The sequence below is a fragment of the Pseudomonas xanthosomatis genome (assembly GCF_019139835.1).
Lineage (GTDB): Bacteria > Pseudomonadota > Gammaproteobacteria > Pseudomonadales > Pseudomonadaceae > Aquipseudomonas > Aquipseudomonas fakonensis.
Genome location: NZ_CP077075.1, coordinates 3,304,116 through 3,523,897 on the forward strand (window position 1 = coordinate 3,304,116; position 219,782 = coordinate 3,523,897).

General features: G+C 64.1%; 224 protein-coding genes and 1 pseudogene (2 of these 225 cut by a window edge). 129 read left to right on the forward strand and 96 right to left on the reverse strand.

The window, feature by feature from the left end; all coding sequences use genetic code 11:
- Positions 1-426 carry the 5' portion of a LysE family translocator gene (locus tag KSS93_RS14695; RefSeq protein ID WP_217884726.1) on the reverse strand. Its footprint begins 204 nt before the window's first position, so the window shows 426 of its 630 coding nt (coding positions 1-426); it begins with the start codon at positions 424-426; the stop codon falls past the left edge of the window.
- Between the two features lie 2 nt (positions 427-428).
- Positions 429-1,205, reverse strand: coding sequence for a YqcI/YcgG family protein (locus KSS93_RS14700; protein WP_217884727.1), 777 nt, complete (start codon positions 1,203-1,205; stop codon positions 429-431).
- Positions 1,206-1,378: 173 nt separating this feature from the next.
- Here KSS93_RS14700 and KSS93_RS14705 point away from each other — a divergent pair, with 173 nt between their 5' ends.
- Positions 1,379-2,299 carry a LysR substrate-binding domain-containing protein gene (locus tag KSS93_RS14705; RefSeq protein ID WP_217884728.1) on the forward strand — a complete coding sequence of 307 codons (921 nt, stop codon included), beginning with the start codon at positions 1,379-1,381 and terminating at the stop codon, positions 2,297-2,299.
- On the opposite strand, the gene KSS93_RS14710 is transcribed toward KSS93_RS14705, so the two are convergent.
- A complete protein-coding gene (locus KSS93_RS14710; RefSeq protein ID WP_217884729.1) occupies positions 2,280-3,191 on the reverse strand; it encodes a LysR family transcriptional regulator in 912 nt (303 codons plus the stop codon). The genes KSS93_RS14705 and KSS93_RS14710 overlap by 20 nt on opposite strands.
- 117 nt (positions 3,192-3,308) lie before the next feature.
- Here KSS93_RS14710 and KSS93_RS14715 point away from each other — a divergent pair, with 117 nt between their 5' ends.
- The 7 genes from KSS93_RS14715 to KSS93_RS14745 all read left to right on the forward strand — a co-directional run bounded on the left by KSS93_RS14715 (position 3,309) and on the right by KSS93_RS14745 (position 14,972).
- Positions 3,309-4,520, forward strand: coding sequence for an MFS transporter (locus tag KSS93_RS14715; protein ID WP_217884730.1), 1,212 nt, complete (start codon positions 3,309-3,311; stop codon positions 4,518-4,520).
- A gap of 332 nt (positions 4,521-4,852) precedes the next feature.
- Complete coding sequence (locus KSS93_RS14720) at positions 4,853-7,213, forward strand: DNA polymerase II (protein ID WP_217884731.1); 2,361 nt, start codon at positions 4,853-4,855, stop codon at positions 7,211-7,213.
- Between the two features lie 76 nt (positions 7,214-7,289).
- Positions 7,290-11,759, forward strand: coding sequence for an NEL-type E3 ubiquitin ligase domain-containing protein (locus tag KSS93_RS14725; protein WP_217884732.1), 4,470 nt, complete (start codon positions 7,290-7,292; stop codon positions 11,757-11,759).
- A gap of 376 nt (positions 11,760-12,135) precedes the next feature.
- Positions 12,136-12,690, forward strand: coding sequence for a DUF4174 domain-containing protein (locus KSS93_RS14730; protein WP_217884733.1), 555 nt, complete (start codon positions 12,136-12,138; stop codon positions 12,688-12,690).
- Positions 12,691-12,858: 168 nt separating this feature from the next.
- Entirely contained in the window at positions 12,859-13,344 is a 486-nt protein-coding gene (locus KSS93_RS14735; protein ID WP_217884734.1) for an HvfA family oxazolone/thioamide-modified RiPP metallophore, read from the forward strand.
- An 88-nt stretch (positions 13,345-13,432) separates the two neighbouring features.
- The gene (locus KSS93_RS14740; protein ID WP_217884735.1) at positions 13,433-14,266 is read left to right on the forward strand and encodes an HvfB family MNIO-type RiPP peptide maturase; all 834 of its coding nucleotides are present in this window, start codon (positions 13,433-13,435) and stop codon (positions 14,264-14,266) included.
- The gene (locus KSS93_RS14745) at positions 14,259-14,972 is read left to right on the forward strand and encodes an HvfC family RiPP maturation protein (protein WP_217884736.1); all 714 of its coding nucleotides are present in this window, start codon (positions 14,259-14,261) and stop codon (positions 14,970-14,972) included. The genes KSS93_RS14740 and KSS93_RS14745 overlap by 8 nt, the downstream gene beginning before the upstream one ends.
- 73 nt (positions 14,973-15,045) lie before the next feature.
- Here the strand turns inward: KSS93_RS14745 and KSS93_RS14750 are convergent, their stop codons facing one another.
- On the reverse strand, positions 15,046-16,002 hold the full coding sequence (locus KSS93_RS14750) for a DMT family transporter (RefSeq protein ID WP_217884737.1): 957 nt from the start codon (positions 16,000-16,002) through the stop codon (positions 15,046-15,048).
- A gap of 105 nt (positions 16,003-16,107) precedes the next feature.
- On the opposite strand from KSS93_RS14750, the gene KSS93_RS14755 reads away from it, so the two are divergent.
- Both KSS93_RS14755 and KSS93_RS14760 read left to right on the forward strand, forming a co-directional pair.
- A complete protein-coding gene (locus tag KSS93_RS14755; protein ID WP_217884738.1) occupies positions 16,108-16,992 on the forward strand; it encodes a LysR substrate-binding domain-containing protein in 885 nt (294 codons plus the stop codon).
- 171 nt (positions 16,993-17,163) lie between these two features.
- On the forward strand, positions 17,164-18,324 hold the full coding sequence (locus tag KSS93_RS14760; RefSeq protein WP_217884739.1) for a GGDEF domain-containing protein: 1,161 nt from the start codon (positions 17,164-17,166) through the stop codon (positions 18,322-18,324).
- Positions 18,325-19,287: 963 nt separating this feature from the next.
- Here the strand turns inward: KSS93_RS14760 and KSS93_RS14765 are convergent.
- Entirely contained in the window at positions 19,288-21,141 is a 1,854-nt protein-coding gene (locus KSS93_RS14765; RefSeq protein WP_217884740.1) for an ABC transporter ATP-binding protein, read from the reverse strand.
- A 432-nt stretch (positions 21,142-21,573) separates the two neighbouring features.
- Here KSS93_RS14765 and KSS93_RS14770 point away from each other — a divergent pair.
- Positions 21,574-22,474, forward strand: a pseudogene (locus KSS93_RS14770) (DMT family transporter).
- A 51-nt stretch (positions 22,475-22,525) separates the two neighbouring features.
- Here the strand turns inward: KSS93_RS14770 and KSS93_RS14775 are convergent.
- From KSS93_RS14775 to KSS93_RS14785, 3 genes are all read right to left on the reverse strand, one after another.
- Positions 22,526-23,005 (reverse strand): cysteine hydrolase family protein, encoded by a 480-nt coding sequence (locus tag KSS93_RS14775; RefSeq protein ID WP_217884741.1) that lies wholly within the window; start codon positions 23,003-23,005, stop codon positions 22,526-22,528.
- Positions 23,006-23,181: 176 nt separating this feature from the next.
- Positions 23,182-24,468, reverse strand: a complete 1,287-nt coding sequence (locus tag KSS93_RS14780) for a Zn-dependent hydrolase (RefSeq protein WP_217884742.1) — start codon at positions 24,466-24,468, stop codon at positions 23,182-23,184.
- A 43-nt stretch (positions 24,469-24,511) separates the two neighbouring features.
- The gene (locus KSS93_RS14785; RefSeq protein ID WP_217884743.1) at positions 24,512-26,002 is read right to left on the reverse strand and encodes an NCS1 family nucleobase:cation symporter-1; all 1,491 of its coding nucleotides are present in this window, start codon (positions 26,000-26,002) and stop codon (positions 24,512-24,514) included.
- Between the two features lie 607 nt (positions 26,003-26,609).
- Here KSS93_RS14785 and hydA point away from each other — a divergent pair.
- From hydA to preA, 3 genes are all read left to right on the forward strand, one after another.
- Positions 26,610-28,049, forward strand: coding sequence for a dihydropyrimidinase (hydA, locus tag KSS93_RS14790; RefSeq protein ID WP_217884744.1), 1,440 nt, complete (start codon positions 26,610-26,612; stop codon positions 28,047-28,049).
- A gap of 157 nt (positions 28,050-28,206) precedes the next feature.
- The gene (locus KSS93_RS14795; protein ID WP_217884745.1) at positions 28,207-29,574 is read left to right on the forward strand and encodes an NAD(P)-dependent oxidoreductase; all 1,368 of its coding nucleotides are present in this window, start codon (positions 28,207-28,209) and stop codon (positions 29,572-29,574) included.
- Entirely contained in the window at positions 29,575-30,849 is a 1,275-nt protein-coding gene (gene preA / locus KSS93_RS14800; protein WP_217884746.1) for an NAD-dependent dihydropyrimidine dehydrogenase subunit PreA, read from the forward strand.
- 151 nt (positions 30,850-31,000) lie between these two features.
- Here preA and KSS93_RS14805 read toward each other — a convergent pair whose 3' ends face one another.
- Positions 31,001-31,621, reverse strand: a complete 621-nt coding sequence (locus tag KSS93_RS14805; protein WP_217884747.1) for a TetR/AcrR family transcriptional regulator — start codon at positions 31,619-31,621, stop codon at positions 31,001-31,003.
- Between the two features lie 642 nt (positions 31,622-32,263).
- On the opposite strand from KSS93_RS14805, the gene KSS93_RS14810 reads away from it, so the two are divergent.
- The 3 genes from KSS93_RS14810 (at position 32,264) to KSS93_RS14820 (ending at position 38,062) form a co-directional block, all read left to right on the forward strand.
- Positions 32,264-35,113: an HD domain-containing phosphohydrolase gene (locus KSS93_RS14810; RefSeq protein ID WP_217884748.1), complete on the forward strand. Its 2,850-nt coding sequence runs from the start codon at positions 32,264-32,266 to the stop codon at positions 35,111-35,113.
- 314 nt (positions 35,114-35,427) lie between these two features.
- Positions 35,428-36,729, forward strand: a complete 1,302-nt coding sequence (locus tag KSS93_RS14815; protein ID WP_217888722.1) for an IS4 family transposase — start codon at positions 35,428-35,430, stop codon at positions 36,727-36,729.
- A gap of 154 nt (positions 36,730-36,883) precedes the next feature.
- Complete coding sequence (locus tag KSS93_RS14820; protein ID WP_217884504.1) at positions 36,884-38,062, forward strand: integrase core domain-containing protein; 1,179 nt, start codon at positions 36,884-36,886, stop codon at positions 38,060-38,062.
- A gap of 612 nt (positions 38,063-38,674) precedes the next feature.
- On the opposite strand, the gene KSS93_RS14825 is transcribed toward KSS93_RS14820, so the two are convergent.
- A complete protein-coding gene (locus tag KSS93_RS14825; protein ID WP_217884504.1) occupies positions 38,675-39,853 on the reverse strand; it encodes an integrase core domain-containing protein in 1,179 nt (392 codons plus the stop codon).
- A 229-nt stretch (positions 39,854-40,082) separates the two neighbouring features.
- Positions 40,083-41,009: an N-acetyl-gamma-glutamyl-phosphate reductase gene (argC, locus tag KSS93_RS14830; RefSeq protein ID WP_217884749.1), complete on the reverse strand. Its 927-nt coding sequence runs from the start codon at positions 41,007-41,009 to the stop codon at positions 40,083-40,085.
- A 225-nt stretch (positions 41,010-41,234) separates the two neighbouring features.
- Between argC and KSS93_RS14835 the strand changes: the two genes are divergently transcribed.
- The 3 genes from KSS93_RS14835 to KSS93_RS14845 all read left to right on the forward strand — a co-directional run bounded on the left by KSS93_RS14835 (position 41,235) and on the right by KSS93_RS14845 (position 44,042).
- Complete coding sequence (locus KSS93_RS14835; RefSeq protein ID WP_217884750.1) at positions 41,235-42,113, forward strand: LysR family transcriptional regulator; 879 nt, start codon at positions 41,235-41,237, stop codon at positions 42,111-42,113.
- Positions 42,114-42,388: 275 nt separating this feature from the next.
- Complete coding sequence (locus tag KSS93_RS14840) at positions 42,389-43,078, forward strand: MOSC domain-containing protein (RefSeq protein WP_217884751.1); 690 nt, start codon at positions 42,389-42,391, stop codon at positions 43,076-43,078.
- Positions 43,079-43,106: 28 nt separating this feature from the next.
- A complete protein-coding gene (locus tag KSS93_RS14845; protein ID WP_217884752.1) occupies positions 43,107-44,042 on the forward strand; it encodes a 5'-nucleotidase in 936 nt (311 codons plus the stop codon).
- 94 nt (positions 44,043-44,136) lie between these two features.
- Here KSS93_RS14845 and KSS93_RS14850 read toward each other — a convergent pair whose 3' ends face one another.
- The 3 genes from KSS93_RS14850 to KSS93_RS14860 form a co-directional block, all read right to left on the reverse strand.
- Complete coding sequence (locus KSS93_RS14850) at positions 44,137-44,787, reverse strand: TIGR04211 family SH3 domain-containing protein (RefSeq protein WP_217884753.1); 651 nt, start codon at positions 44,785-44,787, stop codon at positions 44,137-44,139.
- 212 nt (positions 44,788-44,999) lie between these two features.
- On the reverse strand, positions 45,000-46,019 hold the full coding sequence (locus tag KSS93_RS14855; RefSeq protein ID WP_217884754.1) for a branched-chain amino acid aminotransferase: 1,020 nt from the start codon (positions 46,017-46,019) through the stop codon (positions 45,000-45,002).
- A 170-nt stretch (positions 46,020-46,189) separates the two neighbouring features.
- A complete protein-coding gene (locus KSS93_RS14860; RefSeq protein WP_217888740.1) occupies positions 46,190-46,543 on the reverse strand; it encodes a hypothetical protein in 354 nt (117 codons plus the stop codon).
- A gap of 320 nt (positions 46,544-46,863) precedes the next feature.
- On the opposite strand from KSS93_RS14860, the gene KSS93_RS14865 reads away from it, so the two are divergent.
- The 9 genes from KSS93_RS14865 (at position 46,864) to KSS93_RS14905 (ending at position 52,911) form a co-directional block, all read left to right on the forward strand.
- Positions 46,864-47,697 carry an urease accessory protein UreD gene (locus KSS93_RS14865; RefSeq protein ID WP_217884755.1) on the forward strand — a complete coding sequence of 278 codons (834 nt, stop codon included), beginning with the start codon at positions 46,864-46,866 and terminating at the stop codon, positions 47,695-47,697.
- Positions 47,698-47,707: 10 nt separating this feature from the next.
- Entirely contained in the window at positions 47,708-48,010 is a 303-nt protein-coding gene (locus tag KSS93_RS14870) for an urease subunit gamma (protein ID WP_110992797.1), read from the forward strand.
- A gap of 10 nt (positions 48,011-48,020) precedes the next feature.
- Complete coding sequence (locus KSS93_RS14875; RefSeq protein WP_217884756.1) at positions 48,021-48,338, forward strand: urease subunit beta; 318 nt, start codon at positions 48,021-48,023, stop codon at positions 48,336-48,338.
- Complete coding sequence (gene ureC, locus KSS93_RS14880) at positions 48,335-50,038, forward strand: urease subunit alpha (RefSeq protein ID WP_217884757.1); 1,704 nt, start codon at positions 48,335-48,337, stop codon at positions 50,036-50,038. Before KSS93_RS14875 ends, ureC begins: the two co-directional genes overlap by 4 nt.
- 146 nt (positions 50,039-50,184) lie before the next feature.
- Positions 50,185-50,682, forward strand: coding sequence for an urease accessory protein UreE (ureE, locus tag KSS93_RS14885; RefSeq protein WP_217884758.1), 498 nt, complete (start codon positions 50,185-50,187; stop codon positions 50,680-50,682).
- Between the two features lie 18 nt (positions 50,683-50,700).
- Positions 50,701-51,246, forward strand: a complete 546-nt coding sequence (locus tag KSS93_RS14890) for a HupE/UreJ family protein (protein WP_217884759.1) — start codon at positions 50,701-50,703, stop codon at positions 51,244-51,246.
- Positions 51,246-51,920, forward strand: coding sequence for an urease accessory protein UreF (locus KSS93_RS14895; RefSeq protein ID WP_217884760.1), 675 nt, complete (start codon positions 51,246-51,248; stop codon positions 51,918-51,920). Before KSS93_RS14890 ends, KSS93_RS14895 begins: the two co-directional genes overlap by 1 nt.
- An 11-nt stretch (positions 51,921-51,931) precedes the next feature.
- Entirely contained in the window at positions 51,932-52,558 is a 627-nt protein-coding gene (gene ureG / locus KSS93_RS14900; protein WP_217884761.1) for an urease accessory protein UreG, read from the forward strand.
- Between the two features lie 122 nt (positions 52,559-52,680).
- A complete protein-coding gene (locus KSS93_RS14905; RefSeq protein WP_217884762.1) occupies positions 52,681-52,911 on the forward strand; it encodes a hypothetical protein in 231 nt (76 codons plus the stop codon).
- 35 nt (positions 52,912-52,946) lie between these two features.
- On the opposite strand, the gene KSS93_RS26520 is transcribed toward KSS93_RS14905, so the two are convergent.
- Positions 52,947-53,264: a GGDEF domain-containing protein gene (locus KSS93_RS26520; protein WP_225917186.1), complete on the reverse strand. Its 318-nt coding sequence runs from the start codon at positions 53,262-53,264 to the stop codon at positions 52,947-52,949.
- Between the two features lie 427 nt (positions 53,265-53,691).
- Between KSS93_RS26520 and KSS93_RS14915 the strand changes: the two genes are divergently transcribed.
- The 3 genes from KSS93_RS14915 (at position 53,692) to KSS93_RS14925 (ending at position 57,701) form a co-directional block, all read left to right on the forward strand.
- Positions 53,692-54,207: a sigma-70 family RNA polymerase sigma factor gene (locus tag KSS93_RS14915; RefSeq protein ID WP_217884763.1), complete on the forward strand. Its 516-nt coding sequence runs from the start codon at positions 53,692-53,694 to the stop codon at positions 54,205-54,207.
- Positions 54,204-55,139 carry a FecR domain-containing protein gene (locus tag KSS93_RS14920; protein ID WP_217884764.1) on the forward strand — a complete coding sequence of 312 codons (936 nt, stop codon included), beginning with the start codon at positions 54,204-54,206 and terminating at the stop codon, positions 55,137-55,139. The genes KSS93_RS14915 and KSS93_RS14920 overlap by 4 nt, the downstream gene beginning before the upstream one ends.
- A 180-nt stretch (positions 55,140-55,319) precedes the next feature.
- Positions 55,320-57,701, forward strand: a complete 2,382-nt coding sequence (locus KSS93_RS14925; RefSeq protein ID WP_217884765.1) for a TonB-dependent receptor — start codon at positions 55,320-55,322, stop codon at positions 57,699-57,701.
- Positions 57,702-58,026: 325 nt separating this feature from the next.
- Here KSS93_RS14925 and KSS93_RS14930 read toward each other — a convergent pair whose 3' ends face one another.
- The 4 genes from KSS93_RS14930 to KSS93_RS14945 form a co-directional block, all read right to left on the reverse strand.
- A complete protein-coding gene (locus tag KSS93_RS14930) occupies positions 58,027-59,025 on the reverse strand; it encodes a transketolase family protein (protein WP_217884766.1) in 999 nt (332 codons plus the stop codon).
- On the reverse strand, positions 59,022-59,870 hold the full coding sequence (locus KSS93_RS14935) for a transketolase (protein ID WP_217884767.1): 849 nt from the start codon (positions 59,868-59,870) through the stop codon (positions 59,022-59,024). The genes KSS93_RS14930 and KSS93_RS14935 overlap by 4 nt, the downstream gene beginning before the upstream one ends.
- Positions 59,871-59,890: 20 nt before the next feature.
- Positions 59,891-61,189, reverse strand: coding sequence for an MFS transporter (locus KSS93_RS14940; RefSeq protein ID WP_217884768.1), 1,299 nt, complete (start codon positions 61,187-61,189; stop codon positions 59,891-59,893).
- Between the two features lie 75 nt (positions 61,190-61,264).
- Positions 61,265-62,014 (reverse strand): SDR family NAD(P)-dependent oxidoreductase, encoded by a 750-nt coding sequence (locus KSS93_RS14945; RefSeq protein WP_217884769.1) that lies wholly within the window; start codon positions 62,012-62,014, stop codon positions 61,265-61,267.
- A 196-nt stretch (positions 62,015-62,210) separates the two neighbouring features.
- Here KSS93_RS14945 and KSS93_RS14950 point away from each other — a divergent pair, with 196 nt between their 5' ends.
- The 3 genes from KSS93_RS14950 (at position 62,211) to KSS93_RS14960 (ending at position 65,355) form a co-directional block, all read left to right on the forward strand.
- On the forward strand, positions 62,211-63,131 hold the full coding sequence (locus tag KSS93_RS14950) for a LysR substrate-binding domain-containing protein (RefSeq protein WP_217884770.1): 921 nt from the start codon (positions 62,211-62,213) through the stop codon (positions 63,129-63,131).
- A 401-nt stretch (positions 63,132-63,532) separates the two neighbouring features.
- Positions 63,533-64,048 carry a superoxide dismutase family protein gene (gene sodC, locus KSS93_RS14955; protein WP_217884771.1) on the forward strand — a complete coding sequence of 172 codons (516 nt, stop codon included), beginning with the start codon at positions 63,533-63,535 and terminating at the stop codon, positions 64,046-64,048.
- Between the two features lie 401 nt (positions 64,049-64,449).
- Positions 64,450-65,355 (forward strand): LysR family transcriptional regulator, encoded by a 906-nt coding sequence (locus KSS93_RS14960; RefSeq protein WP_217884772.1) that lies wholly within the window; start codon positions 64,450-64,452, stop codon positions 65,353-65,355.
- Positions 65,356-65,623: 268 nt separating this feature from the next.
- On the opposite strand, the gene KSS93_RS14965 is transcribed toward KSS93_RS14960, so the two are convergent.
- A complete protein-coding gene (locus KSS93_RS14965) occupies positions 65,624-66,040 on the reverse strand; it encodes a RidA family protein (RefSeq protein ID WP_217839045.1) in 417 nt (138 codons plus the stop codon).
- On the reverse strand, positions 66,040-67,356 hold the full coding sequence (locus tag KSS93_RS14970; protein WP_217884773.1) for a flavin-containing monooxygenase: 1,317 nt from the start codon (positions 67,354-67,356) through the stop codon (positions 66,040-66,042). The genes KSS93_RS14965 and KSS93_RS14970 overlap by 1 nt, the downstream gene beginning before the upstream one ends.
- A 279-nt stretch (positions 67,357-67,635) precedes the next feature.
- Here KSS93_RS14970 and KSS93_RS14975 point away from each other — a divergent pair, with 279 nt between their 5' ends.
- Together KSS93_RS14975 and argE are read left to right on the forward strand one after the other, a co-directional pair.
- Entirely contained in the window at positions 67,636-68,313 is a 678-nt protein-coding gene (locus tag KSS93_RS14975; protein WP_217884774.1) for a DUF1028 domain-containing protein, read from the forward strand.
- Complete coding sequence (gene argE / locus KSS93_RS14980) at positions 68,306-69,466, forward strand: acetylornithine deacetylase (protein ID WP_217884775.1); 1,161 nt, start codon at positions 68,306-68,308, stop codon at positions 69,464-69,466. The genes KSS93_RS14975 and argE overlap by 8 nt, the downstream gene beginning before the upstream one ends.
- A gap of 114 nt (positions 69,467-69,580) precedes the next feature.
- Here argE and KSS93_RS14985 read toward each other — a convergent pair whose 3' ends face one another.
- The 4 genes from KSS93_RS14985 to KSS93_RS15000 form a co-directional block, all read right to left on the reverse strand.
- Positions 69,581-71,083: an amino acid permease gene (locus tag KSS93_RS14985; RefSeq protein ID WP_217884776.1), complete on the reverse strand. Its 1,503-nt coding sequence runs from the start codon at positions 71,081-71,083 to the stop codon at positions 69,581-69,583.
- Between the two features lie 198 nt (positions 71,084-71,281).
- Positions 71,282-72,550, reverse strand: a complete 1,269-nt coding sequence (locus KSS93_RS14990; protein ID WP_217884777.1) for a carbohydrate porin — start codon at positions 72,548-72,550, stop codon at positions 71,282-71,284.
- Between the two features lie 126 nt (positions 72,551-72,676).
- On the reverse strand, positions 72,677-75,082 hold the full coding sequence (locus KSS93_RS14995; protein ID WP_217884778.1) for a glucose/quinate/shikimate family membrane-bound PQQ-dependent dehydrogenase: 2,406 nt from the start codon (positions 75,080-75,082) through the stop codon (positions 72,677-72,679).
- Positions 75,083-75,310: 228 nt separating this feature from the next.
- Entirely contained in the window at positions 75,311-75,640 is a 330-nt protein-coding gene (locus tag KSS93_RS15000; RefSeq protein ID WP_217884779.1) for a cupin domain-containing protein, read from the reverse strand.
- 73 nt (positions 75,641-75,713) lie between these two features.
- Between KSS93_RS15000 and KSS93_RS15005 the strand changes: the two genes are divergently transcribed.
- Positions 75,714-76,613 carry a LysR family transcriptional regulator gene (locus KSS93_RS15005; protein ID WP_217884780.1) on the forward strand — a complete coding sequence of 300 codons (900 nt, stop codon included), beginning with the start codon at positions 75,714-75,716 and terminating at the stop codon, positions 76,611-76,613.
- Between the two features lie 105 nt (positions 76,614-76,718).
- On the forward strand, positions 76,719-77,918 hold the full coding sequence (locus KSS93_RS15010; RefSeq protein ID WP_217884781.1) for an MFS transporter: 1,200 nt from the start codon (positions 76,719-76,721) through the stop codon (positions 77,916-77,918).
- Positions 77,919-77,968: 50 nt separating this feature from the next.
- On the opposite strand, the gene KSS93_RS15015 is transcribed toward KSS93_RS15010, so the two are convergent.
- The gene (locus tag KSS93_RS15015) at positions 77,969-78,580 is read right to left on the reverse strand and encodes a LysE family translocator (RefSeq protein WP_217884782.1); all 612 of its coding nucleotides are present in this window, start codon (positions 78,578-78,580) and stop codon (positions 77,969-77,971) included.
- 99 nt (positions 78,581-78,679) lie between these two features.
- Between KSS93_RS15015 and KSS93_RS15020 the strand changes: the two genes are divergently transcribed.
- Positions 78,680-79,690 carry a GlxA family transcriptional regulator gene (locus tag KSS93_RS15020; RefSeq protein ID WP_217884783.1) on the forward strand — a complete coding sequence of 337 codons (1,011 nt, stop codon included), beginning with the start codon at positions 78,680-78,682 and terminating at the stop codon, positions 79,688-79,690.
- Between the two features lie 371 nt (positions 79,691-80,061).
- Here the strand turns inward: KSS93_RS15020 and KSS93_RS15025 are convergent, their stop codons facing one another.
- The 4 genes from KSS93_RS15025 to mexE all read right to left on the reverse strand — a co-directional run bounded on the left by KSS93_RS15025 (position 80,062) and on the right by mexE (position 88,066).
- A complete protein-coding gene (locus tag KSS93_RS15025; RefSeq protein ID WP_217884784.1) occupies positions 80,062-80,919 on the reverse strand; it encodes a CAP domain-containing protein in 858 nt (285 codons plus the stop codon).
- A gap of 1,301 nt (positions 80,920-82,220) precedes the next feature.
- Positions 82,221-83,636 (reverse strand): efflux transporter outer membrane subunit, encoded by a 1,416-nt coding sequence (locus KSS93_RS15030; RefSeq protein WP_217884785.1) that lies wholly within the window; start codon positions 83,634-83,636, stop codon positions 82,221-82,223.
- Complete coding sequence (locus KSS93_RS15035; RefSeq protein ID WP_217838965.1) at positions 83,633-86,812, reverse strand: efflux RND transporter permease subunit; 3,180 nt, start codon at positions 86,810-86,812, stop codon at positions 83,633-83,635. Before KSS93_RS15035 ends, KSS93_RS15030 begins: the two co-directional genes overlap by 4 nt.
- 12 nt (positions 86,813-86,824) lie before the next feature.
- The gene (mexE, locus tag KSS93_RS15040) at positions 86,825-88,066 is read right to left on the reverse strand and encodes a multidrug efflux RND transporter periplasmic adaptor subunit MexE (protein ID WP_217884786.1); all 1,242 of its coding nucleotides are present in this window, start codon (positions 88,064-88,066) and stop codon (positions 86,825-86,827) included.
- Positions 88,067-88,474: 408 nt separating this feature from the next.
- On the opposite strand from mexE, the gene KSS93_RS15045 reads away from it, so the two are divergent.
- The 4 genes from KSS93_RS15045 to KSS93_RS15060 all read left to right on the forward strand — a co-directional run bounded on the left by KSS93_RS15045 (position 88,475) and on the right by KSS93_RS15060 (position 95,336).
- Positions 88,475-89,677: a TolC family protein gene (locus KSS93_RS15045; RefSeq protein ID WP_217884787.1), complete on the forward strand. Its 1,203-nt coding sequence runs from the start codon at positions 88,475-88,477 to the stop codon at positions 89,675-89,677.
- Between the two features lie 106 nt (positions 89,678-89,783).
- Positions 89,784-90,995 (forward strand): efflux RND transporter periplasmic adaptor subunit, encoded by a 1,212-nt coding sequence (locus KSS93_RS15050; protein ID WP_217884788.1) that lies wholly within the window; start codon positions 89,784-89,786, stop codon positions 90,993-90,995.
- Positions 90,996-91,010: 15 nt separating this feature from the next.
- Complete coding sequence (locus tag KSS93_RS15055) at positions 91,011-94,160, forward strand: CusA/CzcA family heavy metal efflux RND transporter (RefSeq protein WP_217884789.1); 3,150 nt, start codon at positions 91,011-91,013, stop codon at positions 94,158-94,160.
- A gap of 228 nt (positions 94,161-94,388) precedes the next feature.
- Positions 94,389-95,336: an IS110 family RNA-guided transposase gene (locus tag KSS93_RS15060; RefSeq protein WP_217884790.1), complete on the forward strand. Its 948-nt coding sequence runs from the start codon at positions 94,389-94,391 to the stop codon at positions 95,334-95,336.
- Between the two features lie 79 nt (positions 95,337-95,415).
- Here KSS93_RS15060 and KSS93_RS15065 read toward each other — a convergent pair whose 3' ends face one another.
- The 5 genes from KSS93_RS15065 to KSS93_RS15085 all read right to left on the reverse strand — a co-directional run bounded on the left by KSS93_RS15065 (position 95,416) and on the right by KSS93_RS15085 (position 98,629).
- The gene (locus tag KSS93_RS15065; RefSeq protein ID WP_217884791.1) at positions 95,416-95,901 is read right to left on the reverse strand and encodes an HvfX family Cu-binding RiPP maturation protein; all 486 of its coding nucleotides are present in this window, start codon (positions 95,899-95,901) and stop codon (positions 95,416-95,418) included.
- A gap of 16 nt (positions 95,902-95,917) precedes the next feature.
- Positions 95,918-96,538, reverse strand: coding sequence for a ferric reductase-like transmembrane domain-containing protein (locus tag KSS93_RS15070; protein WP_217884792.1), 621 nt, complete (start codon positions 96,536-96,538; stop codon positions 95,918-95,920).
- A 151-nt stretch (positions 96,539-96,689) separates the two neighbouring features.
- Entirely contained in the window at positions 96,690-97,286 is a 597-nt protein-coding gene (locus KSS93_RS15075; protein ID WP_217884793.1) for an START domain-containing protein, read from the reverse strand.
- Between the two features lie 85 nt (positions 97,287-97,371).
- Positions 97,372-97,734 (reverse strand): MmcQ/YjbR family DNA-binding protein, encoded by a 363-nt coding sequence (locus KSS93_RS15080; protein WP_217884794.1) that lies wholly within the window; start codon positions 97,732-97,734, stop codon positions 97,372-97,374.
- A complete protein-coding gene (locus KSS93_RS15085; protein ID WP_217884795.1) occupies positions 97,727-98,629 on the reverse strand; it encodes a LysR substrate-binding domain-containing protein in 903 nt (300 codons plus the stop codon). Before KSS93_RS15085 ends, KSS93_RS15080 begins: the two co-directional genes overlap by 8 nt.
- A 135-nt stretch (positions 98,630-98,764) precedes the next feature.
- Here KSS93_RS15085 and KSS93_RS15090 point away from each other — a divergent pair, with 135 nt between their 5' ends.
- Positions 98,765-99,376, forward strand: coding sequence for an FMN-dependent NADH-azoreductase (locus KSS93_RS15090; RefSeq protein WP_217884796.1), 612 nt, complete (start codon positions 98,765-98,767; stop codon positions 99,374-99,376).
- Between the two features lie 130 nt (positions 99,377-99,506).
- Entirely contained in the window at positions 99,507-100,556 is a 1,050-nt protein-coding gene (locus KSS93_RS15095; protein ID WP_217884797.1) for an alpha/beta hydrolase family protein, read from the forward strand.
- Here the strand turns inward: KSS93_RS15095 and KSS93_RS15100 are convergent.
- From KSS93_RS15100 to KSS93_RS15110, 3 genes are all read right to left on the reverse strand, one after another.
- The gene (locus tag KSS93_RS15100; RefSeq protein ID WP_217884798.1) at positions 100,515-101,696 is read right to left on the reverse strand and encodes an MFS transporter; all 1,182 of its coding nucleotides are present in this window, start codon (positions 101,694-101,696) and stop codon (positions 100,515-100,517) included. The genes KSS93_RS15095 and KSS93_RS15100 overlap by 42 nt on opposite strands.
- Before the next feature lie 482 nt (positions 101,697-102,178).
- Positions 102,179-103,765: an ABC-F family ATPase gene (locus tag KSS93_RS15105; RefSeq protein ID WP_217838948.1), complete on the reverse strand. Its 1,587-nt coding sequence runs from the start codon at positions 103,763-103,765 to the stop codon at positions 102,179-102,181.
- A gap of 20 nt (positions 103,766-103,785) precedes the next feature.
- Positions 103,786-104,979, reverse strand: coding sequence for a site-specific integrase (locus tag KSS93_RS15110; protein WP_217884799.1), 1,194 nt, complete (start codon positions 104,977-104,979; stop codon positions 103,786-103,788).
- Between the two features lie 38 nt (positions 104,980-105,017).
- Here KSS93_RS15110 and KSS93_RS15115 point away from each other — a divergent pair, with 38 nt between their 5' ends.
- Positions 105,018-105,188, forward strand: coding sequence for a hypothetical protein (locus KSS93_RS15115; RefSeq protein ID WP_217884800.1), 171 nt, complete (start codon positions 105,018-105,020; stop codon positions 105,186-105,188).
- Between the two features lie 2 nt (positions 105,189-105,190).
- Here KSS93_RS15115 and KSS93_RS15120 read toward each other — a convergent pair whose 3' ends face one another.
- From KSS93_RS15120 to KSS93_RS26525, 8 genes are read right to left on the reverse strand one after another with little or no spacing between them, the layout of a single operon-like run.
- A complete protein-coding gene (locus KSS93_RS15120; protein WP_217884801.1) occupies positions 105,191-105,514 on the reverse strand; it encodes a hypothetical protein in 324 nt (107 codons plus the stop codon).
- A 54-nt stretch (positions 105,515-105,568) separates the two neighbouring features.
- Positions 105,569-105,799 (reverse strand): hypothetical protein, encoded by a 231-nt coding sequence (locus tag KSS93_RS15125; protein ID WP_217884802.1) that lies wholly within the window; start codon positions 105,797-105,799, stop codon positions 105,569-105,571.
- Between the two features lie 43 nt (positions 105,800-105,842).
- Entirely contained in the window at positions 105,843-106,142 is a 300-nt protein-coding gene (locus KSS93_RS15130) for a hypothetical protein (protein ID WP_217884803.1), read from the reverse strand.
- Entirely contained in the window at positions 106,139-106,351 is a 213-nt protein-coding gene (locus KSS93_RS15135; protein WP_217884804.1) for a hypothetical protein, read from the reverse strand. The genes KSS93_RS15130 and KSS93_RS15135 overlap by 4 nt, the downstream gene beginning before the upstream one ends.
- Positions 106,348-106,611, reverse strand: a complete 264-nt coding sequence (locus tag KSS93_RS15140; protein WP_217884805.1) for a hypothetical protein — start codon at positions 106,609-106,611, stop codon at positions 106,348-106,350. Before KSS93_RS15140 ends, KSS93_RS15135 begins: the two co-directional genes overlap by 4 nt.
- Positions 106,608-106,901 (reverse strand): hypothetical protein, encoded by a 294-nt coding sequence (locus KSS93_RS15145; RefSeq protein WP_217884806.1) that lies wholly within the window; start codon positions 106,899-106,901, stop codon positions 106,608-106,610. Before KSS93_RS15145 ends, KSS93_RS15140 begins: the two co-directional genes overlap by 4 nt.
- 13 nt (positions 106,902-106,914) lie before the next feature.
- Entirely contained in the window at positions 106,915-107,262 is a 348-nt protein-coding gene (locus KSS93_RS15150; protein ID WP_217888741.1) for an HNH endonuclease, read from the reverse strand.
- 2 nt (positions 107,263-107,264) lie between these two features.
- Positions 107,265-107,789 (reverse strand): hypothetical protein, encoded by a 525-nt coding sequence (locus KSS93_RS26525; RefSeq protein ID WP_225917188.1) that lies wholly within the window; start codon positions 107,787-107,789, stop codon positions 107,265-107,267.
- A 176-nt stretch (positions 107,790-107,965) separates the two neighbouring features.
- Between KSS93_RS26525 and KSS93_RS15160 the strand changes: the two genes are divergently transcribed.
- Complete coding sequence (locus KSS93_RS15160; RefSeq protein WP_217884807.1) at positions 107,966-108,217, forward strand: hypothetical protein; 252 nt, start codon at positions 107,966-107,968, stop codon at positions 108,215-108,217.
- A gap of 61 nt (positions 108,218-108,278) precedes the next feature.
- The gene (locus tag KSS93_RS15165; protein ID WP_217884808.1) at positions 108,279-108,560 is read left to right on the forward strand and encodes a hypothetical protein; all 282 of its coding nucleotides are present in this window, start codon (positions 108,279-108,281) and stop codon (positions 108,558-108,560) included.
- A 52-nt stretch (positions 108,561-108,612) separates the two neighbouring features.
- Here KSS93_RS15165 and KSS93_RS15170 read toward each other — a convergent pair whose 3' ends face one another.
- Positions 108,613-109,041, reverse strand: coding sequence for a hypothetical protein (locus KSS93_RS15170; protein WP_217884809.1), 429 nt, complete (start codon positions 109,039-109,041; stop codon positions 108,613-108,615).
- Between the two features lie 55 nt (positions 109,042-109,096).
- Here KSS93_RS15170 and KSS93_RS15175 point away from each other — a divergent pair, with 55 nt between their 5' ends.
- Positions 109,097-109,498: a hypothetical protein gene (locus KSS93_RS15175; RefSeq protein ID WP_217884810.1), complete on the forward strand. Its 402-nt coding sequence runs from the start codon at positions 109,097-109,099 to the stop codon at positions 109,496-109,498.
- On the opposite strand, the gene KSS93_RS15180 is transcribed toward KSS93_RS15175, so the two are convergent.
- Positions 109,495-110,364 (reverse strand): adenine nucleotide alpha hydrolase family protein, encoded by an 870-nt coding sequence (locus tag KSS93_RS15180; protein ID WP_225917189.1) that lies wholly within the window; start codon positions 110,362-110,364, stop codon positions 109,495-109,497. The two genes, KSS93_RS15175 and KSS93_RS15180, sit on opposite strands and share 4 nt — an antisense overlap.
- On the opposite strand from KSS93_RS15180, the gene KSS93_RS15185 reads away from it, so the two are divergent.
- Complete coding sequence (locus KSS93_RS15185; protein WP_217884812.1) at positions 110,363-110,905, forward strand: hypothetical protein; 543 nt, start codon at positions 110,363-110,365, stop codon at positions 110,903-110,905. The two genes, KSS93_RS15180 and KSS93_RS15185, sit on opposite strands and share 2 nt — an antisense overlap.
- A gap of 224 nt (positions 110,906-111,129) precedes the next feature.
- On the opposite strand, the gene KSS93_RS15190 is transcribed toward KSS93_RS15185, so the two are convergent.
- Positions 111,130-111,768: a hypothetical protein gene (locus KSS93_RS15190; RefSeq protein ID WP_217884813.1), complete on the reverse strand. Its 639-nt coding sequence runs from the start codon at positions 111,766-111,768 to the stop codon at positions 111,130-111,132.
- Positions 111,769-111,937: 169 nt separating this feature from the next.
- Between KSS93_RS15190 and KSS93_RS15195 the strand changes: the two genes are divergently transcribed.
- Positions 111,938-112,549, forward strand: coding sequence for a hypothetical protein (locus KSS93_RS15195; protein ID WP_217884814.1), 612 nt, complete (start codon positions 111,938-111,940; stop codon positions 112,547-112,549).
- A 102-nt stretch (positions 112,550-112,651) separates the two neighbouring features.
- Here KSS93_RS15195 and KSS93_RS15200 read toward each other — a convergent pair whose 3' ends face one another.
- Positions 112,652-113,365: a hypothetical protein gene (locus KSS93_RS15200; RefSeq protein WP_217884815.1), complete on the reverse strand. Its 714-nt coding sequence runs from the start codon at positions 113,363-113,365 to the stop codon at positions 112,652-112,654.
- A gap of 38 nt (positions 113,366-113,403) precedes the next feature.
- Positions 113,404-113,937, reverse strand: coding sequence for a hypothetical protein (locus tag KSS93_RS15205; RefSeq protein WP_225917190.1), 534 nt, complete (start codon positions 113,935-113,937; stop codon positions 113,404-113,406).
- Positions 113,938-114,051: 114 nt separating this feature from the next.
- Here KSS93_RS15205 and KSS93_RS15210 point away from each other — a divergent pair, with 114 nt between their 5' ends.
- Positions 114,052-114,252: a hypothetical protein gene (locus tag KSS93_RS15210; RefSeq protein ID WP_217884817.1), complete on the forward strand. Its 201-nt coding sequence runs from the start codon at positions 114,052-114,054 to the stop codon at positions 114,250-114,252.
- Positions 114,253-114,257: 5 nt separating this feature from the next.
- On the opposite strand, the gene yejK is transcribed toward KSS93_RS15210, so the two are convergent.
- Positions 114,258-115,265 (reverse strand): nucleoid-associated protein YejK, encoded by a 1,008-nt coding sequence (yejK, locus tag KSS93_RS15215; RefSeq protein ID WP_217884818.1) that lies wholly within the window; start codon positions 115,263-115,265, stop codon positions 114,258-114,260.
- Between yejK and KSS93_RS15220 the strand changes: the two genes are divergently transcribed.
- A complete protein-coding gene (locus tag KSS93_RS15220; protein WP_217884819.1) occupies positions 115,264-116,052 on the forward strand; it encodes a hypothetical protein in 789 nt (262 codons plus the stop codon). The genes yejK and KSS93_RS15220 overlap by 2 nt on opposite strands.
- Here the strand turns inward: KSS93_RS15220 and KSS93_RS15225 are convergent.
- The 5 genes from KSS93_RS15225 to KSS93_RS15245 form a co-directional block, all read right to left on the reverse strand.
- Positions 116,035-116,529 carry a hypothetical protein gene (locus KSS93_RS15225; protein WP_217884820.1) on the reverse strand — a complete coding sequence of 165 codons (495 nt, stop codon included), beginning with the start codon at positions 116,527-116,529 and terminating at the stop codon, positions 116,035-116,037. The genes KSS93_RS15220 and KSS93_RS15225 overlap by 18 nt on opposite strands.
- Positions 116,526-116,795, reverse strand: coding sequence for a hypothetical protein (locus KSS93_RS15230; RefSeq protein WP_217884821.1), 270 nt, complete (start codon positions 116,793-116,795; stop codon positions 116,526-116,528). Before KSS93_RS15230 ends, KSS93_RS15225 begins: the two co-directional genes overlap by 4 nt.
- 19 nt (positions 116,796-116,814) lie before the next feature.
- The gene (locus tag KSS93_RS15235) at positions 116,815-117,198 is read right to left on the reverse strand and encodes a response regulator transcription factor (RefSeq protein ID WP_217884822.1); all 384 of its coding nucleotides are present in this window, start codon (positions 117,196-117,198) and stop codon (positions 116,815-116,817) included.
- Positions 117,199-117,201: 3 nt separating this feature from the next.
- Positions 117,202-118,050, reverse strand: a complete 849-nt coding sequence (locus KSS93_RS15240; protein ID WP_225917191.1) for a ParB/RepB/Spo0J family partition protein — start codon at positions 118,048-118,050, stop codon at positions 117,202-117,204.
- Positions 118,051-118,193: 143 nt separating this feature from the next.
- Positions 118,194-118,868 (reverse strand): polysaccharide lyase family 7 protein, encoded by a 675-nt coding sequence (locus tag KSS93_RS15245; protein WP_217884823.1) that lies wholly within the window; start codon positions 118,866-118,868, stop codon positions 118,194-118,196.
- Between the two features lie 460 nt (positions 118,869-119,328).
- Here KSS93_RS15245 and KSS93_RS15250 point away from each other — a divergent pair, with 460 nt between their 5' ends.
- On the forward strand, positions 119,329-119,658 hold the full coding sequence (locus KSS93_RS15250; protein WP_225917192.1) for a DUF1654 domain-containing protein: 330 nt from the start codon (positions 119,329-119,331) through the stop codon (positions 119,656-119,658).
- A 50-nt stretch (positions 119,659-119,708) separates the two neighbouring features.
- Here the strand turns inward: KSS93_RS15250 and KSS93_RS15255 are convergent, their stop codons facing one another.
- The 3 genes from KSS93_RS15255 to KSS93_RS15265 form a co-directional block, all read right to left on the reverse strand.
- Positions 119,709-120,230: a DUF4411 family protein gene (locus KSS93_RS15255; RefSeq protein ID WP_217884824.1), complete on the reverse strand. Its 522-nt coding sequence runs from the start codon at positions 120,228-120,230 to the stop codon at positions 119,709-119,711.
- A gap of 1 nt (position 120,231) precedes the next feature.
- Positions 120,232-121,404: an ImmA/IrrE family metallo-endopeptidase gene (locus KSS93_RS15260; protein ID WP_217884825.1), complete on the reverse strand. Its 1,173-nt coding sequence runs from the start codon at positions 121,402-121,404 to the stop codon at positions 120,232-120,234.
- Between the two features lie 116 nt (positions 121,405-121,520).
- The gene (locus KSS93_RS15265) at positions 121,521-122,408 is read right to left on the reverse strand and encodes a LexA family transcriptional regulator (protein WP_217884826.1); all 888 of its coding nucleotides are present in this window, start codon (positions 122,406-122,408) and stop codon (positions 121,521-121,523) included.
- Between the two features lie 104 nt (positions 122,409-122,512).
- On the opposite strand from KSS93_RS15265, the gene KSS93_RS15270 reads away from it, so the two are divergent.
- The 42 genes from KSS93_RS15270 to KSS93_RS15475 all read left to right on the forward strand — a co-directional run bounded on the left by KSS93_RS15270 (position 122,513) and on the right by KSS93_RS15475 (position 153,209).
- Positions 122,513-122,737: a Cro/CI family transcriptional regulator gene (locus tag KSS93_RS15270; protein ID WP_217884827.1), complete on the forward strand. Its 225-nt coding sequence runs from the start codon at positions 122,513-122,515 to the stop codon at positions 122,735-122,737.
- A 231-nt stretch (positions 122,738-122,968) separates the two neighbouring features.
- Entirely contained in the window at positions 122,969-123,697 is a 729-nt protein-coding gene (locus KSS93_RS15275) for a helix-turn-helix domain-containing protein (protein WP_217888745.1), read from the forward strand.
- Positions 123,694-124,377, forward strand: a complete 684-nt coding sequence (locus tag KSS93_RS15280; protein ID WP_217884828.1) for a replication protein P — start codon at positions 123,694-123,696, stop codon at positions 124,375-124,377. Before KSS93_RS15275 ends, KSS93_RS15280 begins: the two co-directional genes overlap by 4 nt.
- 27 nt (positions 124,378-124,404) lie before the next feature.
- Positions 124,405-124,701: a DUF1364 domain-containing protein gene (locus tag KSS93_RS15285; RefSeq protein WP_217884829.1), complete on the forward strand. Its 297-nt coding sequence runs from the start codon at positions 124,405-124,407 to the stop codon at positions 124,699-124,701.
- Positions 124,698-124,859: a hypothetical protein gene (locus KSS93_RS15290; RefSeq protein ID WP_217884830.1), complete on the forward strand. Its 162-nt coding sequence runs from the start codon at positions 124,698-124,700 to the stop codon at positions 124,857-124,859. Before KSS93_RS15285 ends, KSS93_RS15290 begins: the two co-directional genes overlap by 4 nt.
- Positions 124,856-125,281: a VRR-NUC domain-containing protein gene (locus tag KSS93_RS15295; protein ID WP_217884831.1), complete on the forward strand. Its 426-nt coding sequence runs from the start codon at positions 124,856-124,858 to the stop codon at positions 125,279-125,281. The genes KSS93_RS15290 and KSS93_RS15295 overlap by 4 nt, the downstream gene beginning before the upstream one ends.
- Positions 125,278-126,576 (forward strand): tyrosine-type recombinase/integrase, encoded by a 1,299-nt coding sequence (locus tag KSS93_RS15300; protein ID WP_217884832.1) that lies wholly within the window; start codon positions 125,278-125,280, stop codon positions 126,574-126,576. Before KSS93_RS15295 ends, KSS93_RS15300 begins: the two co-directional genes overlap by 4 nt.
- Positions 126,573-126,899: a hypothetical protein gene (locus tag KSS93_RS15305; protein ID WP_217884833.1), complete on the forward strand. Its 327-nt coding sequence runs from the start codon at positions 126,573-126,575 to the stop codon at positions 126,897-126,899. The genes KSS93_RS15300 and KSS93_RS15305 overlap by 4 nt, the downstream gene beginning before the upstream one ends.
- On the forward strand, positions 126,896-127,228 hold the full coding sequence (locus KSS93_RS15310) for a hypothetical protein (RefSeq protein WP_217884834.1): 333 nt from the start codon (positions 126,896-126,898) through the stop codon (positions 127,226-127,228). The genes KSS93_RS15305 and KSS93_RS15310 overlap by 4 nt, the downstream gene beginning before the upstream one ends.
- A gap of 10 nt (positions 127,229-127,238) precedes the next feature.
- Positions 127,239-127,580 carry an antiterminator Q family protein gene (locus KSS93_RS15315; protein WP_217884835.1) on the forward strand — a complete coding sequence of 114 codons (342 nt, stop codon included), beginning with the start codon at positions 127,239-127,241 and terminating at the stop codon, positions 127,578-127,580.
- Positions 127,581-127,767: 187 nt separating this feature from the next.
- Complete coding sequence (locus KSS93_RS15320) at positions 127,768-127,917, forward strand: hypothetical protein (protein ID WP_217884836.1); 150 nt, start codon at positions 127,768-127,770, stop codon at positions 127,915-127,917.
- 99 nt (positions 127,918-128,016) lie between these two features.
- On the forward strand, positions 128,017-128,340 hold the full coding sequence (locus KSS93_RS15325) for a phage holin, lambda family (RefSeq protein ID WP_174142188.1): 324 nt from the start codon (positions 128,017-128,019) through the stop codon (positions 128,338-128,340).
- 4 nt (positions 128,341-128,344) lie between these two features.
- The gene (locus KSS93_RS15330; RefSeq protein WP_217884837.1) at positions 128,345-128,542 is read left to right on the forward strand and encodes a hypothetical protein; all 198 of its coding nucleotides are present in this window, start codon (positions 128,345-128,347) and stop codon (positions 128,540-128,542) included.
- Between the two features lie 60 nt (positions 128,543-128,602).
- Positions 128,603-128,791: a hypothetical protein gene (locus KSS93_RS15335; RefSeq protein WP_217884838.1), complete on the forward strand. Its 189-nt coding sequence runs from the start codon at positions 128,603-128,605 to the stop codon at positions 128,789-128,791.
- Positions 128,791-129,129: an HNH endonuclease gene (locus tag KSS93_RS15340; protein ID WP_217884839.1), complete on the forward strand. Its 339-nt coding sequence runs from the start codon at positions 128,791-128,793 to the stop codon at positions 129,127-129,129. The genes KSS93_RS15335 and KSS93_RS15340 overlap by 1 nt, the downstream gene beginning before the upstream one ends.
- A 142-nt stretch (positions 129,130-129,271) precedes the next feature.
- Entirely contained in the window at positions 129,272-129,772 is a 501-nt protein-coding gene (locus tag KSS93_RS15345; RefSeq protein ID WP_217884840.1) for a terminase small subunit, read from the forward strand.
- Between the two features lie 3 nt (positions 129,773-129,775).
- On the forward strand, positions 129,776-131,455 hold the full coding sequence (locus tag KSS93_RS15350; RefSeq protein ID WP_217884841.1) for a terminase large subunit: 1,680 nt from the start codon (positions 129,776-129,778) through the stop codon (positions 131,453-131,455).
- Positions 131,452-131,613 carry a hypothetical protein gene (locus tag KSS93_RS15355; protein ID WP_217884842.1) on the forward strand — a complete coding sequence of 54 codons (162 nt, stop codon included), beginning with the start codon at positions 131,452-131,454 and terminating at the stop codon, positions 131,611-131,613. Before KSS93_RS15350 ends, KSS93_RS15355 begins: the two co-directional genes overlap by 4 nt.
- Entirely contained in the window at positions 131,606-132,904 is a 1,299-nt protein-coding gene (locus KSS93_RS15360; protein ID WP_217884843.1) for a phage portal protein, read from the forward strand. The genes KSS93_RS15355 and KSS93_RS15360 overlap by 8 nt, the downstream gene beginning before the upstream one ends.
- Positions 132,905-132,920: 16 nt before the next feature.
- Positions 132,921-133,778 carry a head maturation protease, ClpP-related gene (locus tag KSS93_RS15365; RefSeq protein ID WP_217884844.1) on the forward strand — a complete coding sequence of 286 codons (858 nt, stop codon included), beginning with the start codon at positions 132,921-132,923 and terminating at the stop codon, positions 133,776-133,778.
- A 2-nt stretch (positions 133,779-133,780) separates the two neighbouring features.
- Complete coding sequence (locus tag KSS93_RS15370; RefSeq protein ID WP_217884845.1) at positions 133,781-134,962, forward strand: phage major capsid protein; 1,182 nt, start codon at positions 133,781-133,783, stop codon at positions 134,960-134,962.
- A 48-nt stretch (positions 134,963-135,010) separates the two neighbouring features.
- A complete protein-coding gene (locus KSS93_RS15375) occupies positions 135,011-135,544 on the forward strand; it encodes a hypothetical protein (RefSeq protein WP_217884846.1) in 534 nt (177 codons plus the stop codon).
- A 4-nt stretch (positions 135,545-135,548) separates the two neighbouring features.
- A complete protein-coding gene (locus KSS93_RS15380; protein ID WP_217884847.1) occupies positions 135,549-136,025 on the forward strand; it encodes a head-tail connector protein in 477 nt (158 codons plus the stop codon).
- Positions 136,025-136,366, forward strand: coding sequence for a phage head closure protein (locus KSS93_RS15385; RefSeq protein WP_217884848.1), 342 nt, complete (start codon positions 136,025-136,027; stop codon positions 136,364-136,366). Before KSS93_RS15380 ends, KSS93_RS15385 begins: the two co-directional genes overlap by 1 nt.
- The gene (locus KSS93_RS15390; protein ID WP_217884849.1) at positions 136,359-136,832 is read left to right on the forward strand and encodes an HK97-gp10 family putative phage morphogenesis protein; all 474 of its coding nucleotides are present in this window, start codon (positions 136,359-136,361) and stop codon (positions 136,830-136,832) included. The genes KSS93_RS15385 and KSS93_RS15390 overlap by 8 nt, the downstream gene beginning before the upstream one ends.
- Positions 136,832-137,200: a DUF3168 domain-containing protein gene (locus KSS93_RS15395; RefSeq protein WP_217884850.1), complete on the forward strand. Its 369-nt coding sequence runs from the start codon at positions 136,832-136,834 to the stop codon at positions 137,198-137,200. Before KSS93_RS15390 ends, KSS93_RS15395 begins: the two co-directional genes overlap by 1 nt.
- Before the next feature lie 288 nt (positions 137,201-137,488).
- On the forward strand, positions 137,489-137,980 hold the full coding sequence (locus KSS93_RS15400; protein ID WP_217884851.1) for a phage tail tube protein: 492 nt from the start codon (positions 137,489-137,491) through the stop codon (positions 137,978-137,980).
- Between the two features lie 9 nt (positions 137,981-137,989).
- Complete coding sequence (locus KSS93_RS15405; protein WP_217884852.1) at positions 137,990-138,328, forward strand: phage tail assembly chaperone family protein, TAC; 339 nt, start codon at positions 137,990-137,992, stop codon at positions 138,326-138,328.
- 29 nt (positions 138,329-138,357) lie between these two features.
- On the forward strand, positions 138,358-138,612 hold the full coding sequence (locus KSS93_RS15410; RefSeq protein WP_217884853.1) for a phage tail assembly protein T: 255 nt from the start codon (positions 138,358-138,360) through the stop codon (positions 138,610-138,612).
- A 36-nt stretch (positions 138,613-138,648) separates the two neighbouring features.
- Positions 138,649-138,975 (forward strand): hypothetical protein, encoded by a 327-nt coding sequence (locus tag KSS93_RS15415; RefSeq protein WP_217884854.1) that lies wholly within the window; start codon positions 138,649-138,651, stop codon positions 138,973-138,975.
- Positions 138,976-139,023: 48 nt separating this feature from the next.
- Positions 139,024-142,422: a phage tail tape measure protein gene (locus KSS93_RS15420; protein ID WP_217884855.1), complete on the forward strand. Its 3,399-nt coding sequence runs from the start codon at positions 139,024-139,026 to the stop codon at positions 142,420-142,422.
- Complete coding sequence (locus KSS93_RS15425) at positions 142,422-142,769, forward strand: phage tail protein (RefSeq protein ID WP_217884856.1); 348 nt, start codon at positions 142,422-142,424, stop codon at positions 142,767-142,769. Before KSS93_RS15420 ends, KSS93_RS15425 begins: the two co-directional genes overlap by 1 nt.
- Before the next feature lie 36 nt (positions 142,770-142,805).
- Positions 142,806-143,507, forward strand: coding sequence for a phage minor tail protein L (locus tag KSS93_RS15430; RefSeq protein ID WP_217884857.1), 702 nt, complete (start codon positions 142,806-142,808; stop codon positions 143,505-143,507).
- A 2-nt stretch (positions 143,508-143,509) separates the two neighbouring features.
- On the forward strand, positions 143,510-144,292 hold the full coding sequence (locus KSS93_RS15435; protein WP_217884858.1) for a C40 family peptidase: 783 nt from the start codon (positions 143,510-143,512) through the stop codon (positions 144,290-144,292).
- The gene (locus KSS93_RS15440) at positions 144,289-144,873 is read left to right on the forward strand and encodes a tail assembly protein (RefSeq protein ID WP_217884859.1); all 585 of its coding nucleotides are present in this window, start codon (positions 144,289-144,291) and stop codon (positions 144,871-144,873) included. The genes KSS93_RS15435 and KSS93_RS15440 overlap by 4 nt, the downstream gene beginning before the upstream one ends.
- A 53-nt stretch (positions 144,874-144,926) precedes the next feature.
- Positions 144,927-148,613, forward strand: a complete 3,687-nt coding sequence (locus tag KSS93_RS15445; RefSeq protein WP_217884860.1) for a TipJ family phage tail tip protein — start codon at positions 144,927-144,929, stop codon at positions 148,611-148,613.
- A 300-nt stretch (positions 148,614-148,913) separates the two neighbouring features.
- Complete coding sequence (locus tag KSS93_RS15450) at positions 148,914-149,618, forward strand: hypothetical protein (RefSeq protein ID WP_217884861.1); 705 nt, start codon at positions 148,914-148,916, stop codon at positions 149,616-149,618.
- A 9-nt stretch (positions 149,619-149,627) separates the two neighbouring features.
- Entirely contained in the window at positions 149,628-151,514 is a 1,887-nt protein-coding gene (locus KSS93_RS15455; protein WP_217884862.1) for a pyocin knob domain-containing protein, read from the forward strand.
- A gap of 3 nt (positions 151,515-151,517) precedes the next feature.
- Positions 151,518-151,868: a hypothetical protein gene (locus tag KSS93_RS15460; RefSeq protein ID WP_217884863.1), complete on the forward strand. Its 351-nt coding sequence runs from the start codon at positions 151,518-151,520 to the stop codon at positions 151,866-151,868.
- A 59-nt stretch (positions 151,869-151,927) separates the two neighbouring features.
- Positions 151,928-152,569, forward strand: coding sequence for a glycoside hydrolase family 19 protein (locus KSS93_RS15465; protein WP_217884864.1), 642 nt, complete (start codon positions 151,928-151,930; stop codon positions 152,567-152,569).
- Positions 152,566-152,928: a hypothetical protein gene (locus tag KSS93_RS15470; protein WP_217884865.1), complete on the forward strand. Its 363-nt coding sequence runs from the start codon at positions 152,566-152,568 to the stop codon at positions 152,926-152,928. Before KSS93_RS15465 ends, KSS93_RS15470 begins: the two co-directional genes overlap by 4 nt.
- Before the next feature lie 5 nt (positions 152,929-152,933).
- On the forward strand, positions 152,934-153,209 hold the full coding sequence (locus tag KSS93_RS15475; RefSeq protein ID WP_217888746.1) for a hypothetical protein: 276 nt from the start codon (positions 152,934-152,936) through the stop codon (positions 153,207-153,209).
- 485 nt (positions 153,210-153,694) lie between these two features.
- Here the strand turns inward: KSS93_RS15475 and KSS93_RS15480 are convergent, their stop codons facing one another.
- Complete coding sequence (locus tag KSS93_RS15480; protein ID WP_217884866.1) at positions 153,695-154,192, reverse strand: ImmA/IrrE family metallo-endopeptidase; 498 nt, start codon at positions 154,190-154,192, stop codon at positions 153,695-153,697.
- The gene (locus tag KSS93_RS15485; RefSeq protein WP_217888747.1) at positions 154,176-154,556 is read right to left on the reverse strand and encodes a helix-turn-helix domain-containing protein; all 381 of its coding nucleotides are present in this window, start codon (positions 154,554-154,556) and stop codon (positions 154,176-154,178) included. The genes KSS93_RS15480 and KSS93_RS15485 overlap by 17 nt, the downstream gene beginning before the upstream one ends.
- Before the next feature lie 183 nt (positions 154,557-154,739).
- Here KSS93_RS15485 and KSS93_RS15490 point away from each other — a divergent pair, with 183 nt between their 5' ends.
- Positions 154,740-154,952: a hypothetical protein gene (locus KSS93_RS15490; RefSeq protein WP_217884867.1), complete on the forward strand. Its 213-nt coding sequence runs from the start codon at positions 154,740-154,742 to the stop codon at positions 154,950-154,952.
- Here the strand turns inward: KSS93_RS15490 and KSS93_RS15495 are convergent.
- Entirely contained in the window at positions 154,939-155,634 is a 696-nt protein-coding gene (locus KSS93_RS15495; RefSeq protein WP_217884868.1) for an SOS response-associated peptidase family protein, read from the reverse strand. The two genes, KSS93_RS15490 and KSS93_RS15495, sit on opposite strands and share 14 nt — an antisense overlap.
- Positions 155,635-155,736: 102 nt before the next feature.
- Here KSS93_RS15495 and KSS93_RS15500 point away from each other — a divergent pair, with 102 nt between their 5' ends.
- Genes KSS93_RS15500 through KSS93_RS15510 form a run of 3 tightly spaced genes read left to right on the forward strand, consistent with a single transcriptional unit; the run spans position 155,737 to position 157,629 of the window.
- Positions 155,737-156,165 (forward strand): LexA family protein, encoded by a 429-nt coding sequence (locus KSS93_RS15500; protein ID WP_217884869.1) that lies wholly within the window; start codon positions 155,737-155,739, stop codon positions 156,163-156,165.
- On the forward strand, positions 156,155-157,429 hold the full coding sequence (locus tag KSS93_RS15505) for a Y-family DNA polymerase (RefSeq protein ID WP_217884870.1): 1,275 nt from the start codon (positions 156,155-156,157) through the stop codon (positions 157,427-157,429). The genes KSS93_RS15500 and KSS93_RS15505 overlap by 11 nt, the downstream gene beginning before the upstream one ends.
- A complete protein-coding gene (locus tag KSS93_RS15510; protein WP_217884871.1) occupies positions 157,423-157,629 on the forward strand; it encodes a hypothetical protein in 207 nt (68 codons plus the stop codon). The genes KSS93_RS15505 and KSS93_RS15510 overlap by 7 nt, the downstream gene beginning before the upstream one ends.
- A 36-nt stretch (positions 157,630-157,665) precedes the next feature.
- Here the strand turns inward: KSS93_RS15510 and KSS93_RS26820 are convergent, their stop codons facing one another.
- Both KSS93_RS26820 and KSS93_RS15520 read right to left on the reverse strand, forming a co-directional pair.
- Positions 157,666-158,157, reverse strand: a complete 492-nt coding sequence (locus KSS93_RS26820; RefSeq protein WP_217884872.1) for a topoisomerase DNA-binding C4 zinc finger domain-containing protein — start codon at positions 158,155-158,157, stop codon at positions 157,666-157,668.
- 714 nt (positions 158,158-158,871) lie between these two features.
- A complete protein-coding gene (locus KSS93_RS15520) occupies positions 158,872-158,991 on the reverse strand; it encodes a phage protein NinX family protein (protein WP_437182126.1) in 120 nt (39 codons plus the stop codon).
- Between the two features lie 131 nt (positions 158,992-159,122).
- Between KSS93_RS15520 and KSS93_RS26825 the strand changes: the two genes are divergently transcribed.
- Positions 159,123-159,362 carry a hypothetical protein gene (locus KSS93_RS26825; RefSeq protein WP_367616798.1) on the forward strand — a complete coding sequence of 80 codons (240 nt, stop codon included), beginning with the start codon at positions 159,123-159,125 and terminating at the stop codon, positions 159,360-159,362.
- A gap of 190 nt (positions 159,363-159,552) precedes the next feature.
- Here KSS93_RS26825 and KSS93_RS15525 read toward each other — a convergent pair whose 3' ends face one another.
- Positions 159,553-160,335, reverse strand: coding sequence for an EAL domain-containing protein (locus KSS93_RS15525; RefSeq protein ID WP_217884873.1), 783 nt, complete (start codon positions 160,333-160,335; stop codon positions 159,553-159,555).
- A gap of 219 nt (positions 160,336-160,554) precedes the next feature.
- Positions 160,555-160,758, reverse strand: a complete 204-nt coding sequence (locus tag KSS93_RS15530) for a hypothetical protein (RefSeq protein ID WP_217884874.1) — start codon at positions 160,756-160,758, stop codon at positions 160,555-160,557.
- Positions 160,759-161,011: 253 nt separating this feature from the next.
- Between KSS93_RS15530 and KSS93_RS15535 the strand changes: the two genes are divergently transcribed.
- Complete coding sequence (locus KSS93_RS15535) at positions 161,012-161,356, forward strand: hypothetical protein (protein ID WP_217884875.1); 345 nt, start codon at positions 161,012-161,014, stop codon at positions 161,354-161,356.
- 112 nt (positions 161,357-161,468) lie between these two features.
- On the opposite strand, the gene KSS93_RS15540 is transcribed toward KSS93_RS15535, so the two are convergent.
- On the reverse strand, positions 161,469-162,704 hold the full coding sequence (locus KSS93_RS15540; RefSeq protein WP_217884876.1) for an NADH:flavin oxidoreductase/NADH oxidase family protein: 1,236 nt from the start codon (positions 162,702-162,704) through the stop codon (positions 161,469-161,471).
- Positions 162,705-162,815: 111 nt separating this feature from the next.
- Between KSS93_RS15540 and KSS93_RS15545 the strand changes: the two genes are divergently transcribed.
- Both KSS93_RS15545 and KSS93_RS15550 read left to right on the forward strand, forming a co-directional pair.
- Positions 162,816-163,220 carry a MerR family transcriptional regulator gene (locus KSS93_RS15545; RefSeq protein WP_217884877.1) on the forward strand — a complete coding sequence of 135 codons (405 nt, stop codon included), beginning with the start codon at positions 162,816-162,818 and terminating at the stop codon, positions 163,218-163,220.
- Between the two features lie 72 nt (positions 163,221-163,292).
- Complete coding sequence (locus KSS93_RS15550) at positions 163,293-163,793, forward strand: methylated-DNA--[protein]-cysteine S-methyltransferase (RefSeq protein WP_217884878.1); 501 nt, start codon at positions 163,293-163,295, stop codon at positions 163,791-163,793.
- A 5-nt stretch (positions 163,794-163,798) separates the two neighbouring features.
- Here the strand turns inward: KSS93_RS15550 and KSS93_RS15555 are convergent, their stop codons facing one another.
- A complete protein-coding gene (locus KSS93_RS15555; RefSeq protein ID WP_217884879.1) occupies positions 163,799-164,041 on the reverse strand; it encodes a hypothetical protein in 243 nt (80 codons plus the stop codon).
- Positions 164,038-164,778 (reverse strand): carbon-nitrogen hydrolase family protein, encoded by a 741-nt coding sequence (locus tag KSS93_RS15560; RefSeq protein ID WP_217884880.1) that lies wholly within the window; start codon positions 164,776-164,778, stop codon positions 164,038-164,040. The genes KSS93_RS15555 and KSS93_RS15560 overlap by 4 nt, the downstream gene beginning before the upstream one ends.
- A 98-nt stretch (positions 164,779-164,876) precedes the next feature.
- Here KSS93_RS15560 and KSS93_RS15565 point away from each other — a divergent pair, with 98 nt between their 5' ends.
- Together KSS93_RS15565 and KSS93_RS15570 are read left to right on the forward strand one after the other, a co-directional pair.
- A complete protein-coding gene (locus KSS93_RS15565; protein ID WP_225917195.1) occupies positions 164,877-165,386 on the forward strand; it encodes a DUF2867 domain-containing protein in 510 nt (169 codons plus the stop codon).
- 124 nt (positions 165,387-165,510) lie between these two features.
- Positions 165,511-166,206: a metallophosphoesterase gene (locus tag KSS93_RS15570; protein WP_217884882.1), complete on the forward strand. Its 696-nt coding sequence runs from the start codon at positions 165,511-165,513 to the stop codon at positions 166,204-166,206.
- On the opposite strand, the gene KSS93_RS15575 is transcribed toward KSS93_RS15570, so the two are convergent.
- Entirely contained in the window at positions 166,184-166,798 is a 615-nt protein-coding gene (locus KSS93_RS15575; RefSeq protein ID WP_217884883.1) for a LysE family translocator, read from the reverse strand. The two genes, KSS93_RS15570 and KSS93_RS15575, sit on opposite strands and share 23 nt — an antisense overlap.
- 246 nt (positions 166,799-167,044) lie before the next feature.
- Between KSS93_RS15575 and KSS93_RS15580 the strand changes: the two genes are divergently transcribed.
- From KSS93_RS15580 to KSS93_RS15600, 4 genes are all read left to right on the forward strand, one after another.
- The gene (locus KSS93_RS15580; protein ID WP_217884884.1) at positions 167,045-167,257 is read left to right on the forward strand and encodes a PLDc N-terminal domain-containing protein; all 213 of its coding nucleotides are present in this window, start codon (positions 167,045-167,047) and stop codon (positions 167,255-167,257) included.
- Between the two features lie 69 nt (positions 167,258-167,326).
- Entirely contained in the window at positions 167,327-167,746 is a 420-nt protein-coding gene (locus tag KSS93_RS15585) for a RidA family protein (RefSeq protein WP_217884885.1), read from the forward strand.
- A gap of 69 nt (positions 167,747-167,815) precedes the next feature.
- Positions 167,816-168,316 carry a GNAT family N-acetyltransferase gene (locus tag KSS93_RS15590; RefSeq protein WP_217884886.1) on the forward strand — a complete coding sequence of 167 codons (501 nt, stop codon included), beginning with the start codon at positions 167,816-167,818 and terminating at the stop codon, positions 168,314-168,316.
- 146 nt (positions 168,317-168,462) lie between these two features.
- Positions 168,463-170,961, forward strand: coding sequence for a sensor domain-containing protein (locus tag KSS93_RS15600; RefSeq protein ID WP_225917196.1), 2,499 nt, complete (start codon positions 168,463-168,465; stop codon positions 170,959-170,961).
- A 62-nt stretch (positions 170,962-171,023) separates the two neighbouring features.
- Here KSS93_RS15600 and KSS93_RS15605 read toward each other — a convergent pair whose 3' ends face one another.
- Positions 171,024-171,923 carry a LysR family transcriptional regulator gene (locus tag KSS93_RS15605; RefSeq protein ID WP_217884887.1) on the reverse strand — a complete coding sequence of 300 codons (900 nt, stop codon included), beginning with the start codon at positions 171,921-171,923 and terminating at the stop codon, positions 171,024-171,026.
- A gap of 103 nt (positions 171,924-172,026) precedes the next feature.
- On the opposite strand from KSS93_RS15605, the gene nfsB reads away from it, so the two are divergent.
- The gene (gene nfsB / locus KSS93_RS15610) at positions 172,027-172,680 is read left to right on the forward strand and encodes an oxygen-insensitive NAD(P)H nitroreductase (protein WP_217884888.1); all 654 of its coding nucleotides are present in this window, start codon (positions 172,027-172,029) and stop codon (positions 172,678-172,680) included.
- 265 nt (positions 172,681-172,945) lie between these two features.
- On the opposite strand, the gene KSS93_RS15615 is transcribed toward nfsB, so the two are convergent.
- Entirely contained in the window at positions 172,946-173,737 is a 792-nt protein-coding gene (locus KSS93_RS15615; protein WP_217884889.1) for an AraC family transcriptional regulator, read from the reverse strand.
- A gap of 83 nt (positions 173,738-173,820) precedes the next feature.
- Here KSS93_RS15615 and KSS93_RS15620 point away from each other — a divergent pair, with 83 nt between their 5' ends.
- The 3 genes from KSS93_RS15620 (at position 173,821) to KSS93_RS15630 (ending at position 177,238) form a co-directional block, all read left to right on the forward strand.
- Positions 173,821-174,813 (forward strand): bile acid:sodium symporter family protein, encoded by a 993-nt coding sequence (locus tag KSS93_RS15620; protein WP_217884890.1) that lies wholly within the window; start codon positions 173,821-173,823, stop codon positions 174,811-174,813.
- Positions 174,814-175,254: 441 nt separating this feature from the next.
- Positions 175,255-176,067, forward strand: coding sequence for an alpha/beta fold hydrolase (locus tag KSS93_RS15625; protein WP_217888748.1), 813 nt, complete (start codon positions 175,255-175,257; stop codon positions 176,065-176,067).
- Positions 176,060-177,238 carry a PAS domain-containing sensor histidine kinase gene (locus KSS93_RS15630; RefSeq protein ID WP_217884891.1) on the forward strand — a complete coding sequence of 393 codons (1,179 nt, stop codon included), beginning with the start codon at positions 176,060-176,062 and terminating at the stop codon, positions 177,236-177,238. Before KSS93_RS15625 ends, KSS93_RS15630 begins: the two co-directional genes overlap by 8 nt.
- Positions 177,239-177,794: 556 nt before the next feature.
- Here KSS93_RS15630 and KSS93_RS15635 read toward each other — a convergent pair.
- The 3 genes from KSS93_RS15635 to KSS93_RS15645 form a co-directional block, all read right to left on the reverse strand.
- Positions 177,795-179,459 carry a hypothetical protein gene (locus KSS93_RS15635; protein WP_217884892.1) on the reverse strand — a complete coding sequence of 555 codons (1,665 nt, stop codon included), beginning with the start codon at positions 179,457-179,459 and terminating at the stop codon, positions 177,795-177,797.
- 86 nt (positions 179,460-179,545) lie between these two features.
- Positions 179,546-180,436: a hypothetical protein gene (locus KSS93_RS15640; protein WP_217884893.1), complete on the reverse strand. Its 891-nt coding sequence runs from the start codon at positions 180,434-180,436 to the stop codon at positions 179,546-179,548.
- Between the two features lie 333 nt (positions 180,437-180,769).
- Positions 180,770-181,693: a LysR family transcriptional regulator gene (locus tag KSS93_RS15645; RefSeq protein ID WP_217884894.1), complete on the reverse strand. Its 924-nt coding sequence runs from the start codon at positions 181,691-181,693 to the stop codon at positions 180,770-180,772.
- Positions 181,694-181,780: 87 nt separating this feature from the next.
- On the opposite strand from KSS93_RS15645, the gene KSS93_RS15650 reads away from it, so the two are divergent.
- Positions 181,781-182,563, forward strand: a complete 783-nt coding sequence (locus tag KSS93_RS15650; RefSeq protein WP_217884895.1) for an NAD(P)H-dependent oxidoreductase — start codon at positions 181,781-181,783, stop codon at positions 182,561-182,563.
- On the opposite strand, the gene KSS93_RS15655 is transcribed toward KSS93_RS15650, so the two are convergent.
- Both KSS93_RS15655 and KSS93_RS15660 read right to left on the reverse strand, forming a co-directional pair.
- Positions 182,560-183,483: a DNA-3-methyladenine glycosylase family protein gene (locus KSS93_RS15655; protein ID WP_217884896.1), complete on the reverse strand. Its 924-nt coding sequence runs from the start codon at positions 183,481-183,483 to the stop codon at positions 182,560-182,562. The two genes, KSS93_RS15650 and KSS93_RS15655, sit on opposite strands and share 4 nt — an antisense overlap.
- Before the next feature lie 81 nt (positions 183,484-183,564).
- Positions 183,565-184,422: a LysR substrate-binding domain-containing protein gene (locus tag KSS93_RS15660; protein WP_217884897.1), complete on the reverse strand. Its 858-nt coding sequence runs from the start codon at positions 184,420-184,422 to the stop codon at positions 183,565-183,567.
- Between the two features lie 273 nt (positions 184,423-184,695).
- Between KSS93_RS15660 and KSS93_RS15665 the strand changes: the two genes are divergently transcribed.
- From KSS93_RS15665 to metC, 6 genes are all read left to right on the forward strand, one after another.
- Complete coding sequence (locus KSS93_RS15665) at positions 184,696-185,535, forward strand: transporter substrate-binding domain-containing protein (RefSeq protein ID WP_217884898.1); 840 nt, start codon at positions 184,696-184,698, stop codon at positions 185,533-185,535.
- Complete coding sequence (locus tag KSS93_RS15670) at positions 185,535-186,269, forward strand: amino acid ABC transporter permease (protein ID WP_217884899.1); 735 nt, start codon at positions 185,535-185,537, stop codon at positions 186,267-186,269. The genes KSS93_RS15665 and KSS93_RS15670 overlap by 1 nt, the downstream gene beginning before the upstream one ends.
- Entirely contained in the window at positions 186,259-186,939 is a 681-nt protein-coding gene (locus tag KSS93_RS15675) for an amino acid ABC transporter permease (protein WP_217884900.1), read from the forward strand. Before KSS93_RS15670 ends, KSS93_RS15675 begins: the two co-directional genes overlap by 11 nt.
- Positions 186,929-187,747, forward strand: coding sequence for an amino acid ABC transporter ATP-binding protein (locus KSS93_RS15680; RefSeq protein ID WP_217884901.1), 819 nt, complete (start codon positions 186,929-186,931; stop codon positions 187,745-187,747). Before KSS93_RS15675 ends, KSS93_RS15680 begins: the two co-directional genes overlap by 11 nt.
- Positions 187,748-187,776: 29 nt before the next feature.
- On the forward strand, positions 187,777-188,367 hold the full coding sequence (locus KSS93_RS15685) for a cysteine dioxygenase family protein (protein WP_217884902.1): 591 nt from the start codon (positions 187,777-187,779) through the stop codon (positions 188,365-188,367).
- A gap of 163 nt (positions 188,368-188,530) precedes the next feature.
- Positions 188,531-191,215: a cystathionine beta-lyase gene (metC, locus tag KSS93_RS15690; protein ID WP_217884903.1), complete on the forward strand. Its 2,685-nt coding sequence runs from the start codon at positions 188,531-188,533 to the stop codon at positions 191,213-191,215.
- A gap of 52 nt (positions 191,216-191,267) precedes the next feature.
- On the opposite strand, the gene KSS93_RS15695 is transcribed toward metC, so the two are convergent.
- Entirely contained in the window at positions 191,268-192,089 is an 822-nt protein-coding gene (locus KSS93_RS15695) for an amino acid ABC transporter permease (protein ID WP_217884904.1), read from the reverse strand.
- Positions 192,086-192,907, reverse strand: coding sequence for an ABC transporter substrate-binding protein (locus KSS93_RS15700; RefSeq protein WP_217884905.1), 822 nt, complete (start codon positions 192,905-192,907; stop codon positions 192,086-192,088). Before KSS93_RS15700 ends, KSS93_RS15695 begins: the two co-directional genes overlap by 4 nt.
- Before the next feature lie 118 nt (positions 192,908-193,025).
- Here KSS93_RS15700 and KSS93_RS15705 point away from each other — a divergent pair, with 118 nt between their 5' ends.
- The 6 genes from KSS93_RS15705 to KSS93_RS15730 all read left to right on the forward strand — a co-directional run bounded on the left by KSS93_RS15705 (position 193,026) and on the right by KSS93_RS15730 (position 200,967).
- Positions 193,026-193,910, forward strand: a complete 885-nt coding sequence (locus KSS93_RS15705; RefSeq protein WP_217888749.1) for a homocysteine S-methyltransferase family protein — start codon at positions 193,026-193,028, stop codon at positions 193,908-193,910.
- Positions 193,911-194,449: 539 nt separating this feature from the next.
- Entirely contained in the window at positions 194,450-196,237 is a 1,788-nt protein-coding gene (locus tag KSS93_RS15710; protein WP_217884906.1) for a hypothetical protein, read from the forward strand.
- A 213-nt stretch (positions 196,238-196,450) separates the two neighbouring features.
- Positions 196,451-196,942, forward strand: a complete 492-nt coding sequence (locus tag KSS93_RS15715; protein ID WP_217884907.1) for a GNAT family N-acetyltransferase — start codon at positions 196,451-196,453, stop codon at positions 196,940-196,942.
- 253 nt (positions 196,943-197,195) lie between these two features.
- Positions 197,196-198,548 carry an MFS transporter gene (locus KSS93_RS15720; RefSeq protein WP_217884908.1) on the forward strand — a complete coding sequence of 451 codons (1,353 nt, stop codon included), beginning with the start codon at positions 197,196-197,198 and terminating at the stop codon, positions 198,546-198,548.
- A 27-nt stretch (positions 198,549-198,575) separates the two neighbouring features.
- Positions 198,576-199,565 carry a LysR family transcriptional regulator gene (locus KSS93_RS15725; protein WP_217884909.1) on the forward strand — a complete coding sequence of 330 codons (990 nt, stop codon included), beginning with the start codon at positions 198,576-198,578 and terminating at the stop codon, positions 199,563-199,565.
- A complete protein-coding gene (locus tag KSS93_RS15730; protein ID WP_217884910.1) occupies positions 199,552-200,967 on the forward strand; it encodes an aspartate ammonia-lyase in 1,416 nt (471 codons plus the stop codon). The genes KSS93_RS15725 and KSS93_RS15730 overlap by 14 nt, the downstream gene beginning before the upstream one ends.
- 163 nt (positions 200,968-201,130) lie before the next feature.
- Here the strand turns inward: KSS93_RS15730 and KSS93_RS15735 are convergent, their stop codons facing one another.
- The 12 genes from KSS93_RS15735 to KSS93_RS15790 all read right to left on the reverse strand — a co-directional run bounded on the left by KSS93_RS15735 (position 201,131) and on the right by KSS93_RS15790 (position 215,140).
- A complete protein-coding gene (locus tag KSS93_RS15735) occupies positions 201,131-202,357 on the reverse strand; it encodes an MFS transporter (protein ID WP_217884911.1) in 1,227 nt (408 codons plus the stop codon).
- A gap of 490 nt (positions 202,358-202,847) precedes the next feature.
- Positions 202,848-204,206: a Na+/H+ antiporter NhaA gene (nhaA, locus tag KSS93_RS15740; RefSeq protein WP_217884912.1), complete on the reverse strand. Its 1,359-nt coding sequence runs from the start codon at positions 204,204-204,206 to the stop codon at positions 202,848-202,850.
- A gap of 136 nt (positions 204,207-204,342) precedes the next feature.
- On the reverse strand, positions 204,343-205,065 hold the full coding sequence (locus tag KSS93_RS15745; protein ID WP_217884913.1) for a proteasome-type protease: 723 nt from the start codon (positions 205,063-205,065) through the stop codon (positions 204,343-204,345).
- A 65-nt stretch (positions 205,066-205,130) separates the two neighbouring features.
- Positions 205,131-205,910 carry a transglutaminase family protein gene (locus KSS93_RS15750; RefSeq protein WP_217884914.1) on the reverse strand — a complete coding sequence of 260 codons (780 nt, stop codon included), beginning with the start codon at positions 205,908-205,910 and terminating at the stop codon, positions 205,131-205,133.
- Positions 205,907-206,857, reverse strand: coding sequence for an alpha-E domain-containing protein (locus KSS93_RS15755; protein ID WP_217884915.1), 951 nt, complete (start codon positions 206,855-206,857; stop codon positions 205,907-205,909). The genes KSS93_RS15750 and KSS93_RS15755 overlap by 4 nt, the downstream gene beginning before the upstream one ends.
- 4 nt (positions 206,858-206,861) lie before the next feature.
- Positions 206,862-208,271 carry a circularly permuted type 2 ATP-grasp protein gene (locus KSS93_RS15760; RefSeq protein WP_217884916.1) on the reverse strand — a complete coding sequence of 470 codons (1,410 nt, stop codon included), beginning with the start codon at positions 208,269-208,271 and terminating at the stop codon, positions 206,862-206,864.
- Positions 208,272-208,939: 668 nt separating this feature from the next.
- Positions 208,940-210,034: an SMP-30/gluconolactonase/LRE family protein gene (locus tag KSS93_RS15765; RefSeq protein WP_217884917.1), complete on the reverse strand. Its 1,095-nt coding sequence runs from the start codon at positions 210,032-210,034 to the stop codon at positions 208,940-208,942.
- Positions 210,035-210,223: 189 nt separating this feature from the next.
- On the reverse strand, positions 210,224-211,384 hold the full coding sequence (locus KSS93_RS15770) for an L-talarate/galactarate dehydratase (RefSeq protein WP_217884918.1): 1,161 nt from the start codon (positions 211,382-211,384) through the stop codon (positions 210,224-210,226).
- 32 nt (positions 211,385-211,416) lie between these two features.
- On the reverse strand, positions 211,417-212,766 hold the full coding sequence (locus tag KSS93_RS15775; protein ID WP_217884919.1) for an MFS transporter: 1,350 nt from the start codon (positions 212,764-212,766) through the stop codon (positions 211,417-211,419).
- Between the two features lie 174 nt (positions 212,767-212,940).
- Positions 212,941-213,969, reverse strand: coding sequence for a LacI family DNA-binding transcriptional regulator (locus tag KSS93_RS15780; protein WP_217884920.1), 1,029 nt, complete (start codon positions 213,967-213,969; stop codon positions 212,941-212,943).
- A gap of 221 nt (positions 213,970-214,190) precedes the next feature.
- Entirely contained in the window at positions 214,191-214,550 is a 360-nt protein-coding gene (locus KSS93_RS15785) for a cupin domain-containing protein (protein ID WP_217884921.1), read from the reverse strand.
- Entirely contained in the window at positions 214,547-215,140 is a 594-nt protein-coding gene (locus KSS93_RS15790; protein WP_217884922.1) for a GNAT family N-acetyltransferase, read from the reverse strand. Before KSS93_RS15790 ends, KSS93_RS15785 begins: the two co-directional genes overlap by 4 nt.
- A 357-nt stretch (positions 215,141-215,497) precedes the next feature.
- Between KSS93_RS15790 and KSS93_RS15795 the strand changes: the two genes are divergently transcribed.
- On the forward strand, positions 215,498-216,745 hold the full coding sequence (locus KSS93_RS15795; protein WP_217884923.1) for an IS256 family transposase: 1,248 nt from the start codon (positions 215,498-215,500) through the stop codon (positions 216,743-216,745).
- A 187-nt stretch (positions 216,746-216,932) separates the two neighbouring features.
- Here KSS93_RS15795 and KSS93_RS15800 read toward each other — a convergent pair whose 3' ends face one another.
- The 4 genes from KSS93_RS15800 to KSS93_RS15815 form a co-directional block, all read right to left on the reverse strand.
- A complete protein-coding gene (locus KSS93_RS15800; RefSeq protein WP_217884924.1) occupies positions 216,933-217,619 on the reverse strand; it encodes an anti-sigma factor in 687 nt (228 codons plus the stop codon).
- Positions 217,616-218,164, reverse strand: coding sequence for a sigma-70 family RNA polymerase sigma factor (locus KSS93_RS15805; RefSeq protein WP_217884925.1), 549 nt, complete (start codon positions 218,162-218,164; stop codon positions 217,616-217,618). Before KSS93_RS15805 ends, KSS93_RS15800 begins: the two co-directional genes overlap by 4 nt.
- Before the next feature lie 103 nt (positions 218,165-218,267).
- Positions 218,268-218,795, reverse strand: coding sequence for a DUF3455 domain-containing protein (locus tag KSS93_RS15810; protein WP_217884926.1), 528 nt, complete (start codon positions 218,793-218,795; stop codon positions 218,268-218,270).
- 120 nt (positions 218,796-218,915) lie between these two features.
- Positions 218,916-219,782, reverse strand: the 3' portion of a protein-coding gene (locus tag KSS93_RS15815; RefSeq protein WP_217884927.1) for an aminotransferase-like domain-containing protein. The gene runs 516 nt beyond the window's last position; the window shows 867 of its 1,383 coding nt (coding positions 517-1,383); its start codon lies beyond the right edge, outside the window — the gene reads right to left on this strand; it ends in the stop codon at positions 218,916-218,918.

Consider the following 219,782-nt stretch of genomic DNA (forward strand, 5'->3'; position numbering starts at 1 on the left):
GATCTGGATGAACTGCGGGAAAAACGAGATGAAGAAGATGATGTCCTTCGGGTTGGAGATGCCCACCATGAACCCTTGCAGCAAGCCGCCACGGCCGGGGGGCACGGCGGCCTGCTCGGCGGCGGGGGCAGCTGGCGCCTGCAGGGCCTCGCGCAGGGTACCCAGGGCGATGTAGCCGATGAACAGGCAGCCCACAAGGCTCATGCCGTTCAGCCAGGCCTTGTCGATGGCGGCGCTGGTCATGATGACCCAGGCTGCGGCGCCAATCAGCACCAGCGATGCCCAGTTGGTGCCGATGGCAGTGAACAGCGCCTTGCGCGAGCCGGACGCGGCGGCGGTATTGACGATCAGCGCTACCACCGGGCCTGGCGTGGCGATCAGCAGCAGGACGGTGAGGGCATAGGTGGCGGTAAGTGCGGTATTCACGTTCAGTTCTCGATCAGTGAGTCGGTTGTTGCAGGGGTGTGGAACGGGCAACGCGCCGGGTTCAGCGAGCCGGGCTCCTGCAGCTGGTACTGCTGCCATTCGTAGTTGTCGTGATGGCCGAAAAAACCCAGGGTGTCGGGCATTACGCCGTCGTTGTAATGGCCCACCCGCTCGCGAATACGGGCGCGAATGCGCTGGCCGCTGTCGGTTGCGGCGCTGGCCACTTCGTCGAAGCTCTCGCGCGGGTTGACTACCCAGGCGATGTGCTTGCCCAGGTTGCGGCTTTTCATCAACTGGTGGGCGGGGAAGTTCATGTTGATGAACAGCGGTATACCGGCGAAGCAGAACGCCCATTGCGCGTCGTGCGGGTCGCGTGGCATGCCGGCGGGCCAGGGTTGCGGGTCGCGGGCGTGTACCTGGCCCAGCACGTTCCATGCCAGCGCCTGCTGTTGCGCAAGGGTGGTGTCGGGGGCGGTTTCAAGAAACACCAGCAGCGGGTTGCCGACCCGCTGCTTGAGGGGGATCGGCGCGATGGTGCTGATGTAGTCGGCAAGGCCGCGGGCGATATCCGCTGCCAGGTTGCCGGCGCGGGCGAAGATGATGTGGCAGGTGCGAGCATTCACCGCCTTGCGCCCGAACAGGCAGGGGAAGTCGGGGTTGGCGAGGGTTTCCTTGAAGTGTTGCAAGGCCTTGTGTGTCCAGTGGTGCCTGTTTTGCACATGTTCATCGGCGAGCTCGAGCGCATCCAGGCGGTAGCAGTTTCCATAACCCGTAAACATGATTTCCCCAGGGGTATTCGCGTCTGTAATTAGAGAGGTTTTCCGGCTTGTCCATGCGGTTTTACACTCTGTAACTATTGTTTTTGCAGCATTTTCTGACGCGTTCCCTGCATTGTAAAATGCCTGGATCTATGACCTACTATTAGTCCTGCTCATGCTCTGGAATGTCCCTGATGTCGGAACGGATTCAAGCCCTGCATGCCCTGCGCGCCTTTGAAGTCGCCTCGCGTTACGGCTCTTTCACCCGCGCTGCCCAAGAGCTGGCGCTGACCCAGGGTGCGGTCAGTCACCACATCAAGACCCTCGAGGCGCTTTTCGGTTGCGACCTGTTCGAGCGGCGCGGCCCCAAGTTGCGGCTTACCGAGCACGGCAGCCTGCTGGCCCAGGAGCTGAAGGTCGGTTTCAAGATCATCGAAAACGCCTGCTCGCTGCTGCGCCAGGACCGCTATGGCCTGCGCCTGAAAGCCCCGTCCACGCTTACCGTGCGCTGGTTGCTACGGGCGCTGGACGGCTTCAAGAAGCTCGACAGCAACTGCCCGGTGCAACTGTCGAGCGTGTGGATGGACATCGACTCGGTGGACTTGTACTCCGAGCCCTACGACTGCGCCATCCTGCTGGGCAACGGGCACTTTGCGGCCGACGTGGAAAGCCTGAAGCTGTTCGATGAATGGCTGATCCCGGTGTGCCACCCCGACTATCTGGCCGAGCCTGCGCCTGAGTTGGCAGTGCTGCGCGATTGCGAGTTCCTCCACCCATCGCCTGACCGTCGCGACTGGCGGCGCTGGTTGGCGCGGGTCGATGGCCTGGATATCAACATTGACCGGGGCCAGGTGTTCGACACCCTCGACCAGGGTATTTCAGCGGCCCAGCAAGGGCTGGGCATCTCGGTGGTCGACCTGGTGCTGGCCAGCGCCGACCTGGCCGCAGGCAACCTGGTCACGCCGTTCCCCCAGGCCGTGTCGACCGGCGACGGCTATTACATGATCTGGCTCAAGTCCAGCCCCAAGGCCCGGCAGATGGAGCGCCTGCGCGACTATCTGGTGGCCCAGGTCCCGGCACTGACCCGGCGCGACATCAGCTACCTGTACGGCTGAACGAGGGGCTGGGGAACACCCGCTCGAGCATGAAGTCGATGAACACCCGCAGCTTGGGCGGCATGTGCCGGCCCGACGGCCAGAGCAGGTAGAAGCTGCCGCGTCGCTCGATGAAGTCGTCGAGCACGCTCACCAGCTTGCCGCTGGCCAGTTCCTTGCGCACGTTGAAGTCTGGCAGGCAGGTGATGCCGCGGTGGTTGAGGGCAAAGCACACGCGGGTCTCGACGTGGTTGCAAACCATCGAGATGGGGATGTCGTAGTCCTGCTCGGGGTGTTCGCGGCGTAGCGGCCAGGTTTCCAGCTTGCCGCTGCTGGGGAAGCGATAATGCAGGCAACTGTGCCCGGCCAGCTCGCGCGGGTGCAGCGGTGTGCCGCGCTCGTGCAGGTACTCGGGGGAGGCCACCAGGCAGTGTTGGAAGTGGCCGAGAAACTTCGCATTGAGCCGCGAATCCACCGGGTGCCCGCCGCGCAGCACCACATCAAAACCCTCGCCGACGATATCGACCATGCGGTCGCTGAAGTCCAGGTCCAGCTCCACGTCCGGGTAGCGCGCCATGAACTCGGCCAGGGCCGGCATCACCAGCCCGGTCACCTGCGGCAGGCTCACCCGCAGGCGCCCGCGTGGGGTGCTGCTGGCCTCCAGCAGCGCCTGCTCGGTGGCCTCGATCTCGGCCAGGATGCGCCGGCTGCGCTCAAGGAACAGTTCGCCCTCGGCGGTGAGGGTGATGCTGCGCGTGCTGCGGTGGAACAGCCGCACGCCCAGCCGGCCTTCCAGGCGCGAGACCCGCTTGCCCACCGCCGAAGCGCTCAGACCCAACGATTGCCCGGCGGCGACGAAACTGTGGGTTTCGGCAACCCGGTTGAAAACCACAAAACCGCTGAGGCTGTCCATGTTGCCCTCCGATTACGGACATTAATGTCCGAGGTGATCGGAATTCTACCCGTCTTTTTCCGCAATGCCTGCCCGTAGCAGGATGCCGGCCTGGATCAACATTCTAAGGAAAACCCCATGCCTGCCTCGATCACTGCCGCCCAGGCACCTACCCAGAGCACACGGCTGCCGCTAAGTGGCCTGCTGGCCCTGGCGCTGACCGGTTTCATCGCCATCCTCAGCGAAACCCTGCCTGCCGGTTTGCTCGACCAGATTGCCGGTGGCATGCACATCAGTCAGGCCATGGCCGGGCAGTGGGTCACCGCTTATGCCCTTGGCGCGCTGTTGACCGCCATCCCGCTGGTCACCTTCACCCAGGGCTGGCGCCGGCGCCGGGCCTTGCTGCTGGCGATCGGCAGCTTCGTGCTGTTCAACGGCCTGACCGTGCTGTCCAGCGACAATCACCTGACCCTGCTGCTGCGCTTTTGCACCGGCGCGGCCAGCGGGCTGGCCTGGGGCCTGATTGCCGGGCATGCGCGGCGCATGGTGGCCCCGGCGCAGCAGGGCAAGGCCATGGCAGTGGCCATGCTCGGCCAGCCCATCGCGTTGTCGTTGGGTTTGCCTATCGCCACATGGCTGGGTGCCTGGCTGGGGTGGCGGGCGACCTTCGCAGTGGTGACCCTGGCCGCCTTGCTGCTGGCCTTCTGGGTGCTGCGCGCGGTGCCGGACTTTCCCGGCCAGCGGCAAGGCCGGCGCCCGGCTGCGCTGGCGGTGCTGCGTACCCCAGGGGTGGCGCGGGTGCTGCTGGTGATCCTGGCCTGGATCCTGGGCCACAACATCCTCTACACCTACATCGTGCCGCTGCTCGCGGCAGCAGGCATGGCCGCCGACACCGGCCTGGTGCTGATGACCTTTGGTCTTGCGTCGCTGGCCGGCATCGCCCTGGTGGGGCTGTGGGTCGACCGCCACCTGCGCGCTCTGGTGCTGCTGTGCCTGGCCGGCTTTGCCCTGGCCACCTTGGCGCTGGGCCAGGTACAGGGTTCGGCCTGGCTGATGCACGCCAGTGTGGCGCTGTGGGGGCTGACCTATGGTGGCGCGCCGACCCTGCTGCAAACCGCCTGCGCCGATGCGGCGGGCGAGGGTGGCGATGTGGCGCAGTCGATGCTGGTGACCGTGTGGAACAGCGCCATCGCGCTGGGCGGGGTTGTTGGCGGGCTGCTGTTGAGCGGCATGGGTGTCGGGGCTTTCGGGCCTGTGGCGCTGGGGCTGATTGCATTGGCGTGGCTGCTGACCTGCGGCGGGCGCAAGGCCGGGTTCACGGCGGGCGCGCGGTCAGGGCGCATTACATGAGCCTCAGCCCTGCGCTGTACCTGTAGGAGATCACCCAGCCCTTCGGGCTGCGCTGTCGCGCAGAGAACTGGGCACGAACCCGCCGCGGCCGCTGTGGGAGCGGGCTTGCCCGCGAACACCGGCGAAGCCGGTGCCAGACACCGTGTCGCCTGCTTCGCGGTGGTTCGGCACCCCGACAAGCCCGCTCCCACGCTGTGTTCCCCGTGCGACAGCGCAGCCCATAGGGCTGGGTGATCTCCTGCAGGGAAAGCAGCAGGTGCGTGCACCGCAGGCTTGCCCCGCGTTTGCGGTACACTGGCCGCAATCGCTTGATCCCCCCGAGGTCCTTCGCAGTGCAGCTCCAACAGGGCTTCGTCCTGACCCGCCATTGGCACGACACCCCCGAGGGTACCTGCGTGGAGTTCTGGCTGGCCACCGACCAAGGCCCGCGCCGCCTGCGCCTTGCGCCGCAACCTTCGGTGGCGTTTATCCCTGCGGCACAGGCCGAGCACGCCCGGCTGCTGCTCGCCGGCGAGCAGGGCGTCGAGCTCAGGCCTTTGCAACTGCGCGACTTCGAGCAACGCCCGGTCATGGGCCTGTACTGCAACCAGCACCGCCAGATGATCGCCCTCGACAAGCGTTTGCGCGCCGCTGGCGTAGAGGTGTACGAGGCCGATATCCGCCCACCGGAACGCTACCTGATGGAGCGTTTCATCACCGCGCCGGTGCTGTTCGATGGCCAGCCCGATGCCCAGGGCGTGCTGTGCGGCGCCCAGCTCAAGCCCGACCCGGACTACCGCCCGCCACTGCGCCTGGTGTCGCTGGATATCGAGACCAGCGAGCGCGGCGAGCTGTACAGCATCGCCCTGCAAGGCTGCGGCCAGCGCACCGTGTACATGCTCGGTACCGATGACGGCCCGGTTGCGGACGTGGATTTTGAGCTGCACTTCTGCCAGAGCCGCACCGAGCTGCTGCAGTGCCTCAACCAGTGGCTGGCCCGGCACGACCCGGACGCGATCATCGGCTGGAACCTGGTGCAGTTCGACCTGCGCCTGCTGCACGAACACGCCAAACAGCTGAACGTACCGCTGGCCGTGGGCCGTGATGGCGCGCCGCTGCACCTGCGCGAACACGGCAGCCGTAGCCACTTCTTCGCCGAGGCACCAGGGCGCCTGCTGATCGACGGCATCGAGGCGCTGCGCTCGGCCACCTGGAGCTTCCCCTCGTTCAGCCTGCAGAGCGTCGCCCAGCAGTTGCTGGGGGAGGGCAAGGCGATTGATACCCCGTACCAGCGCATGGACGAAATCAACCGCATGTTCGCCGAGGACAAGCCGGCCCTGGCCCGCTACAACCTCAAGGACTGCGAGCTGGTGACGCGGATCTTCGCCCACACCCGCCTGCTGGAATTTTTGCTCGAGCGCGCCAGCGTCACCGGCCTGCCGGTGGACCGCAGCGGCGGCTCGGTGGCGGCGTTCTGCCATTTGTACATCCCGCCCATGCATCGCCTGGGTTTCGTGGCCCCCAACCTGGGCAGCCGCCCGGACGAGGCCAGCCCTGGCGGGTTTGTCATGGATTCGCGCCCAGGCCTTTACGATTCGGTGCTGGTGCTCGACTACAAGAGCCTGTACCCGTCGATCATCCGCACCTTCCTGATCGACCCGGTGGGCCTGGTTGAAGGCCTGCGCCAGCCCGACGATACGCACTCGGTGGAAGGCTTTCGCGGCGGGCGTTTTTCGCGCAGCCAGCACTGCCTGCCGGCCATCGTCGAGCGCGTGTGGCAGGGCCGTGAGGCGGCCAAGCGCAGCGGCAACGCGCCATTGTCCCAGGCGCTGAAGATCATCATGAACGCCTTCTACGGGGTGCTTGGCTCCAGTGGCTGCCGCTTCTTCGACCCGCGCCTGGCGTCATCCATCACCATGCGCGGCCACCAGATCATGCGCCAGACCCGAGAGCTGATCGAAGCCCGTGGCTTTGATGTGATCTATGGCGACACCGACTCCACCTTCGTCTGGCTCAAGGGCGCCCACGACGAGGCGGCAGCAGCGCGCATCGGCCGTGAACTGGTGGCCGAGGTCAACCAGTGGTGGGCGCGCCACCTGCAACAAACCCAGGGCCTTGCCAGTGCCCTTGAACTGCAGTTCGAAACTCACTACCGGCGCTTTCTGATGCCGACCATTCGCGGTACCGACGAAGGCAGCAAGAAACGCTACGCAGGCCTTGTGCAGCGCGCCGATGGCAGTGAAGAGATGGTCTACAAGGGCCTGGAGTCGGTGCGTACCGACTGGTCGCCGTTGGCGCGGCAGTTCCAGCAGGAACTCTACGGGCGGGTGTTCCGTGGCCAACCCTACCGCGAATATGTACGCCAGACCGTACAGGCCCTGCTGGCCGGCGAGCACGACGCACTGTTGGTGTACCGCAAGCGCTTGCGCCGGCCGCTGGCCGACTACCAGCGCAATGTACCGCCGCACGTACGAGCTGCACGCCTGGCCGACGACTACAACGCCCGGCTAGGGCGCCCCAGGCAATACCAGAACGGCGGCTGGATCAGCTACGTGATCAGCACCTGCGGCCCGGAGCCTTTGGAAAACCGCCAGGCGCCGATCGACCACCAGCACTACCTCAGTCGTCAGCTGCAACCGGTGGCCGACGCGATACTACCGTTCGTGGGTGATGACTTCGCGGCTTTGATCGATCAGCAGATACCACTGTTCTAACGATACATAAGCACCGCAAGCGACCCGCCGCCCACCACTAGCCTGCCGGTTTTCATTGAAACCGGGAGAACCTGTGATGGCCGTTGAGCGCAGCGAAGCAGAGCTTTATCAGGACCAGTTGATTGCAGACCGGCTGCCGCCCTGGGCCGCCAAGGCATCGGTCACCCAGATGCAGCAGCTTCACCAGGCCATGCTGGCCAGCCTGCAGGCGCGCGAGCGTTGCGCCGAGCTGCTGGCCGGCCTGCAAGGCGTGGAGGCCTTTGCCCGGCCATTGCTGCAGCAGGCCATGCAGGCTCAGTTGGGGTTGGATGAGGCGCAGGTGGGCTTTCGCCAAGGCCACAAGGAGCCGGCGATTACTTCTCAGCCGATTGGCTGGCCCGTCACCCAGGCCGCGTACTCAGTGATCCCGCCATTCGAGGCGGCGCTTCGCAACTTCACGGCCGATCAGGCCCAGGGCCAGCAACTGGCCGGCAATCAGCTGGTGCATCTGCACGGCCAGCCGGGCCAATTGCCCAGCGCTGCGCAATTTGCAGCCTTCTGCCGAACCCTCGACTTGGGTGGCCAGTACCAACGTCACCTTGAGCAGGTTCTGCAACCGCAGCAGGCACGCAACCTGCTGGCGGACCTTCAGCGCAGCGCGCTGAGGGTTGACGCGCACATAGCCTGGGTTGCAGGAGCGCTGGACGCCGACGAGCAGCGCTTGATAACCGAGCTGTGCGATCAGCGAAGCCCGCTCAAGTTGCGTGGCGACCCGGTACGCGCAAGGCGTTTGAAACTGCTGGGTTGTACCCTGGAGCAGATCGTCGTGCTGGATGTGCGCGACGAGAGCTGGAGCCCGCTGTATACCGCGTCGCGCAGGGTCATCGTGCACATTCCCGGCGACCCGGTAACGCCGCTGCGCAGCTACGAAACCCTGCGCCAGTTCGCCAACGACCTGGGCAAGCGCCTGCGCACTGCCAGCTACCAGGGCTTTTTCAGCCGCTTTGTGCGCCGGCGTGACAGTCAGGCGTTCTTTGCCCAGGTGATCGATGGCTATGCCGGGGTATCAGAGCTTGCCAACATCGACCTGGAGGAACACATGGTCGATTGGGGCTTGCCGCTGTTCGACACCTTGGCGACGGCGCGCATTGCCCAGATCAAGGACGACGCCGCGCAAATCGCCACCCCGGTGGCTATGCTCGACCGTGAAGTGCAGCAGGCGCATGACCAGCGCCTGGCCACCGAAGGCTGGACGCTGCTCAACCTGGCCGGCCTGTTCGTGCCCGGGCTAGGCCTGGCGTTGCTGGGGGTGGCGGCCTGGCAGGTGCTGGGTGAGGTCTATCACGGTTTTGAAGCATGGAGTGAGGGTGACCGCAGCGCGGCCCTGGACCACTTGTTCCATGTGGCAACCGATGTGGCGGTGCTGGCTGCTACCTCTGCCGGCGTGGCGGTGGTGCGTACGGCGTGGAGCCGCGCCGCGTTGGTGGATGAGCTGGTGCCGGCGCGCCTTGCCAGTGGCGATGTACGCCTGGCCCGAGGCGAGCTGTCAGCGTTCGGTGACAGCCAGATCCCTGCCCAGGCGCGGCATGACCAAGGCGGTGTAAGGGTGCTGGGCGAGCAAGCCTGGGTGCAGATGGATGAGCGCGCCTATGCCGTCAGGCAGCGCCCGGTGGACGGGCGTTGGCAACTGCAGGCCCGCAACGGGCGTGCCCCGCTGCTGGTGGGCAATGGTGCGGGCGCCTGGCGCCTGTGGTCGGAGGAGCCTGGGCGATGGAGCCGGTTGCAGCTGTTCCGGCGCCTGGGGTTGACCCGGTACCCGCTGGCGGATGAAGACATCGAGCAGGTATTGCTGGCCACCGATACTCGCGAGGAGCACCTGCGAGCGATGCACCTGCGCGGCGAAGCGCCGGATGCACTGATGCGCGACTGCACCCGCCGTGCCGCGCTGGACGGCCGTATCCGGCGCATGGTCGCGCGCTTGCGCAGCGGCCAACAGGCCGAAGACAGCACCGTACGCACCCATGCCGAGCATTTGCCGGGCGGGCATGGCTTGAACGATCAGCAACTGGCGGAGCTGGCGTGGCAGCAGCGCCGGGCGTTGTTCGAGCGCCTCTATCACGCCAGCCAGGACAGCCAGACACCACTGGTGGCGGCACTGCTGCGCGCTTTCCCGGGGTTACCCACCGGTATCGCCCAGGAGCTGCTCGAGCAGGTAAGCGCGGTACAGCGCCAGCGGCTGGCCGACACTGGGCGGGTGCCCTTGGCCCTGGCCGAGGCCGCGGCGCAGGCATTGCGAAGGGTTCGGCTGGCAAGGGTGTACGAGGGTTTGTATTTCGATACCCCGCAAACCCTGGACCACGCCCGGGCTGCACTGGGTTTGCTGGCGCATTTGCCCGGTATGCCGAGCGACCTTGGAGTGCGGCTGTATGACGGCCTGCAGGCAAAGGCTCCGTTGGCGCAGAGTGCGCCGAGCGCTGCGCGGCAGTTCGAACTGGTATTCGGGGCAGGTGGTTTCCGGTTGTTCGATGGTCGGCGGCAGGCGCTCACGGACCAGCCTGGAGAGTTGTTCGAAAACCTCGCAGCGGCATTCTCCGATGAAGATCGCAACGCTGTGGGTGTGGGCGAGCCGTTTGCGCACACCCTGCGGGTATTGCTGGGGCGGCTGGCTGCCAGCAACCGGAGCCGGCTTGAAGGCGTGCTCGGCATGGGCCCCCCGAAGGGCTGGTTCAGGCCACCCCAGCGCCTGGCGGACGGGCGCCTGGGTTATCCATTGAGCGGTCGCGGCGCCGGTCGCGGTCGGCCGCCGGCGCTTTACGCCATGGTTCGCGCGTTGTACCCGTTGTATGCAGACCTGGAGATCGAACATTGGGCGCGCCGTGCCCGAGAAGCGGGCCAGAACGTGGAAGTGGAGTTAGTGCGCCTGGCCGGTGAACTGTCGGTCTTGCACAGCACCCTGCGCGATTGGGCCGGTGTTGCCACCAGCGACATCGAACGCAATGACCGGCAGCATTTCGGGGAAGCGCTGGTACGCAGCTGGCAGCGCATGGGGCCGCGGATCATTGATAGTCGTGTGGACGTGGTGGGCTACCGGCTGAGCTTGCTGGGCATCAGCCTGGAGTCGCTGCCGGACCTGCCCGAGGTGATCAGCTTCGCCCATGTACATGAGCTGTCATTCCGCGGCATGGGCCTGCGCCAGGTATCGCGGGGCTTCTTGCGGGCGTTCCCCGGCGTGCGTGAACTGGAGCTCAGCAGCAACCGGCTGGTCAGCCTGCCCGAGGGGCTCGAGCGGCTGGCCGAGTTGACCGAGCTGCAACTGTATGACAACCAGATCGTCCTCGACTCGGCCCAGGTGAGCATGCTGGAAGGCTGCGTGAGACTGCGGTGCCTGAACCTCTCGTTCAACCCGCTGGGGCGCACGTTCTCGGTACTGCGCATGAGCCGGCTACGCCACCTCAACCTGCGGGCATCTCGGTTGCCGAGTATACCGCCGGCCTTGCTGGGCCGGCTGGAGCTTGCCATCGCCGATCTGCGCGAAAACCACATCACCACCTTGCCCGAGCGCTTTTTCCAGACCCCGCTGTGGATCACCAGCTCGATCCTGCTGGAGCAGAACCCGTTAAATACCGAGACCTCGCTGCGGTTCGAGCAATATATGCGCACCCACTGGGGTGGCAACCTCGGCGCAGGGGCCGCGCCAGAATCGGCACGCCAGGGTTGGTTGCGGGCAATGGGGGATGCCGCACGGGCCGAGCAAGGCGGTGATTGGGATGCGCTGGAGGCAGAGGAAGGTTCTGGCGATTTCATGGGCCTGCTTGGCAGGTTGCAGGACACCAGCGATTTTCGCCGGCGGCCGGCGGCGCTGGCTGAAAGGGTGTTCTGCATGCTCGATGCCATGCGCGCCCACACCTCGCTGCGCGAGGCGCTTTTCGAGCAGGCCCGCCAGGTACTCACCTGCCAGGACAGCGCGGCCTTGAGTTTCAGCAACCTGGAGCTGCGCATGCTGGTGTGGCAGGCACAGGCCGATGCGGGTACGGGCGGCGAGCAAGCGGCACTGTTGCACCTGGGCCGGCAGTTGTGGCGACTGGACCGGGTACAGGCGATCGCCCTCGAGGATATTGCGGCGCGCCAAGCCGAGGGGCGTGATGCCGACCAGATCGAAGTGGTGCTGGCCTACCGCATCGGCCTGCGTGAGTCACTGGACTTGCCGGCGCAACCTGGCGACATGACCTTCGCCGAGGTGGCCAATGTGGGCGCAGAGCAGCTTGAGCAGGCCAGGGCCCAGGTACTGGCTGCGCAAACGCCTGAGCGGCTGGCTGAGTCGCTGGTCGACCGGGAGTTCTGGCAGACCTGGCTGGAGCGCAGCCAGGCCGAACCGCTGGCCGCCCTCGACGAGCCGTATCAGCAACGCCTGGAGGCGTTGCTGGAGCAGGCACAGGACGGGCCGGGCGGGGAGGGGGAGGCGATGGAGCGAATGAACAGTGTGCGTGATGAGCGCGAGGCGGCGCGGCGTGCTTTGATGCTGCAGATGACTTTGCGGGTGTTGGGGGAGGGGGTGGATAAGGGGTAGCGCTTTCAAAATGTTCGCGTCAGGGCTGCAAGGTGTTCGCCACAACCTTTGCAGCGCCTGTATGCCCTGACGCGCTCTCCTTCAAAGCCTCCCTGGGAGAGAAATCACCCGCGCCCAGGAACCGCCCGGCATTACGATGATCTCACCACCCAACCGCGCAAATCCTTACCTAATGTGACAATGGCCAAGGGTGGCAATGTGCCGCTGGCCATTGCCAGCAAAGGCTTGGGCTATGCTCAAACCAGCCGCGCCTGGCCTTGGTCTGGACACCGCAAGTTACCTTTGCGCGCAGTATCGGCCTGGCCCGGTGGTTTAGGCTCGCGTGCCGGACTTTTCGCACAAGTCCGTAGTCTTGAGAATCGACAAGGAGATGCCCATGCTCGTCAGGTCACTGACCCTCGCCACCCTGTTTGCCTTCGCCGGCCCCTTGCTTGCCGCCGACAGCGATGCGCCCCTGGCCAAGGAGCTGGGCAAGGCACGGCCACTGGTGGTGATTGCGCCCAGCAGTGCCGACCCGACCCTGCGCGGCCTGGAAGATGCCTTGAAGGACCCGGCCACCCAGGCCGGTTTCAAGCAGCGCGGGCTGGTGCTGTACAGCGTGGCGCAGATGATGGGCAAGCGCGAAGACAAGAACCTCGAGCAGCAGACCACCATGGCCCTGATCCGCGAACTCAAGCTGGGCGCCAGCAAGGGTACCAAGGTGATCCTGGTGGGCAAGGATGGCGAACGCCACGTGCTCAAGGATGACGACAGCGGCAGCAAGCTCGACCCCCAGGCTATCTTCAAGGCGGTGGATGAACTACCTGCCAGCGAGCAGGCGGTCACTGCGCCTGAGCCAGTGGCTGCGGCGCCTGCCGAACCCAAGGCCAAGGACAGCAAGCCGGCCAAGCCCGCCAAACCTGCGGCACCGCCCAAGCCACTGGACGACTGAACCCGTCTGTTGCGGCCTTTTGCCTCGGGCATGGGCCGCTTCGTGTATCCCACTGTATCTGCCCGTCGCAACGACCAGCTTGCATACAAAACCCCGCCCGCCGCGATACACCCGCGACACACCGCCTTGGCTCAATAGCCCCACTTTCAACCCAAGTGGAGCGACACCATGAAAACTTCCAACAAGACTCTCGGCCTGCTCGGCGCCACCCTGTTCGGCGGCATGCTGCTGGGCAACAGTGCTTTCGCGGTCGAACCCCTGAGCCAGGGCTACCAGTTGGCGGCCGCCAAGACCACCGGCGAGGGCAAGTGCGGCGAGGGCAAGTGTGGTGCCAGTGGCAAGGCCACCCAGGCCGAAGGCAAGTGTGGCGAGGGTAAGTGTGGTGCCAGTGGCAAGGCGGGCGGCGAAGGCAAGTGTGGTGAGGGCAAGTGTGGCGATGCCTCGTTCTCGCGGACCGACACCAACCACGACGGCAAGGTCTCGCGGGAGGAGTTCCTTGCCGTGGCCAAGGACCGCGCTGGCGACTTCGACAAGATCGACAGCAACCACGACGGCTTCATTTCCGAGCAGGAGGCCCATGACCACCTGGCGGCGGTCTACAAGGCCAATGGCAAGCCAATGCCTGCCGGGCTGTTCAGCCACCTGAGCAACTGAGCCCGGTCGCCGGGCCCGCTCGCAACCACTTCACCGTGGAAGCGGGCTTGCCCGGCGATGCGGCCTGTGCCCTGACGGAGCATTCTCCATGACCCCACCCCCCCTTAATACAGGGCTCGGCCTGCGCCGTGGCCTGCTGCCCGAACTGCTGGCCCTGGAGCCGGGCACCCTGGACTTTCTCGAGTGCGCCCCGGAAAACTGGATTGGCGTCGGTGGTGCCTACGGCCAGGCGCTTGGGCAACTGGCCGAGCGTTTCGCCATCAGTTGCCATGGCCTGTCGCTGTCCCTCGGCGGCACCGCGCCACTGGACCAGACCCTGCTGGCCCGCACCCGGCGGTTTGTCGAGCGCTACCAGGTGCGCCTGTACAGCGAGCACCTGAGCTACTGCAGCGACGATGGCCACCTTTACGACCTGATGCCGATCCCCTTTACAGATGAAGCCGTACAGCATGTGGCAGCGCGCATTCGCCAGGCACAGGACCTGCTTGGCCGGCGCATCGCGGTGGAGAACATCAGCTACTACGCCGCGCCTTACCAGGCCATGAGCGAGTTGGCGTTCATTCGCGCGGTGCTCGACGAGGCCGATTGCGACCTGCTGCTGGACGTCAACAATGTGTTCGTCAACGCCTGCAACCATGGCTACGACGCCGAAGCCTTCCTGCAGGCGCTACCCCGGGAACGGGTGGCTGGCATGCATGTGGCCGGGCACTACGATGAAGCGCCAGACCTGAAAGTCGATACCCATGGCGCCCCGGTCAAGGACGCCGTATGGGCGCTGTATGCCCAGGCATGCCGGCGTTTCGGCGTGCAGCCCACGGTGCTCGAACGTGATTTCAACTACCCGCCGCTGGCCGAACTGCTGGCAGAGACCGCGCATATCCGCGCCCTGCAAGCACGCCATGGAGTGCCTTGCCATGCCTGAGGCCCTGCGCGAACAACAGTTCACCTTTGCCCGGCATTTGCGCGACCCGCTCGCCAACCCACCCCCCCCCGGCATCGAGGCGCGGCGCTTGAAGGTGTACCGCGAGCTGTTCTACGGCGCCATCGAAGGCCTGCTGGCCGGCAGTTTCCCGGTGCTGCGACGCACCCTGGGGGAGCCACGCTGGCACGCGCGAGTACAGGATTTTTACGCCAGCTATCGCAGCCAGACCCCGCTGTTCACCGAGTTGGCCGAGGCGTTCATCGACTACCTGCAAGGCATCGAACTCGATGCGCCGTGGCAGCTGGAACTGGCGCATTACGAATGGATAGAAGCGCAACTGTACCTGAGCGATGCCCAGGACCCGGCCCACGACCCGGCGGGCGACCTGCTGGACGGCGAGCCGTTGCTATCGTGCGTGGCCAGGGTGCTGGCCTACCGTTGGCCGGTGGAGCGTATCGGGCCGGACTATCAGCCTGAAGAGCCGGCCGAGGCTCCGACCTTGCTGATGGTCTACCGCGATGCCGACCTGCAGGTGCGCTTTGCGCGAATCGCGCCGCTGGCCTGGCAGTTGCTGGTGGGCCTGCCCGGTACCGGGCGCGAGCGTTTGCGGGCGCTGGGCAAAGATGAGGTGCAGCGCCAGGGGCTGGCGCTGCTTGAGGATTTGCGCAGGCAGGGGATTATCGTCGGTACCCGGCCATGTCAATGATCGGTGGGGGCAGTTGTCTTGTGCTGGCTGTATCGGCCTCATCGCCGGTGCGCCCACGCTGACAGGCCCACGCTCACGCCGCTGTCCGCTCACCTTCGAGCTGCACCTCGGCTTTTTTAGCCGGCTTCAGGCGCGACACGGCAACCAGCACCAGCACCAGCCCGACCACCTGATACAGCGAAATCTCCTCGCTGAGAATCGCCCAGGATGCCAGCACCGTCAGTACCGGCCCCAGGTTACCCACCGCCGCGGTATGGGTCGGCCCCATGCGCTGGATCGCCAGCGCCACCCAGTAAATCGGCAGCACCGTCGAGAACAGGGCCATCAGCCCGGCGTTCCACCACACGGCGCCAGGCAGTTGCAGCAGGGGCGCGATATCCGCCACCAGCAGGTAATGGGCCAGCACCATCAGTGAAGACGCCGTGCCGCACAGCCCGGCCAGGCGCATCGAGCCCATGCGCTTGAGCATCATGCCGGTGCCCGAGTAGTACAACGCGTAGGTCACCGCACTGGCGAACACCCACAGCGAGCCCGCCAGCACCTGGCTGCCCACGCTTGCCACGCTGATGTCATGCACAAAAGCGATGCCCAGCCCCACGTAGCACACGCCCATGGCCGCCAGCGTACGCAGGGTGGGGCGCTCGCGCTGCACCACGGCCTGGATGATCAGCACCAGGGTCGGGTAGGTGAACAGGATCAGCCGTTCGAGCCCGGCACTGATGTACTGCAAACCATAAAAGTCGAACAGGCTGGCCAGGTAGTAGCCGAACAAACCCAGCACCGCCACCCGCAGGCCATCGCCCAGGGTCAGTGGCGCGCCACCCTGGCTGCGGCTGGCCCATACCAGCCACAGGAACAGCGGCAGCGACAGCGCCATGCGCAGTGCCAGCAGGCTGATGGCGTCCACCGGGCCTGCGGCATAGGCGAGCTTGACGAAGATGGCCTTGAAGCTGAAACCCAGTGCCGCCAGCACGGCATACAAGCTGCCATTGGCGAGGGCGCGGTGTAACGGGGCGGGCAGGGCGGTCATGGTCGATCCGTAACAAGATGAGTCGTGGCTTATTCTGCGCAGAACGCCAAGCCGCTAGAATCGCTTTTTATCGAATATGGCGTTCTGATTTGGAGAAACCCTGTAATGCATTTCGACCTGCCCGACCTGCGCCTGCTGGCCGCCATCGCCGCCACCGGCAGCCTGAGCAAGGCCGCTGCCACCTTTCCGGTGGCGGTATCGGCGGCCAGCACCCGGCTGCGCCTGTTCGAGCAGCGCTGTGGCCTGACCCTGTTCACCCGCAGGGCCGATGGCATGCAACTGACCCCGGCCGGGCGGCTGGTACTGGAGTCGGCGCGCGGGGTGCTGAGCGAGTCGCAAAAACTGCAGGACACGCTCAAGGAACTGGCCGGCCAGCGCCGCATTACCCTGCACCTGGCGGCCTCCACGGTGACCAACAGCACCCTGCTGCCAGCGGTGCTCGGGCCATTTTTAGCGGATTACCCCGAAGTCGACCTGCAACTGGTGGAGCACAAGAGCGTCGATGTGCTGCGGGTGGTGCTGGCCGGCGACTGTGAGATCGGCGTGTACGACGGCAACCTGATCGACAACGGCCTGGTGTCGTTGCCGTTTCGCACCGAGCGCCTGGTGTTGCTGGTGCCGGCCGACCATGCCCTGGCCGGGCGCGGGCAAATGCGCCTGGCCGATGCCTTGGGCCATGCCTTCGTGTGCCTGCCCTACGAGCGGGCCATGCAGCGTTTTGTCGAGGAGCTGGCGATGAACCTGGCCATGCCGCTGAAGGTACGGGTGCGCGCACCCAGTTTCGAGGCCATCGCGCAGCTGGTGGGGCAGCGCGCCGGCATCGCCATGCTGCCGGAGACCGCGGCGCTGCGTGCCGAGCAGGAGCTTGCGGTACGCCGGGTCGCGTTGGATGAGCGCTGGGCAACCCTGGAGCTGCGCATCTGTTTTCGCGGTTGGGAGGCACTGAGTTCCCACGGCCGGCAACTGGTGGGCTTTCTGTCCGGGCAGTGAGGCGGGCCGGTGGATTTGCCGGCATTCCCCGGTAGACTGTCGCCTCCGGCTATTCGTATGGGGTGATGCGTATTTAAAATGCCATCATATGGATATCATTGTGCCCGGCGCAAATCCCCCTCCAGCGCTTACAATCACAGTTAGCACCAAAAGATACAGGCAGCTTTTTCCATGGCGTTCGACGCGTCCACCCTCCTTACCCTCACCATCGCGCTGGCGGCCGCTTCTGCTTTGTACCTGGCCGTCGAATGGCGCAGCGTGCGCGAGTCTTCGCTGCTGTGCTGGAGCCTCGGTTTCGCCATTATCAGCATCGGCTCTTCCCTGGCGCTGCTACGCAGCAGCGGCTACCTGTTCATTGGTATCTGGTTCGCCAACGGCGGCTTGATCACCGCCCACTGGCTGTTCCTGCTGGGGGTGGCGCGCTTTACCGAAACGCGTTTGTCACGGGCCTGGTTGCTGGCGGTTCCGGTATGGCTCGGCATGCTGCTGTTGCCGGGCTGGCCGTTGTGGTCGAAAACCCTTCTGGTGGTGCAATCATTGTTGATCGCGCTGTTCACCTTGCAGGCCAGCTGGCTGTTGCGGCCCCACGGCAAGTCGCTGGGTGTCGGGGCTGCTCAGTTGCGTGTCATCTTGCTGCTGCATGGGCTGTTTTACCTGTGCAAGACCGTGCCGGCGCTGGTTTCTGGCACGCTGATCGACCTGGCCGCGTTTCGTGGCCTGATCATCCAGGTGTCGCTGGTGGAGGGGGCCATGGCGATCATGTTGATCGCCCTGTCGATGACCGGCACGGTGCGCAACCGCCGCGAGGAGCGTATCGAACGCCTGGCGGCCCGTGACCCGCTGACGGCGTTGTATAACCGCCGGGCCCTGGAAGTGCGGGCGCCGCACGTGTTTGCCACGGTGGCAACGGGTAACCCTGGGGCTTTGCTGCTGATCGATATCGACCATTTCAAGCTGGTCAACGACTACCACGGCCATGCTGCGGGCGACCGGCTGCTGGTTGCCCTGAGCGAGATGATCCGTGCGCTGCTGCCGGAGCGGGCGATTGCTGCGCGCCTGGGGGGCGATGAGTTCGTGATTCTTTTGGGTGGTGCTTCGCGGGGGCAGATAGAGGCGTTGGCTGCGGCCTTGCGTCAGCAGTTTCAGCATGCGGCGGCGCAAACCTGCGCTACGCCTCAGGCGGTGACCTTGAGCATTGGCGCCAACCTGTTTGACCGGCCGCCGGCTAGCCTGGCGGCGCTGTTGGAGCAGGGGGATGTGTTGCTTTATGCGTCCAAGCGTAGTGGGCGTAATAGCCTGCAGTTGGTGGATGGGTCGCGTAGTACGGCTTGAGGTGTTTGGTTTTTTGGCTTGGGTGATGGTTGGTATTTGTGAACTAAGATTGGTTGTTGGTTGTTTGTTGGTTTTGAAAGTTGTATGCGCATTCATTATTTGTAGTGACGCTTATTCACCTTTCCGCCCTTACGGCGGCTTACTTTTGTCTTGTCAAAAGTAAGCAAAACCGCTCGCTCCCATCATCCGGCCCCTGCGCTTCGCTCCGGGGTTCCCTCACTCCGGGCTTGCTCCGGGGGTACGCGCCGACGGGCCGTCCCTGGCCCGATCGGCGCTCGACCGGCATCCATGCCGGTCGCCCCCCTACGCAATCCCTGCGTTCGGCCTCCTGAAGTCGCGAAGTTAGTGGCGGCGCCTGGGCTGGCGCAGCTAACCGCTAGTTGCCACCGTGGGACCTCAGGATTGAATCGCGGGGCAAGCCCGCTCCCACGTGGTTCAGCGAGCGCAGTTCTAACGTGGGAGCGGGCTTGCCCCGCGATTGCGTCAGAACAAACAACACATCAATAACAATCAAACCAACATCCCGGCTGTTGATCTTGCTGTTGATCTTGCTGTTGATCTTGCTGTTGATCTTGCTGTTGATCTTGCTTCTAAGCGCGCGATAGCCCAGGCAACACAAATCGCGACTTCAGGAGGCCGAGCGTAGGGATTGCGTAGGAGGGCGACCGGCATGGATGCCGGTCGAGCGCCGATCGGGCCAGGGACGGCCCGTCGGCGCGTACCTCCGGAGCAAGCCCGGAGCGAGGGAACCCCCGAAGCGCAGCGTAGGGGGCCGGATGATAGGAGCAGGGATTTTTTGGTGACTTTTTGATCCTTCAAAAAGTTACCCGCCGTAAGGGCGGAAAGGTGACGAAAAGCCGCTATCGTCAACGAATGCGGATACATCTCCCAAAGCAATCACCCTAAAGCCCCAAACCCAAACCCAAACCCAAACCCAAACCCAAACCCAAACCCAAACCCCAGCTATTCCACCCCCTCAACCACCCCCCGGTCCTCCCCCAGAAACCCACCACTCTGGTGCTGCCACAACCGCGCATAGGCCCCATTGCGCGCCAACAACTGCGCATGGGTACCTTGCTCGATGATCCGCCCCTCATCCATGACGATCAGCCGGTCCATGGCCGCAATGGTCGACAACCGGTGGGCAATGGCGATCACCGTCTTGCCCTGCATCATTTCATCCAGGCTCTCCTGGATCGCCACCTCCACCTCCGAGTCCAGCGCACTGGTAGCCTCGTCCAGCAGCAGAATCGGTGCGTTCTTGAGCATCACCCGGGCAATGGCGATGCGCTGGCGCTGGCCACCCGACAGCTTGATACCACGCTCACCCACCAAGGTGTCGTAGCCGCTGTGGCCCTGCTTGTCGCTGAGCTGGCTGATGAAACCATCAGCCTGGGCGTTGGCGGCGGCGCGGCGGATCTGCTCCTCGCTGGCGTCCGGGCGGCCATAGGCGATGTTGTCGCGGATCGAACGGTGCAGCAGCGAGGTGTCCTGGGTGACCATGCCGATCACGCTGCGCAGGCTGTCCTGGGTGACCTCGGCGATGTTCTGCCCGTCGATGCGGATGCTGCCGCTGTCCACGTCATAAAAACGCAGCAGCAGGTTGATCAAGGTCGACTTGCCCGCGCCGGAGCGGCCCACCAGGCCAACCTTCTCACCGGCGCGAATCTCCAGGCTCAGGCCATCGAGCACCTGACGCTCGCCGTTGTAGTTGAACCGCACCTGGTCAAAACTCACCGCGCCGCCGCGGGTTTGCAGCACGCCGGCGTTCGGCGCGTCCTGCACCTTGGGGCCACGGGTCAGGGTCTGCATGCCGTCCTGCACGGTGCCGATGCTTTCGAACAGCGACGTCATCTGCCACATGATCCAGTGCGACATGCCGTTGATACGCAGGGCCATGGCGGTGATCGCCGCCACCGCACCGGTACCGACCTCGCCCAGGTGCCAGAGCCACAGGGCATAGCCCCCGGCACCCATGATCAGCCCCACCACCAGCGCCTGGTTGACGATTTCGAACTGGCTGACCAGGCGCATCTGGCGAAACCCGGTGAGCTTGAAGTCTTCCATGGCCGCGCGGGCGAAATGCGCCTCGCGCCTGGAGTGCGAGAACAGCTTTACCGTGGTGATGTTGGTGTAGGCGTCCGATACCCGCCCGGTCATCGACGAACGCGCGTGTGCCTGTTCCTGGCCCACCTGGCCAAGGCGTGGCACGAAGTACCACATGGCCAGGCCGAACAGCACGATCCAGGCCACGAACGGCAGCATCAGCTTGAGCGCAAAACCGCCCGCCAGGGCGATGATGGCGATGAAGTACACGCCGATGCCGGGGATGATTTCAATCAGGGTGAAGAGCACTTCGCGCACCGCCAGGGCGGTCTGCATCACCTTGGTGGTGACCCGCCCGGAAAACTCGTCCGAGAAGAACGACAGGCTCTGGCGCAGCATCAACCGGTGGAAGTCCCAGCGCAGGCGCAGCGGCAGGTTGATCGCCAGCACCTGGTGTTGAACCATGGTACGCAACGCCACCAGGCCGACACTGGCCAGCAGCACGATACCGATGCTCCACAGTGCGCGAAGCTCCTGGGCACTGGCATCGCCGCCGGCCTGCCAGGTGGACAGCAGGTCGACCACCTGGCCCAGTATGGCGAACAGCCAGGCTTCGTAGATCGAGACTCCTGCGCTGAGCAGGGCGAATGCCAGGATGTAGCCGCGGGCGCCGCGGGTGCAGGCCCACATGAAACGCAGCAGGCCCATGGGCGGCGGTGGCGCCTCATCGGGCGGGAAGGGGTCGAGCCGGCGTTCGAAGGCACGCAGCATGGGGTCTCCGGAAAATCAGTGAACACTTGCCGGCGCCTGGGTTGGCCAGGGGTACGGCGTTGCTACGAACCATACAGCACTGCTGCACTTTTTGCGGGCGTGCCGGTGGATTGCATCGGCACGCCTGGCCCCAAGCCGTGAAAACTCTGATGTCGCACCCCGTCACTCAGGACGTCGTAATCAGACAACCACACGTCTCAGCCAATCTGCTCGGCCCACCGCCAAATCCGAATAATTGATTCATCGGTCAACCCTGCGCCAAGGGCGGCCCGACGCGGTACAACGAGTAAGCAGCCTCGCCTCACAATTCCAACGCTGCGGCGCCCCGTGCCCCGGACTACCGGCACGATATAACTACAGCCCTAAAACCCAATAGCACGCGCCTGGCCGGCCACGGCATGGTTGCGCGCGCTTTTGTGAGACTTGACTGCCATGATCGCTACCTCCGTTTCAGCCGCCGATACGTCGAGCGGCCATCGCAATGCATTACTCGTTGCCCACATCGCCGCGGTGCTGTTCGGCCTCACCGGCATCCTTGGCCACCTGATCCAGGCCGACGCCAGCCTGATCACCTTCGGCCGCGCCACCTTCGCCTTCATCGCCCTGGGCTTCGTCGCCGGGCTCAAGGGCACCCGCCTGCTCGATGCGCTCAAGTGGCGCAACCTGCCCGTGCTGCTGGTGACCGGCGGCCTGCTGGCCGCGCACTGGCTGGCCTTCTTCGTGGCGGTCAAGGTCGGTGGCGTGGCGGTGGCCACCCTCGGTTTTGCCAGCTTCCCGGCGTTCATCGCGCTGATCGACATGACCGTGTTCCGCGAGCGTATCGGTGCGGTCGAGGCCGGCTTGCTGGGCATGGTCACTGCCGGCCTGGTACTGGTGGTGCCATCCTTCGACCTGCTCGACAGCGGCACCGTCGGCCTGCTCTGGGGTCTGGCCTCGGGCCTGTCGTTCGCCTTGCTGGCTGTTGCCAACCGCCGCCGCCCGGCGGGCATGAACGCCATGCAGGTGTCGTTCTGGCAGAACGTGGTGGTGGCCATCGTGGTTGCGCCGCTTGCCTTCAGTCACCTGGGCAGCAGCAGCCTGAGCACCTCGGACTGGGTCAACCTGACGTTGCTCGGGGTGTTCTGCACCGGCCTTTCGCAGTTCCTCTTCGTCAAGAGCCTGGACGGCCTGCAAGCGCGTACTGCAGGCATGATCATCGCCCTGGAGCCGGTCTACGCCATCGCCTGCGCCTGGTGGCTGTTCGGCGAGCAGCCTTCGCTGCATGGCCGCAGGTGCGGCGCTGATCGTGCTGGCAACCATCTTCTGCGCCTGGCGCAAGGCGCCGACGCACTGACTGCGTCTGGTACCCCTCTGTAGGAGCCGGCTTGCCGGCGATGGGGCCGGCTCAGCCCTTGAGCCCGGCCACCACTTCGGCCGCAGTGGTCACCTGGCCGAAGTGGTGCTGCCACAGCTCGATGCCCAGCTTGCCCGAACGGTCCAGCGACGAGCCCATGGTCAGGTCGGTGACCAGCGTCGGGCATAGCCCGGCATCGAACAGCGCAAAGCCTGCGGCCAGCACGCAGGTTTCTGTCTGCAGCCCGCACACCAGCACGCGTTCCACGTTCAGGCTCTTGAGGTAGGCGAGGGTTTCGGCGGTCTGGCCATAGCCGTGCTTGACGAACACCTTGTCGGCCTCGACCAGCGCCACGTCTTCACCGGCCGGGTGCCAGCCGAGCTGGCGCTGGAACGGCGTGACCTGCTCGTCGTGCAGCTCGATGGAAGCCACGGTGGGGATATGCGCCGACAGGGCGCGGATGCCATCCACCAGTTTTTCCGAAGGGCTGAAGGTGGATTGCACGTCGACGATGAGCAGGGCTTGGCGCATGGCGGGGAGGCGGGTCCGGAGGGGCAGGGGCGCCGAGTATACCGGACTCGCCCAACGGCGCCGCCGATCCTTTTAGCCGGCTTGCCGGCGATAGGGCCGGCAAACGCGACATCATCTCAAGCCTTGTAGCGCCAGCGCTGGCCAATCGCCGGCAAGCCGGCTCCTACAAGGGCCCTTCAGGCCGCCAACCGTCCGCTGGCAATCGCCTCCGACGCCGCCAGCATCGCCCGCAACAACACCGCACAACCGGCGGCCAGGTCCGCAGGCGCGGCATTCTCGATTTCGTTATGGCTGATGCCACCCTCGCACGGCACGAAGATCATCCCCGCCGGGCCCAACTCGGCAAGGAAGATCGCGTCATGCCCCGCACCGCTGACGATATCCATGTGCGCCAGGCCCAGGTTGCGCGCCGAATCACGCACCGCATCCACGCAGCCACGGTCGAAGTACAGCGCCGGGAAGTCAGCAGTGGGGACCAGCTCGTAACTCAAGCCATGTTTGGCCACTGTGGCCTCGATCACCGCACGCACCTCGGCGATCATCGCATCCAGCTGCGCACCTTCAAGGTGGCGAAAATCCAAAGTCATGCGCACCTCGCCCGGGATCACGTTGCGCGAGCCTGGGTAAGCCTGCAGGCAGCCGACCGTGCCGCAGGCATGGGGCTGGTGGGCGAGGGCGGTGCGGTTGACCGCCTCGACCACCGCCGCAGCGCCCACCAGGGCGTCCTTGCGCAGGTGCATCGGGGTGGGGCCGGCGTGGGCCTCGACGCCGCGCAGGGTCAGGTCGAACCACTTCTGGCCAAGGGCGCCGAGCACCACGCCGATGGTCTTGTGCTGGTCCTCGAGGATCGGGCCCTGCTCGATATGCGCCTCGAAGTAGGCACCCACCGGGTGGCCGAGCACCGGACGTTCACCGGCATAACCTATGCCGTTCAAAGCCTCGCCCACACTGACGCCCTGGGCGTCGCGCTTGGCCAGGGTTTCGGCCAGGGTGAACTTGCCGGCGAATACCCCCGAGCCCATCATGCACGGCGCAAAGCGCGAGCCTTCCTCGTTGGTCCACACCACCACCTCCAGCGGCGCCTCGGTTTCCACGCCCAGGTCGTTGAGGGTGCGCAGCACTTCAAGCCCGGCCATCACGCCGAAGCAGCCATCGAACTTGCCGCCGGTGGGCTGGGTGTCGATGTGGCTGCCGGTCATCACCGGCGGCAGCTTGGGGTTGCGCCCCGGGCGGCGGGCAAAGATGTTGCCCACCCCGTCGACGCTCACGCTGCAGCCGGCGGCTTGGCACCATTGCGCGAACAGGTCGCGGGCCTGGCGGTCGAGGTCGGTGAGGGCCAGGCGGCACACGCCGCCCTTGGCTGTGGCGCCGAGCTGGGCAAGGTCCATCAGCGACTGCCACAGGCGTGCGCTGTCGACGTGGTGCTGGGTGGATTGCAGGATTTGTTTGGCGGGCGTGGTCATGGGTGTCTCCTCAGGCTTGTTTTTGTCAGGCAGCAACGGGGGCTCATGGCAACGGCTTAGCCAACCGCGCCGGGCCGCGCAAGGCCACAGCGCCCAGGGCGTAGTACAGTCCGCCGCCCAGCAACGAGCCGGTGAACCAGCCGTAGTCGTAGAACCAGCTGAAGCGGCTGTTGCCGATGGCCAGCACGGTCAGGGCCACCGGGATGGCGAAGGCGATGAAACCTGCGCGGTTCCACGCCGGGTACACGTCGTCGCGGTACAGCCCGGCCAGGTCCAGCTGCTGGCGGCGCACCAGGAAGTAGTCCACCACCATGATCCCGGCGATCGGCCCGAGCAGGCTGGAATAGCCCAGCAGCCAGTTTGAGTAGACCGTCTCCAGGCTTACGTCCGAGACAATCCAGCCAAGCTTCTTGAGCAATTCGTGGGCCATCAGCGCCAGGCCGATCAACCCGGTCAGCCACACCGCGCGGCTGCGCCCGATCAGGCGCGGGGCGATGTTCTGGAAGTCGTTGGTGGGCGACACGATGTTGGCGGCGGTGTTGGTCGATAGCGTAGCCACGATGATCAGCGCCATGGCCAGCGCCACCCAGCCAGGGCTTTGGATATGGCCGATCAGGCTGACCGGGTCGGACACCGTCTCGCCCACCAGCGAGGCGGAGGCGGCGGTCATGATCACCCCCAGCGAGGCGAACAGGAACATGGTCAGCGGCAGGCCGAAAATCTGCCCGAGTATCTGGTCCTTCTGGCTTTTTGCGTAGCGGCTGAAGTCGGGGATGTTCAGCGACAGGGTGGCCCAGAAGCCGACCATGGCGGTGAGCCCTGCGCAGAAGTAACCGACCACGCTGGCCCCCTCGGGGCGCTTGGGCGGTTGGGCCAGCAGCTCGCTCATCGACATGTGCGGCAGCGCCCAGAACAGCAGGCCGAAGCCAACCGCCACCAGCAACGGCGCCGACAGCGTTTCCAGCCACTTGATCGACTCGGCACCGCGCAGTACCACCCACAGGTTCAATGCCCAGAACAGCATGAAACCGATCACCTCACCGGTGCCGCCCAGGGCCTTCCAGCCCTCGAACAGCGAGCCGAGGAACAGGTGGATGGCCAGCCCGCCGAACATCGTCTGGATGCCGAACCAGCCGCATGCCACCACCGCGCGAATCAGGCACGGCACGTTGGAGCCAAGAATGCCGAACGAAGAACGCAACAGCACCGGGAAGGGAATGCCGTACTTGGTGCCGGGGAAGGCGTTGAGGGTCAGCGGAATCAGCACGATCAGGTTGGCCAGCAAAATCGCCAGCAGCGCCTCGCCCACGCTCAGGCCGAAGTAGGCCGTCAGCACACCGCCAAGGGTGTAGGTGGGCACGCAGATGGACATGCCCACCCACAGCGCGGTGATGTGCCACTTGTTCCAGGTGCGCTGGTGCACCTTGGTGGGGGCGATGTCGTGGTTGTAGCGGGGGCTGTCGAGCACGTCGCTGGCCGCTTCGAGCTCGTACAGGCCGTGCTGCTCGATCACTTTCGATCTGCTCTGTTGCATGGGGCTCTCCAGGTTTTTCTTGTCGTTGTCGCTCATCGGGCTATGCGATGGCCGGAGTACACACACCACCAGTACTGCACCTGCGGCCCGGCCATGGCGGCTGGCCTGGGCCTTCAACAAACGTGCCGGGTTGGCCGCGGCCAGCCCGGCGGGCTGCCGCCGGCTGCAGGTAACTCACTGACTTGCAAATGCATTCAGCTGTGCAGGCAAGCAATACGGATCACGGGCCGTGTGCGTTGTCTTGCCGGCGGGCCCCACGCACCGTGGTTCAAAGCGGTGCGGCCTGGAAAACATCGGGCGCGGCCTGCGCCATCCTGCCGGTTTCAAACAGCTGAATTTGCGTAGAAAATCTTGACCAATTTGGCTTCCTGTCAAGTGCGTCAAAATGGTGAGGGGCTGCATCGTTTTGGTGATTTGTTTAAATAATCTTTAAAAATCAGTTATTTAATGACTTTGTAATTTGCTTATATTTTTTCTTGATCAATGCAGAATCAGCTACTAGCCTCGAATCTTGTCAAGTCTGACAGGATTGGTTCGAGCCTTCAGGCACTGGCGTAAAAATTCCAAGAACCGGCCAATAGACCGGTCAGCCTGCGAGGAAGACGGCATGTCCCTGTTGATCCGTGGCGCCACCGTGGTCACCCACGAAGAAAGCTACCCCGCCGATGTGTTGTGTGCCGATGGCCTGATCCGCGCCATTGGCCCGAACCTTCAAGCCCCCACCGATTGCCAGGTGCTCGACGGCAGCGGCCAGTACCTGATGCCCGGCGGCATCGACCCGCACACCCACATGCAGCTGCCGTTCATGGGCACGGTGGCCAGCGAGGACTTCTTCAGCGGCACCGCCGCAGGCCTTGCCGGCGGCACCACTTCGATCATCGATTTCGTCATCCCCAACCCGCAGCAGTCGCTGCTGGAGGCCTTCCACACCTGGCGCGGCTGGGCGCAAAAAAGCGCATCCGATTACGGCTTTCACGTCGCCATCACCTGGTGGAGCGAGCAGGTGGCCGAGGAGATGGGCGAGCTGGTGGCCAAGCATGGGGTGAACAGCTTCAAGCACTTCATGGCCTACAAGAACGCCATCATGGCCGCCGACGACACCCTGGTGGCCAGCTTCGAGCGCTGCCTGCAACTGGGCGCGGTACCCACCGTGCATGCCGAGAACGGCGAGCTGGTGTACCACCTGCAGAAAAAACTGCTGGCCCAGGGCCTGACCGGCCCCGAGGCGCACCCGCTGTCACGCCCGGCGCAAGTCGAAGGCGAGGCCGCCAGCCGCGCCATCCGCATTGCCGAAACCCTCGGTACGCCGCTGTATCTGGTGCATATCTCCAGCCGCGAGGCGCTGGACGAGATCACCTACGCCCGGGCCAAGGGCCAGCCGGTGTACGGCGAGGTGTTGCCCGGCCACCTGCTGCTGGATGACAGCGTGTACCGCGACCCGGACTGGGCTACCGCCGCCGGCTACGTGATGAGCCCGCCGTTCCGCCCGCGCGAGCACCAGGAGGCGCTGTGGCGCGGCCTGCAGTCGGGCAACCTGCACACCACCGCCACCGACCACTGCTGCTTCTGCGCCGAGCAGAAGGCCATGGGCCGTGATGACTTCAGCCGCATCCCGAACGGCACCGCCGGCATCGAGGACCGGATGGCGGTGCTGTGGGACGCCGGGGTGAACAGCGGGCGCCTGTCGATGCACGAATTCGTCGCGCTGACCTCCACCAACACGGCGAAGATCTTCAACCTGTTCCCGCGCAAGGGCGCGATCCGCGTCGGCGCCGATGCCGACCTTGTGCTGTGGGACCCGCAAGGTACCCGCACCATCAGCGCCAGCACCCATCACCAGCGGGTCGATTTCAACATCTTCGAAGGCCGCACCGTGCGCGGCATCCCCAGCCACACCATCAGCCAGGGCAAGTTGCTGTGGGCCGATGGCGACCTGCGCGCCGAGCCGGGCGCGGGGCGTTATGTGGAACGGCCGGCGTACCCGTCGGTGTACGAGGTGCTCGAACGCCGCGCCGAGCAGCACAAGCCGACGCCGGTAAAGCGCTGAGGCCATTGGGGCTGCTGCGCAGCCCATCGCTGGCAAGCCAGCTCCTGCAGGGGTAACACCGCGCAGGTCTCACCGGACCTGTAGGAGCCGGCTTGCCGGCGATCGGGCGCAAAGCGCGCCTGTTTGAAGCCCAACTAAAAAAAGAGAGGCTACAACCGTGATCGACGCCCTGAACCACTTGCCGCGCCCCCGTGCCGGCGCCGACCAGCTAAGCGAGGCCTTCAGCGACCTCGCGCCCCCGCTCACCGACCGCCAGGCCATCTTGGAAAGCGCGCGCTGCCTGTACTGCTACGACGCCCCGTGCATCAACGCCTGCCCCAGCGAAATCGACATCCCGTCGTTCATCCACCGCATCAGTGACGGTAACGTGCAGGGCGCCGCCGAGCGCATCCTGTCGGCCAACATCCTCGGCGGCAGCTGTGCCCGGGTATGCCCCACCGAAATCCTTTGCCAGCAGGCCTGCGTGCGCAACAACGCCCAGGAGTGCGCGCCGGTGCTGATCGGCCAGTTGCAGCGCTATGCCCTGGACAACGCAGCCTTCACCCAGCACCCGTTCCAGCGCGCGCCGGCCACCGGCAAGCGCATCGCCGTGGTCGGTGCCGGGCCTGCCGGGCTGTCCTGCGCCCATCGCCTGGCCCTGCATGGCCATGACGTGGTGGTGTTCGAAGCCTGCGACAAGGCCGGTGGCCTCAACGAATACGGCATCGCCCGCTACAAGCTGGTGGATGACTACGCCCAGCGCGAGGTGGAGTTCTTGCTGGGTATCGGCGGCATCGAGATCCGCCAAGGCCAGCGCCTGGGCGCCAACCTCACCTTGAGTGAGCTGCACAGCCAGTTTGATGCGGTGTTCCTCGGCCTGGGCCTGAACGCCGTGCGCAAACTCGGCCTGCCCGACGAGGACGCCCCCGGCCTGCTGGCCGCCACCGAATACATCCGCGAACTGCGCCAGGCCGATGACCTGAGCCAGCTGCCGCTGGCCGACCGCTGTTTGGTGATTGGCGCCGGCAACACCGCCATCGACATGGCCGTGCAGATGAGCCGCCTGGGCGCGCGCGACGTCAACCTGGTGTACCGCCGCGGCGAGGCCGACATGGGTGCCACCGGCCACGAGCAGGAAATCGCCAAGCACAACCAGGTGCGCCTGCACACCTGGGCCCGCCCCGACGCGGTACTGCTGGATGACCAGGGCCGGGTGCGCGGCATGCGCTTTGCCCGCACGCAGCTGGCCGGCGGGCGCCTGCAGGACACCGGCGAAAGCTTCGAGCTGGCGGCGGACGCGATCTTCAAGGCGATCGGCCAGCGCTTCGACGACAGCTGCCTGCGCGACCCGCTGGCGGCGCAACTGGCCCGCGACGGCGAGCGTATCCAGGTGGATGCGCAGATGCGCACCAACCTGCCGGGCGTCTATGCCGGTGGCGACTGCACGGCGCTGGGCCAGGACCTCACCGTCCAGGCGGTGCAGCACGGCAAGCTGGCCGCCGAGGCCATCCATGCCCAACTCATGCTTAATGTGGAGGCTGCGTAAATGGCCGATCTGTCCATCGTGTTCGCCGGCATCAAGGCGCCCAACCCCTTCTGGCTGGCCTCGGCGCCACCCACCGACAAGGCCTACAACGTGGTCCGCGCCTTCGAGGCGGGGTGGGGCGGGGTGGTGTGGAAGACCCTCGGCGAAGACCCGGCGGCGGTTAACGTGTCGTCGCGTTATTCAGCGCACTACGGCGCCAACCGCCTGGTGCAGGGCATCAACAACATCGAGCTGATCACCGACCGTTCGCTGGAAATAAACCTGCGCGAGATCACTCAGGTGAAAAAGGACTGGCCTGACCGCGCGCTGATCGTGTCGCTGATGGTGCCGTGCGTGGAAGAATCCTGGAAATTCATCCTGCCGCTGGTGGAGGCCACCGGCGCCGACGGTATCGAGCTTAACTTCGGTTGCCCCCACGGCATGCCCGAGCGCGGCATGGGCGCGGCGGTGGGCCAGGTGCCGGAGTACGTGGAAATGGTCACCCGCTGGTGCAAGACCCACTGCTCGTTGCCGGTGATCGTCAAGCTCACGCCGAACATCACCGACATTCGCCAGTCTGCCCGCGCCGCCCACCGCGGTGGGGCGGACGCGGTGTCGTTGATCAACACCATCAACTCGATCACCAGCGTCGACCTGGAGCGCATGGTCGCCCACCCCATCGTCGGCGACCAGAGCACCCACGGCGGCTACTGCGGTTCGGCGGTCAAGCCGATTGCCCTGAACATGGTCGCCGAAATTGCCCGCGACCCCGAAACCCGCGGCTTGCCCATCTGCGGCATCGGCGGCATCGGCAGCTGGCGCGACGCTGCCGAGTTCATTGCCCTGGGCAGTGGCGCGGTGCAAGTGTGCACGGCGGCGATGCTGCATGGTTTTCGTATTGTCGAAGACATGCAGGACGGCCTGGCGCGCTGGATGGACCAGCACGGCCACCGCACCCTCGAGGCGTTTCGCGGCCAGGCGGTGGGGCACACCACCGACTGGAAGTACCTGGACATCAACTACAAGTCGGTGGCGCATATCGACCAGGACGCGTGCATTGGCTGTGGGCGTTGCCACATCGCCTGCGAGGACACCTCGCACCAGGCCATCGCCAGCACGCTCAAGGCCGACGGTACCCATGCCTACAGCGTGATCGAGGAAGAGTGCGTGGGCTGCAACCTGTGCCAGATCACCTGCCCGGTGGAGAGCTGCATCGACATGCAGGCGCAGGAGACCGGCAAACCGTACCTGAACTGGACCCAGGACCCGCGCAATCCGTACCGTGAGGCCAGTTGAGCCTTCCGTGAAAGTGTCACTCTCCTGTAGGAGCGGCCTTGTGCCGCGAAAGTGTCGCGAAGCGGCCCCAGGATCTGCGCACCCTGCAGAATCGCCGGGGCCGCCATGCGGCCCTTTCGCGGCACAAGGCCGCACCTACAGGGGCGGGCCCTCAAGGCTCCAGCCCGATCCCCCGCAGAATCACGCTGGTCACCGTCTGCACCGCGCCTTCGAAGGCCAGGTCCGACAGCGGCTCACCGCCATTGAGCAGCGCCACCTGGTAGCCAAAGTCGGCATAGTGCTGGGTCGCCGCCCAGATCATGTACAGCAGCGCCGAAGGCTCTACCGGCAGGATGCGCCGGTCCTCGACCCACCCCTTGATCTTCGCCTGCTTGAGCTGCGCCCAGGGCACCAGGGTTTCATCCAGGCTCGCCCCCAGCAACGGCGCACCGTGCAGAATCTCTTCGGCCCAGATCTTCGAGCCCAGCGGCCGCGTGCGCGAGTGGCCCATCTTGGCGCGGATATAGCTGGTCAGCACCACCCGCGGGTCGTCGAAGCGCTCGAAACACAGCGCGTCCTGCTTCCACACCTCCAGCAGGTCCTGCAGCACCGCACGGTACAGGTCGTCCTTGGTGCTGAAGTAGTAATGCAGGTTGGAGCGCGGCAACTGCGCTTGTTCTGCGATATCGCCCATGGAGGTGGCGCCGTAGCCTTTGTCGGCAAACACCTGCTCGGCAGCGAGCAGGATTTTCTCGACGTTGCGCCGGCGGATCTCGATCTTGTGGTTGGCCATGAAATGTCCGTACTGACCTGAACAGGCCAAGGCTAACAGCTTTGCAAGGGGCGAGGTAAAGCCATTGCGCGGGGCTGCTTGCGATTTGCATTAGCGCTAATGCCGAGGACCTGTACGTGCTGTGGGGCGACCCTGCGCAGCGGCGCGCTGTTCAGTGGCCCATCAATAGGCGGGTTGCGCGGCTTTGAGCTGCAGGTTGGTGTCAAGGGTTGCGAGGTGCTCGCCGTAACCCTTGCAGCGCCTATCAGGCCGAGCGCCGCCCGCAAGCCCGCTCCCACGGGAATTGCATAAGCTTCAGGCCAGTGCCGTACCTGTAGGAGCCGGCTTGCCGGCGATGAGGCCGGTTCAGGCAGCACAAGGCAGTTGCTCGTGTCGCGATGGGGGCGCCCAGCGCCCCCGGCAATCTGGAAGGCAAGCACCGCTATCGAAAGCGCCGCAAATACCTTGAAAGGCACGGCATCAAGGCCCCGAACCCCACCCACCCTCTGGAGCCGCAACAGTCAATATGCCAGTATCGCCCCCGGCCTCGCTGCACGTTCCCCCTGGCTGATTACACTGTTGAAACCGCACACATGGAGTACCTGGGATGGGCTGCGTGTCGATGGGTCATGTTGCAGTTGTAAAAGCCCGGGGCGCTCAGCCATGAGCCGCCCCGGCCGCGGCGTTTCGCTGCAACTGGTGGTGGCGCTGGCCATCGTGCTGGGCATGCTGGTACTGGGCACGGCGCTGGCCTGGCAAGGCTATCGCGGCCTGCGCCAAACCTTGGTGGCCGCCGCAGGCGACGCTGCCCAGCAAGTCGGCAAGACCATCGATGAACGCGCCCGGCGCCTGGTCGACCCGGCCCAGAGCAGCATCCGCCTGCTGGCCTTCAACCCGGTCGCAGGTGACCTGCAGCAGCGCCTGCAGGGCCTTGGGCAACTGGTCGAGACCCTCAAGGCCAACCGCATGCTCAGCGCCGCCTACCTCGGCTACCCCAACGGCGACTTCCTGCTGGTGCGCCGCCTGCGCGACCCGCAGTTGCTCGAACGCTTCGAGGCACCCGCCGGCACCCGCTACCTGGTGCAAAGCGTCAGCCATGGTGCTGACGGCGCGCTGCTCGGCGAGTGGCGCTTCTACGACCCGGCGCTCAACCTGCTGAGTACCCAGCTCAAGCCGGACTACCGCTACGACCCGCGCACCCGGCCCTGGTTCAGCAAGGCCAGCGCCCAGCCGGGCACGGTACTCACCCACCCCTATGTGTTCTTCACCACCCGCGAGATCGGCCTGACCATGGCCCAGCGCAGTGCCGACGGCGGTGCGGTAATCGGCATGGACGTGTCGGTCAATGATCTGGCCAGCGAGAGCCGCGACCTGCGCATGACTCCTGGTACGGAAATCGCCGTGGTCGATGGCCAGGGCAACGTGGTGGCCTACCCGGAGCTGGAGCGGGTGATCGTGCGTGAAGGCCAGGCCGTGCGCCTGTCGCACATCAGCGAACTGGGCATCCCCAGCCTTGCAGGCCTGTATGCCGACGCGGCTGCCGGCACCCGGGCCAAGCCTTACGAGGTAGCGGGGCAGACCTGGTATGGCATGCGCGTGCAACTGAAACTGGCCGGGCAAGACCTGCAGGTACTGATTGCCGTGCCGGCCCACGAACTGTTGGCCGATGCGCGCAAGGTGCTGCTGGAGCAACTTTTGTGGACGGCGGCGCTGATCGCCGTGCTGCTGGCCCTGGGTGCCTTGCTTGGCCGGCGCATCGGCCGCCCGCTGCGCCAGCTGGCCGACCAGGTGCGCGGCCTTGCCAGCTTCGATTTCAGCAGCCCGGTGGGGGTCGCCTCGCGGGTCAGCGAGGTGCGCGAACTCAGTCAGGTGCTTGGGCGCATGGCCGGCACCATCGGCAGTTTCCAGGCGATCACTCTCACCCTCAGCCGCGAAAGTCACCTGGAACGCATGCTCGACGGCGTGCTCAGCCACTTGGTGGACGCTGCCGGGGTAAGCGCCGGGGCGGTCTACCTGCTCGATGGCGAACCGGCGCAACTGCGCCTGGCGGCGGCCTGCCGTGGCGAAGGGTACCCGGCGCAACTGGCGCTGGACGAGGGCGGCCAGCATGACCTCGCCGCCGTGGTTACTCAGGCCCTGGCGCTGGAGGGGCGCAGCCTGGCGCTGGTACTCAGGGACCGCAGCCAGGCGCTGTTGGGGGTGCTGCTGCTGCAGCTGGAAAGCGGCGCCGAGGTGGGTGGGCCGTTCCGCCGTTTCGTCGAGCAGCTGTCCGGCGCTGCCGCCGTGGCCATCGAGACCCGCCAATTGGCCGAGGCCCAGCAACGCCTGCTCGACGCCATGATCAAGCTGCTGGCCGATGCCATCGACGCCAAGAGCCCCTATACCGGCGGCCACTGCGAGCGGGTGCCGCAGCTGGCGCAGATGCTGCTGGACCAGGCCGTGGGCGCCGCCAGCGGCCCCTACGCCAGCTTCAGCATGACCGAGGCCGAATGCTACGAGTTTCGCGTGGCCGCCTGGCTGCACGATTGCGGCAAGATCACCAGCCCGGAATACGTGGTCGACAAGGCCACCAAGCTTGAGACCCTGTACAACCGCATTCACGAAGTGCGCATGCGCTTCGAGGTGCTGTGGCGCGACGCCGAATTGGCTTACTGGCAAGGCCTGGCCGAAGGCGGGCAGGGTGAGGCACTGCAAGCGGCGTTAACGCGCAGCCAGGCCGAACTGCAGGCGGATTTCGCCTTCGTCGCCAAGGCCAACATCGGCGGCGAGTTCATGGAGCAAGCCGATATCGAGCGCCTGCAGCAAATCGGCCAGCGCCGCTGGCTGCGCCACTTCGACAACCGCCTTGGGCTTTCCCGCGACGAAGAAGTGCGCCTGGCAGGGGTGCCGGTGGCGCCCTTGCCGGTGGCCGAGCCGCTGCTGGCCGACCGCCCCGAGCACCGTGTGCCCTGGGGCGCGCGCAAGCCGCCGGTGGCCAGGGACGATGCGCGCAACCAGTGGGGCTTCGACATGCGCCTGCCGGCCCATGCCAGCGACCACGGCGAGCTGTATAACCTGTCGATCCGCCGCGGCACGCTCAATGAGGAAGAGCGTTTCAAGATCAACGAGCACATCGTGCAGACCATCATCATGCTCAGCTCGCTACCGTTTCCGCGCCAGTTGCGGCGGGTGCCGGACATTGCCGGCAACCACCACGAGCGCATGGACGGCAACGGCTACCCGCGCAGGCTTGGCCGGGATGCCCTGAGCATCCCGGAGCGGGTGATGGCGATCGCCGACATTTTCGAGGCGCTGACCGCCGCCGACCGGCCGTACAAGGCCGCCAAGACGCTTTCGGAGTCGGTGAAGATCATGGTGTTCATGGCCCGTGACCGGCATATCGACGGGGAGTTGCTACGGTTGTTTCTTGGCAGTGGCGTGTATCGCCAGTATGCCGAGCGGTTTTTGCGTGCCGAGCAGATTGATGAGGTGGATGTGGGGTATTGGTTGGGGCAGTTGGATGCGCCTTTGTAGGTGCTGCTTTGCGGGCGGTGGTGGTTTTGCAGGTGGGTTGTGTTTTGTGGTGTGCGCTATTGTGTTGGTCCGTTGGTCCGTTGGTCCGTTGGTCCGTTGGTTAGTTGGTTAGTTGGTTAGTTGGTTGGTTGGTTGGTTGGTTTTGAAAGTTGTATGCGCATTCATTATTTGTAGTGACGCTTATTCACCTTTCCGCCCTTACGGCCATCCCTTTCAAGGTCTTCGGTAGAATCTGCTGAAATCCAGTCAGGAAGACCCGAGTGATGTGGGCTGATGTTCTAGCGCGATTCGAGAAAAAAGCACCGGCCAGCGTCATGGCCAAACTCGCTTTGGAGCAAGCTATTGCGCCTGAGTGGGTCGATCAGGTTTTCGAAGAGCACCGCCAGCGGCAGTACTCTCGTGAGCTGTTGTTCTCGACCATCGTCAAGCTCATGTCGCTCGTTTCGCTGGGTCTGAAGCCGTCGCTACATGCTGCGGCAAAGCAGTTGGACGATCTCCCGGTCAGCCTGGCAGCGCTTTACGACAAAATCAGTCGAACAGAACCTGCGCTACTACGTGCCCTGGTGACAGGTTGCGCACAGCGACTGACTCCAACGATCCATGAGTTGGGCTGCTCGGCCATGCTTCCCAATTGGCAAATTCGGGTGGTTGATGGCAGCCACCTGGCCTCCACCGAAAAGCGTCTTGGCGCGTTGCGCCAGGAGCGCGGGGCTGCCCGTCCGGGGTTTTCGGTAGTGGTCTACGATCCCGATCTGGATCAGGTAATTGACCTGCAACCCTGCGAAGACGCCTACGCAAGTGAGCGAGTCTGCGTCCTACCGCTACTGGCTGATGCCCAGCCCAATCAGGTTTGGATCGCTGACCGGCTCTACTGCACGCTTCCTGTGATGGAGGCGTGCGGGCAGGTGAAAACTTCATTTGTCATTCGTGAGCAAGCCAAGCACCCACGCATAATCCAGGAAGGCGAGTGGCAAGCGCCGATGCCCGTCGCAACAGGTATGGTACGCGAGCAATCTATCGAGGTGAGGGGCGGGCACACGTGGCGGCGGGTCGAGTTGACGCTCCATTCAAAAAACGACTCAGGCGATACCAGTCTGATGTTCTGGAGCAACCTGCCCGAGAGCATCAGCACACAGCAGATCGCAGATTTGTATCGTCGTCGCTGGAGCATCGAAGGGATGTTTCTGCGACTAGAAGCCATTCTGGAAAGTGAAATTGAAACCCTCGGCAGCCCGCGTGCTGCGCTGCTTGGGTTCACCACTGCGGTCTTGGCCTACAACGTTCTGGCATTGCTGAAACGCAGTGTTGAGCAAGCCCACCGCGAGACGCTGCCGGAGAGTTGGGAGGCGTCGATCTATCACTTGGCGGTCCAGATCCGAGGGGGCTACGAGGGTATGCAGATCGCCCTACCATCGGAGCACATACCGGTTGTCCCTATAGAAGAATTAGGTCGGCGCCTGCTGGAACTGGCCAAGAACATCCAGCCCAAGCAGGTTGCGAAAAACCCACGAGGCCCCAAGGTGGCCAAGCCCAAAACCTGGGTACAGGGAACGGCGGTACATGCCCACGTTTCAACAGACCGGGTGATCAAGGCTGCCAAAACGAAAAGACCTTGAAAGGGATGGCCCTTACGGCGGGTAACTTTTTGAAGGATCAAAAAGTCACCAAAAAATCCTCGCTGGTATGACTCACCCACATGGGTTACAAATCAGTTCACGCACATAGGTAACAGTTTTTAACTGGCATGGTCGGTTTTTCGAGGATCTGACCATGCCTTGGCGAGAGCTGAAACCTATGGACATGAAAGTGCTTTTCATCGCTGACTATCTCCAGGGGGCGCCTAGCTTCAGCGCCCTTTGCGAGGCCTACGAGATCAGTCGAAAGACCGGTTACAAATGGGTCGAGCGTTTCGAGAAAGCTGGCCCAGCAGGCCTAGAGGAACGTAGCCGTCGCCGGCTGACGCAAGATTGGGTTGTACCCGTCGCCGTTCGCGAGGCCATTATCGAATTACGCGGCAAGGGCCAGACGGAGCCTGGGCCCAAGAAGATCCAGGCCGCATTGCAGGAACGTTTTCCTGACCAGGCGCCTCCCTCCAAGACAACGATCTACAACATCCTCAAGAAAGCCGAGCTGATCAAGCCGCGGCGCCTGCGTCAGCGCGTAGCGGTCTATCCCAAGCCGCTTGAAAAGGCGGAGTCGCCCAATCAGCTCTTCACTGCGGACTACAAAGGCCAGTTTCTGACAGGAGCTGGGGTCTGGTGCTATCCGTTGACGATCATGGATCACGCCAGTCGCTTCTTGCTCGCGTGCCACAGCATGGCCAATACGAACTTTCTGGAGACACAGGCTGTGTTCACTGAGGTCTTTCGTGAAAACGGGCTACCTGAACGTATCCGGACCGATAACGGCGTGCCGTTTGCCAGTAAAGGGCGTGCAGGGCTCTCCCAGCTGTCCATCTGGTGGCTGCGCCTAGGCATCATTCCTGAACGTATTGCGCCTGGCAGACCGGAGCAAAATGGTCGGCACGAGCGTATGCACCGAACACTCAAAAGTACGCTTCCGTCACCGCCCGCAGTGGCTTGGGAGGCTCAACAACGGCACTTCGACCGCTTCCGGCAACACTACAATTACGAGCGGCTCCACGAAGCACTGAAGCAGAAAACACCAGCGTCCTGCTACCAGCCTTCGCCACGCCCGTTCCCGGAAAAACTACCTGAAATGACTTACCCCAGTCATATCGAGAGCCTGCCAGCTGATCGCAGTGGCATCGTCAACCGCCGGGGTTTGAGGATCTATGTAGGTTACGTGCTCAAGCATCAGACCATTGGGCTGGAGCAAGTCGGGGATGGGGTGTGGGATGTTATTTTCGGCCCAATCATTCTCGGCAGGATCGATGAGCGAGATGCCGATGATGGTTATGTAACACTTCAGGTGTTGTCACCTATGTGAGCGAACTTTTGTGTAACCCATGTGGGTGACCCGTACACGCTCCATTCATACGGCCCCTACGCTTCGCTCCGGGGTACCCTCACTCCGGGCTTGCTCCGGGGGTACGCGCCGACGGGCCGTCCCTGGCCCGATCGGCGCTCGACCGGCATCCATGCCGGTCGCCCCCCTACGCAATCCCTGCGTTCGGCCTCCTGAAGTCGCGAAGTTAGGGGCGGCGCCTGGGATGGCGCAGCTAACCGCTAGTTGCATTTGTGGGAACTCAGGATTGCAATCGCCGGCAAGCCGGAGATAGGGGCCCAACAAACAACACATCAATAATAATTAAACCAATATCTCTGCTCTTGATCTGGCTCTTGATCTGGCTCTTGATCTTGCTTCTAAGCGCGCGGAAGTTCAGGCAACACAAATCGCGACTTCAGGAGGCCGAGCGTAGGGATTGCGTAGGAGGGCGACCGGCATGGATGCCGGTCGAGCGCCGATCGGGCCAGGGACGGCCCGTCGGCGCGTACCTCCGGAGCAAGCCCGGAGCGAGGGAACCCCCGAAGCGCAGCGTAGGGGGCCGGATGATGGGAGCATGTACGGGTCACCCACATGGGTTACACAAAAGTTCGCTCACATAGGTGACAACACCTGAAGTGTTACATAACCATCATCGGCATCTCGCTCATCGATCCTGCCGAGAATGATTGGGCCGAAAATAACATCCCACACCCCATCCCCGACTTGCTCCAGCCCAATGGTCTGATGCTTGAGCACGTAACCTACATAGATCCTCAAACCCCGGCGGTTGACGATGCCACTGCGATCAGCTGGCAGGCTCTCGATATGACTGGGGTAAGTCATTTCAGGTAGTTTTTCCGGGAACGGGCGTGGCGAAGGCTGGTAGCAGGACGCTGGTGTTTTCTGCTTCAGTGCTTCGTGGAGCCGCTCGTAATTGTAGTGTTGCCGGAAGCGGTCGAAGTGCCGTTGTTGAGCCTCCCAAGCCACTGCGGGCGGTGACGGAAGCGTACTTTTGAGTGTTCGGTGCATACGCTCGTGCCGACCATTTTGCTCCGGTCTGCCAGGCGCAATACGTTCAGGAATGATGCCTAGGCGCAGCCACCAGATGGACAGCTGGGAGAGCCCTGCACGCCCTTTACTGGCAAACGGCACGCCGTTATCGGTCCGGATACGTTCAGGTAGCCCGTTTTCACGAAAGACCTCAGTGAACACAGCCTGTGTCTCCAGAAAGTTCGTATTGGCCATGCTGTGGCACGCGAGCAAGAAGCGACTGGCGTGATCCATGATCGTCAACGGATAGCACCAGACCCCAGCTCCTGTCAGAAACTGGCCTTTGTAGTCCGCAGTGAAGAGCTGATTGGGCGACTCCGCCTTTTCAAGCGGCTTGGGATAGACCGCTACGCGCTGACGCAGGCGCCGCGGCTTGATCAGCTCGGCTTTCTTGAGGATGTTGTAGATCGTTGTCTTGGAGGGAGGCGCCTGGTCAGGAAAACGTTCCTGCAATGCGGCCTGGATCTTCTTGGGCCCAGGCTCCGTCTGGCCCTTGCCGCGTAATTCGATAATGGCCTCGCGAACGGCGACGGGTACAACCCAATCTTGCGTCAGCCGGCGACGGCTACGTTCCTCTAGGCCTGCTGGGCCAGCTTTCTCGAAACGCTCGACCCATTTGTAACCGGTCTTTCGACTGATCTCGTAGGCCTCGCAAAGGGCGCTGAAGCTAGGCGCCCCCTGGAGATAGTCAGCGATGAAAAGCACTTTCATGTCCATAGGTTTCAGCTCTCGCCAAGGCATGGTCAGATCCTCGAAAAACCGACCATGCCAGTTAAAAACTGTTACCTATGTGCGTGAACTGATTTGTAACCCATGTGGGTGAGTCATACCAGCAGGGATTTTTTGGTGACTTTTTGATCCTTCAAAAAGTTACCCGCCGTAAGGGCGGAAAGGTGACGAAAAGCGCTCATCGTCAATGAATGCGCATACATCTCCCAAAGCAACCACCATCAAACCCCGAACCCGAACCCTAAACCCCCGCCAAAACCAAATCCAGATTCTGCACAGCAGCCCCCGAAGCCCCCTTGCCAAGGTTGTCAAACACCGCCGTCAACAGCACCTGCCCATACTCGGCATTGGCAAAAACCGCCAAACGCAAATCATTGCTGTCGTTCAACACCTGAGGGTCCAGCGCCGCCGCTGGCCCGTGCTGGTGTAACGGCATCACCTGCACATGCCGCGCGCCCTGGTAATGCTGCTCAAGGCACGCCTGCAACTGTTCGGCACTCACCCCCGGCAACAACCGCAACTGCAACGCGATGCTCAGCACGATGCCCTGGCGATAATGCCCGTAGCCCGGCACGAACACCGGCCGCGCACTCAGCCCGGCGTGCTGCTGGATCTCCGGCACATGCTTGTGCGCCAGCTCCAGCCCATACAGCTGCAGCGCAGGGAGGTAGCCGTCGCCAGGCTGCTCATGGCGTTCCACCGCCGCGCGCCCACCGCCGGAATAGCCAGAAATGGCATGGATGCTCAGCGGATAGTCCGCCGGCAGCAGCCCTGCCTTTACCAGCGGGCGCAACAGGGCAATAGCCCCGGTGGGGTAGCAGCCCGGGTTGCTGATGCGGGTGCTGCGGGCGATCCGCTCGGCCTGCTGCTGGTCCAGTTCCGGCAAACCATACACCCAGCCCGGGGTAGTGCGATGCGCCGAACTTGCATCGATCACCCGCACTGCCGGGTTGCGCAGGGTCGCCACCGCTTCGCGGGCGGCGGCGTCAGGCAGGCACAGCAGGGCGATGTCGGCGCTGTTGATGGCCTCGGCGCGACGCACCGGGTCTTTGCGTTCGGCCTCGGGCAGGGTGAGCAGGCGCAGGTCCTGGCGGCCGTGCAGGCGAGCGTGGATCTGCAGGCCGGTGGTGCCCTGGTCGCCGTCGATGAAGACAAGTGGCTGGTGCATGGGGAGTGTCCGTGATGAAGGTGAGTGGGGGTTATCCTCGCTTGGCGCTGGACGAAAGAAAATTTGAATATCATGATCACGACATTCATAAATTCTGAATTACACCCTGTAAGAGCCGGCTTGCCGGCGATAGGGCTGCCAGCCCCGGCACAGGAGGCGAATTTCCATGTGCAGGCCCGGCCTCATCGCCGACAAGCCGGCTACAGATATTGAGGTTACGTCCACATGCGAGAAATCAGCCTCGACCGCCTGCGCACGCTGGTGGTGATCGCCGACCACGGCTCGTTCGCCGACGCCGCCCGCCAGCTCAACCTCGCGCCCCCCACCATCAGCCTGCATGTGGCCGAGCTCGAAGCGCGCATTGGCGCGCCGCTGCTCAATCGCAGCCGCGGCCAAGTGCGGCCCACGACCATCGGTGAAACCCTGCTGGCCCGCGCCCGGCGCCTGCTGGCAGATGCCGACCAGGCGCTGGACGAAGTGCGCCGCCAGGTCGAAGGCCTGACCGGGCGAGTGCGCCTGGGGGCCTCCACCGGCGCCATCGCCCACTTGCTGCCCCAAGCCCTGCAAGCCTTGCGCGTGGAGCACCCGGGGATCGACGTGCAGGTGCAGGTGCTCACTTCGCAGGCCTCGCTTTCGCAACTGCGTGACGGCAGCCTGGATATCGGCCTGGTGGCGCTGCCCCAGGTGGCAGGCAAGGGCCTGAAGCTGACCCCCTGGCGGCGCGACCCGATCATGGCCTACCTGCCCGCCGACTGGCAGCCACCGGCGCGGGTTACCCCGGCCTGGCTGGCCGGGCGGGCGTTGATCTTGAATGACAGCAGCACGCAGCTGTCGCGGGTGACGTCGGAATGGTTCGCCGCCGCGGGCTTGTACCCCGAGGCGCGCATCGAGCTGAACTACAACGATGCGATCAAGAGCCTGGTGGCGGCGGGGTACGGGGCGACTTTGCTGCCCCAGGAGGGCGAGGTGCAGCAGCACGACCCGCGCATCGTGCGCCGGCCACTGCGGCCAGGGCTGTGGCGCCAGCTGGGCATCGCCTGCCGGGACGGCGCGCTAGAGCGGGCCACCGGGCACGTGCTGGCGGCGTTGGCCAAGGTACGCTAGGTCAGCAGGGTTCCTGTAGGCGATTACCCAGCCGTGCGGGCTGCGCTGTCGTGCAGAGAACTGGTCTCGTCGAAGCACCACGGCCCCTGTGGGAGCAACTGCTTAATGCTGCCTGTGCCGGCCTCATCGCCGGCAAGCCGGCTCCTGCAGGTACGGTGCAAGCCTGGAGGTCATGCGCGCCCATGTATCTTCCCTTGCAGGCAAGTGAAGGCTTCACGTCGCCTCACGCGCGGCGCTGTTGTAAGCTCCTGCGACCTTCCGGCAGAGACCACCCCATGCCCCCATATCTCGACAGCCTGCTCACCGGCCAGGCCCGGCCGTTCACCCGCCCGGGCTCGCTCAGCGCCATCGACAAGCAACCCCGCCGCGGCGAGCTGAAGGTGACCTTCCTCGGCATTGCCGGTGACCAGCAGGGTGACCTGCGTGTGCATGGCGGGGTAGAGAAGGCGATTCACCATTACCCCCGCGAACACTACGCTGCCTGGGCCGCCGAACTGGGCCCGCACCCCTTGCTGGAGCAGCCCGGCGCCTTCGGCGAGAACTTCAGCAGCCATGGCTGGACCGAGGCCGACGTGTGCCTGGGCGACCGCATCCGGGTGGGGACGGCATTGCTGGAGGTCTCCCAGGGGCGCATGCCCTGCTGGAAGCTCAACGACCGCTTCGAGGTGGCGCAGATGGCGCTGCGAGTGCAGCAGAGCGGGCGCACCGGCTGGTATTACCGGGTGCTGGAGGAGGGCGTGGTCGAGGCAGGCGATGCCTTTGAGCGGGTGGCCAGGCCCTATGGCCAGTGGTCGGTGGCGCGTCTGTCGGCGGTGCTGTTCGACAAGCACCTGGAGCCCGAACTGCTGCGTGAATGCCTGGCACTGCCGCTGGTGCCGAACTGGCGGCGTACGCTGGAAAAACGCCTGGAACAACGCCAGGTCGAAGACTGGACCTCGCGCCTGCAAGGGCGCGACGGCAGCTGATCCACCCTCACCGCACAAGGATTGCAGCATGCCTTTCGAACTGGATGACCGCCTGGTAATCGGCGTGGCCTCAAGCGCGGTGTTCGACCTGAGCGAGTCGGACGCGGTATTTCGCCGCGATGGCGAGGCGCAGTACCGCAAATACCAGGAGCAACACCTGGATGTGCCGCTGGGCAAGGGCATCGCCTACCCGTTCATCAAGCGCCTGCTGGCGCTCAACGACCTGCGCGACGACCCCGAAGACCCGCTGGTGGAGGTAGTACTGCTGTCGCAGAACGACCCGGACACCGGGCTGCGGGTGATGAAGACCATCAACCACTACGGCTTGAACATGACCCGGGCGATCTTCACCCAGGGCCGCTCGCCTTACGAGTACATCCCGGCACTGAACATCGCGCTGTTTCTGTCGGCCGACAAGCAGCACGTGGACGCCGCCATCCAGGCCGGCTACCCGGCCGGGCAGGTGCTCGACTCGCAGTTCGACGATGACGAAAGCGACGACAACCTGCGTATCGCCTTCGACTTCGACGGCGTGCTGGCGGGGGACGAGTCGGAGGCAGTGATGCAGGCAGGCGGCCTGGGCCGGTTCCATGCCCACGAGGTGAAGAACGTCGCCCAGCCGCACAACCCCGGGCCGTTGAAGGAGTTCTTCGTGCGCATTGCGCGCATCCAGGCAGCGGAGGAGCAGTACAAGCTGGCCAACCCTGACTACGCGAACCGCCTGCGCGTGTCGATCGTCACCGCGCGCAATGCGCCGTCCCACGAGCGGGCGCTGAACACCCTGAAAAGCTGGGGGGTGATGGCCAACGATGCGTTCTTCCTCGGCGGCATCGAAAAGCGCCGGGTGCTGCAGGTGCTCAAGCCGCACATCTTCTTTGACGACCAGTCGGGGCATTTGAAGAGCACCAGTACCGTGGTGCCCTCGGTGCATGTGCCGTTCGGGGTGACCAACCGGGTGGTGTGAAGCTGCACCCGGCCTACATACGCTAGCCTGTAGGAGCGGCCTTGCTCCTCGAAAGGGCCGCAGCGCGGCCCCGGCAATCCTATCGAGAGATCTATCAGAACCAACGATCGTTGCGCTTGCGCCCACGGCTCAGCGCCGGCAGGATCAGCCCCGCCAGCAACCCGGCCCCGGCGATGCTGCCGCCGTACACCATGTAGCGCATCATCACCTGCTTGTTCTCGTCACCCAGGCGCGCCTGCACATCGCGCAGGCTCGACTGCGACTGCTCGAGCTGCTCGTTGAGGCCCTTGTTGCGGGTTTCCAGCTCGTCGATCAGCGCCTTGCGCGAGTCCAGCGTCTCCTGCATGCCCTGCACGCGGTTCTTCCAGCTGTCGTCGATGGTCTTCAGTTGCCCCGACAGCTCCGCCACCTGCTGGTCCAGCTGCGGCAGGCGCTCGTTCTGGCCGGGGACCGCCTGCAGGTCACTGGTGAGGATCCACACCAGGTCGCCGCTTTGGCCGCGCACCTGACTGTAGTTGCCCTGGCTGGTCAGAAGGCTGACCTTCTGCCCCGACTTGAGGGTACCGACAATACGGTGGCCGTCGGTGGGGCCGCTGCGGACATAGGTGCTCAAACTGTCGCTGACCCAACGCGCGTCACTGGCGGCTTCTTCGGCATGGGACGGGGCGGCGATGGCGATCAGGGCGGCAATCAGGCTGCCGCGCAGGGCGGTGAGGGCGAGGGGGGCTGGTTGCTTGTTGGGCATGGTGGTCTTCGCAGAAACTGGGCAAATGAGGGCCCGATGGATGGGCCGATGAACCGGTCGGGTGAATTGACCGTCAGCCAAAGACCGCATTTTTGTAGGCAGGTTCACTGCTTGGCGTAGGAAATGCCCTCAGAGTGTTGCTGGATGTACAGGCCAACGAAAACGGGGCAGGCCATCGCTGGCCTGCCCCGTCGGGTGTTGCAAGGTGTGCTTCAGGCGACTTTGACGATCCACCCAGCCGGTGCTTCGATGTCACCGCTCTGGATGCCGGTCAGCTCGTTGTAGAGCTTCTGGGTAACCGGGCCGACCTTTTCCAGGTCGTGGAACACGTGCAGCTTGCCGTTGTACTCGATGCCGCCGATCGGGGTGATCACCGCAGCGGTACCGCAAGCGCCGGCCTCGATGAAGCGGTCCAGCTTGCTGATTTCGACATCGCCTTCGATCACGCTCAGGCCCAGGCGCGATTGCGCCAGCTCCATCAGCGACAGGCGGGTGATGCCAGGCAGCACCGAGGCCGATTTCGGGGTGACGAACTCGTTGTTGGCGGTGATGCCGAAGAAGTTGGCCGAACCGACTTCTTCGATTTTGCTGTGGGTCAGCGGGTCCAGGTAGATGGCGTCGGCGAAGTTGGCCTTCTTAGCTTCGGCGCCCGGCTGCAGGCTGGCTGCATAGTTGCCGCCGACCTTGGCCGCGCCGGTGCCCTGCGGGGCGGCGCGGTCGAAGCTGGAAATCTGGAAGTTGTGCGGCTTCATGCCGCCCTTGAAGTACGAGCCTACCGGGATGGCGAACACCGAGAAGATGAACTCGGGGGCAGTGCGCACGCCGATGTTGTCACCGGTGCCGATGACGAACGGGCGCAGGTACAGGGCGCCTTTGCCGTGCGGCGGGACGAACTTCTCGTTGGCCTTGACCACCTGCTTGCAGGCCTCGATGAACACGTCGGTCGGCACGTGCGGCATCAGCAGGCGGGCGCAGCTGCGCTGCATGCGCGCGGCGTTCTGGTCGGGGCGGAACAGGTTGATCGAACCGTCCTTGCAGCGGTAGGCCTTGAGGCCTTCGAAGCACTGCTGGCCATAGTGCAGGGCGGTGGAGCCTTCACTGATGTGCAGCACGTTGTCTTCGGTCAGGGTGCCTTTGTCCCACTCGCCGTTACGCCATACGGACAGGTAGCGCTTGTCGGTCTTGATGTAGTCGAAGCCCAGCTTGTCCCAGTTAATGCTTTCGTTGCTCATGACACCCTCATTGCTCAACGCCCGAACACGGCGGGCTGCTTTTATATGCGCACCCCGCCACCTTAATACATCCCGGGCGGATCGGAAACGTCCAGTCACGAAATGGCGGGGTGGATTGCCTGGGCGGGCCTCATCGCCGGCAAGCCGCCTCCTGCAGGCGATTGGCAGCGTCAACGCAACCGCCGGTTCCAGTCCCCGCCGTGGTCGCGCCAGCAGGCCTCTTCACTGTCGAAACGCACATGCCAGGCCACATGGTCGAGGTGGATGCCGGCGTCCATCAGCGCCTGTTCGGTCAGCTCGAGCATGCGCGCCCTGGCCTCGCCGGCCAGCGCCTCGGCCTTGGCCGTGTCGTCGCTGAACACCCAGGTAATGCGCAGGCTGGCGGGAAAGTCGTCGAGGTCAACCCGATGGGTGAGCCAGGCAAAGCCGACGATCTCGGCTTGGGCGGTGGTGCAGGCGTCGGTCAGGCAGGCGACCATCTCCCGCTCCTGGCGCGCCAGTGCGCGCTTGCTGCCGGCCATCAGGCAATGGCCCCGTGCAGGCAGGGGGTGGCGCTGGAATGGTGCATGAAAACTCCTGGCGGGCTTTATCGAAGGGCGGCAGTTTAGCGCTGTCGGCACCGCTCTGGGGCGACTGCTTGCCCCGCATTTGCGCAGTTTTTCACGCAGTCAAACAACCGTTTGCATCCATGTAGGAAAATTCATTCAGATTAATCCTACGACTTGGCCTGCAACCTGCAACATCCGGTTCGACAATTTTGATCGAACGGTCAGCCAGCAGCTCTGGCACGGTGCCTCGGGCGCCGCGCTACGGCGCTTAAGACCATGGTTTACAGGGGTAGGGCATGGGGTTGCCGGAACAAATCGGCGCACAACAGCAGCCGGCAGGCTGGAGCGCGCACCTGCAGTTGCGCTTTGTGTTGCGCGATGGCGTGACCCGCCTTGGTGCGCGCCGCCACCACGGCCCCCTTTTGGTGCAAAGGCCCTTCTACCCGGAAGGCGGGCCGTGCCACGTGTATGTGTTGCACCCCCCTGGCGGCATCGTCGCCGGTGACCGCCTGGAACTGGACATCCACCTGGAGCCCGACAGCCACGCGCTGCTGACCATGCCCGGGGCGAGCAAGTTCTACCGCAGCATTGGCCCCACCGCGCAGTTGACCCAGCGTTTTCACCTGGCCGCAGGCAGCACGCTGGAGTGGCTGCCCCAGGACAGCATCTTCTTCAATGGCGCCCGCGCGAGCCTGGCCAGCCGGTTCAGCCTGCGGCCCGGTGCCCGCCTGCTGGCCTGGGAGACCCTGTGCCTGGGCCGCCCGGTGATGAACGAGCGCTTCGAGCAAGGCGCGCTGGACAGCCTGCTGCACATCGAAATGCCCGGCGACCCCGGCCTGCACGAGCGCTTGCGCATCGACGGCGGGCAACTGGCCAAGGTGGCCGACCACCCGCTGCTGGCCACCTTCTGCGCCGCACCGGCCACGCAGGCCGTGCTGGACCAGGTGCGCGAGGTGCTCGACACGCTGTCCACGCCGGCCGGCGCCACCCTGCTGGGCGAGCTGCTGGTGATCCGCCTGCTCGACCACGACAACCAACATGTGCAACACAACCTGCAGCGCCTCTGGCACCTGCTGCGCCCGGCCGTGCTCGGCCTGGCGCCGTGCCCGCCGCGCATCTGGGCCACTTGAGAGAGCCATCATGGAGCTGACCCCGCGAGAGAAAGACAAACTGCTGCTGTTCACCGCCGCGTTGCTGGCAGAACGGCGCCTGGCCCGTGGCCTGAAGCTCAACTACCCGGAAGCGGTGGCGCTGATCAGCGCCGCGGTGCTCGAAGGCGCCCGCGATGGCCGCACGGTGGCCGAGCTGATGAGCCTGGGCCGCGAGGTGCTGGTGCGCGAGCAGGTTATGGACGGCGTGCCCGAGATGCTCCACGACGTCCAGGTCGAAGCCACATTCCCCGACGGCACGAAGCTTGTGACCGTGCATGACCCCATCGTCTGAGGTGCAGCCCATGATCCCCGGAGAAATCCAGGTCGCCGACGGCGACATCGAACTCAACGTCGGCCGCGCCACGGTCAGCGTCAGCGTGGCCAACCATGGCGACCGGCCGGTGCAGGTCGGCTCGCACTATCACTTCTTCGAAGTCAACGATGCGCTGGTGTTCGAGCGCGCACCGACCCTGGGCTTTCGCCTGGACATCCCGGCCGGCACTGCGGTGCGCTTCGAGCCGGGCCAGTCGCGCACCGTGCAACTGGTGGCCTACGCCGGCAAGCGTGAGGTGTACGGCTTTCAGGGCAAGGTAATGGGCGCGCTGGAGGGCCTGGCATGAGCCGTATTTCCCGCAGGGCCTACGCCGACATGTTCGGCCCCACCGTGGGTGACCGCGTGCGCCTGGCCGATACCGCGCTGTGGGTGGAGGTCGAGAAGGACTTCACCGTCTACGGCGAAGAGGTCAAGTTCGGCGGCGGCAAGGTGATCCGCGATGGCATGGGCCAGGGCCAGATGCTCGCAAACGAGGCCATGGACCTGGTGCTGACCAACGCCCTGATCATCGACCACTGGGGCATCGTCAAGGCCGATATCGGCGTCAAGCACGGGCGCATCGCCGCCATCGGCAAGGCCGGCAACCCCGACGTGCAGCCAGGTGTGACGGTGCCGGTGGGGCCGGGCACCGAGGTGATCGCCGCCGAAGGCAAGATCGTCACCGCAGGTGGTATCGATTCGCACATCCACTTCATTTGCCCGCAGCAGGTCGAAGAAGCGCTGACCAGCGGCGTCACCACCTTCATCGGCGGCGGCACGGGGCCTGCCACCGGCACCAATGCCACCACCTGTACCCCGGGCCCCTGGTACCTGGCGCGCATGCTCCAGGCTGCCGACAGCCTGCCGATCAACATCGGCCTGCTGGGCAAGGGCAATGCCTCGCGCCCCGAAGCGCTGCGCGAGCAGATCGCCGCCGGCGCCGTGGGTTTGAAGCTGCACGAGGACTGGGGCTCGACCCCGGCGGCCATCGACTGCTGCCTGGGCGTGGCCGAAGAGATGGACGTCCAGGTGGCGATCCACACCGACACCCTGAACGAGTCGGGCTGCATCGAGGACACCCTGGCGGCCATCGGCGACCGCACCATCCACACCTTCCACACCGAAGGTGCCGGCGGCGGCCACGCCCCGGACATCATCCGCGCAGCCGGGCAAGCCAACGTGCTGCCGTCATCGACCAACCCGACCCTGCCGTACACGGTCAACACCGTCGACGAGCACCTGGACATGCTCATGGTCTGCCACCACCTGGACCCAAGCATCGCCGAGGACGTGGCCTTCGCCGAGTCGCGCATCCGCCGCGAGACCATCGCCGCCGAGGATATCCTCCACGACATGGGCGCCTTCGCCATGACCTCTTCCGACTCCCAGGCCATGGGCCGGGTAGGGGAGGTGGTGCTGCGCACCTGGCAGGTGGCGCACCAGATGAAAGTGCGCCGCGGCCCGCTGGCGCCGGACACCGCCTACAGTGACAACTTCCGGGTCAAGCGCTACATCGCCAAGTACACCATCAACCCGGCGCTGACCCACGGCATCGCCCACGAGGTGGGTTCGGTAGAGGTCGGCAAGCTGGCCGACCTGGTGCTGTGGGCCCCGGCGTTCTTTGCGGTCAAGCCGGCGTTGGTGATCAAGGGCGGCATGATCGCCACCGCGCCCATGGGCGATATCAACGGCTCGATCCCCACCCCGCAACCGGTGCACTACCGGCCGATGTTCGGCGCCCTGGGTGCGGCGCGCCATGCCACGCGCATGACCTTCCTGCCCCAGGCCGCCCTGGACCGTGGCCTGCCTGAAGAGTTGAAGCTGCAGAGCCTGATTGGCCTGGCCCATGGCTGCCGGCAGGTACGCAAGGCGCACATGCTGCACAACACCCTGCAACCGGTGATCGAGGTGGACTCGCAAACCTACCAGGTGCGTGCCGACGGTGAGCTGCTGGTGTGCGAGCCAGCCACCGAGTTGCCGCTGGCGCAGCGCTATTTCCTGTTCTGAAGGGCTTGACAGTGGCGGCGTGGGAGCGGGCTTGTCGGAACGCCGCACCGCCCGGATCACCGGCAGCGCCGGTGCCAACAATCGCGGGGCAAGCCCGCTCCCACGGTGCCTGTCGTTGCAAGCCGGTTTTTTTGTAAGGAGTGAACATGATCGTACTGACCCGCAGGCTCACTGAAGCCGGCACGGTAACCGGCAGCGTCACCTTGAGTGTCGACAGCCGCATCAAGAGCCGCCTGCGCGTGACCCTGGACGACGGCCGCGAGGCCGGCCTGATGCTCGAGCGCGGCCACCTGCTGCGCGGCGGGGAGCTATTGGCCGACGCCGAAGGCAGCCAGGTGATCCGCGTGCTGGCCGCCCCGGAGGCGGTGTCCACGGTGCGCTGCGCCGACCCGCATCTGCTGGCCCGCGCTGCCTACCACTTGGGTAACCGCCACGTGCCGCTGCAGATCGAACCGGGCCTGTTGCGCTACCAGCACGACCACGTGCTGGACGACATGCTGCGCGGCCTGGGCCTGAGCGTGGACGCCGAACAGGCCCCCTTCGAGCCCGAGGCCGGCGCCTACCAGAGCGCCGCGCACGGCCACAGCCACAGCCATGAACATGGCCACGACCACCCGTTCGTGCGCCTGCCAGCCCATTCCTGAACTGCCTTGGAGGTAACAATGAAAAAGACCCTCGCCCTGATGCTGCTGATGGTGGCCGTACCGGCCTTCGCCCACCCGGGCCACGATGCCAACCCGCTGCAGGATGGCCTGTTGCACCCGCTGACCGGCCTTGACCACCTGCTGATGCTGCTGGGCACCGGCGTGCTCGCCGCCCTGACCGGGCGCACCCTGGCACTGCCCCTGGCGACCCTGGCGGCGATGTTCGGCGGTGCGGTGTGCGGCCACCTGTTCGGTGACGTGCTGGGCATGGAGCAGATGATCACCGGCTCCTTGCTGGTGGCCGCTGCCGCCATGCTGCTGCCCAGCCGCCAGGTGCTGCTGGCGCTGATCATGCCGGTGTTTGCGCTGTTCCACGGCTGGGCCCACGGCGTCGAAGCCACCCCCAGCGCGTTCTGGCAGTTCAGTGCAGGTTTTGTCACCGTCAGCGGGCTGTTGCTGGCCGCAGGCTTTGCCATCGGCTGCGTGCTGCGCCGCCATGCCGGCCTGCAGAAAGCCTTCGGCGGCGGCCTGCTGGCCGGTGCAGCCATGGTGCTGGCCGGTTGATGAACAGCGACCTGGCGCTGCTGCGCCTGCTGCAGCTGGCCAGCCCCGGCCTGCCGGTGGGCGGCTTCACCTACTCGCAGGGCCTGGAGTGGGCAGTGGAGGCCGGTTGGGTGCGCGACACTGCAAGCTTTGCCGCCTGGCAGCGCGAGCAGTTGCACGACACCCTCGGTTGCGTCGACTGGCCGGTGCTGGCGCGGCTGTACCAGGCCAGCCAGGCCGGCAACGCGGATGCCTTCGGCCACTGGAGCCGCTTCTTGCTGGCCAACCGCGAAACCGCCGAGCTGCGCCTTGAAGAGCAGCAGCGCGGCAGCGCCCTGGCGCGGCTGCTCGATGGCTGGCAACTGGGCCAGGCTGCGCAGTGGCGGCCGAGCCTTGAGCTCTGCCAGCTGGGCGGCATGGCGTGGCTGGGTGCGCACTGGGCCATCCCGCTGCGCCAACTCGCCCTGGGCCTGGGCTTTGCGTGGCTGGAGGGCGCGGTGATGGCCGGGGTCAAGCTGGTGCCGTTCGGCCAGCAGGCAGCGCAGACCTTGCTGCGTGACCTGGGCGCTGAACTGCCCGCCGTGCTCGACCACGCTTTGACGCTTGAAGACCACCAGCTCGGTGGCGGGCTGCCGCTGCTGGCCATTGCTTCATCGCGCCACGAAACCCAATACACCCGTTTGTTCCGTTCCTGAGGACTGCCTAGATGGAAAACTACCAGCAACCCCTGCGCGTCGGTGTCGGCGGCCCGGTCGGGTCCGGCAAGACCGCGTTGCTCGAATGCCTGTGCAAGGCCATGCGCGACCACTACCAGATCGCCGTGGTGACCAACGACATCTACACCAAGGAGGACCAGCGCATCCTCACCGAGGCCGGCGCACTGGAGCCCGAGCGCATTGTCGGCGTCGAGACCGGCGGCTGCCCGCATACCGCCATCCGCGAGGATGCCTCGATGAACCTGGCGGCGGTGGAGGCTCTGGCGCGCAAGTTCGGCAACCTCGAGGTGATCTTCGTCGAGAGCGGTGGCGACAACCTCAGTGCCACCTTCAGCCCGGAGCTGGCCGACCTCACCGTGTACGTGATCGATGTCGCCGAAGGCGAGAAGATCCCGCGCAAGGGTGGGCCGGGTATCACCAAGTCGGACTTTCTGGTGATCAACAAAACCGACCTTGCGCCCTACGTCGGCGCTTCGCTTGAGGTGATGGAGCGGGACACCAACCGCATGCGGCCGCAGCGGCCCTGGACTTTCAGTAACCTGAAGAAGGGCGAGGGGCTGCAGGCGGTAATCGATTTCATCGTCGAGCGAGGCATGCTTGGGGTCAGGGGCGCCTGACAGGGGCCCATCGTCGGCTTGCCGGCAATGGGGGGGGATCAGGTAGCACCTCCGGATGCCTTGGTAGGAGCTTGTTGCATAGGGTTGGCAAGCAACACACCAACCCTATCAAGGTGAACCCTATGAAAACGCTGTTGATGATCATGCTTTTGGCTGCAACCTCTCACGCCTACGCCGAGCAACCTGGCGACCCAATGTCCCCGGAGCATGAGCAAGCCGCCGAGGACGGCGAGCACTCGCAAACACCGCATATGCGCACGAAAAGGTCAGTAGGCTCGAGTGCAGGGCTACCCTGCGAGCCAGGCCACAAGCTCGTGGGGGATGAGTGCGAAGAGATTGCCGAATTCGAATAGCGCACGCTGTTACAGCCGTGACGAGGGCCTGACCTTCAGGCCAGCGACACTTTCACCCGGTTACGCCCGTTCTGCTTGGCCTTGTACAGTTGTTCGTCGGCCTGCTTGAGCAGGGCTTCGGCAAGTACCGTGTCGGCCTGCCGGCAAGCCACGCCAATCGACAGGGTGAACTTGCCGACATGGGGCGTATCGGCCACCTCCACCGCTTCGCGGATGCGCTCGGCGATCTGCCGGGCGTCATCCAGGCCGGTATCGGCCAGCGGCAAGATGAATTCTTCACCGCCCACCCGGCAGGGCAGGTCCTGCTGGCGTGCGCTGCGCCGCAGCCGCTCGGCAAGGTGCTGCAACCTCATCGCCGGCATCGTGGCCATAGGTGTCGTTGACCCGCTTGAAGTGGTCGTGGCTGTGGCTGGCGATTGGGCAATATCGGGGTAGGCCACCCGCACCTGGCGGTCGGCACCGACGATGACGATCGAGTTGAAGTCCTCGTCCTGGGCCTGTAGCAGGCTGGCGTCGTCGAAGCGTTCGCCAGTTGCGCGGCGCTGTAGCGCAGGCGGCTCTGCGCCGAGCGCACGAACTCAGCGATGCTCGAGGCCACCTTGTTGGCATAAATGGCGAGCACCAGGGGCGCAAGTCAAACAGTGGCAGGCGTCTGGGCATGGCGGCGCGGCACAGGTATGGCTGCTTCGGCGTAAAGTGCCGCCCGGGTGGCACTTGGCATGCCCATGACAAAAAATTAGAATCACTCGCATTTACAATTTCCAGCCGTGTAGCGCCGTGATGACCGACCCAAGCCCAGCACCTGAAATGGCCGTAGACACGCTCTATCGCCAGCACCGCAGCTGGCTGCACAGCTGGTTGCAGCGGCGCCTTGGCGACAGTTGGGCCGCCGCCGACCTGACCCAGGACACCTTCGTGCGGGTGCTCGCCGCGCAGCAGGCCCAGGCTTTACCCAGCCTGCGCGAGCCCCGGGCCTATTTGCTGACCGTCGGCCGGCGCTTGTTGGTCAACCATTTTCAGCGCCGCGACCTGGAGCGCGCCTACCTCGAAGCCCTGGCCAACCTGCCCGAGGCGCTGGTGCCGTCGCCCGAGCAGCGCTGGCTGCTGCTGGAAACCCTGCACGCCCTCGATGAACTGCTCGATGGCCTGCCGCGCCCGGTGCGCCAGGCTTTTCTCTGGTCGCAGCTCGAAGGGCTGGGTTATGCCGCCATCGCCGAACGCTTGCAGGTCAGCGAGCGCACGGTCAAACGCTACATGGCCCAGGCCTACGAACACTGCCTGCTGGTGGAGCTGTGAGCGACCAGGCGAGCCTGCTCGCCCGGGAGGCGGCGCAGTGGCTGGCGTTGCAGGATGCCGGCGAGCTGAGCGCCGAGCAGGCGGCCGAGCTTGGCCGCTGGCGCCAGCGCAGCGCCGCCCACGAAGCGCTGTGGCAGAAGGCCGAGGGCCTGCGCCGACGTTTTGCCGAGGTGCCGGCGCCCCTGGCGGTGGCCTGCCTCGACCGGCCTGACCCGGGCCGGCGCCGCCTGCTGGGCCAGGCGCTGGCCGCAGGTGGCCTGTTACCGTTGGCCTGGTTGGGTTATCGGCAACTGCCGGTTGCCAGCTGGCGCGCCGACTTGCACACGGCAACCGGCGAACGCCGCGGGCTGACCCTGCCGGATGGCACCCGCCTGCAACTGAACACTGCCAGCGCGGTGAACCTGGACTTCGCTCAGGGCCGTCACCGCTTGCAACTGGTGGCGGGGGAAATTGCCGTGGATGGCAGCGGCCCGCTGCAGGTCGAGGTCGGGCAAGGGCTGTTGCAGACATGGGGGGCAAGCTTCTGCGTGCGCCAGGATGAGGGCCGTTGTGTGGTCTCGGTCGGCCGTGGCCAGGTGGATGTTCAGCCGCTGTCGGGTGCTGTGCTGCGCCTTGGGGCAGGGCAGCGGGTTGCGTTCGGCGCAGCCGGGGCCGCTGCACCCGAAACCTTCGACGCGCAGTTGCCAGGCTGGCAGCAGGGCTTGCTGATCGCCGACGATCAGCCGTTGGGTGAGCTGCTGCGCGAGCTGCGCCGCTACCGCCCGGGCCTGTTGCGCTGGGACCCGGCACTGGAACTTTTGCGGGTGACCGGCACCTTCCAGCTTGACGATACCGACCGCATCTTCGCGCTGCTGACGGCCAGCCTGCCGCTGCAGGTGCACTACCGCACCCGCTACTGGGTGTCGCTGGCACCGCGCCAGTTGGCGGGCTGAACGCCGAACGGACGCGCCCCCTGTAGGCGTCGGCTTGCCGGCGATCACCTGCGCAGCAGGTGCCATGCAAGCCTGCACCGGCCCCATCGCCGGCAGATGAAAAAACATCGCAAATGGCTGTCCCCTTTTTTGCACTCGCCTGTCATTCACGGCATCACCCCTCCAACAAGAGCCTTGCGGATGCCCCTGACCCCACTGTTGCGCCCCCTGTCCACACCACTGCTGCTGCTCGCCCTCGGCCTGCCAACCCTGGCCTGCGCCGACGCCACTGCCCGGCGCAGCTTTGATGTGCCCGCCGGCAGCCTGGCCGGCGCCTTGACCCGTTTTGCCGGCCAGGCCGGGGTAAGCCTGTCGGTGGACCCGGCACTGGTGAGCGGGCGCAGCAGCGCCGGGCTGCAGGGCGAATACGGCGTGGAGGAAGGCTTCCAGGCCTTGCTGCGTGGTTCGGGCCTGCAACTGCTGCCGGCCGGGCAGGGCGGCTACACCCTGGTGCCGCAGGCGCAGCCTGTCGAAGGCGCCCATGAGCTGCCCAGCACCACCATCAACGGCGAAGGCTTCGGCCCGGCCAGCGACGCCTACGCCGGCGGCCAGGTGGCACGGCGCGGCAACCAGGGCCTGCTGGGCGAGCGCGACTTCATAGAAACCCCGTTCAACATGACCTCGCTCACCAGCGAGGCCCTGCAGAACCAGCAGGCTCGCACCCTGGCCGACGCCGTGGCCAACGACCCGTCGGTGCGCACCACCAACCCCTCCGCCGGGCGCTTCGAGCAGTTCTCGGTGCGCGGTTTCAGCCTGTACAACAGCGATGTGGCCTATGGCGGCCTGTACGGTGTGTTGCCCACCTATTCCATCGACATGGAAATGGTCGAACGGGTGGATATCCTCAAGGGCCCCGGCGCCTTGCTCAATGGCCTGGCGCCCAACGGCAGCATCGGCGGCGGGGTGAACATCGAACCCAAGCGCGCCGGCGACACGCCGCTGACCGAGTTCACCGCGCTGTACGCCTCGGCCGGGCAGGCCGGTGGCCACGTGGATATCGGCCGGCGCTTCGGCGAGGACCAACGCTTCGGCCTGCGCCTGAACGCCGTGCGCCAGTCGGGCGACACCGAATGGGACCACCAGAGCCTGGACCGCGAAGCCACGGTGCTGGGCTTCGATGTGCGCGGCGAGCGGGCGCGCATGTCGCTGGATGTGGGCCACCAGGAGCGCGATGTGGATGCACCGATGGAGCGGGTGGGCCTTGCGGCTAACGTGAAGGTGCCGAAGGCCAAGGATGTGCACCACAACTTCGCCCAGCCTTGGAGCTACTCGCGGGCCAAGGATACCTTCGGTGCGCTGCGCGGCGAGTACGACGTCAGCGACAGCCTGATGGTTTATGGCGCCTTCGGCGCGCGCAAGGGCGACTACGACTTCTTGCGCCACAACGTGCTGGTGAACAACAACAGCGGGCGTTTTACCGTGAGCCCCCGGGCGTTCCAGCGTGAAGAAGACGTGCGCACCGCCACTCTCGGCGCGCGCAGCTGGTTCAATACCGGCCCGGTCGGCCACACCCTGAACCTGAGCCTGAACCGCTTCGAGCTGACCTTCGACAACAGCGGCGCCCGCTACGCCAACGGCGTGAGCAATCTGTTCGAGCCGGTGGCGCTGCCGACCCCCGGCACGCCGACCGCGCCGGACGACCCGACCCACACCGAAACCGTGCTCTCCAGCCTGGCCCTGGCCGATACCCTGAGCTTTGCCGACGATACCGTACTGCTGACCCTGGGTGCCCGCCTGCAGCGGGTAGAGGTGGACAGCTCTACCTCCGGCATCCCCGACCAGGCCTACGATGAGCGCGCCACTTCGCCGGCCATGGGCCTGGTGTGGCGCACCACCGAGCAGCTGTCGCTGTACATGAACTACATGGAAGGCCTGACCCAGGGCCAGACCGCGCCGGAAACCGCCGAGAACAGCGGCGAGGTGTTCGCACCGTTTCGCAGCAAGCAGCTGGAGGTGGGCGCCAAGTACGACATGGGCCGTTTCAGCACCACCCTCAGCCTGTTCCGCATCGAGCGGCCGATGTACACCGATGCCGCAGGTTACCTGCGTGATGACGGCGAGCAGCGCAACCAGGGCTTGGAGCTGAACCTGTTCGGCGAGCCGCTGGACGGGGTGCGGGTGCTGGGCGGGGCGATGTTCCTCGACGCCACCCAGGTGCGTACGGTGGGCGGCGTGAATGACGGCAAGCGGCCTGTGGGCGCGCCGATCGTCAACGCCAACCTGGGGCTGGAGTGGGACATTCCGGCGGTGCAAGGGCTGACCCTGAGCGCACGGATGATCCACACCAGCAGCCAGTACCTGGATACCGCCAATACCCAGAAGCTCGACGCCTGGCAGCGCTACGACCTGGGCGCGCGCTATGCCATGAAGCTGGGCGGCAAGGACGTGACCCTGCGTGCCAGCGTGGAGAACGTGCTGGACAAGGCCTACTGGGCCTCGGCCAACGTGCCGGAAGGCACCGCCACCGGGATGACGATGTCCACACCGCGAACCTGGCTGGTGTCGGCGACTGTGGGGTTCTGACCCGGGAGTGGATGGCACCTGCTGCGCAGGTGATCGCCGGCAAGCCGGCGCCTACAGGGGTCGCGCAACCCTCGTGCCTGCGTTGTACCTGTAGGAGACCACACAGCCCTCTAGGGCTGCGCTGTCGCGCAGAGAACTGGGCCCGAGCCCGCCGCGGCCCCTGTGGGAGCGGGCTTGTCGGGGTGCCGAACCACCGCGAAGCAGGCGACGCGGTGTCTGGCACCGGCTTCGCCGGTGTTCGCGGGCAAGCCCGCTCCCACAGGTCCTCGCTAAATCAATGAGTTGTGTGCAGTTCTACGAGAGCCGGCTTGCCGGCGATGGGGCCCTACAGCCAGCCTTTGACCTGGCGCGCCACCGCCTCGGTGGAGATGCCATAGCGGTCATGCAAGGTCGGCAACGCCCCGGCATCGAGGAACGCATCGGGCAGGGCGATCTGGCGGAAGGTCGGGGTCACGCCGTTGCGCAGCAACACCCCGGCTACCGCCTCGCCCAACCCGCCGACGATCGAATGGTTCTCGGCGGTGACCACCAGCCGCCCGGGCTTGCGCGCCTCGGCCAGAATCGTCGCCTCGTCCAGCGGCTTGATGGTCGGTACGTGCAGCACCGACACGTCCACGCCGTCCTTGTGCAGCAGCTCAGCCGCCTCCAGCGCGCGCATGGTCATCAGCCCGCTGGCGATCAGCAGCACATCGCGCCCGCCACGCAGCACCTGGGCCTTGCCCAGCTGGAAGCGGTAGTCGTAGCGGTCCAGCACCAGCGGCACGTTGCCGCGCAGCAGGCGCATGTACACCGGGCCCTGGTGGGCGGCGATAGCCGGCACGGCCTGCTCGATTTCCAGCGCATCGCACGGGTCGACGATCATCAGGTTGGGCATGGCGCGCATGATCGCCAGGTCGTCGGTGGCCTGGTGGCTGGGGCCGTAGCCGGTGGTCAGGCCGGGCAGGCCGCAGACGATCTTGACGTTGAGGTTCTCCTCGGCGATGGCCATGCAGATGAAGTCGTAGGCCCGCCGCGAGGCGAACACCGCATAGGTGGTGGCGAACGGCGTCAGGCCCTCGCGGGCCATGCCGGCGGCGGCGCTCATCAACAGCTGCTCGGCCATGCCCATCTGGTAGAAGCGCTCGGGGTGGGCCTTGGCGAAGATGTGCAGGTCGGTGTACTTGGACAAGTCAGCGCTCAGGCCGACGATGTCCTGGCGCTGCTCGGCCAGCGCCGCCAGGGCGTGGCCGAACGGTGCGGGGCGGGTAGGTTGGCCTTCGGCGGCGATGGAGGCGATCATCGCCGAGGTGGTCAGGCGTTTCTTTTCGGTGGCTTGGCTGTTCATGCGTGGCTCCCGGCGTCCAGTGCTTGCAGGGCAAGTTCCCATTCGTGTTCGTCGACGCGGATGAAGTGGGTTTTGTCGCGGTTCTCGAGAAACGGCACGCCCTTGCCCATGCGCGTGTCGCAAATGATCACCCGCGGTTGCGCGCCGGTATGTGCGCGGGCCTGGTCGAAGGCTTGTACCAAAGCGGCCAGGTCGTTGCCGTCGACCCGCTGCACATGCCAGCCGAAGGCCTGCCAGCGGTCGACGATGGGCTCGAAGGCCAGCACCTCGCTGGAGTGGCCGTCGGCCTGCTGGTTGTTCACATCGACGATGGCGATCAGGTTGTCCAGGCGCCAGTGGCTGGCCGACATCACCGCCTCCCAGGTGGAGCCTTCGTTCAGCTCGCCGTCCGACAGCAGGTTGTACACCCAGCTGTCCGAGCCTTTGCGCTTGAGCCCCAGGCACGCGCCGACGGCGATGCCCAGGCCATGGCCCAGCGAGCCACCGGTGATTTCCATGCCGGGGGTGTAGGCGGCCATGCCCGACATGGGCAGGCGGCTGTCGTCGCTGCCGTAGGTTTCGAGTTCATCCTCGGGGATGACCCCGGCTTCGATCAGCGCAGCGTACAGGGCGATGGCGTAGTGGCCGATGGACAGATAAAAACGGTCGCGCTGCTCCCACTCGGGGTTGCCTGGGTCCATGCGCAGGGCGTGGAAGTAGGCCACGGCAAGCAGGTCGGCAGCGCCCAGGGCCTGGCCGATATAGCCCTGGCCCTGGACCTGGCCCATGCGCAGGGCATGGCGACGGATATTGTGGGCGCGCGCAGCCAGGGGCCGCGCACCCGGGGTAGCGGGTACGGTGTTCATGGGTGACTCCTTGGGGGGAATTAACGGTTGACCAGGCTTGCCGGTACGCGGAACACCAGCAGGGCACCGAACACCAGCACGGCGGTGATCAGGTACATGCCGACGGCATTGCTGCCCAGGCTGCTGGTGACCCAGCCGATGAGAAACGGCGAGCAGAACCCGGCCAGGTTCGCGAAGCTGTTCACCGCAGCGATGCCGGCGGCGGCCGATACACCGCCAAGCAGCGTGGTGGGCAGCATCCAGAACAGCGACGAAGCCGAGAGAATGCCGGCCGCGGCCAGGCACAGGCTCAGGATCGACAGGCTCAGGTGGCTGGCGAACAGCGCCGCCAGGGTCAGGCCGAGGGCGCCGGCCAGCATCGGGATCGCCAGGTGCCAGCGCCGTTCGCGGTGGCGGTCGCCGCTGCGCCCGGCCAACAGCATGGCGCCGATGGCGCAGCAGTAGGGCAGGCTGGTGAGCAGGCCGATGTGCAGCGGCTCGGCCACCCCGGCGTTGCGCACCAGGGTCGGCAGCCAGAAGGTGATGGCGTACTGGCCCATGACCACGCAAAAGTAGATGCCCGCCAGCAGCCACAGGCGCCGGTCGCGAATGAAGTCGCCCACCGAGCCGTGCTGCACCTTGTGCTGTTCGTCCTCGGCCAGCTCCTTGCGCACCAGGGCTTTTTCATCGTCGCTGAGCCAGTGGGCCTGCTCGACGCCGTCCTTCAGGTAGCTGAGTACCAAGAAGCCCACCAGCACCGTAGGCAGCGCTTCGAGCACGAACATCCACTGCCAGCCGGCCCAGCCGTGCACCCCGGCGAAGCGCTCCATGATCCAGCCCGACAGCGGCCCGCCGAGCATGCCCGACAGCGGGATGGCGATGAACCACAGGGCGGTCATCTTCGCCCGCCGGTAGGAGGGGAACCAGTAGGTCAGGTACAGCAGCAGGCCCGGCGCCAGGCCTGCTTCGGCCACACCGAGGAAGAAGCGCAGTACATAGAACTGCCAGGCGGTCTCGACAAAGGCGAACAGCGCCGAAATCAGGCCCCAGGTGATCATGATGCGGGCGATCCAGCGCCGCGCGCCGACCTTGTGCAGGATGATGTTGCTGGGCACCTCGCACAGGAAGTAGCCAATGAAGAACATCCCGGCGCCCAGGCCGTACACGGCCTCGGACAGTGCCAGGTCGTCCATCATCTGCAGCTTGGCGAAGCCGACGTTGACCCGGTCGAGGTAGGCGCACAGGTAACACAGCATGAGAAACGGCATCAGCCGCCAGGCCGTCTTGCGGTAGGCATTGCTGCGCGCGGCCGAGGCCGCGTCGAGGGTAAGGGTGGTCATGTCGATCTGATCTCTTGTTGTTATCGATTGCCCCGCCGTGGCGGGGCTCAGATGCGAAACATCGTGGTTTGCCGCTTAGTGGATCAGCATGCCCCCGTTGACGTCCAGGGTAATGCCGGTGAGGTAGCTGGACAGGTCGCTGGCCAGAAACAGCGCGGCGTTGGCCACGTCGCGCGCCTCGCCCAGGCGGCCCAGGGGGATGGCGTCGATGATGGCGTGGCGGCGCTCGTCGTGCATCAGGCCGCCGGTGATATCGGTGTGGATCAAGCCCGGGGTGATGGCGTTGACCCGCACGTTGTCCGGGCCCAGCTCGCGGGCCATGGCCTTGCCCAGGCCGAGCACGGCGGCCTTGGCGGCGCTGTAGTGGGGGCCGCCGAAAATGCCGCCGCCACGCTGCGCCGACACCGACGACATGCAGATGATGCTGCCCGAGCGCTGGGCGCGCATGCCGGGGATTACCGCCTGGGACATCAGCAGGGTGCCGCGCAGGTTGACGTCGAGGATGCGGTCGTAGTCCTTGCCGGTGATCTCCAGGGTTTTCACCGGCTGGGTGATGCCGGCGTTGTTCACCAGCACGTCGATGCGACCGTAGTGCGCCAGCACCTGGGCCACGGCGTCGCGCACCTGGGCCTCGTCGGCGACATTGGCGGCCAGGCCCAGGTGACCTTCGCCCAAGTCGCTTGCCGCGGCGCGGGCGGCGGTCAGGTCGAGGTCGAGGATGGCCACCTTGGCGCCGTGGGCGGCAAAGGCCTGGGCGGTGGCGCGGCCGATACCGCGGGCAGAGGCGGCGCCGGTGACGATTGCGATCTTGCCTTCAAGTAGCATGAGGGTGCTCCGAATGATTGTTGTTGTGAGCAGCGGCCTGGGTAGGGCCGATGGGCACAGCTTGGTCCGCGCACCGGGGGCGGGCAACGCCGTGCCATTCAGCCTATGCTGAAAAAAATTCAGCACTGGGCAGGTGCGGCGCACTGCGGCAGAGTAGTGCGCCGCCTTCCAGGCCCCATTTCATGCAGGTAGCCCGATGAGCCACGACCCCGGCAAGAAGCCTTTGCAACTGCCACCGTTGAAAGCGATTCAGGCCTTCGAGCAGGCCGCGCGTTTTGGCAACGTCGCCCGCGCCGCCGAACAGCTCAACCTCACGCCCTCGGCGGTCAGCCACCAGATCGCCAACCTGGAGGCGCTGATCGGCCGGCCGTTGTTTCTGCGCACGGCCAAGGGGGTCAGCCTGACCCCGGCCGGTGAGCAGTACCTGCGCGAGGTGTCCGGCTTGCTGCAAAGCCTGGCCGTTGCTACCGAACGGGCTGGCAGCGCGGTGGGCTTCGACTGCCTGCGCCTGCATGCGGCGCCGAGTTTTGGCCTGCTGTGGCTGCTGCCGCGCCTGGAGCGCTTTCGCGCCAGCCACCCGGATATCCAGATCAACCTGTCGTGCTCGTACGAGGCGCTGCATTTTGGCCGCCACCAGATCGACGTCGACATACGCCACGGCTACCCCAACTGGCCGAGCCTTGAGGTGCGCACCATCCGCCACGAACAGGCCACGGTGCTGGCAGCGCCGGCGCTGCTGGCACGTCAGCCGATCCTGCAGCCTGCCGATTTGCTCGGGCATAACCTGATCTTGTCGGAAGCGGCGCTGGTGCAGTGGCCGCAGTGGTTCGCCCAGCAAGGGGTGTCGCTGCCCCAGGCGCCCTTTGCGCTGAGCTTCGACCGTTCGTACATGAGCCTGGAGGCGGCCAGCCATGGCTACGGGCTGGCGCTGGAAAGCTCGTTGCTGGCCCAGGACTACATCGAGCGCGGGCAACTGGTGCCGGTGTTTGGCGGCGAGCGGGTGAGCCCGGTCAGCGCCCATCACCTGGTGTTCCCCAGGGGGCATGCAGAGTTGCCGCGGGTTCGGCGGTTTCTGGACTGGATGCAGGGGCAACTGGGGCACGATTTCAGTTATTGAGGGGCAGTACCGGCAAGCTGATGAAGTCGGGTTCCCCTGTAGGAGATCACCCAGCCCTTCGGGCTGCGCTGTCGCGCAGAGAACTGGTCTCGCAGATGCGCCACGGTCTCTGTGGGAAGCGGCCTTGCCGGGGCGCCGTCCGGTTGAGATGGGCTGCGCAGCAGCCCCGGCAATTTTGCATGAGGCCGAGATCTTGGGGGCGCTTCGCGCCCCATCGCGACACAAGGCCGCTTCCCACGGGAACCGTGTTAAATCAATGAGTTGTAGTTTGTTCTATGAGAGCCGGCTTGCCGGCGATAGGGCCATTACAGGCAAATCCGATGGAATCGCCACACCTGGGCAGCAGTCACAGCTGTCATGCAGGCACGACGCCTGACTGACCCCGACCCAGGAGAACCACCATGAAAGCAGTGCTCTTCACCGCCTTGCTGGCCGCAGCCGGCATGGCCCAGGCCGCCGACAAAGTCGAACTGAAACTGGCCGGCCCCGACGGCCCGGGCAAGCCCATCGGTACCGTCAGCATCGAGCAGAACAAATACGGCACGCTGCTCACCCCCGACCTCAAGGATCTGCCACCCGGCGTGCATGGCTTTCACTTGCACCAGAAGCCTTCGTGCGCCACTGCCGAAGAAGATGGCAAGACGATACCCGCAGGTGCAGCGGGCGGGCATTGGGACCCGGACTCGAGCAATGCCCACAAGGGCCCTTATGACGACAGCGGCCACCGCGGCGACCTGCCGGCGCTGTACGTAGGCGCTGACGGCAAGGCCACCCATCCGGTGCTGGCGCCGCGTCTGAAGGCCAGCGATTTCAAGGGGCATGCGCTGATGGTGCATGCGGGGGGCGACAACCACAGTGACCACCCTGAGAAGCTCGGTGGTGGTGGTGACCGGGTAGCGTGCGGGGTGGTGCAGTAGGGCTGCTGGCCCTGTCGCCGGCAAGCCGGTTCTCATAGAACTGCACACAACTCCTTGATTTAGCAGGGTCCTGTGGGAGCGGGCTTGCCCGCGAAGCAGGCGACGCGGTGCCTGGCACCGGCTTCGCCGGTGTTCGCGGGCAAGCCCGCTCCCACAGGGGCCGCGGCGGCTTCGTGCCCAGTTCCCTGCGCGACAGCGCAGCCCGAAAGGGCTGGGTGATCTCCTACAGAAGAGCGCAGGTTTCGTGGCCGACGCATTTGCTGTAGGCGTCGGCCTGCCGGCGATAGGGCCCTAGCAGAAATATCCTCAAGCCATAGGCAAATCCTCGCTCCACCAGGCACCGGCGCCCGGTAAAGTGGCAGCAAAATCCCAAGGCGCGCGCAGCGCCAGCGAGGTACCCCGTGGCTTCCTACACCCTGCGTCAACTCAAGTATTTCGTCACCACCGTCGAGGCCGGCAGCGTTGCCGAGGCCTCGCGCCAGCTGTACATCGCCCAGCCGTCGATCTCCACGGCGATCAAGAGCCTGGAAGAAAGCTTCGGCGTGCAGCTGTTCATCCGTCACCACGCCCAGGGCGTGTCGCTGACCCCCAGCGGCAAGCGCTTCTACGCCAAAACCCGTTCGCTGCTGCAGATGGCCCACGAGTTCGAGCAGAACGCCCTGGCCGACAACGACACCGTGGCCGGGCATATCGACATCGGCTGCTTCGAAACCGTCGCACCGTTGTACCTGCCGCGGCTGATCGCAGGCTTTCGCGAGCGTTATCCGGGGGTGGATATTCGCCTGCGTGACGGTGAGCAGCAGGAACTGATCCAGGGCCTGACCGCTGGCACCTTCGATCTGGCGTTTTTATATGACCACGACCTGGATGGCACCATCGAAGCCGAGCCGCTGATGCCGGCGCAAAAGCCCTACGTGCTGCTGCCGGAAAAACACCGCTTTGCCGGGCAGGCCCAGGTGTCGCTGCGCGACCTGTGCCCGGAGCCGATGATCCTGCTGGACGTGGCGCCCAGCCGTACCTACTTCGTCAGCCTGTTCAACGAGCTGGGGCTGACCCCTAACATCGTCTTCAGCTCGCCGTCGATCGAGATGGTGCGCGGCATGGTGGGGCAGGGGTTCGGGTTTTCGCTGCTGGTGACCCGGCCGCATTCGGAATACACCTACGACGGCCAGCGCCTGGTGATGGTGGACATCGCCGAGCCGGTGGCGTTGTCAGGGCTGGCAGCGGCGCACCTGAAGCGGGTGCAGTTGACCAAGCCTGCGCAGTTGTTCGTGGAGTTTTGCCGCGAAGAGTTGGCGAAGTTCTGAAAACAGCATCGCCGGCAAGCCGGCTCTCATAGAACAAACTACAAGCTATTGATTTAACACGGTTCCCGTGGGAAGCGGCCCCAAGGCCTCAGCCTCATGCAAAATTGCAGGGGCTGCTGCGCAGCCCATCGCGACACAAGGCCGCTTCCCACAGGGGCCGCAGTACATCTGCGAGACTAGTTCTCTGCGCGACCGCGCAGCTCCGAGGGCTGGGTGATCTCCTACAGAGATCCCCTGTGGGAGTCGGCTTGTCGGCGATTGCGGTCGGTCAGGCTTGATCCGGCACTACAGCGATCACATCGATCTCCATCAGCCATTCAGCCTGGGCCAAACCGGCCACCACCAGCCCGGTGGAAATCGGGAACACGCCCTTGAGCCACTTGCCGACTTCCTTGTACACCGGCTCGCGAAAGCGCGGGTCGGTGATGTAGGTGGTGGTCTTGACGATGTGCGACAGGTCCGAGCCTGCCTCTTCGAGCAACTGCTTGACGTTCTTCATCGCCTGCTCGGCCTGCGCCTGGGGGTTGCCCAGGCCCACCAACCGGCCTTCGAAGTCGGTGCCGACCTGGCCGCGCACGTAGATGGTGTTACCGGCCCGCACCGCCTGGCACAGGTCGTTGTCCAGGGTCTGGTTGGGGTAGGTCTCTTTGGTGTTGAACATGCGGATGCGGGTATGGGTAGGCATCAGTGGGCTCCGAGGGTGCTGACGTTGCTGTTCGAGGTGACGGATTCATCCGCTTCGCGCTGCTCGCGGTCGCGGTAGGCCAGGTAGGTGCGTTGCGTGGCGATATGGCCGGCGACGTGCTTGGCGTCGTGCCACACGCCCCAGATGAACGACGAGCCGCGGCGCGACAGCCAGGGCAGGCCGAGGAAGTACACGCCCGGCTCCTTCGCTACACCGCGCTGGTGCTGCGGCTTGCCGTTGGCATCGAAGGTGTCCACCTGCAGCCAGCTGAAGTCCACGCCGTAGCCGGTGGCCCAGATGATGCTGGTGACGCCGGCCTGGGCCAGGTCCAGTTCGCGCAGCGGGTTGCTGACGCAGTCCGGGTCGGCCAGGCGCTGGCGCGCTTGGGGCTCGAGCGGCAGATCCAGGCCGTTGCGCTCGATGTAGGCGTCGGCGGCGTCCAGCAGGGCCAGGTAGTTTTCGTCGCCGCGCTGGATGTTTTCGGCCAGGTTGTCCTGAAAGCGCGCCACGCCGTCTTCGAACGACTGGGTCAGGCCGACCAGGGTCATGCCCTGGTGGGCGAGGGCACGAAAGTCCACGGTGTGCCCGCCTCGGGCGCCGGACACGGCGATGGTCACGTGCTCGCGGCCGGGCTTGGCGATTTCGGCATCCCACTCGCCCAGCACCCCCAGCCACCAGCAGAAGTCGCGGTTGCGATAGGCCCGTGGCGGGCGGTCGTGGGCGCCCACCGACAGGTACACCTGGCGGCCGGCGCGCATCAGTTCTTCGGCGATCTGCACGCCGGACGAGCCGGCACCCACCACCAGCACCGCGCCTTCAGGCAGTTGCTCGGGGTTGAAGTAGGCGGCCGAGTGGATCTGGTGCAGGTGCTGGTCTTTTGGCGCGATGGCCGGGATGACCGGCTTCTGGAACGGGCCGGTGGCAGCCACCACGCGGTTGGCGTGGATCACGCCCTGGTTGGTGTCGATGGTGAAGCCTGGGCGGTCGGCGTTGCGCACCACCTTTTTTACCTCGACGCCGGTGCGCACCGGCAGGTTGTACTTGCGCACGTACCGCTCGAAGTAGTCGGCGACCTGGTCCTTGCCGGCGAAGGCGTCGGCGTCGAGGTCGAATTCCAGCCCCGGGAAGCGGTCGTGCCAGACCGGGCCGTTGGCTACCAGCGAGTCCCAGCGCCCGGTGCGCCAGGCCTCGGCGATGCGGTTGCGTTCCAGTACCAGGTGCGGCACGCCAAGCTTGCTCAGGTGTTCGCTCATGGCCACGCCGGCCTGGCCAGCGCCGACCACCAGGGTGTCGATTTCGTAGTTGTTGAAAGTCATGTCCGAGCCCTTGTTCAGGCGGTTGTTGTCAGGTCGGTTTGGAGGACCGCCGTTGCCTGGGGCCAGACTAGGGACGTGGGGGAAATCGCGAAAATAGTATTTAGCTGGGGCTTGCCGATAAATTGGCGAAGGCTGGTGCACCGCTCCTTAACCCTGCGCTTTACGTGTAGGAGCCCCCAGGGGCCTTAGTTTTTTCCTGCCCAACCCCTCGGAAAATGCTCGTTTCGCCGCTGCCGGGGCTTGCCGAAAATGCAGGCACACCCAGACAGGAGCTGCACCATGACCTTCTCCATCATCGGCCGCTGCCAGGAAACCGGCCAGGTCGGCATCGCCATCAGTTCGTCGAGCATCGCCGTGGGCGCCCGCTGCCCCTGGGTGCGCGCCGGGGTGGGGGCGGTATCGACGCAGAACATCACCCTGCCGGCCCTTGGTCCGCAGATACTCGATGCCCTGGAGCAGGGCCAACTGCCGCCCGCCGCAGCGCTGGACCGGGTGCTCAGCGCCAACGGCTGGAGCGAATACCGCCAGGTCACGGTGATCGACAGCCAGGGCCAGGTGGCGCTGTTCACTGGCAAGCAGGCACTGGGCGTGCACAACGCGGTGGCCGGCGAGCAATGCGCGGCGGCCGGCAACCTGCTGTCGTCCCAGGCGGTGATCGAAGCCATGGTGGCGGCCTTCGAGCAGGCCGGCGGGCACCTGGCCGACCGCCTGCTGGCGGCCATGCACGCGGCCATGGCCGCCGGTGGCGAGGCAGGTCCGGTGCACTCGGCGGCGCTGAAGATTGCCGGTGAGCACATCTGGCCGCTGGTGGACCTGCGGGTGGACTGGGCCGAGCATGACCCGATCGGCGAGCTGGACACGCTGTGGCAGGCCTACCGCCCGCAGATGCAGGACTACGTGACCCGCGCACTCAACCCCACCGCCGCACCCAGCTACGGGGTGCCGGGTGATGAGTGAATGGCAAAGCCGCGCGCTGCTGCAACGTCTGGTGGGTTTTGCCACGGTCAGCCGCGATTCGAACCTTGAGCTTATCGGCTTCATTCGCGATTACCTGGCCGAACAGGGTGTGGCCAGCGAGCTGTTTCTCAACGACGAGGGCACCAAGGCCAACCTGTTCGCCACCATCGGCCCCGGCGACCGGGGCGGGGTGGTGCTTTCGGGGCACACCGACGTGGTGCCGGTAGATGGCCAGGCCTGGACGCTCGAACCGTTCAGCCTGACCGAGCGCGACGGGCGCCTGTACGGGCGTGGCACTGCCGACATGAAGGGCTACATCGCCTGTGTGCTGGCGGCGGTGCCGGCCTTGCTTGCCCAGCCGTTGAAAACCCCGGTGCACCTGGCGTTCTCCTATGACGAGGAAGTCGGCTGCCTGGGTGTGCGCTCGATGCTCGCCGCCCTGCAGCAGCGCCCGCACAAGCCCAGGCTGTGCCTGATCGGCGAGCCCACCGAGCTCAAGCCGGTACTCGGCCACAAGGGCAAGCTGGCGATGCGCTGCCAGGTGCATGGCGCAGCCTGCCACTCGGCCTATTCGCCCTATGGCGTGAATGCCATCGAGTACGCGGCGCGGCTGATCGGCAAGCTGGGCGAAATCGGCGACGAGCTGGCGCAGCCGATGCACCACGACCCGCGCTTCGACCCGCCGTTCAGCACCGTGCAGACCGGGGTGATCAAGGGTGGCCGGGCACTGAACATCGTGCCGGAAGAATGCGCGTTCGACTTCGAAGTGCGTGCCTTGCCAGGCTTTGAGGCCCAGGCTGTGGCCGACCGTCTGCAGACTTATGCCGAAGCCGAGCTGCTGCCGCGCATGCGTGCGGTGAATGCCGGCAGCGACATTCGCCTGCAACCGCTGAGCGCCTACCCGGGGCTGGCGACGCCGGCCGACAGCGAGGCGGCGCGGTTGGTGGCGTTGCTCAGTGGTAGCGACAACTTCGGCACGGTGGCGTTCGGCACCGAGGGCGGCTTGTTCGACCAGGCCGGCATCCCCACCGTGGTGTGCGGGCCGGGCAGCATGGAGCAAGGGCACAAGCCGGATGAATTCGTCAGTGTCGAGCAGTTGCGTGGGTGCGATGCGATGTTGCTGAGGCTGGTGGAGTACCTTCGGCAGGCTTGATCGCGTTGGCTTCTTCGCGGGTAAACCCGCTCCCACAGGTATTCCATCGACGCGCAGTCTTGTGCTGCCCCTGTGGGAGCGGGTTTACCCGCGAAGAGGCCCGCAAGCTGGTAATCAGATCGCGATAGCCCCGCTGGCCAACCCATACACTGCCACCACGGCCCCCAGCACCACCACCGCGAACACCCCCCGCTCGAACCCGCTGAACACCTGGCGCTGCTGCTCTCTGCGCGCCTTGATGTACAACAGCGTCCCCGGCCCGTAGATCACCGCCGACAGCAGCAGGTATTTCATGCCGCCGGCCCACACCATCAGCAGTGCATAGGCCGTGGCCAGTAACGCCACCAGCAGGTCCTTGCCGCGCTCGCCGGCAGCGTTTTCGTAGGTCTCGCGGCTTGCTGCAAGCTTCAGCGCATAGGCCGCCACCAGCAGGTACGGGATCAGCGTCAGCGAGCTGGTCAGCTCCAGTGCCAGGGTGAAGGCGTACTCGGTAAACCAGGTCAGCAGCAAGAACAGCTGCACGAACAGGGTGGTCAGCCACAGTGCCGAGGCCGGCACCTGGTGCGGGTTCTGCCGGGCGAGGAAGGCCGGCATGGCCTGGTCGTGGGCTGCCGAGTACAGCACTTCGGCCGCCAGCAGCGTCCACGACAGGTAGGCGCCCAGCACCGAAATGATCAAGCCGATGCTGATGAAAATTGCCCCCCAGCGCCCGACGATGCTCTCCAGCACGCCCGCCATGGACGGCTGGCGCAGCCCGGCAAGCTCCGGGCGCAGCAGCACGCCGTAGCTGAGCAGGGTGATCAGTACCAGCAGGCACAGTACGCCGACGAAGCCCAGCACCGTGGCGATGCCCACATCGCGGCGGTTGCGGGCGTAGCGCGAATACACGCTGGCGCCTTCGATACCAAGGAACACGAACACCGTCACCAGCATGGTGCTGCGCACCTGCTCGAACAGCGATTCGGCCGGCAGCACCAGCTCGCCTGCGGCGTGGCCGATGCGCCCGTAGTCGTCCAGGTGGGCGAGGTCCGCCGCGTTGCCGGCCATGGGCGTGCCCCAGAAGTTGAGGCTGAACAGCTGGCGGTCGAAAGCCCCCACCAGCACCACGATGAACAACAGGATGGGGATCATCTTCGCCACCGTGGCGATGCTGTTGATCACCGCTGCCTGCTGCACCCCGCGCAGCACCAGAAAGTGGAAGGCCCACAGCAGCAGCGACGACACGGCGATGGCGGCCAGGGTGTTGCCCTCGCCGAATACCGGAAAGAACGCGCCGAGGGTGGATTTGATGAGGATGAAGTAAGACACGTTGCCGATGCAGGTGCCGGCCCAGAAACCGAACGCCGAGGCAAAGCCCAGGTAGCTGCCAAAGCCTGCGCTGGCGTAAGCGTAGATGCCCGAATCGAGGTCGGGGCGCCGGCGCGCGAGGGTTTGAAAAACGAAGGCCAGCATCAGCATGCCGGCGCCTGCGATGCACCAGGCGATGATCGCACCCAGCCCGCCGGTGGCGCGGCCGAAGGTGGCCGGCAGGGAGAAGATCCCGGCACCGACCATCGAGCCCACCACCAGCGCGGTGAGGGCCCAGACGTTCAGTTTGCCATCCGTAGCGGTACCCATGGGCAGCCCTCCGTTGCGTGAAGGCTTGAGTAAAGACCGCTGGGGTTTGAGTTGCCAGTCTGTGTTTGTTGGGGGTAATGCCTTGCTGGAAACCTGGACTATCTCTTGTGGGAAGCGCATAACCTCCATGGCAGCGCCGCATTTGCAGGGGGCGATGGGGCAGAAAAAAGGGCCGCATGGCGGCCCTTCGGGGGTGGTTCAGAAGGTCGCCTTGACCTGCAAGCCTACTACCAGCGCATTGTCGATATCCTTGCCGGAGAACGCCCCCGGTTCGACGATGTATTGCACGTCCGGGCGCAGGTTCAGCCAGGGCGTGGCCTGGTAGCCGTAGCTCAGCTCGATCAATTGCTCGGCGCCGTCGATGTTGGGGAACTGCTGGCCGGCATCGAAGGCTGCGTCTTCCAGTACGTCGCGGCTGCGCGGGTTCTGCACGGCGCGGCCATAACCCAGGGCCACGGTGTCACGCGGGCGGCTGGCGAACGGCTTGTACAGCACCACACCGGTGCCGTACCACTTGGTGAACGGCGAGGCGGCTTCGCTTGAGGCCGAGTACTGGCCGAAGGCGTGCAGGCTGCGGCCCGGCATGGCGGGGTCGTTCCACACTGCCTGGTCGATCAGCAGGTAGTGGCCGCCGCGGCCGGCGACTTCCTTGCTGCTGCCGATGCGCTTGACGTTGGAGCTGTCGTAGTAATAGCCCAGCTTGTACTCGCCCGGCAGCTCACCCTGCAGCTTGTACACCAGCTCCACCGGTACCACGGTGCCGGTGGTGTGCTTGGGGCCCAGGTGCCAGGCGCGGCTGGAGTTGCCGTTGCTTTCGGGGTCGACGTTGAACGCCGCCACGCGCAACTGCCAGGACGGCGAGAAGTCGTACTTGACCCGCGCGCCCAGGTGGGCGTTGGGGTAGTTGGTCCAGCCGCTGCCGCCGGACATGTTGAGCGGGTGGCCACAGAAGCCGGCGTTCATGAAGTTGCACAGGATGCCGCTGTCCAGCCCGCCGAGGTCGTTGCCCATGGCCATGTAGCCGAGCTTGACGTTCAGCGCCGGGGTGAACAGGGTGCGCTCGTAGCTCAGCTCGGTCAGGCGGGTGTACAGGCCGCCGTAGTTTTCCTGGATCGGCAGGCGGTTGCCCACCAGGTCTTCGGAGGCGCTGTTGCCGCGGCGGTCGTTGATGGTCAGCTGGACCTTGCCGCCGTTGTCCAGGCCGTACAACTTCGACAGATCGAACTGCACGCCCAGCTTGATGTTCTGCGAGTAGCGCGCCGAGCGGTGCAGGCCGCCGTGGGTGTTGTAGGCGGTTTCGCCGCTGTAGTCGCCGGTAACCTTGACGCCGTCTTCTTCGAGCTGGTGGCGCAGGCCGCCCCAGTCGCCGGTCAGGGTGTTGCGGGTCATCAGGTCGCCGTCGGCGAGGGCAGTGGTGCTGGCCAGGGCCAGCAGCAGGGTGGGGGTAAGGCGGATTGCGGATGGCATTGCAGAATCTCGGGTTGTCTGTTCGGGCCTCTTCGCGGGCAAGCCCGCCCCCACAGGTACTGCACCGGTTGCCAGGGCAGTGATCATCCTGTGGGAGCGGGCTTGCCCGCGAAGCAGGCGACGCGGTTACGGCAGGGCGTACGAAATCACGTAGTCGCCGCGGTCGGTCGACTGACGCGCGCCGCCGGCGGTGATCACCACGTACTGCTTGCCGGTCTTGGGCGAAACGTAGGTCATCGGGCCGCCCTGGCTGCCCACCGGCAGGCGGGCTTTCCAGATTTCACTGCCGTTGCTGCTGTCGTAGGCACGCAGGTAGAAGTCCTGGGTGCCGGCGATGAACACCAGGCCGCCTTGGGTCGACAGGGTGCCGCCGAGGGTCGGCAGGCCGATCTTGATCGGCAGGTGCATGCGGATACCGAGGGGGCCGGTGTCCTCGACGGTGCCGACCGGTACCTGCCAGGCGATCTGGCGGGTCTTCATGTCGACCGCGGTCAGGGTGCCGAAAGGCGGCGCCTGGCACGGGATGCCGGCCACCGACAGGAAGCGGTTCTTGTTCACCGCATAGGGGGTGCCCTTGAGCGGCACGGCGCCCATGCCGGTGTTCAGCGCTTCGCCGCCACCTGCTGCAGCGCCCTGGTTTTGCGAGGGGATCATCTGGATCCACAGGCCCAGGCGCATGTCGTTGACGAAGATGAAACCATGTACCGGGTCGGTGGAGATGCTGCCCCAGTTCATGCCACCCAGCGAGCCCGGGAAGCTCAGCGACAGGTCGGTGCCCGGTGCGGTGTACAGGCCGTCGTAGCGCATCTTCTTGAAGTCGATGCGGCACAGCAGCTGGTCATACGGGGTTGCGCCCCACATGTCCGACTCGGTCAGGGTCTGAGCGCCGATCTGCGGCATGCCGACCGATTTGGGCTGGGTCGGCGAGTACGGCTCGTTGGGGATGTTGCTTGGCTTGACCGGTACTTCGTCCACCTGCGTCAGCGGCTTGCCGGTGGCGCGGTCGAGCACGTAGATCTGCCCGGCCTTGGTGCCGATCACCACCGCAGGCACGGTTTGGCCGTCGTCCTTGGTGAAGTCGATCAGGCTCGGCTGCATCGGCAGGTCAAAGTCCCACAGGTCGTTGTGCACGGTCTGGTAGACCCACTTCTGGTTGCCGGTGGTGGCGTCCAGGGCCAGCACCGAAGCGCCGTAGGTGTGGTCCAGCTTGTTGCGTTCAACGCCGTAGATGTCGGTGGACGAGGAGCCCATCGGCAGGAACACGGTGTTCATCGCCGGGTCGTAGGACATCGGCGCCCAGCTGTTGGGGGTGCTGCGCACGTAGGTGCTGTTGCCTTCTGGTGCCTTGCGGTCTTCCGGGTTGCCCGGGTCGAAGGCCCAGCGCATTTCGCCGGTGATCACGTCAAAGCCGCGGATCACACCGCCAGGCATGTCGGTTTGCACGTTGTCGGCCACGCGGCCACCCACCACTACCGTGGTGCCGGCCATCAGCGGCGCCGAGGACAACTGGTAGTAGGAGTCCGGCACGTTACCCAGGCCGGCCATCAGGTTGACCTGGCCGTTATTGCCGAAGCCCTGGCAGAACTCACCGGTGTCGGCGTCCACTGCGATCAGGCGGCCGTCGATGGTGTTGGTCAGCAGGCGACGCTGGCAGTTGGCACCCGCCGCTACCGCACCGCCGGTGACCGGCGAGCTGTTCGGCTGGGTGGGTTGGGCAATGGCGGCGGTGGCGTCGAAGTAGGCCATGCCGCGGCAACGCTGCCAGACCTTGGACTGGGCGTTGATTTCGTTCTTCCACAGCTCCTTGCCGGTGTCGGCATTCAGCGCGATCAGGTTGTTGTGCGGGGTGCAGATGAACACCTTGTCGCCGACCTGCAGCGGGGTCAGCTGGTCTTCGGCGCCGTTGCCGTCGCTGATGGCCACGTCACCGGTGTGGTAGGTCCAGGCCACCTGGAGCTTATCGACGTTACTGCGGTTGATCTGGTCGAGCGCGGCGAAGCGGCTGCCACCTTCGGTGTTGCCGTAGTGGGCCCAGTCTTTCTGCTCCTTGCCAGCCTCGACCGGGGTCAGGCCCGGGCCCTTGCCGGTGGGGGCGACGCTTGGGTGGGCGACGAACATGTTGCCGGCGGCAATCGCCAGCACCACGGCCAGCACACCTGCGACACCGTAAGCGCCACGGCTGCGGGTGCCTGCCAGCATCGGGTAGACCAGCGCCACCACCATGCCGATGGCGCCGAACATGAACAGGCGCGAGAACAAAGGCCAGAAGACCAGGCCGGCGTCGGCCAGGGCCCAGATCAGCGTACCGACCAGGAACAGCGCATACAGCCAGGCACCGGCCTTTTTGCGGCATGCGATGAGAATGCCGGCGATGGCCATGGCCAGGCCGCCGACGAGGAAGTACCAGGAACCGCCCAAACCGGCCAGCTTGACGCCGCCGGCGGCCAGGAGCAGGCCGAGCAGGGCGACGATGACGCCCAGGCCGACCAGGATGAATGTGGAGGCGCCAGAGGCGCGCGGGTTGTCTTTCATGCCAGGGATCTCGCAGGTGGAATGCGGCGCAGTTTAAGCCCTTAGCAAGCTAATTAACAAGTTAGTACATTTATTTTCAGGACCGATTGTCGCAGGGCTGAACTTGCCAGGGTGTTGAGAAAATTCTAGATCAAGCGGGGAAATTGTCGCTAAACGGGGTGTTCTTCCAAGCAGAAGGCGGTCGGCGTTTTCATACCAAAGTCGTAAAGCCGGCCCTACAGGGGCGGGTTACGCCTGGTAGAACACCGCCAACCAAACCGTCGCCACCCCGGCTTCGGTCCATTCCACCCGATGCCGGCAATGCGCCGGGATATCCAGGTGGTCCCCTGTGCGCAGTACCCGCGTCTCGCTTTCATGCTCAAGACGCAGCCCGGCGCTGCCGCTGAGCACCACCACCCATTCACCCTCGGGCTGGTCGTACCAGAACCCCGGCGGGCTGGCCTGGCCACTGGAAACGATGCGCTCGATACGCAGGCCCGGGCGGTTGAGCAGGTCGTCGAACTGTTCGGCGGCGTTCGAATCGGGGGCGGGCAGGGCGGTGAACAGGTTGGCGGGCATGGGCGTCTCGGCGATGGTTGATTCCAGGGGCTGATTGTAGGAAGGTTCCCGGCTTTGCCCCACGGAAATTCGCATGGACAAGCTGCTGGCGATCAAGGCGTTCATGGCCACCGTCGAAGCTCAGGGCTTTTCGGCTGCGGCGCGCCGGCAGGGCGTGGCCACCTCGTCGGTGACCCGGCTGGTGGATGCGCTGGAGGCCGAGCTTGGCGCCACCTTGCTCAACCGCTCCACGCGCCAGGTCAGCCTCACCGAGGCCGGCGCCGGTTACTACCAGCGCGCGCGGGACATTCTCGAGGCCCTGGCCGAGGCTGATGCACGGGTGGCCGACCGCGGCGAGGAGCCGGTCGGGGTGTTGCGCCTGAGCCTGCCGGTGGAGTTCGGCCGGCGGGTGATCGCCCCGCACCTGGGGGCGTTCCTGGCGCGCCACCCGGGCCTTGAGCTGGATATCGACCTCAGCGACCGCTTCGACGACCTGCTGGACGGGCGCTACGACCTGAGCATCCGCCTGGGTGAGCCGGCCCCCAGCGACGAACTGGTGTGCAGGCCACTGGGACGTTTCGAGCGTTGGCTGGTGGCAAGCCCCGGCTACCTTGGGCAACGGCCAATGCTTGAGCATCCGCGACAACTGGCCGAATGTGCCTGCCTGCGCTTTCGCTACGGCCAGTCAGCAAGGCCGTGGCGCTTGCGGCGCGACGGCCAGGACCTGGAGTTGGATGTAAGCGGCCCGCTGCGCAGCGCCAATGCCGACCTGCTGCGCGAGGCCGCCATTGCCGGCAGCGGTGTGGCACTGCTGGCTGACTGGCTGGTGCGCGAGGACGTCGAGGCGGCGCGCCTGCAGCGGCTGTTCGGCGACTGGCAGGCCAGCCCGGGTACTGCCAGCGACACCATCAATGCGCTGTACCTGCCCAACCATCGGGGCTCGCGCCGGGTAATGGCGTTCGTGACCTTCTGCGAGGCATTGTTGATGGGTTGAGTTTTGCGTGCAGCGCAACGCCCTGTTGCGTTGGCTGCGGATTCTGCGCAACGCCGGGGTAGGGCACCATGCGCTCACTTCCCCATCCTTGCCGAGGCAACTTTCATGAACCCCTCCCTTGCTGTCGCCCAGCCGCCAGTCCAGGGCCTGAGCCGGGCCCTGGTGACACTGCTGGCGTTCTGCTGCGGCGCCATCGTCGCCAACATCTACTACGCACAACCCATCGTCGGGCTGATCGCCCCGGACCTGGGCCTGAGCGCCGAACACGCCAGCTGGATCGTCTCCCTTACCCAGTTGGGTTACGCCCTGGGCTTGCTGTTGCTGGTACCGCTGGCGGACCTGGTGGAAAACCGCCGGCTGATGATCGCCACTGCCGTGCTGGCCACCGTCAGCCTGTTGCTGGCCGGCACCAGCGGCCATGGCCAGGGCCAGTTGTTTCTGGGGTACGCACTGCTGATCGGTTTCAGTTCGGTGGCGGTACAGATGCTCATCCCCCTGGCTGCGCACCTGGCGCCGGAGCAGCAGCGTGGCCGGGTGGTGGGCAATATCATGGGCGGCCTGCTGCTGGGCATTCTGCTGGCAAGGCCGCTGTCGAGCCTGGTGGCCGACCACTTCGGCTGGCGTGCGGTGTTCATCGGCGCCGCCCTGGTGATGCTGGCGATCATCGTGCTGCTGGCCCTGACCCTGCCGCGCCGGGTGCCTGAGCACAAGGCCAGCTACGGCCAGTTGATGGCTTCGCTGGTGGTGTTGTTGCGCCGCTACCCGCTGCTGCGCCAGCGCTCGCTGTACCAGGCGTTGATGTTTGCCGCCTTCAGCCTGTACTGGACGGCGGTGCCGCTGGCCCTGGCCGGTGAGCACGGCCTGTCGCAAAGCCAGATTGCCCTGTTTGCCCTGGTGGGCGCGGTGGGTGCGGTGGCTGCACCGCTGGCCGGGCGCCTGGCCGATGCCGGGCATGCACGGCGCGGCTCGCTGTTGGCCATGGGCCTGGCGCCGCTGGCCCTGCTGTTGGGCCTGAGCACGCCGGGGGCCGGGGTGATCGGCCTGGGCCTGACCGGGGTGCTGCTGGACTTTGCGGTGCAGATGAACATGGTGATCGGCCAGCGCGAGGTATATGCCCTGGACCCCGCCAGCCGTGGGCGCCTGAACGCGCTGTACATGACCAGCATCTTCCTGGGTGGCGCGGTGGGCTCGGCGCTGGCCAGCCTTGTGTACAGCCATTACGGCTGGAGTGGCGTGGCGGTGGTGGGGGCGGGCGGGCCTGCATTGGCGCTGTTCGTATTCCTGGTGGTATCGCGGCGTAGCTGAACGACTGCCCCCTGTAGGAGCCGGCAAGCCGGCTCCTACAGGGTTTTGCCTCAACGGGTCAGCGGTAGGGCGACGCCAATCAGCGTAAAGAGGCTACCGCAGCAGCGATTGAAACCCTTACCGCTCTTGGCCAGCCATGGCCGCACCCGAAATGCCAGGCGTGCCAGCAGGTACTCGACTGAAAACTCCACGCTGGCGAAGGTCGCCGCCATCACCACGAACTGCACCAGCAAACCGCGCTGCGGGTCGATGAACTGGGGCAGGAAGGCCCCATAGAACAAAAGCACCTTGGGGTTGGCCAGCGCCGACAGCAGGCCCTGGCGGAACAATCCGGCATTGCCCAGGCGCGCCGCACCTTCGGTCAGTTCCAGATGCAGCGCCGGGCTGCGCCACAGCTGCCAGCCAAGCCACACCAGATAAGCGCCACCCGCCCACTTGAGCACCGTCAGCACCGAGGCCGAGGCCTGCAGCAGGGCGCTCAGGCCGAACATCGCCAGGGCGATCAAGGCGCTGAAACCGAACACCCCGCCGACGATGGTGAACAAGGTGCGCCGCGCGCCATACAAGGCGCCATGGGTGAGGGCCAGCAGGCTGTTGGGGCCCGGGGTCAGCGAAAGGCCGATGCTGGCGAGCAGGTAGATGAGCCAGGTGTCGAGTGCCATGGGGATGCCTTGAACAATGAACCGGGCGCCAGTGTAGGGGCAGTTCGACGGTTTCTCAGGGTAGGATATGGTCATATGACGGTGATAACTGGACATGCCATGACCCCCGACCTGCGGTTGCTGATTTTGCCGCTGCCCGAATTCGCGTTGCTGCCCCTCGGCGCCTTCCTCGACAAGCTGCGGTTTTCGGCTGACGACGAGGACTACAGCCGCCAGCGCTATTGCGCCTGGACCGTGCTCGGGCTGGACAGCGCGCCGCTTGCGGCCAGCAGTGGCGCGATGTTGCAGGTGGAGGTGACGCCAGCCCAGGTGGACTGGCGCGCCCACGACTACCTGGTGCTCTTTGGCGGGCGCAGCGCTGCAGCCACGGCGGCACTGGCGCCGCGCTACAAGGCGCTGTTGAAACAGGCAGTGAAAGCCGGCGTGAAGCTGGTGTGCGTCGACAACGCGGCATTCTTGCTGGCTGCCTGCGGCCTGCTGGACGGGCACAAGGTGGTCGTGCACTGGCGCCATGAGGCGGAGTTTCGCGCGTGCTTTCCCAAGGTTCAGGTGCTGGTCGAGCAGTTGTACTGCTTCGATGGTGCACGTATCAGTTGCGCAGGCGGTACCGCCGCCATCGACCTGGCGGTAGAGCTGATCGCCCGCGCCTGTGGTCGCACCCGGGCGCTCAAGGGCCTGGCCGACATGCTGGTGGACGAGAGCCGCGACAGCCGCCATGCCCTGCGCTCGCTTGATTCAGCGCCCGGGCAGGGGCGCCAGGTAAAGCGGGCCATGGCGCTGATGCGCCATCACCTGGCGTCGGCTTTGTCGGTGGAGCAGTTGGCGGCAGAGCTGGGTATCAGCCGGCGCCAGCTTGATCGGCAGTTTCAGGCCAGCCACGGCATGAGCGCCAAGGGCTGGTGGCTGGAGATACGCCTGCAGCAGGCGCGCTGGCGCTTGCTCAATTCAAGCCATGGCCTGGCGCAGATTGCCGAGGAGGTGGGGTTGGGGGATGCCAGTTACCTGGGCAAGTGCGTCAGGAAGCGGTTTGGCTGTACGGCGTTGGCGTTGCGCAGTTCTTGCCTCATCGCCGGCAAGCCGGCTCTCATAGAACAAACTGCAACTCATTGATTTAACACGGTCCCTGTGGGAAGCGGCCTTGCCGGGGCGCCGTCCGGTCGAGATGGGCTGCGCAGCAGCCCCGGCAATTGTGCATGAGGCCGAGACCTTGGGGCCGCTTCGCGCCCCATCGCGACACAAGGCCGCTTCCCACAGATATCGTGGCGCATCTGCTAGACCAGTTCTCTGCGCGCCACATACCCTGTGGGAGCGGGTTTACCGGAGTGCCGGACCACCGCGAAGCAGGCAGCGCGGTGGATGGCACCGGCTTCGCCGGTGTTCGCGGTGGTCCGGCATCCCGGTAAACCCGCTCCCACAGGACCCTGCTAAATCAATAAGTTATGTGTTGTTCTATGAGAGCCGGCTTGCCGGCGATGGGGCCCTCACTGCGGGGTGCCGAACAAACCGGTCCAGTAGATCCCCGCGTCGCTTTTCGGGTCTACGGCGTAGGCGGCACCGAGTTCGCGGTAGTCGGGGTTCATCAGGGTGGCGCAGTGCCCGGGGCTGGCCAGCCAGCCGTCCACCACCTTGCGTGCGCTGTCGCGGCCGGCGGCGATGTTTTCGCCGATCTGCCGGTACAGGTAGCCGGCCAGCTCTGCCCGGTCGCCCGGGGTGCGGCCGTCGCGGTCGAGGTGGTCGAAGAAATTCTGATTGGCCATGTTGCGCGTGTGGTTTGCGGCCACAGCGGCCAGGGTGGTGTTCCAGCTAAGCGCCGGGGCGGCGGGGAAGGGCTGGCCGCCGCACTGGCGCGGTACGTTGCGCGCGGCGTTGACCTCCTGCAGCAGCTTTTGCCCTTCGGCCTGCCAGTCGCCCAGGCGCCCGCTGAGCAGTGGCCGGGCCAACACGATGCGCCAGTCGCGGCCCTCCTGGCTGACGCCGATGTCGACGAACTGCGGGTCGAGCACTACCTGGCAGAAGCTTTCTTCGATGGCTTTCATGGCCGCCTTTGCGTCGCGCGGGCCTGACAGGCTGATGGCCTGCACGTTGACCATGGGGTAGGCGGCGCGGCTCATGGCCTGCTGCAGGTCGCGGGTGCCTTCGGGCGACAGGGCCAGGCGGGTGTCGCTGCTAAGTGGCGGCAGTTCGAGCGATGCCTCGCCGCCGCAGCGTTGGGCTTGGCTGCGGTAGCTGTTGATGGTATCGATCAGTTGCGCTTCTTCGCCGGTGAAGGCCTGGGCGCTGGCAGAAGCCAGCAGGCTCAGCGACAGGCCGAAGAGGCAGGCAACGGATGGGACGCGCATGTGAATCTCCCTGTAACTGGCAGCGTCGGGTTCTGCGCTGCCCATCCTACACAAGCGCAAGGCGTTTGGCCCGGCGTTGTGTGGTTACCGTTGAGGCCCTTTGGGTGAAGGCGTTGCGGTTGAAGCGGGGGTAGACCATGGGGGGGCGAAAAAGTGCGGTGGCCATGGTGGGTTTCTCGATGGTTGCTGTTTTTTTTGGGGGTTGTAGTTATCGACACTGGAATGGGGTGGGCTGTTCCGTTGCGCTTGTTTTCATGACGGTCATGGTTCCTTTTCAGCGATCGCGTGTGCGGGTGATTTATATTTTTGCGGTGGGCGCTGTGATCTGGTTTAGTTGGTTGTTGGTTTGTTTTGAGGTTTTTATGCGCATTCATTATTTGTATTGACGCTTATTCACCTTTCCGCCCTTACGGCGGGTAACTTTTTGAGGGATCAAAAAGTCACCAAAAAATCCTCGCTCCATTCATACGGCCCCCTGCGCTTCGCTCCGGGGGTTCCCTCACTCCGGGCTTGCTCCGGGGGTACGCGCCGACGGGCCGTCCCTGGCCCGATCGGCGCTCGACCGGCATCCATGCCGGTCGCCCCCCTACGCAATCCCTGCGTTCGGCCTCCTGAAGTCGCGAAGTTAGTGGCGGCGCCTGGGCTGGCGCAGCTAACCGCTAGTTGCCACCGTGGGAACTCAGGATTTTATCGCGGGGCAAGTCGCAGCGGCGCACCGCCGCTCCCACGCCAGAAGTTGGTGCGCACAACTAGCGTGGGAGCGGGCTTGCCCCGCGATTGCGTCAGAACAAACAACACATCAATAACAATTAAACCAACATCCCAGCTCTTGATCTGGCTCTTGATCTGGCTTCTAAGCGCGCGGTAGTTCAGACAACACAAATCGCGACTTCAGGAGGCCGAGCGTAGGGATTGCGTAGGAGGGCGACCGGCATGGATGCCGGTCGAGCGCCGATCGGGCCAGGGACGGCCCGTCGGCGCGTACCTCCGGAGCAAGCCCGGAGCGAGGGAACCCCCGAAGCGCAGCGTAGGGGGCCGGATGATGGGAGCAGGGCGGCTTTGGTTACTTTGGCCGCGACCAAAGTAACCCGCCGTAAGGGCGGAAAGGTGACGAAAAGCGCTCATCGTCAATGAATGTGCATACATCTCCCAAAGCAATCACCATCAAACCCCGAACCCGAACCCGAACCCGAACCCGAACCCGAACCCGAACCCATAAAAAAGCCCCAACAACCAAAAGGCCATCGGGGCAAACGGTTGGGAGAAAATCCAACCAAAGGAGCTCTCAATTCAAAAGACGATCACCGCGAACTGGCCACCACCTCCGGCTGCCAGCCGCCCCCAAGGGCCTTGTAGATCGCCACGATCCCGCTATACAACTCAACCTCACCCTGCGCCTGCGCATCCTCGGCACTCAGCCGCTCCCGCTCGGCATCGAGCAGCACCAGGTAATCCACGGTCCCCTCGCGATAGCGAATCGACGCCAGCTCCGCCGCCTTGCGGCTGGCCTCGCTCTGGCGCATCAGGGCCAGCAGCCGTTGCTGGCGCTTGCCGTAATCGCTGAAGGCATTCGAAGACTCCTCCAGTGCCAGCAGCACATGCTGCTCGTAGCTGGCCAGCGCCCCCTCGGCATCGGCCTTGGCCCCGCGCAGGCGGGCCCGCACGCTGCCCAGGTCAAACGCCGCCCAGGTGATGCTCGGGCCCAGCGCCCAGGCATTGGCCGCCGACGAACCAATCTGCGAGCCCCGCGCGGCCGTGAAGCCCAAAAAGCCGCTCAGGCTCACCCGCGGGAACAGGTCGGCAGTGGCCACGCCCACATTGGCGGTGGCTGCTGCCAGTTGGCGCTCGGCGCTGCGGATGTCCGGGCGGCGGCGCAGCAGCTCGCCCGGGTCACCCACCGGCAGCGCCTTGGCAATCGCCGGCAAGGCCTTGGGCGACAGGTCCACGGCCAATGCGTCCGGGCGCTGGCCCAGCAGGGTGGCGATGCGGTTCTTCGCCCGCACCTGCTCGGCCTGCAACTGCGGCACGGTGGCCTCGACACCCGCCAGGCGGGCATCGGCGCGCACCACGTCGAGCTCGTTGCCGACACCGGTGTCACGCAGGGTCACGGTGATATCCCGCGATTCCTGCTGGGTCTTCAGGTTGGCCAGGGCGATCTTCTCGCGCAGTTGCGCGCCACGCAGTTGGCCGTAGGCGTCCACCAGCTCGGCGATCAGGCTCACCTGCAACTGCGCAAGGTCGGCCGCGGCGGCCGCCTCTTGCGCTTCGCTGGCTTCGATGCGGCGCTGGATGCGCCCGAACAGGTCAAGCTCCCAGGCCATGTCCAGGCCCAGGTCGTAGCGCTCGCTGTTGACCCGGCGCTCGGTCTGGCCCGGGATCTGGCCCTTGCCCAGGTCGCTGCTGGCACGGCTGGTGACCACCGGCAGCTGGTCGTTGGCCGCATCGTCGCGGATCGCCCGCGCCGACTTCAGCCTGGCAAAAGCCACCCGCAGGTCACGGTTGCCATCCAGCGAGGCTTGCACCAGCTGGTTCAGCACCGGGTCGTCGAACTGCTTCCACCACACGCTTTCGAAGTGGCTGCGGTCGAACGCCTTGGCCTCAAGGCCGCTGTCCAGCTTGGCCGGTTCAGTGGCCGGGGCCTGGTAGTCCGGGCCCACCGCGCAGGCCGCCAGGGCCAGCGCCAGCAGGCTCGGAGTCAGGGGTTTGAGCAGGTTCATGCATGGTTCTCCAGCGCGGGGGCGTGCGCAGCCTTGCGGGCCTGGCGACGCTCGACGAAACGGCGGATCAGGAAGAAGAACACCGGGGTCAGGAACAGGCCGAACACGGTCACCCCGATCATTCCCGAGAACACCGCCACACCCATGGCATGACGCATCTCGGAACCGGCGCCAGAGCTGAATACCAGCGGCACCACACCCATGATGAAGGCGATCGAGGTCATCAGGATCGGCCGCAGGCGCAGGCGGCAGGCTTCCAGTACCGCAGCCAGCGGGTCGAGGCCCTTGGCCTGTTCATCCTTGGCGAACTCGACGATAAGAATCGCGTTCTTGCACGCCAGGCCCACCAGTACGATCAAGCCGATCTGGGTGAAGATGTTGTTGTCGCCACCGGACACGATCACCCCGGTGATGGCCGACAGCAGGGTCATCGGCACGATCAGGATCACCGCCAGCGGCAGGCTCCAGCTCTCGTACTGGGCGGCCAGTACCAGGAAGGCCAGCAGCACGCACAGCGGGAACACGAACAATGCAGTGTTGCCCGAGAGAATCTGCTGGTAGGTCAGGTCGGTCCACTCGAAGGTCATGCCGTTGGGCAGCTCTTCCTTAAGCAGCTTCTCGATTGCAGCCTCGGCCTGGCCGGAGCTGTAGCCCGGGGCTGCGGCGCCGTTGATCTCGGCGGTGATGAAGCCGTTGTAGTGCATCACGCGGTCAGGCCCGGAGGTATCGCTGACCTTGAGGAAGGTCGCCAGCGGGATCATCTCGCCCAGGTTGTTGCGCACCTTCAGCTGGCCGATCTGCTCGGCGTCGAGGCGGAACTGCTGCTCGGCCTGGACGTTGACTTGGTAAGTGCGGCCAAAGCGGTTGAAGTCGTTGGTGTACAACGAGCCCAGGTAAACCTGCAGGGTGTCGAAGATGTCGGTGATCGCCACGCCGTGGGTCTTGGCCTTTTCCCGGTCGATGGCGGCATCGACCTGCGGCACGTTGACCTGGTAGCTGGTGAACAGGCCCGCCAGTTCTGGCACGTTGTGGCTCTTGGCGATGATGTTCTGGGTCTCTTTGTACAGCGCTTCGTAGCCCAGGTTGCCGCGGTCTTCGATCTGCAGGCGGAAGCCGCCGATGGTGCCCAGGCCTTGTACTGGCGGTGGCGGGAAGATCGCGATGTAAGCGTCCTGGATATCGGCAAACTGCGCGTTCAGTGCGGCGGCGATGGCGGCAGCCGACTGGCTCGGGTCCTTGCGCTCGTCGAACGGTTTGAGCGGGGTGAACACGATGCCGCTGTTCGGGCTGTTGGTGAAGCCGTTGATCGACAGGCCCGGGAAGGCCACCGAGTCGGCTACACCCGGTTGCTTCAAGGCAATTTCGCTCATGCGCTTGATCACAGCCTCGGTACGGTCGAGGCTGGCGGCGTCAGGCAACTGGGCGAAGGCCACCAGGTACTGCTTGTCCTGGGCCGGCACGAAACCGGTCGGGGTGGACGAGAAGCCCAGGTAGGTCAGGCCCATGAGCCCGGCATACACGAACAGCGCAATGCTGCTGCCGCGGATGACCCGGCGTACGCCGCCCACATAGCTGTGGCTGGCCCGGTCGAAGAAGCGGTTGAACGGCGCGAACAGCCAGCTGCCCAGGAGTTTTTCCAGAATGCGCGAGAAACGGTCCTTGGGTGCGTGGTGGTCTTTGAGCAGCACGGCAGCCAACGCTGGCGACAGGGTCAGCGAGTTGAACGCCGAAATCACGGTAGAGATGGCGATGGTCAGGGCGAACTGCTTGTAGAACTGCCCGGTAAGGCCCGAGATGAACGCCGCCGGCACGAACACGGCGCACAGCACCAGCGCCGTGGCGATGATCGGCCCGGTCACTTCGCTCATGGCCTTTTGTGTGGCCTCGAGCGGTTTCAGGCCAAGCCCGATGTTCCGTTCGACGTTCTCCACCACGACGATGGCGTCGTCCACCACGATACCGATGGCCAGCACCAGCCCGAACAATGACAGCGCGTTGAGCGAGAAGCCGAACAGGTGCATCACCGCAAAGGTACCGATCAGCGATACCGGCACGGCCAGCAGCGGGATGATCGAGGCGCGCCAGGTCTGCAGGAACAGGATCACCACCAGCACAACCAGGATCAGCGCTTCGAACAGGGTGTGCACCACTGCTTCGATGGAGCCACGCACGAACACGGTCGGGTCATAGACGATGCTGTAGTCCATGCCCTCGGGGAAGTCCTTCTTAAGCTCGGCCATCTTCGCCCGCACTTCGTCGGAGATCTCGATGGCGTTGGAGCCAGGGCGCTGGAAGATCGGGATGGCCACCGCCGGCTGGTTGTTCAGCAGCGAGCGCAGGGCGTACTGGCTGGAGCCGAGCTCGACCCGGGCGATGTCTTTCAGGCGGGTGATTTCGCCATCGGCACCGGCGCGGATGATGATGTTCTCGAACTCTTCCTCGTTGACCAGGCGGCCTTGAGTGTTGATCGACAGCTGGAAGCTGCTGGCACCCGGGGCGGGCGGGGCGCCCAGCTGGCCGGCGGCCACCTGGCGGTTCTGCTCGCGAATGGCCGCTACCACGTCACCGGCGGTGAGGTTGCGCGAGGCGGTCTTGTTCGGGTCGAGCCACACGCGCAGCGAGTAGTCGCCCATGCCGAACAGCTGCACGTCACCCACGCCGCCCAGGCGCGCCAGCTCATCCTTGATGTTGAGGATGGCGTAGTTGGACAGGTACAGCATGTCGTAGCGTTGGTCCGGCGAGGTCAGGTGCACGACCATGGTCAGGTCGGGCGAGGCCTTGTCGACGGTGATGCCGATACGGGTCACTTCCTCAGGCAGCTTGGGCTGGGTGCGGGTGACGCGGTTTTGCACCTGCACCTGGGCGTTGTCCAGGTCGGTGCCCAGGGCGAAGGTGATGGTCAGGGTCAGCTTGCCGTCGGCGGTGGACTGCGAGGACATGTACAGCATGTTCTCTACACCGGTGATGGCCTGCTCAAGCGGCGCGGCGACGGTTTCGCCGATCACCTTGGGGTTGGCGCCGGGGAAGTTGGCACGCACCACCACGGTGGGCGGCACCACTTCGGGGTATTCGCTGATCGGCAGCTGGAACAGCGAGATCGAACCCGCAATCAGCAGCACCAGCGACAGCACCGCGGCGAAGATCGGCCGGGTAATGAAGAATTTCGAGAAGTTCATCGGTGTGGTCCCTTAACCGCGTGGCGCCTGGGCGCTGGCGACTTTCACGTTGGAGCCCGCAACCTTGGGCGCCGGGTTGCTGGCCTCCAGGGCCTGGCGCTGTTGGGCGAGGGCGGCGAGGGTCTGTTCGCTGGCCATCTGGGTTTCTTCAGGGGAAACCTGCGAGCCAGGGCGCACGCGCTGCAGGCCCCTGACCACGATGCGGTCGTCCTTGGCCAGGCCGCTGCGCACGATGCGCAGGCCTTCAAGCTTTGGCCCCAATTCCACGGCGCGGTAGGCCGCCTTGTTGTCCTTGTCCATCACCAGCACGAACTTCTTGCCAAGGTCGGTGCCCACTGCTTCGTCGTTGATCAGCACGGCGTCGTACTGGGCGCTGCCGACCAGTTTCAGGCGGGCGTACAGGCCCGGGGTGAACTGGCCGTCGCGGTTGTCGAACACGGCGCGGCCACGGATGGTGCCGGTGCGCGGGTTGACCTGGTTGTCGACGAAGTTCATCCGGCCCAGGTGCGGGTTGCCGGTTTCGTTGGTCAGGCCCAGGTACACCGGGGTGCTCTGGCCGCGCTGGCCGTCGCGCGCCAGCTGGTTGTACTTGAGGTACACGCGCTCGTCGGCGTCGAAGTAGGCGTACACCTTGTCGGTGGACACCACGCTGGTCAGCGGGGTGACGTCGGCGCTGACGATGTTGCCGGCGGTGTATTGCGCGCGGCTGACGCGCCCGGCGATCGGCGCGGTGACGCGGGTGAAGCTCAGGTTCAGGCGGGCCAGGTCCAGTTGGGCCTGGATCGCATCGACCCCGGCACGCGCTTCGGCGGCGGCGCTGGTACGCGACTCGGCAAGCTCGGCAGAGATGGCGTTGCTGTCACGCAGGCGCTCGCCGCGGCGGGCTTCGTTGGCGCTGCGAATGGCAGTGGCCTTGGCCTGCGACAGCTGCGCTTCGAGGCGGCGTACTTCAGCCTGGAACGGGCGCGGGTCGATCTGGAACAGCAGGTCGCCTTTCTTTACCTGGGCGCCTTCGGTAAAGGCCACCAGGTCGATCTGGCCCGAAACGCGCGGGCGCACTTCGACGGTTTCCGGTGCTTCGAGGCGGCCGGTGAACTCGTCCCATTCGTTGATCGGTTGTTCGATGACCTTGGCGACGCTGACCTTTGGCGCGGCGGGAGCCTGCACGGCGTCTGGGGTACGGCCACAAGCGCTGAGCACCACCACTGCCAGGGCAGCGAGCGGGAAGCGCAAGGGTTTGAGTGAGTGGTCCATGGAGAACTCCGCCAATGTATTTAGTAGTGGGCGGAGTGTGAGTGCCTTGCGCGTGACGCACGAATCGAACGCAGCGAAGGTTATTATCACGCGCAATGATATGAGCGATGCTGGTATCGATATGGGCGTATGGTTGGCAGGTACCCCCAACAGCGGCGCGAACGCCGTGTGTAGGAGCGGCCTTGTGCCGCGAAAGGGCTGCGTAGCGGCCCCAGGATCTCGGCATCATGCAAAATCGCCGGGGCTGCTGCGCAGCCCTTTCGCGGCACAAGGCCGCTCCTACACAGGGGGCGAGCCAGCCAGAAAGACATTACAAAATTGTAATCTGCCCGCCACCCCCCCGATAACCACTCCTCCCTAGAGTCCCTCGCCAATGCATTCCGCCGCTTGCCGACGAGGACTTCCGCCGTGCCCATCCCCCGCAATGTCGCCTGGCTCTGCCTGCTGCTGGCCGGCCCTGCCGCCGCCGACGGCCTGAGCCTGGCCCAGGCCCTGGACGCCGCCTATGCCAACAACCCCGAACTGGCCGCGGTCGGCCGCGAGATCGGCGTGGCCGAGGGCGAGCGGCGCCAGGCCGGGTTGCTGCCCAACCCTGAGCTTTCCTGGGAGGTGGAAGACACCCGGCGCAGCACCAGCACCACCACGGTCATGCTCAGCCAGCCGCTGGAGCTGGGCGGCAAGCGCGGTGCGCGCATCGAGGTTGCCGAAGCCGGCCAGGCGCTGGCGCAACTGGAGCTGGAGCGCCAGCGCAACGGCCTGCGCGCCGATGTGGTGCAGGCCTACCACGCGGCCTTGCGCGCACAGACTGCGCTGGAGCTGGCGCAGCAATCGCAAACCCTGACCGAGCGCGGTGTGCGGGTGGTCGAGGGCCGGGTCAAGGCTGGCCAGTCGTCGCCGGTGGAGGCGACCCGCGCCCAGGTGCAACTGGCCCAGGCCCAGGCCGCAGTGCGCCGCGCGCAAACCGGGCGCGCCGTGGCCTGGCAGGCATTGGCGCGGCTGACCGGCAGCGCCGATACCCGCTTCGAGCGGCTCGATGCCGCCACCCTGTCACCCGGCCAGGCGCCGCAGGCCGAGCAGTTGCTGGCCAAGGTCGAGCAGACCGCCGACTGGCGCCTGGCTGCCGCGCAAGTGCAGCGCGGCGAGGCCAGCCTGGGCTCGGAAAAGGCCCAGCGCATCCCCAACCTCACCGTCAGCCTGGGCAGCCAGTACAGCCGCGAGGACCGCGAGCGGGTCAACGTGGTCGGGCTGTCGATGCCGCTGCCGCTGTTCGACCGCAACCAGGGCAACGTGCTGGCCGCTGCGCGGCGCGCCGACCAGGCCCGTGACCTGCGCAACGCCGTGGAACTGCGCCTGCGTAGCGACACCCGCAGCGCCATCGAGCAGTGGGCCACCGCCATGGGCGAGGTGCAGGCCTACGACCGCACCATCCTGCCTTCGGCGCAGCAGGCGGTGGACACCGCCACCCGCGGTTTCGAGATGGGCAAGTTCGCCTTCCTCGATGTGCTCGATGCCCAGCGCACGCTGATCGAGGCGCGCGGCCTTTACCTCGACGCCCTGGCCCAGGCCACCGATGCGCGTGCGCAGGTGGAACGCATCTACGGCGAACTCTGAGCCCGGCCCATCGCTCCCACGGGCGCAGCCTTCAGCTGCGTGGGGGCGGGCTTGCCCCGCGATGGGGCCCCAATTGCACTTTACGAATTTTCCAGCAGGAGCCCCAATGACCACCCCCCGCAAACTCGCGATCCTCGCCGCAGCCCTGGCCTCCCTCGGCCTTGGCGGCCTGGCCTGGACCGGCACCCTGGGCCAGGCCAGCAGCCACGCCCAGCACGACGACCATGGTGAAGAAAGCCACAGTGAAGAGGGCCATGGCGAAGAGGGCCATGGCGATGAAAAAGCCCATGGGGACGAAGAAGGCCAGTTGCACCTGAGCGCCGAGCAGATCCAGGCCGCCGGCGTGCAGTTGGCCACCGCCGGCCCGCAGGCCCTGGGCAGCGCCATCAGCTTCCCCGGCGAGATCCGCTTCGACGAAGACCGCACCGCCCATGTGGTGCCGCGCGTGCCCGGGGTGGTCGAGGCGGTGCATGCCGAGCTGGGCCAGGCGGTCAAGCGCGGCCAGGTGCTGGCCGTCATTGCCAGCCAGCAGATCTCCGAACTGCGCAGCGAACAGCAGGCTGCCCAGCGTCGGCTGGAGCTGGCGCGCCTGACCTTCGAGCGGGAAAAGCAGCTGTGGCAGGAGCGCATCAGCGCCGAGCAGGACTACCTGCAAGCGCGTCAGGCCCTGCAAGAGGCCGAGATCGCCGCCGCCAATGCCGGGCAGAAGGTCGCCGCCGTGGCCCCGGCCGGGCGCGGCAACCGCTTCGAGCTGCGCGCGCCCTTCGATGCGGTGGTGGTAGAGAAACACCTGACCGTGGGCGAGGTGGTGGGCGAGGCCAGCAATGCGTTCACCTTGTCTGACCTGAGCCGGGTCTGGGCCACCTTCGCCGTGGCCCCGCGCGACCTGGACAAGGTGGTCAGCGGCCGCGACGTCACCGTCAGTGCCCCGGACCTGGGGGCCCAGGTGCAGGGCAAGGTCAACTACGTCGGCAGCCTGCTGGGCGAGCAGAACCGCGCCGCTACCGTGCGCGCCACCCTGGCCAACCCCAATGGCGCCTGGCGCCCGGGGCTGTTCGTCAATATTGCGGTCACCGTCGAGCGTTTCGACGCCGCGGTGGTGGTGCCCGAAGCGGCGTTGCAAACCTGGGAGGACAAGACCGTGGTGTTCGCCCGCACCGAGGAGGGCTTCGAGGCCCGCCCGGTCACCCCGGGCCGCCGCGATGCCGGCCAGGTGGAAATTCGCGAAGGCCTTGCCGCCGGCACCGTGGTCGCTGCTGCCGGCAGCTTCGTCCTCAAGTCCGAGCTGGGCAAAGGCTCGGCCGAACACAGCCATTGAGTGGGGACGCCTGACATGTTCGAACGCCTGATCCAGTTCGCCATCGAGCAGCGCCTGGTGGTGATGCTTGCCGTGGTGCTGATGGCTGCCGTGGGCATCCACAGCTACCAGAAGCTGCCCATCGACGCGGTGCCCGACATCACCAACGTGCAGGTGCAGGTCAACACCGCTGCCCCTGGCTATTCGCCGCTGGAAACCGAACAGCGCATCACCTACGCCATCGAAACCGCCATGGCCGGCCTGCCGGGCCTCAAGCAAACCCGCTCGCTGTCGCGCTCGGGGTTGTCGCAGGTGACGGTGATCTTCGCCGATGGCACGGATATCTTCTTCGCCCGCCAACTGGTCAACGAGCGCCTGCAGGTGGCCCGTGAGCAACTGCCCGAGGGCATCGAGGCGGCCCTGGGGCCGATCTCTACCGGGCTGGGGGAGATCTTCCTGTGGACGGTGGAGGCCAAGGACGGTGCAGTCAAAGACGACGGCACGCCCTATACCCCCACCGACCTGCGGGTGATCCAGGACTGGATCATCAAGCCGCAACTGCGCAACGTGCCGGGGGTGGCCGAAGTCAACAGCATCGGCGGCCACGCCAAGCAGTACCTGATTGCGCCGGAGCCCAAGCGCCTGGCGGCCTACAAGGTGACCCTCAACGATTTGATCGCAGCGCTGGAGCGCAACAACGCCAACGTCGGCGCCGGCTACATCGAGCGCAACGGCGAGCAGTTGCTGATTCGCGCCCCGGGGCAGGTGGCCTCGGCCGAAGATATCGCCAACGTCGTTATCGCAAGTGTTGACGGTACGCCAATCCGCGTCAGCCATGTGGCCCAGGTGGGCCTGGGTGAAGAGCTGCGTTCGGGCGCGGCCACCGAGAACGGCCGTGAAGTGGTGCTGGGCACGGTATTCATGCTGATCGGCGAAAACAGCCGCAGCGTGTCGCAAGCGGTGGCGGCCAAGCTTGAAGAGATCAACCGCAGCCTGCCTGAAGGTGTGGTGGCGGTGACCGTGTACGACCGCACCAACCTGGTGGAAAAGGCCATCGCCACGGTGAAGAAGAACCTCATCGAGGGCGCGATCCTGGTCATCGCCGTGTTGTTTTTGTTCCTCGGCAATATCCGCGCGGCGCTGATCACCGCCATGGTGATCCCGCTGTCGATGCTGTTCACCTTCACCGGCATGTTCAGCAACAAGGTCAGCGCCAACCTGATGAGCCTGGGCGCGCTGGACTTTGGCATCATCGTCGACGGCGCGGTGGTGATCGTCGAAAACGCCATCCGCCGCCTGGCCCATGCCCAGCAGCACCACGGGCGCATGCTTACCCGCAGCGAGCGCTTGCATGAGGTGTTCGCTGCCGCCCGCGAGGCGCGCCGGCCACTGATTTACGGGCAGCTGATCATCATGGTGGTGTACCTGCCGATCTTTGCCCTCACCGGTGTGGAGGGCAAGATGTTCCACCCCATGGCCTTCACCGTGGTGCTGGCGCTGCTGGGGGCGATGATCCTTTCGGTGACCTTCGTGCCGGCGGCCATCGCGCTGTTCGTCACCGGCAAGGTCAAGGAAGAGGAGGGCGTGGTGATGCGCACCGCGCGCCGCCGCTATGCGCCGGTGCTGGAGTGGGTGCTGGGCAAGCGCAACCTGGCCTTTGCCGGCGCCGCCGCGGTGGTGCTGCTGTCGGGCGTGCTGGCCAGCCGCATGGGCAGCGAGTTCATCCCAAGCCTGAGCGAAGGCGACTTCGCCCTGCAGGCGCTACGGGTACCGGGCACCAGCCTGTCGCAGTCGGTGGACATGCAGCAGCGCCTGGAGAAAGCCATCATCGAGCAGGTGCCGGAAGTGCAACGGGTGTTCGCCCGCACCGGTACCGCCGAGATCGCCTCCGACCCGATGCCGCCGAACATCTCCGACGCCTACGTGATGCTCAAACCGCGCGAGCAGTGGCAAGACCCGGGCAAACCGCGCGAAGCGCTGATCGCCGAGGTGCAGCGTGCCGCCGCGAGGGTGCCGGGCAGCAACTACGAGCTGTCGCAGCCGATCCAGCTGCGCTTCAACGAGTTGATTTCCGGGGTGCGCAGCGATGTGGCGGTGAAGGTGTTCGGTGACGACATGCAGGTGCTCAACCGCACCGCTGCGCAAATTGCCGCGCGCCTGCAGCAGGTGCCGGGGGCGTCCGAGGTGAAGGCCGAGCAAACCACCGGCCTGCCGGTGCTGACCATCGACATCGACCGCGACAAGGCTGCCCGCTACGGCCTGAACGTGGGCGACGTGCAGGACGCCATCGCCATCGCCGTGGGCGGGCGCAGTGCCGGCACCTTGTACGAAGGTGACCGCCGCTTCGACATGGTGGTGCGTTTGCCAGAGCAGTTGCGTACCGATGTGGACGGGTTGTCCGGCCTGCTGATCCCGGTGCCGGCCAGCGCCGCCAATGGCGCCGGGCAGATCGGCTTCATCCCGCTGGGCCAGGTGGCCACGCTGAACCTGCAACTGGGGCCCAACCAGATCAGCCGTGAAGACGGCAAGCGTGTGGTGGTGGTCAGCGCCAACGTGCGCGGGCGTGACCTGGGTTCGTTCGTGGAGGAGGCCTCGCAGGCGCTGATCGACCAGGTGCCGGTTCCGGCTGGCTACTGGACCCGTTGGGGCGGGCAGTTCGAGCAGTTGCAGTCGGCGGCCGAGCGGCTGCGGGTGGTGGTGCCGGTGTCGCTGCTGCTGGTGATGGCGTTGCTGCTGATGATGTTCAACAACCTCAAGGATGGCCTACTGGTGTTCACCGGCATCCCGTTCGCCCTGACCGGTGGCGTGCTGGCGCTGTGGTTGCGGGATATTCCGCTGTCGATTTCTGCCGGGGTGGGCTTTATCGCCCTGTCGGGGGTGGCGGTGCTCAATGGCCTGGTGATGATTGCCTTCATTCGCAACCTGCGTGAGGAAGGCCGTGGCCTGCGGGCTGCAGTGCAGGAGGGCGCGCTGACTCGTCTGCGGCCGGTGCTGATGACGGCGCTGGTGGCCTCGCTCGGGTTTATCCCCATGGCCCTGGCCACCGGCACCGGCGCCGAGGTGCAGCGGCCGCTGGCGACGGTAGTGATTGGCGGCATCCTGTCGTCGACGGCGCTGACCTTGCTGGTGCTGCCGGCGTTGTACCAGTGGGCGCACCGGCGTGAAGAAGAAGTAGAGACCGCGTGAGCTTCATCGCCGGCAAGCCGGCTTGTATGGTAGGACTTGAAGGGAGGAGGAGGGACAAAGTCGGCTTCTGACTGTTAGCAGCAGTACAGACCGTAGGAGATTTCACCCCTCCTCCTTTCACCCAAGCGCCGATAAAGAATGCTTCTGGCTCGCAACCGACGATAGAAACAAGCCTGCGCCTCTGGGTGGCCCTTCAAGTCCTGAAACCTTATACGGGGAGGAAGCCCAATGGCAATGCCAGTTACTGTCTCACTACCGATCATTGGCGTGGATGTCGCCAAGGATGAGCTGGTGATCTATCACGCTGATTCCGATCAGTTGGAGACCATTCCCAACAACAAAACAGCCATCAAGAAATGGCTCAAAGCGTTGCCGGGAAAAGTAGCTGTCGCCATCGAAGCCACGAATATCTATCACTTGGTGTTTGCAGACCTCGCCTACGAGTTTGACTGCATCATCTACATGGTGGGTGGCTACGAACTTAGCCACTACCGCAAGGGCGTCAACATCCGAGCCAAGACCGACGCGCTAGATGCCAAGCTGCTCGCTCGATACCTCAAGAACGAGGGCCAGGAACTACGTCCCTGGAGTCCTCCCAGCGGTCTCTACCGCCGTCTTATCAGCCTTTTTCGCCGCCGTGCTGCTGTGGTTCAAGCCCGAGTGAGCTTGAAGCAAAGCTGGGCTAACGAGCCGCTGCTCAAGTCAGCAATAACCAAGCATCTGAAGGCCATGGCGCGATTGGAAGCACTTGTCGAAAAGACCATTTGTGACCAGTTGCAAGCAGCCGGGCTAAAAGATCAACTGAAGCGATGCATGCAGGTCGAGGGTATCGGACTGTTGACTGGCGCTCGCCTGATTACTGCTTTTCAACGAGGAGACTTCCGAAACTCGGATGCCTTCATTGCGTTTCTGGGTTTGGATCTTCGGGTATCGAAATCAGGCCAGAAAGATAACCGCCGCAGTTTGTCCAAACGAGGGGATCCTGAAGCACGACGTTTGCTGCACAACGCCGCGATGTCTGCTCGCCGTACCGCGATCTGGCGGGATGTCTACGAGGGTTACATAGCTAAGGGGCTACGCACTACCCAGGTGCTGGTCATACTCGCTCGCAAGCTTGCCCGCGTAGTATTCGCCCTGCTGAAGGGGCAGGACGAATATCAACCCAAAGTCAGCTAATGGGCTTCCCTGAGACCATAGAATCTCCTACAGGGTTGTGCGTTGACCTGTAGGAGCCGGCTTGCCGGCGATAAGTCCATCAGCGCTGTTTGAGCCAGTGATCCACACTCAATCGCCCAGCCCCCTTCAACAGCAGCGGCAGCAACGCCACCAGGTAGATCAACGGCAGCTTGTAGTTGCCATACCCCTGGTCACTGATCGAATAGCCGCGTGCCAGCTCCGCCAGGCTCGACCACTCGGCCGGCCAGTGCACTGCAGCGATCGCCACCACGGTCACCACCATCAGCACCAGCGACGCCAGGCGCGTGCCCAGCCCCAGCACCAGCAGCAGCGGGCAGATCAGTTCGGCCCACATCGACAACTGCCAGTTCAGCCCCGCCGGCAGCAGGTTGAACGGGAACGGGAATTTGCCCTGCAGGTCGGCGAACCAGTTGGCACCGTTGAATTTTTCCAGCCCCGATTCGAAGAACTCCCAGGCCAGGAACAGCCGCAGTGGCAGATCGGCGCCCCAGCTGCCGAAACGGTCGAGGGCGGTGAACGGGCGGGTAAGGGTTTGCGTCAGCATGAACGGCTCCTTGCAGTCAGTGGGCAGGTGAGGGCGAAGCGCCGCGCAGGCGGCGTGCCTGCTTGGCGATCAGTTTCAGCACGATGGCGGCGAACATCAGGGCGAAGGCCAGCGGGTACCAGCCGCCCATGGGGATGCGCTTGTAGAACGACAGGCAGAACACCCCGGCCAGCACCCAGGTGCCGGTGCTGTGCAGGCCCTTCCACAGGCGCGGGCCAAGCAGGCGCGTCGGTGCCTTGAACGAGGTCAGGGCCAGCAGCAGGATGAACAGGTAACCCACAGAGCCCGGGATATTGGCCACTGCGGTGCGCCCGGCCCAGAACAGCTCGGGGAAGCCTTGGGCATACAGGTAGATCAGCACCCCGTGCACCGTGTGCGAAAAGGCAAAGGCCAGGCCCAGGTAGCGCCGCTCGCGCAGCAACTGGCGGCTGAGGGCGCCCGGCAGCAGGGTGACCAGGGCCGAGGCGAGGAAGGTCAGCAAGAACAGCGCGAACGAACTGCGCGCAGTGGCGCGGATGGCGCTGCGCAGGGCATCGGCGCTGCCCGCCGGGTAGGCGGCCAGTACTGCGGCGGTCATCAGCAAGGTCAGGGCGGCGAGGCTGAAGAACAGCTTCCAGCCGGTGGGCAAGGCTTTCATCGGTGTGGCTCCCGGAGTGCGTGGTGGTTGGCCGGGAGTGTGTGGGGGCGGGGTATCTGCAGTGTGTCGGCGGGGTGGGGGTTGTGTATCGGTTTGTACGCCGCTATTGCCGGCGCGCCGCTTCCTACAGAGGACGCGTCAAAGCTGCGCTTCAGGGCTGGCGCTCGGCCACCGCCCGCAGGGTGCGAAGGGTGACCACCGGGGCGTCCACCACGAAACGGTTGGCCAGCCAGCCGGGCACGTCACCGGCAGGGTCGGCTTGTAACTGGTAGGTGACCTCGGTTTCACGCTCCCCCAGGGGCTTCATGACCCATTCGCCGCTCAGGCGCTGCACCCGTATCAGGCCTTTTTCTTCGGGCAGCTTGCCGGGGTCGGCGCTCAGGTGGCGCACCAGGGTGCCGTCGTCCAGGCGCTGGGTGCTGACCTTGAGCACCATGTCCCGCGGCAGCGTCGGCCAGGGCAGGTCTGTGGTCAGGTAGATCCAGGTGGTGTCGCCGTCCACCTCCAGCAGGCGCATCTGCTGGCAGGCATATAGCCACTTGCAGGCTACCCGCAGGTTCTCCTGCAGGTCGGTGAGGGTGCGTACGCTGGCCTTCATGGTGCTGACACCGCGAAACTGCTGGTAGGCCGAGCCAGGTGCGGCGCTGAGGTAGACCTTGATGCCTTCGCGGTCGTAGGCCAGGTTCCAGCTGTCGGCGGCCAGCGCGCTGGTGCACAGCAGCAAAAGGGCGAGCAGGGGGCGGTTCATGGCGTGTACCGCTGGCGGTGGGGTGCCATTGAGTATGTGTGGCAAATGGCGGTTATGCCATTGCGCCCCACGCAGGGTCACAGCCTCAATCCAGCAGCAGGCCCACCTGGGTTCGCTTGGGCAAGCGGCGCACCACCAACTGGTGCGAGCGCTTTAGCAAATCGGTCAATTCCGCACGGCCCATGGGGTAGGGCAGCGCCATGCTCACCCACTTGGCCCGCGCCAGATACGGCGCCGGGCGCACCCCGGGGCGGTCGCAATAGCCGAGAAACAGCTCGTCGGCCACCTTGAACGACAGCCCCGCGCCGGCCAGGTCCATGACCGCGAACATCTTGTTGCCGGCCACCGAGAACACCCGGATGCCGCCCCACTTGTAGTCTTCCCGCGCGCCCGGCAGGGCCAGGCAGAAGGCCGCAACCTGGGCTTCGCTCATCGGTTTTTCAGACATACTTTTCTCCACAGGCCTCGAACGAAGCCGCCAGGTGATCGATCCATACCCGCACTGCCGGCAGCAGGCCGCGCCGGTGCGGGTATACCGCCTGCAGATAGCCGCCGGGCAGCGACCAGTCCGGCAGCAGCCGCACCAGCTCGCCACGGGCCAGTTCCTCCTCGCAGAACATCGCCGGCAGGGCGGTGAAGCCAAGGCCTGCGCGCACTGCGGCGTTACGCACGACAAAGTCGTCGATGGCCAGGCGCGGCTCCAGGGCTATGTGCTCTTCGCGGCCATGGGGGCCGTGCAGGCGAAAGTGCACCAGCCGGTCAGCCTCGGCCGCGCCCAGCACCGGCAGGCCGGCCAGCTCGGCCGGCTCGCGGATGTGGTCGGCAAAGCCGGGCGCCGCCACCAGTTGCATCTGCGCCTGGCGCAGGCGGCGGGTGACCAGGGTCGGGTCTTCGTCGCCCAGGTCGCGCACCCGCAGGCCCACGTCGATGCCTTCGGAAATCAGGTCGACCCGCCGGTTGAGCAGCACCATGTCCAGTTGCACCAGCGGGTACTGCGCCAAGAAGCGGCTGATCACGTCGGGCAGAAAGGCGTGGGCCAGCGCCACCGGGCACGACACCCGCAGGCGCCCGCGCGGTTCGCTGGACATGCTGGCCACCACCTCATCGGCCATCTCGGCCTCCAGCAGCATGGCCTGGCAGTGGTGCAGGTAGCGCTCGCCCACGGCGGTGAGCTTGAGCTGGCGGGTAGTGCGCTGCAGCAGGCGGGTGCCCAGGCGTTCTTCCAGCTCGGCGATGCGCCGCGACAGGCGCGACTTGGGGATGCCCAGCTGGCGGCCGGCGGCGGCGAAACCACCGGCCTCGACTACGCGGGCGAAGTAGAACAGGTCGTTGAGGTCTTGCATCGGCGGCGGCTCATTGTTCCATCAGTGGGACAAACTAACGCATTTTTGCCTGCTTATCAGCCATTCGCTGTGCCGGTAGGATTCTCCCCATCGTGATCGCCCAACGCCGCGGTCTTCAAAACACAGGAGAGTCCCATGAAACTGTTGCACATCGATTCGAGCATTCTCGGCGACAATTCCGCCTCCCGTCAGCTGAGCCGCGAAGTGGTCCAAGCCTGGAAGGCCACCGACCCGAGCATCGAAGTGATCTACCGCGACCTGGCCGCCGACGCCATCAGCCACTTCTCCGCCGCCACCCTGGTGGCCGCCGGTACCCCGGAAGAAATGCGCGATGCCGCCCAGGCCCATGAAGCCAAGCTCAGCGCCGAAACCCTGGAAGAGTTCCTGGCCGCCGACGCCGTGGTGATCGGTGCGCCGATGTACAACTTCACCGTGCCCACCCAGCTCAAGGCCTGGATCGACCGCGTAGCCGTGGCCGGCAAGACCTTCCGTTACACCGAAGCCGGCCCTGAAGGCCTGTGCGGCGACAAGAAGGTGGTGCTGGTATCCACCGCCGGCGGCCTGCACCACGGCCAGCCGACTGGCGTTGGCCATGAGGACTTCCTCAAGGTGTTCCTGGGCTTCATCGGTATCACCGACCTGGAAATCGTCCGTGCCCACGGCCTGGCCTACGGCCCTGAGCACCGCGCCAAGGCCATCGACGCCGCCCAGGCGCAGATCGCCGATGAGCTGTTCACTGCTGCCTGATCCCGCAGTTGTAAAAAAGCCGACTGTCGCCCACGCGCCAGTCGGTTTTTTTCATGCTTTTTTCATGTAGTGCCGGCACCTGCGGTTCTAAGCTCAGACATACCTGCGCCCAAGTGGGGGAGCCCCTCCCATGAACCGACTGCAAAACCTCCTTGCCCTGCTGCTGTTCGGCGGCCTGCTGGCCAACGCCGAGGCGGCGTCGTGGTCGGCCGGGCTGCACCGCCTGACCCTGACCGACCCGGTAGACGCCAAACCCATGCAGGCGCTGGTGTTCTACCCCTCCAGCGGTGAGGCGCACCCGGTGCGTATCGAGGGCTACCAGACCCGCGTTGCCGAAGAGGGCCCGGTGGCCCTGGGGCAGTTCCCGCTGTTGGTGATCTCCCACGGCAACACCGGCAGCCCCATGGCCCTGCACGACCTGGCCAACGGCCTGGCGCGCCAGGGCTTTGTAGTGGTGGCGGTGGTGCACCCTGGCGACAACAGCCGCGACCACAGCCGCCTGGGCACCCTCAGCAACCTGTATGGCCGGCCGTTGCAGATCAGCGCGGCGATCACCGCGGCGCGAGATGACGCGCTGCTGGCGCCGTACCTGAACGACGGCAAGGTCGGGGTGATCGGCTATTCCGCCGGGGGCGAGACGGCATTGATCTTGTCGGGCGCGCAGCCAGACCTGGAGCGCTTGCGCCGCTACTGCGAAGAGCGCCCGAACGATGCCGACGCCTGCAAGACCCACGGCGTGCTGATTGCCGACCACAGCGAGCTCACGCCCCGGGCCGACCCGCGGGTGGGGGCAGTGATGCTGATGGCGCCGCTGAGCCTGATGTTCGGCCGTCACGCCCTGGCCGGGGTACAGGTGCCGGCGCTTATCTACAGCGGCGACCACGACCAGTTGCTGGCCCTTGAGCACAACGCCGATGCCCTGGCGCGCAAACTGCCGGTGACCCCGGACTACCGGCTGTTGTCCGGTGCCGGGCACTTCGTGTTCATGGCCCCGTGCGACGACGAGCAGCACCTGCGCATGCCGGCGCTGTGCAAGGATGCCGACGGCGTCGACCGGCGCATCATCCACCGCTCGCTGCGCAGCGAAACCACCGCGTTCTTCAGCCAGGCACTGGGTGCGCCGGAGCCGGCCGAGCGCTCAGCGGCGACGGGCGAGCAGCAGCGTCAGCCCCACCCCTGACAGCGCCAGCAGGGCCGCCACGGCAAAGATCGAGGCATAGCCCAGATGCACCGCCACCGCGCCCATCAGCGGGCCGGCAATCGCCAGGGCCAGGTCAAAGAACACCGCATAGGCGCCAAGCCCGGCGCCACGGCTGCTGCTGGGCACCTGGCGGATGGCCTCGACCCCCAGCGCCGGGTACACCAGCGACAGCCCGAAACCGGTCAGCCCGGCACCGACCATCGCCCACAGCGGCGAGGGCGCCAACCACAGCAAGGTCAGCCCCAGCACCTCGGTGGCCATGCAGGCGATGGCCACGTTGTAGCCGCCAAAGCGGTTGACCGCATTGACGAACAACAGCCGCGAGACGATGAAGCACACACCGAAGGCGCTCAGGCACAGGGCCGCGCCGCTCCAGCCGCGCTCAAGGTAATACAGGGTAACGAAGGTGGTCAGGGTGCCGTAGCCGATGGAGGCCAGGGTCAGCCCCAGCCCGCACGGCGCCACCCGGCCGAACGCCGACCAGAACGCCAGGCGCTCGCCGCGCACCACCACCACGTCGGGCCGCGTGCGCAGCGCCAGCAGGGCGAGCACGGCCAACACCAGCAGCGCCGGGCCCAGCACCACGAAGTGCACGGCATCCACCAGCAGCACGCCAACCGGGGCGCCGATGGCGATGGCGCCGTAAGAAGCGATGCCGTTCCACGAGATCACCCGCGCGGTGTGCTCCGGGCCCACCTGGCTGATGCCCCAGCTCAGCGTGGCCACGCCGATCAGGCCCTGGGCGATGCCTAGCAGCAGGCGCCCACCCAGCAGTAACAGCAGGCTCAGCCAGGGCAGGGCCAGGGTCCAGGCCGACAGCAGGGTGAGCACGCCACAACCGGCAATGCCAAACAACCCGTAGCGGATCGCCCGCTTGCCGCCGAGTGTGTCGGCCACACGCCCGGCGAAGGGGCGGCTGAGCAAGGTGGCGAGGTATTGCAGGCCAATGGTCAGGCCGGCGATCACCGCGCCATAACCCAGTTGGTCATGCACGTGGCCGGGCAGCACCGCGATCGGCAGGCCGATGCACAGGAAGGCGATGAAGGTGTAGAAGACGATGGAGAGAATTTGCAGCGTGATGCCACGGGTGTGGGCTGGGGCGGGTTCTGGCGCGGTCATGGGCTCGTTCGCGGGTAGCGGTTGGGCGTACGGGCAATCATGGCCGTTGTGCGGCGTAAAAGAAAGCAGGCTAACGAATTGTTCGTCGGGTGGTGCCAAAGGGGGGGAAAAGCAGGGCATCGATAATCTGTAGGAGACTTTCGGGCTGAGCTGTCGCGCAGAGAACTAGTCTCGCAGATGCGCCGCGACCTCTGTGGGAAGCGGCCTTGTGTCGCGATGGGCTGCGCAGCAGCCCCGGCAATTTTGCATGAGGCCGAGGCCTTGGGGCCGCTTCGCGCCCCATCGCGACACAAGGCCGCTTCCCACAGAGACCGTGTTAAATCAATGAGTTGTAGTTTGCTCTATGAGAACCGGCTTGCCGGCGATCACCGGCAACGCGGTGCCATCCATTGCCTGTGACGGCCTCATCGCCGGCAAGCCGGCTCCTACAGGTTGTCGATGCCCCTGTGGGAGCGGGCTTGCCCGCGATGGCTGGCCTCAGGTCAGACCACGACGCCCTGGCTGCGCAGGTAATCGTCGTAGGTACCGCTGAAGTCCACCACACCATCGGCGGTCAGCTCGATGATGCGGGTGGCCAGCGACGACACGAACTCACGGTCGTGGCTGACGAACAGCAGGGTGCCCGGGTAGTTTTCCAGCGCCAGGTTCAGCGCCTCGATCGATTCCATGTCCAGGTGGTTGGTCGGCTCGTCCATCACCAGCACGTTGGGCTTTTGCAGGATCAGCTTGCCGAACAGCATGCGGCCTTGCTCACCACCGGAAATCACCTTCACCGACTTGAGAATCTCGTCGTTGGAGAACAGCATGCGCCCCAGGGTGCCGCGGATCACCTGCTCGCCGCTGGTCCACTGGCCCATCCAGTCGAACAGGGTCACGTCGTCTTCGAAGTCGTGGGCGTGGTCCTGGGCGTAGTAGCCCACTTCGGCGCTGTCGGTCCACTTCACTTCGCCCTTGTCCGGGGTCATTTCACCGACCAGGGTGCGCAGCAGGGTGGTCTTGCCGATGCCGTTGGGGCCGATGATGGCCACGCGCTCGCCGGCTTCGATGGTGAAGCTGAAGTCCTTGAACAGCACCTTGTCGTCGAAGGCCTTGGCCATCTTGTCGACGATCACCGCCTGGCGGTGCAGCTTTTTCGTCTGCTCGAAGCGGATGAACGGGCTGACGCGGCTGGACGGCTTGACCTCGGCCAGCTGGATCTTGTCGATCTGCTTGGCCCGCGAGGTGGCCTGCTTGGCTTTCGAGGCGTTGGCCGAGAAGCGGCTGACGAAGGTCTGCAGTTCGGCGATCTGGGCCTTTTTCTTGGCGTTGTCCGACAGCAGCTGCTCGCGCGACTGGGTGGCGGCGGTCATGTACTCGTCGTAGTTGCCCGGGAACAGGCGCAGCTCGCCGTAGTCCAGGTCGGCCATGTGGGTGCAGACGCTGTTGAGGAAGTGACGGTCGTGGGAAATGATGATCATGGTGCTGTTACGCGCCGTGAGGATCGTTTCCAGCCAGCGGATGGTGTTGATGTCCAGGTGGTTGGTCGGTTCGTCCAGCAGCAGCACGTCCGGGTCCGAGAACAGCGCCTGGGCCAGCAGCACGCGCAGCTTCCAGCCCGGGGCCACTTCGCTCATCGGGCCGAAGTGCTGCTCCAGCGGGATACCCAGGCCCAGCAGCAGTTCGCCGGCACGGGATTCGGCGGTGTAGCCGTCCATTTCGGCGAATTCGGTTTCAAGCTCTGCCACCGCCATACCGTCTTCTTCGGTCATTTCCGGCAGCGAGTAGATGCGGTCGCGCTCGGCCTTGACCTGCCACAGCTGGGCGTGGCCCATGATCACGGTGTCGATCACGGTGAAGGCTTCATAGGCGAACTGGTCCTGGCGCAGCTTGCCCAGGCGGGTGTTCGGCTCGAGCATCACCTGGCCGCCGGACGGCTCCAGGTCGCCGCCGAGGATCTTCATGAAGGTCGACTTGCCGCAACCGTTGGCGCCGATCAGGCCGTAGCGGTTGCCGTTGTTGAATTTGACCGAGACGTTCTCGAACAGCGGCTTGGAGCCGAACTGCATGGTGATGTTGGCGGTGGAGATCAAGGAGCTTACCTATCAATAACTTACGTGGCTTCGTCGCTGCTACGGACCAATTTCGGACCAATCTGGAGCTTTTCCAGCTCCTGCCAGTCGTTGGACGAGTTGATCCAACGTGCATACGTCGATAAGAGCATCTGCACGCTGTGCCCGAGCTGTTGGGCGATAAATGCGGGGTTAAGACCAGACATTAAGCATATTGTCGCATAGGTGTGGCGGCAGTTATACGGGGGGCGATACCTGATCCCCAAACCTTTGAGGATCGGGCGCCACTGGTGGTGCAGGTCCGACGTCTGTTTGACGTGCTCCCCATTCTTCCCAGGCGGGAAGACGAACGGCGACTCGGTGAACTGACCTTTTCCTTGCTTGCGGCGCTCCGCGTACTGTTTGGCAAATTCCAGCGCGTGTAGAGCACGTTCGTTGAGCAGGACGAAGCGATCCCTTCCGGTCTTCGTCCGCTCCTCAACCACCCCCAGCGCAATCGTCCGCCGCACATGAACGGTCTTCTTCACCGTGTCGACCGTGTCCCAGCGCAATGCCAGGCCTTCGGACAGCCGCAGGCCGGTGAAGAACATGAACTCGAAGAACGCAGCGTAGATCTGACTGGGCCAGTGCTTGTGCTTGTACAGCTCGGCAATGATCGCGTTGGCCTCCTCCAGGGTGAACGGGTCAACCTCTTTTCGTGAGCGCGCCGGCAATTGGATGGCTTCAGCCGGGTTCCGGGTGATCAGCCCGTCCATCACCGCGGAACGGAGGATGGTCGAAAGTTTGATCATCGCGTTGCGCTTCACTGAGGGCGAAGTCCATTCGGTCGCGGCTACGATCCGGCGGAGCAGGGTGGAGGTGATCAGGTCGATGCGCACCAAAGCGAGGTGCGGAACCCAATAAAGGTTGAGGGCGCCCTTGTAGTTCAACCTGGTGCCCGCGGCGATTTCCCGGCTATCCAGCCACAGCTGCGCATATTCGCCGAACGTAGGAACACCGCCCACGACAGCGGCGGAGCTAGGGAACAGCTCCGCATACTTGTCGTGGTCGAGTAGGTTGAGCTTGATCAGGCTGTTTACTTTATCGCGAAGCTGGGATGCAGCTTTGATGCCTTTTTGTGTCGCGGGGTAGGGAAGGGTTTCACTTCGGCGAGTACCTTCCCACATGAACCTGAGGCGGAGCGAGCCATAGTGGACGTCGATGCCAGGGGGTAAATCCATTGGCTTTCCAGCCATTCGTCGTACCTCTTCTTGCTGTAAATGATCCGGCCGCCATGCTTCATCCAGACGCCTTCGGGGATCACTCCACGCAGGCGCCGGCCTTCCAGGGCGCGCTTGGTGCAGCCGAGCAGGTCGGCCATTCGCTGTTCGGTGACTTTGTCGACGTCACCGGTGCTTTCGGTTTCCATGGGATGGTCTCCACGCCGCCGGTGGCGGCAGGCTGAGGTCAGTCGACCTGGTAGTAGACGTAGCAGTTGACGCCCTGGTCTTTCAGCGATTTGTGCATGGCTTGCACACCGGCACTGTGCTGGTTGCCCTGGCCTGGCCAAGGCGTGTCCAGATGGATGCCCTGCTGGTGATAGCGGCTCTTCTTCTGCAGGTATCCAGGTAGGCCCGGCAGCTGGTTAGGGCGCAGGCCGGGTACTGGGATCACCACTCGATCCAGGTTAGCGCTGCCACCATCATCGGTGCAGGCTGCGGCTGCGGCCTTGCCAGCCTCAGTGGCGATGCGAACCTTTGCCGGCAGGCCGGCCAGATCTTCTTTCGTCATGGCAATAGCTCTCCATGCCCGCGCGGGGCGGGCTTGAGTTGTAGGGGGAGGGGTTTAGCGCTTTTCGAGATCGGTAGTGATCGCTTCGACGACCACCGGGCCGAGTATGCGTGTGGTTGCTACATGGTCCTTGAAGACCTTGTTGAGCCGCCCGATTGCTGCCTCGCGCGCCTGGCGGTAGACCTGATCAAGCGTGCAGTCCGGGCCCCAGGAGCCGAGATTCGTCAGCTCGATAGTGAGAGTGACCTTTGCGCCTGTTTGGGTTCTTGCGTGTGGCTTGCTCATCGCGGCCCCCTGTGGATCAGGTATGCCATGTAGGCGAGGGCGATCATTGCTGTTTCTCCTCTGGGGGATGAGCAGGGCATGGCCAGCGCAGCGATCCGTCGCCGGACGGGCAGGTGCAGGTCAGGCGCCATTTCGTGTTGTTGACCTGTTCGTGATCCGACTCGACAACGCCGTCACGCTCCATGCGCTCCAGCTCGCGACGAATCTCCCGGGTACCATCTTCGGCTTCAACGTGGTGCTTGAACCACCAGGTGGGGAACCAGCCCCCAACCCGGCGCTCGTGCCCTTGCATGTACTGGATGATCCGCCCGCGCAGGGGATTCACTTCGATCAGGTCGGTCATGGCTGCACCTGCTGCGCGGCATGCCGGATGGCGAGGTGCTGGTCTACCTTGCGCTGGCGCGCTGCGTAGACCCGCAGGCATTTTTTGCAGGTGACTTCACCTGGCCGGCTCGAGCCGTTCATATCTTCGCCGGCCTGGCCGCAAGCGATCTGGCAGTCGTGGTCGTCGAAGCAGCCGAAGTGCGAAACGAGATGCACGATCTTGCTCACAGCGAATACCTCTCTTCGATCCAGCGCCCAGGCGCCAGTGCGGGTGTAGGTTCGGGTTGGGTTTCGTGCGGGGAGAGCTGGCGCTGGTTGCCGGCCTGCAGCTGGCTGTCGGGGATGCAGCTGATGCCGACCCCGTTCAGCAGGTAGCAGGTGACGCCGCGCTGACTGTCGTGCTGCACGTCGATGACGTTGTCTTGCGGCTTGGGTGCTGCGCTGGCGCCGGTGACCAGCAGCAGGAGGCAGAGGGCGAGGCGGGTCATGGCTGCACCTCGCCGCTGTAGTGCTCGAAGCCTTCGCCGTACTCATGGCAATAGGTTGCCGGCCAGCAACCCCGAGTGCCCTCGGGCACCATGTTGTACATGCAGTCGTAAGTGCCACGACCTGGTGTCGTCTTGATCCATACGTGGACCGGTCCACCAAGTGCCCAGCCTGGGTACTGCTTGATGGCGGCGGCCATGAACGCATCGAGGTCGTGATGCCCCTTGCTCATGACGATGTAGGTGTCTTCGCCAACGCTACGTACATCAAGCGGATAGGTTTTGGATGGCATCGCTCTGCACCTTTTAGAAGTAGAAGACGACCTCTGCCCCTGTCTCGGCGATCAAGCCGTAGGCCTTGGCCAGGCGGTAGATGGGGTGGTACTGGTTGAGGCTGTTGACGTGACCGGCCAGCCAGCGTCGCCAGTCCTCCAACTGCATGCGGTGCTTGCTCAGGTTGCAGGGCACGCAAGCCGGCATCATGTTGGCCAGGTTGTGGTTCTGCAGCTGCTCGGCCACCCGGTCATCAGGTAGGCGAATCACAGGCTCAAAGTGGTCGGCGTGCCAGCGTGGGCCCAGGTCGTTGCCGCAGTAGGCGCAGCGGCCGCCGTATTTCAGGCGGACCTGCTCACGCTCGGCTTTCTTGAGGCGCATCTTCATTTGCGCAGGCCCTCGTCCGGGTCCAGCCCGTAACGCCGGCACAGAGCTTGGGCTACGCCTGAGCCGCAGACAAAGGCGTTCATCATGAGCGCCCAGCGCGGGGTCTTCTGCCTGCTGGTTCCGCTGACGCACCGGACCGCAGTGCCGATGAGGTCATCTTCCGTGTATTCGCACCCCGCCAGCGTGACGGTCCGGCTGGTGCCCTTTTGCTTCTCCAGCTGCTGGCGCAGGCTTCGGATCTCTTCAACCATGGCCAGCACCACGGCAGGCCGGGCAGCGCGGTAGTGAGCCTCTGCATGGACGTGTGGATCGCCGATACCGTAGAACTGAACGCCCAGCGCCTCGCCGTCGTAGTTCAGGTAGTCGGCGGTCAGCTCGACGGATCCTTCACCGCCGCACCCTGGGCAGTTGATCCAGCCCTCTTCGGTGTCGGCGACCTGGGCGCTGTCGAAGTTTTGCGGGGTTGCAGCCTTGGCCGCTACCTCAATCGCGTCGAGGTCCAGCACAATTGTTTCGGGCACGGTCGTTCCTTGGCCGCCATATCGCGGCAGTGAATAGAGGGAAGAGTTTGGTATAAGATGGCGCAACGGCCTTTGATATCGCTCGTCGGATTTTTCGTGAGGTAGTGAACCTTCACGCCGTTTACGCTGGTCGCTAATTGAAGGGACTGATATCAATAAGTTGCGGATGAATTCTCATGAGTACTGACAAACATGAGCGCCAATATCAGGCGTACCAAGCGCTTAAGGGGTTGAGCGACTTGACTGCCGACACGATGAAGCAAATCGCCTATGAGCAGATGGATCACATTGATTGGGTAGAGACTTGCCGCCGGCACCGTCAAGCGTTTGCCCGCTGGATGGAGTACGCTGAAAGCCAGGGTTCGGAGGATGCCCCCCGTTTGGACAGGGCACCACGGCAGTTTATTGATTCAGTGGTTAAGAAATAGATAGCTATTGCATAGCGTTGCTGTAGCCTGAAATGACAATTCATCACTGTTAGGCTCAGCCATGCGTAATCGCGGTACGGTTTACTGGGATTGGGTCAACCCGGAGTTGCATTTTCGCAACTACGACGAGCGCCTGTCTTGCGGCACCCTCATCAACATCCAGGTGCGCACCTCCCAAGATAACCTCACCCAGCTCTTCTTTGGCATCTATGGCCAGAAGGGGCTGATGCTTCTTGAAGAAAACTACCCAGACAGCAAAGGGCAGACGATGACGGCTGCTATGGCCTGGGCGCTCCAGCGCGCCAAAGACTGGGTGGCTGGCCAGCGCTCCAATCCTCGTTGACTGAATAGAGTGGAGAGCCGTTAAAGCTGGGTGGAGTACAAATGTGCTCTTGTCAGGATTTCTGCTTCGACTGGCGCGCCTTGAATCGCTCGTACGGGCCATCAGGCAGGTCGGCGATGGCATTGGCAGCTTTGATCAGCAGATCGCCCAGGGCGGCGCGGCCCTTAGGCACAAACGCTCTGTACCTGGTCCCGGTCGGGAAGTACGCGTCATAGCCCATGCGGGCGCATAGCTCGGAAGCTTCGTTCAGTCCTTGGGCGCGACCGTCCGAGACCAGCTTGGCGCACCTCGGATCCATGAAATCGAGGTCGGCCTGGTCATCAACTGGCTTGCCGAACCTTTCGCATATCAGCTCCCAGATCTCGAAAGCACCGCCCCCGCACACCCTGGCCTTTTCTGCGATCAGCTCAGCAAGCTCATCGCTGAGCTCGCGCGGGAAGCTGATCATCTCGGTGTTGCTGGATCGGTTTTCTGTGGGCATGGGGATACCTCGCGGCTATAGTTCCGCCATCTGCGAATCGCACATGGAGCGAAGGATGTTCAATGTGATGGGGGAGGTCGATACTCCCGCTCGGTACAGGTCAACGACCTGGGTTTGCTTTTTCATGGTTCTGCTGTTAATCGCTGCAGCTGTGGCAGCTCCCCTCTATTCCATCTTTGGTGAGTGGATGGCCGAAGGGGAAAGCAGAGGGATATGGATTCAGCGCAGTGGCGCGGTAACCACGCTTTTTTCTTTCATTGCTGGCGGCATGATTGTTTTTACGAGCGGGCGCTTGCACACCCCTGGTTTTTTTGGAGACTCGAATCGAGTCCCGATACTCATGGAGTTCCGATGGAGATTCCATCTTGCGGAGACTGCCATTTTCATGCTGAGTATTTTGGGGACCGTGACCTGGGGATATGGAGATCTCATATACCGCTGGGTATTAGTTCTCTAGTCGCCGCACATGCAGTCGATGAGGTCTTCGTCCTCTGCGAAGTCGAGGTCGAGCGGCATCTGGCGGCCAAGTTGGTCAGCCATCCAGGCCAGGGCTTTGTAGTTGGGGCGGTCACGACGGAACACCTGGCCGGTGCGTTCTTCCGCCTCGATCCACCAGCGGGCTGTGCCTGGGTTCTCGACAATGGCGCGGATGATCTTGTCGGGCGACTTCAGGAAGCACAGATCGCAGTTGCCCAGGTCTGAGTCGATCCCTAAGTCGAACAACTGACGGGCCCAGAAGCTGTTCACGTCGGCCTTCAGCACGCCGGCCTGGTACATGGGCGTCACGTTATCCCACCGGTTACTGCCTTTCTCGTTCGCAGCCATCATGCGGTGATAGCGCCGCGGCTCGTCTGCCCGGATGCCGATAATCGCATCCCACGAATCCAGGCCCAGCACATCGCGCATGTACCAGGTGCTGGCCTTGATCTTCATCCGGTCCGTGCACATCCGGTTGACCGGGTTTGGCAGTATGGGCGGCTCGCCCTTTTCCTCGCGACGGTAGTCGGCGTAGTACTGAAGCATCAGGTCGAACGGCTCTCCATTGCGGCTTGCCGTCTCGTGGCTGACCACTTTCCAGCTTAGGCCCTGGCCGTAAACGCCGTCGAACTCCAGCCAGGTGATCGGCACATTCCAGTGGCGCTGGCACTCGCGGATGAAGTCGAGCGTTTCATCGCGTTCTTTGCCGGTGTTCTGGAACGTGACATGCACGCCATCGGGAAGCTGGCCGCCGTGCGCTTCGAGGATGTGGTACAGCATGTATCCGGAACTGCGTCCGCCACTGAAGCCGATCTGCGCCGGCCCGGTGATCTGGTAGGGGTTCATGGGCAATCTCCATATTGCAGGCGCCGCCAGCGTGGCGACGAGATGTGGGGAGGGGCATTCAGTCGAACAGGTGCTCGCGCTGACCCGTTGTCTGGTAGTGCAGGTCTTGAATGATCTGCTGCTGGTCGATGGTGAACAGCGGGTTGCAGGTGGTGCAGTGGCCAGCGATCTTGATGGCCTGGGACGACAGCGAGATCGTTGGGTAGTCGCGAAGGCAAAACGGGCATTGAACTGCGTGAACGCCGCAGCAACTGATTGCGGTATCCTCGTTGTCATGTATGGATTTGCACGTCGGACACTCATAGAGCTCATAGATGTCCGGCTGGCAGCATTCCCGCGCGCCGTCTTCGTCGTCGTGGACTTCGTCGCAGGACCCGCACTTGTAGAGCGTCCTGATCTGAACCTTCATGAGGCCTCCGGGCAGGCGCCGCCCTCGCCGGGGTGGCGTGATTCGTTGAAGTGGGGTATTGGTGACTCGCCCGGCATGGAGCCGGATGCGGAGACTCTCTATGGCGAAGAAGCCAAGACCAACAAGGGCTGAGCGGTACAAGAAGAAGCATCAGTTCGACGATCTCGCTGCTCTTCTCGAGGCAACCCCAGTCGAGTACAGGGCCAAGTTGTATGAGAAGCTGGAACGCGAGCGGCTAGCAGATAACATGGAAAAGGCAGGGAAGAAACGCCGTGGAGGCTGGCCCTTTGTTCCTGGAAGCTTCGAAAGCGGATCCCGCAAGTAGAGGGAGACTTCTGGCGGGAAGCGCTGGTAGTTCAGGGGCAGTTGTTCGCGCCGCAGTTCTTGCAGTTGTCGAGAAACCGGCCATCCCAGCTGATGAAGCGCCCGCAGCCGCAGCAGTTGAGCATCGGCCCGCGACGCTTGGCGACCTTGGGTGGCCTGGGTATCTTCACGCCGGCCACGCGCAGGGCCAGCTTGTGGTCAACGTTCTGGCGGTGCACCAGGCGCCTGCGGATCGTGTCGATGTAGTCGGCAGGCCAGAAAACCCGCGTGCCCTGGCCGGCGTGGTTGAAATACGTGAACTTGGCGGTTTCGAGGTCCATGCTCTGGGCCTGCTGCAGGTTCTCGGTCACCTTGCCGCGCTGCTCGCTGACCCAGTAGACATCGTTACCGTTCCAGTCGCCTGGCACGTGCACGTAGACACGGGTGCCCGCCTGCAGCCCAGCGACTCGGCGATCATCATCCATCAACTGGCAGTCGACTCCGTAGTGCGCGCGAGCGTCGATATAGTCCTTCGGCCACGGGATATCGGTATCGCGGTGGCGGCAGGCTTCCTCGAAGGTGAACAGCTCGGCCTGGTCCAGGTCGGTCACGTAGCCGCGGCCTTCCTTCGCCCAGAACATCATGCCGTCACCGACATGGCTGCGGCTGTCCTGTAGATAGAACTGGTTCATGGCAATCTCCATTGCAGGCGCCGCCCTCGCTAGGGTGGCGTGATTCGTTGAAGGGGTGTGAGGGGGCGATTCAGCGGGCCCAGCCTGCGGCCGCAGCTTCGATGCAGCTGTAGACCGACCGAAAAAGTGATGGCAATTTGCTGTATCCTTCGCAAAAAACGGAGGATTTATGGAGTTGTTTGAAAAGTTCGAGCTAAGCACGCAAGGGATTGGTTATGGCGGCAGCCACTTATCTGTTGATAGTAAGTATGAAACTGGAGTCGGCTCAAAGGCGGAACCATTTTATATTCATACGGACTCTGATACTGATTGGGCTGGCCTTTCACCATCAATTGCTGGTGTGGTCGTGGCAATTATTGTTGCATGGTTAACTGTGAGGGTTCAGAAGAATCAAATCAAAGCTAACTTGAGTACTTTTCGTAGTCAGTGGATGACGGATTTGAGGGTATGTGCGTCCGAGTACTTAATGGTAATGCTTGATATGGCTGTTATGACCGAAAAGGATCCGAAGTTTCGTAGTTCGAGACAGCATTATGAAGGCTACAGGCAGCTAATGTCTCTGGGGGCGAAATTCGATTTGCTCTTAACAGGGGAGGAAGACGATGCGAAGGCCTTGCGAGATATAGAGAATAAAACCTCAACTATTATTTTAGCTATGAAATCTGGGGAAGACTCGCAGCCGGCTATTGATAGCATCAATAATTTTAAAGATTTGCTCAGGGTCAAGCTCCATGTCACTTGGTGCGAGATTAAGAGAGATGTGGGTGAAACAACCCAGTAATTATCGATGTTTACAGCATGACGCCATACATTCTTTTGCCGGCGGCCAGGCGGGGCACGGTCAGTTGACGTGGGCACGGCACTGGCGGGCAGCGCCAGAGGGTCAGGCGGCAGCGGCCTGCTCTTTGATCGCCATGATGGCGTTGGCGGCGTGGCGGACGTAGAACAAGCGGGCCATCAGGTTCGGGCATGGCTTGCTGATCTTCGTCTCCCAGAGGTCGCTGCCGCCGATCAGCGACTCATTGCTCTGGAGGAAGTCGTAGGCAAGCACCAGTTCGGAATCCCGGCCTTCGGCGAAGGTCTCAACCTCCTCGATGACATCGGCCAGGTCACTGAACGGTAGCCGCAGGTCACCGGCTTCTTCTTGATCGCGCAACCAACCGACCAGCAGCTCAGCTTGATCGAGCGTGGCCCCTTGGCCCGGAATGCCGTTGATCCATTCAGGAATCTGATCGGCATCAAACTCCTCATTGATCCGGCCAACGACACAGCTGCAGACCGTGTCGCGGATGCTGTCGAAGTTGATAACCTCGCGCTTGCAGGTGCTCTCCAGCTTCTCGTGCAGGTAGCCGTCGCTCTGATGGCGCAGGAAGTTGATGCCGTAGTCGGCGCCGACGTGCCAGAGCAGGCCGTCGATGTCACCGAACATCGACATGCCGTAGGCTGTGATGCAGATGTCGAAGTGGTAGACCCGGGTGCCCGGGGCCTTGCAGCGCCAAACCTCGACGTCGTTCTCGTTGACCAGCTGGGTGTACTGGTGCTGCGACAGGTCTTCCGCTACACGGGCGGTAAGGGCGGTGCGTTCTGCTTCGTTCAATTCCTTTCCCTAGCGTCCCAGCGGGGCGCGGCATTTGATCAGTAACCGAGACGCTTCTTCTCGGCGCGTTGCTCGGCAAGGTGCTTGTACAGGGCGGCCTTGTAGCTGGACTTGGCGTCGGCCTTGTTGTCCAGCCACTGGCCGGCCACCTCGACGTCACAGTCAGGCCTGTAAACGCAGAGTCGGTCGCGTTCTGGGTAGTTGCTGTAGTGCGTGCCGCGGTAGTAGCGAACCATGCGGACCAGGCTGTCTTCCATGCGTCGCTGGAACTGCGGGTGATTGATCTCCAGAAACTCGACGAAGTCGCAGTTCCACTCCTCGTCAGTGAAACGGTCATAGTTTGAGCGCTTGGGCGCCCTGGGCAGCCTGTCCGCCATTTCGCCGTAGACGATGCCGTCCTCGGGATGATGGTTTCTGACCTGGCGCTTCGCGTCGTCGTCCAGCACTACGCCGATGTAGTGCCCGCGGTCAGCCGCGATGACGCCAGGCTTGCCGTAGGCGATGACCCGGCGTCCGATGCACGCCGGTACCTGGTAATACTGCTGCACGTAAGCGCAGGGTGTGCCGATCATGGCTTTCTCCATGCATGCGCCGCCCTCCGTGGTCGGATGCGGGATGGTGGCGCGAAGTATTGAATTGAGGTATTGGTGGCTGGCCCGGCAAGGAGCCGGATCAAGGAGTGAGAGATGGACAATTCTAGAAAGTTGACTGAGCCTGAGCTGGCCAAAGCCCTGCATTTAGAGCAAAGCGATGTAGCCCGCTACGTATCAGATAACGAACCGAAGGCTGATGAATCCGGCCACTGGGTTTACTTCAAGCTTGAGACGCCGCGATCAATCCTCGACAGCCTCAACGTTGGCGATAACCTCATTTTCGATTTGCGGTGAGGGCGTCAGGCCGCGTTGCGCTTTAACTGGTCAACCAGATGCACCGGTAAGTTCTTGATTGTCAGGCTGGCGCTTTCTGCGTCGTACTCGACACGCTTGCCGAGCAGGTGGGCTTCAAAGCTGATCGACATGCCCTCGGCGCGACCGGTGAAGCGTCGGTACTGGGTAAGGGTGCGCTTGTCGGGGGCGAAGCTATCGGCGATTCCGTAGTCGCCGGCTTTGACGAAGTCGGCGAAGGTCGTCGGCCTCTCTTCGTCCAGCAGGGCAGAGAGCTCGGCTAGGCTGACCGGTGCGCCGACCTTGTCCTGTGCCTGGGCATAGGCCACCAGCTCGCTGCTTTTCTCGCTGACAGTGTCGTCGGCCAGGTCCTGAACCTTCACGAAGTCGGCGAAGGCCTTGAGCAGCGTGCGAGTCTCGCCCTGGGCGTCGACACCCTCCTGAGCGCCTACGAAGTCGCGGAAGTAGGCGGTAGCCTTGCGGCCGCCCTTGGGCTTGATGAACGACACGTACTGCCGAGACGCCGAGTTGTTCTTCCACTCGCTCAGGTTGATGCGGGCGGCGAAGTGCAGCGTGCGTGCATCGAGCTGACGAGATGGCGCGACAGTCAGATCATGGGCAACTGCTACCGCCTCCACCTGCTGCAGGATCGCGATCGTCAGGTAATCGGTCATGCCCTGGGTGTAGAGGGCAAACAGAACGTGCCCACCGACCGACAGGTTCGACTCTTCCATCAGCTTGGTCAGGTGTTCCGCCGCGGTGCGGGTGAAGTCGATGAAAGCCATCTCGTCGATCATCGCCTTGCCCAGCCAGCCGCTGAGCGGGTAAGCGCCGGACGCAGGGTGGAAGAAGCCCCACCCCTTGCCGGTCTTCGCGTTGTAGGTATCGTTCACATCGTGCAGCAGGCTTTCCACGGCGCCGCTGGCAGGCAGCTCCGCGCTGGCCAGGTGAAGAACCGCCGGACTGCCGTCCGGCTTCTTGTCGATGAGGTGCATCACTGCGTGGCGAATGGGCATGGGTGTTCCTCCGTGGCCGGCGAGCGGCATGGTGGCAATTGGCTTATTATGGGGCTCTGTAGTCGAAACCAGCGACCTTGCAAGGATAGCGATGAATAGAATCTTGGCTTTATTAGGCGTTACTCTAACTGTTATGTATCTGTGTTTCCTGTGGTTTTTAATTGGGGGGCGGGTAGGGGGTCTAGCGACACTGGAGCTTAACGCTGTTGGGGATTTTTTCGCCGGCGTATTCGGGCCGGTAGCAATTTTATGGCTTGTTCTTGGGTTCTTTCAGCAAGGTTATGAATTGCGACAGAACAACCAAGCGCTAGCCCTTCAGGCTGCGGAATTAAAGAATTCAGTTGAGCAGCAAAAAGATTTGGTAGAGGTTACTCGCGCTCAACTCCAGATGGAGTTCGATGCTATCCGTGCCTCCAGCGAAAGAAGAGCTAACGAAATTCGCCCTTTTTTTGTTGCGGAGGGCGGTGGCGGGTCCCACTCGGGGACCGATCACGAACTAAGTTTTTCGATTCGAAATCTCGGACACAAGGTTACTCGCGTCGAGTTTAAATTTTCCGAAGAGTTCAAGGCCTTAGAGCGTAAGTTGTATGTTCTCGATTCTGGAGAGGCTGCGGAATTTTCAATCGCTTTTTCAGGCTCTGGTGAGGGGATCGCTTCGTGGGCCAAGATCGTCTATATCGACGCTGATTATAATACCCATGCTGCAGTTTTCGAGTTTTCGGTCGAGCCTGTCTCATACGCCAGACCACACCCTAGGCTCAAAGTTATGCTAAAAGGCGATGGTTGATTGCGCCAGAGATGCGTTCCATGCTTCTTTCTGCTGATTCCAGGCGCCGACAGCAGCGAAGACCTTGGCGGCCTGCGTTTCATCGATCGTTGTGTCTGTGGGAATGGCGATCCAACCGGATGCGACCAGGTGATTCGGGTTGGCGTTGGCGCGCAGATCGGTGTAGATCGCCTCAATTACATCGGTCAGATGCTCTGCCCGGTAGATACCCTGGGGAGCGGCCTCTACTGACTTGTGATAGCGCTCGCCCAGCTCGGTGCAGCACAGCACGCTGAGGTAGATGGTCCACCGGTGCGGGATGTCGCACACAGCATCCACGACTAGGCGCACGCGGATCTGCTTGAGGTTCCTCCAGTTGATCAGCACCTGCTGACCGCTGGGGTCGATGTTCACCACGGCGGCGTGGTTGGCCGAGACCAGGGCCCGGCAGGTCCGCTCCAGGCGTGCCCGCATGTTGTGGGGTTTGCGCTTGCTCATTGCCGCGTACCGGTCTTGCTCGCCGCACCGGCCTCCATCGCATCCACGAACCTCAGCGCGGCCCGGTAGCTGTAGGCAAAGCCCTGCACCGCGCCGGTGGCGATCTCGACCACATCCCAGGTGCCGCTATGGCCAGAGGCCTGGTAGCGCGGGCTGCCCTGGGCGACTTTGGCATGCGCCTCGTTGCGTACCTTCTGACTGCGCTCGAGCAGTGCCGCGAGCACGGCGAGTTTCGCCTCGAAGGCGGGGTGCATTGCTGTCTGCATGGGGTGTTCCTCGTGGGAATCAGGCGTAGTGCTCGAAGGCCTCGGCCTTGCGAACGATTCGAACTTGGGCGGTGCGCCGCTCGGGCGCCCGGCGATCTCGGCGCATCGGGTCTGTGTCGTCGATCACCGCATGCATTGCGATGAGGCCGGCGAGGGCGATGCACAGTGGGCTGATGATCTGTTGCCGCATGGCCTTGGTGACCGCCTCGATGCGGCGGCCGGCCTCAAGCTTGAACAGAGCCGCTTCGATGCGGTTTGCCACCGTACCCGGGGTGACTTCCATCTGGCGGGCGATCTCTTTGGTGGTGAGGCCCTGGGCAACCCACAGCAGTGCTTCCAGTTCGCGCGGAGCCAGAGCCTTTCCGAGCTGGCCAATCCATGAGCCGCAGGTGATCGTTTCCATGACTTATCTCGGTAGGGCGCCTTCCAGGGCCTTGCGCAGCTCAAGGACAAGCGAGGTGGGTAGGGTGAGGGATCGGCTGTCTTCGTCGATGGAGCTCAGCGATGCAATCAAATTGCGGGAGGCGGTGTGCACTGCTTCAAGCCGTGGCTTCGGGATCGACGGTCCTTTCATGGAGCCGGCCGTGACCTTATTCTTGCCGCTGGCCTTGGCCTTCTCCAGCTCGGCGCCCAACACCTTGCCGGCGCCGTCGCCGTGCTCTCGCACCACTTGGGCAGCTGTCGTTGCTGACACGTGACCGGCGGCCACAAGCCTCTGCACATCGGTGTTCGCGTTACCTACGGTTAACACCTGCTCAACGTGCTGCCGCGTTTTACCGACCTTCTTGGCGATCTGATCGGGCGACCAGTCGAAGGCACGCAAACGCTTGTAGCCCTCGGCCAATTCGAGCGGAGAGAGCTTCTCGTTCTCCTGACTGGAAATGATCCGGGCCACTCGGTCGGCATCGCTGCCTTCGAACGCGATAACCGGCACCCAGGCCTCGAGAACTGCGGCATTGTCCTTGCTCGGCGTGCGAGGCAGCCGTCCGGCCTTGTCGAGCTTGAGCATGGCCCGGCGGCGGCGGTGGCCGTCGACAATCCACACACCGCCTTCGGCCCGAGTGCGAACCTCAAGGGGAGGGATTTGGCCGCCGTTGGCGATGAACTCGGCCAGCAGGTCGATGCTGGCTTCGAGTGCTTCGCCTTCAATGCGCAGGTTGAAGCCGGGTTCCTCGTGGAGGTTTTCCAGCTTCACCCGCATGGCGTCTGCGCGGCGCACATCGCCATCCTTGATCATTTGCTTGAATGACTTCATCGCAATTAACTTCCATTGGGGCTGCATTGGAGAGCCTTACCGTCTGCCTCCCAAACACTTTTGATGTGGGTCGGTAGGGCTCTCCGATGCAGTCTGGGCTGAGGGGTGCCAGGTGATCGGGCCGTCTTTCCGGCTGTCGTGGTTCAGCTATGGGTCAGCGAGAGGCTGCTGATGATGCAGATCGAGCCATCCTCGGCAGGGGTCGAGTCGGTGTAGTCGATCTGGTTGTAGACGCCACCGTGAAACTCGAACAGGCGAGAGTCCCAGGTGTCGTCGAGCTGCAGGGCGCCGGATGAGCCTGATGCGCCGTCGCACACAGCTGCAACGGTGACCAGGCCTTTGGCGGTGACGTGGATGCTTACGGTGAATTTCGCGCCGAGCGGCACGCCTTTGAGTACCGTCGAGTTCACGGGCGTGGCCTGGTTGTAACTGATTCGGAAGCCCATGGTGATGCTCCCATTGTTCCAGAACACCTTCACTGGTGGGCTGTCATCACCTCTCACATGAACTTGAGCGATCACCACCTTCTGCGCGGAGTTGACCTTGGTGATCGTCATCTGCTGACGGTTCCAGTGGTTCGGAGCACTGGCGAGCGTCCAGTTGGTGGACTCAGACCATTCACAACGAGTCCGATGCGTGCTTTTGCTGGAGGCACCCTTGGTAGGTGCCGAGAGTTTTACGGAGCCATCGGACAAAACAGTCACGACGCTTGGAAACCGAGCGATGGCCTCCGCGCCGGCCAGCTCTAGCGCAACTGGGTTGGTGGAGGAGGTCGCTACGGGGGTGGTGATGGTGAGCTTGTTGATGTTTACGGTCATGGCACTTCTCCTGATGGTGGGAGGGGCGAGGGTGGCAGTCCAGTGCGGACCGCGGCTCGGGGGCCGTCTAACCGTTCAACGTTCTGGCTGCGATAGAGGTGGCTCGCAGCCGGGTGATTTCCCGTCTGGCCCTGTCGCCAAGGCCAGCCAGCGAAATCGGCTTCTCGGGGGATCTGTGATCCCGACAGCTGACCGCGAAGTAGTCCATGGCATGGCATCCCACCCGTCAGCACTCTTTGATCAAGGGCCATCTACGCTGCTGGCCACGGGGTGAGGCGCCCCTGTACCGAACTTGAAGGTGTTCGGCTCGCTACCTTGCTGCTGGCCGGTGTCGATCCGGCGATGAAGCAAAGTTAACCGGCGGTAATTTTTACGTCAATACCGGCGGTTAATTATTTTTCCGAGGTGACGCGCTAAGATCGGTCATGGCTGTACGGATATACAGTATTGGAGGTAGGAAATGGGAGCAGCACAAGGATTCGCGATGTCGGCGCCTCGCGAGGAGCTGACTGGCTTGGAAAGGCTGGGGCTGAGGGTTTCGGCGATGATCAACTCTCCGCTGGCGCAGTTCGGCAGGAAGGTTCTGATCCATCAGCTGGACACGGACAGCGATCAGGACTGGGAGGCGATCATGGAGCTGCTGGCGGAGACCGACGGCCTAGACATGACGTTCTGTGATGACGGATCGGTGATCCTGCAGTGGGATGCGCCGACGGATGACGATCAAGTGATCGAGAGGGAAGTGGAGTTGGACCTGGTGCGCCATAAAGAGGAAGAGGCGCCTTTCTGATCCTGATGTAAATGCCCGCCAAGGCGGGCATTTATCCTACGAGGCCGCTGCTACAGACTTTTCCGCCAGCCTGTATGGAAACCCAAAGCGCGCATCATCCCAAAAACATCGCAGCATTGCGCACCTACGTCTTTGCAGACGTCAGGCACTCTTCGATTTTGTCTCTTTGTGGAGGGCTTCGACACTTCGAGCGATACCACGCATCTTTCCAAGGGAGCGCCGAGTGCGTAGGATATCAAAAATGGGTCGCGACCAATTTGTGCGATTTCATTTTCGTTAAGATCGGGCGCATACCCGTTAAAAGTAACTTTTGCCACTAGTGCAGGATTTGCCTGCTCATTTAGTATCAAATTTTCTTTTACGTGAGGTTTTGTGATCCACTGAGTTAATGGGTCATCTTTCCCTGCGATAATTTCTTCGTAAATCTCAAAGGGCATTTTGACTCGGCCAGCGAAACCTTGGTGTTCTAACCAAGACCATAACTCTGGGACCATGGCTTGCGGGTAGTAGACACCCTGTGACGTGATTAAGGTGTTTGCATCCAGCAAGTAGAGCTTCCTGTCTTCAGCCATTTTATGCGCCAACCAAGTTGTAGACGTTTGCCGGTTTGACCCCTAGCACCTTGCCTGCTTTGGTAGCAGTGATAGCGCCTTCGCGCATGGTTCTGCCGACAAGTTCGATTAGGGCATTTCCAATCTTGTGTCGCCGGACAACATAGTAGCTGGGGCCGCTTCCGTCATCTTTATCTTTCTTTTGTGCATTCTTGGCAATAAGCCACAATTCCCTTAGGCGGTCTGCAACCTTTCCCCAGGTTGCCTGCGTGATGATCCCTGCTGTCAATAGCCTGTAAGCTATAAGAGAGCCGCTGACGTTTATGCTTCTGCCATAATTAGAAACAGCGGTAACCAGCTGTTCAAAGTTTTCTGACGGCCAATTTCTTTGGTCGATTTCTCCATCAGGAAGCATGAGCAGGCTGGCGACTTCATTACAGAATCGCTCCACATGCTGCTCTCCGCGGCTCCCACTAACTCCTGTAGCACCGAGTAATATATGCGCCAGTTCATGAATTAGAGTGAAAGTCCTTGCGGCCGGTGCATCCTGGTCGTTTATTACTATGATGGGAGCTATGGGGTCTGCTAGTGCAAACCCTCGAAATGCCTCCACTGGTATATTGGTGTGATGGCTTCCTAGGTTGCCCATCAGTAATACAAAAATACCGGTGCCTTCAACGCATTTTCTTGTGTAGTTGAATGCGTCTTCTGGTTTGGCATATTTTCTGAATTTTTCAAGATCAAAGTTCAGTAATTCTTTTGTTGCTGTTGCTACTTGCCCGGCTGAGTGGTTGAGTGAAAAGCTGTTTACAAACTGCTTGGGCGTAGCTTCCTCTATGTCCACGAGGAGGTTCTTAATAAGATCTTGGCGCACGTAAATATCGCGAATCAAGGCGTCAAGACTGCCTTTGCTCTCAATGCGAATTTCCTCGGGCACGGTCCTAAAGTCTTCGCCACGCTCTGCAACGCCCGGAGGGGAGGGCAGGTAGAACACCAGCAAAGGACGCCTATAGACGGTAGCCATCTTGCTGAGTAGCACGCGAGACGTTTCTTTTTCACCTCGTTCGTACTGCAGTAGGGCTGCTTCAGGCTGAAGCTTTTTTCCGCCCAATGACAAGGCTTTCGCTGCTCTTGTGACTGACAGGCCAGCGGTCTCCCTGGCCCATACGAGCACCTCAGGGTTAATTCCTGGCATGTTTCACCGCCTTAGCTCCATCATGGTATCGATCATCCATTATCGCCTTTGGACCATACGTATGATACTGGTCGTATTTACCGTTCATCGCAAGTCAGAGAGCTGAGAGGGTTAAGCTAGACCTTGCGAGCATTCCACACCAGAAGGACCTTCGCATGGATGACCAGATCGTCTATCCGTGCGGACTGTTTTTCATAATTTCTGTTGTCGGAGATGAGCCATAGGTGGTCCTCGTCACTCCGCTGGAGCCGTTTGATCAACAGATCCCCGTGCCAAGTGAGCACATAAACCCCCTCTCCTTGGTAGTCAGTCACTCCGCGGTCAACAATCACCGGATCCTTATCGTTGATCGTCCCCTCCATGCTCTGCCCCCACCCTGTGATCATCGACAGCGCCTGTGCTGAGGTGTAGGTCACACCTTTCTCGCGCAGCACCTCTTCCCGGATGACTACATTCCTGATGACTTCGCTGTACTCGGCCGGCACCTGGCCGTGGCCCATGGCTGCCCGGATGTCGTACTGGGGGATTGAGATATCGCCATGACCCGGCGCGACCATAATCGGAGCCTGGCTGGTCGGCGCTGATGGGGTTGATGCTTCGGACAGGCTGTCAGCGACCGCTCTCGCAATCTTGTCTTGGGCCGTTGCATCCAGTGACTTGCCGCCATGCTTGCGCAGCATCTCCAGGACCTTTTCAGCTGCCGTGCTCCCGGAGCCCTCAGCGCTTTTCACCTGGGCGCCCCGCATCTGTGCGAGCTCAGCGGCTAGCCGGGGACTGAACCGATCCACAGGCTCCTGAAGAAGTCTGGATAGGACAACGGCGAATTTCGCATTCAGCGGGTTGGTGCCATTCAGGTACATGGCAACGCCCGCCGGCGAAATGTCGGCAGCTTCAGCCACCTTTGCCTGCGTCAGGCCGAGAGCATTCTTCTTCTGAGTGAACAGCCTTTTGGCTGCCTCGCACTCGGCCTTCAGTTCGGGGGAGAGATCTTTCTTTTTCGTCATGCGCGGAATTTAACCGGAGGTTAATTTAACTGCCTCAACCGCCGGTATTGAAGAATTGCTAACCGGCGGTTAACATCGTGCGCATTCACCACTGAGGCAATGCCATGAACCGAACACTGCTGCCTGAGCTTGTTGAGCGCATCGGCCAGACCGCTGTCGCCAAGGGGCTTGATGTGAGCGCCCCAGCCATCGCGAAGGCGATGAAGGCTGGCCGGGTGATCTTTGTAATCGAGAACGAGGACGGGACGTTGACGGGGGAGGAGGTGCGTCCGTTTCCGAGTCGCCCTCTGCTGCACCGGCCAGCATCTGACGAGACGAACTATGCGTGATCTGAGGCTTCGCCAGTAGATGACCGAAACACCTGCTGATCCATCCAGTACCTGAATCGCAGGCATAAAAAAACCGGGTGGCAGCCCGGCTTCTTCACAACACATAACGAGGTCGATTATGCACTCAGCAATGGATGCTCGCAACACCGCAACTTACGCGTCAGCTCTCGGCAATTCACTTAATCTGTCGCGTCAGGTCGGCGAGGGGTTTTCGGCGTGAGCGTACAGGCCATGACCTGGGCGTTGGCGATCCCAAAGGCCGCACTCGAAAACCCCGCGGCGCGGCACGTGCTGCTTTGCCTGGCGAACTACGCGGGCAGCGATGGTCGCGGTGCATTCCCTTCGGCAGGAACGCTCTCGGATGACACGGGGCTCTCCGAGCGTACTGTGCGACTCAAGCTCGACGAGCTATGCCAGGCCGGCTGGATCGCCGAAGGGAATCAGGCTATCGCCGCCGCCTACATCGACCGCCGCGATCGTCGGCCTGTCGTCTATGACCTGCAGATGAAGCGGGGTGCATCTGCTGCACCTCGTATTGAACGGGGTGCAGCAAACCGCACGGGGTGCAGCTCACCGCAGTACGGGGTGCAGGAAAACGCAGAACGGGGTGCAGCAGCTGCACCCAATACGTCATTAAACCAATCTACTCACTCTCTGCGCGAGCCGTTCGAAATGTTCCTCGACTGGCAGCCCAACGGTGAGCTGCTGAAAGCGTATGCCCTTCGGGCTGGGCTGACCCTCGAGCACTTCGGCACGATCGCGATCTCTGGGTTCGTCCTGCACCACGAAGCGAAGGGACTGGCTCAGACCGAGAAGCAGTGGCTGGCGGCTCTGGTCAGCTGGGTAAAGAGCGATCTGGCTCGGGCTGCCCGGCAAGCCCGTGCCAGAACCGGTGGACAGTCTCCCGCCGGGTTCGACGATAGCGATACGTCGTGGCTCGACGATGGAGGCGCACAGTGAACTCCGTTTCTGTTGTCGCACATGGCCTGTGGGCCAAGGTTCAGACCGGACAGCACATTCCGGCAGGCTACGAGCTGCCAGCGGATGTGAAGGCCGAACTCAACCGCAAGACTGCGGCGGTGATCAACGACCTGTTCCGCGATCTTCGATCGATCTGCACCGCCTGGAAGCAGGCTTGGCCCGACAAAGACACATACGCCACCTCGAAACAGCAATGGCTGACCGCCTTCCTCGAAGCAGGCATCTGCAGCACCGAGCAACTGAAGTTTGGGTTGATGCGGTGTCGCCAAGCTGCAACGCCGTTCATTCCGCCGCCTGGTGAGTTCATCGAGTGGTGCCAGCCGTCCCCCGAAATGCTCGGCCTGCCACCGCTTGGCGCTGCGTTCCGCGAGGCTTGCCGCAATGCTCATCCAGCCATGGCAGGGAAGGGCAAGTGGAGTCACGACGCGGTATGGCACGCGGCCAAGGAGTGCGGCTTCGAGAACCTGAACAGGCTGGCAACTGACCTCAGCTCGAAGCTGTTCGAGCGCAACTACACGATTGCTGTCCGGCGCCTGGTCGCGGGCGAGCCGCTGCAGAGGATGCCGCTGGCGCTGCCTGCCGAGGTGGCTGGAAGTCGTACGCCAGAGGTTGGCAATTCCGCCCTGGCAGCCATGCGCGCCCGCTTGGCTGGGCGCTGATCAATCAACCTGCAAGGAGGCGACGCCGTGCGCCACACCAAACTGACCAAAGCCGCACGCGGCCGGGAGTGCCAGGTGCGCATCCCGGGTGTCTGCAATGGCAATCCTGAAACCACCGTGCTCGCTCACTACCGCCTGGCCGGCACCTGCGGCGTCGGCAAGAAGCCCCACGACATGCAGGGCGCATGGTCTTGCAGCGCCTGCCACGACGCTTGCGACGGCCGCAGTCGTGCCGTGGATCGCGATACCGCCCGCCAGCACCATGCCGAGGGCGTGATGCGCACCCAGGCCATCCTGCTCAACGAAGGGGTACTGGTCGCATGAAGATTCCAAGCTGGTTGCCTTGGCTGGTCCTGGCCGTGCATTGCATCGCGTTTATCGGGGTGAAGGCCGAGCGCGACGAGGCGCGCCAGGATCTCTCCGCCGCCCTGGGCCTGTACAACGGCCTCCTCATCGGGCGCGGCTGCGAGGTCCCGGAATGACCACTCTCAGACTCCGCGCGCCAAAAGCCCGCACCCCACGCGCCAAGCCTGTCGACCGCGAAGGCCAGGAGCAGGCCGCGCTGATGACCGAGATCCGCCTCAAGTACCCCGAGGTGTACGAGCTGATCTACCACGTCCCGAACGGCGGCCACCGGGTCAAGGCGGTGGCCGCCAAGCTCAAGGCTCAAGGCGTAAAAGCCGGGATTCCCGACCTGGTGCTGTCAATGGCCCGCGGCGGCTTCTTCGGGCTGTACATCGAATTTAAGGCCACGGTCGAGCCTGCTGCCGTCTCAGACAGTCAGCGCGACTGCCTGCGCCGCCTGAATGAGCAGGGCTATCTCGCCATCGTGTGCCGCGGGCACTTCGACGCCATGGAGCAGTTGCGGGCCTACCTGAAGCTGCCGGTAACGGTGGCTGCATGAGCGCCACCCGGGAAGTGAAGTTCAGCGAAGCCGAGGTACGCCGGCAGGCCGCCGACAAGTCCGTGCGCGACCTACGCGACCCTCGCCACCCCAACCTGTACCTGCGTTTCTGGAGCAACCGCGAGCGCGCCACCTGGCACCTGGTGCGCGGCAAGCAGTGGGTGCCGGTCGCACGCTGGCCGGAGCTGAGCGTGTCGGCGGTGCTGGCTGAGCTACCTGCGCTGCGTCAGCGCCTGCTGCGTAGCCCGGCGACGGCGCCGGTGGCGTCGGGAATGATCACCGTGGGCCAGCTGCTCAACTGGTACGGCGACCGCATGGCTCGCGACCGTTCGTTGTCGGCGAAGCGCAAGGCCAGTGCCCGATCCGCCATCGCCCAGCACCTCAAGCCGCGCCTGGACGAACTGGCCGTCGTCGATGTGACGGCCGACGCCCTGGACAAGCACCTGATGTGGCCGTGCCAGGCAGAGGTATCGCTGTCGTACCTGCGCCAGATGTTTGCGCTACTGCTGACTGCTTTCCGCCAGGCCCAGCAGCTCGGCCTGATCGACCGAAACCCAATGGCTGGGATGCGCTTCAACGACTTCACCAAGGCCAAGATCCTGCCCAAGGCGGCGCGCCTGCGTGGCGTGCAGTTGGCCGACCTGATGCAGCTGCTGGCCAAGGCCTTCGACGAGACGCCCGGCGACGGGATGCTGGCCCTGATGATGCTGGCTCACGGCACCCGGATCGGCGAGACCCGGATGACGCGGTGGGCCGACATCTCGCTGGCCGGTGCCGAGTGGTTCATCCCTGCGGCGAACGCGAAGACCCGCACTGAGCATCGCCTGCCTCTGACTGGCCAGATCAAGGCGCTGCTGGTGCGCTATCGGGGTATCCAGCAGGCCCAGGGCTACGACGGCGCCTATCTGTTCCCGAGCCGTCGCGGGCAGTCGCTGAGCGAGGCCCAGGCCAGCAAGGTGTTTACCCGCCTAGGGCAGGGCGAGTGGACCAGCCACGACCTGCGCAAGGTGTCCCGCAGCACGTGGACTGACCTCGGCATCGACGGCCACATCGGCGAGATGCTGCTGAACCACTCGCTGGGCAAGATCGCCAGCACCTACATCCACACCCAAGCGATGCAGCAGCGCAGAGCGGCCCTGGAGAAGTGGCACGCCTGGCTTGACGGCATTGGCTTCGGTGCGATCCACGGCCTTACGGAGGCCTTATCCGCAATTTCACACAATCGCCCGCAGCCCGCTGATGGCAAGGCTTCGAGCGACCTTAGCGAATTTGTTACTAGCGAGGATTCGAAATGACCCAGAACCTTAAGCAGGGCGACCTCGCCCTCATCACAGGAGCCTTCAGCATCACCGAGAACATCGGTCGATCGGTCGAGCTGGTGGAGTTCGTGCCGCCTTTCGGCTCTGTGTTCCGCCAGGACGGATACTTCGATGCCGATGCCCCCGGCCTTTGGATCGTCACTGGCGAAGACCTGGTGCGCAACGCAGAGGGCGGCAAGGTGGTGAGCAACTTGGCCGGTTGTGATCCGCAGCACCTGCGGCCGTTACGCGGCGACGAGGTTCCGATGCCGAAGCTTGAAGCTGAGGAGATTTGTCACTTGTTCAAGGTGCCTGCATGAGGAAGGCCCACGGATCCCTCCAGCAGCGAGAGCTGAAGTTCATCGTTGAATGCAATGTATGCCTGGGCAAAGGAGTGCGGCTCGGGATCTTCCACTACTTGGAATGCGAGCACTGCCTAGGCTCGGGCTGGGTGTGCGGACATACGCTGACAACCCTTCCATTGAGCGACATCGTTCCAGTGCTGAATCATCGCTTAAAGGATGCGCTGAGCGAGATCGCTAGAGCTCGTCAGTTGCACGGCACAGACAAGCCGGCTCCTGGTCCTGAGCAGCAGTATCAAGGAAACAACCGCCGCGGCGCCGGCGGCACCAACTACACCGGGGATTGAGGGGAAGGACATGAGCAACGTAGAGAGAACGGCTGAGGATCTGCTGGAGCACTGGGGCCGCTGGGTGGTGCTGGGCTCGGGCGTGTCGTGCTGCGCATCGCGAGAAAACACAATCCTCGACCCGATGATCACCGACGATGACGCGCTATTCATTGATCGGCTGGTCGGTCGTCTGCGCAAGCGGTACCCGGAGTGCGGCCAGGTGATCATGAAGTACTACACCTCTCGGGACACCTCGCTGCGGGATGTGGGCAAGAAACTGGGGTTCGGGGAAGAAAAGACGCGGCAGTTATGGAAGGCCGGTGTTGCCTGGGTCGACGGTGCGCTCGACATCCGGCGCGACGCCGCTTGACAGGCCCGGGGAGGAACTGTAGATTTTACGTTACTTTGCGGTTTTTCCGCGTGCAAAGCCCGTTCAGTGAGCGGGCTTTTTCATTTGTAAGATGCCGTGTTTCGCATTGAATTGGTTTGGCCCTTCGGTAACAATTCTTCCAGCTGCTGATGTCGGTAGCTTTGATAGTCAATTCAAGGGGACTGTTATGGGTCAGCCATACGACGAAGACGATGAGACTGAGTATTTTGAATTCGATGGAGAGGCTGCTGCTAAAGCCGGTCTTTTTGGCGTACCAATCGAAGATTTGGACGACGAGCACCTCAGCATCATCGACAGCGTTAGCAAGGGCGAGTAAGCCCGCATAGAACCCTGCAAAAGCGGGGTTTTTTGATTCTGAGCCCTGGCAATTGCCGGGGCTTTTTCATTTCCGCTCCCAGCAACGGGAGGTATTGAGATGCCAAACATGCCCGAGAAGGATCCTGGCCTGTGGGCCGCTGTACTCACCTGGGTGATTGCCCACCAGCCCCAGCTTGGCGCCGCCGGCCTGTCCGTTGCGATCGCCGTCCTCCGGGTTGTGTATGGCGGAGGCACCCGACGGCAGATGTTCTTGGAGGGCGCCCTGTGCGGACTCATCACCTTGGCCCTGGTGCCACTGCTCGAATGGATGGGCTTGCCACAGGGCATGGCCACCTTCGCCGGCGGCATGGTCGGCTTCATGGGTGTGGAGAAGCTTCGCGGCTACTCCGACCTGTTCCTGTCTCGCAAAGCGCAAGGGTGACCCGATGATCACGCTGACTGACATCAACCGCCGCCAGCACTATCTGGCCCCGACCGCCATTGCCCGCGTACAGGAGGCCGGCACCAGTTCGCAGTGGCACGGCGTCTGCGCCATTGTCCACATGTTCGATGGCCAGGTGCTGGAGGTGCGCGAGCGCGCTGCCGATATCGCGCAGCAGCTCAACATGCGCAGGGCCGAGTGATGTCCTGTAGTGGATGCGCCAAGCGGCGCGAGTGGATCAACAAGTGGATGAAGGTGGCCCGTGAACGAGCAAGCAATCTCTTTGCTCCAGCAGATCCTGGACCAGCAGCAGAAGCAGACCAGCCTGCTCGAACAGATCGCGACCCAGAATCTGGCGTTGATCGAAGCGCTGGCTGATGGTGACGGGCACGATCCAGACGCTGCACCTCAGGCCTACCTGAGTGGTGCACCTGTTCGCGGTGGAAGCTGATGGCTCGACTCAAGACGCTCGGGCCTCGCATCAAAGAGAGTTCAGGGTCGCGGGTAAAGGTTGTAACTCCAGGCAGCTGGCGGAGTGGCCTGTCCAGCTCCCAGCGTGGCTACGACTACCGATGGCAGAAAGCCCGCGAGCGATACCTGCAGACCTACCCGCTCTGCGTCTACTGCGCAAGGGCGGGAAGAACAACAGCGGCCGGTGTGGTTGACCACGTCATCCCGCACCGTGGTGATCAGTCCCTGTTCTGGGATGAGAGCAACTGGCAATCGCTTTGCAGCCCATGCCACAGCTCGGTCAAGCAGGCGGAGGAGGCGGCAGGCTCGCTGGCTTGACCAGGGCTGGGTCGCCGATGCTCAGAAGCACGTCTCTGCCGCGCTTCAAGGGGTAGGGGGTGCGAAAGTCTGCGACCTTCGAGCAGCTAGACCGCCACCGACCCCACGTACACATTTTTCTCCCCCCTAAAGGTTTTTGTTAATGGTGTTAACAGACAAACAGCGACAGTTTGTTGACGCTAAGGCCAAAGGTGCGTCAAACAAAGAAGCTGCGGAAGCCGCGGGTAGCAAGCCCTCGACGGCTGCTGCAGCTGGTTCGCGCTGGGCCAATGATCCGAAGATTGTTGCCGCAATCCTGACTCGCCGAGCAGAGCTCAGTGTTAACCCTGAGCCGAAAAAACGCAGAGGCAAAGCGAAGGATGACGAGCCCGCCGATGACCTAGCCGAGATCAATGAGGCCGATGGCGAGTTCCTGAGTTGCTTGCCGTCCACTGATGATCCGCTGGTTTGGTTGCTCGCACTGATGAATGAGCCCAGGGCGAAAGTCTTCGACCGGCGCAACGCTGCGCAGACGGCTGTTCCCTACATCCACGGAAAGAAAGCCGAGGCTGGAAAGAAAGAACAGAAGGCGGAGGCCGCGAAGGTGGCTGGCAAGGGCAGGTATTCCCAGAGCAAGCCACCCCTCACTGTCGTCAAGGGGTGATACATGCTTTGGACTACGGCCTGCCCTGACTGGTGGCGGCGGCTGGCTGCCAGCGAATCCATCATTCCCGAACCACTGTTCCCCCAGGAGGCGGAAGAAAGTCTCGAAGTCTTCAAAGGTCTTCGCATTGTTGATGCCCCAGGCAGCCCAACCATTGAGAGCGCGTGTGCACCTTGGGTGATCGCTTTCGCCGGGGCGGTCTTCGGCAGTTACAACAGCGAGACCGGCGAGCGTCTGATTCGGGAATTCATGCTCTGCATCCCTAAAAAGAACAGTAAGTCGACCATTGCCGCCGCAATCATGCTGACAGCCCTGGTACGCAACTGGCGGATGTCGGCCGAGTTCATCATCCTCGCGCCGACCAAAGAGATTGCCGACAACGCCTTCGTGCCGGCCAAGGACATGGTCAACAACGACGAGGAGCTGAAAGATCTGCTGCATGTGCAGCCGCACCTTCGGTTGATCACCCATCGGGAGACGGGAGCCACGCTGAAGGTGGTCGCCGCTGACAGCGATGTAGTCGGCGGCAAAAAGGCAGTCGGCGTACTGATCGATGAGGCCTGGCTGTTCGGCAAGAATCCAAAAGCGGCAGACATGATCAGGGAGGCTACTGGCGGCCTGCTGTCCAGGCCCGAAGGCTTCGTCATCTGGCTGACCACGCAGTCGAACGAACCGCCAGCTGGCGTATTCCGGTCGAAGCTGAACTATGCCCGCGGCGTGCGCGACGGCCGCATCAATGACAATCGCTTCCTGCCGGTCATCTACGAATTCTCGAAGGAGATGATCGACAGCGGCGACGCGCGCAAGCCAGAGAACTTCCACCTGGTGAACCCCAACATGGGGTTCTCAGTCGATCGACCGACGCTCGAGCGCTTGTTCATGCAGGCGGAGATCGACGGAGAGGCTGAACTGCGAGGCTTCCTGGCCAAGCACCTCAATATTGAGATAGGCCTGGCCCTCATGTCCGACGCCTGGGTCGGTGCTGAGTTCTGGGAGCCGCAGGCGGCCACTTGGCTCAACCTGGATGAAATCCTTGAGCGGTGCGAGGTCATCGATGTTGGCGGCGACGGAGGAGGGCTCGACGACTTGCTTGGCCTTGCCGTCATCGGCCGGGAAGCGAGCACCCGCAGGTGGTTCCACTGGGCTCATGCTTGGGCCCACCCTTCGGTTCTTGAGCGCCGCAAATCCGAAGCCCCAAGGCTAAAAGATCTGGAGGCGGTGGGCGACCTGACCATCGTCAAGCGCATCGGCGAGGACGTGGAGCAGTTCGCTGCCATCGTCGCACGCATCAACGAGACAGGGCTGCTGGACAAGGTCGGGCTCGACCCGGCAGGAATCGGCTCGGTTCTGGATGCACTGGCTGATGCCGGTGTCGAGGAAGACAAAATCGTTGGCATTTCTCAGGGCTGGAAGCTCACCGGCGCGATCAAGACGACTGAGCGCAAGCTTGCCGAGGGCACGCTGTTGCATTGCGGCCAGCCGCTCATGGCCTGGTCCTGCGGCAACGCCAAAGGGGTTCCGTCGGCTAACGCCTTCTTGATCACCAAGCAGGCCTCGGGTACAGCGAAGATCGACCCGCTGATGGCTACATTCAACGCCGTTTCTCTGATCAGCCTCAATCCTGAGGGGCGCGGGGGAATGGACAACTTCATGGCTGGCATTCGGGACCCACTGATCGCATGAACGCACTTTACATTTTCATTGCCTGCGCTCTGGTGGCTTTCTCCCTGGCATGTGCAGGGGTATGGGTGCTGGCTGGCATTGGCTGGACCTTGATTGCAGGAGCGGTGAGCTTCTTCTGTATCGCCGGTTTCCTTCGCCGAGGGCTGACCAATGATTAAAACCCTATCCCAGGCTTTGGGGGCTGCGGCCGCCAAGCCATCAGCCAGCATGAGCGAATGGTTGGGCAACAGCATCAAGCTGTCAGATGGCGGCTTCTGGGGCGCGTTTCTCGGAGGGCAGTCCAGTAGCGGAAAATCGGTCAGCGTCGACAAGGCGATGCGGCTTTCCACGGTGTGGGCCTGCGTCCGCATCATATCCACCTCGGTTGCGGGCTTGCCCCTGAGCATCTACCGGCGGATGCCTGATGGCAGTCGCGAGAGTGCACGGGACTTCCCGCTGTACGACGTGGTGCACACCAGCCCCAACGAGGACATGGCTGCTTTTCACTTCTGGCAGGCAGTCGTTGCCTCGATGCTGCTGTGGGGGAATGCTTACTGCGAGATTCACCGATCTGCAGGTCGGGTCATTGCGCTGGACTTCCTGATGCCGTCCCGAGTCGACCTCGAGTTCGATGATGACGGCCGGCTGAGATACTTCTTCAAGCCACGCAAGGGCCCGCGCCGGGAGATTGTGCGGCAGAACATGCTGCACATCCCGGCCTTTACCTTGGACGGCCGGGTCGGTCTTTCGGCCATTCGCTACGGCGCGGATGTGTTTGGCTCGGCGATGTCGGCAGACGACGCGGCCAACAGCACTTTTCGCAACGGCATGATGCCTACGGTCGCGTTTTCGGTGGACAAGACACTGAACCCGGCCCAGCGCGTTGAGTTTCGTGAGTACGTCAAGACCATCTCCGGGGCGCTGAACGCTGGCAAGAGTCCTGTGCTTGAGCAAGGCGTGAAGCCGGAGATGATCGGCATCAACCCCGCTGACGCGCAGCTGCTGGAGTCGAGAGGGCACAGCATCGAGGAGATTTGTCGATGGTTCGGCGTCCCGCCTTGGATGGTGATGAAGACCGACAAGGGTAGTAACTGGGGGACCGGCCTGGAACAACAGCAGATCGCGTTCCTCACCTACTGCATCATGTCCTTCACGGCGCCGATCGAGCAGTGTGTGAACAAGTGGTGCATGACGGCGGTAGACCGGATCAACTTCTATTCGGAGTTCTCGCTCGAAGCCTTCCTGCGGGCCGACAGCTCTGGGCGCGCGGCGTACCTCAGCACGATGGCCCAGAACGGCTTCATCACCCGCAACGAAGGGCGGCGAAAAGACAACATGCCTCACATGCCAGGCGGTGACGTTCTGACGGTTCAGTCGAATCTGGTACCGCTGGACCAGCTGGGCAAGCAAGACGATGGTCAGGCCGCAAGGGCCGCACTGATGAACTGGCTTCAAAAGCCGGAAAAGTAAATCTCGGGAGTAATCCATGAAGCACAAGATCCAGTCTCGCGGCCTGCGCAGCGAGATGAGCCCGCGCGCGCTCGATAAATGGAACCCCGCGATCCAGGCGGCCGTCGAGAACACCTCGGACACCATCACGGTGTACGGCGTGATCGGCGAAGACTGGTATGGCGAGGGCGTCACGCTGAAACGAATCGACGCCGCCTTGCGGGCGATCGGCGAGCGTGATGTCACCGTCTACATCAATTCCCCAGGTGGCGACATGTTCGAAGGCATCGCCATCTATAACCGCCTCCAAGAGCACAGCCACGAGGTCACCACCAAGGTGCTCGGCATGGCGGCCAGCGCTGCTTCGATTGTCTTCCTCGCGGGGAAGAAGCGAGAGGTGGCCAGCAGCGCTTTCCTCATGATCCACAACTGCTGGACCTGGCTCGCCGGCAATCGCAATTACCTCCGCGATATCGCCGACGACATGGAGGAGTTCGACGCGGCGATGGCCGACCTCTATGCCGAGACCAGCGGGCAGGCGGCTGAAGACATGGCCGAACTGATGGACGACGAAACCTACATCCGCGGCAAGCGTGCAGTGGAACTCGGCCTGGCCACTGGGCTGTTGTCGTCCACTGAGGTCACCGAGCGCGAAACCGAAGACGCCGCCCAGGCCAATGCGCTCAAGGCGATGGACGTAGCCCTGGCCAAGGGCGGTATGCCTCGTACCGAGCGCCGCGAGCTGTTCGCCAGTTTCAAGTCCGGTATGCCTCGCGCTGCCGGCGGGGGCACGCATAACGCTGCCCTGACCGATAAGCCCCGCGCTGTCGCGCCAGACCTCTCCGCCTCTCTGAGCGCGGCAACCAATCTTCTCAATTCTCTGAAAGGAAAATGACCATGGACTTTGAAGCCCAAGTCAAAGAACTCAATGCCAGCCTCAAGGGCATTGGTGACCAGATCAAAAGCCAGGCCGAGGCGGTCGAGAGACAGATCAAGGCCAGCGGCGAGATGAACACCGAAACCCGCGCCAAGGTCGATGAGATGCTGACCAAGCAGGGCGAGCTGCAGGCGCGCCTGGGCGAGGCTGAGCAGAAGCTCGTGAATGCGAGCCGTGATCGCTCTCATCAGGAAGAACCGCAAAAGTCGGTGGGTGCCCTGGTGATCGGCAGCGAAGAAATGCAGGACATGAACTCGTCCTTCCGCGGCTCGCGTCGCGTCTCTGTGCCGCGCGCGGCTATCACCACTGCTACCGGCGGCGACCTGGTTCCCGCCCAGCGTTTGCCAGGTGTCGTCGCGCCGCCGCAGCGCCGACTGACGATCCGCGACTTGGTGGCGCCGGGCGAGACGGAGTCGAACTCCATCGAGTACATCCGTGAAACTGGCTACACCAACAATGCGCGTACGGTCGCGGAGGGTACCGCAAAGCCGTACTCCGATATCACCTTCGCCCTGGCGACCGCAAATGTCCGTACCATCGCTCACCTGTTCAAAGCGAGCCGCCAGATGCTCGATGACGCCAAGGCACTGCAGAGCTACATCGACGCTCGCGCACGCTACGGCCTGAACATGGCTGAAGAAGCCCAGCTGCTCTACGGCAGCGGCACTGGCGCGAACCTGCAAGGCCTGATGACAGTCGCTCAGCTGTACGCCCAGCCCGCTGGCGTGACAGTAGTGGGCGAGCAACGGATTGACCGCCTGCGCCTGGCGCTGCTGCAAGCCGAACTGGCGGAGTTCCCTTCGGATGGCATCGTGCTCAACCCGATCGACTGGGCGGCCATCGAGCTGACCAAGGACGGTGAAGGCCGTTACATCATCGGCCAGCCTCAGGAGGGCACCAACGCGAAACTCTGGAATCGCCCAGTGGTTTCCACCCAAGCCATGACACAGAACGACTTCCTGGTCGGAGCCTTCAAACTCGGCGCTCAGATTTTCGACCGCATGGAAATCGAAGTGCTGATCTCGACCGAGAACGACAAGGACTTCGAGAACAACATGGCCACGATCCGTGCTGAAGAGCGTCTGGCCTTTGCGATTTATCGCGATGAGGCGTTCGTCACCGGTCCGCTGATCACTCCTTAATATCTCTGGCTAGGGGCGTCCGCAATGACGCCCGATTGGAGTACTCCCATGGCACGTAAACAGGAAAAACCAGAGTCCACGGTTGAGCCGAAGGCACCTGTCTCGACCAATGAAATCAGCGGCGGCCAGGCCGTGGATGGGGCTTTGCCCCCTTCGCCTGGTGATACTGCCTCGCCAAATCCTGGCGAGTCGAGCGCTCCCGCAACAGCTCCAGGCTCGGGTGAGAGCGCAGAACAGGCGCTGCCGGAAACACCGGCAGAGTCGGGTATCGGATCGGACATCGCTGCAAGCGACTTGGGCACCATCGGCGAAGACCCCGGTACGGATGCGGTCGCATCGGAAGTCGCAGATCAGAACGGGCCGGATCTGGTCTACAGCGCCGACGCAGCCGCGCAGTCGGCTGCAGAGGGTGAGATTGCGGCTAGCCCCAATCCAGCAACTCTTAAGATCTACCCGATGCGGTCCTACATGGATGAGGGCGAACTGCGTCGCCGCGGCGGCCCCGCCTATGTAGTTCAACGCCGGCATGCAGAGGAGCTTGTGCAGCGCAAGCTGGCGTCTTTGCATCCTCTGAAGGAGTGATGGCATGCCAGTAATTGCAATCGACCTGGCCATGCATCACCTGCTGGCAGAGCAAGAAGACCAGGCACTAGTCGAAGCACAGCTTTGTGCTGCGGAAGATGCGGCGATGAGCTTTCTAAATCGCCGCTTCTACCTGGATCAGGTTGCCCTCGATGCTGCTCGCGCTGGCGTGCAGGAAATGATGCAGGAAGCCAAGGAGGCGAACGCTGCGGCTGTAGATGCTGCGGATGCGGAGCAGGACCACACCATACGCTGCCGTTTGCTTGAACATGCCAGAAAGGCGCTGGCCACCGCCTACGATCAGGCCGATACCATCGCCTATGGCATGGTTATAACCCCTTCGATCCAGGCCGCCTGTTTGCTCAAGCTGGGTCACCTGTTCGCCAACCGGGAAGAGGTGGTCACCAGCGCCACCGCCGTGGAGCTTCCGCTGGCGTCCCAACACCTGCTGATGCCTTATCGCATCCGGATGGGTGTGTGATGCAGGCCGGTAAGCTCCGGCACCGCATCGATATCGAGGAGCAGAATACTCCCCGGGATCCGGTAACCGGTGAGTACGGTGAGCCCCAGTGGGTAGCCCGCTGGCCCAAGTGCCCGGCGCGGATCGAGCCGCTCTCGGCTCGCGATCTGGTCGCGGCGCAGGCGGCCCAGTCTGAGGCGACTGCGCGCATCGTGATCCGGTACCGCGCCGGTGTTCTGCCCACCATGCGCGCCATCTACCGAGGTGAGGTATACAGCTTCGTGGGGCCTCCCCTCGAGGATCCTAAGTCCGGCCTGGAGTACCTGACGATTCTGGTCTCCAAGGGGGTGAAGGATGGCTGACGAGATCAGCGCGCGCCTGCAGGGTTTGAAGGCAGCCACCGACAAGATGGCTGGTCTCACTCCGAAGCTGCGCCGCTCTGGGCTGCGCAAGGCCGCCCGGCAGGCCATGAACATCGTACGCGACGATGCGAGGACTCGCGCTAAGGGGCTGGACGATCCCGAAACCGCTGAGAAGATCTTTCGCAACATCGTCACCCAGGAATCGGGTCGCCAGTCACGGCGTGAGGGTGGCGTGGTGATGAAGGTTGGGGTTCGTGGCGGGGCCAGCTCAAACCGTCATAGCAAGGACGCAAGCGGCAACCCAGGTGGTGACACCCGGCACTGGCGGTACCTGGAGTTTGGTACCCAGCACAACCCGCCGGCGCCCTTCATGCGCCCGGCATTCTCCGGCAACGTCAACGCAGTGACCGACCGCTTCGTGCAGGTGTTCGGGCAGGAAATTGACGCAGCCGTGCGAGGCAACTGATGGAAGCGCCAATTTTCGCCGTCTGCTCAACAGATCCGGGCGTAACCGCACTGCTTGGGGCGGGCATCGACTGCCGCCTCTACTCGTTCGGGGAGGCACCGCAGAAGCCCGTGAGGCCCTATGTGGTCTGGAACCTGATCAATGGCTCACCCGAAAACTACTTGGCCGGCCGGCCCGACGCCGACAGCTTTACCCTGCAGCTGGATGTGTACGCGGCCACCGCCACCCCGGTTCGCGCTGTGACCGAAGCGCTCTGCGCCGCGATCGAGCCGCGGGCCTACGTTGTTCGCTGGGGCGCTACTGATCGCGACCCAGAAACGAAGGACTACCACCGAAGTTTCGATGTTGACTGGATCGTGCGCAGGTAGGCCTGAGTACCGCTGACGCTAAATACGCTTGTACATGTCGACCCACTCCTCGAGCTCTTCAAGGTATTCCTCAATTTGCTCTCTTCGAGTCTCTTCCGGAGTTTTCGGCTCAGGCTTCCCCAGCAGTTTACGTAACAGCTTTTTCAAGTAGTTCATTTTTCAACCCCATGTTTTGCCGTATTGGCAAGCACATGGTAAGGCCCCGAAACAGCGTCACTTACCCGGGGTTTGCATGCTTTCAGTCGGCCCGCCTAGTGCGGGCTTTCTTTTGCCCGACAGGAGACCACCATGTCGATTTTGACCCAAGGCACCCAGGTGTTTGCCCTGATGCCGCCGCTTTCCGGCACCGGCCCTTTCACCGTGGTAGAAGTCGAGTGCGCAACCGCTTTCAACCCCGGCGGCGCCCCGAAGGAGCAGATCGAGGACACCTGCCTCAGCTCCAACGAGCGCACCTACAAGCCCGGCTTGCGCACCCCGGGCCAGGCGTCCCTGACCATCAACGCTGACCCGAACAGCGCGAGCCACGTTCGACTGCATCAGCTGTCCGAGGCGAACGGCGATACCACCATGAAATGGGCGGTCGGCTGGTCCGATGGCACTGCAGCCCCGACGCTGAACACCGAGGGCGACGACTTCGAGCTGCCGGAAAGCCGCACTTGGTTCGTGTTCGAGGGCTACGTTGCCGACTTCCCGTTCGACTTCGCCGCCAACGCCGTGGTCAGCACTGCGGTCTCCATCCAACGCTCGGGCGGCTCCGCCTGGATCAAGAAGACCGCCTAAGGGGTAACCATGGATCTCGCGCAACTGAAGAAGAAGGGGGGCGTCATCGCCGACGCCCTGGTGCCGAAGGAAGTCGAGTGGAAGCACATCGACAAGAACGGCAAGCCCACCACCGACAAGTTCACCGTGCATGTGCGCCGGCACGCCTTCGGCGTCATGGAGGCCATGTTCGCTGGCGGCGAGGCCGAACGCTTCAAGAACGCTCGCTACCTGGCCGCCTCGATCATGCTGGGCAAGGACGGCACCGAGGAGTTGCCGTTCGATGATGCCGTCAACCTCGACTCGGCCCTGGGCATCGTCCTGCTCAATGCCGTCAATGAGGTGAACAACCCTCCAGCAAAGAGCTGACCCCGGCCGACGAGCTTTGGCATGAACTGGTGCTGAACGGGATCGGTGGCAATTCAATTGCAGAGGCCAAGGCCACGCTTTCTTACGCGGAAGTGCTGGCCTGGGTGGCTTACCGAGACAAGCATGGATCGCTGAACCTGGCCCGCCGGATCGAGTTGGCCACGGCACTGATCGCGCTACAGGTCAATCGTAGCGGCGGGGGCAAGGCCGAGCTGTACGACTTCATGCCGCATCATGTCAGGCCGGGGTCGGCGTTGGAGCATGCCATGGCGGAATGGTCATGACATGGTAGATTCACCCATTTCTCAAGGAGTCCCCGTATGAAATGGGTGTTATTTTCTTTGTCATTGGCAGCAGTGTTTATTTCAAATGCTTATGCGGCCGAAGCTGATCAGCTAGATCTCGACGAGATCAAAGTGGCCATGGAAGACCGCTTAAAAGACTCTGAAAGCGCAAGATTCAAACGAGTTGTGATTCTTGATGATGGAACAACTTGCGGGCAAGTGAACTCAAAAAATTCCTTCGGCGCATATTCTGGGTTTGAGCCCTTTATAGCGATGAAACTCTCAACTGGAAAATTCTATGTAATTGATGTTGGTGAAGCATCCAGATCTGTATGTAAAGATCGAGGGGTGTACATCCCATAAATTCTGTTAGTCCCGCTTCGGCGGGATTTTTTTCGCCTGGAGGAAAGCATGGCGAGTCGCTCTCTGGGCACCCTTACGCTAGATTTAATCGCCAGAATTGGCGGCTTTCAGCAGGGAATGGATCAAGCTGCCAGAGCCACGCAGCGGAGCATGTCCCAAGTTGAACGCTCTGCAGACAGGGCTTCGCAAGCGGTGGTTACGTCGTTCAAAGCGATCGCTGGCGCCGCTGCAGCGTATCTTGGTGCGCAGCAGGTTATGGAGTATTCGCAGGCTTGGGTCGGCGTCCAGAACCGGATCAAGCAGGTGTCGTCCTCTTTCGACGAGTTTTCCAAGCAGTCACAGTCGGTCTTCTCGATCGCGCAAAACTCCCAGTCTTCGCTCGAGGCGACCGCTGAGCTTTACCAGCGAATTGCAGCTTCATCCGGCCAGCTTGGAGCTACGCAAGAAAAGGTCGCGCAGGTCACCCAGAATATCAGCAAGGCAATGTCAGCAAGCGGCGTGTCGGCCGAAGCCGCGCAGGGCGCTTTGATTCAGCTCGGTCAGGCATTTGCGTCTGGGGTGCTGCGAGGGGAGGAGCTAAACTCGGTGCTCGAGCAGGCGCCAGGTTTAGCACAGGCGATTGCGGACGGCCTCGGGGTCGCACGCGAATCTCTGCGATCGATGGGGGAGGCCGGCAAACTCACCTCGAAAGAGGTGTTTGCTGCGATCCTGTCGCAGACGCAGACCATTGATGATGCGTTCGCGCGGTCGCAGACCACTATCGCGGGCGCCTTTCAGACAATAGAGAACAGCGCTACAAAGCTGTTCGGCACTCTGGACGACTCGCTCGGAATTACCAAGTCGGTCGTGGATGGAATGCTCGCGCTCTCGAGGTCTTGGGACACTTCGGGGGTGGAGGTTTACACGCAGCTCCTTAAGACCGGATTGTATGTCGCTATGGCGAAGGTCGGCCTGGGGCTGGTCAATATGATTTCGGCATGGAGAGCATCTTCGGCCGCTTCCCGCGAGCAGGCTGAGGCAGCCATGATTGCGGCCAACGGCTCCCTGCGGCGCGCTGAAGCGTCCCATGCCGAGGCGCTGGCCAATCAGAATGCTGCCCGCCAAGCAGTCCAGGCCGCAACCTCTCAGGTGGCGGCGGAGCGTCAGCTGACAGCCGCCGAGATCGGTCGGCTTCAAGCGGTCATGACGTCGCTGGCAGCAGAAAAGCAGCTCGAGGCTCAGCGCTTGCAAGCGCAGATCAATGATGTTGGCCGGCAGCAGTCGGTTGCTCGCATGGCTGAGCTACGCCTGGCCGAGGTAGCCATCACCAATCAACTGATTGCCGCACAGGCGAAGCTCGGGGCCACAACTGTTGCCAGTTCGACGGTTGTCTCAGGCGCATTGGCAAGGCAGGCAGTCACCACTGAGGCGGTCGCAGTCACGACGATGCAGTTGACTGCCGCCCAGTACGCAGCAAGTACCGCAACCGCAGCCTGGGCCGCGACAGCAACTTTTGCCAGTCGGGCCATAGCGGCGCTACAAGGAGCCTGGTTTGGCCTGATGCGCGTGATGGGTGGACTGCCAGGCCTGGTCCTCACCGTTGCGGCTGTAGGAGCCTCATTCCTGACCTTTGGCAGTAATGCAGAAGCTGGCGCAGGTAAGGCGGCTGACGCATTCGAAGATGCCTCGGCGAGGATTCGCAGGGCCTCGCGAGACATGATCCCGCAAAGCCTCACCGGGCAAACTTACGAGCAGTTGCAGGGCAAGGTGGCTGACCTCACCCAAGAGCTGAAAGAGGCTGAGCAGTGGCAGGAGACCTTCCAGAAGAGCGTCGATAACGGGAAGAACACCTCCCAGGGCAACCTTGACCGCCAGAAGGAAAAAGTTGGAGCGCTGCGCTTAGCCCTGCAGGAACTGAACAAGGAGCTGAATAGCTCCAGGCTCGCCTCGGACAAGGAGGGCGGCAACTATCTCAAGAATCTGGAGAAGCAATCGGTAGTAGCAGGGAAGCTGACCGAGGTCGAGAAGCTGCGAGCTCAATTAGCCGCTGGGACGCTGAAGCTTTCCCCGCCAGATGAGAAAAAGGCGCTTGCCTACGCAGAGTCGATCGACAAGGCCAGCAAGGCACTCAAGGAGTCGAAAGCCAACGACAAAGACAGCAAGGCCGTGGGACGCCAGTTCGAACAAATGGAGGAGGGGTATCAGCGTCAGATCGAGCTGATCAACACCTCGACCGACAAGCGCAAGAACGCCACCGAATTGGAGAAGCTGGCCTTCGAGATCTCGGCCGGCAAGCTGGAGGGGGTTAACGCGCAGCAACGCAAGCGCCTTGAGGGCCTGGCTGCTGAACTGGACGCCCTGCAGAAGCTGAAACAGGCTGAGGAGGACGCGAAGAAGCTTGCCGCGTTCAGGTCCAGTGTCGGAGAGGACTACCAGACAGCGAAAAGCGGGTTCGATCAGGAACTTGCCGGCGCCGGCCGCGGGGACGAGTACAAGGAGCGCTTGAAGGAGCGTCTGGCGATCGAGGAAGACTTCAATCGCCAGCAGCGTGAGCTTGTGTTGCAGCGCAACAGTGGCGATATCAGCCAGGACCTGTTCGATCAGGAAACACAGGTGCTGAGTGATGCCCTGGCCGAGCGTCTGGAGCTGCAGAACGACTACTACAGTCAGCTCGATGAAGCGCAGAACAACTGGATGGACGGTGTCACCAGCGCCTGGGAGAACTTCGCCGAAGCAGCAACCGACTATTCGGCCATGGCAGCGGATGCCACCACATCGGTACTCGGCAGCGCCAGGAGCGAGCTCAGCACGTTCATGTCGGACGTGGCCACTGGATCGAAGGATGCTGGTGATGCGCTGATGGACATGGTTACCGGCTTCGCAAAGGCCGGCGTTCAAGCCCTGACAGATATGGCCGCCCAATGGCTGGTTTACCAAGCCGTGCAGTTAGTGGTGGGCAAGAGCACTCAATCGATGGCTGGCATAGGGATGGTGGCCAACGCCCAGGCCACGGCGTTTCAGGCCAGCCTCGCCGCGTTCGCGTCCACCGCTGCCATCCCAATCGTGGGTCCAGCAATGGCCCCCGCAGCCGCAGCTGCTGCCGCTGCGGCCACTGCACCGATGGTGGCCGGCGTGGCTTCCACCGCCCTCATGGGCATGGCCCACAACGGTATGGACAACATCCCGCGTGAGGGCACCTGGCTGCTCGATGGCGGCGAGCGTGTGCTCAACCCAAACCAGAACCGCGACCTGACCCAGTACCTGCGCAGCGCTAACGATGGTGGAGCGGTGGGCGGAGGGGGTGGTGGCGTCACCATCAACGCACCGATCACCGTCCAGGGCCAGCCAGGCATGAGCGATGAGGCTTCGCGCCGGCAGGGTGAGGCAATGGGCGAGGGTTTGAAGCAGACGATCCGCAAAGTGCTCGCCGAGGAATTCGGCCAGGGCGGCAGCATGGGGAGGAGGTGATGACGGAGACATTCGGGTTTTGCACCCGCGTCGGCGCTGCCGGCGAGGTCAAGCAACGGGTTTGGGAGAACGACTTCGGCGACGGATACGTTCAGTCGGGCGGAACCGGCATCAACACCAAGTCCGAGGAGTGGACGCACCAGGCGGTGGGTAGCCTTGAGGCGGGGCAGGAGCTCCGCCTGATGCGCGACTTCATCGACCGGCATGAGGGGTTCAGGTCGTTCTACTGGGCTCCACCTGGTGGCGTCCAGGGCCGGTACAAGATCAACGGCTACAAGCTCGATCCGCAAGGTGCCGGGCAATTCAAGATCAGCTTCACCATGAAGCAGACATTCACCCCTTACTGACCCCGCTCCGGCGGGGTTTCTTCTTTCTGAGGCCCCATGGCATTCGAAACCGACATCCAAAAGCTCGAGCCGGGCAACCAGGTTCGGCTGTATGAGATCGACGCCACGCGCCTGGGCGGCAACATCATGCGCTTTCACGGGCACGCCCAGGAGGGCGACATCATCTGGCAGGGGCAGCTGTACTCGCCCATGCAGATGGAGGCGAAGGGGTTCGACATTCGTGGCGATGGCAGGCCCGCGACACCAAGCCTGCAACTGGCGAACGAGATCGGCGGCGTGCGCGGCGCCGTGACGGCCCTGTGCCTGGCGTTGAAGGACATGGCTGGCGCTAAGGTCAAGGTGATCGAGACCTTCAAGCACTTCCTGGATGCCGCCAACTTCCCCGACGGCAATCCAGAGGCCTCGAATCAGTGCCGTGAGAACCTGTGGTACATCGAGCAGAAGACCGACGAAGATCGGGAGCAAGTGACGTTCGATCTCTCCAGCCCGCTGGATCTGGGCGGCATCCAGCTGCCAAGCCAGCAAATCACAAAGCTGTGCCGATGGGCCTGTCGCGGGCAGTACCGCGGCGAGGCCTGCGCCTACACCGGCGCGGCGATGTTCACCAAGCAAAACGAACCCACCGACAACCCCGCCCTCGATCGCTGTGCCGGCCGCTGGGCCAGCTGCAAGCTACGGGGCAACACCAAGCGTTTCGGCGGGTCCATGGGCGCAAGCCTGATCGCAAGCTCGAGGTAACCATGCGCATCAACCAACAGCTGCAGGCCGCGATTCGCGAGCATGCGGAACGCGAGCACCCGGCCGAAGCCTGCGGGGTGCTGATCAAGACCGCGTCGGGGCGCGAGTATGTGCCGTGCCGCAACCTGGCCGTCTCGTCCAAGGATCAGTTCCAACTCCATCACGAAGACTTGGCCGCCGCCGAGGATCGCGGCGAGCTGCTGGCGATCATCCATAGCCACCCTGACGCCTCGGCCAAGCCGAGCATGGGCGATCTGGTCAGCTGCGAACTGCACGACTTGCCATGGGGCATTGTGAGTTGGCCAGGCGGCGATATGGAGTGGTTCAAGCCGACCGGCTACCGCGCGCCTCTGCTCGGACGCGGGTTTGTTCATGGTCTGCTCGACTGCTGGTCGGCCTGCCGGGACTGGTATTCGCGCGAGGCCGGTATCCAGCTTCCCAACTTCGAACGCTCCGACCTATGGTGGGAAGACCCTGACGGCCCGAGCCTGTACGAGGAGAACGTCTTCACCATCGGCTTCGAGCAGGTGGCCGAGCCGCGGCGGGGCGACTTGCTGGTGTTCGCGATCGCCACCCCGGGACGCCCATGCCACCACCCGAACCATGGCGCGATCTATCTGGGTAACGAGCCAGCACTGATCAGCGAGGACGCACCTGGGCTGGGCGGCACTGGGCCATTCATCTACCACCACATGGCCGGCCGCGCGTCCGCGCGAGAAGTCTACGGCTGGTCGATGGCCAACCGTTGCCGGCTCATTCTTCGGCACAAGGACTATCGGCCATGAAACGCACCATCAAGCTGTACGGGGTGCTGCGAAAGCACTTCGGGCGGGAGTATGTGCTCGATGTGGCCAGCCCCCGGGAGGCGATACAGGCGCTCTGCATGATGGTGCCGGGCTTCGAGAAGTTCATCGCCACCGGCGAGGAGCGCGGCCTGGTGTTCACCGTGTTCTCTGGCCAGCGCAACCTGACTGCCGAAGACCTCGAGCTGCACGGCTCGGACAATGGCGATATTCGCATTGCGCCGATCATCCAGGGCTCCAAGAGCGCCGGCTTGTTCCAGACCATCCTCGGGGTGGTGCTAATTGCAGTCGGCTACTTCACATTCGGCACGACCTCTGCAATCGGTGTTGGGCTGATGGCCGGTGGCGCCGGCCTGGCGCTGGGTGGCGTAGTGCAAATGCTTTCCCCGATGCCGCAAACCGGGAGCCTGGACCGCAACGAGGATGGCAACAACCCCAGCTATGGCTTTGGATCGGCGGTCACCACCATCGCCCAGGGCAATCCTTACCCCGTTTTGTACGGTGAGCGCGAGATTGGCGGCGCCGTCGAGTCTGGGGGTATCTACACGCAAGACCGCAAGTAACGCCTGTTTTCTGAGCCCGCGACAGCGGGTTTTTTTATGCCCTGGAGATGTGAATGAGCTCAGTGAAGCGCAAGCCTAAGCCGGCGCGAGCGCCCCGTCGGAGGGTTTCGGGCGCCAAAGGCGGCAGCAAGAAACAGCGTCAGCCGACGATCGCCGCCAACAGCATTCCATCCATTGCAACGGCCAGGATGGTCTACCTGTGGAGCTGGGGGCCGATCGTTGGGCCCGTCAACGGCCTGCGCTCTGTGCGCCTGGATGGAACGCCTATCCAGTCCGAGGACGGGACCATCAACTTCCCCGGGGTGAAGTGGCAGTTCCGTAACGGCGAGCTGAACCAGGAGCGCCTCGAGGGCGTAAGCGAATCCAGCAACGAGATTGACGTGCAGCAGGAGCTGCGCAGCACCACCCCTTGGCTGCACACCGTGACCAACCCGATGGTTGATGCTGTGCGCGTGCGTTTCAGCTGGCCGGTGCTGCAGGCCCAGGACTCCGCCGGCAACATAAGCGGCGTGGCCGTCAGCTACGCAGTCGACGTTGCTACCGATGGCGGGCCGTTTGTCCAGCTGCTGACATCCTCGGTGTCACGTAAGAACGTCACGAAGTACGAGCGCTCGCACCGCATCGAACTGCCCGAGGGCAGCAGGTGGACCGTGCGCGCCCGGCGCACCTCGCCAAACTCTGGCAGCTCCCTGGTGCAAGATGGGATGTACGTCGAGGCCGTGGCTGAGGTTGTCGACAGCGACCAGGAGTATCCGCTGACCGCCGTCAGCTGCGTTGAGTACGATGCCCAGGCATTCGGCGGCGATATCGCGAAGATCGCGGTCCTGATGCGTGGCCGAATCGTGCGGGTGCCGATGAACTACGACCCGGAGAGCCGGACCTACGCCACAAGCGGTGCGGGCACCAGCGGGGGAATCTGGGACGGTTCTTTCAAGGAGGCCTACACCAACAACCCGGCCTGGGTGTTCTACGACTTGGCTCTGCATCCGTACTACGGCCTGGGCGACCGCATCGACCAGACCATGATCAACCGCTGGGCCCTGTACCGCATCGCGCAGTACTGCGACCAGTTTGTGCCTGACGGCAAGGGCGGCGAGGAGCCGCGATTCACCTGCAACCTCTACCTGCAAAAGCAGGCCGACGCTTGGGCGGTCCTGCAAGACCTGGCGGCGATTTTCCACGGGCTGGCCTATTGGGACGGCAACCAGATCACCGTGAACGCCGACATGCCGCAGGACCCGGTCTACAACTACGCGACTTCGCAGATCATCGGCGATGGCGCCATCAAGTATGTCGGCAGCCGCTGGCGTGACCGCAACAGCCTGGCCATGGTCTCGTTCGACGACCCGGATCAGGGCTTCGAAACCGACAAGGAGCCGGTCTTCGATGAGGACGCGGTTGCGGAGTATGGGGTCCGTGAGACCTCGGTGGAGGCGGTGGGGTGCACCTCCCGCGGGCAGGCGCAGCGCGCCGGCAAGTGGGCGTTGCTGTCCGAACAACTGCAGCTGCGCTCGGGCTCCGCGCGGGTGGGCCTGGACGGCTACATTCCCAAGCCCGGCACCGTAATCTCCCTGGCCGATCCTATGTTCGCCGGCCGCGCCAATGGCGGCCGTATCGCGGCCGTGGCGGGTCGGGTGATTACTCTGGATCGCGATGTAGAAATGCCCACGGGCGCCCGCCTGCTGGTCAACCTGCCAAGCGGTAAGTCCGAGGCCAGGCAGGTGCGCTCGGTAGCAGGGCGGGCGGTCACCGTGATGGCCGACTACAGCGAGGTGCCCGAGGTCGAATGCGGCTGGGTGCTCGATTACGACGACCTCAAGGTCATGCAGTTCTACGTCCGCAACGTCACGCGGCCGGAGTGGCACCAGTTCCAACTCGAGCTGATCCAGCATGAGCCCAGCAAATTCGACTACATCGACAATGGCGCGATGATTGATGATCGTCCGGTCAGCGTGTTGCCGCCGGGCGTGCAGGAGGCGCCGGCCCGGGTGCTGATCAGCGACAGTGCGTCGATTGACCAGGGCATCGCGATCACCACCATGACGATTGCCTGGGACGCTGCACCTGGCGCAGTAGCCTATGACGTTGAGTGGAAGTGGGGCGATCGCGACTGGGTGAAGGTGCCGCGCACCGGCGAGCAGTTGGTGGATATCCGCGGGGTGTACGCCGGCCAGTACCTGGCCCGCGTGCGGGCTGTAAACTCGATGGAGGTCTCCTCGCTACCCACCAGCTCAATGCTCACCGATGTTCAGGGCAAGACCACCCCGCCGCCGGCGGTGGCGTTCCTGCGTACCACCGGCGAGATACTCGGCATCCGCCTCGACTGGGGCTTTCCCGAGGGCGCAGGCGACACCGCCTACACCGAGATGCAGATGGCCTCGGAGAACACTGGGCAGAACCCTGTGAGCATGGGTCAATTCGCCTACCCAACGTCGACCTACCTGCACAGCGGCATGGCTGCGGCTGTGGTGCGGTTTTTCCGCGCGCGCTTGATCGACAAGACCGGTAACGTCGGCGCCTGGTCCGAATGGATTTATGGCCAGTCCAGTTCAGACTCTTCGGCGCTGCTCGATTACCTGGACGGGAAGATCAACGCGAGCCACCTCGGCCAGCAGCTGGCGACGGAGATCGGCAAGATCAGCGGCGACGGCGCAGGCTCGGTCAACGAGCGCCTGCAGGCCGGCGACCAGCTGCTGCAGAGCCAGATCGACTCGCTATCGTCGCAGTTGGCCGAGCTGGCCGGTGCGCCGGACTGGACCGCCGACCAAGCCTACTTGGCCGGGTCGCTGGTGAAGCTCGACGGCAAGCTCTACCGGGCGAAAGTAGACGTTCCAGCCGGCACGCCGGTGACCGATGCGGGCTACTGGGAGTTCATGGGCGACTATGCCAGCTTGGGCGACCTGGTCACGGCGCTTGCCGTGCGTGTCGACAACGTCGAGACGAGCGTGGAGGAGATCAACGGTGAGTTGACTGCCATTGCCAGCAGGATGCTCGGCGTTGAGGCGGCGGTGGCTCCCAACATGGCCGGTGCTCTGGATGGCTGGCGCCCAGGCGAAACCGGCTCTTATGCCGGCGCCTGGTCGATCTACTCGGCCTTCGCCGCCGCCGACATGGCGATCGCCAAGCAGGTGGACGAGGTCAAGGCCCAGGTGGGTAACAACCTGTCACGGGTCGTGCGCACTGTCGAGACGCTCACTGACGATGTGTCGGCGCTGGCGCGGGACAACGAAACGCTGACCGCCCAAGTCGGCGACACGAAGGCGCTGGCCGAGGACACCGCCGAGGTGGTGGTTCATCTGAACGGCGATGTGCGAGCCACCCGCAACATCAAGGTGGGGGTAGACGACAACGGCACGTACTACGGCGCCGGCATGGGCTTGAGCGTGGAGAACACGCCCGAGGGCATGCAGTCGATGATCGTGTTCCTTGCCGACCTGTTCGCCGTCATGCACCAGCCCAACGGCGTGCCGAAGTCGGTCTTCGCGATCAACGACGGCCAGGTGTTCATGAACAGCGCAATCATCAACCAGGCCGACATCCTGCAGCTGATCATCACCGGGGAGCTGAGGAGCTCGAACTACATCCCGGGAGAGCAGGGCATCAGGATCAACTTCTTGACCGACGAGTTTGAAATCAACGGCAGCCGGCCAGGCCTCGGCCGCATGAGCATTACCAATCAGCTGGTCACCGTTTACGACACCGCGCGGATGCGTGTGCGCCTGGGGATTTGGGGGGAGTGATATGCCGGCAGGCTTGGAAATCTGGGATGAGAGCGGACTGCTGATGGTTTCGCTCACATCGCGAATTACTCGAACTATTGGGAGGATAACAACGTCTTCAAACGGGTCGCAGGTTATTCCCGAATTTCTGGAAGGCGACCCGTGGTTTTGTGTTATGCCAAATACCAACGTGCCTTTAATTCGTAGGCCTGTTGTCAGATTGCAGAGTGACGGAATGACACTTGCTTGGAGTTATCCGGCGAACAATCCTTCATTCCCGACTGATATAGCGCAGGTCAATATTATTTACGGGGTGTGGTGATGGCTGCGGGGCTTGAAATACTGAATGGCAATAACCGCATCTTGATTGATAGTAAGTATCGAAACCACTTCCTCAAGAAAAAAATCACCGTTACCACTTCGGTGGTGATTTCACTGTGGACGGGATCATCCGCTCAGGTAGTGATCCCCGACGCGGTCTGCCCCATCGTTCTCTGGCGCTCGTCTGCAGGCTTTGGGTACTACTCGCTGATCTGGTCAGGCTCTACGGCTACCGCAACGTTGCACACTCCGTCGGCGGCGGGCACCAGCGTCACGATCTACGTGTTCGATGCAATGCCGCCAACGCCATCGAACTACGGCTTGCAGGTCTACAACGAACAGGGCGAGCTGGTGTATGACGCACTTTCAAAGCCGCTGAGGATCACGCAGTACAAGCGCGGCGAGGCAATAATTAGCACGCCAATGGAACCTCTGAATATTCCGTTGGGGTCGGAAGAATATGCCTATGGCAACAGCTCATTCGTTGGTTCAATGATTGGCATTATTACTCCGCTTGCCCCTCCGAATTTTAGATACCAGATGGTCCACAATTTTCGGTATTACCAACAGCAATCGGGAATGCTGGTGCAGCGGCAATTTACCCCTTATCAGTTCGACAGGACGATGACTGATGGTACGGTTTCGCAATATGAGAACACCACTTTCGACTACCAAGTAATAGTGGCTGATGTAACAAACTATTGAGGATTCTATATGGCGCTTGACCAAGTCCGGCTGGGCACCCCACCGAGCGGGCAGGACGGCGATGACCCGCGCACCGCGTTCACGCGGATCAACAACAACTTCAAGCAGCTGGACGACACCGGCATCACCGGACCGATCGTCCAAGCGCGCGAGGTGCCCAGCTACAACGACGCGAACCAGCCCGGTGAGTACATCGGAACGGCGACCGCCTCGGGCCGCCCGGAGGGGTTCGGACGTGCCACCCTGCGCGTGAGCCTGGCCTTCGACGACGCGGTCACCCAGTTTGCGGTTGACCTGGCCACCGGGGCGAGCGCGACGCGGGGCTATAACCCGGCGAGCGACACCTGGTCGCCTTGGGGCAAGGGTGGTGACTCCACTAGTACCATTCCTATCGAGCGCGGCGGTACCGGGGCCCAGACCGCTGAGGGTGCACGCCAGGCGCTGGGTATCAAAGGGTTGGCGCTTGAGGATGTTGCGCCGATCGAGAAGGGCGGTACCGGCGCCCAGACAGCCGAAGATGCACGCCAGGCGCTCGGCCTGGGCGCCGTAGCGGTCGAGAGTATTGTCCCTATCGAGAAGGGTGGCACTGGCAGCGCCGACGGCGTTCCGGTGATGACCGGCGCCACGGATGAGGCTCCCGGCGTGAAGGGCCTTGTGCCGGAGGCGGCGGCGGGAGAGAAGGACAAGGTGCTGTTCTCCGATGGCACCTGGCGCTACCCGAGCGGTGGCGGCAGGTTCTTCGGCGAAGTGGTGCTTTTCGGCAGTCGTAACATCGAGCCACACGGCGTTCCACGGGCAGATGGCCACTGGATCGAAAACGCCGCGGCACAGTATCCCGATGCGGTGGCTGACCTGCAGAGTGCCACCCCCTCCGTTTCGGTTGTCACTCCTGCAGTATGGGAGGCAGACCCTTATTCGCGTGGCTGCTGGGCATATGACGCGGCGACCGATCGTATCCGGGTACCCGACTACAACGGCAAGCAAGCTGGCTCCATAGGCCCGGTTTTCTTCCGCGGCGACGGCACTCTGGGCTTCGCCACCGGCAGGATCCGGCAAGACCAGTTCCAGGGCCACCTGTTCGATATCGCCGGCGCCACCGGCACCGACGGCACGCTCGGACACGCCACTCTGGGTACTGGCCCGGCAAACAATGGCCCGGTACTGACGATCGGCGCCGCAGCGAACGCAGCAACCCGCATCCGCACCCGCGCCACGCCCTCGGACAACGGCACCAACGGTGAACCACGCACCGGCAACTCGACGTTTCCGACCCACGTTGTGGGTGTCTACGGCGTTGTACTGTTCGGGGTCGTCAGTAACCCCGGGGCGGCGAATGCCGAGGCGCTGGCTACCAGCTATGCCAACCAGCAGGCCGACCTGTCGGTGCTCAAGAATGAGCGCCGGGGCATCTTGCCGCTCGCCGTCGTGTCCGGCCAGACCAGCATCGTCATCGAGGGCATTCCTGCCTGGGCCAGCCGGGTGCTGATCCATGTGAACGGCCTGCGCAGCGCTGCGACCATGATCGCCGGGCTACGCCTCGGGTCCAAGGACGGCGGGCTGGTGGGAGCAGGCTATGCGGGCATCGTGCGTGGCACGACAGCTTCCGCCAGTTCAACGGTGATCCCGGCCACCACGCTGATGCAACTGATGCATGCCGCGATGGCGGCGAACACTGACTGGTCCGGCGTCATCACGCTGACCCGCGTGTCGGTGCCGGCGGCGAGCACCGTGCAATGGTTCCTCGAGAGCCGCATGGGCGCGAACACCGCCTACATGCAGGAGGCGATCAACCGGATTTCACTGCAGTCGAACCAGCCGCTCGACCGCATCGAAATCACCACCACAACCGCCGCGGTCCTGGCCGGCGGCGTTATCTCTGTCCAGTACGAGCACTGAGCCATGTTCCAAGACACGTACAACGCAACAACCGGAGAGTGGACCCGTGTGGCCGCCCGCCTGGTCAACCGCGAGGGCGTGGCCATGGTCATTCCCGAAGACGCGCCGCTGCCGCCTGGATACGCCGAGGGCCCTCCGCCGGAGGTCCCCGCCTACGACGAGCTTGCCGAGCAGGCTTGGCGGACCGACGAGATGGCCGCCGCCATGGAGAATGTGACCGCCATCGAGTACGGCGATGAGTCGATTCCCGGCACCGCGGCCAATTGGAAGGCTTATTGGCTGGCGCTGCGCGCCTGGAAGGACGGCGCCGCCGGTTACCCGCAGACCGAGCTTCGCCCTGCGCGGCCCTCCTGATCATCAGCAGATCGAATCCCGCCGGCAGTGAGCCGGTATTTTTTTGCCTGGAGAAATGCATGACCCCGCTGACAGAGCAGCAACTGCTGCAGATCCTCCCCAATGCCCGCCCAGTAGCGGGCATTTTTTTGCCCGCACTGAACCGCGCCGCTCTGCGCTGGAAGATCGATAGCCGGGTGCGCATCGCCGCGTTCTTGGCCCAGATCGGCCACGAATCCGGCCAGCTGCGCCGCCTTGTCGAGAACCTGAACTACAGCGCCGAGGCGATGGCCGTGACCTGGAAAAGCCGGTACCGCGGTGCCGATGGCAAGCCAAACGCGAAGGCCCTCAGCTTGGCGCGCAAGCCGGAAGCGATCGCGAACGATGCCTACAGTGGTCGCAACGGCAACACGCAGCCGGGGGATGGCTGGCGGTTCCGGGGCCGAGGGCTGATCCAGCTCACCGGCCGCGACAACTATCGCGCCGCCGGCCTGGTCCTGGGCTTGCCGCTGGTGGAGCAGCCTGAACTGCTCGAGCAGGCCGAGCATGCCGCGCAGTCAGCCGCCTGGTGGTGGGCGAAGCACGGGCTGAACGAGCTCGCCGACGCCGGCCGCATCCAAGACATTGGCAGCGTGATCAACACCGGCCAGCCTGGCCGTGTGCCGAACGGCGCGGCAGAGCGCAAGGCGCTGTATGACCTGGCGCTGCGGGTGCTGTCGTGAAGGCCTGGGCGCTGCGCCTCACCGGCGCCGGCCTGCTGATCCTATTTGGCATGGCCGTCGGCACCTGGGCTACCACCAGCCACTTCCGTCCGCTGCTCGACGCGGAGCAGGACCAGGCAACCAGTTGCAAGGCAGCCCGGGACAACCTCGCAGGCCTGGCGACCGAGCAGGGCAAGGCCCTGGGCGCCCTGACCCTGGCCGCGAACGACCGCCAGGCCAGGGCTGAGCTGGCGGTGAAGGATGCCCAAGTCGGCGCCCAGGTCGACTACGCCGCGGCGAACCGCCTGCAGCAAGAGCGCACCGGTGGCGACCAGTGCACCGCCGCGACCTCGATCATCGATAAGGAGCTAGGGCTTTGAACGGCATGACGAGCAGCAAAATATTCCAAAAACTATTCCTGCTGCCCTGCCTGCTGCTGGTCGGATGTGCGAGAAAGCCGCCGCCGGTTCAGTACGTGCGCGTCGAGGTGCCGGTGCAGGTACCGTGCCGAGCGCCTGAGGTGGCCGTGCCGGCCTGGGTGGCTGCCGGCCTGCGAAAGACCGACAGTTTGGAGGTGAAGGTGCGTGCGCTGCTGGCTGAGCGGCGGCAGCGGGTCGGATATGAAAAGCAGCTCCAGGCCGCTGCGACAGCGTGTCGCTGACCTAGATGCCATGGCCCTCGCACGAACTGATGGTCGAGCGGGAGAGCTGTCAAAAGCTTATGGGCGAGCTCGAAAAGCAGGTGCATTGTGTGTTCTCACGACCAAACGCGGCATCACCTCCTGAGTGAGCCGCTATTCTGGTCCCGTTTAAGGTCGATTCCGTTATGTGGATTCGGCCGGATTACTTGCTGATGTAGATTTTGAATGGCTTGCCCACCGCGCGCTGGATGTGGCCGTTTTTAAGGCGGCGGGTCCAGCGCAGGATGAACGTACCACGTTCGTCAGAGTACATAGCTACTCTCCTGCTGAGGTGGCCACTACTCATTTGGTCTGGACAAGTACTGAAAACGGGACTAGAGTACGCACCTGTTCCGAGAGCGCTTTTCTACGACCTGTCTGCAGCAGCGGAGAGCGAGTGGGAAACTCTCCCAGTAGGTTTGCGGCCTACTGCCATTTCTGATTGATCATGTTTGCGGCATGGTCAGTCAGAAATATTTGAATTCCAGCTGTGGGCTTTGCGGTTTCAGCCTCAGTTTCCTGATGACGCAGTCAGCGAATTCATCAGCTTGCCATTCTGAGTCCTCCTCCAGGACACCCTTCGTATCAGAGAAGTGCAGCATTGCCCTGTGGCACAAGAAGATATGCCCGAGTTCATGAAGGAAAATTCGGATTGCTTCTGGATCGCCCCTGTTCAGCTTCTCGTACGTCCATTCCGGCATGTAGATGAACCCCTTCTGAGGGTCAACCATTGCCCGTGCAATATCTTCCATCATCCACTCTTCATCGGCGATGGAGTCAATGAACACCCCATTCTCTTCGAGATCGTTGATGAAGAGGCCGATGTTGCTTGCGGAAAACGTCTGCTTGCTAAGCTTGAAGATCTTGCAGATTCGACCCGCGATGAAGTCAATGTCAGTGGGGTTCAGCGCGTGCACACGGTGCCCGCGCATGGCGTAATGAGGAGCTTCACTTGTTGTTGTCATCCGCGTTTTCCTCGTAGATTTCACCAAGCAAGCGACCCAGGCGAGTCAGCTGTTCTTGATTGAGATCGGAGTTAGCGAATCCGGCAACCAGCATGCGATGTTGGGGGCGAAGCCCTTCTAGCGAAACCGCCTCGTTGTCATCGCATGCAACAGCTTTCAGTTCCGCTACGTTGATTTGTTCGCCAAAATCGCCGAAGTACTTGGCAATTTTCTCGACCCAATCCATAGGGATTTTGCTACGGCCTGTTTCCATTGCGCTGAGGAACGCTGTCGAAGCGCCCAAAGAGCTGGCCATTGTGCTGAGCGTCACGCTATAAGCGCGCCGGTACTCACGTACCTTTGCGCCGAATTTGGAAAGCGACATGGTCACGGCCCCTTCCTGCTTTTTAAGATGATCGTATTAAGCCAGTTCGATCCAGGCTTGTCAACCATTCTACTTGAAAAGCAGAATGGTTGACGGTGTATCCGATGCTGACCGCCCATTTTTGCTGTCCAGCAACGCTAAATGCTTTCTATGCTCAATCAATAGGCTGGTGAGGGCGGGGCGGTGGATAAGCGCACTATTATCGGGATGGTCGAGGCGGGCGAGCCCTTGATACAGGAGGCGATTGCCGCGCTCCGCCAGTACCACGAGGCCCAGGCCGCCGGCCTGGCGCCGGACCAGGTGGAGCGGCTGCGCCTGATCGCCGAATCGGCTTTCCAGGCGGTAACCGACTACCAGCTCTATGTGCTGGGTCATCAGCCGCTTACTCGTCACTGACTGGTTCAATCAGTTCAGGCCCTTGGTTCCGCACGTTGCCCACCGCTTTACTCACTGGATACCACCTGAAGTCTATTGCCCGTCTGCACTCGCTTTCCACGATTGCTGCAGCGCGGCCCGGTGATGTGGCTGGGTCGATCCACTCCCTTGCCACCTCAGGCGTCAGCACCAAAGGTTTGCGATCGTGGATGTCGACCAGCCCCTGATCAGCTGCGGCGGTGATGATCACGAATCCATCGCGGTCGTCCGGCTCGATGCCCCGGTGCACTTCTGCAAGCGCTGCGAAATACAGCGGCGCGCCGTCGGCGCTGGTGATGTAGTAAGGCTGCTTGCGTTTCGGATCCGCCGGATCAGGCATCCACTCGAACCAGCCGTTGGCTGGCGCCAAGGCCCTGCCGGCCGGCCACAGTCCTTTGAAAAACTTCCCCGTCACCACCGTTTCGGCTCGAGCATTGATCGGGTCTGGACGCTTCCCCTTCGCCCAGAACGGCGACCATCCCCACTTGACTCTGTCCACGCTCAGTCCTTCCCCAACCTGGCGAATCACCTCGACCCGCGTTGAGGGCGCCACGTTGTACCGGTTTAGGGGCTCGTGGTCGTAGCCATTGATCACCACCAGATCCAGCGACAGCTGGCGTAAGTAGTGATCCATCGACTCAAAGATCGAGTAGCGTCCGCACATTTCCCACCTTCTCGCCCGTCAGAATTCTCATTGCCCGGATTGACCGGGCAGACGATGCCGGATTTACTGTATATGCATACAGCTCGCATTGGACCTTCCGCCATGACCATTACATTTTTAGGTACGCCAACCGGCGGCACCGAAACCCTCCCGCTTTACTCGTTCCAAGTCCCGGCCGGCTTCCCATCGCCTGCAGCGGACCACCTGGAAGGCCATGTATCGCTTGATGAGCTATTCGACCTCCGCGCGCCGCATGTGTATCTAGTGAAAGTGGAGGGCGACAGCATGCAAGGGGCGGGCATCTACTCCGGTGATCTCGTCATCGTAGACCGGGGGCGAGAGGCCGAGCACGACGATATCGTGATTGCCGCCGTCAACAGCGAGCCGGTGTGCAAGCGCCTGCATCGCCGCGATGGGGTGGTGATCCTCAAGTCGGAGAACCCGGCCTATCCCCCGAGGTACATTATGGAGGGCGACGATCTGGTCGTCTGGGGCGTGGTCCGCTACAGCGTGCGCGACCATGCGCAGTGATCCCGTATTCGCGCTGATCGATTGCAACTCGTTCTACGCGAGCTGCGAGCGCGTTTTCCGGCCGGACCTGGCCAAGACGCCGATAGTAGTGCTCAGCAACAACGATGGCTGCGTGATTGCCAGGTCGTATGACGCCAAGCCGTTCGTGAAGATGGGCGAACCCTACTTTCAGGCCAAGGACAAGCTCCGCCGCCACGGCATCATGGCGTTCAGCAGCAACTATGCGCTGTACGGCGACATGAGTGAGCGAGTGATGACGATCATCGAATCGATGGTGCCCGCGACCGAAATCTACAGCATCGACGAATGCTTCGCCGACCTGACCGGGATTCAGGGGAGCCTGACCGAGTTCGGACGGAAGGTCCGATCCCGGGTTTTCCAATGCACCGGCATTCCCGTGGGGGTCGGCATCGCCGGTACGAAGACCCTTGCCAAGCTGGCCAACCACACGGCCAAGCGGCTGCTGGCTCAAACCGGTGGGGTGGTCGATATCACCGAACCCTTCAAGCGCGATTGGGTCCTGCGAAACACCGAGGTGAAGGAGGTTTGGGGCATTGGTCGGCGCATGACGGCGCACCTCGAAGCCATGGGCATCCACACCGCGATGGACCTGGCTAAGGCTGACCCTTGGACGCTGCGGCAGAAGTTCAGCGTGGTGGTTGAAAAGACCGCCCGCGAACTGGCCGGCACGCCCTGCCTCGATCTGGATGAGGCCGAGCCGCCGAAGCAGGAGATCTGCTGCAGCCGGATGTTCGGCAAGCGGCTGACCGAGCTGGCACCGATCAAACAGGCCGTGGCCACCTACGTCGGCAGAGCGGCGGAAAAGCTGCGCGCTCAGGGCTCGGTGTGCAAGCGCATGCGCGTGAGCATCCGCACCGGGATGTTCAACCCGGACGAAGCACGGCACGCCCAGGGTGCCCTGGTGGAGCTGCCTTATCCGACCTGCGACACGCTGCTGATGACGCGACTGGCGACCGACGCAGTCGCCCGGATCTACCGCACGGGCTTTCGTTACAGCAAGGCCGAGGTGCTACTGATGGATCTGCGGCAGCCCGGCGAGTTTTCAGAGGATTTGTTTGCACTCAAGCAGCCAGTGGCGTGTGACCGGCTGATGCAGGTGATGGATGACATCAACAAGCGCTGGGGGAGGGGAGCGATGCGGACCGCCAGTGTGCCGGGTTCGCCGGACTGGGGCATGAGGCGGGAGATGATGAGTCAGTCGTACACGACCAAGATTGATCAGCTGTGGACAGTCAAATGCTGAGCCTGCCAGAGATGTGGGTAGCGGAGCTCAGCGACCAAGCAGCGCTAATCGTCGATCCTGACGGGCGAGCAGCCGTACTTGCCGAACTCGCCATGGCTGCGCATCGGCGCAAGGCAGTCGACGATGATCAGCTTTCCGACATGCTGGAGTTCGCCGAATCTGCCCGTACTTGGGCACTGCTCGAATGTGAGTATGCCTGACAGGCGGTAGGAAATGGTTTGATAGCGTAAGAATGCTCAACGGGGTAAAGGACGGCTTATGCGAGCGATGCTGCGCGTTCCTAAGCATTTAGGGTATGTAGAGCAGCCCATGAACGACTTTCCAGCATAGCGGCCTCGTTTCGCTACCCGATTTCGCATCGGACTGCCGCACGACGGACATAACCCCAAACGCTCCCAGTCTTCACGTGGTGGCATGGTATTGATATCCGTTCCGCCTGCAGTTTGTGCAGCAGAGCCAGTCGCTGGAGGCGGTTGGAAGCCGACCGGCTGTCCGGTTGGGGATCTACTGGCAAACACCTTTGCAAGTAACCACCAGCCACCCACCGCAATAGCGACAAACGCGAAGAATGTTAATCCTCCGGAACCACCTCGACCACCTCGGCTGCTTCGCCAGCGGCCACCGCTACGGCCGCCGCCTCTTCCGCCTCCGCGGGCGAAAGCTAAGCCACTTGCGAGGGTGACGGCAAACAGCAGTACCGCTCGGCGCGGCAAATCCTTTCTATCCATGGAGACGCACCTGATCCTATCGGGCCAAGTGCCATCATATCAGCGAACTAAAGCAACGGTATGCCTGATCGGCATAGCGCTTCGCAAAGAGGCCCCGGACCAATCCGCGTACCAATCATTGCGTTTCGGTGGGTAGGCGAGGGGGATTTCGCCCAGCAAAATCAACACATCCCCACCCGCCAAACCCCATTGCGTAGCGCATGGTGATGTTGGCGGTAGAAATCAAGTGCTTGTCCTGCGGGGGTTCCAGAGGTGTATGTAGGCCTTCTCGTCAGCATCGGGCCGGTTGTGGACCAATGCGACGCGGGGCGGCAGCTTCTTGAGCGCCTTTGTGTCCGAGGAGGCGCTGATCCATTTCGCGTTAGGCACAGGGCGACATCTCGACGCAGTGGCCGAGCAGGCTCGCGATGAACACAGGGTTCATCCAAGGCATCTGGCTCAGGGTTGCGCGGGTATGGCGGTTGGCGTACTGACGGCGTTCATGGCGGTTCAGCGGCTTGGGCGCTGATTTGAAGGGGCGCAGTGTATCACTTGGTGCGTTGAACCACAGCCTGCCTTTGCTTGGCTGGAGCACAAAAGGGCTTGCTGGATGGCGGATTTGGACGCCATGCGTCGAAGAGTCGCCATCGGCCGGGCCTGGGGGAGGGTAATGTTTGGCCTTCTTGCGCTACTCAAGCCCCCAGCGAATTGTCCTCTTTACGTGAACGGTTTTCCTCACAGCGCCCAGTCCTCCTGTGGGTTGAAGCGCTTTGTGTGGTCGGTGGCAGTGGCTTGGTAACGGGCAAAAACGCGCCACGAGTTGCCGTACTGAGGCGGGGCCAGGAACAGGTTCAGGCCTTCGGCGGTACTGGTCCCTCAGGTTTGCGTCTTTCCAGATAGTGATACTCGGAAACGGAACGCTCATGAGAAGACATCAGTCGTATGCCCATCAGACGCGCATTTGACGCGCTCATTTGGAGAGAGTTATGAGTCTTCAGCCCACCAGTCATGATCTTTACGTGCATTCCTACCTTGGTTACGAGGCATCCATTTACGTGTTGTGGGAGTCCAGCGTTGAGTTCCCTACTGGAATGCTGGTTGAAGTAGGCAGACCAGGCGCAACGGCTCGAACTTTACGTGTCAGTCGACCATTTGCCTCGTCGACTGAAGCGATTCTTGAAGGGAAGGTTATGGTTGAGCAGTACGTGCAAAGCCAGAACAGCTGAGCTTCGCCACTACGGGCGGGCCGACCGCCTACGCACCTTGGTCGGCCCCTCCTGATTAATCAGAGGCACTACCAACCATCCACGCGATTGCCTTCGGTGGGGAGGGTAGTAGATCGAAGAACGCGCTATCCGGCGCAGTGCATTGCGTTGCATCCATAGCCAGAATAAGGGCTTCGCTAGAAGCTCAAAATTAAGCAAGCCGTTCGATCAGGGGCAAGCTGTTTATCTGTGGGCGTGCGAAGAAATATCCTTGCATCAAATCAATCCCCAGCGCCCCCAATGCGCGGCACTCTGCCTCAGTCTCAATTCCCTCTGCGATGAGTGTAATACCCAGCCGCTCTGCTACCAGGACGATACCTGCGACGATGGCTTGGCGAACCGAGTCCTGGCTGATTCTCCGAGTGAGTGCCATATCCAGCTTGAGTACGTCTGGTTGAAATTCCGCAAGGAGATTCAGCCCTGAATAACCCGAACCGAAGTCATCTATTGCAGTGGTGAAGCCCTGCCGCTCGTACTCCTTGAAGATTGCTTTCAGGTGCTCGGTATCTTCGATCCGCTCGCCCTCGGTCACTTCAAACATGAGCCGATTGGCGGGGAAGTCGAATGTCCGCGTGGCCTCTAGGGTAGCTCGGATACAGGTGCTGGCACGGTAGACGGCGTTGGGCAGAAAATTGATGCTCAATTTACAGTCTGTTTGCCGTCCCAGCCCAAGAGCAGCAGCTTGCTCGATGGCCTTCACGCGACAGGCCTGATCAAAGCGGTACAGATTATCGGGCGATACTTTTGCCAGGATGTCCGCAGCGCCCTCACCGTTTATACCGCGAACGAGTGCCTCGTAAGCAAATGGCCTGCCTGAAGGAACATGAATTATAGGCTGGAAGGCCATTGTAATTTCGAAACCCAAGCTCGCAAGATCACGACATTGGGAGCAGCCAATCGTTACAAAGGGTTGGGGAAAAACAGGCTTGCTCATAGGTTGTCGCCAAAGTACGTGGGGACGGATGTTTAGAATGCTTGAATACGCATCATATATCCAATCTCTCCACACCTTCCCTGGCTCCGGCCTGATGCAATATTGCCGGGGCTGCTGCGCAGCCCATCGCGACACAAGGCCGCTTCCCACACAGACCAGCCCGAAGGGCTGGGTGATCTCCTACAGGGCGCGCGCTGGTTTTCAGACAGGCAGCAAGACTTAAAGCAGCGAATGCACCTGCTGCCTGGCAAGGCTTACCGGGTCGTTGGCCGGGCATTGCGCCGCTTTGTCGACTGGCCGGGGCGGGAGCAGCAAAGGCTGGGTGGGGCGTGCTTCGTACGCGGGCAAGGTCAACCCGCTGGGCGGCATATGCACATGCAACTGCCGACGCCGCTGCTGGGTGAGTTTGTGCAGGCGTTTCATGGCGGTATACCTCACCGGCGCGCGACGATTAGCGCACCCATCATTAAGCGCCTGTTCAGGGCGTGCCGTCTGCCGGGCTGACCAGCGGATAGCCGCAGGTCCTTGCATCAGGCCGCTCGTCCGGCCAGGTGCCAGCATGGTGCCACAGTGGAGCGGGTTCGGGGCTAAGCTGGTAAACCGTAAGCACACTACTAAAAAGGGTTGTCCGTAGCGTTCACCGTGCAGGTTTTCTGATGGGGGCTCGGAGGCTCGTATGTATCGCCTGATCAAACCGGCCCTGCTGGCCATTGCCGTCGGCCTGCTGGCCGGCTGCGCCCACGACCCGGACATTCGTGCGGGGCATGACAATACCTATGGCACCACAGCCAAAAGCCCGGACGCGTACCTGGGGTGCGTGAAGGGTGAGTTGCCTGCCAGCGCCCAGACCTACAGGGTGCAGGGCCAGTATGGCCCGGAGCTGCTCGTGACCAGTACCGACCCGAACAAGGCCGATGGTTTGGTGCAGCTGTCGGGCAGCCGGTACATGGCCTATCAGCGCGACGCCTGGTATGACCACGGGCGGTTGCTGGATGCGGCGTTGATGTGCTCAAGGACCTGAAGGATGGCGCGTGCTCTGCAGGAGCCGGCTTGCCGGCGATGAGGCCGGCACAAGTGCCTGCGGTTGCAGGGCCGGCCTCATCGCTGGCAAGCCAGGTGGACGCATTGGCAGCCTATAGCGGCTTTTTCGCCATCATCTGCTTGTAACGGCGGGTACGGCGCAGCGCGCTGCATTGCTCCAGCACCAGCGCCCGCAGTGGCGACGCGCCGGGCTTGGGCTGCGCGCCTGCAGCCAACCGACGCATCTGCAACTTTACCAACGCCATGTACGCCAGCGCAGCGAATGCCTTGCGCTTCCAGCGAATCGGCGGCAACTCAGCACTGGCGTCGGCATCACCTTGCTGCCAGCGCCGGGGCAGGGCGGGGTCGACCGCCAGCGCCGTGGCGATGCCGGCCATGGCCACGCCGTTTGCCAGCACTTGCTCCACCACCGGCAAGCGGCGGATGCCGCCGGTGACCATCACCGGCATGCGCGCGAGGGTGGCGACGTCCTGGGCGAACTCCAGAAAGTAGGCTTCCCGGGCCAGGGTGCGGCCATCGCGTGCCTCGCCCTGCATGGCCGGTGCCTCGTAGCTGCCGCCGCTCAGCTCCACGAGGTCTACCGCCAGCTCGTTCAGCCACAGCACCACCTGGCGGGCGTCGGCCGGCTCGAAGCCGCCGCGCTGAAAGTCTGCCGAGTTGAGCTTCACCGCCACGCTGAACCCCGGCGACACGGCGCCGCGTACCGCCTTGACCACCTCCAGCAGCAGGCGCGAGCGGTTTGCCAGGCTGCCGCCCCAGCGGTCCTGGCGCTGGTTGCTCAGCGGTGAGAGAAACTGGCTGAGCAGGTAGCCGTGGGCCGCATGCACCTGCACGCCGCTGAAGCCGGCCTGCTCGGCCAGTGCGGCAGTGCGGGCGAAGCGCTGGATGATCCCGGCGATTTCGTCCTCGGTCAGTGCCCGGGGTGCGGCGAACAGCTTCGACAGCCCGGCCATGTTCAGGGCCACCGCCGACGGCGCCACCGTGGGCTGGCCAAGGCTGGCCTGCATCTGCCGGCCCGGATGGTTGATCTGCATCCAGAACTGCGCGCCGCGGCTGCGGCCGATGCGTGCCCATTGCGCAAAGCGCTGCAACGGCTGGCTGTCATCGAGCATCACCCCGCCAGGGCCGGTCATCGCCCGCGGGTCGATCATCACGTTGCCGGTCAGCAGCAGGCCGGCGCCGCCGTCGGCCCAGGCCTGGTACAGGCGCAGCAGTTCATCGGAGGGGGTCTGGTCGGGGTTGGCCAGGTTCTCCTCCATCGCCGCCTTGGCGATGCGGTTGGGGATCTGGCTACCGTTGGGCAATTGCAGGGGCTGGAAGGTGTGCATGGGGTTCTCCGTATCGGGTGCCACGCGTCGGCAAGGTGAATGCGCGGCTGGGATGCGTAGAAGGCTAAGGTTAAAGTAAACCTTAAGGTCAATAGAGGTTGAGCAAACAAGATGAAAATCGGTGAACTGGCCCGACGCACGGGTTTGAGTGCTTCGCGCATCCGCTTCTACGAAGCCAGCGGGTTGATCGAGGCCCGCCGCCTGGGCAATGGCTACCGCGACTACCCCGAAGAGGCGGTGCAGCGCCTGGAAATCATTACCTGCGGCCAGCAGGCCGGCTTCAGCCTTGATGAAATGCGCGAGCTGAGCCAGGACCGCGCCGCAGGCAGCCCGCGGCACGACCGCCTGCTGGCCAGCCTCAAGGCCAAGGTGGTGGAAATCGAAACCTTGCAGCAACGCCTGGCGCAGAACCGCCTGCACCTGCTGGAACTGATCGCCGGCATCGAGGGCAAGCCTGCGGGCATGGACTGCGACGAGAATGCCCAGCGCCTCCTGGCCCGTTGGCGCGATGCTTGAGCAAGAAAGCGGATGCGGTGGCCGGGCAGGGTGGGTACAGTGCGTTCCTCTTCACCTGTAACGGAGCCTGCCATGGCCTGCGCCTTCACCCTGATGCAATCGCCGGTCGGTGTTCTCACCCTGGTGGCGCGCGGCGACAGCCTGGCTGCCGTGCTGTGGGAGCATGAGCGGGAGAACCGCGTGCGCCTGGGGGAGCTGCAGCGTGATGATCAGCACCCGACCTTGCGCGACACCGCCCGGCAACTGGGCGAGTACTTCGCCGGCGAGCGCCGCCAGTTCGAACTGGTACTGGATTTTGCCGGCACCGAGTTCCAACGCCAGGTGTGGGCGGCGCTGCTGACCATCCCCTTCGGCGAAACCCGCAGCTACAGCGATATCGCCCGGCTAATCGGCAACCCGGACGCGGTGCGCGCGGTGGGCGCGGCCAACGGGCGCAACCCGATCTCGATCATCGCCCCGTGCCATCGGGTGATCGGCACATCGGGCAGCCTCACCGGCTTTGCCGGCGGCTTGCCGGCCAAGCAGTACTTGCTGGCGCTGGAGGGGCGGCAAAGCCTGGCGCTGGACCTCTGAACCGCTCAGCCCAACCAGGCGCACAGCAGCATCAGCAGCGCAGCCAGCAGCGTGCCGGCAAACAGGCTGTAGCGCAGGTGAGTACGCCGGGCATGGCTTTGCACTTCGCGCAGGTACTGGCCCGGTGGCGGCGCGTCGGGGCGATGGCGCAGGCCCTCGGCGACGTCGGCCAACTGCCCGCGAATCAGCAGCCCCACCAGGTAATACACCCCGGCGTAGCTGGCCAGGGCCACCAGCAGGTACTTCATGGCGTGAACACCAGCGGGTGGGCCTGGGCGCTGTTGCCGGTGGTATCGAGCAGCAGCAGGCCTTCGTGTTGTTCGCTCAGGCTGGCCAGCAACTGGCCGCTGGCATCCCAGGCTGCCGACTGGCCGGCGCTGACGAAGTTGTCGGCCGGGCCCACGCTGTTGCTCATCAGCACCGGCATTTGCAGTTGCCGCGCCACCTCGGGGTAGTGTTCGTAGCCTTCACCGATGCCTTTGGCGGTCTTGACCACGCTTACCAGGTACAGCTGCGCACCTTGTGCCCGGGCGCGTGCGGCGTGCTCGATGAACATCGATTCGTAGCAAATCGCCGGGGCCAGTTGCAGTTCGCCTGCGCTGAACACCAGCGACTTGTCGCCGGGTATGAAGTAGTCGAATTCATCCGCGTGCAAGCGTTGCTTGGCGTAGATCAGTGCGGGCAAGCCCGGGCGCAGCACCAGCATGCCGATGCGCACGCCGCCCACCGCCGGCAGGGGCAGGCCGATGGCCGCCAGGACACCGAGCCGGTCGCATGCCGCCTGCAAAGGCGCCAGCAGCGTTGCATCGGCCGGGGTGGCCAGTTGCCGGGCCAGCGTGGGCTCGTAGCCGCTCAGGGACAATTCGGGGAATACCACCAGCTCGGCGCCCAGGGCGGCGGCCTGTTCGATGGCTTGCAGGTGGCGGTGCAGGTTGCCGGCCAGGTCGCCTTTGCGCGAGGCCAGTTGTACGGCGCAGAGCTTCACGGTATTCCGTCCTTGGTGCGGGTATGTGGGTGGAGGATACAATCGCAGCCTTCGCCTTCACCAGCAGCAACCCACCGATTCCATGGATGGAGACCGCAATGACCTACACCACGGCCATTCCCGCCGATTCGCTGATCGCCCCCCACGCAGCCCAGGCCGGCTTTCGCCACTGCCGGGCGATCAACCTGGACAGCTGCGCCCAGCCCGCCATGGGCTATTTTCTGCGCTTGATGGGCGCCATGCCGGGCTGGATCGATAACCTGATGGTGCTGCGCAACCGTCTGGTAAGCCGGCTGGGGCTCAAGGACCTGGGCCGCCTCACCGCCATCGACCCGGCCCGTGCACCGGCCAGCTATCAGCCCGGCGAGCGGGTGGGCATCTTCACCTTGCTGGCCAACACCGAGCAGGAAGTGCTGCTGGCTGACTGCGACCGCCACCTGGACGTGCATATTGCGCTGCTGCGTAGGGTGGGGCCCGACGGCCAGTGCCAGGTGCTGGTCAGCACCGTGGTGCGCACCCACAACCTGCTGGGGCGGTTGTACATGCTGCCGGTGGCGCCGTTCCACCGGCTGATTGCGCCCATCGCCCTGCGCCGCCTGCGCAATTGAGCCCGGCAAGCGCTGCTCGGTGTGTGCGCCGGAGGTACCCTGTGCCATGCTGTCGAATGCCTGCATCATCAGTACCGTACAGGTGTGTGCAGTACTGCCGGGGCCGCCGCAGAGGAACCATGCAATGAGCCGCTATCGGCGCGTAGCCGCCAACACCCAAGGCCGCGACCTGGCCGTGGGGGATATTCACGGGCACTTCCGGCGCTTGCAGGCGTGCCTGGACAGCGTCGGGTTCGACCCGGCCGTCGACCGCCTGTTCAGCGTGGGCGACCTGGTCGACCGCGGGCCACACAGCCCCGAGGCCCTGCACTGGCTGGCCCAGCCGTGGTTCCACGCGGTGCAGGGCAACCACGAGTCGCTCGCCATCAGCCACCTGTGCGGTGGCCGGGTGGACCTTGCCATGTACCGGGCGGCTGGGGGCAGTTGGTTTCTCGACCTGCCTGCTGACCAGCAAGAGCCTTTCGTCGAAGCTTTCTTGAACATGCCCATCGCACTGGAGGTGGCCACACCTGATGGGCCGGTGGGCCTGCTGCACGCCGACAGCCCGTTCAGCAGTTGGGAGCAACTGCGCGATAGCCTGCTGTATGACGACGACCCGGCCGCGAGGGAGATTTGCCAATGGTCGCGGCGGCGCCTGAAAGAAGGCGACACCGCGCCGGTGGAGGGTGTGCGCGCCGTGCTGGTGGGGCATACCCCGGTGCTGGCGGTGAAGGTGCTGGGTAACGTCTGGCACCTGGACACCGGCGGCTGGAGCAGCGGCTGCTTCAGCCTGCTCGACCTCGCGACCTTGCAGGTGCTCAGCCCAGCGCCAGGCGCATGAGCATGCCGCCGGCCAGCAGCATCAACAGCACCCCGGATGCCCGCTCGAGCCAGGGCAGCACCTGGCCGAAGCGGCGCAACACCCGCTGGTTGCCGATGGCCAGCGCCACCAGCAGGTCCCAGGCCAGCACTGCGGTGAACATCCAGCAGCCGTACAGCAGCTTCAACCAGGCGGGGCTGGCGGCCACCAGGCTGGCCAGGCTGGCGTAAAACAGCGCGTTTTTCGGGTTTAGCACGCCCGAGGCGAAGCCCATGCCCAGGCTCGCCAGCCAGCCGCTGGCGGTTGTGCTTGCGCCGGCCTGGGTGAGGCTGTTGCGCCCGGCGTGGCGCAAGAACAACTGGCCGACGTACAGCAGGTAGGCGCAGCCGGCCAGTTGCAGGGCGATGAACAGCGCGCTGCCGTCACGCAAGATCGACACCCCGGTGAACGCCGCACAGATGAACGCGCCGTTGGCCAGGGCGATGCCCAGGCAGGCGCCGCTGGCCACGCGCCAACCGGCGTTGGCCGAAGTGCGGGCAACCAGGAAGAAGTCGGGGCCGGGGGAGAGCAGGGCCAGAAAGTGCGCGGCGGCGATAAGCAGAAATTGATCCATTGGAGGCTTTCTTGTGCAGGGAAAGCCGCAGTGTGTTGCGGGCGCGGTTGGGCGGTATTGAAGAATATTGCAGCAGGGCCCCGGCAATCTTGCATGATGGCGAAATTCTGGGGCCGCGTTGCGGCCCATTCGCGGCGCAAGGCCGCTCCTGCAGAGAGTGTGTTGAGCACCTGCCACAACGCAATCGGTTTGAACCCTTGCCCCGCAGCACAGCCCAACCCTGTACATGCCAACGGGAGAGTGCTCATGGAAATTGGAACGATCTGGCTTTTCGTCGCCCTGGTGGTCATCGCCCTGGAGATCTTCGCCATCTGGCAGATCATCGGCAGCGACCGGCGCGCCGAGCGCAAGATGCTGTGGGTGGTGTTCGTCGTCTATGCACCGTTCCCCGGCCTGCTGTTCTGGGCCTGGCGCGGGCCGCGGGCGGTGAGGGGGCGGGCGGTGCTGCAGGAAAAATGACCCGGCCCTTGACCTTGAGTTAACCCAAGGTTTGATACTCGGCGCTCTTTCACCTGATGGAGCGCCCGCATGACCCAACCCGCCGCCTTCACCCTGTACAACCCCGAAGGGCTATACGACCCGAGCCCGAATGCCTATTCCCATGTCGCCGAGGTGCGCGCCGGCAGCCGTTTGCTGTCCATCGCCGGGCAGGGCGGTGAAGACGCCAGCGGGCAACTGCCGGGCGATTTCGAGGCCCAGGCGCGTCAGGCCCTGGCCAACCTGCAAACCGCGCTGGCGGCCCGGGGCGCAAAACTTGCCGATGTGTACAAGCTCACCCTGCTGATCGTCGACCACAGCCAGGCCCGCCTGCAGCAGTGGACTGCGCTGGCCAACCAGGCCTGGGCCGGCGCCATGGCCCCGACCTGCACATTGATCCCGGTACCGCGCCTGGCGCTGGACGGCATGCTGGTCGAAATCGACGCCCTCGCGGCGTTGCCGGGCGCCTGACCCGCTGCCCATTGGTGGGGCGCAGCCGCAGCGCTACAATCGCGCCCCCGCCACTTGCCCGAGCCCGCCATGCCAGCCCCCATCGAACTGCTCAAGACCACCCCCGAGCAGGCGGACCTGATCCGCAACCTCTACCAGTTCTACGCCTACGAAGGCTCGGACCTCGAGCAGGAGGACGTCGATGTGGAGGGTCGGTTCTATATCCACGAGCCGCACCTGCAGCGCTACTGGCAGTCGCCCGGCTGGGGCGCCTACCTGGTGCTGGTCGATGACTTCATTGCAGGCTTCGTGCTGATCGAGCGCAGCGAGCTGCCGGGCATCGACGCCCTGGAGCTGGCCGACCTGTTCATCCTCAAGCGCTTTCGCCGCCAAGGCGTGGGCAGCGCCGTGGCCGGGCAGTTTCTCGGCGATGGCAACCACCACTGGTTGCTGCGTTGCCACGGCGCTGATGCGCCGGCCGTGGCGTTTTGCCAGGCGCTGCTGGCCAAGGTGCCACGGGCGGTCGAAGAAATCGCCCTGGGCGATGAGCCGCAGTTGCGCAATTTCATGGTGGGTGGCACCCGGCATTGACTTCGCGCATGGAAAATTCGTGACAGAGCGCACAAAAACCGTTCATCAGACGGCATAATGCCAGTATTTCGCGGTTCCGGGCCGGCCCGACACAGGGGGTTCGGATGCTTTCCTTTTCGTGCGTTTCGCGTGCTCAGGTAAACCCCATGTCGCTAGCTGCAAGCCCCGATGTGATGTACCGGCTGTTGATCCAGAGCGTGGCGGACTACGCCATCTACCTGCTCACCCCCGAAGGTATCGTCGCCAACTGGAACCCCGGGGCGCAGCGGGCCAAGGGCTATAGCGCCGAAGAGATCGTCGGCCAGCACTATTCGCTGTTCTACCCCGAGCACGAGCGCGCCGCCGGGTTGCCGGCCAAAAACCTGGAGCAGGCCCTGGCCAACGGGCGTTTCGAGGAGCACGGCTGGCGCCTGCGCAAGGACGGTTCGCAGTTTCGCGCCCATGTGGTGATCGAGGCGGTGCGCGACGACGCCGGGCAACTGGTGGGCTTTGCCAAGATCACCCGCGACTGCACCGAGCAATACCGCGCGCAACTGGCCCAGCGCGAGCAGGAGCGGCACTTCCGCCTGCTGGTGCAGGGTGTGCGTGACTATGCCATCTACATGCTCGACAACCACGGCCATGTGGTGAACTGGAACGCCGGGGCCGAGCGTGCCAAGGGCTACCGCACCGATGAAATCGTCGGCCAGCATTTTTCGGTGTTCTACACCGACGATGACCGTCAGGCCGGCCTGCCGGCGCTCAGCCTTGCCACCGCGCGGGTCGAGGGGCGCTTTCAAGCTGAAGGCATCCGCCAGCGCAAGGACGGCTCGCACTTCTGGACCAGCGTGGTGATCGAGCCGATCCGCGACGAAGAGAGCGGCCAGTTGATCGGTTTCGCCAAGATCACCCGGGACATTTCCGAGCGCCGCCAGCAGCAGCAAGAGCTGCTCAAAGCCAAGGAGCTGGCCGAGCAGTACAGCCAGGAGATGACCGCCCTGTCGCAGTTCCTCGACTCGGTGATCGCCAACATTCCCGCCAGCGTGATCGTGCAAGACCTGCAAACCCGGCAGATTCTGCTGGCCAACCAGCAGGCCGAGCGGCTGTTCGGCGGCCAGGGCGCCAGCATGATCGGCAAGTTGCCAGGCCAGGGCCTGGCCCCGGCCGCCGCCGACTACCTCGAGCAGCAACTGGCCCGCGGCGCGCGCAGCGCCAAGGGCTATGGCGCCGAGACAAGGGTGGACACCGCCATCGGCCCGCGCACCCTGCGCAGCCGCGCCATGCTCTGCCAGAACCGCGAGGGCCAGGCCGACTACGTGCTGTTCGTCGCTGAAGACGCCACCGAGGAGCTGGCCGCCCACGCGCAGATCCACCACATGGCCCACCACGACGCGCTGACCGGCCTGCCCAACCGCACGCTGTTCCACGAGCGCCTCAAGCAGGCGCTGTTGCGCGGCGAAGACAACGACAAGCTCACCGCTGCGCTGTGCCTGGACCTGGACAACTTCAAGAACATCAACGACACCCTCGGCCATGCCTTCGGCGACAAGCTGCTGCGTGCCCTGGGCAAGCGCCTGCGCCGCGAGCTGCGCGAGCACGACACCCTGGCCCGGCTGGGCGGTGACGAGTTCGCCGTGGTGCTAGTTGGCCTGGACAGCCGCGACGCCGCGCGCAACACCGCCAAGCGCCTGATCGAGGCGATGTGCCCGCCGTTTCGTATCGAAGGCCACCAGTTCACCGTGGGGGTGAGCATCGGCGTTGCCATCGCCCCGGGCGATCACGAGCAGGCCGAGCAGTTGCTCGGTTACGCCGACATGGCCCTGTACGAGGCCAAGCGCAATGGCCGCAACCGCTTCGAGTGCTTCCACGTCGAGCTGGATGTCGCCGCGCGCCAGCGCCGCCTGGTCGAGACCGACCTGCGCACCGCGCTGCACCTGGGCCAGTTGCAGCTGCACTACCAGCCGGTGATCGACCCGCAGAGCAACAGCGTCACCGGCTACGAGGCGCTGATGCGCTGGCAGCACCCGGGGCGCGGCATGATCATGCCGATGGACTTCATCCCCATCGCCGAGGAAACCGGGCTGATCCACGAGCTCGGTGCCCGCGCGCTGAACCTGGCCTGCCAGGAAGCGGCCAGCTGGGGCACCGACCAGACCGTGTCGGTGAACCTGTCGCCGGTGCAGTTCAAGAACGCAAGCCTGGTGCACACCGTGGCCCTGGCGTTGTCCGACTCGGGGCTGCCGGCCAGCCGCCTGGAGCTGGAAATCACCGAGTCGGTGCTGCTGGGCAACAGCGAAGAAAACGTGCGCACGCTGCGGGCGTTGAAGGACCTGGGGGTGTCGATTTCGCTGGATGATTTCGGCACGGGGTATTCGTCGCTGGGTTACCTGCGATCGTTCCCGTTCGACCGCATCAAGATCGACAAGTCGTTCGTCCACGACATGTGCGACAGCCGCGAGGCGATGTCGATCATCCGCGCCATCACCGAGCTATCGAACAGCCTGATGATCAAGACCACCGCCGAAGGGGTGGAGTCGGCCGAGCAGATGCAGCGGCTGATGGCCGAGGGCTGCTCGAACTTCCAGGGTTACTTGTACGGCCGCCCGGTGCCGGCCAGCGAGCGTTTGAAGCAGGTCGCGCCGTTAAAGCCGGGGCGGCCGCTGTAAACAGAGCACCCTGACACGGCCGCTCCTACAGGTGTCTGCCAAGCCAACAGGACCGCCGCCCGCTACAACAACCCCACCGGCCGCAACCCCTCGAACCGCTCGCGCAACCAGCCATGCAACTGCGACACCGCCGGCGTCAGTTGCTTGCGGTGCGGGCACACCAGGGTCACCGGGGTCGGCTCGCCGGCGTGTTCGGGCAGCAGCACTTCGAGTTCGCCTGCGGCGATGTTGGCGCTGACATCGAGCCACGACTTGTACACGATGCCTTCGCCCTCCAGCGCCCAGCGCCGCACCACGTCGGCATCGTCGCTGACCAGGGGCCCGCGTACCTGTACGGTGCGGTTGCCCAGGCGCCACTTGTCGTACACCCGGCCCTGTTGCAGGTACAGCAGGCAGTCATGCTGCTGCAGCGCCTCGAGCGTTTGCGGGCGGCCGTGGCGGGCCAGGTAGTCCGGTGAAGCCACCACCACGCGGCGGTTCCAGGGCGCCAGGGGCAGGGCGATGTAGTTGCCGTCCGCAATCACCCCGTAGCGGATCGCCACATCCACCGGGTCGCGGTACAGGTCGGCCAACTGGTCAGAGAGGAAAAACCGCAGGTTCAAGCCCGGGTGCGCGCGGCGAAAGGCGCTGAGCCACGGGCGCAGCAGGTTGCGGCCCATGTCCGACGGCGCCGCCACCTGCAGCACGCCGCGCAGCTGGCTGTGGCTGCCGTGCAGGTCTTCACGGCCCTGGCGTAGCGTTTCGAGCACGCGCTGGGCGGTGGGCAGGTACAGCTCGCCCTCGGCGGTCAGGCGCAGGCTGCGGGTGGTGCGGGCGAACAGGCGCACGTCCAGCTCGCGCTCCAGGCGCTTGATCGCCGCCGCCACCTGGCCGGGCAGCAGGTCGGCCTCGTGGGCTGCCGCAGTGAAACTGCCCAGTGCGCTGGCGCGGGTGAACAGTTCCAGGTCGGTGATCCGCAGCATTTTCACTCCAGGGATGAAAGTGTTGCTGCATTGTGCGGGTTTTTCTTTGTTGCCGGGAAGATAAGATGCGCCTCATTACACGATCCCACAGGAGTTACCCTCGATGGACACCGTTGCCCTGGCCAAGCGCCGCTACACCACCAAAGCCTACGACGCCAGCCGCCGTATCCCCCAGGCCACCATCGACGCGCTGCTCGAGCAACTGCGCCACAGCCCGTCCTCGGTCAACTCCCAGCCTTGGCACTTCATCGTCGCCGACACCCCGGAAGGCAAGGCGCGCCTGGCCAAGAGCACCGAGGTAGGGTTTGCCTACAACACCGCGAAGATTCTCAACGCCTCCCACGTGGTGGTGTTCGCTGCGCGTACCGACATGACCGACAGCCACCTGCAGGCGCTGCTGGACCAGGAAGATAAAGACGGCCGCTACCGCAACGAGCAGGCCAAGGCCGGCCAGGACCAGACCCGGCGCTTCTACGCCGACCTGCACCGCTACGACAACAAGGACCTGCAGCATTGGATGGAGAAGCAGGTGTACCTGGCCCTGGGGACCGCGCTGCTGGGCGCTGCGGCTTACGGCCTGGACGCCACCCCGATCGAAGGCTTCGACTTCAAGCTGATGGACGCAGAACTGGGCCTGCGCGAGCGCGGTTTCACCAGCGTGGTGGTATTGGCCCTTGGCTACCGCAGCGAGGATGACTTCAACGCAGGCCTGGGCAAATCGCGCTTGCCGGCTGAGCAGGTGTTCACCTTCCTCTGATCTTGGCCCCGGCACTGCCCGGCGCAGCTGGAACATGGCGTCAACGTTCACTGTGGGCAGGCACCGGCTGCGCCGGTGTTCGCGGGCAAGCCCGCTCCTACAGGGATCGCGCCAGCTTTCAGCAATTGAGCAAGGCAGTTGTTCCAGCAGGTGTAGCGCTTGGTTGCGGTTCTGCACGGTCCTGTGGGAGCGGGCTTGCCCGCGAAGCAGGCGGCGCGGTGTTTGGGACCGGCTGCGCCGGCGTTAACGGTTTTGGGAGTCACCGTCAGGCGTTGAAGAAGTCCCCGGGCGTCACGCCGAACTGCTCGCGAAACGCGGCAATGAACGCCGACGTCGACTGATACCCGGCACTCAACGCCACCTCGGTCACGGCCACGCCCTGGCCCAAGGCCTCCAGCGCACCCAGCAGGCGCATGCGCTGGCGCCAGTGGCGAAAGCTCAGCCCGGTTTCGCGCAGCAGAATGCGCCGCAAGGTCTTCTCCGATGCCCCCAGCAGTTCGCCCCACTCGGCCAGGGTACGGTTGTCGTCCGGCGCGTCCTGCAGCTGCCGGCACAGCTGCAGCACCCGCGCATCCTGCGGCAAGGGCAGCGACAGGCTTACCTCGCGGGCCGCACGCAACTGGTCCACCAGCACCATCGCCAGGCGGCCGTCCTCGCCGGCCTCGTCGTACTCGGTGGGGCATTGCGCAAACTGCTTGATCAGCTCATGGGTCAGCGGCGTCACTTCGATTACCCGGCAGTGGCCATGGGCGTCATCGAACAGCTGCGGGTCGAGGTACAGGCCACGCATTTCGGTATTGGCGAAGCTGAACACTTCGTGGTCCATGCCCGGCGGCATCCACACCGCGCGTTGCGGCGGGGCGACGAAGCTGCCGGTGGGGGTGTGCACGTGCAGCACACCAGAAATCGCATAGGACAACTGCACCCACGGGTGGCGGTGCATGGGTGTGCGTTCCGGGCGCAGCAGCGATTCGGTGCGGGCAAACACCGGGCGCGGCAGGGCGTGCAGGGCGGGGACAATCCGCTCATGCACGCCAGCTTGTCCACTTATCGACATTTATTGCCCTCATTGCGTTAGCCGGTTACCGCGAACAAGGCTAAGGTAGGCCAGCCAGTAAAACAACACAGGATATTTCAGCCATGGCCCGATCGCGGTTCTTGCCAGACAACTTCACCTTGACCTTGATTGCCGTGGTGGCCATCGCCACCGTGCTGCCGGCGCGCGACGAGGTGGCGGTGGCGTTCGACTGGATCACCAACATCGCCATCGGCCTGCTGTTCTTCCTGCACGGCGCCAAGCTGTCGCGTGAGGCGGTGTATGCCGGTGCCGGGCATTGGCGCCTGCACCTGCTGGTGTTCGTCTGCACCTTCGTGCTGTTCCCGCTGATTGGCCTTGCGCTCAAGCCGGTGCTGCAGCCGCTGGTGGGCAACGAGCTGTACCTGGGCTTCCTGTACCTGTGCGCGCTGCCGGCCACGGTGCAGTCGGCCATCGCCTTCACTTCGCTGGCCCGCGGCAACGTGCCGGCGGCCATCTGCAGCGCGGCGGCCTCAAGCCTGGTAGGTATCTTCGTCACACCAATGCTGGTGGCATTGCTGATGGGCGTGCACGGTGACAGCGGCTCTACGCTTGAGGCTATCCGCAAGATCAGCCTGCAACTGCTGGTGCCCTTCGTGGCCGGGCAGATTGCGCGGCGCTGGATCGGTGACTGGGTAGGGCGCAACAAGGCTTGGCTGAAGTTCGTCGACCAGGGTTCGATCCTGCTGGTGGTGTACTCGGCCTTTGGCGCGGCGGTAATCGGCGGGCTGTGGCAGCAGGTACCGCCGGCCACCCTGGCGCTGATCGTGGTGGGTTGCTGCGTGGTGCTGGCCTTGTCGCTGGGGATTACTGCGCTGCTGGGCAAGTGGCTGGGCTTTAATATCGAGGACCGCATCACCATCCTGTTCTGCGGCTCGAAAAAGAGCCTGGCGACCGGGGTGCCCATGGCCCAGGTGCTGTTTGCCGGCAGCACCATCGGCTTGCTGATCTTGCCGCTGATGATCTTCCACCAGATCCAGCTGATGGTGTGTGCGGCGCTGGCGCAGCGCTATGCGCGCCGGCCTGAGGTTGAGAGTGAGCGGGCGGCGGCGGTGTAGGCGGGCGCCTCTTGTGTTCGGCCTCCTGGCGTCTAGGCTTCAGGAGGCACGGTGCAAGCCCTGAAACAAAGACGCCTGGTGTTTGCACCAGGCGTCTTTGTTTTGCCGCTCAGTTGCTAGCGCGTCAGGATTGCAGCCTGGTGTTGTGCTGGTTGCGAGGTGCGAGCACTGGCCTTTGAGCCAGCCAACCGAACACCAGCCCGAGGACTGTACGCAGCAGCCTTGTGGTGAGTGATTGCCTTATTCGGTGCATTGCTACAACGCGCGGGCTTTGTCTTTCGTTATGGCGTATGGTGCCCCCACGTGCCAAGAATGGTTATCAGAGCGACGCTTAGCTGCGCGAGAAAAACCGAATCTCGCCGCTTACCGCCCCTGCTAGCCTCTTCGAGAGGCTTATGAGCAATCATGCTCCAACACAAGGTTCAATTCACCAGGGTATGTATGACTCTGCAAAGACGTAACAACCTGCATGTCACTGGGGAAGGGGCGCTAACCATGATCCTGGCCCATGGTTTTGGCTGCGATCAGACCATGTGGAAGTTGCTGGTGCCGCATTTATCCAAGCGCTATCGCGTTTTGACCTACGATCTAACAGGCGCCGGCCAATCTGACCTGAATGCGTATGATCATGGTCGGCACGCTTCGTTATGGGGTCATGCAACTGATCTTAACGAGATCATTGACGAATATGCGACGGGCCCTGTCATTCTGATCGGACATTCGGTCAGCGCCATGATATGTGCCTTGGCCACTGTTCAGTTGCCAGATCGGGTCGCTGCTTTAGTGATGATCGGAGGCTCGCCGTGCTACCAGAATTCTGGCGACTATAACGGCGGATTCTCATTGGGTGACGTGCAGTCAATGCTTGCCACCATCGACGACAATTATCTCGGCTGGGCCGGTACCATGGCACCTGTATTGATGGGGGCGCCCGGCAAGCCTGGGCTGCAGGAAGAGCTGCTGGAGAACTTCTCGCGCACCAACGCACACATCGCTCGGCATTTTGCCAGAGTCATCTTTCTCTCCGATCACCGGCAGGACATTGTCGGGTTGTCGGTGCCCACGCTGATCCTGCAATGCCCGGGCGACGTGGTCGTGCCAATGGAGGTAGGCGAGTACTTGCACAGAGTGCTGCCTGAAAGCCAGTTGAGCATCATTGACAATATCGGCCATTATCCGCAGTTGAGCGCACCAGACGCATGCTATGCCGCTATGGAGGCGTTCTTCGTGCAACGTGGGCTCGGTAATGAGTGAAACCCCGGAGCTTCCCCCTACGTCGTATTTCGAGTATGCCCCGTGCGGGCTGGTGGTCATGGCCATGGATGGCACGCTCCTGCGCGCTAACCAGACGTTGTGCGATTGGCTGGGATACGACTCGACATCGATGCATGCGTGCAGTTTCGACCAGTTTCTGACCGTGGCTGGCCGCATGTTCCGGCGCACCCACTGGGAGCCATTGATGAGCATGCAAGGCTCTGTTGCGGAGGTGAAGGTCGATCTTCAGCATCGCGATGGTACTGTCGTTCCCATGTTGCTTAACGGTATACGGCATGATTCGGCCGAAGGTATCCGCTACCACCTGGCGCTGTTCGTGACCGCACAGCGAGACCGCAACGAGCGCGCGGTGTTTGTCGCCATGCAACGGGCTGAGGAGTTGCTGGCGCAGAAGGCCAGCGCCGAGGCCGCGTTGCAACGCGCCCAAGCCGAGTTGGCAGCGGCCTATAAGAATGCCCAATATCGCGCAGCGCTCGCCGAGCGCATGGTCGCAGTCGCCAGCCACGATTTGAAGAACCCGATGACCGCCATCAAAGTGGCCACCGAGCTGCTTGGGAGTGATATCCAGAGCGAGCGGGCTCGGCGATTGCTGGACAGCATCAGCACATCGGCCGAGCGGGCACAGCGCATGATTGTCGATCTACTGGACTTCGCCTCGATCAGGTTAGGCCAGGGCATCAGCATTCGGCGCCAGCAGGTCGATCTGCTGAAGACGGTCGACCAATGCGTGAGCGAGCTGAGGATTGTCTTTGCCGGCGCAAGCATTCGCCATCTATCCCGAGGCCAAGGCGTAGCCGAAATTGACCATGACCGGATGCAGCAGATGATCGGCAACCTGGTCGCCAACAGTGCGGCATATGGCGACCTTCACTACCCAATCACTCTGACTACTCAGTTCAGTGATAAGGGAGTAATTCTGAGTGTCCACAATCATGGGCCTACCATCGGCGAAGAAATGCTGCCTACGTTGTTCGACCCGATGACACGTGGTAGCCCTCGGCAAGATGCTCTGCGTTCGATCGGTCTTGGCTTGTTCATCGTCAAGCAGATCGCCGAAGCTCACGGTGGCCGGATCAGCGTGACCTCACATGCGGTTTATGGCACCAGCTTCATTGTTCATTTGCCTGTCATGCCTGCTGGCACTCAATGAGCATCAGTTGCAGGGGCGTCTGGTGGCTGCTGCCGATCTGTCGGGGCTAGCACCGTGGTGGTTGAGGCGGAGTCTTCAGCAAGAAGCTGATTTCTAGAGTGCGACTGGCTGCAGCCGACCCAGAGCTGCCTTTATAGGAGCGGGTTCACTCGCGAACACGGGCAAGCCCGCTCCCACAGGGATCGCGCCAGCTTTTAGAAATTGAGCAAGACAGTTGCTTACATCTGTTTCGGGCCAATGAGTCCTGTGAAAGTACCGTTGCCCGCCTTGATGCATGCCTTGAGCCTTGCGAAGCGGCCTAGGCGCCCACACTGAAGTTGTGCCGAGCCAACAAGGCGGATCAGGTAATGGCACAAGCGAAACTGGCCCGAAACAGATGTAGGAGCGGGCTTGCCCCGCGATGCGCCGCGCGGGCGGCGCTCGATTTCACAGGCGCTGCAAGGGTTGTGTCGAGCACCTGGAGGCCCTGACGCGATCACCGGCCATGCCGATACCAAGCAACCGAGTTTTCAGGCCCGGCCTTATCGCCAGCGACAAGCCCGGCCCTGAAAACCGCTTAGCCCTTGGCCGTACCCACCAGCGAGTCGATCAACCGCGCGGTCTTGGTATCACCATTCTCCAGCACCATCTGGCGCACCGACATACCAAACGCCGGCACCGGGGTATCGAAGGTGAACTGCGACTTGCCCTGGTAGCCGGCCACAAAGCGGATCACCTCTTCGGACCACTGGATGCGGCTGAACTTCGACCCGCGGTACTGCTCCATGAACGCCGCCGCCAGTGGCGTGGTGCCGTCCAGGTCGACGGCATCCAGGTTGGCGCCGGCGGCCACCAGCGCCTCGGCATAGCCGCGGTTGCGCTGGCTCATGCAGGCATGCAGCGCGGTTTCGCCACCGTAGGCGGCGGCATTCACGTCACTGCCCTTGAGCAGGGTCTGGAACAGCGCCTGCGCCTGCGGGTTTTCGCGGCCGTTGCCGTGCAACTGGTCCGCCCGGCTGCAGAACAGCGCCAGCGGGGTGTAGCCGTAGACGTTGTGCTCTTTGAGGTCTTCGCTGGCGGCCAGCAGGTTCATGTGTTCGAGGCTGCAGCTGGGGAAGTCGATGCCTGCCAGGCAGGTCATCAGCCGGGTGTTGCCCTGGATATCCCGGCGTTTCGGGTCGGCACCTGCGGAGATCAGGTAGTCGTAGGCGTTGTCGGCGGCCAGGGTGATCAGCGGGCGGCTTTGCGAGGTCAGCCACTGGTTGATGTCGATGCCGGAGCTTTTTTGCAGGTAGGCGAAGCTGTCCAGGTCGTAGACCATGCGCGGCGCGCCGATGGTGCGCGTTTCACCGCGCGCGGCCTGGGCCAGGCGCTCGGCCATCACCGACTCGTTCTGCGGCTTGTTGTAGTCGAGCACCGACACATGGCCCGGGCTGTAGATCAGCCATACCCCGGCCTTGCGGTCGTCCTTGTACTCACCTTTTTCAGCGATGGTGCCGGCTGGCCAGCCGCTCACGAAGTAGGTTTCTGCCGGGCCGTTTTTCTTGCCGGCGCTGTAGCTCAGCTTGGTGGCTGGCACCGTGGGTTTGCCCTCCGGGGCCGACCAGCTTTCGAACACGCCGTCGAGCGCGCCGTTTTTGTAAGTGGCGCGGTCGACCAGCACACCCTGGTAGTTGTAGTGCTCCACCAGCCCTTCGAGCTTGTCGGAGCCATCGGCAGCGAAGGTTTCCAGCAGGGTCAGCTTCTGCTCGCCATTGACTATCTGCCAGGTGCGCTGTTCGCCCACCCGTGCTGAATGCTTGCGCGTGGCATCGGCCAGCAGGATGGTGCTGTCGCGCACCTGCAGGCCGCTGGCGCAGTCGTAGTCCTGCTGCGAGCGGCGGTCGTTGTCCAGGGTGCTGACGCTTTGCAGGTGGCTGGGATTCTCGCCCGGGCACCAGGTTTTCTTCGCCCCGACGAACATGCCGGCCTGCAACTGGCCTTCCACCAGCCGGCCTTTTTCGTCGTAGGCCTTCCACGGGCCGACCACCTTGCCGTCCTCAACCTTGAACGGCTGCAGCACCCGGCCACCCTCCCTGGGCACTACGGTGCCGGTCAGCGGCTCACCGGACTTGATCACCACGTAGCGCGCATCGGGGGTGCCCAGCGAGCCGAAGGAGGTGGCGATTTCATCGTAGCTGTACTCGGAATTGCAGCCCGCCAGGGCCGAAACCAGTGCGCAAAGGGCAAAACGTCTTTTCATAACCGTCCTTGTAGTCATAGCGTTGCCCCGCTCGGCGGGGCGTGTTGCATCAATGGTGTTGTAGCGATGGGGTGGCTTGCCTGCGCTCAGGCAGGCTGCTGCTGGCCTTGGCTGGCGTGCTCCACCAGCAGGCTCAAGGTGTCGATGAACAGGTCGGCGCTCAAAAGGCCCGTGGCCAGGGTCGACAGCACGGTGGCGCCGTTGGCGTCCTTGATCAGCAGTTTTTCCGTCCAGGCGCTTTGGTCCAGGCTGCGCAGCGAGGTGATCGGCACCTGTTTGCCCTGTACTTGCAGGCTGTGCTGGGTGAGCACGATGGGGTAGGTCTGTACTGCGAGGAAGTTGCCGCTGACCCGCTTGCGCCACACCTGGCCGGTGTCGATACAGTTGAAGGTCACCGCGCCGCCGCGTTGCAGAGTGTCCAGCACCTGCGGCTGGCGTGCCGCAAGGTACAGCTCGCGAAAGCGCTGCAAAAAGTCATGGAAGCCCTTGAGGGGCTCGATCACCCGGTGGAACGGCTCGCTGGCGTTGCGCCGGAACGCCAGGTTGGTGACCAGGCCGGTCATCACCGTCTGCCCCGAGCTGAACAGGTAGAGGTCTTCGATTTCGCTGAACGGCACGAAGGTACGCTGGCCGCCGGTGGTGTGGGCGATGCCGTGTTCGTACAGCTCGTAGCTGCTCTTGCGCAGCCGGTTCTGCCAGGCGTACAGGCCCAGCAGGGCCAGCACCAGTACCACCAGCAGGCCGCTGGTGAAGTAGATCAGCATGGCCTGGCTTGAGAAGTTCAGCGTGGTGCCGCGCTGGGTGGTCAGCGATACCGGCCCGGCATCCTGCACCGGGAGGATGGTGCTCAGGTACAGCACGAGGCCTGCCAGGCCGATGAGCACCACGCAGAGCGTCAGCACGAAAATTTTCAGCGCCTTGCCATAGCGATAGCTGCCGACCAGCGCACCTGTGGCGGGTGTTTGAGTTTGCTGCATGAAAGGTCTGCATCCCTGTAGTGGTGGTGACCAGCGCCGTCCTGGGCGGGTTGAGCAACTTGACGGCGCTCACGTGCCGGGCTTCTGACACGGGGCCATCATCCGGGGCGGTATGCTAGAGCGTGGGGGCGTGGTTAAGTTCAACCGATGGCGGGTTTTGTGCCGTTTTGCGAACGGGCTCTCACTGTGCTGCCCAGCGTTCAGAAGCTGGCTCCTACAGGTACGGCGCTGCTTCGGGCCTAGCGCGGTCCTGTGGGAGCGGGCTTGCCCGCGATGGCGTCAGCACGGGCAGCGGGGTTGTGGCGCCGGGCCTCATCGCCGGCAAGCCGGCTCCTACAGATTCGGCGCTTGCTTCGCGCTTCGCGCGCAAGTTGCAATCACCTCCCGCAACCACCGGTGCCCCGGGTCGCGATGCACCCGCTCGGGCCACAGCATCAGCATCTCGAACCCGCGTACGGCCAACGGCGCCTCGACCACTTTCAGCCGCGTATCGCCGGCCACCAGCCGCTGCGGCAGCATGGCCACCAGGTCGGAGCTGGCCAGCACCGAGGCCAGCAACATGAAGTGTGGCACCGACAACACCACCTGCCGCGCCAGCCCCTGCTCGGCCAGGGCCGCATCAGTAGGGCCGTAAAAGCCGCCGCCGTCCGGCGAAACGATCACCTGCTCCAGTGCACAGAACTGCTTGAGCGTCAGCTTGCGCTTGAGCCCGGGGTGGTCGATGCGGCCCGCCAGCACGTAGCGCTCGACGTATAACGAGCGCTGGCGCAGCTCGGGCGGCGCCTGTTCGGCAATGTGGAAGGCCATGTCGATTTCGCCCAGCTCGGCCTGGCGCACCAGTGCCGCAGGTTGCAGGTCGAGGATCGCCAGGCGGGTGGCTGGCGCGGCGCTGCGGATGCTTGCCAGGGCCGGTAGCAGCAGGGTCGAGGCGCCATAGTCGGTGGCCGCCAGGCGCCAGGTTTGGCTGGCGCTGGCGGGGTCGAAGGCTTGTGCCGGGGCGATGGCCAGGTGCAGCGCCTCCAGGGCCTGGCGCAGCGGCGTGCGCAGGGCTTCGGCGCGGGCCGTGGGGCGCATGCCCCGGGGGCCGGGCAGCAGCAATGGGTCGTCCAGCAGCTCGCGCAGGCGCGCCAGTTGCACGCTCACCGTGGGCTGGGCCAGGTGCAGGCGCTGCGCGGCGCGGGTCACGTTCAGCTCGACCAGCAGCGCATCGAGGGTCACCAGCAGGTTGAGGTCGAGGCGCCGCAGGGCATCATGCATGGCAATACCTGGTGTTCTGGATATTCATTTCTACTATACCAGCGCGCCGCGCATGATGCCCCGCATACCCCTTACGGAGCACCTGTGATGAATGTGTTGATCGTCTACGCCCACCCAGAACCGCGCTCGCTCAACGGCTCGCTGAAAGACCACGCGGTGGGGCACCTGCAACGCCAGGGCCACAGTGTGCAGGTGTCGGACCTGTATGCAATGGGCTTCAAGCCGCTGGTCGATGCCAGCGACAACACCGCCCAGCAGCCGGGCCTGCGCTTTAGTGTGTCGGAAGACTCGCAGCAGGCCTACCGCGACGGCACCCAGCGCGCCGACATCGTTGCCGAGCAAAACAAGCTGCGCTGGGCCGATGCGGTGATTCTGCAGTTCCCGCTGTGGTGGTTCGGCTTGCCGGCCATTCTCAAGGGTTGGGTCGAGCGGGTGTATGCCTACGGTTTTGCCTACGGCGTGGGCGAGCACTCCGACCAGCATTGGGGCGACCGCTACGGCGAGGGCAGCATGGCCGGCAAGCGTGCCATGTTGATGGTCACCACCGGTGGCTGGGCTTCGCACTATGCACCGCGCGGTATCAACGGCTCGCTGGAGGCGATTCTGTTCCCGATCCAGCACGGCATCCTGTTCTACCCGGGTTTCGAGGTGCTCGAACCCTACGTGCTGCACCGCACCAGCCGGGTCGACGAGGCAGGCTTCGCTGCAGCCTGCGCGGCGCTGGAGCAGCGCCTGGACGGGCTGTTCAGTGATGCGCCGATCCCGTATCGCCGGCAGAACGGCGGTGACTACCTGATCCCCGAACTCACGTTGAAACCCGAACTGGCTGCGGGGCAGGAGGGCATTGGCGTGCACCTGCGGGCCGACTAACCGCCCCGGGCCACACCTGCCTGGTCGGCGATCTCGTTCCACAGGTGCATGGCCACATAGGCCCGCCACGGCCGCCAGCTCTCGGCATGGCGCGCCTGGCTGGCCTTGCTGGCCAGCTCCGGCAGGCGCCGGGTGATGGCCTGCATCAGCACCAGGTCAGTGGCCGGCCAGGCGTCCGGGTCGCGCCAGGCGCGCATGGCCACGTACTCCACGGTCCACGGGCCGATGCCGGGCAGCGCCAGCAGTTGCCGGCGCAGCAGGCTGGTGTCGGGCTGCTCGCTGTCGATCAGCAGTTCGCCTTCGGCGACCACCCGGGCGAAGTTCTGCAGGGCGGCCACGCGTTTGGTAGGCATGCCGATCTTGTCCAGGTTGGCCTCGGCGACAGCCCGAGGGGAGGGGAAGTGCCAGGGGATGCCCAGGTGAGCAGGGGACGCAGCGGGTGTGCCGGTGCGCTCCACCAGGCGGCCGGTGATGGTGGTGGCCGCCTTGACGCTGACCTGCTGGCCGATGATGGTGCGGATCACCAGCTCAAAGCCCGACCACGCGCCCGGCACCCGCAGGCCGGGTGCTGCATGCAGCCGCTCGGCCAGCCACGGGTCCTGGCCCAGGCCGTCACGCACCGCCTCGGGGTGGGTGAGCAGGTCGAACTGCCGGGCCAGGCGCGGTTGCAGCGCGCCCAACTGGCGGCTGGCTTCGCCTTCAAGGCGCACCAGCAGGCAGTCGCGGGCCGGGTCCTTGCGCACGCTGAGCAGGCCGTCGCTGCCGGCCAGGGTCAGGGTGCGGTGGTAAACGCCGTCCAGCACCGTCTCCACTCCGCCGGTGGCGCGGCCGCCGAAAAAGCGCAGCATGCGCGCCCAGTCCAGAGGCGGGGTGAAGGGCAGTTCCAGTTCGTCTACGGGCTGGCCGGCGATGATTTTCATCAAGGTCCCTGGCGTGGGTGGTGGGCCAACAGCATGGCAGCCCCGGCGCGGTCTGTGTAGGCGCAGGCAGCGGCATTGAACTCATAACCCCACGCTGGCCCGCACCATGCCGTAGGCCTGGCGCACCAGCGGGTTGAGCGTGTTGGCCCGTACCCATAGGTGGTAGGTGACGTCTGGCAGCGGCGGCAGGCCGTCGCTCTGGCCCAGCACGCGCATGTCGGGGCCTACCATTTCCTGGCTGCGGGCGGTGATACCCAGGCCTGCACGTACCGCGGCCTTGACCCCGATCAGGTTGGACGCCAGGTACGCCTGGCGCCAGGCGATGCCGGCCTGTTCCAGGGCCTGTACCGCCAGCTTGCGGTACAGGCTGGGGTCGTCTACCAGCACCAGTGGCAGCGGCTCGCCAGGGACATGCTGGTAATGCGCGGCGCAAATCCACCATACCGGCGAGGTGCGCAGGGCAAAGCCCTCAAGGCCTGGGGCGGTGCGGGTAGAGATGACCATGTCGACCTTGCCGCGTTGCAGGTCTTCCATGAGGAACGGGCTGCGGCCAACGTCGATCTCCAGGCGCAGGTTGGGCGCCGAGCGGGCGATATGGCTGAGCAACGGCGGCAGGATGGTGTCGGCGATGTCATGGGGTGAGCCGATGCGCAACACGCCGCTCAGGCTGTCGTGGCGCAGGCCGGCCAGGGCCTCGTCGTTGAGCGCGAGCATTTGCCGGGCGTGGCGCAGCAACTGGCGGCCAGCGTCGGTCAGCGACTTGTGCCGGCCCTGCTTGCGCAGCAGCGCCACGCCCACCTGGTGTTCCAGGCGCTGCATGTGCTGGGTGACCGAAGCCTGGGTGCGGGCCAGGTGGCGGCCGGCCTCGGCAAAGCTTGCATGGTCGGCAATGGCGACAAAGGTGCGCAGCAGGTCAAGGTCCAGGGCGGGGGTGGTCATGGGGCTGGCCTGTATCTGAGGGCATTTGTAGGGGCTCGTTTATATCAGCGGAGGGTGAAAAAACATAATGGTTCGTTATGTATGTTTGGGCTTTTATCGAAGGCGCCACCATAAGTAATCAGCAAATATGGGCTTATTCTTTTTTTGATAGTCCTTCGCGCAGCCTGAGTTATAACGATAGTCAATATTTGAATTTCCCCTTGCCCCGGCAACTTCCTAGCATGCCCCCCCACTGGCCGGGTGTTCCGGCTGCCGGGATGAGGAATCACCACCATGTCGCTGTCCACCGTTGCCCGTCGCGGGCTGTTCGCATCGCTGTTGGCCACTGCCACCCTGGCCACCAGTGGCGTGGCCCAGGCTGACGCCACCCTGGACAAGATCCAGCAACGCCACAAGCTGGCGGTCGGGGTGGTGCTGTCGGGCGGCCCGTTTGGCGCCATCGACCCGGCCACCCGCCAGCCGGTCGGCTTCAGCGTCGACCTGGCCCGCGACCTGGCCCGCCAGTTGGGGGTCGAGGTTGATCTGGTGGCCGTACAGCCGGCCAACCGCGTGCAGTTTCTGCAGCAAGGCAAGGTCGACTTGCTGATCGCCAACATGGAATGGACTGCCGAGCGCGACAAGCTGCTGGGCCATGTACCCACCCCGTTCTACCGCGTCGGCGGCACCGCCGCCGTGGCCGACAGCAGCCCGGTCAAAGCCTGGGCCGACCTCAAGGGCCAGCCGGTGTGCACCAGCCAGGGCAGTAGCTACACCCAGGCGCTGGTAGGCCTGGGCGCCGATATCAAGGCCTTCAAGACCTCGGCCGAATCGCTGCTGGCCCTGCGCGGCAACAACTGCGTGGCCGCCGTGCATGACGCCACGCTGATCAACCCGCTGCTGGCCAAAGGGGGCGAGTGGAGCGGCTACCGTGCGCTCACCCCCGAGCTCAACCCGGCGCCGTCGGTGATCTGGACCCGCCTGGGCGAAACCGACACCCAACAGCGCCTGGACCCCTTCGTCAAGCAGTGGCACCGCAGCGGCTGGCTGATCGAGCGTGAGCAGGCCAACCACATCACCCCGGCTTCGCCGGCGCTGGTAGAGCTGCGCGCCAAGCTGAAAGGCGAAGGCGCCTGATGAGCGAGGCTTTGCACTGGCTGGTCGGGCAGCTCGCCCGGCTGGGCCTGGACTACAGCTTCGTGTTCGATGCCTATGCCAGCGGCAAGCTGCTGGAAGGTGCACTGACCACGCTGTGGCTGTGCCTGTGCGGTATCGCCGGCAGCCTGCTGGTGGGCGTGCTGCTGGCCGCCGCGGTGACCTGCGGGCGGCGCTGGCTGGTGTGGCCGGCACGGGCCTTCATCGAGGTGACGCGCAACACCCCGACCCTGGTGCAGCTGTACTGCGCCTTCCTGGTGCTGAACATGCTGATCAACCAGAGCCTGGGCAGCGCCAACCCCATGACGCCGTTCGCGTGGGTGGTGCTGGTGATCTCGCTGCACAAAGGGGCCTTCCACGCCGAGGCCCTGCGCGCCGGTATCGAGGCAGTGCCGGCGGTTACCCTGGAAGCCGCCAGCTCGCTGGCCTTCAGCCGCCGCCAGCAACTGCTGCAGGTGCAACTGCCACTTGCGCTGCGCTTTGCCTTGCCGGCGCTGGTCAACAACCTCATCGACCTGGTGAAGATGACCGCCGTGGCCTCGGCCATCGCCGTCAACGACATCACCTACGCCTCGATCATGATCTGGACCCAGGGCGACAACGTCGTCGAGCTGATGATTTTGATACTGGCCTTTTTCGGGCTGCTGAGCTTTGCAGTCAACTGTGCCGGCCGCGCCGTGGAAGCGCGCCTGAGGATGCCGGGCTATGGCCACTGAGAACCTCGCCACCCTGTGGCACTGGTCACCGACCCTGGGCGCAGGGCTGTTGCAGAACATCCAGATCAGCGTCGGTGCCATCGGCCTGGGCACGCTGCTGGGCTTGCTGGTGGGCGCGTTGCTGCTGTCGCCGCTGGCGCCTTTGCGGGTGCTTGCGCGGCTGTGGGTGCAGGTGTTTCGCAATGCCCCCTGGCTGGTGCTGATCTACTTTACCTCCTACGTGTTTCCCTTCGATGTGCAGGTGGCCGGCACCTGGGTGGCGTTCCCCGACTGGCTCAAGGTCACCGTGGGGCTGGCCTTGCCGGCCAGCGCCAATGTGGCCGAGATCTTCCGCGGCGCGGTGGCCTCGATCCCGGCCACCCAGTGGGAGGCGGCGCGCTCGCTGGCTTTGAGCCGCGGGCAGATTCTGCGCTCGATCATACTGGCGCAATGCCTGCGGCGCATGTTGCCGCCGTGGATGAATTTGTACGCGGTGGTGACCATGGGCACGGCGCTGGCTTCGCTGGTGGGCGTGCACGACCTGATCGACAGCGCGCAGGTGGCCGCCAATACCGTCAACCGCACCGGCTTTACCGTGCTGGTGTACTTCAGCGTGCTGGCGCTGTTCTTTGCCTATTGCTACCCGATCGCCCGCCTGACCCAACGCCTGGAGCGCCGTTATGCCTACTGAACCCCTGATCCAGCTGCGTGACGTGCACCTGGCCTTTGCCGACAACCCGGTGCTGCGTGGCATCGACCTGGACGTGCAGGCTGGCCAGGCGGTGTCGATCATCGGCCCGTCCGGCTCGGGCAAGTCGACCATCCTGCGCTGCATGACCGGCCTGTTGCGCCCCCAGCGCGGCAGCATCCGCATCGGTGACACCCAGGTCGAGCAACTGCGCGGCGAGGCCGGGTTGATCGCCCTGCGTAAGCAGGTGGGCTTTGTGTTCCAGCAGTACAACCTGTTCCCCCACCTGAGCGTGCTCGACAACCTGCTGATTGCCCCGACCAAGGTGCTTGGCCGTAGCCGCAGCGAGGCCCGCAAGCATGCCTTGGCGCTGCTCGACAAGGTGCGCCTGGGGCACAAGGCCGCAGCCTTTCCCGGCGAGCTGTCGGGTGGGCAGCAGCAGCGCGTGGCCATTGCCCGTGCCCTGGCCATGCTCCCGCGGCTGATCCTGTTCGACGAGGTGACCTCGGCGCTGGACCCGGAGATGGTCGGCGAGGTGCTGGCGGTGATCCGCGAGCTGACCGAGGAGGGCATGACCTGCGTGCTGGTCACCCACGAGATGCGCTTTGCCGAAGAAATCAGTGACCAGGTGTATTTCACCGAACACGGCCGCATCGTCGAGCACGGCAGCGCCGGGCAGGTGTTTCGTGCCCCCAGCCACGAGCGTACCCGCGTGTTCCTCCAGCATGCGCTGGGCGAGGGCGGCCAGCGCCCCAGCCGCCCGGCGCCCGATGTATTGAGCAACCTGGGGCGCTACAGCCTCAGCGTATGACTAGCGTATCCCCAGAAGAGAGACTGACCATGCCCCAGGATTCCGTGATCCAGCCATTCCTCGCGCAAGTGCGCGCCATCCATGAGCGCGGCGTCGACCGCGCCGCCCTGCAGCAGATCGTCGCACTGCTCGAAGGCCTGGCCGAGCGCCGCGAGCTGTTCAATTTTGCGCGCTTCCCGGCGCCGGACGCCGCCACCGGCGAAACCCAGTTCCGCTACCGCCTGAACGACGACGGCGAGTCGCCGACGCTGTACGTCAACTCGCTGCTGCCAGGCAAGGCGACCCTGCCGCACAACCACGAAACCTGGGCGATCATCGTTGCCGTAGAGGGCCAGGAGCTCAACCGCGTGTACCGCCGTGATGACGACCGCCGCGACCCGGCCCGCGCCAGCCTGGCGCTGGAGCGCGAAGTGGTGGTGCAGCCGGGCACCTCGGTGGCGTTCCTTGGCGAAGACCTCCACGGCATCCGCGTTGAAGGCGACAGCCCGACCTTGCACTTTCACCTGTACGGCCGCCCCCTGGAGTCGCTGGACAACCGCTACGGGGTCAAGGACGACGGCAGCGTGGTGAACTACAACAAGTCGCAGATGGCGCCTTCTATCCCGGCCTACGGCCTCTGACCTGCATCGCCTGTGCCGGCCTCTTCGCGGGCAAGCCCGCTTCCACAAGTCACGCTCAAGGCCTGAGCAAGGCATGCCCCAAGTGGGAGCGGGCTTGCCCGCGAAGGGGGCGGCACAGGCAAAGCCTCTTCTCAACCCAGACAACGACCACGGACTGCGTCCCATGATCCCTAGCATCACCAGTGCACAGCTGCACACCTGGCTGTTCGACGGCCAGGAAATCGCCCTGTTTGACCTGCGCGAGCATGGCCAATACGGCGAGGCCCATTTGTTCTATGCCGTCAACCTGCCGTACAGCCGCCTGGAAATCGAAGCGCCGCGCCTGGCGCCGAACCCGGCAGTGCGGGTGGTGGTATATGACCAGAGCGGCGGCGAGCTGGCCCAGCGCGGTGCCCGGCGCCTGCAAGCCCTGGGCTACAGCGCCGTGCACTGGCTGCAGGGCGGCAGCCTGGGTTGGCAGGCTGCAGGGTTCGAGCTGTTCGCCGGTGTGCACCTGCCGTCCAAGGCCTTTGGCGAGCTGGTCGAGCACGCCTGCCACACCCCGCGCATCACCGCGCTGCAGCTGGCCGACTGGCAGCGCCAGGGCAAGCCGCTGGTGCTGCTGGACGGCCGGCCGCTGGATGAGTTCGCCAAGATGAACATCCCCGGCGCCAGTTGCTGCCCCAACGGCGAGCTGGGCTACCGCCTGGAAGAGCTGGTCGACGACCCGTATACCCCGGTTGTGATCAACTGCGCCGGGCGCACCCGCAGCATCATCGGTGCCCAGACGCTGATCAATCTGGGCATCGACAACCCGGTGTACGCCCTGGAAAACGGCACCCAAGGCTGGTACTTGGCAGACCTGCCCCTGGAGCACGGCGGCCAGCGCGGCTACCCGGCGCACAGCGGCAAGGCCTTGCAGCGCCAGCAGGCGCGGGCCACGGCGCTGGCTCGCAAGGCAGGCGTGCAGTGGGTGTCGGCGGCGCAGGTGCAAGCCTGGCAACAGGGCGCCCAGCGCTCGCTGTTCGTGTGTGATGTGCGTACCCCCGAGGAGTTCGCCGCCGGCAGCTTGCCCGGCGCCCAGCATTGCCCCGGTGGCCAGCTGGTCCAGGGCACCGACCTGTACATCGGCGTGCGCAAGGCGCGGGTGGTGCTGTTCGACGACGACGGCGTGCGCGCCCCGGTGACCGCCAGTTGGTTGCGCCAGATGGGGCATGAGGTGTACGTGCTTGAAGGCGGCCTGGGCAGCGGCCTGGCGTTGCCTGCCAGGCCTTCGCTGGCGCTGAGCCTGGCCGAGGCCAATGCCAGTGAACTGGAGGGGGCCTTGCTGTTGGACCTGCGCCCGAGCAGCGCCTACCGAAAACGCCACCTGCGCGGCGCGCAATGGGCCATTCGCCCGCATCTGGCCGAGCAGGTAAGTGGCCAGAGCCGGCGCCTGGTATTCATCGCCGATGACCCGCAGGTGGCGCAGCTGGCTGCCAGCGAACTGCCTGAGGCCCAGCGCCAGGCCGCGCGGTTGTTCCCCCAGGCGCTGCAGGGCGAGTGGCCGCAGGCCGAGGGCGACACTTCGCTGGCCGACGCCGAGTGCATCGACTTCCTGTTTTTCGTGCACGACCGCCACGCCGGCAACAAGGCAGCGGCACGCCAGTACCTGGCCTGGGAGACCGGCCTGATTGCGCAGATGAGCGCCGAGGAACGCGCAAGCTTCTCGCCGCTGACCCAGGCCGACCCGGTCGCCACCCGCCTGGTGCATGCCGGGCGTGGTGAGCCGGGGCAGGGCGCCCAGGCCGTCAACCCGCCGGTCAGCCGCCTGAGCACGGTACTGTTCGACAGCGTCGCCGAACTGCGCGCGGCCCGTGGCAAGCGCGACCAGCAGCGGGTGCTGAGCTACGGTGCCCGCGGCAACCCCACTGCCTTTGCCCTGGAAGACCTGGTCAGCGAGCTGGAGGGCGGCTACCGCAGCAAGTTGTTCGCCACCGGCCTGCAGGCCATTACCCAGACGTTCCTGGCCTACCTGCGCCCGGGCGACCACCTGCTGGTCAGCGATGGCGTCTACGGCCCGGTGCGGCGCCTTGCGCGGGAGCTGCTGCAGCCGTTCGGTGTGCAGGTGGAATACTTCGCCGCCGATGGCCAGGGGCTGGAAGCGGCGCTGCAGGCGAACACCCGCATGGTCTACAGCGAAAGCCCGAGTTCCTTGCTGTACGAGCTCAACGACCTGCCAGCCATGGCGGCGCTGTGCAAGCCGCGGGGCATTTTGCTGGCGGTGGACAATACCTGGGGGTCGGGCTACCTGTACCAGCCGCTGGCCCTGGGCGCGGATATTTCGGTCATGGCCTTGACCAAATACCTGGGCGGGCACAGCGACGTGATGATGGGTAGCGTGTGCACCACGCCTGAAGCCTTCGCCGCGCTGTCGCGCAGCAGTGACACCTGTGGTTGCACGGTCAGCCCGGATGATGCCTGGCTTGTGCTGCGCGGCGCCCGCAGCCTGGCCAGCCGCATGGCCGTGCACGAGCGTCAGGCGCTGGAAATCGCTACCTGGTTGCAGGGGCACCCCGGCGTGGCGCGGGTTTATCACCCAGCCTTGGCGCAGCACCCGGGGCATGGGCTGTGGCAGCGGGACTTCAAGGGCAGCAACGGGCTGGTCAGTTTCGAACTGGTCGACGCCGGCCGCTCGGAAGTGTTTGCCGACAGCCTGCGGCTGTTTGGCATCGGCGCTTCGTGGGGGGGCTATGAAAGCCTGGTGATGCTGGCCGAGCTGGGCGACCGGCAGTTCGCCAGCCCGGCGCGGGGGCCGGTGATTCGCCTGCATGTGGGGCTGGAAGAGGTCGGTTCGCTGCGCCGTGACCTGGAGCAGGCGCTGGGCTGACGGCAAGCCTGTGGGAGCCGGCCTGCCGGCTCCTGCAAGGGGCTAAAGCAAATCAGCGCTGGTAAGCCTTGCCAAAGTGCCGCTCCAGCCGCGCCTGCACCAGCTCCAGCAGAATCGACAGCAGCCAGTAGATCACCGCTGCCGTGGTCAGCATCTCCAGGTAGCGATAGCTGGAGCGCCCATAGGACTGGGCGAGGAACATCACTTCCCACACCCCCATCACCGAAATCAGCGACGAGTCCTTGAGCATCGAGATGAACTGGTTGGCGGTGGGCGGAATGATCACCCGCATGGCCTGGGGCAGCACGATGTGGCTGAAAATCTGCCGGGTGCGCATGCCCAGTGCCAGGGCCGCCTCACGCTGGCCCCGGGCGACGCCGAGGATGCCGGCTCGGAAGATCTCGCTCAGGTAGGCCCCGTAGTTGAGCGACAGGGCGATGATGCCGGCGCTGATGGCGCCCGGTACCAGGCCCAGCTGCGGCAAGCCCAGGTAGATCAGCAGTATCTGGATCAGCAGCGGCGTACCGCGAAAGAACGAGGTATAGAAGCTGGCAATACCCACCAGCACCGCACTGTTCGAGAGCCGCGCCAGGGCCGCGGCAAAGCCGAACAGCACCGACACCAGCATCGAGCACAGGCACAGGAACAGGGTCAGCGCCGCACCCTGCAAAAAGCCGTTGGGCCCAAGCTTGAACCCTGCCAGGTTGGGGAATTTTTCCAGAATGATCGCGAACTTCAAATCGAAGCTCAGGAAAAACGCCACGAACAGCGCGAACAGCGCCAGCCAGGTCAGGTACAGGCGCGTGCGAAAGCCGAACAGGCGTATGCCGGTGGCCTTGGCCACGGGCTTGGGGGCAGGTTGCAGGGCACTCATTTGCTGATATCGGCGCCGATCCACTTCTGCGAAAGCCGGGCCAGGGTGCCGTCGGCTTTCAGTTCGGCGAACACCTGGCGCACCTTGGCGTCCCACTCGGGGTCGCCTTTTTCGATGGCCACCGAGTTGGGCTCTTCATACAACGGCGCGCCGGCCAGTTTGAAGCGCTTGTCCTGGGCCAGGCGCGGCTGCGCGGTCACCAGGTTGGTGAGGATGGCGTCCAGGCGCACGCCGGCGCCCAGGCCCAGGTCCTGGAAGGCCACGTTGTCGGTGTCGTAGGGGGCGATCTGGACGAAGTCGAAGGGGTAGTCGATATGCTTGTCTTCGTCGCCTTCGATCACCAGGTTCTTGTTCAGGTAGCTCTCGTAGCTGGAGGCGCTGGTCAGGCCCACCTTGCGGCCGTCCAGGTCCTTGGCGCTGTGGATGCGCTCATCCTTGGCGTTGACCACGATCACTGCAGGCGAGGCGTAGTACTCCACGGGGAAGTCGAACACTTCGGCGCGGGCCTTGCTCGGGGTCATCGAGCAGATGCAGATGTCGTAACGCCCGCTCCAGCGGCCGGCGGCGATCACGTCCCAGGACGGGGTTTCCAGGCGCAGCTTGACGCCCAGCTTGTCGGCCACCGCCTTGGCCACGTCCACATCGAAACCGTCCAGCTGGTTCTGCTCGTTGAGGAACGAGAACGGCGGGTAGCTCTCCATCAGCACGTTGACCAGCTCTTTGCGTGACTCGACCCGGTCCAGGGTGGTACCGGCCAGGGCGTGGGAAGCGACGGTGAGCAGCACGAGACCCGCGCCGAGCAAAGAGGGTAAACGCATGAAGTTACCTGAACAGTTGGCTAAAAAAGAATTTCGCTATTTAATAGTTATAAATATTTTCATCATAATGAATTTTATTCATAAGAACCTTCCTGGAAGTTATATGAAACAGCGAGCGATGGTGGTGCTGGACGGTGGCATGGGGCGTGAGTTGCAGCGCAGTGGCGCGCCGTTTCGCCAGCCCGAGTGGTCGGCGCTGGCCTTGACCGAGGCGCCCGAGGCGGTGGTGGGGGTGCATGCAGCGTTCATCGCCGCCGGTGCCCAGGTGATTACCAGCAACAGCTATGCGGTGGTGCCGTTCCATATCGGCGAAGCGCGCTTTGCCGAAGAAGGCCAGCAACTGGCCGAGGTGGCCGGGCAACTGGCGCGCCGCGCTGCCGATGCCAGCGCGCAGCCGGTGCAAGTGGCCGGTTCGCTGCCGCCGCTGTTCGGCTCCTACCGCCCTGACCTGTTCCAGCCCGAGCGGGTCGCCGAAGTGCTGACGCCGCTGCTGCAAGGCCTGGCGCCGCATGTCGACCTGTGGTTGGCCGAAACGCAAAGCTCGATTGCCGAAGTACGCGCGATCCACGCCCACTTGCCTGGGGACGGCAAGCCGTTCTGGGTGTCGTTCACCCTGCAGGATGAAGACGTCGACCAGACCCCGCGCTTGCGCTCGGGCGAGCCGGTGGCCGAAGCCATCGCTGCTGTGGCCGGGCTGGAGGTGGCAGCGGTGCTGTTCAATTGCAGCCAGCCCGAGGTGATCGGGGCGGCAGTGGATGTGGCGCGTGGGGTGATCGAGGCGCAGGGTGCCGATATCGCCATCGGTGCCTACGCCAATGCGTTCCCGCCGCAACCGAAGGAAGCCACCGCCAACGATGGCCTGGACGAGTTGCGCGAAGACCTCGACCCGCCGGGCTACCTGGCCTGGGCCCAGGACTGGCGCCAGCGCGGTGCAAGCCTGGTCGGCGGCTGCTGCGGCATCGGCCCGGAGCACATTGCCGAGCTCAAGCGCAAGCTTGGGTAAGTGCCTGCCGGCCAGCATTTGCACTGGCTGCAACGGCCTCATCGCGGGCAAGCCCGCTCCCACAGGTGCGGCGCCGGTTCCGGGCTTTGTGTAGGAGCCGGCGCAGCCGGCCAGGTTTGCGCGGGCTGTGCTGGCCTTATCGCGGGCAAGCCCGCATCTACAGGGACGGCGCCGGTTGCGGGTTTTGTGTAGCCGGCTTGCCGGCGATAAGGCCGGCCCAGCCAGCACAAGGCAGTTGCCCCCACGTAGGCCTGCGCCTCGGCGATGCTGGTGAACGAAACCGCATGGCCATCCATGATGACCTTGCAACCGGCGCCTTGCTCGTCTTGCTGGATATCGGCCTTTATCGTGCCTGTTCCCAGGTGTTGTTATCGGTGCGCGCAGGCTAGCGTGCCGCGCACCTTTGTAAAATGCACAAAACCGCTCTGTTTCGGTGCTTTCATGCGCCATGAATGCCTGCGGGTTCGTCAATCGTCGCCGGCAATGGCAAGATGGCGCCCGTTTTGACTTGTAGACGGACGCTCAGCCAAGGATTGCACATGCCAGGTAACCGCGGTTTCACCGCCAACGACATCGCCAACGCCATGAAAGCCAAGGCACAGGAGGCTTTCGGCGAAAGCTTCAGCTCACCCTTTAGCGTCGATGCGATCGAGCAGCATCGCGCCGAGGTCAGCTTTACCGTCAGCGTTGACTATTCGTTCGACTACCAGAGCCGCGCCGTCAGCAAGGCCACCGGGCCCTTGTACGACAGGGCGCATATCCGCACCGTGCTCGACCAGCGCCAGGGGCAGCTGCTGCAAGCCCCGGGTTACCTGCGCGAGCACACCCAGAATTACCTGCGCGAGCATGTGGGTGGCTACCGTGAACCTGGGAAATTCCGGGTGCTCAGCGACCGCCAGGTTTACTGCAGCGTGGAAGACTGCCAGGGCTGCCAGGCCCAGGGCCGCGTCAAGTGCAACCGTTGCCATGGCAGCGGGCACAACACCTGCCATATGTGCCACACCAGTGGGCGGGTGACCTGTGACGGTTGCGGCGGCATGCGCAGGCACCCCTACGGTTGCTCGCGGTGTGGCAATGCGGGCAAGGTGATCTGCCACACCTGCCATGGCGGTGGCAGGCTGGTGTGCCACGCGTGCCGTAACGGCCAGGTCACCTGCCAGTCGTGCAACGGCGCCTGCCAGTTGATCTACGAATATCGCCTGCAAGCCTGGGCCGGCACCGCCGTACACTACACCTGGGGGGCGGCCAGCGCAGGCTGGATGCTGCCGGCGATGAACGAGGCCATGCACACCCCGGAGCGCCACAGCGTGTTCAGCGTGGACCACATCGAGCTGCACAGCGACGACCCGAACGTATTCGTCGCCAGCGGCCACGTGGACGCCGCCCAGGCCGCGGTGAGCTACCAACAGGCCAGCGGCACCTGCCGCTTCATCGGCGCGCAGCTGCAGGCGGTATTTCTCGATGGCGTGCTCAGCGGCGGCTTCAAAAAGGCGGTCGAAGGGGTCAAGGACCACCAGAACATCCATCAGGTCAACCAGGCCTCCAGCAGCAAGATCGCCCGCCAGTTGATCAGCGAGATGAACCAGCAGTCGGACGTTGCCCATACCACGCCGGTGCGCAAGGGCATCATCAGCGCGGCCGATGCCCAGGCCTTCTTGCAGTCACGCCACCACACGCTGCAGTACATCCTCGCCACGCGCCACCAGTTCCGCTGGGGTGCGGTGTTCGCTTTCGCCTGCTCTCTGACCGGCATGCTCACGGTGCTCTACGGCCTGATGAGCCTGTTCAGCGCGCAGATCCCCAATGCCATGGATGGCAACAAAGGCTACCTCGGCCTGTTCGCCCTGGCGCACAACCCAGGCTCGGTGCTGGCGGCCTTCACCCAGCCGCTGGCCAATCTGCTGGACAGCACTTTTGCCAAGGGCAATTACTGGCAGTTGCTGTGTTGGCTGTTGAGCGCACTGCTGTTCAACCGCTGCTTCTTGCCGCGCCTTGCGCCCAGGCTGTGGGGCTGGGCCGAGGGCAACCTGCTGCGCGGTGTGCTGCTGAGCGTGCCGGGCATCGTGCTGTTGGGCCTGGTAATGGCCATGCACCCCTCGGGGCATGTGCTGATGCAGCTCAGCGAGTTTTTCCCGAATTCGCAGATCAGCGGCGGCCTGGGGCGCATGTGGCAGTGGGGGCTGACCTATGTGCCGCAGATCTTCGTGCTGGCCATGGCGATTGCGCTGGTGCGCTACAAGGCTGCCGGGGTGCACTGGGGGCAGCGCATGTTGCGCTTGTTGCTGCAGACGCGGGATGTGTCGGGGTATCAGTCGCGGCTGCGCTGAGGTTGGTGTGGGCTTCGTTGCTGGCAGGTCGGCAATTTTGTTGAACCTGCACGCCACCGCATGGCAGTGCTCTTCGGGACTTCACAGCACCTGCGGCGTGACAGCCCCCAAGCGGCAAGGGGCCGCTTTGCTCCTACAGATTTGAGCTCTGCAGGCCTGTGCCGGGTGCTTTACCATGACGGGGTTATCGACACTGCCTTCCGGAGCCTTGCAATGAGCCACACCGCCTTCCGTCAACCTGTCATCCAGGATGCCGAGCGCTGCTACGAAATCGAAATCGGTGCCTATGAAGGCGACGAGGCCGCAACGCTTGAAAAGATCCGCACCCGCATCAGCCAGTACCCGCAAGGTTTTCTGCTGCTGGAAGACCAGGCTGGCATCGTCGGGTTCATCAACAGTGGCTGTGCCCATGACGTGGTGATGTCCGACGAGGCGTTCAAGGAACTGGTCGGCCATGACCCGGCAGCGCCCAACGTGGTGATCATGTCGGTGGTGGTGGACCCGGCGCAGCAGGGCAAGGGCCACGCCCGGCGGCTGATGGACGAATTCATCGCGCGTATGCAAGCCCAGGGCAAGCGCACCATCCACCTGATGTGCAAGGAGCAGCACGTGGAGCTGTACCGCAAGATGGGCTACCAGTACGTGCGGCCATCGCCCTCGGACCACGGCGGCATGGCCTGGCATGAAATGGTCATGGCGCTCTGAGCCTGTGCTGACGCCATCGCGGCCACCGCGATGGCGTCCTGGTTTTCACACCCCGCGAGTACCTCCCACCACCGGCTTTCAAGGCCGAAACCCGCCGACAAACAGCCCTTCCATCAGCCCCTCTGGCAGCTAGTATCAGCCATTCTGATACTGTCAATGCACATGCTGTTTTGCTGATTCTGCAGCCGTACACTCCCTCGCAACCGGCCACCCGAGCCGGCCCACAACTACAAAAATGCAAGTGGAGACACGAATGAGTAGTCCAGTTTCGTTCGAAGACCTCCCCCTGAGCCGCTTCCATGTCCGGACGGTGTTCAGCGGTACAGGCGGTCAATTCAGTGACGGATTCGTGCTAGGGATTATCGGCATCGCGGTCAGCATGGCGGCGGGGCCGTTGCAATTGAATGCGCTATGGATGGGCTTGCTCGGCGCGGCGTCGCTGGCCGGGCTGTTTCTCGGCAGCCTGTTCGCAGGGCCGTTGGCTGACAAGTTCGGCCGGCGCACCATCTTTGCCTGGGACATGCTGCTGTTTGCGGTGATCTCGGCGTCGCAGTTCTTCGTAACCTCACCTGAGCAATTGCTGGTTTTGCGCCTGCTATTGGGCCTTGTGCTGGGTTTTGACTATGTGGTGAGCAAGTCGCTAGTCACCGAGTTCGCCCCGAGGCGTTATCGCGGGCGCCTGCTCAGCGTGCTGGCAGCAGCTTGGGCTGCGGGTTACGTGGCAGCCTACCTGGTGGGCTTTGCCATCCGTGACATCGGCCCGGACGCCTGGCGCCTGATGCTGGCCCTGAGTGGCGTGCCGGCGTTGTTGATCCTGCCGCTGCGCCTGGGCGTGCCGGAGTCGCCGATCTGGCTGGCGGCCCGTGGCCGCACTGAAGAAGCGCTGGCCATCGTGCGTGACAAGTTCGGCCCCCATGTGACCTTGCCGGTGACGCCCGCCACCGTGCAAAAACGCGGTGGTTTCCGTGAGCTGATGAGCAAGCGCTGGCGGCGCAACACCTTGGTTGGCTGTGTGTTCTACACCTGCCAGGTGATCCCGTTCTTTGCACTGGGCACCTTCTCGCCACGGGTACTGGAAGCGCTGAACGTGCAGGACAAGTTCGTCGGCGGCCTGGTGTACAACGTGCTGCTGATGTTGGGCGCGCTGCTGGGCCTGCTGATCATCGACCGCATTTCGCGCCGCAGCTTCCTGGTCGGCACCTTTTACCTGAGCGCCGTGGGCCTGGCCGCCCTGGCCTGGGCTGGCTTCGGGCCGCTGGGCACCATCATCGCCTTCGGCTTCTTTGCCTGTGTGCTGGCAGCGGCGGTGAACCTTGAGTTCGTCTACCCCGGCGAGCTGTTCCCCACCCACCTTCGGGCCTCGGGCATCGGCATGGCGGTGGCTGCCAGCCGTTTCGGCTCGGCGTTTGCCACCTTCCTGCTGCCGATTGCCGTGCAGCACCTGGGCGTGCATACCGCCCTGGGCGTATGCGTCGGCGTGCTGGTGTTCGGCGGCGTGTTCTGCCACCTGTTCGCCCCGGAAACCAGCCAGGAGCAGCTTGGCGCCGTCAGCCCCGAGGCGCAGGCGCAGGCTGGCGCCGATGAGCGGCCGGCCAACGCCCACTGAACCTGAGCAAACAGGGAGAGCACGCCCATGCCCAACCACCGATTGATCGACATGCACGCGGTACAGGTGTTCATCGCCGTGGCCGAGGAGGGCAGCATGTCGGGTGCGGCCAACCGCATGGGCATCTCGCAGTCCGGGGTGTCGCAGCTGGTGCGCCAGCTGGAGGACGAACTGGGGGTGGTGCTGGTGGACCGCACCACCCGGCCGCTGACGCTGACGCCGTTCGGCCTGGCCCTGCGCAACCGCGGCGCGCTGCTCAGCGAGGAGTTGTTCAACCTCAAGGCCCAGGTGCTGGATGCCGGGCGCGGGGTCAAGCCCGACCTGCGCCTGGGCCTGGTGGACTCGTTCGCCGCCACCTGCGGCTCGGCGCTGACCCGGCAACTGCTGGGGCAGGTGGCGCAGCTGTCGGTGCGCACCGGCCTGAGCCCGCAGCAGGGCGAATCGCTGTTGCGCCGCGACCTGGACCTGATCGTTACCAGCGACCCGCTGGTGGATGCCAACGACATGATCCGCTACCGGCTGTTCACCGAGCGCTATTTGGTGATCACCCCCAAGGCCCTGGGCAAGACCTTGGCCAGCCTCGACGACATCCGCGCCCTGGCCAACGTGCTGCCGGTGGTGCGCTTCAACCGTACCTCGCAGGTGGGCCTGCAGATCGAGCGCCATTTGCGTGGCCTCAACGTGCGCGTGCCCAACCGCCTGGAGCTGGACAACGCCGATGCCCTGACCGCCATGGTCGCCGAGGGCATCGGCTGGGCGGTGACCAGCCCGATGTGTTTTCTCCAGGCCTTGCCCTGGGTCGACAACGTCACCGCCCACCTGGCCCCTGAGCTGAGCCTGGAACGCTCGCTGTACCTGGTGGCCCGGCGCAACGAATACAGCGCCTTCTTTGCAGATGCCTGCGAGTCGGCGCGTGCCGTCATCCTCGATTCCTTCCTGCCGCGCCTGAAGGCGCTGGGCAAGGGGGTCGAGGCTCTAGTGAATTTCGATGAGGGAAATACCCGTGAGTACTTTTGACCGTGTCGACGTGCGCGTCGAGCAAGACTACGTGGGCGATGTGCAGATCCCGGCTGGCAAGCTGTACGGGGTCAACAGCGTGCGCGGCTTCGACAACCTGAGCATCTCGCCGCTGAGCGTGGCCCATTACCCGGCGTTTCGCGATGCCTTCGCCCAGTGCAAGTGGGCCGCAGCGCTGGCCAACCTTGACTGCGGGGTGCTGCAGGGCGCCCAGGCCGAGGCCATTGCCCTGGCCTGCCAGTCGTTGATGGCGGGCGAATGCGATGACTCGTTGATTGTCGACCTGCTGGAAGGCTCCGGCGGCACCTCGACCAACATGAACTTCAATGAAGTGATCGCTAACCGCGCCCAGCAGTTGCTCGGCCATGCCGCTGGCAGCTACGCGGTGGTGCACCCCAACGACCATGTGAACATTTCGCAGTCGACCAACGACGTGTACCCGGCGGCGCTGAAAATCGCCACCCACGCCATGCTGGCCGGGCTGATCGAGCAGGTGCGCCTGCTGGCCGAGGTGTTCCAGGCCAAGGCAGTGCAGTTTGCCGATGTGCTGCACCTGGGCCGCACCTGCCTGCAGGATGCCCAGCCGATGCGCCTGGGGCAGCTGTTCTCGGGCTATGCCTCGCTGACCGTGCGCCTGGCCGACGAGCTGGTGGCGGTGCGCGACAAGCTGCGCACCTTGCCGCTGGGCGGTACCGCCATCGGCACCGGCTTCGGCGCCCCGGCCGCTTACCGAGCGGCGGTGTACCAGCACCTGGGCCGTATCACCCAGGTGGACTACCTGGCCCCGGCCAACCCGTTCGATGCCATGCAGAACATGGACGTGTTCGCCCGGGTTTCCGGTGAGCTGCGCGCCTGCTCGGCGTCGCTGGCCAAGATTGCCGCCGACCTGACCAAGCTGTCTTCAGGCCCGGTGGCGGGTTTGGGCGAGATCAAGCTGCCCGAGGCCCAGGCCGGCTCGTCGATCATGCCCGGCAAGGTCAACCCGGTGCTGCCGATGGCGATGATCCAGCTGAGTTTCGCGGTGATCGGCAACGATGTGGCGGTGGCCCAGGCAGTGCAGTACGGCGAGCTTGAGATCAATCACTTCGAGCCGGTGGTGGCCTCGCGGGTGTTCGACAGCATCACCTTGCTGACTCAGGGCATTCAGCGGTTCCGTGAGAAATGCGTGGCCGGCATCCAGGCGGATGAGGCGCGCAACCTGGCGCACCTGACCGACTCCATGGCCGTGGCCACTGCGCTGGTGCCGCGCCTGGGCTATGCCCAGGTGAGCAAGCTGGCGCGCCAGTCGGTGAACGAAGGCCGTTCGCTGCTGGCGATCATGGCCGAGTCGGGGGTGATGACCGAGGCCGAGGCGATGGCCGCGATCGAGAAGGCGTCCTACCCGGTGTTCGAGGGGCATTGAGCTTGCACGGCCCTTTTTACACGGCCCCTGTAGGAGCGGCCTCGTGCCGCGAAAGGGCTGCGTAGCAGCCCCAGGATTGCAGCGCTAATGCCGAAATCGCCGGGGCCGCTATGCGGCCCTTTCGCGGCACAAGGCCGCTCCTACAAGGGCCACGGTAAGGGGGCTATGCCGCACTCGCCGCCAGGCGATTGCTGACGCTGCGCCCCAGCACCAGCACGGTGACGAAGCCGCAACCTACCAGCGCCGTGGCCAGGCTCAGCAGCACGGCGCTGCCCATCTGGTCGACGATGCGCCCGCCGAAGAACGAGCCCAGGGCGATGATCACCTGGAACATCGCCACGAACAGTGGCATGCCGCGTTCCACGTCCTTGGGCGCCACCACGAACATCCAGATGCTGGCGCAAGCCGGGAAGGCGCCGAAGGCGAAGCCCCACAGGGCGATCAGCATCGCAGCGCCGGTCAGGTGGGTGGCGAAGTAAGGGAACAGCGCGGTGCTGATGGCAATCATCAGCGCCACCAGCAGCAAGGTGTAACGCACGCTCTGGTTGGCGGCAAAGCCCGCGAACACGTTACCCAGCACCCCGGCCACCCCGTACAGCAGCAACAGCGAGCCGATGGTCGGGCCATCGAAGCCGGCGCTTTGCTTGAAGAACGGCGCCACATAGGTGTAAGCGGCAAAGTGCGCAAGGCCGATCAGCAGCACGGCAACCAGGCCGACCCGCGCCTGCGGGTTGATGAACAGCGCCGGCAGGTCGCTGATGCGAATGGCCTTGTCCGGGTTCAGTCTTGGCAGCAACAGCACTTGCGCCAGCAACACCGGCACGCCCAGCAGGGCGGTGACCAAAAAGGTCATGCGCCAGCCCATCAGGCCGCTCAGCCAGGTGCCGACCGGCACACCAAGCACTGTGGCCAGGGTCACGCCGACCATGATGATCGAAGTGGCCTGGGCCACGCCCACGCCCTTGGGCGCCAGCCGGCCACTCAAGGCGATGGCGGTGGCCCAGAAGCCGCCGATGCTCACCCCTAGCAGCACGCGGCCGAACAGCAGCAGGCCGAAGTCGGTGGCGTAGGCCACCACGGCGTTGGCGGCGATCATGATCAGGGTCAGGCCGATCAGCAGGTAGCGCCGGTCCATTGCACCGATGCCCACCGACAGCAACGGCGCGGCGAGGGCGGCCATGATGCCGGGCAGGGTGACCATCAGCCCGGCGTGGCCGGCGCTGATGCCCAGGTCGCTGGCGACGTCATTGAGCACGCCCACCGGGAGGAATTCGCTGGTCACCAGGGCGAAGGCGCCCACCGCGACCGAGAGGATCGCCAACCATTGCTGGAGGACGCTTTGCTGGTTGTGTTCGGGGACGCCCTGGGCGGGCTGGTTGGGGTTTGGCATGGAGTGGGTTCCAAAGGGGATGGCGCCTGGGGCAGGCGAAGGGTAGGGGAAAATTGAAGGCGATTATAAAAGCGGGTCGGGCCGGCCCGATAAGCGAGCGGCTTGATAGTAATCATCAGTGGGATCGATGAAAGGCTGGTGGCAGAGCGGTTGTACGTTTGGAGCGCGGGAGCGGGGGCGTGGTGGGGGCTGTACCGGCCTCACCGCCGGCAAGCCGGCTCCTACAAGGTTGCGTTACCCCCGTAGGAGATCACCCAGCCCTTCGGGCTGCGCTGTCGCGCAGAGCACTGGGCACGAGCCCGCCGTGGACCCTGTGGGAGCGGGCTTGCCCGCGAACACCGGCGAAGCCGGTGCCATACACCGCGTCGCCTGTGTTCGCGGGCAAGCCCCCTCCTACATTTCCCTGCTAAATCAATGATTTATGTGTAGTTCTATGAGAGCCGGCTTGCCGGCGATGAGGCCAGTACGGTCAGTACAAGACCTTTGCTATTCAGCCCGCCTGGCGGTCGCTGCTGCCGATGCTCCCCCGGCGAATGCACCAGGCGCCCCAAGCCAGGCCAAGGCTGGCGGCAACCACCGAGGCGCACAGCACGCCGAGTTTGGCTGCGCCCAATGCTGCAGCGTCGGTGAAGGCCAGGTTGGCGATGAAGATCGACATGGTGAAGCCGATACCGGCCAGCAGCCCGATCAGCAGAATGCCGCGCCAGTTGACCCCGGCAGGCAGCGTGCACCAGCCCAGGCGCACCATCAGCCAGCTGACGCTGAAGATGCCCAGGGGCTTGCCCACCACCAGTGCCAGCATGACTGCGAGCATGACCCACTGCGGCGCGCCGCTGCCCAGATCGACCCCCGACAGGCTCACGCCGGCGTTGGCCAGGGCGAACAGCGGCATGATGCCAAAGGCTACCCACGGGTGCAGGGTGCCTTGCATGCGCACCACCGGTGGCAGCAGTTCACGCTGGGCCAGGCGCAGGCGCTTGAGCGGGTCGAGCAGCTCGCTGGCATCGCGATCGGCTTTGGCCCGGCCCAGCAGTTCGTCGGTGAAGCGGCCGATCGCCTCCAGTGGGCGCTCGCGCATGGGCATGGCGGTTACCGGGGTCATCAAGCCCAGCACCACGCCAGCCAGCGTCGGGTGGGCGCCGGTCATCAACACCCCAAGCCAGGTGATGGCGCCGGGGATGATGTAGGCGTAGGCCGAGCCGATACCGATTTTCTGCAGCCCGACCACCATCAGCAGGCCGATGGCGGCAACGCCGAAACCGCTGTAGTCCAGGCCGCCGGAATAGAAGAACGCGATGATCAGCACCGCGATGATGTCGTCGATGATCGCCAGGGCCAGCAGGAACACCCGCACGTTGGACGGGATCGACTTGCCCAGCAGGGCCAGCACGCCGACCGCGAAGGCGATGTCGGTGGCGGTGGGCACGGCCCAGCCGCGCTCTTCTGGCGGTGCGTGGTTGAAGATCAGGTAGACCAGCGCCGGCACTGCCACGCCACCGATGGCTGCGGCCATGGGCAGGGTGGCCTGGCGCAGGCTGGCCAGGGCGCCTTCATGAATTTCGCGGCGGATTTCCATGCCCACCACCAGGAAGAAGATGGTCATCAGGCCATCGTTGATCCAGAAGTGCAGGGATTGTGCATATACCAGCGAACCCACACCCAGGGTGATCGGGGTGTGCCACAGGGCTTCGTAGTGTTCGGCGGCCGAGGAGTTGGCCCAGATCAGTGCGGCGATGGCCGCGACCAGCAGCACGACACCGCTGACCGCCTCGATGTGCACGAAGCGCTCGAGGCTGGCGAAGGCGCGCTGGGCCAGCTGTTGGGCGCGAGGCAAGTGTGGTTTTTGCATAGGCGCAAGTACTCCCGCTAGGCGGCCCGACCTGCGCTGATATTTAACCTGCTTCACTGCACCTTGCAGCTAGCACCCGGCGGCGATTGTACAGAAACTGCCGGTACAGTTGTACCCCGGGTGGCTGCGGCGGCCTTCAGCAGTAGGGTGGCGCCGGCAGTTCGGCCAGCAGTATCTTCAAGCCGTCACTCCACTGCCGGCGGATCTGCTGGTAGTAGGCATCGTCCTGGTTGATGCGCTGGCGCGCCGGGGCTTCGAGGCTGTCCTTGCGGTACACCAGCAAATCCAGCGGCATGCCCACCGACAGGTTGCTGCGAATGGTCGAGTCGAACGAAATCAGCCCGCAGCGCAGCGCTTGGTCGAGGGGTGTGTGGTAGGCCAGGTTGCGGTCGAGGATCGGCCGGCCGTATTTGCTTTCGCCCAGTTGCAGGAACGGGGTGTCGGGGGTGGCCTGGAAGAAGTTGCCCTGTGCATAGACGTTGTAGATGCCCATGGGCTCGCCGGCCACCTGGCCGCCGACGATGAACGAGCAACTGAGGTCGATGCCGGCGGTGAGCTTGCTGCGATCGCGGGCGACCACCTCGCGCAGGGTGGCGGCGACCAGCACCGTGGCATCGTAGAGCGTGGCGACATTGAGCAGGTGCGGCCCGTCACCTTGAGTGCGCTGGCGCAGCAGGTTCACCACCGACTGCGAGGTGGCCAGGTTGCCGGCGGTCTGCAGCACCAGCAGGCGTTCGCCCGGCACGCTGAACACGAACAGCTTGGCGAAAGTGGAGATCTGGTCGATGCCGGCATTGGTGCGTGAGTCACTGATGAAGACAAGCCCGTCCGCCAGGTGCATGGCGACACAGTAGGTCATGCTGTTTCCCTTGTTTGCGTTGTGGAATGGCCCCGGCGCACGAGCGCGCCGGGGCAGGCTGGCGCTTACTGGCGATGCACGTGGACACTGGCCTGCATCGACTCGGTGCCGCCACCGCGGCGTACGCCCCGCACCGGGCAGGCGTCGAGGTAGTCCAGGCCGATGGCAAGCTTGAGGTGGCGCTCTGGCCGGGTCAGGCGGTTGGTGATGTCGAAGCTGTACCAGGCCTGGTCGACCCAGGCTTCGGCCCAGGCGTGGCTGGCCAGGTGCTGCTCGTCCTCGGTGCACAGGTAGCCGGATACATAACGTGCCGGCACCCCCAGGCTGCGGGCGCAGGCGAGAAACGCGTGGGTGTGGTCCTGGCATACGCCGGCCGCACCGCTGAACGCCTCGCTGGCGGTGGTGCCCACCGAGGTCGCCCCCGGGCTGTAGGGCATGTGCTCGGCCAGGCCTTGCATCAACCCGATCAGCGCTGCCCGGTCGCGGTGCTCGCCGCAGTGGCGGGCGGCAAAGGCGCGCAGCGCGTCATCGGCCTGGGTCAGCTGGCTGCTGCGCAGGAACGGCAGCGGTGACTGGCTTTCGGCTTCGTGCTCGCAGTCCGGGTCGATCTCTACCTGGCCGCTGGCGGTGAGCGCCAGGTGGCCGTGGGGTTTGTCCAGGGTCAGCACATGCAGGATGTTGCCGTAAGGGTCGATCTGCGCCTTGACCTTGCACGGCAGCTCCAGTTGCCAGGCATCGATGCGCTGGCGCTGGCTGCTGCGCGGGGTCAGGCGCAGGAACTGGATGCTGTTGCACACATCGCTTGCGTAGCTGTAGGTGGTGTCGTGGCGGATTGACAGTTTCATACGACCTCCAGGTAGGAGTGGTGCACGGCCTGGCCGAGCTGGTTGATGCGGCCGATGAAGTCGGTGAGCCACGGGTGCAGGCCGGCTTCGAGGATTTCGTCGATGGCGGTATAGCGCAGCCGGGCGTTGAGTTCGGCTGCCATGCGTTGGGCAGCGCGCCCGCTGCTGCCGGGCAGGCTGGCGAGTATCTGGTCGAGTTCCTCGATGCAGGCATGCAGCGAGCGCGGTACGTCGACCCGCAGCAGCAACAGTTCGGACACCGGGCGGGCACTGGGCGCGGCGCGGTAGATTTCGTTGAAGGCCTCGTAGGCGGTCAGTGCACGCAGCAGGGCGCTCCATTGGTAGTAGCCGCGGGCTGAGTCGTCGCTGACCTCTTCGGAGGCCTCGCCGAACATTTCGTAGCGTGCATCGAGCAGGCGCAAGGTGTTGTCGGCGCGTTCCAGGAAGGTACCCAGGCGAATGAAACTGTAGGCATCGTTACGCATGATGGTGCCGGAGGTGGCGCCGCGGAACAGGTGCGAGCGCTCCTTGACCCACTCGCAGAACTGGCTGATGCCGTAGCGGCCCAGGCCGTTGCCGGCGATGTTGCGCATCTCGATCCAGGTGGCGTTGATGTTCTCCCACATGTCGGCGGTGATCCGCCCGCGCACGGCGTGGGCGTTGGTCCTGGCCGCCTGCAGGCAGCAATAGATGCTGCTGGGGTTGCTGGCATCGAGGGCGAAGAAGTGCAGCATGCGCTCGCTGTCGAGCTCGGTGTGGCGCTGGCGGTAGTCGTCCAGGGTGCCGGAGGCCAGCAGCGCCATGGCCAGCTCGGCATGGCCTTCGCTGCGCCCGGCCTGGGGCATCAGCGACAGCGAGTAGCTGACCTCGAGCATGCGCGCGAGGTTCTCGGCGCGCTCCAGGTAGCGGGACATCCAGTACAGGTTGGAAGCAGTCGTCGAAAGCATGGGTTCAGTCCTCCACCACCCAGGTATCCTTGGTGCCGCCGCCCTGGGACGAGTTGACCACCAGCGAGCCTTCCTTCAGCGCCACGCGGGTCAGGCCGCCGGGCACCAGGCGGGTTTCGCTGCCAGACAGCACGAACGGGCGCAGGTCGATGTGACGCGGCGCGATGCCGTTGTCGACAAAGGTCGGGCAGGTCGACAGGCACAGGGTGGGCTGGGCGATGTAGGCGTGCGGGCGGGCCTTGATGCGTGCGCGAAAGTCTTCGATCTGGGCCTGGGTCGAGGCCGGCCCGACCAGCATGCCGTAACCGCCGGATCCCTGGGTTTCCTTGACCACCAGCTCAGGCAGGTGGGCCAGCACGTGGGACAGCTCGGCCGGCTTGCGGCACTGCCAGGTGGGCACGTTGTTGAGGATCGGCGCCTCGCCCAGGTAAAAGCGGATCATCTCGTCGACATAGGGGTAGATCGACTTGTCGTCGGCAACGCCGGTACCCACCGCGTTGGCCAGCACCACGTTGCCGGCGCGGTATACCGAGATCAGCCCGGGCACGCCAAGCATCGAGTCGGGGTTGAACGACAGCGGGTCGAGGTAGTCGTCGTCCAGCCGGCGGTAGATCACGTCCACCTGCTGCGGGCCGGCGGTGGTGCGCATGTACAGATGCTCGTCGCGCACGAACAGGTCGGCGCCCTCGACCAGCTCGATGCCCATTTCCCGGGCCAGGAAGGCGTGTTCGAAATAGGCACTGTTGAACCGCCCGGGGGTCAGCAGCACGGCGGTGGGGTTGTCCAGCGGGCTGGCGCTCTTGAGGGTGTCCAGCAGCAGGTTGGGGTAGTGGTCGATGGGCGCGATGCGCTGGGCGGCAAACAGCTCGGGGAACAGGCGCATCATCATCTTGCGGTCTTCGAGCATGTAGCTCACCCCGCTGGGGGTACGCAGGTTGTCCTCGAGCACGAAGTAGCTGCCGTCGCCGTCACGCACCAGGTCGACCCCGGCAATATGGGCGTACAGGTTGCGGTGCAGGTCCAGGCCCTGCATGGCGATCTGGTAGCCCTCGTTGGCCAGCACCTGTTCCGGCGGGATGATCCCGGCCTTGAGGATGCGCTGGTCGTGGTAGATGTCCTCAAGGAACAGGTTCAGTGCCTGCACCCGCTGGATGCAGCCGCGCTCGACCGTGCGCCATTCGCTGGCGCGGATGCTGCGCGGAATGATGTCGAAGGGAATCAGGCGTTCGGTGTCCTGCTGGTCGCCGTACAGGGTGAAGGTGATGCCGGCACGGTGGAACAACAGGTCGGCCTCGCGCCGACGCTGTTCCAGCAGCTCCAGCGGGGTGTTCGCCAGCCAGCGGGCGAACTCCTGGTAATGCGGGCGGCAACTTCCGTTGGCCTCGTACATCTCATTGAAAAAAGCCCGGGACATTCCCACTCCTTGCCACCGTTACCGGCAGCTTCATTGCGGTTCATCTGCGTTTTTCAGGGTGCGGCCTTGCTGGGGTCAGTGGGCGCTGGGTCTGGGGGCCTCGGTTGCAGTCGACTGGCGGTGGGGTGTGAAGGGAGCGTTGCAATGAAAGTGCCGGAAACGCCGTGCAGGCCGGCAATGCGGGGGAGAAGGCCGGCAAGCCGCGTGGGTGAGCGGTTGTTGCGCAGGCATTGCAGAGGGTGAAGGCTGGCGGGCGTGCATCAAAAAGGCGCGTTGTGCAGCGGGCGTCAGGTATTGAACCGAATTGGGGCATGGGGTGAGTTGCGCTGTACCTGCAGGAGATCACCCAGCCCTTCGGGCTGCGCTGTCGCGCAGAGAACTAGTCTCGCAGATGCACCGCGCCCCCCTGTGGGAAGCGGCCTTGTGTCGCGATGGGCTGCGCAGCAGCCCCGGCAATTTTGCATGAGGCCGAGGCCTTGGGGCCGCTTCGCGCCCCATCGAGACACAAGGCCGCTTCCCACAGAGACCGTGTTAAATCAATGAGTTGTAGTTTGTTCTATGAGAGCCGGTTTGCCGGCGATAGGGCCGGGCCTGCAAAGTGCATCGCCTGGCACCGGCCATGCCGGTGTTCGCGGGCAAGCCCGCTCCCACAGGGAGGGGGGACTATTTCAGCCCTGGGCTGCGCTCACCTTGGCGCCGCGGGTGTTGACGTACAGCGCATACACTGAGCGCGAGCTGGCCATGAACAGGCGGTTGCCCTTGGCGCCGCCGAAGCACAGGTTGGCGCAGCGCTCCGGCAGGTGGATATGGCCGATGGCCTGGCCTTGGGGGTTGAATACCCGTACGCCGTCCAGTTGCTCAGGGTTGGCTTCCTTCACCCCGGGGCTGCCCCAGCCGCACCACAGGTTGCCGTCTTCATCGCATTTCATGCCGTCCAGCGCGCCGTAGCCGGTGCCTTCGACATGCTTGCGGCGTTCGCCCAGGCTGCCATCGGCATTCACCGTGTAGGCCCAGACGATACGGTTAGGCTTGGCGCGTGCCTCGATCACGTACAGGGTCTTTTCGTCGGGGGAGAAGCACAGGCCGTTGGGGCCGGCGAAGTCCTTGATCACCTGGGTGACTTTCAAGCTTTTGCCATCGATGCGGTACACCGCATCGGGCAGTTCGGGCTTGAGCTTGTGGCCTTCGTAGTCGTTGCCCGTCTGGAAGGGCGGGTCGGTGAACCACACCGAGCCGTCGCTCTTGACCACCACATCGTTGGGCGAGTTGAAGCGCTTGCCGTCGAAGTTGTCGGCCAGCACGGTGATGCTGCCGTCGTGTTCGGTGCGGGTGACGCGGCGGCCCTCGCTGCTGGTGGTCGAGCCTTCGCAGACGATCAGCCGGCCCTGCAGGTCGCGGGCCAGGCCGTTGGAGTAGTTGGAGTTGTGGCGGTACACGCCCAGGCTGTCGCTGATCTCGTCCCAGCGCATGATGCGGTTGTTGGGCACGTCGCTGAACAGCAGGTAACGGCCGTCACCGACCCACAGCGGGCCTTCTGCCCAGTACAGGCCGGTGGCCAGGCGTTCGACGCCGGCGTTGAAGATGCGGTAGCGGGTGAAGCTGTCGTCGAGCACCTCGATCATCGGGTCGGGGTAACGCTGGCTGATCGGCTCGCCGGCCGTTGCCAGGCGCGGCAGGGCTGTGGCACTGGCAGCGGCGGCGGCAAGGGTGAGGGATTGCTTGAGGAAGTGGCGGCGGGCTGAAGCGGGGGAGTGCGGGTGCATTGGGGATCCTTGTTTTTGTTATGGGTTGCTGCCCCGGGCTTGGGAGGCCGGGGGTGGTTGCGCAACCAATATTCAGGATTCCGGGATGGTCGTCAAATGATGTCGTACAACTTGGGTGGTCGCGTCATGGCTGCCAGGTGTTCGCCGAGAGTGTTGCAGCGCCTGTCAGCCACAACAGCGCCCCCCGCCTTACCCCCGCTTGCCGAACTCAGCCACCTGCGCCGTCCACCCCAACACCCGCTCACTCAACGACAACCCCAGCCCCGGCCGGGTCGGTACCAGCATGCGCCCATCGCGAGTTTCGAGGCGTTCGTTGAACAGCGGCTCCAGCCATTCAAAATGCTCGACCCAGGGCTCGGTCGGGTAGGTGGCCGCCAGGTGCACGTGCAGCTCCATGGCAAAGTGCGGGGCAATCATCACCCCGGCCTGCTCGGCCATGGCCGCCACCTTGAGGTACGGCGTAATACCGCCAACCCGTGGCGCGTCCGGCATCAGGTAGTCGGCGCCGCGCAGCTTGATGAACTCGGCATGCTCGGCCACGCTGGTGAGCATCTCGCCAGTGGCGATGGGGGTGTCGAACTGCTGGGCCAGGGCGGCATGGCCTTCGGCGTCGTAACAGTCCAGCGGCTCTTCGATCCACACCAGGTTGAATTCCTCGAAGCGCCGGCACATGCGCTGGGCGGTGGGGCGGTCCCACTGCTGGTTGGCATCGACCATCAACGGGAAGCTCTCGCCCAGGTGCTCGCGCACGGTGCTCACACGGTGCAGATCCACCGCGCAATCCGGCTGGCCGACTTTCAGCTTGATGCCACCAATGCCTTTTTCCCGGGACAGGTCGGTGTTTTTCAGCAACTGCTCCAGCGGGGTGTGCAGGAAGCCGCCAGAGGTGTTGTAGCAACGCACCGAGTCGCGCTGGGCACCGAGCAGCCGGGCCAGCGACAGGTTGGCGCGCTTGGCCTTGAGGTCCCACAGGGCCACATCGAAGGCGCCGATGGCCTGGGTCGACAGGCCACTGCGGCCCACCGAGGCGCCGGCCCAGCACAGCTTGGTCCACAGCTTGGCAATGTCGCTGGGGTTCTCGCCGAGCAGTGCCGGGGCAATTTCCTGGGCATGGGCGAACTGGCCCGGGCCGCCGGCGCGCTTGGAATAGCTGAAGCCCAGGCCCCGGTGGCCGTCTGCGGTCTCGATCTCGGCGAACAGAATGGCGATTTCGGTCATCGGCTTCTGCCGCCCGGTGAGCACCTTGGCGTCACTGATGGGGTTGGCCAGCGGCAAAAATACCGAGGACACCTTTACATGGGTGATGCGGTCGCCGTCGGCGCTAGGGCGTTGTTGTTCTTGTGCGAGCATGGGGCTCTCCTTGTGGACAGTGAGGGTGAAAGTCAGCGAGCCGGGTGCGAGACCGCGGCGGGGGAGGTGTTGGCGGATTGCGGGTCGTCGATGTCCAGGCGCTTGAGCGGCCCGACGATGACCAGGTAGGCGAAGGCGCCGAGCAGGCCCATGGCGGCAACGTAGACCAGCGCGGCATCGAAGGATGCGCCCTTGACCAGCAGGCCGATGGCGATCGGGGTGACGATGCTGGCGATGTTGCCGCAGAAGTTGAACATCGCCCCGCTGGTGCCCATGGCGTGCTTGGGCGACACGTCGCCGACGATGCACCAGCCAAGGTTGCCGACGCCCTTGGCGAAGAAGGCGATGGACATCACCAGGATCACCAGGGCGATCGACTGGGTGTAGTTGGCCACCACGATGCTGCTGGACAGCAGCAGGCCACAGATGATCGGGGTCTTGCGCGCGGCGGTGAGGCTGAAGCCTTTTTTGAGCATCCAGTCCGACCATACGCCGCCGATCATCCCGCCCAGGCAGCCGGCCACCGGCGGAATGGCCGCTACCAGGCCGACCTTGAGCAGGGTCATGCCCTTGGCCTCGATCAGATAGGTGGGGAACCAGGTGAGGAAGAACCAGGTGATAGAGGTCAGGCAGAACTGCCCCAGGTAGATGCCGGCCATCATGCGGTTGGCCGAGATGGCGCGCAGCCGCGCCCAGCTGAACGGGGTCTTGATTTCGCCCATGTCGGGCAGGCCGCCGCCGGCTTCGATGTAGTCGAGCTCGGCTTGGTTGACGCGCTTGTCGCGGCGCGGCTCATGCACGAAGCGAAACCACAGCAGGCCGATCAGGATGCCGGCGCCGCCGGTCCAGAAGAACACGTGCTGCCAGCCGAAGCTGTTGAGCAGCAGCACCATCAGCGGGGTGAAGGCGGCCAGGGCGAAGTACTGGGCCGACTGGAAAATCGCCGTGGCCAGGCCGCGCTCGTGGCGCGGAAACCACATCACGGTCAGCCGGTTGTTGGCCGGGAAGGCCGGCGACTCGGCCACGCCCATCATGAAGCGCAGTACGAACAGCGCCAGAAAGGCCGAGCTGAACAGGTCGACAAAGCCCTGCAGGAAGGTGAACGCCGACCAGATGATCAGGCTCATGCCCAGTACCAGGCGCGAGCCGAAACGGTCGAGAATCACCCCGCCCGGCAGTTGCATGCTGGTGTAGGCCCAGCCGAAGGCGGAAAAGGCGATGCCCATGGTCACGGCGTCGAAGCCAAGGTCGGCGCGCATGGCGGGGGCGGCGATCGACAGGGTGGCGCGGTCGACGTAGTTGAACACGGTGACGATGAAGATCATCGCCAGGATGAGGTAGCGGACGTTGGTCCGGGCTGCCTCCGAGTTGGGAGTGATCACTGTTGTTTTCCTTGTTGTGATGGATGCCGCTGGGTTTGACCGACCTTATGATTGCGCAATCATTTACGGGTCAAAAAAACAGCCATCAGCAAAAGGCAGCAGGTGGCTGTGCATTCGATCTTACAATGATTGCGCAATCATTCAAGGGCGCAGTCGTCGTCTGGATGAAAAATTTCAGGTGCTTTGGCGATCAATCAGGGTAAAACCGGTATCGATACGCACCGGCTGCGCGCTGCCGGCTGGGTAGCTGAAGCGCTCGAGCAGGGCCTGGGCGATCTGTTCCCCGATGCGTGTACCGTCCACCCGCACGGTGGACAGCGGCGGGTGCACCTGGGCGGCGCTGCTGAGGTCGCCAAAGCCCATCACTGCGAGGTCTTGCGGCACCTTGAGGCCGCGGCTTGCGGCTTCGGCGAGTACGCCCTGGGCGATGGTGTCGGAGCTGCACACCACCACCTCGGGGCGCTGGCCCTGGTCGAGCAGTTGCTTGAGGCCGCTGCGACCGACTTCGAGGGTGGCTGGCGGGGTGAGGATTTGCGTGGGGATGTCGTGGTGCCCGTGCCGGGCCAGTTCTGCCACCAAACTGTTGCAGCGGCGCAGGCCGCGCGGGTCGCCGATGCTGACCACGGCAAACCGCTGGTAGCCCTTGCCCAGCAGGTGACGGGCGATGGCCTCGCCGACGGCTTCATGGGAGAAGCCCACCAGCATGTCCAGCGGGTCTTCGCTGAGGTCCCAGGACTCGACCACCGGTATGCCCGACTGCGCCAGGCGCTGGCGGCTGGCCTCGGTGTGCAGGGTGCCGGTGAGCACGATGCCGTCGGGGCGCCGGCCGAGCAGGGCTTCGATCAGTTTTTCCTCCTGCTCGGCGGAGTAGCCGGTCAGGCCCAGCAGGGTCTGGTAGCCGGCGTGGGTCAGGCGGTCCATCAGCGCCTGCACGGTGTCGGCGAAAATCGAGTTGGCGATGGTCGGCAGCAGGATGGCCACCAGCCGGCTCTTGTTGCTGGCAAGGCTGCCGGCCAGCATGTTCGACACGTAGCCGACCTCGCGCACCGCCGCCAGCACCTTCTCGCGCGCCGCCTTGCTGACTACCTCGGGGCGGTGCAGGGCGCGGGACACAGTGATCGGTGAAACGCCGGCAACCTTGGCCACATCGATCAGGGTCGGGGAGGACGGCTTTGCCGTGGGGGTGCTGGGTTTGTTGGCCATGCCGGTTCCGCGTCAGATGCTAGGGCAACGTGCTGCTGCCTGAGGGCGTGAATCTACCAAAGCGTTGCGCCTGGCGCACCTGGCTTGGGCCACCTCCACAAGAGCCACGTCAGGCCTGCACCGTAACTGTAGGAGCCGGCTTGCCGGCGATGAGGCCGGTACAGGCGGCACAAGACAGCCTCTGCCACAAAGCCATCTGTTGCGGCCCGCCGACCCCGCGCCTAGCTCGCGGGCAAAAGGATCACGAAGTTCTTCTTCATGTCTTCCAGCACGGTCCATTTGCCCTTGGCGCCCGGTTCGATAATGAACGTATCGCCCGCGGCCAGCGTAACGGGGGCGCAGCCTTCAAGCTCGATGACGCAGCAACCGCTCAGCACATGGCAGAACTCCCACACCTTGTAGTCGATGCGCCACGCGCCGGTGCTGGCTTGCCATTCACCGGAAATGCGGCCTTGCTGTTCATCGTGGTAGTACTTGGAGGTCAGCGTATGAGGGGTGCCTTGCAGCACCTCTTCAAAAAACGGAAGGTCGCGCACCGGTTGGATATCCAGTTCGCGGAACACGGTCAGTTTCTTGATCATGATTTTTTCTCGAGCACGGGGTGGGTAGGGCGATACATCAAATAGGCTTCACCGGTTACGCCCAGCATCGGGTGCGCAACGATCTGGCAGGTTTTAACAATTTGAAAGCCGTGGCGTTGGTAGAAACGGCGGGCACCGTGGTTTTCGGCATAATCGATCAGACATAACCCGTTCAGGCCTGCGTCGTCGGCGCGCTGCTGGGCGTGGCGCAGAAACTCGACGCCCAACCCCTGACTACGCCAGGCCTCGTCCAGGGCCAGGCTGGAAATGTACAAGGTGTCGGGTATTTCCATGTCGGCATAAGGCGCCAGGACCGGGTCGGGCTCGGCAGGCCGGTCAGGCGTGTCGTGCAAGGCATAGCTATGCATCATGCCGATCACGCGCCCTTCGCAAGTGGCCATCAGGCAGTTCTTGTAGGAGAAGTCGCCCTGTTCCCGGGCATAGCGAGAAGCGCCGACACTCAGCAATGCTTCACCTGGTGCGGCAAGCTTGCTCCATATGTAATCGGCCATGCCCTCCGAGGTCAGTTGAAAGAACCGCGCGATATCGTGCGCGTCCGTGGCTTGAGCGGGTCTGAACTCGATAGGCATGCAGGGTGTTTCCGTGGGATCGGGTGGTTGGTTTCAAGGATTGCGCCTTTGACCGGGGCAGGGTAGGCGGGTAGAGCGGTTGGCAGCATGCTCAGGGCGAACACCTTCGGTACGGGGTGCGACGTTGTCGCATGCGCAAAGGCGTGCTGCTGTGTAATGGCTCAGGTTTGGGTGATCGTGCAGTTGCCGATCCGAAGCGGACGTTGCGTCTTACAGCGGACATCGTGTGGTGCGGGTTCATCGAGGCGTCGCACCGCCGCGAACACCGGCAAAGCCGGTGCGGAGGATGGCACGGGCTTCGTCCGGAGGGTGTCAGAAATTTTGTGTTCGGGCATAACATGAGTAAGAGGTGTATGTATGCCAACCAAAAAGAAACCCTTGCGTGACCTGCCAAAAATCCCCAAAGAGCTGCTGGAGCAGTTCGGCGAGGGCCTGATGTCCGCAGAAGCAATCGAGGATGCCTCAGCGGCGTTCAAGAAGGCCTTGATCGAGCGGGCCTTGAGTGCCGAACTCGGTCACCACCTAGGTTATCCGCCGGGCGCGCAGCGCCCGGAGGATGAAACCAATCAGCGTAACGGCAAGAGTGGCAAGACGGTTTTGACCGGCGATGGCCCGCTGCGGCTGGAAATTCCTCGCGATCGAGACGGCAGTTTTGCGCCCATTCTGATCCCCAAGCACGAGCGGCGGTACACCGGTTTCGATGACAAGATCATCGCCATGTACGCCCGTGGAATGACGGTCAGGGAGATCCGAGCCTTTTTGTCCGAGCAGTATGGGACGGACGTTTCACCCGACTTCATCAGCTCTGTGACAGACGAGGTCATGGACGAGATTGGCGCGTGGCAACAGCGGCCACTGGAGCCGATGTACCCGGTCATTTTCTTCGATGCGCTGCGGGTGAAGATCCGCGAAGAGGGCCTGGTGCGCAACAAGGCCATCTACTTGGCCCTGGGCGTTCTCTCCGACGGGACGCGGGATATCCTGGGCATCTGGATCGAGAACACCGAGGGTGCGAAGTTTTGGATGAAGGTCTTTAACGATCTCAAGACGCGCGGTGTCGAAGATGTGCTGATTGCCGTGACCGATGGCCTCAAAGGTATGCCAGAGGCTCTCAGTGCCGTGTTTCCAGAGACGACGTTGCAAACGTGCATCGTGCACCTGATCCGCAACAGCCTCGACTTCGCGGCCTGGGACAAGCGGCGAGCTCTGGCCAAGGAGCTGAAGCCGATTTACCAAGCCATCAATGCGGAAGCGGCTGAGCAAGCACTCGATGAGTTTGAGAACGGTCCGTGGGGCGAGAAATATCCAACGGTGGTGGCTGCCTGGAGACGCGCCTGGGATCGAGTGATTCCATTTTTCGTCTTCCCGCCGGCCATCAGAAAGGTGATTTACACCACCAATGCCATCGAGAGCATCAACGCCCAGCTACGCAAGGTCATCAAGACTCGCGGGCATTTCCCAAGCGATGACGCAGCGACCAAACTGATCTGGCTGGGATTGCGCAACATAACAGCCAATTGGGGAAAACCGGCCCATGACTGGAAAAGCGCGATGAATCAATTTGCGATTCTGTACGGAGATCGGTTCATCAGGCCGACCTGGTGAGAATCAGGGCCTGCCTACCGGCAGGCCGTTACCGGCCCGCACACAAAAAATCTGACAGTCCCTTCGTCCGTGTTCCCGGGACAAGCCCGCTCCTACAAGGAGGGCGCAGGACTCACTGGCAGCAATAGGTCGATAGCTGGCCCTCGTGGACAACCGCAATCAACCACCGCAACCCGTGCTTGCAGGCTCATATCACTTTCACCGCCCGGCCGATGAACTTCACCGGCCCCGTCGGTAACCCGGTAGGCGAACCGCCGGATTTCTCCAGTGTCAGCTCGAACAACTGATTGGCCTCCAACGGTGGCAGGCTTTGTAGCGGAACACGATAGGGTTCACCGGGTTTGACCAGGCCCAGCGAAACCGGTGCGCGCCACTGCTCGCCCTTGGTCCAGAACTGCAGGGCCATGCCTTCGGGGACGGCATCCTTGCCAAGCGGGATCAGCTCGATCATGCGGCTGTCGCTGGTCTGCACCACCCAGCCGGGGGCCTGGCTGCTCGGCGCCACCAGCACTACCACGAATTGAGTGGTGGGCGGGGGTGTGGTCAGCAGCATGAACGCCAACAACAGGCTTGCGGCCAGCCCCGCAGCACTTAGCCCCTGCCACAGGCCGAGGCGTTGCCACCACCTGACCGGGGGCGCGGCCAGTTCATTCAGGCTGCGCTGGATACGGCTCCACAGGCGGGCGCTCGGCGGCTGCGCAGCGGCCAACGTGGTCAGCTCCAGCAGGCGTACCTCCCAGGCATCTACCGCAGCGCGCAAGGAGGGGTCGGTGCCCAGGCGCTCGGCCACTGCGGCGTGTTGCTGCGGCGACAAGGTCCCCAAGACGTACTCGCCGGCGAGGGTGTCCAGTGCTTCGGCAGTCTCCGGGTTCATTCCAGGCACTCCCGCAGCGCCTTCAGGCTACGTTTGATCCAGGCCTTGACGGTGCCCAATGGCGCACCCAGCAGCCCGGCGATTTCGGCGTGGCTGCAGCCGTCCACATAGGCGTGCAGGATGCAACGCTGGGGGGCGGGCTGCAGTTGTTCGAGGCAACGGTAGATTTTCGCCGAGCCTGACCAGAGGGCACTGTCATCGAACCGCTCGTGCAATGCGCTTGAGGTGTCGATGTCGGCTTCATCCAGCAGGGTTTCACGGCGCGTATCACGGATAGCATTCAGCGCCAGGTGGCGGGTGATGCTGTAGATCCAGCCGCGCGCCGAGCCGCGCGCCGGGTCGAAGCTGGCAGCGCGGATCCAGATGCGGATGAAGGCATCGTGGACGATGTCTTCTGCGCTGGCGTCGTCACGCACGATGCGCCGGGCAACGCCCAGCAGGCGCGCGCCTTCATGATCGTAGAGCGCCTGCAGGGCATGGCGGTCGCCCTGGGCACAGGCCTTGAGGCAACGGTCGAAGTCGAATGGGGTGACAGGCGCGTCCAACGTGTGCGGCTTCCTTGTGTTGTGCAAGGTACCCCGGCCATCGAGCCGGGGGCTTGCCAACGAGCGTAGATGAACCTTTGCAAGGTGTCCGCTCAAGTGCCCTTCACTTGGCGGTCCAGAACACATAGTCGGCCTGATACTGGACGACCTGCTTGGCACCTTTGTTCTGCGCTGTGCAGTCGCTTGCCGGCGCCACGCCGCCACGGGTGGCCAGGCGCTGGATAAAGCTGACCCCCTGCATGGCGCCTTTGCCTTCGGCCGGGTTGGCCTTGACCAGTTGATAGGGGATGGCGCCCTTGTCTGCCGGTGCCACTGCCAGCTGGGTGCCGGTCACTTTCGATCCGTCCTTGGCCTGCCAGGTGGCGGGTGGGCCGAAGTACTCGCCCACCTGTTTACCTGCACGGTCATTGAGCACGGCCTTGGGGCCGACGAAGGTCCATTCCGTCTGGCCGGGGGCGTTGGCCTTGTCGCGGCATTCGTAGGTGATCTGGCCGACGCCGACGGTCTCGAGCAAGACGCGATGGCCATCGGGGACCTTGACCGCATCTGGCAGCGCGGATTGGGCGTGAACGGGCTGCAGCGCCAGGGCGAGGCTGAAGGCGAGCAGGCAGGCGGAGGGTTTGAGGCTCATGGGTAGTGCTCCTGACAGGTCAGTTGAGTGGGCAGTCACAAGACGCCCATCAGCAATACCCGCCAATGGGCGGATTGGATGCGCTGGATGGAAAAAAACAATCTCGCCTGCAACTGTCTTCTAAGCCCCCAGCGCCCGCTTCAACACCTCGTAAATCCTGGCATCCCCCGACTGCGCCACGTTGAAGCGCAAAAAATCGCCTGCCGTCATCGACTGGCTGAACGCATTGCCGGGCGCCAGCACCATCCCCTCGCTCAAACAGGCCCTGGCCAGCGCGGCAGCATCCTTGCCTTCAGGCAGTTGGCACCAGGCGTACATGCCGGCCTGGGGCACTCTCCAGGGCTTGATGCCGATGGACTGGAGCCTGGCGACCGTGCTGTCCATGGCCTCGGCCAGGCGCTGGCGAACGCTCTCCATGTGCTTGCGGTAGCCGCCATCGGTAATGGCCTGGTGGATGATGTTCGCAGCCAGGCGGCCGCCGCCGAAGGTGGTGGCGATCTTCAGGTCGACCAGGCTCTCGATCCACTCACTGCGGGCGGCGATGTAGCCGCAGCGAATCGACGCCGAGACGGTCTTGGAGAAGCTGCCGATCTGGATGACCCGGGCCAGGCCGTCGAAGGCAGCCAGCCGTGGCGCGGGGGTGTGTTCGAAGTCGCCGAAGATGTCGTCCTCGACGATCACCAGGCTGGAGCTGTCGGCAAGTTTCAGCAGCCGGTGCGCGGTGACCGCAGACAAGCTGGCCCCGGTCGGGTTGTGGATGCCGGAATTGGTGATGTACAGCCGCGGCGCGTGGGCGAGCAGGGCGGCAGCGAAGGCATCGATGTCCGGGCCGGTTGCGGTGTAGCGGACGCCGACGACGTTGACCCGGTGCGCCTTCAGCACTGCGTGAAAATTGAAGTAGCAAGGGTCGTCGACCAGCACTGTGTCACCTGGCTGCAGCAGAAAACGGCAGATCAGGTCGATGGCGTGGGTGCCGGACTCGGTGAG

What these genes read in the sequence shown, in the direction of transcription:
- KSS93_RS14700 (WP_217884727.1), bottom strand. Translation starts at nt 1,205, where the DNA reads ATGTTTACGGGTTATGGAAACTGCTACCGCCTGGATGCGCTCGAGCTC.
- KSS93_RS14705 (WP_217884728.1), top strand. Translation starts at nt 1,379, where the DNA reads ATGTCGGAACGGATTCAAGCCCTGCATGCCCTGCGCGCCTTTGAAGTC.
- KSS93_RS14710 (WP_217884729.1), bottom strand. Translation starts at nt 3,191, where the DNA reads ATGGACAGCCTCAGCGGTTTTGTGGTTTTCAACCGGGTTGCCGAAACC.
- KSS93_RS14715 (WP_217884730.1), top strand. Translation starts at nt 3,309, where the DNA reads ATGCCTGCCTCGATCACTGCCGCCCAGGCACCTACCCAGAGCACACGG.
- KSS93_RS14725 (WP_217884732.1), top strand. Translation starts at nt 7,290, where the DNA reads ATGGCCGTTGAGCGCAGCGAAGCAGAGCTTTATCAGGACCAGTTGATT.
- KSS93_RS14730 (WP_217884733.1), top strand. Translation starts at nt 12,136, where the DNA reads ATGCTCGTCAGGTCACTGACCCTCGCCACCCTGTTTGCCTTCGCCGGC.
- KSS93_RS14735 (WP_217884734.1), top strand. Translation starts at nt 12,859, where the DNA reads ATGAAAACTTCCAACAAGACTCTCGGCCTGCTCGGCGCCACCCTGTTC.
- KSS93_RS14740 (WP_217884735.1), top strand. Translation starts at nt 13,433, where the DNA reads ATGACCCCACCCCCCCTTAATACAGGGCTCGGCCTGCGCCGTGGCCTG.
- KSS93_RS14745 (WP_217884736.1), top strand. Translation starts at nt 14,259, where the DNA reads ATGCCTGAGGCCCTGCGCGAACAACAGTTCACCTTTGCCCGGCATTTG.
- KSS93_RS14750 (WP_217884737.1), bottom strand. Translation starts at nt 16,002, where the DNA reads ATGACCGCCCTGCCCGCCCCGTTACACCGCGCCCTCGCCAATGGCAGC.
- KSS93_RS14755 (WP_217884738.1), top strand. Translation starts at nt 16,108, where the DNA reads ATGCATTTCGACCTGCCCGACCTGCGCCTGCTGGCCGCCATCGCCGCC.
- KSS93_RS14760 (WP_217884739.1), top strand. Translation starts at nt 17,164, where the DNA reads ATGGCGTTCGACGCGTCCACCCTCCTTACCCTCACCATCGCGCTGGCG.
- KSS93_RS14765 (WP_217884740.1), bottom strand. Translation starts at nt 21,141, where the DNA reads ATGCTGCGTGCCTTCGAACGCCGGCTCGACCCCTTCCCGCCCGATGAG.
- KSS93_RS14775 (WP_217884741.1), bottom strand. Translation starts at nt 23,005, where the DNA reads ATGCGCCAAGCCCTGCTCATCGTCGACGTGCAATCCACCTTCAGCCCT.
- KSS93_RS14780 (WP_217884742.1), bottom strand. Translation starts at nt 24,468, where the DNA reads ATGACCACGCCCGCCAAACAAATCCTGCAATCCACCCAGCACCACGTC.
- KSS93_RS14785 (WP_217884743.1), bottom strand. Translation starts at nt 26,002, where the DNA reads ATGCAACAGAGCAGATCGAAAGTGATCGAGCAGCACGGCCTGTACGAG.
- hydA (WP_217884744.1), top strand. Translation starts at nt 26,610, where the DNA reads ATGTCCCTGTTGATCCGTGGCGCCACCGTGGTCACCCACGAAGAAAGC.
- preA (WP_217884746.1), top strand. Translation starts at nt 29,575, where the DNA reads ATGGCCGATCTGTCCATCGTGTTCGCCGGCATCAAGGCGCCCAACCCC.
- KSS93_RS14805 (WP_217884747.1), bottom strand. Translation starts at nt 31,621, where the DNA reads ATGGCCAACCACAAGATCGAGATCCGCCGGCGCAACGTCGAGAAAATC.
- KSS93_RS14810 (WP_217884748.1), top strand. Translation starts at nt 32,264, where the DNA reads ATGAGCCGCCCCGGCCGCGGCGTTTCGCTGCAACTGGTGGTGGCGCTG.
- KSS93_RS14815 (WP_217888722.1), top strand. Translation starts at nt 35,428, where the DNA reads ATGGCCAAACTCGCTTTGGAGCAAGCTATTGCGCCTGAGTGGGTCGAT.
- KSS93_RS14820 (WP_217884504.1), top strand. Translation starts at nt 36,884, where the DNA reads ATGCCTTGGCGAGAGCTGAAACCTATGGACATGAAAGTGCTTTTCATC.
- KSS93_RS14825 (WP_217884504.1), bottom strand. Translation starts at nt 39,853, where the DNA reads ATGCCTTGGCGAGAGCTGAAACCTATGGACATGAAAGTGCTTTTCATC.
- argC (WP_217884749.1), bottom strand. Translation starts at nt 41,009, where the DNA reads ATGCACCAGCCACTTGTCTTCATCGACGGCGACCAGGGCACCACCGGC.
- KSS93_RS14835 (WP_217884750.1), top strand. Translation starts at nt 41,235, where the DNA reads ATGCGAGAAATCAGCCTCGACCGCCTGCGCACGCTGGTGGTGATCGCC.
- KSS93_RS14840 (WP_217884751.1), top strand. Translation starts at nt 42,389, where the DNA reads ATGCCCCCATATCTCGACAGCCTGCTCACCGGCCAGGCCCGGCCGTTC.
- KSS93_RS14845 (WP_217884752.1), top strand. Translation starts at nt 43,107, where the DNA reads ATGCCTTTCGAACTGGATGACCGCCTGGTAATCGGCGTGGCCTCAAGC.
- KSS93_RS14850 (WP_217884753.1), bottom strand. Translation starts at nt 44,787, where the DNA reads ATGCCCAACAAGCAACCAGCCCCCCTCGCCCTCACCGCCCTGCGCGGC.
- KSS93_RS14855 (WP_217884754.1), bottom strand. Translation starts at nt 46,019, where the DNA reads ATGAGCAACGAAAGCATTAACTGGGACAAGCTGGGCTTCGACTACATC.
- KSS93_RS14865 (WP_217884755.1), top strand. Translation starts at nt 46,864, where the DNA reads ATGGGGTTGCCGGAACAAATCGGCGCACAACAGCAGCCGGCAGGCTGG.
- KSS93_RS14870 (WP_110992797.1), top strand. Translation starts at nt 47,708, where the DNA reads ATGGAGCTGACCCCGCGAGAGAAAGACAAACTGCTGCTGTTCACCGCC.
- KSS93_RS14875 (WP_217884756.1), top strand. Translation starts at nt 48,021, where the DNA reads ATGATCCCCGGAGAAATCCAGGTCGCCGACGGCGACATCGAACTCAAC.
- ureC (WP_217884757.1), top strand. Translation starts at nt 48,335, where the DNA reads ATGAGCCGTATTTCCCGCAGGGCCTACGCCGACATGTTCGGCCCCACC.
- ureE (WP_217884758.1), top strand. Translation starts at nt 50,185, where the DNA reads ATGATCGTACTGACCCGCAGGCTCACTGAAGCCGGCACGGTAACCGGC.
- KSS93_RS14890 (WP_217884759.1), top strand. Translation starts at nt 50,701, where the DNA reads ATGAAAAAGACCCTCGCCCTGATGCTGCTGATGGTGGCCGTACCGGCC.
- KSS93_RS14895 (WP_217884760.1), top strand. Translation starts at nt 51,246, where the DNA reads ATGAACAGCGACCTGGCGCTGCTGCGCCTGCTGCAGCTGGCCAGCCCC.
- ureG (WP_217884761.1), top strand. Translation starts at nt 51,932, where the DNA reads ATGGAAAACTACCAGCAACCCCTGCGCGTCGGTGTCGGCGGCCCGGTC.
- KSS93_RS14905 (WP_217884762.1), top strand. Translation starts at nt 52,681, where the DNA reads ATGAAAACGCTGTTGATGATCATGCTTTTGGCTGCAACCTCTCACGCC.
- KSS93_RS26520 (WP_225917186.1), bottom strand. Translation starts at nt 53,264, where the DNA reads ATGAGGTTGCAGCACCTTGCCGAGCGGCTGCGGCGCAGCGCACGCCAG.
- KSS93_RS14915 (WP_217884763.1), top strand. Translation starts at nt 53,692, where the DNA reads ATGACCGACCCAAGCCCAGCACCTGAAATGGCCGTAGACACGCTCTAT.
- KSS93_RS14925 (WP_217884765.1), top strand. Translation starts at nt 55,320, where the DNA reads ATGCCCCTGACCCCACTGTTGCGCCCCCTGTCCACACCACTGCTGCTG.
- KSS93_RS14930 (WP_217884766.1), bottom strand. Translation starts at nt 59,025, where the DNA reads ATGAACAGCCAAGCCACCGAAAAGAAACGCCTGACCACCTCGGCGATG.
- KSS93_RS14935 (WP_217884767.1), bottom strand. Translation starts at nt 59,870, where the DNA reads ATGAACACCGTACCCGCTACCCCGGGTGCGCGGCCCCTGGCTGCGCGC.
- KSS93_RS14940 (WP_217884768.1), bottom strand. Translation starts at nt 61,189, where the DNA reads ATGACCACCCTTACCCTCGACGCGGCCTCGGCCGCGCGCAGCAATGCC.
- KSS93_RS14945 (WP_217884769.1), bottom strand. Translation starts at nt 62,014, where the DNA reads ATGCTACTTGAAGGCAAGATCGCAATCGTCACCGGCGCCGCCTCTGCC.
- KSS93_RS14950 (WP_217884770.1), top strand. Translation starts at nt 62,211, where the DNA reads ATGAGCCACGACCCCGGCAAGAAGCCTTTGCAACTGCCACCGTTGAAA.
- sodC (WP_217884771.1), top strand. Translation starts at nt 63,533, where the DNA reads ATGAAAGCAGTGCTCTTCACCGCCTTGCTGGCCGCAGCCGGCATGGCC.
- KSS93_RS14965 (WP_217839045.1), bottom strand. Translation starts at nt 66,040, where the DNA reads ATGCCTACCCATACCCGCATCCGCATGTTCAACACCAAAGAGACCTAC.
- KSS93_RS14970 (WP_217884773.1), bottom strand. Translation starts at nt 67,356, where the DNA reads ATGACTTTCAACAACTACGAAATCGACACCCTGGTGGTCGGCGCTGGC.
- KSS93_RS14975 (WP_217884774.1), top strand. Translation starts at nt 67,636, where the DNA reads ATGACCTTCTCCATCATCGGCCGCTGCCAGGAAACCGGCCAGGTCGGC.
- argE (WP_217884775.1), top strand. Translation starts at nt 68,306, where the DNA reads ATGAGTGAATGGCAAAGCCGCGCGCTGCTGCAACGTCTGGTGGGTTTT.
- KSS93_RS14985 (WP_217884776.1), bottom strand. Translation starts at nt 71,083, where the DNA reads ATGGGTACCGCTACGGATGGCAAACTGAACGTCTGGGCCCTCACCGCG.
- KSS93_RS14990 (WP_217884777.1), bottom strand. Translation starts at nt 72,550, where the DNA reads ATGCCATCCGCAATCCGCCTTACCCCCACCCTGCTGCTGGCCCTGGCC.
- KSS93_RS14995 (WP_217884778.1), bottom strand. Translation starts at nt 75,082, where the DNA reads ATGAAAGACAACCCGCGCGCCTCTGGCGCCTCCACATTCATCCTGGTC.
- KSS93_RS15000 (WP_217884779.1), bottom strand. Translation starts at nt 75,640, where the DNA reads ATGCCCGCCAACCTGTTCACCGCCCTGCCCGCCCCCGATTCGAACGCC.
- KSS93_RS15005 (WP_217884780.1), top strand. Translation starts at nt 75,714, where the DNA reads ATGGACAAGCTGCTGGCGATCAAGGCGTTCATGGCCACCGTCGAAGCT.
- KSS93_RS15010 (WP_217884781.1), top strand. Translation starts at nt 76,719, where the DNA reads ATGAACCCCTCCCTTGCTGTCGCCCAGCCGCCAGTCCAGGGCCTGAGC.
- KSS93_RS15015 (WP_217884782.1), bottom strand. Translation starts at nt 78,580, where the DNA reads ATGGCACTCGACACCTGGCTCATCTACCTGCTCGCCAGCATCGGCCTT.
- KSS93_RS15020 (WP_217884783.1), top strand. Translation starts at nt 78,680, where the DNA reads ATGACCCCCGACCTGCGGTTGCTGATTTTGCCGCTGCCCGAATTCGCG.
- KSS93_RS15025 (WP_217884784.1), bottom strand. Translation starts at nt 80,919, where the DNA reads ATGCGCGTCCCATCCGTTGCCTGCCTCTTCGGCCTGTCGCTGAGCCTG.
- KSS93_RS15030 (WP_217884785.1), bottom strand. Translation starts at nt 83,636, where the DNA reads ATGAACCTGCTCAAACCCCTGACTCCGAGCCTGCTGGCGCTGGCCCTG.
- KSS93_RS15035 (WP_217838965.1), bottom strand. Translation starts at nt 86,812, where the DNA reads ATGAACTTCTCGAAATTCTTCATTACCCGGCCGATCTTCGCCGCGGTG.
- mexE (WP_217884786.1), bottom strand. Translation starts at nt 88,066, where the DNA reads ATGGACCACTCACTCAAACCCTTGCGCTTCCCGCTCGCTGCCCTGGCA.
- KSS93_RS15050 (WP_217884788.1), top strand. Translation starts at nt 89,784, where the DNA reads ATGACCACCCCCCGCAAACTCGCGATCCTCGCCGCAGCCCTGGCCTCC.
- KSS93_RS15055 (WP_217884789.1), top strand. Translation starts at nt 91,011, where the DNA reads ATGTTCGAACGCCTGATCCAGTTCGCCATCGAGCAGCGCCTGGTGGTG.
- KSS93_RS15060 (WP_217884790.1), top strand. Translation starts at nt 94,389, where the DNA reads ATGGCAATGCCAGTTACTGTCTCACTACCGATCATTGGCGTGGATGTC.
- KSS93_RS15065 (WP_217884791.1), bottom strand. Translation starts at nt 95,901, where the DNA reads ATGCTGACGCAAACCCTTACCCGCCCGTTCACCGCCCTCGACCGTTTC.
- KSS93_RS15070 (WP_217884792.1), bottom strand. Translation starts at nt 96,538, where the DNA reads ATGAAAGCCTTGCCCACCGGCTGGAAGCTGTTCTTCAGCCTCGCCGCC.
- KSS93_RS15075 (WP_217884793.1), bottom strand. Translation starts at nt 97,286, where the DNA reads ATGAACCGCCCCCTGCTCGCCCTTTTGCTGCTGTGCACCAGCGCGCTG.
- KSS93_RS15080 (WP_217884794.1), bottom strand. Translation starts at nt 97,734, where the DNA reads ATGTCTGAAAAACCGATGAGCGAAGCCCAGGTTGCGGCCTTCTGCCTG.
- KSS93_RS15085 (WP_217884795.1), bottom strand. Translation starts at nt 98,629, where the DNA reads ATGCAAGACCTCAACGACCTGTTCTACTTCGCCCGCGTAGTCGAGGCC.
- KSS93_RS15090 (WP_217884796.1), top strand. Translation starts at nt 98,765, where the DNA reads ATGAAACTGTTGCACATCGATTCGAGCATTCTCGGCGACAATTCCGCC.
- KSS93_RS15095 (WP_217884797.1), top strand. Translation starts at nt 99,507, where the DNA reads ATGAACCGACTGCAAAACCTCCTTGCCCTGCTGCTGTTCGGCGGCCTG.
- KSS93_RS15100 (WP_217884798.1), bottom strand. Translation starts at nt 101,696, where the DNA reads ATGACCGCGCCAGAACCCGCCCCAGCCCACACCCGTGGCATCACGCTG.
- KSS93_RS15110 (WP_217884799.1), bottom strand. Translation starts at nt 104,979, where the DNA reads ATGGCTGGAAAGCCAATGGATTTACCCCCTGGCATCGACGTCCACTAT.
- KSS93_RS15115 (WP_217884800.1), top strand. Translation starts at nt 105,018, where the DNA reads ATGCTTCATCCAGACGCCTTCGGGGATCACTCCACGCAGGCGCCGGCC.
- KSS93_RS15120 (WP_217884801.1), bottom strand. Translation starts at nt 105,514, where the DNA reads ATGACGAAAGAAGATCTGGCCGGCCTGCCGGCAAAGGTTCGCATCGCC.
- KSS93_RS15125 (WP_217884802.1), bottom strand. Translation starts at nt 105,799, where the DNA reads ATGAGCAAGCCACACGCAAGAACCCAAACAGGCGCAAAGGTCACTCTC.
- KSS93_RS15130 (WP_217884803.1), bottom strand. Translation starts at nt 106,142, where the DNA reads ATGACCGACCTGATCGAAGTGAATCCCCTGCGCGGGCGGATCATCCAG.
- KSS93_RS15140 (WP_217884805.1), bottom strand. Translation starts at nt 106,611, where the DNA reads ATGACCCGCCTCGCCCTCTGCCTCCTGCTGCTGGTCACCGGCGCCAGC.
- KSS93_RS15145 (WP_217884806.1), bottom strand. Translation starts at nt 106,901, where the DNA reads ATGCCATCCAAAACCTATCCGCTTGATGTACGTAGCGTTGGCGAAGAC.
- KSS93_RS15150 (WP_217888741.1), bottom strand. Translation starts at nt 107,262, where the DNA reads ATGCGCCTCAAGAAAGCCGAGCGTGAGCAGGTCCGCCTGAAATACGGC.
- KSS93_RS15160 (WP_217884807.1), top strand. Translation starts at nt 107,966, where the DNA reads ATGAGTACTGACAAACATGAGCGCCAATATCAGGCGTACCAAGCGCTT.
- KSS93_RS15165 (WP_217884808.1), top strand. Translation starts at nt 108,279, where the DNA reads ATGCGTAATCGCGGTACGGTTTACTGGGATTGGGTCAACCCGGAGTTG.
- KSS93_RS15170 (WP_217884809.1), bottom strand. Translation starts at nt 109,041, where the DNA reads ATGCCCACAGAAAACCGATCCAGCAACACCGAGATGATCAGCTTCCCG.
- KSS93_RS15175 (WP_217884810.1), top strand. Translation starts at nt 109,097, where the DNA reads ATGTTCAATGTGATGGGGGAGGTCGATACTCCCGCTCGGTACAGGTCA.
- KSS93_RS15185 (WP_217884812.1), top strand. Translation starts at nt 110,363, where the DNA reads ATGGGCAATCTCCATATTGCAGGCGCCGCCAGCGTGGCGACGAGATGT.
- KSS93_RS15180 (WP_225917189.1), bottom strand. Translation starts at nt 110,364, where the DNA reads ATGAACCCCTACCAGATCACCGGGCCGGCGCAGATCGGCTTCAGTGGC.
- KSS93_RS15190 (WP_217884813.1), bottom strand. Translation starts at nt 111,768, where the DNA reads ATGAACCAGTTCTATCTACAGGACAGCCGCAGCCATGTCGGTGACGGC.
- KSS93_RS15195 (WP_217884814.1), top strand. Translation starts at nt 111,938, where the DNA reads ATGGAGTTGTTTGAAAAGTTCGAGCTAAGCACGCAAGGGATTGGTTAT.
- KSS93_RS15205 (WP_225917190.1), bottom strand. Translation starts at nt 113,937, where the DNA reads ATGATCGGCACACCCTGCGCTTACGTGCAGCAGTATTACCAGGTACCG.
- KSS93_RS15210 (WP_217884817.1), top strand. Translation starts at nt 114,052, where the DNA reads ATGGACAATTCTAGAAAGTTGACTGAGCCTGAGCTGGCCAAAGCCCTG.
- KSS93_RS15220 (WP_217884819.1), top strand. Translation starts at nt 115,264, where the DNA reads ATGGGTGTTCCTCCGTGGCCGGCGAGCGGCATGGTGGCAATTGGCTTA.
- yejK (WP_217884818.1), bottom strand. Translation starts at nt 115,265, where the DNA reads ATGCCCATTCGCCACGCAGTGATGCACCTCATCGACAAGAAGCCGGAC.
- KSS93_RS15225 (WP_217884820.1), bottom strand. Translation starts at nt 116,529, where the DNA reads ATGAGCAAGCGCAAACCCCACAACATGCGGGCACGCCTGGAGCGGACC.
- KSS93_RS15230 (WP_217884821.1), bottom strand. Translation starts at nt 116,795, where the DNA reads ATGCAGACAGCAATGCACCCCGCCTTCGAGGCGAAACTCGCCGTGCTC.
- KSS93_RS15235 (WP_217884822.1), bottom strand. Translation starts at nt 117,198, where the DNA reads ATGGAAACGATCACCTGCGGCTCATGGATTGGCCAGCTCGGAAAGGCT.
- KSS93_RS15240 (WP_225917191.1), bottom strand. Translation starts at nt 118,050, where the DNA reads ATGAAGTCATTCAAGCAAATGATCAAGGATGGCGATGTGCGCCGCGCA.
- KSS93_RS15245 (WP_217884823.1), bottom strand. Translation starts at nt 118,868, where the DNA reads ATGACCGTAAACATCAACAAGCTCACCATCACCACCCCCGTAGCGACC.
- KSS93_RS15250 (WP_225917192.1), top strand. Translation starts at nt 119,329, where the DNA reads ATGGGAGCAGCACAAGGATTCGCGATGTCGGCGCCTCGCGAGGAGCTG.
- KSS93_RS15255 (WP_217884824.1), bottom strand. Translation starts at nt 120,230, where the DNA reads ATGGCTGAAGACAGGAAGCTCTACTTGCTGGATGCAAACACCTTAATC.
- KSS93_RS15260 (WP_217884825.1), bottom strand. Translation starts at nt 121,404, where the DNA reads ATGCCAGGAATTAACCCTGAGGTGCTCGTATGGGCCAGGGAGACCGCT.
- KSS93_RS15265 (WP_217884826.1), bottom strand. Translation starts at nt 122,408, where the DNA reads ATGACGAAAAAGAAAGATCTCTCCCCCGAACTGAAGGCCGAGTGCGAG.
- KSS93_RS15270 (WP_217884827.1), top strand. Translation starts at nt 122,513, where the DNA reads ATGAACCGAACACTGCTGCCTGAGCTTGTTGAGCGCATCGGCCAGACC.
- KSS93_RS15275 (WP_217888745.1), top strand. Translation starts at nt 122,969, where the DNA reads ATGACCTGGGCGTTGGCGATCCCAAAGGCCGCACTCGAAAACCCCGCG.
- KSS93_RS15290 (WP_217884830.1), top strand. Translation starts at nt 124,698, where the DNA reads ATGAAGATTCCAAGCTGGTTGCCTTGGCTGGTCCTGGCCGTGCATTGC.
- KSS93_RS15295 (WP_217884831.1), top strand. Translation starts at nt 124,856, where the DNA reads ATGACCACTCTCAGACTCCGCGCGCCAAAAGCCCGCACCCCACGCGCC.
- KSS93_RS15300 (WP_217884832.1), top strand. Translation starts at nt 125,278, where the DNA reads ATGAGCGCCACCCGGGAAGTGAAGTTCAGCGAAGCCGAGGTACGCCGG.
- KSS93_RS15305 (WP_217884833.1), top strand. Translation starts at nt 126,573, where the DNA reads ATGACCCAGAACCTTAAGCAGGGCGACCTCGCCCTCATCACAGGAGCC.
- KSS93_RS15310 (WP_217884834.1), top strand. Translation starts at nt 126,896, where the DNA reads ATGAGGAAGGCCCACGGATCCCTCCAGCAGCGAGAGCTGAAGTTCATC.
- KSS93_RS15315 (WP_217884835.1), top strand. Translation starts at nt 127,239, where the DNA reads ATGAGCAACGTAGAGAGAACGGCTGAGGATCTGCTGGAGCACTGGGGC.
- KSS93_RS15320 (WP_217884836.1), top strand. Translation starts at nt 127,768, where the DNA reads ATGGGTCAGCCATACGACGAAGACGATGAGACTGAGTATTTTGAATTC.
- KSS93_RS15325 (WP_174142188.1), top strand. Translation starts at nt 128,017, where the DNA reads ATGCCAAACATGCCCGAGAAGGATCCTGGCCTGTGGGCCGCTGTACTC.
- KSS93_RS15330 (WP_217884837.1), top strand. Translation starts at nt 128,345, where the DNA reads ATGATCACGCTGACTGACATCAACCGCCGCCAGCACTATCTGGCCCCG.
- KSS93_RS15340 (WP_217884839.1), top strand. Translation starts at nt 128,791, where the DNA reads ATGGCTCGACTCAAGACGCTCGGGCCTCGCATCAAAGAGAGTTCAGGG.
- KSS93_RS15345 (WP_217884840.1), top strand. Translation starts at nt 129,272, where the DNA reads ATGGTGTTAACAGACAAACAGCGACAGTTTGTTGACGCTAAGGCCAAA.
- KSS93_RS15350 (WP_217884841.1), top strand. Translation starts at nt 129,776, where the DNA reads ATGCTTTGGACTACGGCCTGCCCTGACTGGTGGCGGCGGCTGGCTGCC.
- KSS93_RS15355 (WP_217884842.1), top strand. Translation starts at nt 131,452, where the DNA reads ATGAACGCACTTTACATTTTCATTGCCTGCGCTCTGGTGGCTTTCTCC.
- KSS93_RS15360 (WP_217884843.1), top strand. Translation starts at nt 131,606, where the DNA reads ATGATTAAAACCCTATCCCAGGCTTTGGGGGCTGCGGCCGCCAAGCCA.
- KSS93_RS15365 (WP_217884844.1), top strand. Translation starts at nt 132,921, where the DNA reads ATGAAGCACAAGATCCAGTCTCGCGGCCTGCGCAGCGAGATGAGCCCG.
- KSS93_RS15370 (WP_217884845.1), top strand. Translation starts at nt 133,781, where the DNA reads ATGGACTTTGAAGCCCAAGTCAAAGAACTCAATGCCAGCCTCAAGGGC.
- KSS93_RS15375 (WP_217884846.1), top strand. Translation starts at nt 135,011, where the DNA reads ATGGCACGTAAACAGGAAAAACCAGAGTCCACGGTTGAGCCGAAGGCA.
- KSS93_RS15380 (WP_217884847.1), top strand. Translation starts at nt 135,549, where the DNA reads ATGCCAGTAATTGCAATCGACCTGGCCATGCATCACCTGCTGGCAGAG.
- KSS93_RS15385 (WP_217884848.1), top strand. Translation starts at nt 136,025, where the DNA reads ATGCAGGCCGGTAAGCTCCGGCACCGCATCGATATCGAGGAGCAGAAT.
- KSS93_RS15390 (WP_217884849.1), top strand. Translation starts at nt 136,359, where the DNA reads ATGGCTGACGAGATCAGCGCGCGCCTGCAGGGTTTGAAGGCAGCCACC.
- KSS93_RS15395 (WP_217884850.1), top strand. Translation starts at nt 136,832, where the DNA reads ATGGAAGCGCCAATTTTCGCCGTCTGCTCAACAGATCCGGGCGTAACC.
- KSS93_RS15400 (WP_217884851.1), top strand. Translation starts at nt 137,489, where the DNA reads ATGTCGATTTTGACCCAAGGCACCCAGGTGTTTGCCCTGATGCCGCCG.
- KSS93_RS15405 (WP_217884852.1), top strand. Translation starts at nt 137,990, where the DNA reads ATGGATCTCGCGCAACTGAAGAAGAAGGGGGGCGTCATCGCCGACGCC.
- KSS93_RS15415 (WP_217884854.1), top strand. Translation starts at nt 138,649, where the DNA reads ATGAAATGGGTGTTATTTTCTTTGTCATTGGCAGCAGTGTTTATTTCA.
- KSS93_RS15420 (WP_217884855.1), top strand. Translation starts at nt 139,024, where the DNA reads ATGGCGAGTCGCTCTCTGGGCACCCTTACGCTAGATTTAATCGCCAGA.
- KSS93_RS15425 (WP_217884856.1), top strand. Translation starts at nt 142,422, where the DNA reads ATGACGGAGACATTCGGGTTTTGCACCCGCGTCGGCGCTGCCGGCGAG.
- KSS93_RS15430 (WP_217884857.1), top strand. Translation starts at nt 142,806, where the DNA reads ATGGCATTCGAAACCGACATCCAAAAGCTCGAGCCGGGCAACCAGGTT.
- KSS93_RS15435 (WP_217884858.1), top strand. Translation starts at nt 143,510, where the DNA reads ATGCGCATCAACCAACAGCTGCAGGCCGCGATTCGCGAGCATGCGGAA.
- KSS93_RS15440 (WP_217884859.1), top strand. Translation starts at nt 144,289, where the DNA reads ATGAAACGCACCATCAAGCTGTACGGGGTGCTGCGAAAGCACTTCGGG.
- KSS93_RS15445 (WP_217884860.1), top strand. Translation starts at nt 144,927, where the DNA reads ATGAGCTCAGTGAAGCGCAAGCCTAAGCCGGCGCGAGCGCCCCGTCGG.
- KSS93_RS15450 (WP_217884861.1), top strand. Translation starts at nt 148,914, where the DNA reads ATGGCTGCGGGGCTTGAAATACTGAATGGCAATAACCGCATCTTGATT.
- KSS93_RS15455 (WP_217884862.1), top strand. Translation starts at nt 149,628, where the DNA reads ATGGCGCTTGACCAAGTCCGGCTGGGCACCCCACCGAGCGGGCAGGAC.
- KSS93_RS15460 (WP_217884863.1), top strand. Translation starts at nt 151,518, where the DNA reads ATGTTCCAAGACACGTACAACGCAACAACCGGAGAGTGGACCCGTGTG.
- KSS93_RS15465 (WP_217884864.1), top strand. Translation starts at nt 151,928, where the DNA reads ATGACCCCGCTGACAGAGCAGCAACTGCTGCAGATCCTCCCCAATGCC.
- KSS93_RS15475 (WP_217888746.1), top strand. Translation starts at nt 152,934, where the DNA reads ATGACGAGCAGCAAAATATTCCAAAAACTATTCCTGCTGCCCTGCCTG.
- KSS93_RS15480 (WP_217884866.1), bottom strand. Translation starts at nt 154,192, where the DNA reads ATGACAACAACAAGTGAAGCTCCTCATTACGCCATGCGCGGGCACCGT.
- KSS93_RS15485 (WP_217888747.1), bottom strand. Translation starts at nt 154,556, where the DNA reads ATGTCGCTTTCCAAATTCGGCGCAAAGGTACGTGAGTACCGGCGCGCT.
- KSS93_RS15495 (WP_217884868.1), bottom strand. Translation starts at nt 155,634, where the DNA reads ATGTGCGGACGCTACTCGATCTTTGAGTCGATGGATCACTACTTACGC.
- KSS93_RS15500 (WP_217884869.1), top strand. Translation starts at nt 155,737, where the DNA reads ATGACCATTACATTTTTAGGTACGCCAACCGGCGGCACCGAAACCCTC.
- KSS93_RS15505 (WP_217884870.1), top strand. Translation starts at nt 156,155, where the DNA reads ATGCGCAGTGATCCCGTATTCGCGCTGATCGATTGCAACTCGTTCTAC.
- KSS93_RS15510 (WP_217884871.1), top strand. Translation starts at nt 157,423, where the DNA reads ATGCTGAGCCTGCCAGAGATGTGGGTAGCGGAGCTCAGCGACCAAGCA.
- KSS93_RS26820 (WP_217884872.1), bottom strand. Translation starts at nt 158,157, where the DNA reads ATGGATAGAAAGGATTTGCCGCGCCGAGCGGTACTGCTGTTTGCCGTC.
- KSS93_RS26825 (WP_367616798.1), top strand. Translation starts at nt 159,123, where the DNA reads ATGAGTCTTCAGCCCACCAGTCATGATCTTTACGTGCATTCCTACCTT.
- KSS93_RS15525 (WP_217884873.1), bottom strand. Translation starts at nt 160,335, where the DNA reads ATGAGCAAGCCTGTTTTTCCCCAACCCTTTGTAACGATTGGCTGCTCC.
- KSS93_RS15530 (WP_217884874.1), bottom strand. Translation starts at nt 160,758, where the DNA reads ATGAAACGCCTGCACAAACTCACCCAGCAGCGGCGTCGGCAGTTGCAT.
- KSS93_RS15535 (WP_217884875.1), top strand. Translation starts at nt 161,012, where the DNA reads ATGTATCGCCTGATCAAACCGGCCCTGCTGGCCATTGCCGTCGGCCTG.
- KSS93_RS15540 (WP_217884876.1), bottom strand. Translation starts at nt 162,704, where the DNA reads ATGCACACCTTCCAGCCCCTGCAATTGCCCAACGGTAGCCAGATCCCC.
- KSS93_RS15545 (WP_217884877.1), top strand. Translation starts at nt 162,816, where the DNA reads ATGAAAATCGGTGAACTGGCCCGACGCACGGGTTTGAGTGCTTCGCGC.
- KSS93_RS15550 (WP_217884878.1), top strand. Translation starts at nt 163,293, where the DNA reads ATGGCCTGCGCCTTCACCCTGATGCAATCGCCGGTCGGTGTTCTCACC.
- KSS93_RS15555 (WP_217884879.1), bottom strand. Translation starts at nt 164,041, where the DNA reads ATGAAGTACCTGCTGGTGGCCCTGGCCAGCTACGCCGGGGTGTATTAC.
- KSS93_RS15565 (WP_225917195.1), top strand. Translation starts at nt 164,877, where the DNA reads ATGACCTACACCACGGCCATTCCCGCCGATTCGCTGATCGCCCCCCAC.
- KSS93_RS15570 (WP_217884882.1), top strand. Translation starts at nt 165,511, where the DNA reads ATGAGCCGCTATCGGCGCGTAGCCGCCAACACCCAAGGCCGCGACCTG.
- KSS93_RS15575 (WP_217884883.1), bottom strand. Translation starts at nt 166,798, where the DNA reads ATGGATCAATTTCTGCTTATCGCCGCCGCGCACTTTCTGGCCCTGCTC.
- KSS93_RS15580 (WP_217884884.1), top strand. Translation starts at nt 167,045, where the DNA reads ATGGAAATTGGAACGATCTGGCTTTTCGTCGCCCTGGTGGTCATCGCC.
- KSS93_RS15585 (WP_217884885.1), top strand. Translation starts at nt 167,327, where the DNA reads ATGACCCAACCCGCCGCCTTCACCCTGTACAACCCCGAAGGGCTATAC.
- KSS93_RS15590 (WP_217884886.1), top strand. Translation starts at nt 167,816, where the DNA reads ATGCCAGCCCCCATCGAACTGCTCAAGACCACCCCCGAGCAGGCGGAC.
- KSS93_RS15600 (WP_225917196.1), top strand. Translation starts at nt 168,463, where the DNA reads ATGTCGCTAGCTGCAAGCCCCGATGTGATGTACCGGCTGTTGATCCAG.
- KSS93_RS15605 (WP_217884887.1), bottom strand. Translation starts at nt 171,923, where the DNA reads ATGCTGCGGATCACCGACCTGGAACTGTTCACCCGCGCCAGCGCACTG.
- nfsB (WP_217884888.1), top strand. Translation starts at nt 172,027, where the DNA reads ATGGACACCGTTGCCCTGGCCAAGCGCCGCTACACCACCAAAGCCTAC.
- KSS93_RS15615 (WP_217884889.1), bottom strand. Translation starts at nt 173,737, where the DNA reads ATGTCGATAAGTGGACAAGCTGGCGTGCATGAGCGGATTGTCCCCGCC.
- KSS93_RS15620 (WP_217884890.1), top strand. Translation starts at nt 173,821, where the DNA reads ATGGCCCGATCGCGGTTCTTGCCAGACAACTTCACCTTGACCTTGATT.
- KSS93_RS15625 (WP_217888748.1), top strand. Translation starts at nt 175,255, where the DNA reads ATGACTCTGCAAAGACGTAACAACCTGCATGTCACTGGGGAAGGGGCG.
- KSS93_RS15630 (WP_217884891.1), top strand. Translation starts at nt 176,060, where the DNA reads ATGAGTGAAACCCCGGAGCTTCCCCCTACGTCGTATTTCGAGTATGCC.
- KSS93_RS15635 (WP_217884892.1), bottom strand. Translation starts at nt 179,459, where the DNA reads ATGAAAAGACGTTTTGCCCTTTGCGCACTGGTTTCGGCCCTGGCGGGC.
- KSS93_RS15640 (WP_217884893.1), bottom strand. Translation starts at nt 180,436, where the DNA reads ATGCAGCAAACTCAAACACCCGCCACAGGTGCGCTGGTCGGCAGCTAT.
- KSS93_RS15645 (WP_217884894.1), bottom strand. Translation starts at nt 181,693, where the DNA reads ATGCATGATGCCCTGCGGCGCCTCGACCTCAACCTGCTGGTGACCCTC.
- KSS93_RS15650 (WP_217884895.1), top strand. Translation starts at nt 181,781, where the DNA reads ATGAATGTGTTGATCGTCTACGCCCACCCAGAACCGCGCTCGCTCAAC.
- KSS93_RS15655 (WP_217884896.1), bottom strand. Translation starts at nt 183,483, where the DNA reads ATGAAAATCATCGCCGGCCAGCCCGTAGACGAACTGGAACTGCCCTTC.
- KSS93_RS15660 (WP_217884897.1), bottom strand. Translation starts at nt 184,422, where the DNA reads ATGACCACCCCCGCCCTGGACCTTGACCTGCTGCGCACCTTTGTCGCC.
- KSS93_RS15665 (WP_217884898.1), top strand. Translation starts at nt 184,696, where the DNA reads ATGTCGCTGTCCACCGTTGCCCGTCGCGGGCTGTTCGCATCGCTGTTG.
- KSS93_RS15670 (WP_217884899.1), top strand. Translation starts at nt 185,535, where the DNA reads ATGAGCGAGGCTTTGCACTGGCTGGTCGGGCAGCTCGCCCGGCTGGGC.
- KSS93_RS15675 (WP_217884900.1), top strand. Translation starts at nt 186,259, where the DNA reads ATGGCCACTGAGAACCTCGCCACCCTGTGGCACTGGTCACCGACCCTG.
- KSS93_RS15680 (WP_217884901.1), top strand. Translation starts at nt 186,929, where the DNA reads ATGCCTACTGAACCCCTGATCCAGCTGCGTGACGTGCACCTGGCCTTT.
- KSS93_RS15685 (WP_217884902.1), top strand. Translation starts at nt 187,777, where the DNA reads ATGCCCCAGGATTCCGTGATCCAGCCATTCCTCGCGCAAGTGCGCGCC.
- metC (WP_217884903.1), top strand. Translation starts at nt 188,531, where the DNA reads ATGATCCCTAGCATCACCAGTGCACAGCTGCACACCTGGCTGTTCGAC.
- KSS93_RS15695 (WP_217884904.1), bottom strand. Translation starts at nt 192,089, where the DNA reads ATGAGTGCCCTGCAACCTGCCCCCAAGCCCGTGGCCAAGGCCACCGGC.
- KSS93_RS15700 (WP_217884905.1), bottom strand. Translation starts at nt 192,907, where the DNA reads ATGCGTTTACCCTCTTTGCTCGGCGCGGGTCTCGTGCTGCTCACCGTC.
- KSS93_RS15705 (WP_217888749.1), top strand. Translation starts at nt 193,026, where the DNA reads ATGGTGGTGCTGGACGGTGGCATGGGGCGTGAGTTGCAGCGCAGTGGC.
- KSS93_RS15710 (WP_217884906.1), top strand. Translation starts at nt 194,450, where the DNA reads ATGCCAGGTAACCGCGGTTTCACCGCCAACGACATCGCCAACGCCATG.
- KSS93_RS15715 (WP_217884907.1), top strand. Translation starts at nt 196,451, where the DNA reads ATGAGCCACACCGCCTTCCGTCAACCTGTCATCCAGGATGCCGAGCGC.
- KSS93_RS15720 (WP_217884908.1), top strand. Translation starts at nt 197,196, where the DNA reads ATGAGTAGTCCAGTTTCGTTCGAAGACCTCCCCCTGAGCCGCTTCCAT.
- KSS93_RS15725 (WP_217884909.1), top strand. Translation starts at nt 198,576, where the DNA reads ATGCCCAACCACCGATTGATCGACATGCACGCGGTACAGGTGTTCATC.
- KSS93_RS15735 (WP_217884911.1), bottom strand. Translation starts at nt 202,357, where the DNA reads ATGCCAAACCCCAACCAGCCCGCCCAGGGCGTCCCCGAACACAACCAG.
- nhaA (WP_217884912.1), bottom strand. Translation starts at nt 204,206, where the DNA reads ATGCAAAAACCACACTTGCCTCGCGCCCAACAGCTGGCCCAGCGCGCC.
- KSS93_RS15745 (WP_217884913.1), bottom strand. Translation starts at nt 205,065, where the DNA reads ATGACCTACTGTGTCGCCATGCACCTGGCGGACGGGCTTGTCTTCATC.
- KSS93_RS15750 (WP_217884914.1), bottom strand. Translation starts at nt 205,910, where the DNA reads ATGAAACTGTCAATCCGCCACGACACCACCTACAGCTACGCAAGCGAT.
- KSS93_RS15755 (WP_217884915.1), bottom strand. Translation starts at nt 206,857, where the DNA reads ATGCTTTCGACGACTGCTTCCAACCTGTACTGGATGTCCCGCTACCTG.
- KSS93_RS15760 (WP_217884916.1), bottom strand. Translation starts at nt 208,271, where the DNA reads ATGTCCCGGGCTTTTTTCAATGAGATGTACGAGGCCAACGGAAGTTGC.
- KSS93_RS15765 (WP_217884917.1), bottom strand. Translation starts at nt 210,034, where the DNA reads ATGCACCCGCACTCCCCCGCTTCAGCCCGCCGCCACTTCCTCAAGCAA.
- KSS93_RS15770 (WP_217884918.1), bottom strand. Translation starts at nt 211,384, where the DNA reads ATGCTCGCACAAGAACAACAACGCCCTAGCGCCGACGGCGACCGCATC.
- KSS93_RS15780 (WP_217884920.1), bottom strand. Translation starts at nt 213,969, where the DNA reads ATGGCCAACAAACCCAGCACCCCCACGGCAAAGCCGTCCTCCCCGACC.
- KSS93_RS15785 (WP_217884921.1), bottom strand. Translation starts at nt 214,550, where the DNA reads ATGATCAAGAAACTGACCGTGTTCCGCGAACTGGATATCCAACCGGTG.
- KSS93_RS15790 (WP_217884922.1), bottom strand. Translation starts at nt 215,140, where the DNA reads ATGCCTATCGAGTTCAGACCCGCTCAAGCCACGGACGCGCACGATATC.
- KSS93_RS15795 (WP_217884923.1), top strand. Translation starts at nt 215,498, where the DNA reads ATGCCAACCAAAAAGAAACCCTTGCGTGACCTGCCAAAAATCCCCAAA.
- KSS93_RS15800 (WP_217884924.1), bottom strand. Translation starts at nt 217,619, where the DNA reads ATGAACCCGGAGACTGCCGAAGCACTGGACACCCTCGCCGGCGAGTAC.
- KSS93_RS15810 (WP_217884926.1), bottom strand. Translation starts at nt 218,795, where the DNA reads ATGAGCCTCAAACCCTCCGCCTGCCTGCTCGCCTTCAGCCTCGCCCTG.